The organism is Enterobacter cloacae complex sp. 385G4, from assembly GCF_057320665.1.
Genome location: NZ_JBXWDD010000002.1, coordinates 170,842 through 400,358 on the forward strand (window position 1 = coordinate 170,842; position 229,517 = coordinate 400,358).

At 57.1% G+C, this 229,517-nt stretch carries 208 protein-coding genes, 5 tRNA genes, 1 other RNA gene and 1 riboswitch (2 of these 215 only partly in view); of the genes, 126 read left to right on the forward strand and 88 right to left on the reverse strand.

Translation table 11 applies throughout. The features are described 5' to 3' along the window. The 4 genes in view from kdpC to kdpF are tightly spaced (at most 18 nt apart) and all read right to left on the reverse strand, a layout consistent with a single transcriptional unit that may run on beyond the window. Window positions 1–257, reverse strand: the start of a protein-coding gene (gene kdpC / locus AC2FAJ_RS08710; RefSeq protein ID WP_048957829.1) for a potassium-transporting ATPase subunit KdpC. The gene continues 319 nt to the left of window position 1, outside the view; the window shows 257 of its 576 coding nt (coding positions 1–257); it begins with the start codon at window positions 255–257; the stop codon falls past the left edge of the window. Between the two features lie 12 nt (window positions 258–269). Further along, a complete protein-coding gene (kdpB, locus tag AC2FAJ_RS08715; RefSeq protein WP_485454038.1) occupies window positions 270–2,318 on the reverse strand; it encodes a potassium-transporting ATPase subunit KdpB in 2,049 nt (682 codons plus the stop codon). A gap of 18 nt (window positions 2,319–2,336) precedes the next feature. Further along, window positions 2,337–4,016, reverse strand: a complete 1,680-nt coding sequence (gene kdpA, locus AC2FAJ_RS08720) for a potassium-transporting ATPase subunit KdpA (RefSeq protein WP_485454039.1) — start codon at window positions 4,014–4,016, stop codon at window positions 2,337–2,339. Beyond that, a complete protein-coding gene (gene kdpF / locus AC2FAJ_RS08725) occupies window positions 4,016–4,105 on the reverse strand; it encodes a K(+)-transporting ATPase subunit F (RefSeq protein ID WP_320734805.1) in 90 nt (29 codons plus the stop codon). The genes kdpA and kdpF overlap by 1 nt, the downstream gene beginning before the upstream one ends. A gap of 309 nt (window positions 4,106–4,414) precedes the next feature. Between kdpF and AC2FAJ_RS08730 the strand changes: the two genes are divergently transcribed. The 7 genes from AC2FAJ_RS08730 (at window position 4,415) to nei (ending at window position 10,521) form a co-directional block, all read left to right on the forward strand. Next, window positions 4,415–4,621, forward strand: a complete 207-nt coding sequence (locus tag AC2FAJ_RS08730; protein WP_014069366.1) for a YbfA family protein — start codon at window positions 4,415–4,417, stop codon at window positions 4,619–4,621. A gap of 599 nt (window positions 4,622–5,220) precedes the next feature. Beyond that, window positions 5,221–6,633, forward strand: coding sequence for a deoxyribodipyrimidine photo-lyase (phrB, locus tag AC2FAJ_RS08735; RefSeq protein ID WP_485454040.1), 1,413 nt, complete (start codon window positions 5,221–5,223; stop codon window positions 6,631–6,633). Window positions 6,634–6,643: 10 nt separating this feature from the next. Beyond that, the gene (locus tag AC2FAJ_RS08740) at window positions 6,644–7,387 is read left to right on the forward strand and encodes a type 2 GTP cyclohydrolase I (protein WP_028012373.1); all 744 of its coding nucleotides are present in this window, start codon (window positions 6,644–6,646) and stop codon (window positions 7,385–7,387) included. 14 nt (window positions 7,388–7,401) lie between these two features. Continuing rightward, entirely contained in the window at window positions 7,402–8,058 is a 657-nt protein-coding gene (gene pxpB, locus AC2FAJ_RS08745; protein ID WP_028012374.1) for a 5-oxoprolinase subunit PxpB, read from the forward strand. After that, window positions 8,052–8,984, forward strand: coding sequence for a 5-oxoprolinase subunit PxpC (pxpC, locus tag AC2FAJ_RS08750; RefSeq protein ID WP_485454041.1), 933 nt, complete (start codon window positions 8,052–8,054; stop codon window positions 8,982–8,984). The genes pxpB and pxpC overlap by 7 nt, the downstream gene beginning before the upstream one ends. Next, window positions 8,971–9,711, forward strand: a complete 741-nt coding sequence (gene pxpA, locus AC2FAJ_RS08755; RefSeq protein WP_047363599.1) for a 5-oxoprolinase subunit PxpA — start codon at window positions 8,971–8,973, stop codon at window positions 9,709–9,711. The genes pxpC and pxpA overlap by 14 nt, the downstream gene beginning before the upstream one ends. Window positions 9,712–9,729: 18 nt before the next feature. After that, window positions 9,730–10,521, forward strand: a complete 792-nt coding sequence (gene nei, locus AC2FAJ_RS08760; RefSeq protein WP_163332939.1) for an endonuclease VIII — start codon at window positions 9,730–9,732, stop codon at window positions 10,519–10,521. Window positions 10,522–10,620: 99 nt separating this feature from the next. Here nei and AC2FAJ_RS08765 read toward each other — a convergent pair whose 3' ends face one another. Then, window positions 10,621–11,904, reverse strand: coding sequence for a citrate synthase (locus AC2FAJ_RS08765; protein WP_028012378.1), 1,284 nt, complete (start codon window positions 11,902–11,904; stop codon window positions 10,621–10,623). 638 nt (window positions 11,905–12,542) lie between these two features. Here AC2FAJ_RS08765 and sdhC point away from each other — a divergent pair. The 8 genes from sdhC (at window position 12,543) to sucD (ending at window position 22,309) form a co-directional block, all read left to right on the forward strand. Then, window positions 12,543–12,947, forward strand: coding sequence for a succinate dehydrogenase cytochrome b556 subunit (gene sdhC / locus AC2FAJ_RS08770; RefSeq protein WP_026080740.1), 405 nt, complete (start codon window positions 12,543–12,545; stop codon window positions 12,945–12,947). After that, window positions 12,941–13,288 carry a succinate dehydrogenase membrane anchor subunit gene (gene sdhD / locus AC2FAJ_RS08775; RefSeq protein ID WP_003858621.1) on the forward strand — a complete coding sequence of 116 codons (348 nt, stop codon included), beginning with the start codon at window positions 12,941–12,943 and terminating at the stop codon, window positions 13,286–13,288. The genes sdhC and sdhD overlap by 7 nt, the downstream gene beginning before the upstream one ends. Next, the gene (sdhA, locus tag AC2FAJ_RS08780; RefSeq protein ID WP_041910764.1) at window positions 13,288–15,054 is read left to right on the forward strand and encodes a succinate dehydrogenase flavoprotein subunit; all 1,767 of its coding nucleotides are present in this window, start codon (window positions 13,288–13,290) and stop codon (window positions 15,052–15,054) included. Before sdhD ends, sdhA begins: the two co-directional genes overlap by 1 nt. Window positions 15,055–15,069: 15 nt before the next feature. After that, window positions 15,070–15,786, forward strand: a complete 717-nt coding sequence (sdhB, locus tag AC2FAJ_RS08785) for a succinate dehydrogenase iron-sulfur subunit SdhB (RefSeq protein ID WP_008501090.1) — start codon at window positions 15,070–15,072, stop codon at window positions 15,784–15,786. Between the two features lie 348 nt (window positions 15,787–16,134). Then, window positions 16,135–18,942, forward strand: a complete 2,808-nt coding sequence (gene sucA, locus AC2FAJ_RS08790) for a 2-oxoglutarate dehydrogenase E1 component (RefSeq protein ID WP_041910763.1) — start codon at window positions 16,135–16,137, stop codon at window positions 18,940–18,942. A 14-nt stretch (window positions 18,943–18,956) separates the two neighbouring features. Continuing rightward, window positions 18,957–20,177: a 2-oxoglutarate dehydrogenase complex dihydrolipoyllysine-residue succinyltransferase gene (odhB, locus tag AC2FAJ_RS08795; RefSeq protein ID WP_041910762.1), complete on the forward strand. Its 1,221-nt coding sequence runs from the start codon at window positions 18,957–18,959 to the stop codon at window positions 20,175–20,177. Window positions 20,178–20,273: 96 nt separating this feature from the next. Beyond that, window positions 20,274–21,440: an ADP-forming succinate--CoA ligase subunit beta gene (sucC, locus tag AC2FAJ_RS08800; protein WP_006809579.1), complete on the forward strand. Its 1,167-nt coding sequence runs from the start codon at window positions 20,274–20,276 to the stop codon at window positions 21,438–21,440. Next, complete coding sequence (gene sucD, locus AC2FAJ_RS08805; RefSeq protein WP_008501094.1) at window positions 21,440–22,309, forward strand: succinate--CoA ligase subunit alpha; 870 nt, start codon at window positions 21,440–21,442, stop codon at window positions 22,307–22,309. The genes sucC and sucD overlap by 1 nt, the downstream gene beginning before the upstream one ends. 83 nt (window positions 22,310–22,392) lie before the next feature. Here the strand turns inward: sucD and AC2FAJ_RS08810 are convergent, their stop codons facing one another. Further along, window positions 22,393–23,112: a GntR family transcriptional regulator gene (locus AC2FAJ_RS08810; protein WP_028012382.1), complete on the reverse strand. Its 720-nt coding sequence runs from the start codon at window positions 23,110–23,112 to the stop codon at window positions 22,393–22,395. A gap of 171 nt (window positions 23,113–23,283) precedes the next feature. Here AC2FAJ_RS08810 and mngA point away from each other — a divergent pair, with 171 nt between their 5' ends. The 21 genes from mngA to pnuC all read left to right on the forward strand — a co-directional run bounded on the left by mngA (window position 23,284) and on the right by pnuC (window position 40,299). After that, on the forward strand, window positions 23,284–25,200 hold the full coding sequence (gene mngA, locus AC2FAJ_RS08815; protein ID WP_485454042.1) for a PTS 2-O-a-mannosyl-D-glycerate transporter subunit IIABC: 1,917 nt from the start codon (window positions 23,284–23,286) through the stop codon (window positions 25,198–25,200). A 24-nt stretch (window positions 25,201–25,224) separates the two neighbouring features. Further along, window positions 25,225–27,855, forward strand: coding sequence for a mannosylglycerate hydrolase (mngB, locus tag AC2FAJ_RS08820; protein ID WP_485454043.1), 2,631 nt, complete (start codon window positions 25,225–25,227; stop codon window positions 27,853–27,855). A 680-nt stretch (window positions 27,856–28,535) separates the two neighbouring features. Then, window positions 28,536–30,104 carry a cytochrome ubiquinol oxidase subunit I gene (cydA, locus tag AC2FAJ_RS08825; RefSeq protein ID WP_045261075.1) on the forward strand — a complete coding sequence of 523 codons (1,569 nt, stop codon included), beginning with the start codon at window positions 28,536–28,538 and terminating at the stop codon, window positions 30,102–30,104. 17 nt (window positions 30,105–30,121) lie between these two features. Continuing rightward, window positions 30,122–31,261: a cytochrome d ubiquinol oxidase subunit II gene (gene cydB / locus AC2FAJ_RS08830; RefSeq protein WP_028012386.1), complete on the forward strand. Its 1,140-nt coding sequence runs from the start codon at window positions 30,122–30,124 to the stop codon at window positions 31,259–31,261. Between the two features lie 14 nt (window positions 31,262–31,275). Further along, window positions 31,276–31,389, forward strand: a complete 114-nt coding sequence (gene cydX, locus AC2FAJ_RS08835) for a cytochrome bd-I oxidase subunit CydX (protein ID WP_045630848.1) — start codon at window positions 31,276–31,278, stop codon at window positions 31,387–31,389. Then, window positions 31,389–31,679 (forward strand): cyd operon protein YbgE, encoded by a 291-nt coding sequence (gene ybgE / locus AC2FAJ_RS08840; RefSeq protein ID WP_008501100.1) that lies wholly within the window; start codon window positions 31,389–31,391, stop codon window positions 31,677–31,679. The genes cydX and ybgE overlap by 1 nt, the downstream gene beginning before the upstream one ends. A gap of 148 nt (window positions 31,680–31,827) precedes the next feature. After that, on the forward strand, window positions 31,828–32,232 hold the full coding sequence (gene ybgC, locus AC2FAJ_RS08845; RefSeq protein WP_003858593.1) for a tol-pal system-associated acyl-CoA thioesterase: 405 nt from the start codon (window positions 31,828–31,830) through the stop codon (window positions 32,230–32,232). After that, a complete protein-coding gene (tolQ, locus tag AC2FAJ_RS08850; RefSeq protein ID WP_008501101.1) occupies window positions 32,229–32,921 on the forward strand; it encodes a Tol-Pal system protein TolQ in 693 nt (230 codons plus the stop codon). Before ybgC ends, tolQ begins: the two co-directional genes overlap by 4 nt. A 3-nt stretch (window positions 32,922–32,924) precedes the next feature. Then, window positions 32,925–33,353, forward strand: a complete 429-nt coding sequence (gene tolR / locus AC2FAJ_RS08855) for a colicin uptake protein TolR (protein ID WP_003858589.1) — start codon at window positions 32,925–32,927, stop codon at window positions 33,351–33,353. Window positions 33,354–33,381: 28 nt separating this feature from the next. Then, window positions 33,382–34,635, forward strand: a complete 1,254-nt coding sequence (gene tolA, locus AC2FAJ_RS08860) for a cell envelope integrity protein TolA (RefSeq protein WP_028012388.1) — start codon at window positions 33,382–33,384, stop codon at window positions 34,633–34,635. Window positions 34,636–34,769: 134 nt separating this feature from the next. Beyond that, window positions 34,770–36,062, forward strand: coding sequence for a Tol-Pal system beta propeller repeat protein TolB (tolB, locus tag AC2FAJ_RS08865; protein WP_013097529.1), 1,293 nt, complete (start codon window positions 34,770–34,772; stop codon window positions 36,060–36,062). Window positions 36,063–36,097: 35 nt separating this feature from the next. Then, window positions 36,098–36,619, forward strand: a complete 522-nt coding sequence (gene pal, locus AC2FAJ_RS08870; RefSeq protein ID WP_003858578.1) for a peptidoglycan-associated lipoprotein Pal — start codon at window positions 36,098–36,100, stop codon at window positions 36,617–36,619. Window positions 36,620–36,628: 9 nt separating this feature from the next. Then, window positions 36,629–37,423 carry a cell division protein CpoB gene (gene cpoB, locus AC2FAJ_RS08875; RefSeq protein WP_060573582.1) on the forward strand — a complete coding sequence of 265 codons (795 nt, stop codon included), beginning with the start codon at window positions 36,629–36,631 and terminating at the stop codon, window positions 37,421–37,423. Between the two features lie 161 nt (window positions 37,424–37,584). Then, window positions 37,585–37,660 (forward strand) — tRNA-Lys (locus AC2FAJ_RS08880). A gap of 127 nt (window positions 37,661–37,787) precedes the next feature. Further along, window positions 37,788–37,863: transfer RNA gene (locus AC2FAJ_RS08885), tRNA-Val, on the forward strand. A 3-nt stretch (window positions 37,864–37,866) separates the two neighbouring features. After that, window positions 37,867–37,942: transfer RNA gene (locus AC2FAJ_RS08890), tRNA-Lys, on the forward strand. 41 nt (window positions 37,943–37,983) lie between these two features. Continuing rightward, window positions 37,984–38,059 (forward strand) — tRNA-Lys (locus AC2FAJ_RS08895). A gap of 31 nt (window positions 38,060–38,090) precedes the next feature. Continuing rightward, window positions 38,091–38,166: transfer RNA gene (locus AC2FAJ_RS08900), tRNA-Lys, on the forward strand. Window positions 38,167–38,192: 26 nt separating this feature from the next. Next, window positions 38,193–38,321: non-coding RNA, RtT sRNA (locus AC2FAJ_RS08905), on the forward strand. Window positions 38,322–38,512: 191 nt separating this feature from the next. Next, entirely contained in the window at window positions 38,513–39,556 is a 1,044-nt protein-coding gene (nadA, locus tag AC2FAJ_RS08910) for a quinolinate synthase NadA (protein ID WP_060573580.1), read from the forward strand. Window positions 39,557–39,579: 23 nt separating this feature from the next. Further along, a complete protein-coding gene (gene pnuC / locus AC2FAJ_RS08915) occupies window positions 39,580–40,299 on the forward strand; it encodes a nicotinamide riboside transporter PnuC (protein ID WP_028012391.1) in 720 nt (239 codons plus the stop codon). Here the strand turns inward: pnuC and zitB are convergent. Together zitB and AC2FAJ_RS08925 are read right to left on the reverse strand one after the other, a co-directional pair. Beyond that, complete coding sequence (gene zitB, locus AC2FAJ_RS08920; protein WP_028012392.1) at window positions 40,296–41,231, reverse strand: CDF family zinc transporter ZitB; 936 nt, start codon at window positions 41,229–41,231, stop codon at window positions 40,296–40,298. The genes pnuC and zitB overlap by 4 nt on opposite strands. A 105-nt stretch (window positions 41,232–41,336) precedes the next feature. Then, window positions 41,337–41,717: a protein YbgS gene (locus AC2FAJ_RS08925; RefSeq protein WP_045259933.1), complete on the reverse strand. Its 381-nt coding sequence runs from the start codon at window positions 41,715–41,717 to the stop codon at window positions 41,337–41,339. A gap of 303 nt (window positions 41,718–42,020) precedes the next feature. Between AC2FAJ_RS08925 and aroG the strand changes: the two genes are divergently transcribed. Next, entirely contained in the window at window positions 42,021–43,073 is a 1,053-nt protein-coding gene (gene aroG, locus AC2FAJ_RS08930; RefSeq protein WP_028012394.1) for a 3-deoxy-7-phosphoheptulonate synthase AroG, read from the forward strand. 61 nt (window positions 43,074–43,134) lie between these two features. Here the strand turns inward: aroG and gpmA are convergent, their stop codons facing one another. From gpmA to modE, 7 genes are all read right to left on the reverse strand, one after another. Beyond that, window positions 43,135–43,887: a 2,3-diphosphoglycerate-dependent phosphoglycerate mutase gene (gene gpmA / locus AC2FAJ_RS08935; protein WP_008501111.1), complete on the reverse strand. Its 753-nt coding sequence runs from the start codon at window positions 43,885–43,887 to the stop codon at window positions 43,135–43,137. Window positions 43,888–44,093: 206 nt separating this feature from the next. Next, window positions 44,094–45,134 (reverse strand): galactose-1-epimerase, encoded by a 1,041-nt coding sequence (galM, locus tag AC2FAJ_RS08940; protein WP_041910757.1) that lies wholly within the window; start codon window positions 45,132–45,134, stop codon window positions 44,094–44,096. Continuing rightward, window positions 45,128–46,276: a galactokinase gene (gene galK, locus AC2FAJ_RS08945; RefSeq protein ID WP_319880907.1), complete on the reverse strand. Its 1,149-nt coding sequence runs from the start codon at window positions 46,274–46,276 to the stop codon at window positions 45,128–45,130. Before galK ends, galM begins: the two co-directional genes overlap by 7 nt. Window positions 46,277–46,278: 2 nt before the next feature. Further along, a complete protein-coding gene (gene galT / locus AC2FAJ_RS08950) occupies window positions 46,279–47,325 on the reverse strand; it encodes a galactose-1-phosphate uridylyltransferase (protein ID WP_100170588.1) in 1,047 nt (348 codons plus the stop codon). A gap of 9 nt (window positions 47,326–47,334) precedes the next feature. Then, window positions 47,335–48,351, reverse strand: a complete 1,017-nt coding sequence (gene galE / locus AC2FAJ_RS08955) for a UDP-glucose 4-epimerase GalE (protein ID WP_041910754.1) — start codon at window positions 48,349–48,351, stop codon at window positions 47,335–47,337. A 200-nt stretch (window positions 48,352–48,551) separates the two neighbouring features. Then, window positions 48,552–50,024: a molybdate ABC transporter ATP-binding protein ModF gene (gene modF / locus AC2FAJ_RS08960; RefSeq protein WP_485454044.1), complete on the reverse strand. Its 1,473-nt coding sequence runs from the start codon at window positions 50,022–50,024 to the stop codon at window positions 48,552–48,554. Window positions 50,025–50,091: 67 nt separating this feature from the next. Continuing rightward, the gene (gene modE, locus AC2FAJ_RS08965) at window positions 50,092–50,880 is read right to left on the reverse strand and encodes a molybdenum-dependent transcriptional regulator (protein ID WP_485454045.1); all 789 of its coding nucleotides are present in this window, start codon (window positions 50,878–50,880) and stop codon (window positions 50,092–50,094) included. Between the two features lie 127 nt (window positions 50,881–51,007). Between modE and AC2FAJ_RS08970 the strand changes: the two genes are divergently transcribed. From AC2FAJ_RS08970 to modC, 4 genes are all read left to right on the forward strand, one after another. Beyond that, a complete protein-coding gene (locus AC2FAJ_RS08970) occupies window positions 51,008–51,157 on the forward strand; it encodes an AcrZ family multidrug efflux pump-associated protein (RefSeq protein ID WP_013097516.1) in 150 nt (49 codons plus the stop codon). A gap of 178 nt (window positions 51,158–51,335) precedes the next feature. After that, window positions 51,336–52,109 carry a molybdate ABC transporter substrate-binding protein gene (gene modA, locus AC2FAJ_RS08975; protein WP_485454046.1) on the forward strand — a complete coding sequence of 258 codons (774 nt, stop codon included), beginning with the start codon at window positions 51,336–51,338 and terminating at the stop codon, window positions 52,107–52,109. Further along, on the forward strand, window positions 52,109–52,798 hold the full coding sequence (gene modB / locus AC2FAJ_RS08980) for a molybdate ABC transporter permease subunit (protein WP_041910749.1): 690 nt from the start codon (window positions 52,109–52,111) through the stop codon (window positions 52,796–52,798). The genes modA and modB overlap by 1 nt, the downstream gene beginning before the upstream one ends. Before the next feature lie 2 nt (window positions 52,799–52,800). Next, window positions 52,801–53,859, forward strand: a complete 1,059-nt coding sequence (gene modC, locus AC2FAJ_RS08985; RefSeq protein WP_028012403.1) for a molybdenum ABC transporter ATP-binding protein ModC — start codon at window positions 52,801–52,803, stop codon at window positions 53,857–53,859. On the opposite strand, the gene AC2FAJ_RS08990 is transcribed toward modC, so the two are convergent. Continuing rightward, window positions 53,860–54,678 (reverse strand): pyridoxal phosphatase, encoded by an 819-nt coding sequence (locus AC2FAJ_RS08990; RefSeq protein ID WP_041910747.1) that lies wholly within the window; start codon window positions 54,676–54,678, stop codon window positions 53,860–53,862. Between the two features lie 140 nt (window positions 54,679–54,818). Here AC2FAJ_RS08990 and pgl point away from each other — a divergent pair, with 140 nt between their 5' ends. Continuing rightward, window positions 54,819–55,814: a 6-phosphogluconolactonase gene (gene pgl, locus AC2FAJ_RS08995; protein ID WP_485454047.1), complete on the forward strand. Its 996-nt coding sequence runs from the start codon at window positions 54,819–54,821 to the stop codon at window positions 55,812–55,814. A gap of 88 nt (window positions 55,815–55,902) precedes the next feature. Here the strand turns inward: pgl and AC2FAJ_RS09000 are convergent, their stop codons facing one another. Beyond that, a complete protein-coding gene (locus tag AC2FAJ_RS09000; RefSeq protein WP_041910745.1) occupies window positions 55,903–57,186 on the reverse strand; it encodes a putative acyl-CoA thioester hydrolase in 1,284 nt (427 codons plus the stop codon). 224 nt (window positions 57,187–57,410) lie between these two features. Here AC2FAJ_RS09000 and hutI point away from each other — a divergent pair, with 224 nt between their 5' ends. The 5 genes from hutI to hutH all read left to right on the forward strand — a co-directional run bounded on the left by hutI (window position 57,411) and on the right by hutH (window position 63,652). Continuing rightward, on the forward strand, window positions 57,411–58,631 hold the full coding sequence (gene hutI / locus AC2FAJ_RS09005; RefSeq protein ID WP_485454048.1) for an imidazolonepropionase: 1,221 nt from the start codon (window positions 57,411–57,413) through the stop codon (window positions 58,629–58,631). Continuing rightward, window positions 58,628–59,566: a formimidoylglutamase gene (gene hutG / locus AC2FAJ_RS09010; RefSeq protein WP_485454049.1), complete on the forward strand. Its 939-nt coding sequence runs from the start codon at window positions 58,628–58,630 to the stop codon at window positions 59,564–59,566. Before hutI ends, hutG begins: the two co-directional genes overlap by 4 nt. A gap of 19 nt (window positions 59,567–59,585) precedes the next feature. Further along, the gene (locus tag AC2FAJ_RS09015) at window positions 59,586–60,320 is read left to right on the forward strand and encodes a histidine utilization repressor (RefSeq protein WP_041910742.1); all 735 of its coding nucleotides are present in this window, start codon (window positions 59,586–59,588) and stop codon (window positions 60,318–60,320) included. Between the two features lie 126 nt (window positions 60,321–60,446). Then, a complete protein-coding gene (gene hutU, locus AC2FAJ_RS09020) occupies window positions 60,447–62,135 on the forward strand; it encodes a urocanate hydratase (protein ID WP_485454050.1) in 1,689 nt (562 codons plus the stop codon). Beyond that, window positions 62,132–63,652, forward strand: coding sequence for a histidine ammonia-lyase (hutH, locus tag AC2FAJ_RS09025; protein ID WP_485454051.1), 1,521 nt, complete (start codon window positions 62,132–62,134; stop codon window positions 63,650–63,652). Before hutU ends, hutH begins: the two co-directional genes overlap by 4 nt. A gap of 84 nt (window positions 63,653–63,736) precedes the next feature. Here hutH and AC2FAJ_RS09030 read toward each other — a convergent pair whose 3' ends face one another. Continuing rightward, window positions 63,737–64,213 carry a kinase inhibitor gene (locus tag AC2FAJ_RS09030; RefSeq protein WP_485454052.1) on the reverse strand — a complete coding sequence of 159 codons (477 nt, stop codon included), beginning with the start codon at window positions 64,211–64,213 and terminating at the stop codon, window positions 63,737–63,739. A 48-nt stretch (window positions 64,214–64,261) separates the two neighbouring features. Continuing rightward, a complete protein-coding gene (bioA, locus tag AC2FAJ_RS09035) occupies window positions 64,262–65,551 on the reverse strand; it encodes an adenosylmethionine--8-amino-7-oxononanoate transaminase (RefSeq protein ID WP_485454053.1) in 1,290 nt (429 codons plus the stop codon). A gap of 86 nt (window positions 65,552–65,637) precedes the next feature. Between bioA and bioB the strand changes: the two genes are divergently transcribed. Genes bioB through bioD form a run of 4 tightly spaced genes read left to right on the forward strand, consistent with a single transcriptional unit; the run spans window position 65,638 to window position 69,265 of the window. After that, the gene (gene bioB, locus AC2FAJ_RS09040) at window positions 65,638–66,678 is read left to right on the forward strand and encodes a biotin synthase BioB (RefSeq protein ID WP_045259947.1); all 1,041 of its coding nucleotides are present in this window, start codon (window positions 65,638–65,640) and stop codon (window positions 66,676–66,678) included. After that, a complete protein-coding gene (bioF, locus tag AC2FAJ_RS09045; RefSeq protein WP_252009134.1) occupies window positions 66,675–67,832 on the forward strand; it encodes an 8-amino-7-oxononanoate synthase in 1,158 nt (385 codons plus the stop codon). The genes bioB and bioF overlap by 4 nt, the downstream gene beginning before the upstream one ends. Continuing rightward, entirely contained in the window at window positions 67,816–68,571 is a 756-nt protein-coding gene (gene bioC / locus AC2FAJ_RS09050) for a malonyl-ACP O-methyltransferase BioC (protein ID WP_485454054.1), read from the forward strand. Before bioF ends, bioC begins: the two co-directional genes overlap by 17 nt. Then, window positions 68,564–69,265, forward strand: a complete 702-nt coding sequence (bioD, locus tag AC2FAJ_RS09055) for a dethiobiotin synthase (protein ID WP_485454055.1) — start codon at window positions 68,564–68,566, stop codon at window positions 69,263–69,265. The genes bioC and bioD overlap by 8 nt, the downstream gene beginning before the upstream one ends. On the opposite strand, the gene AC2FAJ_RS09060 is transcribed toward bioD, so the two are convergent. After that, window positions 69,228–69,950, reverse strand: a complete 723-nt coding sequence (locus AC2FAJ_RS09060; RefSeq protein ID WP_188245770.1) for an ABC transporter ATP-binding protein — start codon at window positions 69,948–69,950, stop codon at window positions 69,228–69,230. The genes bioD and AC2FAJ_RS09060 overlap by 38 nt on opposite strands. A gap of 750 nt (window positions 69,951–70,700) precedes the next feature. Between AC2FAJ_RS09060 and uvrB the strand changes: the two genes are divergently transcribed. Then, on the forward strand, window positions 70,701–72,716 hold the full coding sequence (uvrB, locus tag AC2FAJ_RS09065; protein ID WP_028012419.1) for an excinuclease ABC subunit UvrB: 2,016 nt from the start codon (window positions 70,701–70,703) through the stop codon (window positions 72,714–72,716). Window positions 72,717–72,790: 74 nt separating this feature from the next. Here uvrB and yvcK read toward each other — a convergent pair whose 3' ends face one another. Then, on the reverse strand, window positions 72,791–73,699 hold the full coding sequence (gene yvcK, locus AC2FAJ_RS09070; RefSeq protein WP_028012420.1) for a uridine diphosphate-N-acetylglucosamine-binding protein YvcK: 909 nt from the start codon (window positions 73,697–73,699) through the stop codon (window positions 72,791–72,793). 225 nt (window positions 73,700–73,924) lie between these two features. Further along, window positions 73,925–74,058: riboswitch (molybdenum cofactor riboswitch) on the forward strand. On the opposite strand from yvcK, the gene moaA reads away from it, so the two are divergent. The 6 genes from moaA (at window position 74,046) to AC2FAJ_RS09100 (ending at window position 77,525) form a co-directional block, all read left to right on the forward strand. Next, complete coding sequence (gene moaA / locus AC2FAJ_RS09075; RefSeq protein ID WP_047368137.1) at window positions 74,046–75,035, forward strand: GTP 3',8-cyclase MoaA; 990 nt, start codon at window positions 74,046–74,048, stop codon at window positions 75,033–75,035. (Overlaps the previous riboswitch by 13 nt.) A gap of 24 nt (window positions 75,036–75,059) precedes the next feature. Continuing rightward, window positions 75,060–75,572, forward strand: a complete 513-nt coding sequence (gene moaB / locus AC2FAJ_RS09080) for a molybdenum cofactor biosynthesis protein B (RefSeq protein ID WP_023292963.1) — start codon at window positions 75,060–75,062, stop codon at window positions 75,570–75,572. Between the two features lie 3 nt (window positions 75,573–75,575). Continuing rightward, window positions 75,576–76,061: a cyclic pyranopterin monophosphate synthase MoaC gene (moaC, locus tag AC2FAJ_RS09085; protein WP_008501142.1), complete on the forward strand. Its 486-nt coding sequence runs from the start codon at window positions 75,576–75,578 to the stop codon at window positions 76,059–76,061. Beyond that, window positions 76,054–76,299, forward strand: a complete 246-nt coding sequence (moaD, locus tag AC2FAJ_RS09090; protein ID WP_041910730.1) for a molybdopterin synthase sulfur carrier subunit — start codon at window positions 76,054–76,056, stop codon at window positions 76,297–76,299. Before moaC ends, moaD begins: the two co-directional genes overlap by 8 nt. A 1-nt stretch (window position 76,300) precedes the next feature. Beyond that, the gene (moaE, locus tag AC2FAJ_RS09095; protein ID WP_041910729.1) at window positions 76,301–76,753 is read left to right on the forward strand and encodes a molybdopterin synthase catalytic subunit MoaE; all 453 of its coding nucleotides are present in this window, start codon (window positions 76,301–76,303) and stop codon (window positions 76,751–76,753) included. A gap of 64 nt (window positions 76,754–76,817) precedes the next feature. After that, window positions 76,818–77,525, forward strand: coding sequence for a Bax inhibitor-1/YccA family protein (locus tag AC2FAJ_RS09100; protein WP_485454056.1), 708 nt, complete (start codon window positions 76,818–76,820; stop codon window positions 77,523–77,525). Window positions 77,526–77,630: 105 nt separating this feature from the next. On the opposite strand, the gene AC2FAJ_RS09105 is transcribed toward AC2FAJ_RS09100, so the two are convergent. From AC2FAJ_RS09105 to AC2FAJ_RS09115, 3 genes are read right to left on the reverse strand one after another with little or no spacing between them, the layout of a single operon-like run. After that, entirely contained in the window at window positions 77,631–78,593 is a 963-nt protein-coding gene (locus AC2FAJ_RS09105; RefSeq protein WP_028012425.1) for a lysylphosphatidylglycerol synthase domain-containing protein, read from the reverse strand. Next, window positions 78,593–79,831, reverse strand: a complete 1,239-nt coding sequence (clsB, locus tag AC2FAJ_RS09110; protein WP_045259955.1) for a cardiolipin synthase ClsB — start codon at window positions 79,829–79,831, stop codon at window positions 78,593–78,595. Before clsB ends, AC2FAJ_RS09105 begins: the two co-directional genes overlap by 1 nt. Next, a complete protein-coding gene (locus tag AC2FAJ_RS09115; protein WP_041910727.1) occupies window positions 79,828–80,589 on the reverse strand; it encodes an endonuclease/exonuclease/phosphatase family protein in 762 nt (253 codons plus the stop codon). The genes clsB and AC2FAJ_RS09115 overlap by 4 nt, the downstream gene beginning before the upstream one ends. Window positions 80,590–80,722: 133 nt before the next feature. On the opposite strand from AC2FAJ_RS09115, the gene AC2FAJ_RS09120 reads away from it, so the two are divergent. Further along, complete coding sequence (locus AC2FAJ_RS09120; protein WP_045630912.1) at window positions 80,723–81,133, forward strand: YbhQ family protein; 411 nt, start codon at window positions 80,723–80,725, stop codon at window positions 81,131–81,133. Here AC2FAJ_RS09120 and AC2FAJ_RS09125 read toward each other — a convergent pair. From AC2FAJ_RS09125 to cecR, 5 genes are read right to left on the reverse strand one after another with little or no spacing between them, the layout of a single operon-like run. Continuing rightward, window positions 81,095–82,201, reverse strand: a complete 1,107-nt coding sequence (locus AC2FAJ_RS09125) for an ABC transporter permease (RefSeq protein ID WP_041910726.1) — start codon at window positions 82,199–82,201, stop codon at window positions 81,095–81,097. The two genes, AC2FAJ_RS09120 and AC2FAJ_RS09125, sit on opposite strands and share 39 nt — an antisense overlap. Window positions 82,202–82,210: 9 nt before the next feature. Beyond that, a complete protein-coding gene (locus AC2FAJ_RS09130; protein ID WP_485454057.1) occupies window positions 82,211–83,344 on the reverse strand; it encodes an ABC transporter permease in 1,134 nt (377 codons plus the stop codon). Then, complete coding sequence (locus tag AC2FAJ_RS09135) at window positions 83,334–85,073, reverse strand: ATP-binding cassette domain-containing protein (protein WP_192978613.1); 1,740 nt, start codon at window positions 85,071–85,073, stop codon at window positions 83,334–83,336. The genes AC2FAJ_RS09130 and AC2FAJ_RS09135 overlap by 11 nt, the downstream gene beginning before the upstream one ends. After that, the gene (gene hlyD / locus AC2FAJ_RS09140; protein WP_045630914.1) at window positions 85,066–86,061 is read right to left on the reverse strand and encodes a secretion protein HlyD; all 996 of its coding nucleotides are present in this window, start codon (window positions 86,059–86,061) and stop codon (window positions 85,066–85,068) included. The genes AC2FAJ_RS09135 and hlyD overlap by 8 nt, the downstream gene beginning before the upstream one ends. Continuing rightward, window positions 86,061–86,735, reverse strand: coding sequence for a transcriptional regulator CecR (gene cecR, locus AC2FAJ_RS09145; RefSeq protein ID WP_048956996.1), 675 nt, complete (start codon window positions 86,733–86,735; stop codon window positions 86,061–86,063). Before cecR ends, hlyD begins: the two co-directional genes overlap by 1 nt. 205 nt (window positions 86,736–86,940) lie before the next feature. Here cecR and rhlE point away from each other — a divergent pair, with 205 nt between their 5' ends. Then, window positions 86,941–88,323 carry an ATP-dependent RNA helicase RhlE gene (gene rhlE / locus AC2FAJ_RS09150; RefSeq protein WP_485454058.1) on the forward strand — a complete coding sequence of 461 codons (1,383 nt, stop codon included), beginning with the start codon at window positions 86,941–86,943 and terminating at the stop codon, window positions 88,321–88,323. A 97-nt stretch (window positions 88,324–88,420) separates the two neighbouring features. Continuing rightward, complete coding sequence (gene dinG, locus AC2FAJ_RS09155) at window positions 88,421–90,598, forward strand: ATP-dependent DNA helicase DinG (RefSeq protein WP_485454059.1); 2,178 nt, start codon at window positions 88,421–88,423, stop codon at window positions 90,596–90,598. On the opposite strand, the gene AC2FAJ_RS09160 is transcribed toward dinG, so the two are convergent. The 5 genes from AC2FAJ_RS09160 to AC2FAJ_RS09180 form a co-directional block, all read right to left on the reverse strand. Next, window positions 90,585–91,088 (reverse strand): fimbrial protein, encoded by a 504-nt coding sequence (locus AC2FAJ_RS09160; protein WP_047362738.1) that lies wholly within the window; start codon window positions 91,086–91,088, stop codon window positions 90,585–90,587. The two genes, dinG and AC2FAJ_RS09160, sit on opposite strands and share 14 nt — an antisense overlap. Before the next feature lie 5 nt (window positions 91,089–91,093). Continuing rightward, entirely contained in the window at window positions 91,094–92,083 is a 990-nt protein-coding gene (locus AC2FAJ_RS09165; protein ID WP_045630918.1) for a fimbrial protein, read from the reverse strand. Window positions 92,084–92,105: 22 nt separating this feature from the next. After that, on the reverse strand, window positions 92,106–94,649 hold the full coding sequence (locus AC2FAJ_RS09170; RefSeq protein ID WP_447087976.1) for a fimbria/pilus outer membrane usher protein: 2,544 nt from the start codon (window positions 94,647–94,649) through the stop codon (window positions 92,106–92,108). 26 nt (window positions 94,650–94,675) lie between these two features. After that, window positions 94,676–95,350: a fimbrial biogenesis chaperone gene (locus AC2FAJ_RS09175; protein WP_447087977.1), complete on the reverse strand. Its 675-nt coding sequence runs from the start codon at window positions 95,348–95,350 to the stop codon at window positions 94,676–94,678. A gap of 69 nt (window positions 95,351–95,419) precedes the next feature. Continuing rightward, complete coding sequence (locus AC2FAJ_RS09180; protein WP_028012440.1) at window positions 95,420–95,956, reverse strand: fimbrial protein; 537 nt, start codon at window positions 95,954–95,956, stop codon at window positions 95,420–95,422. A gap of 255 nt (window positions 95,957–96,211) precedes the next feature. Between AC2FAJ_RS09180 and ybiB the strand changes: the two genes are divergently transcribed. After that, a complete protein-coding gene (ybiB, locus tag AC2FAJ_RS09185) occupies window positions 96,212–97,174 on the forward strand; it encodes a DNA-binding protein YbiB (protein WP_366928307.1) in 963 nt (320 codons plus the stop codon). A 119-nt stretch (window positions 97,175–97,293) separates the two neighbouring features. On the opposite strand, the gene ybiJ is transcribed toward ybiB, so the two are convergent. The 3 genes from ybiJ to mcbA form a co-directional block, all read right to left on the reverse strand. Next, window positions 97,294–97,554 (reverse strand): DUF1471 family protein YbiJ, encoded by a 261-nt coding sequence (ybiJ, locus tag AC2FAJ_RS09190; protein WP_014883102.1) that lies wholly within the window; start codon window positions 97,552–97,554, stop codon window positions 97,294–97,296. A 286-nt stretch (window positions 97,555–97,840) separates the two neighbouring features. After that, a complete protein-coding gene (locus AC2FAJ_RS09195) occupies window positions 97,841–98,107 on the reverse strand; it encodes a DksA/TraR family C4-type zinc finger protein (RefSeq protein WP_028012442.1) in 267 nt (88 codons plus the stop codon). Between the two features lie 124 nt (window positions 98,108–98,231). Continuing rightward, window positions 98,232–98,498, reverse strand: a complete 267-nt coding sequence (gene mcbA / locus AC2FAJ_RS09200; RefSeq protein ID WP_028012443.1) for a DUF1471 family periplasmic protein McbA — start codon at window positions 98,496–98,498, stop codon at window positions 98,232–98,234. 243 nt (window positions 98,499–98,741) lie between these two features. Between mcbA and rlmF the strand changes: the two genes are divergently transcribed. Next, window positions 98,742–99,653 (forward strand): 23S rRNA (adenine(1618)-N(6))-methyltransferase RlmF, encoded by a 912-nt coding sequence (gene rlmF / locus AC2FAJ_RS09205; protein WP_041910718.1) that lies wholly within the window; start codon window positions 98,742–98,744, stop codon window positions 99,651–99,653. Window positions 99,654–99,698: 45 nt separating this feature from the next. On the opposite strand, the gene ybiO is transcribed toward rlmF, so the two are convergent. The 6 genes from ybiO to rhtA all read right to left on the reverse strand — a co-directional run bounded on the left by ybiO (window position 99,699) and on the right by rhtA (window position 106,304). Then, on the reverse strand, window positions 99,699–101,912 hold the full coding sequence (gene ybiO / locus AC2FAJ_RS09210; RefSeq protein WP_248112992.1) for a mechanosensitive channel protein: 2,214 nt from the start codon (window positions 101,910–101,912) through the stop codon (window positions 99,699–99,701). Window positions 101,913–102,036: 124 nt separating this feature from the next. Next, on the reverse strand, window positions 102,037–102,759 hold the full coding sequence (gene glnQ / locus AC2FAJ_RS09215; RefSeq protein ID WP_485454060.1) for a glutamine ABC transporter ATP-binding protein GlnQ: 723 nt from the start codon (window positions 102,757–102,759) through the stop codon (window positions 102,037–102,039). Next, on the reverse strand, window positions 102,756–103,415 hold the full coding sequence (glnP, locus tag AC2FAJ_RS09220) for a glutamine ABC transporter permease GlnP (protein WP_003858462.1): 660 nt from the start codon (window positions 103,413–103,415) through the stop codon (window positions 102,756–102,758). Before glnP ends, glnQ begins: the two co-directional genes overlap by 4 nt. Before the next feature lie 93 nt (window positions 103,416–103,508). Beyond that, entirely contained in the window at window positions 103,509–104,252 is a 744-nt protein-coding gene (glnH, locus tag AC2FAJ_RS09225) for a glutamine ABC transporter substrate-binding protein GlnH (RefSeq protein ID WP_014831177.1), read from the reverse strand. 361 nt (window positions 104,253–104,613) lie between these two features. Beyond that, complete coding sequence (gene dps / locus AC2FAJ_RS09230; RefSeq protein WP_008501171.1) at window positions 104,614–105,117, reverse strand: DNA starvation/stationary phase protection protein Dps; 504 nt, start codon at window positions 105,115–105,117, stop codon at window positions 104,614–104,616. Between the two features lie 299 nt (window positions 105,118–105,416). After that, complete coding sequence (gene rhtA / locus AC2FAJ_RS09235) at window positions 105,417–106,304, reverse strand: threonine/homoserine exporter RhtA (protein ID WP_049136965.1); 888 nt, start codon at window positions 106,302–106,304, stop codon at window positions 105,417–105,419. Between the two features lie 355 nt (window positions 106,305–106,659). Between rhtA and ompX the strand changes: the two genes are divergently transcribed. Beyond that, window positions 106,660–107,178, forward strand: coding sequence for an outer membrane protein OmpX (gene ompX / locus AC2FAJ_RS09240; protein WP_028012448.1), 519 nt, complete (start codon window positions 106,660–106,662; stop codon window positions 107,176–107,178). Between the two features lie 118 nt (window positions 107,179–107,296). Here the strand turns inward: ompX and AC2FAJ_RS09245 are convergent, their stop codons facing one another. Further along, window positions 107,297–108,880 (reverse strand): phosphoethanolamine transferase, encoded by a 1,584-nt coding sequence (locus AC2FAJ_RS09245; protein ID WP_028012449.1) that lies wholly within the window; start codon window positions 108,878–108,880, stop codon window positions 107,297–107,299. 269 nt (window positions 108,881–109,149) lie between these two features. Further along, window positions 109,150–109,278 carry a manganase accumulation protein MntS gene (mntS, locus tag AC2FAJ_RS09250; RefSeq protein ID WP_014831181.1) on the reverse strand — a complete coding sequence of 43 codons (129 nt, stop codon included), beginning with the start codon at window positions 109,276–109,278 and terminating at the stop codon, window positions 109,150–109,152. 183 nt (window positions 109,279–109,461) lie between these two features. On the opposite strand from mntS, the gene mntR reads away from it, so the two are divergent. From mntR to iroN, 7 genes are all read left to right on the forward strand, one after another. Then, window positions 109,462–109,935 (forward strand): manganese-binding transcriptional regulator MntR, encoded by a 474-nt coding sequence (mntR, locus tag AC2FAJ_RS09255; RefSeq protein ID WP_008501176.1) that lies wholly within the window; start codon window positions 109,462–109,464, stop codon window positions 109,933–109,935. Then, the gene (locus AC2FAJ_RS09260) at window positions 109,932–111,041 is read left to right on the forward strand and encodes an anion transporter (RefSeq protein WP_485454061.1); all 1,110 of its coding nucleotides are present in this window, start codon (window positions 109,932–109,934) and stop codon (window positions 111,039–111,041) included. Before mntR ends, AC2FAJ_RS09260 begins: the two co-directional genes overlap by 4 nt. Before the next feature lie 101 nt (window positions 111,042–111,142). Continuing rightward, window positions 111,143–112,237 carry an HlyD family secretion protein gene (locus AC2FAJ_RS09265; protein ID WP_041910714.1) on the forward strand — a complete coding sequence of 365 codons (1,095 nt, stop codon included), beginning with the start codon at window positions 111,143–111,145 and terminating at the stop codon, window positions 112,235–112,237. Beyond that, entirely contained in the window at window positions 112,234–113,805 is a 1,572-nt protein-coding gene (locus AC2FAJ_RS09270) for a DHA2 family efflux MFS transporter permease subunit (RefSeq protein WP_045630925.1), read from the forward strand. The genes AC2FAJ_RS09265 and AC2FAJ_RS09270 overlap by 4 nt, the downstream gene beginning before the upstream one ends. After that, window positions 113,805–115,328, forward strand: a complete 1,524-nt coding sequence (locus tag AC2FAJ_RS09275; RefSeq protein ID WP_163332963.1) for an efflux transporter outer membrane subunit — start codon at window positions 113,805–113,807, stop codon at window positions 115,326–115,328. Before AC2FAJ_RS09270 ends, AC2FAJ_RS09275 begins: the two co-directional genes overlap by 1 nt. Window positions 115,329–115,430: 102 nt before the next feature. Then, window positions 115,431–116,471: an aldo/keto reductase gene (locus tag AC2FAJ_RS09280; RefSeq protein WP_041910712.1), complete on the forward strand. Its 1,041-nt coding sequence runs from the start codon at window positions 115,431–115,433 to the stop codon at window positions 116,469–116,471. Between the two features lie 346 nt (window positions 116,472–116,817). Next, window positions 116,818–118,992, forward strand: a complete 2,175-nt coding sequence (gene iroN / locus AC2FAJ_RS09285; RefSeq protein WP_485454062.1) for a siderophore salmochelin receptor IroN — start codon at window positions 116,818–116,820, stop codon at window positions 118,990–118,992. A gap of 44 nt (window positions 118,993–119,036) precedes the next feature. On the opposite strand, the gene AC2FAJ_RS09290 is transcribed toward iroN, so the two are convergent. From AC2FAJ_RS09290 to iroB, 4 genes are all read right to left on the reverse strand, one after another. Further along, window positions 119,037–119,993 carry an alpha/beta hydrolase gene (locus tag AC2FAJ_RS09290; RefSeq protein WP_485454063.1) on the reverse strand — a complete coding sequence of 319 codons (957 nt, stop codon included), beginning with the start codon at window positions 119,991–119,993 and terminating at the stop codon, window positions 119,037–119,039. 83 nt (window positions 119,994–120,076) lie between these two features. Further along, entirely contained in the window at window positions 120,077–121,306 is a 1,230-nt protein-coding gene (locus AC2FAJ_RS09295; RefSeq protein WP_047362743.1) for an alpha/beta hydrolase-fold protein, read from the reverse strand. 101 nt (window positions 121,307–121,407) lie between these two features. Then, a complete protein-coding gene (gene iroC, locus AC2FAJ_RS09300) occupies window positions 121,408–125,067 on the reverse strand; it encodes a salmochelin/enterobactin export ABC transporter IroC (protein WP_485454064.1) in 3,660 nt (1,219 codons plus the stop codon). A 141-nt stretch (window positions 125,068–125,208) separates the two neighbouring features. Further along, window positions 125,209–126,324 (reverse strand): salmochelin biosynthesis C-glycosyltransferase IroB, encoded by a 1,116-nt coding sequence (gene iroB, locus AC2FAJ_RS09305; protein WP_017384908.1) that lies wholly within the window; start codon window positions 126,322–126,324, stop codon window positions 125,209–125,211. A 670-nt stretch (window positions 126,325–126,994) separates the two neighbouring features. Between iroB and etsA the strand changes: the two genes are divergently transcribed. The 6 genes from etsA to AC2FAJ_RS09335 all read left to right on the forward strand — a co-directional run bounded on the left by etsA (window position 126,995) and on the right by AC2FAJ_RS09335 (window position 135,160). After that, on the forward strand, window positions 126,995–128,182 hold the full coding sequence (gene etsA / locus AC2FAJ_RS09310) for a macrolide efflux RND transporter periplasmic adaptor subunit EtsA (protein WP_023303343.1): 1,188 nt from the start codon (window positions 126,995–126,997) through the stop codon (window positions 128,180–128,182). After that, a complete protein-coding gene (locus tag AC2FAJ_RS09315) occupies window positions 128,179–130,119 on the forward strand; it encodes a MacB family efflux pump subunit (RefSeq protein ID WP_485454065.1) in 1,941 nt (646 codons plus the stop codon). The genes etsA and AC2FAJ_RS09315 overlap by 4 nt, the downstream gene beginning before the upstream one ends. Before the next feature lie 3 nt (window positions 130,120–130,122). Then, on the forward strand, window positions 130,123–131,493 hold the full coding sequence (gene etsC, locus AC2FAJ_RS09320; RefSeq protein WP_041910708.1) for a macrolide efflux RND transporter outer membrane subunit EtsC: 1,371 nt from the start codon (window positions 130,123–130,125) through the stop codon (window positions 131,491–131,493). 184 nt (window positions 131,494–131,677) lie between these two features. Next, a complete protein-coding gene (locus AC2FAJ_RS09325) occupies window positions 131,678–133,054 on the forward strand; it encodes a glycoside hydrolase family 1 protein (RefSeq protein WP_485454066.1) in 1,377 nt (458 codons plus the stop codon). A 51-nt stretch (window positions 133,055–133,105) separates the two neighbouring features. Beyond that, the gene (locus AC2FAJ_RS09330) at window positions 133,106–134,428 is read left to right on the forward strand and encodes a PTS sugar transporter subunit IIC (RefSeq protein WP_485454067.1); all 1,323 of its coding nucleotides are present in this window, start codon (window positions 133,106–133,108) and stop codon (window positions 134,426–134,428) included. 15 nt (window positions 134,429–134,443) lie between these two features. Continuing rightward, on the forward strand, window positions 134,444–135,160 hold the full coding sequence (locus AC2FAJ_RS09335) for a GntR family transcriptional regulator (protein WP_025912880.1): 717 nt from the start codon (window positions 134,444–134,446) through the stop codon (window positions 135,158–135,160). 41 nt (window positions 135,161–135,201) lie between these two features. Here the strand turns inward: AC2FAJ_RS09335 and ldtB are convergent, their stop codons facing one another. After that, window positions 135,202–136,122 (reverse strand): L,D-transpeptidase, encoded by a 921-nt coding sequence (gene ldtB / locus AC2FAJ_RS09340; RefSeq protein ID WP_008501186.1) that lies wholly within the window; start codon window positions 136,120–136,122, stop codon window positions 135,202–135,204. 222 nt (window positions 136,123–136,344) lie between these two features. Between ldtB and AC2FAJ_RS09345 the strand changes: the two genes are divergently transcribed. Next, window positions 136,345–137,940, forward strand: coding sequence for an ABC-F family ATPase (locus AC2FAJ_RS09345; RefSeq protein ID WP_041910703.1), 1,596 nt, complete (start codon window positions 136,345–136,347; stop codon window positions 137,938–137,940). A gap of 187 nt (window positions 137,941–138,127) precedes the next feature. Here AC2FAJ_RS09345 and AC2FAJ_RS09350 read toward each other — a convergent pair whose 3' ends face one another. Together AC2FAJ_RS09350 and AC2FAJ_RS09355 are read right to left on the reverse strand one after the other, a co-directional pair. Beyond that, a complete protein-coding gene (locus AC2FAJ_RS09350; RefSeq protein ID WP_485454068.1) occupies window positions 138,128–140,491 on the reverse strand; it encodes a glycoside hydrolase family 31 protein in 2,364 nt (787 codons plus the stop codon). Window positions 140,492–140,508: 17 nt separating this feature from the next. Continuing rightward, window positions 140,509–141,810 (reverse strand): MFS transporter, encoded by a 1,302-nt coding sequence (locus AC2FAJ_RS09355; RefSeq protein ID WP_485454069.1) that lies wholly within the window; start codon window positions 141,808–141,810, stop codon window positions 140,509–140,511. Between the two features lie 288 nt (window positions 141,811–142,098). Here AC2FAJ_RS09355 and AC2FAJ_RS09360 point away from each other — a divergent pair, with 288 nt between their 5' ends. After that, the gene (locus AC2FAJ_RS09360; protein ID WP_059354053.1) at window positions 142,099–143,172 is read left to right on the forward strand and encodes a LacI family DNA-binding transcriptional regulator; all 1,074 of its coding nucleotides are present in this window, start codon (window positions 142,099–142,101) and stop codon (window positions 143,170–143,172) included. On the opposite strand, the gene AC2FAJ_RS09365 is transcribed toward AC2FAJ_RS09360, so the two are convergent. The 4 genes from AC2FAJ_RS09365 to AC2FAJ_RS09380 form a co-directional block, all read right to left on the reverse strand. Next, entirely contained in the window at window positions 143,169–144,425 is a 1,257-nt protein-coding gene (locus AC2FAJ_RS09365; RefSeq protein WP_485454070.1) for a DUF1479 domain-containing protein, read from the reverse strand. The genes AC2FAJ_RS09360 and AC2FAJ_RS09365 overlap by 4 nt on opposite strands. Before the next feature lie 149 nt (window positions 144,426–144,574). Beyond that, complete coding sequence (locus AC2FAJ_RS09370) at window positions 144,575–145,390, reverse strand: Cof-type HAD-IIB family hydrolase (protein WP_028012470.1); 816 nt, start codon at window positions 145,388–145,390, stop codon at window positions 144,575–144,577. Between the two features lie 166 nt (window positions 145,391–145,556). Beyond that, window positions 145,557–147,989 (reverse strand): formate C-acetyltransferase/glycerol dehydratase family glycyl radical enzyme, encoded by a 2,433-nt coding sequence (locus tag AC2FAJ_RS09375; RefSeq protein ID WP_041910698.1) that lies wholly within the window; start codon window positions 147,987–147,989, stop codon window positions 145,557–145,559. 4 nt (window positions 147,990–147,993) lie between these two features. Next, complete coding sequence (locus tag AC2FAJ_RS09380; RefSeq protein ID WP_485454071.1) at window positions 147,994–148,893, reverse strand: glycyl-radical enzyme activating protein; 900 nt, start codon at window positions 148,891–148,893, stop codon at window positions 147,994–147,996. 128 nt (window positions 148,894–149,021) lie between these two features. Here AC2FAJ_RS09380 and fsa point away from each other — a divergent pair, with 128 nt between their 5' ends. Beyond that, window positions 149,022–149,684: a fructose-6-phosphate aldolase gene (fsa, locus tag AC2FAJ_RS09385; protein WP_041910697.1), complete on the forward strand. Its 663-nt coding sequence runs from the start codon at window positions 149,022–149,024 to the stop codon at window positions 149,682–149,684. Window positions 149,685–149,773: 89 nt separating this feature from the next. On the opposite strand, the gene moeB is transcribed toward fsa, so the two are convergent. Next, window positions 149,774–150,526: a molybdopterin-synthase adenylyltransferase MoeB gene (gene moeB, locus AC2FAJ_RS09390; RefSeq protein WP_485454072.1), complete on the reverse strand. Its 753-nt coding sequence runs from the start codon at window positions 150,524–150,526 to the stop codon at window positions 149,774–149,776. Window position 150,527: 1 nt separating this feature from the next. After that, window positions 150,528–151,760 carry a molybdopterin molybdotransferase MoeA gene (gene moeA / locus AC2FAJ_RS09395; RefSeq protein ID WP_485454073.1) on the reverse strand — a complete coding sequence of 411 codons (1,233 nt, stop codon included), beginning with the start codon at window positions 151,758–151,760 and terminating at the stop codon, window positions 150,528–150,530. Window positions 151,761–151,948: 188 nt separating this feature from the next. Here moeA and iaaA point away from each other — a divergent pair, with 188 nt between their 5' ends. From iaaA to gsiD, 5 genes are read left to right on the forward strand one after another with little or no spacing between them, the layout of a single operon-like run. After that, window positions 151,949–152,887 (forward strand): beta-aspartyl-peptidase, encoded by a 939-nt coding sequence (iaaA, locus tag AC2FAJ_RS09400; RefSeq protein WP_045630970.1) that lies wholly within the window; start codon window positions 151,949–151,951, stop codon window positions 152,885–152,887. 11 nt (window positions 152,888–152,898) lie between these two features. Beyond that, on the forward strand, window positions 152,899–154,770 hold the full coding sequence (gene gsiA, locus AC2FAJ_RS09405; protein WP_041910692.1) for a glutathione ABC transporter ATP-binding protein GsiA: 1,872 nt from the start codon (window positions 152,899–152,901) through the stop codon (window positions 154,768–154,770). A gap of 23 nt (window positions 154,771–154,793) precedes the next feature. Continuing rightward, on the forward strand, window positions 154,794–156,332 hold the full coding sequence (gsiB, locus tag AC2FAJ_RS09410) for a glutathione ABC transporter substrate-binding protein GsiB (RefSeq protein ID WP_047362754.1): 1,539 nt from the start codon (window positions 154,794–154,796) through the stop codon (window positions 156,330–156,332). A 5-nt stretch (window positions 156,333–156,337) separates the two neighbouring features. Then, a complete protein-coding gene (gene gsiC / locus AC2FAJ_RS09415; protein WP_045630942.1) occupies window positions 156,338–157,258 on the forward strand; it encodes a glutathione ABC transporter permease GsiC in 921 nt (306 codons plus the stop codon). A gap of 1 nt (window position 157,259) precedes the next feature. Beyond that, the gene (gene gsiD, locus AC2FAJ_RS09420; RefSeq protein ID WP_193359209.1) at window positions 157,260–158,171 is read left to right on the forward strand and encodes a glutathione ABC transporter permease GsiD; all 912 of its coding nucleotides are present in this window, start codon (window positions 157,260–157,262) and stop codon (window positions 158,169–158,171) included. Window positions 158,172–158,234: 63 nt separating this feature from the next. On the opposite strand, the gene rimO is transcribed toward gsiD, so the two are convergent. Further along, window positions 158,235–159,560: a 30S ribosomal protein S12 methylthiotransferase RimO gene (rimO, locus tag AC2FAJ_RS09425; RefSeq protein WP_041910688.1), complete on the reverse strand. Its 1,326-nt coding sequence runs from the start codon at window positions 159,558–159,560 to the stop codon at window positions 158,235–158,237. A 216-nt stretch (window positions 159,561–159,776) separates the two neighbouring features. Here rimO and bssR point away from each other — a divergent pair, with 216 nt between their 5' ends. Next, the gene (gene bssR, locus AC2FAJ_RS09430) at window positions 159,777–160,160 is read left to right on the forward strand and encodes a biofilm formation regulator BssR (protein ID WP_045630945.1); all 384 of its coding nucleotides are present in this window, start codon (window positions 159,777–159,779) and stop codon (window positions 160,158–160,160) included. Window positions 160,161–160,268: 108 nt separating this feature from the next. After that, complete coding sequence (locus AC2FAJ_RS09435; protein ID WP_048957049.1) at window positions 160,269–161,387, forward strand: PQQ-dependent sugar dehydrogenase; 1,119 nt, start codon at window positions 160,269–160,271, stop codon at window positions 161,385–161,387. Here AC2FAJ_RS09435 and AC2FAJ_RS09440 read toward each other — a convergent pair whose 3' ends face one another. Next, the gene (locus tag AC2FAJ_RS09440; RefSeq protein ID WP_028012484.1) at window positions 161,388–162,014 is read right to left on the reverse strand and encodes a glutathione S-transferase family protein; all 627 of its coding nucleotides are present in this window, start codon (window positions 162,012–162,014) and stop codon (window positions 161,388–161,390) included. Window positions 162,015–162,254: 240 nt separating this feature from the next. Here AC2FAJ_RS09440 and dacC point away from each other — a divergent pair, with 240 nt between their 5' ends. Beyond that, window positions 162,255–163,460 carry a serine-type D-Ala-D-Ala carboxypeptidase gene (gene dacC, locus AC2FAJ_RS09445; RefSeq protein ID WP_045260004.1) on the forward strand — a complete coding sequence of 402 codons (1,206 nt, stop codon included), beginning with the start codon at window positions 162,255–162,257 and terminating at the stop codon, window positions 163,458–163,460. A gap of 39 nt (window positions 163,461–163,499) precedes the next feature. Here dacC and deoR read toward each other — a convergent pair whose 3' ends face one another. The 3 genes from deoR to AC2FAJ_RS09460 all read right to left on the reverse strand — a co-directional run bounded on the left by deoR (window position 163,500) and on the right by AC2FAJ_RS09460 (window position 165,669). Beyond that, on the reverse strand, window positions 163,500–164,258 hold the full coding sequence (gene deoR, locus AC2FAJ_RS09450; protein ID WP_047368171.1) for a DNA-binding transcriptional repressor DeoR: 759 nt from the start codon (window positions 164,256–164,258) through the stop codon (window positions 163,500–163,502). 66 nt (window positions 164,259–164,324) lie between these two features. Continuing rightward, window positions 164,325–164,933, reverse strand: a complete 609-nt coding sequence (gene ybjG, locus AC2FAJ_RS09455) for an undecaprenyl-diphosphate phosphatase (RefSeq protein WP_485454074.1) — start codon at window positions 164,931–164,933, stop codon at window positions 164,325–164,327. A 7-nt stretch (window positions 164,934–164,940) separates the two neighbouring features. Continuing rightward, a complete protein-coding gene (locus AC2FAJ_RS09460) occupies window positions 164,941–165,669 on the reverse strand; it encodes a phosphatase PAP2 family protein (protein WP_485454075.1) in 729 nt (242 codons plus the stop codon). Between the two features lie 168 nt (window positions 165,670–165,837). On the opposite strand from AC2FAJ_RS09460, the gene AC2FAJ_RS09465 reads away from it, so the two are divergent. Beyond that, window positions 165,838–167,070, forward strand: coding sequence for an MFS transporter (locus AC2FAJ_RS09465; RefSeq protein WP_041910683.1), 1,233 nt, complete (start codon window positions 165,838–165,840; stop codon window positions 167,068–167,070). A 67-nt stretch (window positions 167,071–167,137) separates the two neighbouring features. Here the strand turns inward: AC2FAJ_RS09465 and AC2FAJ_RS09470 are convergent, their stop codons facing one another. Both AC2FAJ_RS09470 and AC2FAJ_RS09475 read right to left on the reverse strand, forming a co-directional pair. After that, window positions 167,138–167,950 carry a Cof-type HAD-IIB family hydrolase gene (locus AC2FAJ_RS09470; RefSeq protein ID WP_045630948.1) on the reverse strand — a complete coding sequence of 271 codons (813 nt, stop codon included), beginning with the start codon at window positions 167,948–167,950 and terminating at the stop codon, window positions 167,138–167,140. Then, complete coding sequence (locus AC2FAJ_RS09475) at window positions 167,940–169,154, reverse strand: MFS transporter (RefSeq protein WP_049136653.1); 1,215 nt, start codon at window positions 169,152–169,154, stop codon at window positions 167,940–167,942. The genes AC2FAJ_RS09470 and AC2FAJ_RS09475 overlap by 11 nt, the downstream gene beginning before the upstream one ends. Window positions 169,155–169,235: 81 nt before the next feature. On the opposite strand from AC2FAJ_RS09475, the gene AC2FAJ_RS09480 reads away from it, so the two are divergent. After that, a complete protein-coding gene (locus AC2FAJ_RS09480; protein ID WP_028012492.1) occupies window positions 169,236–169,787 on the forward strand; it encodes a TetR/AcrR family transcriptional regulator in 552 nt (183 codons plus the stop codon). Between the two features lie 21 nt (window positions 169,788–169,808). Here AC2FAJ_RS09480 and arsC read toward each other — a convergent pair whose 3' ends face one another. The 4 genes from arsC to AC2FAJ_RS09500 all read right to left on the reverse strand — a co-directional run bounded on the left by arsC (window position 169,809) and on the right by AC2FAJ_RS09500 (window position 173,842). Then, on the reverse strand, window positions 169,809–170,240 hold the full coding sequence (gene arsC, locus AC2FAJ_RS09485) for a glutaredoxin-dependent arsenate reductase (protein WP_041910680.1): 432 nt from the start codon (window positions 170,238–170,240) through the stop codon (window positions 169,809–169,811). Window positions 170,241–170,252: 12 nt separating this feature from the next. Beyond that, window positions 170,253–171,542, reverse strand: a complete 1,290-nt coding sequence (locus AC2FAJ_RS09490; protein WP_485454076.1) for an arsenic transporter — start codon at window positions 171,540–171,542, stop codon at window positions 170,253–170,255. Window positions 171,543–171,582: 40 nt separating this feature from the next. After that, window positions 171,583–171,903, reverse strand: coding sequence for a metalloregulator ArsR/SmtB family transcription factor (locus tag AC2FAJ_RS09495; RefSeq protein ID WP_045630951.1), 321 nt, complete (start codon window positions 171,901–171,903; stop codon window positions 171,583–171,585). Between the two features lie 253 nt (window positions 171,904–172,156). Further along, complete coding sequence (locus AC2FAJ_RS09500; RefSeq protein WP_014169303.1) at window positions 172,157–173,842, reverse strand: aspartate:alanine antiporter; 1,686 nt, start codon at window positions 173,840–173,842, stop codon at window positions 172,157–172,159. Window positions 173,843–174,121: 279 nt separating this feature from the next. Between AC2FAJ_RS09500 and AC2FAJ_RS09505 the strand changes: the two genes are divergently transcribed. Further along, the gene (locus AC2FAJ_RS09505; protein WP_080339193.1) at window positions 174,122–174,490 is read left to right on the forward strand and encodes an inner membrane protein YbjM; all 369 of its coding nucleotides are present in this window, start codon (window positions 174,122–174,124) and stop codon (window positions 174,488–174,490) included. 30 nt (window positions 174,491–174,520) lie between these two features. On the opposite strand, the gene AC2FAJ_RS09510 is transcribed toward AC2FAJ_RS09505, so the two are convergent. After that, window positions 174,521–174,790, reverse strand: coding sequence for a GrxA family glutaredoxin (locus AC2FAJ_RS09510; RefSeq protein WP_028012502.1), 270 nt, complete (start codon window positions 174,788–174,790; stop codon window positions 174,521–174,523). 185 nt (window positions 174,791–174,975) lie between these two features. On the opposite strand from AC2FAJ_RS09510, the gene nfsA reads away from it, so the two are divergent. The 11 genes from nfsA to AC2FAJ_RS09565 all read left to right on the forward strand — a co-directional run bounded on the left by nfsA (window position 174,976) and on the right by AC2FAJ_RS09565 (window position 185,655). After that, window positions 174,976–175,698 (forward strand): nitroreductase NfsA, encoded by a 723-nt coding sequence (gene nfsA, locus AC2FAJ_RS09515; RefSeq protein WP_028012503.1) that lies wholly within the window; start codon window positions 174,976–174,978, stop codon window positions 175,696–175,698. A gap of 69 nt (window positions 175,699–175,767) precedes the next feature. Beyond that, complete coding sequence (gene rimK / locus AC2FAJ_RS09520; protein ID WP_248112935.1) at window positions 175,768–176,670, forward strand: 30S ribosomal protein S6--L-glutamate ligase; 903 nt, start codon at window positions 175,768–175,770, stop codon at window positions 176,668–176,670. 63 nt (window positions 176,671–176,733) lie between these two features. Next, the gene (locus AC2FAJ_RS09525; protein WP_003858385.1) at window positions 176,734–177,210 is read left to right on the forward strand and encodes a YbjN domain-containing protein; all 477 of its coding nucleotides are present in this window, start codon (window positions 176,734–176,736) and stop codon (window positions 177,208–177,210) included. A 350-nt stretch (window positions 177,211–177,560) separates the two neighbouring features. Beyond that, window positions 177,561–178,673 (forward strand): spermidine/putrescine ABC transporter substrate-binding protein PotF, encoded by a 1,113-nt coding sequence (potF, locus tag AC2FAJ_RS09530; protein WP_485454077.1) that lies wholly within the window; start codon window positions 177,561–177,563, stop codon window positions 178,671–178,673. Window positions 178,674–178,776: 103 nt separating this feature from the next. Continuing rightward, a complete protein-coding gene (gene potG, locus AC2FAJ_RS09535) occupies window positions 178,777–179,910 on the forward strand; it encodes a putrescine ABC transporter ATP-binding subunit PotG (RefSeq protein ID WP_045630953.1) in 1,134 nt (377 codons plus the stop codon). A 9-nt stretch (window positions 179,911–179,919) separates the two neighbouring features. Continuing rightward, the gene (potH, locus tag AC2FAJ_RS09540) at window positions 179,920–180,873 is read left to right on the forward strand and encodes a putrescine ABC transporter permease PotH (protein ID WP_041910674.1); all 954 of its coding nucleotides are present in this window, start codon (window positions 179,920–179,922) and stop codon (window positions 180,871–180,873) included. Further along, a complete protein-coding gene (gene potI, locus AC2FAJ_RS09545) occupies window positions 180,870–181,715 on the forward strand; it encodes a putrescine ABC transporter permease PotI (RefSeq protein ID WP_485454078.1) in 846 nt (281 codons plus the stop codon). The genes potH and potI overlap by 4 nt, the downstream gene beginning before the upstream one ends. A 65-nt stretch (window positions 181,716–181,780) precedes the next feature. Next, the gene (locus tag AC2FAJ_RS09550; RefSeq protein ID WP_028012509.1) at window positions 181,781–182,254 is read left to right on the forward strand and encodes a YbjO family protein; all 474 of its coding nucleotides are present in this window, start codon (window positions 181,781–181,783) and stop codon (window positions 182,252–182,254) included. Between the two features lie 40 nt (window positions 182,255–182,294). Continuing rightward, window positions 182,295–183,422: a 23S rRNA (uracil(747)-C(5))-methyltransferase RlmC gene (gene rlmC / locus AC2FAJ_RS09555; protein ID WP_485454079.1), complete on the forward strand. Its 1,128-nt coding sequence runs from the start codon at window positions 182,295–182,297 to the stop codon at window positions 183,420–183,422. A gap of 72 nt (window positions 183,423–183,494) precedes the next feature. After that, a complete protein-coding gene (locus tag AC2FAJ_RS09560; protein WP_041912037.1) occupies window positions 183,495–184,202 on the forward strand; it encodes a response regulator transcription factor in 708 nt (235 codons plus the stop codon). Beyond that, window positions 184,186–185,655: a sensor histidine kinase gene (locus AC2FAJ_RS09565; RefSeq protein ID WP_153656155.1), complete on the forward strand. Its 1,470-nt coding sequence runs from the start codon at window positions 184,186–184,188 to the stop codon at window positions 185,653–185,655. The genes AC2FAJ_RS09560 and AC2FAJ_RS09565 overlap by 17 nt, the downstream gene beginning before the upstream one ends. 75 nt (window positions 185,656–185,730) lie before the next feature. Here the strand turns inward: AC2FAJ_RS09565 and artJ are convergent, their stop codons facing one another. The 6 genes from artJ to AC2FAJ_RS09595 all read right to left on the reverse strand — a co-directional run bounded on the left by artJ (window position 185,731) and on the right by AC2FAJ_RS09595 (window position 190,257). Continuing rightward, window positions 185,731–186,462 (reverse strand): arginine ABC transporter substrate-binding protein ArtJ, encoded by a 732-nt coding sequence (gene artJ / locus AC2FAJ_RS09570; protein ID WP_015571008.1) that lies wholly within the window; start codon window positions 186,460–186,462, stop codon window positions 185,731–185,733. A 179-nt stretch (window positions 186,463–186,641) separates the two neighbouring features. Beyond that, on the reverse strand, window positions 186,642–187,310 hold the full coding sequence (gene artM / locus AC2FAJ_RS09575) for an arginine ABC transporter permease ArtM (RefSeq protein ID WP_028012513.1): 669 nt from the start codon (window positions 187,308–187,310) through the stop codon (window positions 186,642–186,644). After that, window positions 187,310–188,026: an arginine ABC transporter permease ArtQ gene (gene artQ, locus AC2FAJ_RS09580; RefSeq protein ID WP_041910669.1), complete on the reverse strand. Its 717-nt coding sequence runs from the start codon at window positions 188,024–188,026 to the stop codon at window positions 187,310–187,312. The genes artM and artQ overlap by 1 nt, the downstream gene beginning before the upstream one ends. Window positions 188,027–188,032: 6 nt before the next feature. Next, window positions 188,033–188,764 carry an arginine ABC transporter substrate-binding protein ArtI gene (artI, locus tag AC2FAJ_RS09585; protein ID WP_008500032.1) on the reverse strand — a complete coding sequence of 244 codons (732 nt, stop codon included), beginning with the start codon at window positions 188,762–188,764 and terminating at the stop codon, window positions 188,033–188,035. 19 nt (window positions 188,765–188,783) lie between these two features. Then, window positions 188,784–189,512, reverse strand: a complete 729-nt coding sequence (gene artP / locus AC2FAJ_RS09590; RefSeq protein ID WP_021240921.1) for an arginine ABC transporter ATP-binding protein ArtP — start codon at window positions 189,510–189,512, stop codon at window positions 188,784–188,786. A 226-nt stretch (window positions 189,513–189,738) separates the two neighbouring features. After that, window positions 189,739–190,257, reverse strand: coding sequence for a lipoprotein (locus tag AC2FAJ_RS09595; protein WP_028012515.1), 519 nt, complete (start codon window positions 190,255–190,257; stop codon window positions 189,739–189,741). A gap of 97 nt (window positions 190,258–190,354) precedes the next feature. On the opposite strand from AC2FAJ_RS09595, the gene AC2FAJ_RS09600 reads away from it, so the two are divergent. The 3 genes from AC2FAJ_RS09600 to AC2FAJ_RS09610 all read left to right on the forward strand — a co-directional run bounded on the left by AC2FAJ_RS09600 (window position 190,355) and on the right by AC2FAJ_RS09610 (window position 192,401). Next, the gene (locus tag AC2FAJ_RS09600; RefSeq protein WP_028012516.1) at window positions 190,355–190,678 is read left to right on the forward strand and encodes a heavy metal-binding domain-containing protein; all 324 of its coding nucleotides are present in this window, start codon (window positions 190,355–190,357) and stop codon (window positions 190,676–190,678) included. Continuing rightward, on the forward strand, window positions 190,675–191,505 hold the full coding sequence (locus AC2FAJ_RS09605) for an N-acetylmuramoyl-L-alanine amidase (protein WP_060572691.1): 831 nt from the start codon (window positions 190,675–190,677) through the stop codon (window positions 191,503–191,505). Before AC2FAJ_RS09600 ends, AC2FAJ_RS09605 begins: the two co-directional genes overlap by 4 nt. Before the next feature lie 272 nt (window positions 191,506–191,777). Then, on the forward strand, window positions 191,778–192,401 hold the full coding sequence (locus AC2FAJ_RS09610; protein ID WP_028012518.1) for a helix-turn-helix domain-containing protein: 624 nt from the start codon (window positions 191,778–191,780) through the stop codon (window positions 192,399–192,401). Here the strand turns inward: AC2FAJ_RS09610 and AC2FAJ_RS09615 are convergent, their stop codons facing one another. Together AC2FAJ_RS09615 and AC2FAJ_RS09620 are read right to left on the reverse strand one after the other, a co-directional pair. Beyond that, a complete protein-coding gene (locus AC2FAJ_RS09615) occupies window positions 192,402–193,040 on the reverse strand; it encodes a hypothetical protein (RefSeq protein ID WP_193359217.1) in 639 nt (212 codons plus the stop codon). Continuing rightward, on the reverse strand, window positions 193,040–194,605 hold the full coding sequence (locus AC2FAJ_RS09620; RefSeq protein WP_163332982.1) for an ExeA family protein: 1,566 nt from the start codon (window positions 194,603–194,605) through the stop codon (window positions 193,040–193,042). Before AC2FAJ_RS09620 ends, AC2FAJ_RS09615 begins: the two co-directional genes overlap by 1 nt. Before the next feature lie 301 nt (window positions 194,606–194,906). On the opposite strand from AC2FAJ_RS09620, the gene gspC reads away from it, so the two are divergent. The 15 genes from gspC (at window position 194,907) to AC2FAJ_RS09695 (ending at window position 211,119) form a co-directional block, all read left to right on the forward strand. After that, window positions 194,907–195,638, forward strand: coding sequence for a type II secretion system protein GspC (gene gspC / locus AC2FAJ_RS09625; protein WP_041910664.1), 732 nt, complete (start codon window positions 194,907–194,909; stop codon window positions 195,636–195,638). 13 nt (window positions 195,639–195,651) lie between these two features. Next, entirely contained in the window at window positions 195,652–197,586 is a 1,935-nt protein-coding gene (gspD, locus tag AC2FAJ_RS09630; RefSeq protein ID WP_047362772.1) for a type II secretion system secretin GspD, read from the forward strand. A 14-nt stretch (window positions 197,587–197,600) separates the two neighbouring features. Beyond that, entirely contained in the window at window positions 197,601–199,079 is a 1,479-nt protein-coding gene (gspE, locus tag AC2FAJ_RS09635; protein WP_006809432.1) for a type II secretion system ATPase GspE, read from the forward strand. Next, window positions 199,079–200,287, forward strand: coding sequence for a type II secretion system inner membrane protein GspF (gene gspF, locus AC2FAJ_RS09640; protein WP_485454080.1), 1,209 nt, complete (start codon window positions 199,079–199,081; stop codon window positions 200,285–200,287). Before gspE ends, gspF begins: the two co-directional genes overlap by 1 nt. Window positions 200,288–200,290: 3 nt before the next feature. Continuing rightward, on the forward strand, window positions 200,291–200,740 hold the full coding sequence (gene gspG, locus AC2FAJ_RS09645) for a type II secretion system major pseudopilin GspG (RefSeq protein ID WP_485454081.1): 450 nt from the start codon (window positions 200,291–200,293) through the stop codon (window positions 200,738–200,740). Then, window positions 200,740–201,225, forward strand: a complete 486-nt coding sequence (gspH, locus tag AC2FAJ_RS09650) for a type II secretion system minor pseudopilin GspH (protein WP_028012526.1) — start codon at window positions 200,740–200,742, stop codon at window positions 201,223–201,225. Before gspG ends, gspH begins: the two co-directional genes overlap by 1 nt. Further along, complete coding sequence (gene gspI, locus AC2FAJ_RS09655) at window positions 201,218–201,595, forward strand: type II secretion system minor pseudopilin GspI (protein WP_041910661.1); 378 nt, start codon at window positions 201,218–201,220, stop codon at window positions 201,593–201,595. The genes gspH and gspI overlap by 8 nt, the downstream gene beginning before the upstream one ends. Continuing rightward, window positions 201,592–202,209 carry a type II secretion system minor pseudopilin GspJ gene (gene gspJ, locus AC2FAJ_RS09660; RefSeq protein WP_193359221.1) on the forward strand — a complete coding sequence of 206 codons (618 nt, stop codon included), beginning with the start codon at window positions 201,592–201,594 and terminating at the stop codon, window positions 202,207–202,209. The genes gspI and gspJ overlap by 4 nt, the downstream gene beginning before the upstream one ends. Continuing rightward, complete coding sequence (gene gspK, locus AC2FAJ_RS09665; protein ID WP_485454082.1) at window positions 202,206–203,216, forward strand: type II secretion system minor pseudopilin GspK; 1,011 nt, start codon at window positions 202,206–202,208, stop codon at window positions 203,214–203,216. The genes gspJ and gspK overlap by 4 nt, the downstream gene beginning before the upstream one ends. Window positions 203,217–203,231: 15 nt before the next feature. Then, window positions 203,232–204,365 carry a type II secretion system protein GspL gene (gene gspL / locus AC2FAJ_RS09670; RefSeq protein WP_485454083.1) on the forward strand — a complete coding sequence of 378 codons (1,134 nt, stop codon included), beginning with the start codon at window positions 203,232–203,234 and terminating at the stop codon, window positions 204,363–204,365. Continuing rightward, window positions 204,362–204,847, forward strand: a complete 486-nt coding sequence (gene gspM, locus AC2FAJ_RS09675) for a type II secretion system protein GspM (RefSeq protein WP_045261799.1) — start codon at window positions 204,362–204,364, stop codon at window positions 204,845–204,847. Before gspL ends, gspM begins: the two co-directional genes overlap by 4 nt. Beyond that, the gene (locus tag AC2FAJ_RS09680; protein WP_047362778.1) at window positions 204,844–205,641 is read left to right on the forward strand and encodes a prepilin peptidase; all 798 of its coding nucleotides are present in this window, start codon (window positions 204,844–204,846) and stop codon (window positions 205,639–205,641) included. Before gspM ends, AC2FAJ_RS09680 begins: the two co-directional genes overlap by 4 nt. A gap of 254 nt (window positions 205,642–205,895) precedes the next feature. Then, window positions 205,896–208,607 (forward strand): glycosyl hydrolase family 18 protein, encoded by a 2,712-nt coding sequence (locus tag AC2FAJ_RS09685; protein ID WP_485454084.1) that lies wholly within the window; start codon window positions 205,896–205,898, stop codon window positions 208,605–208,607. 107 nt (window positions 208,608–208,714) lie between these two features. Continuing rightward, entirely contained in the window at window positions 208,715–209,155 is a 441-nt protein-coding gene (gene iagB / locus AC2FAJ_RS09690) for a type III secretion system invasion protein IagB (RefSeq protein WP_041910653.1), read from the forward strand. A 131-nt stretch (window positions 209,156–209,286) separates the two neighbouring features. Then, window positions 209,287–211,119, forward strand: coding sequence for a glycoside hydrolase family 19 protein (locus AC2FAJ_RS09695; RefSeq protein WP_485454085.1), 1,833 nt, complete (start codon window positions 209,287–209,289; stop codon window positions 211,117–211,119). 111 nt (window positions 211,120–211,230) lie between these two features. Here AC2FAJ_RS09695 and AC2FAJ_RS09700 read toward each other — a convergent pair whose 3' ends face one another. From AC2FAJ_RS09700 to poxB, 4 genes are all read right to left on the reverse strand, one after another. Next, window positions 211,231–212,244 carry an NAD-dependent epimerase/dehydratase family protein gene (locus tag AC2FAJ_RS09700; RefSeq protein WP_059358040.1) on the reverse strand — a complete coding sequence of 338 codons (1,014 nt, stop codon included), beginning with the start codon at window positions 212,242–212,244 and terminating at the stop codon, window positions 211,231–211,233. Between the two features lie 91 nt (window positions 212,245–212,335). Further along, the gene (locus AC2FAJ_RS09705) at window positions 212,336–213,772 is read right to left on the reverse strand and encodes an SDR family oxidoreductase (RefSeq protein WP_485454086.1); all 1,437 of its coding nucleotides are present in this window, start codon (window positions 213,770–213,772) and stop codon (window positions 212,336–212,338) included. A 10-nt stretch (window positions 213,773–213,782) separates the two neighbouring features. Next, a complete protein-coding gene (ltaE, locus tag AC2FAJ_RS09710) occupies window positions 213,783–214,784 on the reverse strand; it encodes a low-specificity L-threonine aldolase (RefSeq protein WP_252009245.1) in 1,002 nt (333 codons plus the stop codon). A 38-nt stretch (window positions 214,785–214,822) separates the two neighbouring features. Continuing rightward, window positions 214,823–216,541 carry a ubiquinone-dependent pyruvate dehydrogenase gene (gene poxB, locus AC2FAJ_RS09715; RefSeq protein ID WP_041910648.1) on the reverse strand — a complete coding sequence of 573 codons (1,719 nt, stop codon included), beginning with the start codon at window positions 216,539–216,541 and terminating at the stop codon, window positions 214,823–214,825. 151 nt (window positions 216,542–216,692) lie between these two features. Between poxB and AC2FAJ_RS09720 the strand changes: the two genes are divergently transcribed. Next, complete coding sequence (locus AC2FAJ_RS09720; protein WP_260660964.1) at window positions 216,693–217,127, forward strand: DoxX family protein; 435 nt, start codon at window positions 216,693–216,695, stop codon at window positions 217,125–217,127. A gap of 115 nt (window positions 217,128–217,242) precedes the next feature. Here AC2FAJ_RS09720 and hcr read toward each other — a convergent pair whose 3' ends face one another. The 4 genes from hcr to aqpZ all read right to left on the reverse strand — a co-directional run bounded on the left by hcr (window position 217,243) and on the right by aqpZ (window position 221,790). Continuing rightward, window positions 217,243–218,211 carry an NADH oxidoreductase gene (gene hcr / locus AC2FAJ_RS09725; protein ID WP_485454087.1) on the reverse strand — a complete coding sequence of 323 codons (969 nt, stop codon included), beginning with the start codon at window positions 218,209–218,211 and terminating at the stop codon, window positions 217,243–217,245. A gap of 10 nt (window positions 218,212–218,221) precedes the next feature. Continuing rightward, window positions 218,222–219,874, reverse strand: a complete 1,653-nt coding sequence (gene hcp, locus AC2FAJ_RS09730) for a hydroxylamine reductase (RefSeq protein WP_485454088.1) — start codon at window positions 219,872–219,874, stop codon at window positions 218,222–218,224. A 144-nt stretch (window positions 219,875–220,018) separates the two neighbouring features. Continuing rightward, window positions 220,019–220,918: a LysO family transporter gene (locus AC2FAJ_RS09735; RefSeq protein WP_028012543.1), complete on the reverse strand. Its 900-nt coding sequence runs from the start codon at window positions 220,916–220,918 to the stop codon at window positions 220,019–220,021. Between the two features lie 176 nt (window positions 220,919–221,094). Then, window positions 221,095–221,790, reverse strand: a complete 696-nt coding sequence (gene aqpZ, locus AC2FAJ_RS09740; protein WP_041912036.1) for an aquaporin Z — start codon at window positions 221,788–221,790, stop codon at window positions 221,095–221,097. A 291-nt stretch (window positions 221,791–222,081) separates the two neighbouring features. Between aqpZ and AC2FAJ_RS09745 the strand changes: the two genes are divergently transcribed. Further along, a complete protein-coding gene (locus AC2FAJ_RS09745) occupies window positions 222,082–223,740 on the forward strand; it encodes an ATP-dependent endonuclease (RefSeq protein ID WP_485454089.1) in 1,659 nt (552 codons plus the stop codon). Here AC2FAJ_RS09745 and AC2FAJ_RS09750 read toward each other — a convergent pair. Next, window positions 223,737–224,693, reverse strand: a complete 957-nt coding sequence (locus tag AC2FAJ_RS09750) for a VirK/YbjX family protein (RefSeq protein WP_485454090.1) — start codon at window positions 224,691–224,693, stop codon at window positions 223,737–223,739. The two genes, AC2FAJ_RS09745 and AC2FAJ_RS09750, sit on opposite strands and share 4 nt — an antisense overlap. A 159-nt stretch (window positions 224,694–224,852) precedes the next feature. Between AC2FAJ_RS09750 and macA the strand changes: the two genes are divergently transcribed. Next, window positions 224,853–225,968 carry a macrolide transporter subunit MacA gene (gene macA, locus AC2FAJ_RS09755; RefSeq protein ID WP_041910641.1) on the forward strand — a complete coding sequence of 372 codons (1,116 nt, stop codon included), beginning with the start codon at window positions 224,853–224,855 and terminating at the stop codon, window positions 225,966–225,968. Further along, on the forward strand, window positions 225,965–227,905 hold the full coding sequence (gene macB / locus AC2FAJ_RS09760; protein WP_199886394.1) for a macrolide ABC transporter ATP-binding protein/permease MacB: 1,941 nt from the start codon (window positions 225,965–225,967) through the stop codon (window positions 227,903–227,905). Before macA ends, macB begins: the two co-directional genes overlap by 4 nt. A 70-nt stretch (window positions 227,906–227,975) precedes the next feature. On the opposite strand, the gene cspD is transcribed toward macB, so the two are convergent. Next, window positions 227,976–228,197 carry a cold shock-like protein CspD gene (gene cspD, locus AC2FAJ_RS09765; RefSeq protein ID WP_006809408.1) on the reverse strand — a complete coding sequence of 74 codons (222 nt, stop codon included), beginning with the start codon at window positions 228,195–228,197 and terminating at the stop codon, window positions 227,976–227,978. A gap of 267 nt (window positions 228,198–228,464) precedes the next feature. Here cspD and clpS point away from each other — a divergent pair, with 267 nt between their 5' ends. Together clpS and clpA are read left to right on the forward strand one after the other, a co-directional pair. Continuing rightward, window positions 228,465–228,785, forward strand: coding sequence for an ATP-dependent Clp protease adapter ClpS (gene clpS, locus AC2FAJ_RS09770; RefSeq protein WP_368541382.1), 321 nt, complete (start codon window positions 228,465–228,467; stop codon window positions 228,783–228,785). 27 nt (window positions 228,786–228,812) lie between these two features. Then, on the forward strand, window positions 228,813–229,517 hold the 5' end (the start) of the coding sequence (clpA, locus tag AC2FAJ_RS09775; protein WP_028012550.1) for an ATP-dependent Clp protease ATP-binding subunit ClpA. Its footprint extends 1,575 nt past the window's final position; only the first 705 of its 2,280 coding nucleotides appear in the window; the start codon lies at window positions 228,813–228,815; its stop codon lies off the right edge, out of view.

The following is a 229,517-nucleotide window of genomic DNA, read 5'->3' on the forward strand; positions in this document are numbered from 1 at the left end:
TTACTGCCGCCGGATGCCATCGGATTATACGGGCTTTCGGCAGTGGCGGAAGGGCGTCCCTGGAAGTAGCGAGCATCCGTAAAGTTCTGACCAATCAGGCGTGAACCGCGGTTTTCGCCGTTTTGTATAATCAGCGAGCCGTTGGCCTGATCCTTAAACCACCACTGGCCCAGCGCGGTGGTTACCAGCGGGTACAGCCCGCCGGTAATGAGAGACAGCAGAATAAACAGAAGTATAGCGGGGCGTAACATCGTCATTTGATTCACCTTTTAAACCAGCCCGAACAGGGTCAACAGCAGGTCGATAGCCTTGATACCGATGAAAGGCACCACCAGCCCGCCCAGGCCGTAAATCCACAGGTTGCGGCGCAGCATGGCGGCGGCGGTCAGCGGCTTATAGCTCACGCCCTTCAGCGCCAGCGGAATAAGAAAGACAATGATCAGGGCGTTGAAAATCACCGCGCTCAGAATGGCCGATGCCGGAGAGTGCAGGTGCATCACGTTCAGCGCATTGAGCTGCGGATAGGTGGCCGCAAAGGCCGCCGGGATAATGGCGAAATACTTCGCCACGTCGTTGGCGATACTGAAGGTGGTCAGCGAACCGCGCGTCATCAACATCTGTTTGCCGATGTGCACCACCTCAATCAGCTTGGTCGGGTTAGAGTCGAGGTCGACCATGTTGCCCGCCTCTTTTGCTGCCTGGGTACCGGAGTTCATCGCCACCGCCACGTCGGCCTGCGCCAGGGCAGGGGCATCGTTGGTACCGTCACCCGTCATCGCCACCAGACGACCTTCCGCCTGATACTGACGAATCAACGCCAGCTTGGCTTCCGGCGTGGCTTCGGAAAGAAAATCATCCACGCCCGCTTCGGCGGCAATCGCCGCGGCGGTAAGACGGTTATCCCCGGTGATCATCACCGTTTTAATGCCCATTTTACGCAGCTGGGCAAAGCGCTCTTTAATGCCGCCTTTGACGATATCCTTCAGGGCAATTACGCCCAGCACGTTCGCGCCTTCTGCCACCACCAGCGGCGTGGCCCCCTGACGGGCAACGCTTTCGACCAGGTTGTCCACTTCAGGCGGGAAGTGGCCATTGTTGGCCTCAATGTGGCGACGGATGGCGTCAACAGAGCCTTTACGGATCATGCGATCCTGAATGTTAATCCCGCTCATTCGGGTTTGCGCCGTAAACGGCACGAAGGTGGCATGCAGGCTCTGAACGTCGCGCTGGCGCAAGTTAAAGCGCTGCTTGGCGAGAACGACAATGCTTCGGCCTTCCGGGGTTTCATCGGCAAGCGAGGAGAGCTGTGCCGCATCCGCCAGCGTTTTTTCATCCACGCCCGGGGCGGGTAAGAAATCCGACGCCTGGCGGTTACCGAGGGTAATGGTGCCGGTTTTATCCAGCAGCAACACATCCACGTCACCGGCGGCTTCTACGGCACGCCCGCTGGTGGCGATGACGTTGGCACCGAGCATGCGGCTCATGCCAGCCACGCCGATGGCCGACAGCAGGCCGCCAATGGTGGTGGGGATAAGGCAGACCAGCAGCGCCACCAGCACCGTGACGGTGACCGCGGTACCGCCATAGGCGGAGAACGGCCACAGTGTGGCGGTTGCCAGCAGGAAGACAATGGTCAGGGCCACCAGCAGGATGGTCAGGGCAATCTCGTTCGGTGTTTTACGGCGCTGTGCGCCTTCCACCATGGCGATCATCCGGTCGAGGAAGGTTTCACCCGGGTTAACGCTGCATTGGATCACCAGCCAGTCGGAGAGAATGCGCGTCCCGCCCGTCACGGAGGCGAAATCGCCGCCGGACTCGCGGATCACCGGCGCGGATTCGCCGGTGATGGCGCTTTCATCCACCGATGCGCCCCCTTCAATGACTTCGCCGTCGCACGGGATGATGTCACCGGCTTCCACCAGCACCACATCGCCTTTACGCAGTTCATCCGCCGGAACGTGGTCCATCTGCGCACCGTACTTCGGTTCACGTAGCTTGCGCGCGAAGGCGGTTTTTTTCACCCCTTTCAGGCTATTGGCCTGGGCTTTACTGCGGCCTTCCGCCAGCGCTTCGGCAAAGTTGGCGAACAGCACGGTAAACCACAGCCACAGGCTGATGGCGCCGGTAAACATCGCATTTCCCGGCATATGGCCCGTTCCCATGACAATCGCCAGGGCGGTTGTCAGGACGCTTCCCGCCCAGACAATAAACATCACCGGGTTGTGCCACTGCACGCGCGGGCTCAGCTTTTTCACCGCATCCATGAGCGCCTGGCGAACTAATGACGGTTCGAACAGGGCCAGTTGTTTACGACTCATGACAATTTCTCCGCAAAATCAGCGTAAAGAGAGGTATTCCGCGACCGGGCCTAACGCGAGGGCGGGGATAAAGGTCAGGGCGCCGACCAGCAACACGGTGCCCGTCAGCAGGCCGATAAACAGCGCGCCGTGGGTCGGTAATGTCCCGGTAGTGGTCGGCTGGATTTTTTTGTTCACCAGCGATCCGGCTATCGCCATAACCGGCACAATGATCCCGAAGCGGCCCACGAACATGCAGAACGCCAGCAGACAGTTCCAGAACGGAGAGTTGGCGCTTAAGCCTGCAAAGGCGCTGCCGTTGTTGTTGGCGGCAGAGGAGACGGCATACAGCACTTCACTGAAACCGTGAATGCCGGGGTTAAAGATGCCGCTGCGTCCGGCCTCGGTCATCAGCGCCAGCGCGGTGCCGAGCAGCACGAGAGCCGGGGTGACCAGGATTGCCAGCGCGGTTAATTTCATCTCGCGAACGTCGATTTTTTTACCCAGATATTCCGGGGTGCGGCCAATCATCAGACCGGCAATAAACACCGCCAGCAGCACGAACAGCAGCATGCCGTAAAGACCGGAGCCCACGCCGCCAAATACCACCTCGCCAATCTGCATCAGCCACATCGGGATCATGCCGCCCAGCGCGGTGAAAGAGTCATGCATGGCGTTCACCGCCCCGCACGAGGCTGCTGTAGTGACGACTGCATAAAGGCTGCTGGCAAGAATGCCGAAGCGGCTTTCTTTGCCTTCCATATTAATAGTGCTGTTCGCCCCAAGCTGCATGAAATGGGGGTTGCCGCTCCATTCAGCCCACATCACCAGCGCCACGCAGACCACGAAGATCAGCGACATGGTCCAGAGCAGTGTGCGGCCCTGACGGCGATCGTTGACCACATCACCAAAGGCGAAACAGAGCGCGGCGGGGATCAGGAAGATCGCCAGCATCTGCACAAAATTGGTCAGGGCGGTAGGGTTTTCAAACGGATGCGACGAGTTGGCGTTGAAGAATCCGCCGCCGTTGGTGCCGAGCATCTTGATGGCTTCCTGCGACGCCACTGGGCCCATCGGCAGGAGCTGTTTTGCTCCTTCCAGCGAGGTATACGGGGCGTAAGGCAGCAGGTTTTGCAGGGTGCCCTGCTGAATAAAGAACAGCGCGATAAGCAACGCAATCGGCAGCAGGATCCACAGCGTAATGCGCGTCAGATCCACCCAGGCGTTACCCAGGGTACCGATTTTCTGACGTGCAAACGCGCGCGTCAGCGCGAAAATTACCGCGATACCGCTGGCTGCAGAGAGGAAGTTCTGCACGGTTAATCCAGCCATCTGGCTGAAATAGCTCAGCGTGGTTTCACCGGCATAGGACTGCCAGTTGGTGTTGGTAACAAAACTGACCGCCGTGTTCAGCGCAAGATGCCAGGACAGGCCCGGTAACCGTTGCGGATTCAGCGGCAGGATGCCCTGCAGCATCAGCATGGCAAAAAGTGCAAAAAGCCCAACGATGTTCAGCAGCAGAATAGCGATCAGATATTCACGCCAGTTCATCTCTCGATCGACTATCCCCAGTACGCGCCAGATCCCTTTTTCAACGCTTCCCGTGCCGGGCAGGGGGACGTTGTTGATCAATCGCGCCAGTCCCGAGCCCAGTGGTCTTGCCAGAACGAACAATACCACTAAGAAGCTGGCAATAAGCAAAAACGCCTGAGCAGCCATCAGAATGCCTCCGCGTTAATCAGGGCATAGACCAGATAACCCAATAACAGGAACACCAGCACGATGCCGGCAATAATACCTGCACTCACAATCCACCTCCGGGTGACTTTTGTTGTTGTGCTAACGGTAGGATTTATGGCGCAAAGATTTCGCAAAAATGAGAAGGGCGGGTGTAAAAAAAGTATAAAAATGGCAAAGCCCACAATTTAACTATTGATAAGTAAATCGTTAACTTTTTTGTAACTTAATTACGGTGCGAGTGTAAATTTTTGCTAAACGGACGAAAATAAGTGGTCGGATGAGTAGTAAAATTACAAACAAAGCGATATTATTTTATCCAGGTCACAGATTTCACATTTTCCGGAGAAGGTTTCCGGCCAACTACAGGGGAGAAAAATATGGATCTTTATAAAGAGTATCCGGCTCATATCGTGTTCATGCGTCGCACTTTCGCCGTAGTGGCTGGCGTGCTGGCCCTGCCGGTGATGTTGTTCTGGAAAGATCGCGCGCGTTTTTATAGCTATCTGCACCGCGTCTGGGCGAAAACCAGCGAGAAGCCGGTGTGGATGGATCAGGCAGAGAAAGCGACCTGCGATTTCTATTGATACAACGCTGACGCGTAGCCATAAAAAAACCGCCAATAGCAATATGGCGGTTTTTTTGTCCCTCGGGATTCGCGGTCCGTTGGGTGGTCTTCAAGCCCTCGTCAGAGGCTTCCAAGAATATCTCGGGTCCTTAAGTAATCAAACTGCAACTCCCTAAATATATTCTTAAAAACCTTTTCGGTGGATTACGTTTTACACCAGGGCCAACTACTATGCAGCGTCCCTTTCCGCCATCTCGCACATGGGCACCGGTCCCGGGAAAGGCGTCACCACAACCGTAAGTCAGGCTCTCGTCAGGGCTTGTGTCCACCGATTTATCACCGGTGGTGAACGGTGGAGCGGTTAGCAGCAGGGACCGCATAGTGAAACGCTATATATGCATCGCGTTCATTGTCGCCAGCGTACTCGTTGTAAAGAGTGATGAACCTAATGCGTTTGTCGCTTTAACCACGATAGCGCAGGACAAGTAGCGTTAAGGCCGCCCCGGGCGGCCTTTTTTATTTCATCCCGTCTACACTTCATGGCAAAGTAATTCAATGCATGCTTTTTCCTTGTATGGCATGCCCTTATGGACATAATGGACAATAGCCTGGAGTTTTATGCCCACCCATCTGGTTTGGTTTCGCGCGGATTTGCGCGTACATGACAACATCGCTCTCGCGGCAGCCTGCCGCTCTGATGACGCCAGCGTACTGGCGCTATTTATCGCCACGCCTGAGCAGTGGCAGCGGCATGATATGGCTCCACGGCAGGCGGCTTACCTCAAATCACACCTGAACGAACTGCAGCACGCGCTTGCCGAGAAAGGCATACCTCTTATCTACAAAGAGGTCAGCGATTTTACCGCGCAGCTTCACATGCTGCAGGAGATATGCCAGCAGAACGGCGTCACGCATCTTTTTTATAACTACCAGTACGAACTGAACGAACAGCAGCGGGACCGCCAGCTGGAGAAAATGCTGGGAAAGGTGGTTTGTGAGGGATTTGATGACAGCGTGATGCTGGCACCGGGCAGCGTTATGACCGGCGGTCACGAAATGTATAAAGTGTTTACGCCGTTTAAAAATGCTTTTGTTAAGCGCCTGAAAGAGGCGCTGCCGGAGTGCGTACCCGCGCCCGCCGCCAGAGGAGAGGCTATAACCGATCTCCCCGAATTAACGTTCAACTATCCCCAACGGGCATTTGATGAACTTCTGTTCCCTGCCAGTGAGAAGGCCGCTATTGCGAAGCTGCGCCAGTTTTGCAAGCAGGGCGCGGGAGAATATGACGCGCGCAGGGATTTCCCGGCAATTGAAGGGACAAGCCGGTTATCGGCCTGCCTGGCGCTGGGCGTGCTCTCTCCTCGCCAGTGTTTGCATCGTCTTCTGGCCGAACAGCCGCAGGCGCTGGACGGTGGTGCGGGCTCGGTGTGGCTGAACGAACTTATCTGGCGTGAATTCTACCGCCATCTGATGACGTACCATCCCAATCTCTGTAAGCATCGTCCGTTCATTGCGTGGACCGACAGCGTAAAATGGCAGCACGATGAGGCACTTTTACAGGCCTGGCAAAAAGGGGAGACGGGCTATCCGATTGTGGACGCCGCTATGCGCCAGCTAAATGAAACCGGGTGGATGCACAATCGTCTGCGAATGATTACCGCGAGCTTCCTGGTGAAAGATCTGCTTATCGACTGGCGAATCGGAGAGCGCTATTTTATTTCTCAGCTGATCGATGGCGATCTGGCGGCGAATAACGGTGGCTGGCAGTGGGCGGCCTCTACCGGCACCGATGCGGCTCCCTATTTCAGGATTTTTAATCCGACCACGCAGGGGCAAAAATTTGATGCCAACGGCGACTTTATTCGCCGCTGGTTGCCCGCGCTCAGGAACGTTCCTGAAAAAGCGATCCATGACCCGTGGGCATGGGCGGATAAACAGGGCGTAAAGCTCGATTATCCCCGCCCGATTGTCGACCATAAACAGGCGCGCGTCGCCACGCTGGCGGCGTACGAAGCCGCCCGAAAAGTTTGAGAGAATGATGATGAAAAACAGTGAACTGGAACGCCTGATTAACGAAAAACTTAATACCGCCTCCTTTAGCGACTATGGCCCGAATGGCCTGCAGGTCGAAGGGCGCGAAACGGTGCAGAAAATCATCACCGGCGTGACGGCAAGCCAGGCGCTGCTGGATGAGGCGGTGCGTCAGGAAGCCGACGCGGTGATTGTCCATCACGGTTACTTCTGGAAAAACGAATCGCCGATTATCCGCGGCATGAAGCGCAACCGCCTCAAAACGCTGCTGTCGAATGATATCAACCTGTACGGTTACCATCTGCCGCTGGATGCGCATCCTGAACTGGGAAATAACGTCCAGCTGGCACAGCTGTTAGGGATTACCGTGATGGGTGAAATCGAGCCGCTGGTGCCGTGGGGCGAACTGTCGATGCCGGTACCGGGGCTGGAGCTGGCATCGTGGATCGAAGCGCGGCTGGGGCGCCGTCCGCTGTGGTGCGGAGATACCGGGCCGGATACCGTGAAGCGCGTGGCGTGGTGTACCGGCGGCGGCCAGGGCTTTATCGACAGCGCCGCGCGCTTTGGTGTTGATGCGTTTATTACCGGCGAAGTCTCCGAACAGACGGTTCACTCTGCCCGCGAGCAGGGGCTGCATTTCTACGCGGCAGGCCACCACGCTACCGAGCGCGGCGGTATTCGCGCCCTCAGCGAGTGGCTGACGGAAAATACCGATCTGGATGTGACCTTTATTGATATCCCTAATCCGGCCTGATGAGAGGTAGTTAAGTGCAGCGAGCGCGTTGTTATCTTCTGGGTGAAACCGCGGTAGTTCTGGAGCTTGAGCCTCCCGTGACGCTTGCCACGCAAAAGCGTATCTGGCGCCTGGCTCAGCGGCTGCCCGAGCTACCCGGCGTGGTTGAAGCTATTCCGGGTATGAATAATATCACCGTGGTGCTGCGCGATCCGCACACCGGGGCGCTGGATGCCATTGAGCGTCTGCAGCGCTGGTGGGAAGAGAGCGAGGCGCTGGAGCCAGAATCGCGGGCGATTGAGATCCCGGTTGTCTATGGCGGCAAAGGTGGCCCTGACCTGGGCGTGGTGGCCGAACACTGTGGATTAACAGTAAAGCAGGTTGTGGAGCTGCACAGCTCGGTGGATTACGTCGTCTGGTTTCTGGGTTTTCAGCCGGGCTTTCCGTATCTGGGTGGATTATCCCCCCGGCTGCATACCCCGCGTCGGGCTGAGCCGCGCCTGAGCGTACCCGCAGGAACGGTGGCGATTGGCGGTGAACAAACCGGAATTTATCCGCTTACTTCACCGGGCGGCTGGCAGCTTATCGGGCACACCTCTATGCCACTATTTAAACCGGGGCAGGAGGCACCGATCCTCCTGCGTCCGGGTGATACCCTGCGCTTTATCCCGCAGAAGGAGGGGGTATGTTAACGCTTATTCGCGCGGGGCTTTATACCTCCGTTCAGGATGCCGGACGCTTTGGCATGCGCCAGTCCGGCGTGAGCTACTGCGGTGCGCTCGATCGTCCTTCGCTGGAGATTGCCAACCTGCTGGTAGGCAACGCGGGCAGCACGGCGGCGTTAGAAATTACGCTGGGTCAGTGCGTTATTGAATTTGGTGAGGAGACCTGGTTCGCCTTAACCGGCGCGGGCTGTGACGCAACGCTGGACGGCAAAGCGGTGTGGACCGGCTGGCGATTGCGGGCGAAAGCCGGGCAGCGTCTGACGCTTAAGCGTCCTCTGCACGGCGTGCGCAGCTATCTTGCCGTAGCGGGGGGCATCGACGTGCCGGAGGTGTTGGGGTCGTCCAGCACCGACCAGAAAGCGGGAATGGGCGGCCATGAGGGACGGCTGCTGCGCGACGGCGATCGTCTTGCTATTAAGCCATCAGTGCGCCATTTCACCACTACGCAGGGCGTGAAGCAGCTGCTGTGGGGGAACGTGATCCGCGCCTTGCCGGGACCGGAATATCAGGAGTTTGATGAAGCCTCAAAAGAGTCTTTCTGGCGTTCGCCGTGGAAAATCAGCCCGCAGAGTAACCGTATGGGTTACCGGCTTCAGGGGCAGCCGCTGACCCGCACGACTGACCGGGAGCTGCTTTCCCACGGGCTGCTGCCGGGGGTGATTCAGGTGCCGGGCAACGGGCAGCCCATCGTACTGATGAACGATGCGCAAACTACCGGCGGCTATCCGCGTATTGCCTGCATTATCGAAGCGGATCGCTACCATCTGGCGCAAATCCCTCTCGGTCAGCCGATTCATTTCGTGCAGTGTACGCTGGAGGAGGCGCTAAAGGCGCGGCAGGATCGGCAGCGCTATCTCGAACAGCTGGCGTGGAGGCTTGATGGTAAAGATTGATTTAAACGCCGATCTGGGGGAGGGCAGCAGCGCCGATGCGGAACTGATGACCCTGGTCTCCTCGGTCAATATCGCCTGCGGTTTTCACGCGGGCGATGCGCAAACCATGCTGGAGAGCGTGCGTAATGCCATTAAAAACGGCGTGGCGATTGGCGCTCACCCGAGCTTCCCGGACCGGGAGAACTTTGGCCGTACGGCGATGGATCTGCCCCCTGAGACGGTCTACGCTCAGGTGCTCTACCAGATCGGCGCGCTGGAGGCGATAGTGCGCGCTGAACATGGCGTGCTGCGTCACGTCAAACCGCACGGCATGCTCTATAACCAGGCAGCGAAAGCCCCGGCGCTGGCGGAGGCGATTGCCCGCGCGGTGCGGGACTGCAATCCGCAGCTGATTCTGGTTGGCCTGGCGGGTAGCGAGCTTATTCGTGCCGGAGAACGGCTGGGGCTGACGACGCGGCAGGAAGTCTTTGCCGATCGGGGATACATGCCGGACGGCAGCCTGGTGCCGCGCACGCAGGCCGGTGCGCTGATTACTGACGAAAATAAAGCGCTGGCGCAGACGCTGGCGATGGTGCGCTTCGGGCGGGTGACCGCCGTGGATGGAACATCCGCAAATGTTCAGGCCGATACGGTGTGTTTACACGGCGACGGGGAGCATGCGCTCCAGTTTGCGCGACGCCTGCGGGCGGCGTTCTCTGAAGAGGGCATTCTCGTCAGCGCAGATTGATTATAAAAGGACAATGACATGCCTGAAGGTCCGGAGATCCGCCGCGCGGCGGATAGCCTGGAGGCGGCGATAAAGGGCAAACCCCTGACCGATGTCTGGTTTGCCTTTCCTCAACTTAAGCCGTTTGAAACAGAGCTGGTGGGACAGACGGTGACCCATATTGAAACGCGCGGCAAAGCGTTGCTCACGCATTTTTCCCATAACCTGACGTTATATAGCCATAACCAGCTCTACGGTGTGTGGCGCGTAGTCGATGCGGACGAGCAGCCGCAAACGACGCGCGTGCTGCGCGTCCGGTTACAAACGGCGGATAAGGCGACCCTGCTCTACAGCGCCTCTGATATCGAAATGTTAACGCCGGAGCAGCTGCTGACGCATCCGTTCTTACAGCGCGTCGGGCCGGACGTGCTGGACATGCGCCTGACGGCGAGCGATGTGAAGGCCCGACTGTTATCGCCCAAATTCCGCAACCGCCAGTTTTCCGGATTGTTGCTCGATCAGGCTTTTCTGGCGGGATTAGGCAACTATCTGCGGGTGGAAATCCTTTGGCAAGTGGGGCTGGCGCCGCAGCGCAAGGCCTCTCAGCTTAGCGATGAAAAGCTGGACGCGTTGTCTCACGCGCTGCTGGATATTCCGCGGCTGTCGTACAACACGCGTGGCGTGGTGGATGAGAACAAACATCACGGGGCGCTGTTCCGCTTTAAGGTGTTCCATCGGGCGGGGAAAAAGTGCGAGCGGTGCGGCGGGATTATCGACAGGATTATGCTCTCTTCCAGACCTTTTTACTGGTGCCCGCACTGCCAGAGATAAAAGCAAAACGGTAACCCAGGGGTTACCGTTTTTAAGGTTTGTTCCCTCTCCCTGTGGGAGAGGGCCAGGGTGAGGGCATCAGGCCGCACCCAACGTTTTTTAGCGCTTCAGGTCAGACTTAAAATCACGCTGCTCGTAGCCGGTGTACAGCTGACGAGGACGGGCGATTTTCATACCTTCGCTGTGCATTTCGTTCCAGTGCGCAATCCAGCCCACGGTACGCGCCATGGCGAAGATCACGGTGAACATGGAAGACGGAATGCCCATCGCTTTCAGAATAATGCCAGAGTAGAAATCGACGTTCGGGTAGAGTTTCTTCTCGATGAAGTACGGGTCGTTCAGCGCGATGTGTTCCAGCTCCATCGCCACTTCCAGCAGATCGTCTTTGGTGCCCAGCTCTTTCAGCACTTCATGGCAGGTCTCACGCATAACGGTTGCGCGCGGGTCGTAGTTTTTGTAAACACGGTGACCGAAGCCCATCAGGCGGAAGGAGTCATTCTTGTCTTTCGCGCGACGCACGAACTCTGGAATGTGCTCAACGGTGCTGATCTCTTCCAGCATCTTCAGCGCCGCTTCGTTCGCGCCGCCGTGCGCCGGTCCCCACAGGGAGGCGATGCCCGCAGCGATACAGGCGAACGGGTTCGCGCCTGAAGAGCCTGCGGTACGGACAGTAGAGGTAGAGGCGTTCTGCTCGTGGTCAGCGTGCAGGATCAAAATACGGTCCATCGCGCGTTCCAGCACCGGATTCACTTCATACTCTTCGCACGGCGTGGAGAACATCATGCGCAGGAAGTTGCCGGCGTAGGAGAGGTCGTTACGTGGGTACACAAACGGCTGGCCGATGGAGTATTTGTAGCACATCGCCGCCATGGTCGGCATTTTGGACAGCAGGCGGAACGCCGCGATATCACGGTGACGCGGGTTATTCACGTCAAGTGAGTCGTGGTAGAACGCCGCCAGCGCACCGGTAATCCCGCACATCACCGCCATTGGGTGAGAGTCACGACGGAACGCATGGAACAGACGGGTAATCTGCTCATGGATCATGGTGTGACGGGTTACGGTGGTTTTGAATTCATCGTACTGGGCCTGCGTCGGTTTTTCGCCGTTCAGCAGGATGTAGCACACTTCCAGGTAGTTGGATTCGGTGGCTAACTGATCGATGGGGAAGCCGCGATGGAGCAGGATACCTTCGTCACCGTCAATGTAGGTGATTTTGGATTCGCAAGATGCGGTAGAGGTAAATCCAGGGTCAAAGGTAAATACTCCTTTGGAACCCAGCGTACGGATATCAATAACATCCTGACCGAGCGTGCCTTTTAGCACATCCAGTTCAATAGCATCATCACCATTTAGGGTGAGTTTTGCCTTTGTATCAGCCATTTACGGTCTCCTTAGCGCCTTATGCTTAAGACTGCTTTTACCGGATTTGCCTTCAGCTGTTAATCACCGTTACCAGATTGTTATTTGGCTTACCGCTCAGCTCACGAGGAGTAACCAGGGTACAGAGCTATGGCGCCTTGCAGGTAAACGAATGAAATATCAGTGAAACAACAGCAAATCAGCGTTTTTGCAGTCCGAATTATTCAAACCTGTATATCACTAATAACTGTCCTGATAACTTCGGTCAATACCATCACACTGTTACATAACTATTTGTCAGGTGAAAGAGAGACCTCATAACTTTTGCGCATTATATGCCTTTTCTGATGACGTTTGTAACAATATTGTTTAACATTTGTCAAATCAGATGATTAAAAATTAAAAAGATGTTGTTATCGTGACCCTGATCACTGTTCCAGAGAAAACCCAACAAACTGTATGTAGGTTAATTGTAATGATTTTGTGAACGGCCTATACTGCCGCCAGGTCTCCGGAACACCCTGCAATCCCGAGCCACCCAGCGTTGTAACGTGTCGTTTTAGCATTTGGAAGCAATGTTTTGCATGACGCGCAGTTATAGAAAAGGAACGCTGCTTGACCCGCATCGCAGTCCGGAGGAAGGAAACAATAAGAACAGCATGTGGGCGTTATTCATGATAAGAAATGTGAAAAAACAAAGACCTGTCAATCTGGATCTCAAAACGATCCGGTTCCCCGTAACAGCAATAGCGTCCATTCTGCACCGTGTTTCTGGTGTGATTACGTTTGTGGCGGTCGGTATTTTGCTGTGGTTACTGGGCACCAGCCTCTCTTCCCCTGAAGGATTCCTCCAGGCCTCGGCCATCATGAATAGCTTCTTCGTGAAATTTATCATGTGGGGCATTCTCACCGCGCTGGCCTATCACGTTGTTGGCGGCGTACGCCACATGCTGATGGACTTTGGCTATCTGGAAGAGACGTTCGAGGCCGGGAAACGTACCGCGAACATTTCATTTGTGATCACTGTCGTGCTTTCACTTCTCGCAGGAGTTCTCGTATGGTAAGCAACGCCTCCGCATTAGGACGCAACGGCGTACATGACTTCATTCTGGTCCGCGCTACCGCCATCGTCCTCACGCTTTACATCATCTATATGATCGGTTTCTTCGCGACCAGCGGCACGCTGACGTGGGAAATCTGGAGTGGTTTCTTCGGATCGGCCTTCACCAAAGTGTTCACCCTGCTGGCCCTGTTCTCCATCCTTATCCATGCCTGGATCGGCATGTGGCAGGTGTTGACCGATTACGTTAAACCGCTGGCGATTCGCCTTCCGCTGCAACTGATTATTGTTGTTGCGCTGCTGGTTTACGTCATTTATGGATTTGTTGTGGTGTGGGGTGTGTAATGAAACTGCCAGTCAGAGAATTTGATGCTGTTGTGATTGGTGCGGGTGGCGCAGGTATGCGCGCCGCACTGCAAATTTCCCAGAGCGGCCAGACCTGTGCGCTGCTCTCTAAAGTGTTCCCGACCCGTTCCCACACTGTGTCTGCGCAGGGCGGTATTACCGTTGCGCTGGGTAACTCCCATGAAGATAACTGGGAATGGCACATGTACGACACGGTAAAAGGTTCCGATTATATCGGCGACCAGGATGCCATCGAATATATGTGTAAAACCGGCCCGGAAGCGATTCTGGAGCTGGATCACATGGGTCTGCCGTTCTCCCGTCTGGAAAATGGCACCATCTATCAGCGTCCGTTTGGCGGCCAGTCGAAAAACTTCGGCGGCGAGCAGGCGGCACGTACCGCGGCGGCGGCTGACCGTACCGGTCACGCACTGCTGCACACCCTGTATCAGCAGAACCTGAAAAACCACACCACCATCTTCTCCGAGTGGTATGCGCTGGATCTGGTGAAAAACGCCGATGGCGCAATTGTTGGCTGTACCGCGCTGTGCATCGAAACCGGTGAAGTGGTTTACTTCAAAGCCCGCGCGACCGTGCTGGCTACCGGCGGTGCAGGCCGTATTTATCAGTCCACCACTAACGCCCACATTAACACCGGTGACGGTGTTGGTATGGCTATTCGCGCCGGCGTACCGGTGCAGGACATGGAGATGTGGCAGTTCCACCCAACCGGTATCGCCGGTGCGGGCGTGCTGGTCACCGAAGGCTGCCGCGGTGAAGGTGGCTACCTGCTGAACAAACACGGCGAGCGCTTCATGGAGCGTTATGCCCCGAATGCGAAAGACCTGGCGGGTCGTGACGTGGTGGCGCGTTCCATCATGATCGAAATCCGTGAAGGCCGCGGCTGCGATGGCCCATGGGGTCCACACGCGAAGCTGAAGCTCGACCATCTGGGTAAAGAAGTGCTGGAGTCCCGTCTGCCGGGCATTCTGGAACTGTCCCGTACTTTCGCGCACGTCGATCCGGTGAAAGAGCCGATCCCGGTTATCCCAACCTGCCACTATATGATGGGCGGTATTCCGACCAAAGTGACCGGTCAGGCGCTGACCGTGAACGAGCAGGGCGAAGACGTGGTCATTCCTGGCCTGTTCGCGGTAGGCGAAATCGCCTGCGTATCCGTACACGGCGCCAACCGTCTGGGCGGCAACTCCCTGCTGGACCTGGTGGTATTTGGTCGTGCGGTGGGTCTGCATCTGCAGGAGTCCATTGCCGAGCAGGGCGCGCTGCGTGATGCAACCGACGACGAAATCGACGCCTCTCTTGAACGCCTCAACCGCTGGAACGGTAACCGTAACGGCGAAGATCCGGTGGAAATCCGTAAAGCGCTGCAGGAGTGCATGCAGCACAACTTCTCGGTATTCCGTGAAGGCGATGCGATGGCCAAAGGCCTTGAGCAGCTGAAGGCGATCCGCGAGCGTCTGAAAAATGCCCGTCTGGACGACACCTCCAGCGAGTTCAACACCCAGCGCGTTGAGTGCCTGGAGCTGGATAACCTGATGGAAACCGCATTCGCAACCGCGATGTCGGCAAACTTCCGTACCGAAAGCCGTGGCGCCCATAGCCGCTTCGACTTCCCGGATCGTGACGATGAAAACTGGCTGTGCCATTCCCTGTATCTGCCAGAGTCGGAAACCATGACGCGTCGTAACGTCAACATGGAACCGAAACTGCGTCCGGCGTTCCCGCCGAAGATTCGTACTTACTAATGCGGAGACAGGATAATGAAACTCGAATTCTCAGTTTATCGTTATAACCCGGATGTTGATGACGCTCCGCGCATGCAGGACTATACCCTCGAAGCGGAAGAAGGTCGTGACATGATGCTGCTGGATGCCTTAATCCAGCTGAAAGAGAAAGATCCTACGCTGTCGTTCCGCCGCTCCTGCCGTGAAGGGGTATGTGGCTCTGACGGTGTGAACATGAACGGCAAAAACGGCCTGGCCTGCATCACGCCAATTTCAGCGCTGCAGCGTCCTGGTCAGAAAATTGTTATTCGTCCTCTGCCAGGCCTGCCGGTCGTGCGTGATTTGGTGGTAGACATGGGGCAATTCTATGCACAATATGAGAAGATTAAGCCTTACTTATTGAATAATGGGCAAAATCCACCCGCTCGCGAGCACTTACAGTCTCCTGAGCAGCGTGAAAAACTCGATGGTCTGTACGAGTGTATTCTCTGCGCATGCTGTTCAACGTCCTGCCCGTCGTTCTGGTGGAACCCGGACAAGTTTATCGGCCCTGCGGGTCTGCTGGCTGCCTATCGCTTCCTGATCGACAGCCGCGACACCGAAACCGACAGCCGTCTGGAAGGATTAAGTGACGCTTTCAGCGTATTCCGCTGCCATAGCATCATGAACTGCGTCAGTGTGTGTCCGAAGGGGCTGAACCCGACGCGTGCCATCGGCCATATTAAGTCGATGCTGCTGCAGCGCAGTGCGTAAGTAGTGAGAGGGGAGCGCTGTTCCCCTCACCCTAACCCTCTCCCAAAGGGAGAGGGAATAAATTGCAGAAACCTTTAAAAACTGCCAGATAAGTAAATAATCGAGACGTTCAGCGCGAGACAAGGCGCGGTTGAACGAATCCCCAGGAGCATAGTGAACTATGTGACTGGGGTGAGTGAAAGCCGCAACGCAGTCGCAGCCGGAACGACGAAGATTATTTAGACAGTTTCTAAAGGTTCCTTCGCGGGCCAAATGAAAAGAGCTCGCAGGTGAACCCCGGCACGTACACGCGGTGTGCGTGGTAGTTTCTACGGCGAAAGTAAGCATAAAAATGCTTAAGGGATCACGATGCAGAACGGCGCAATGAAAGCCTGGCTGGACTCTTCTTACCTCTCTGGTGCCAACCAGAGCTGGATAGAACAGCTCTATGAAGACTTCTTAACCGATCCTGACTCAGTGGACGCAAACTGGCGTTCCATGTTCCAGCAGTTGCCTGGTACAGGGGTCAAACCGGATCAATTCCATTCCAAAACACGTGATTATTTCCGTCGTCTGGCGAAGGATGCCTCACGTTACTCTTCTGCGATTTCCGACCCTGACACCAATGCGAAGCAGGTTAAAGTCCTGCAGCTTATCAACGCTTATCGCTTCCGCGGTCACCAGCATGCGAATCTCGATCCGCTGGGACTGTGGCAGCAGGAACGTGTGGCCGATCTCGATCCGGCGTATCACGATCTGACCGAGGCCGATTTCCAGGAAAGCTTTAACGTAGGTTCCTTTGCTATCGGCAAAGACACGATGAAGCTGGGCGATCTGATTGACGCGCTCAAGCAAACCTACTGCGGCTCCATCGGCGCGGAATATATGCACATTACCTCTACTGAAGAGAAACGCTGGATCCAGCAGCGCATCGAATCCGTAGCGGGCCACGCGACCTTCTCGGCCGACGAGAAGAAACGCTTCCTCAGCGAACTGACCGCAGCGGAAGGGCTTGAGCGCTATCTGGGCGCGAAGTTCCCGGGCGCAAAACGCTTCTCGCTGGAAGGCGGCGACGCGCTGGTGCCGATGCTGAAAGAGCTGATTCGCCACGCAGGCAAGAGCGGCACCCGTGAAGTGGTGCTCGGCATGGCGCACCGTGGTCGTCTGAACGTGCTGGTCAACGTGCTGGGTAAAAAACCGCAGGACCTGTTCGACGAATTCGCGGGCAAACACAAAGAACACCTCGGCACCGGCGACGTGAAGTACCACATGGGCTTCTCGTCAGATATCGAAACCGAAGGCGGTCTGGTTCACCTGGCGCTGGCGTTTAACCCGTCACACCTGGAAATCGTCAGCCCGGTGGTTATCGGTTCCGTGCGCGCGCGTCTGGATCGTCTGGACGAGCCGAGCAGCAATAAAGTGCTGCCAATCACCATCCACGGTGATGCGGCGGTCACAGGGCAGGGCGTGGTTCAGGAAACCCTGAACATGTCGAAAGCGCGTGGTTATGAAGTGGGCGGTACCGTTCGCATCGTGATCAACAACCAGGTGGGCTTCACCACCTCTAACCCGCTGGATGCGCGTTCTACCCCGTACTGCACCGACATCGGTAAGATGGTACAGGCGCCAATCTTCCACGTTAATGCGGATGACCCGGAAGCCGTTGCTTTCGTTACCCGTCTGGCGCTGGACTTCCGTAATACCTTTAAGCGCGATGTGTTCATTGACCTCTTCTGCTACCGCCGTCACGGCCACAACGAAGCGGATGAGCCAAGTGCAACCCAGCCGCTGATGTACCAGAAAATCAAAAAACACCCGACCCCGCGCAAAATCTATGCTGACAAGCTGGAAAGCGACAACGTGGCGACGCTGGAAGATGCGACCGAAATGGTCAACCTCTACCGCGACGCGCTGGACGCGGGTGAATGCGTGGTGAAAGAACTGCGCCCGATGAACATGCACTCCTTTACCTGGTCGCCGTACCTCAACCACGAGTGGGATGAGAGCTACCCGAACAAGGTTGAGATGAAGCGCCTGCAGGAGCTGGCTAAACGCATCAGCACTGTGCCGGACGCTATCGAGATGCAGTCTCGCGTGGCGAAAATCTACGCCGACCGTCAGTCCATGGCGGCAGGCGAGAAGCTGTTCGACTGGGGCGGGGCGGAAACGCTGGCCTACGCAACGCTGGTTGACGAAGGGATCCCTGTTCGTCTGTCCGGTGAAGATGCGGGCCGTGGGACCTTCTTCCACCGTCACGCAGTGGTTCACAACCAGTCTAACGGTTCAACCTACACTCCGCTGCAGCACGTGCATAACGGTCAAGGCCAGTTCAAGGTCTGGGACTCCGTGCTGTCTGAAGAAGCGGTCCTGGCATTCGAATACGGCTACGCCACGGCGGAACCGCGCACCCTGACCATCTGGGAAGCGCAGTTCGGTGACTTCGCCAACGGTGCGCAGGTCGTTATCGACCAGTTCATCTCCTCCGGCGAGCAGAAGTGGGGCCGCATGTGTGGCCTGGTGATGCTCCTGCCGCACGGTTATGAAGGCCAGGGTCCGGAGCACTCCTCCGCGCGTCTGGAGCGTTATCTGCAGCTCTGCGCCGAGCAGAACATGCAGGTCTGCGTACCGTCCACCCCGGCTCAGGTGTACCACATGCTGCGTCGTCAGGCGCTGCGCGGTATGCGCCGTCCGCTGGTGGTGATGTCACCGAAGTCCCTGCTGCGTCATCCGCTGGCGGTTTCCAGCCTGGAAGAGCTGGCGAACGGCACTTTCCTGCCGGCCATCGGTGAAATTGACGAGCTGGATCCGCAGGCCGTGAAGCGTGTGGTGATGTGTTCTGGTAAGGTTTATTACGACCTGCTGGAACAGCGCCGTAAGAACGATCAGAAAGATGTCGCCATCGTGCGTATCGAACAGCTTTATCCGTTCCCGCATCAGGCGATGCAGGAAGTGCTGAAACAGTACGCTCACGTACATGATTTTGTCTGGTGCCAGGAAGAGCCGCTCAACCAGGGCGCATGGTACTGCAGCCAGCATCATTTCCGTGAAGTGATTCCATTTGGGTCAGCCCTGCGCTATGCAGGTCGCCCGGCCTCCGCCTCTCCGGCGGTAGGGTATATGTCCGTTCACCAGAAGCAGCAACAAGATCTGGTCAATGACGCGCTGAACGTCGATTAATTAAAGGATACATAATGAGTAGCGTAGATATTCTTGTTCCCGACCTGCCTGAATCCGTAGCAGATGCGACCGTCGCTACCTGGCACAAAAAACCAGGCGATGCCGTTAAGCGCGATGAAGTGCTGGTAGAAATCGAAACTGACAAAGTGGTACTGGAAGTACCGGCTTCGGCGGATGGCGTTCTGGACGCGGTGCTGGAAGATGAAGGCACCACCGTCACCTCTCGTCAGATCCTGGGGCGCCTGCGTGAAGGCAACAGCGCGGGCAAAGAGTCCAGCGCGAAGTCTGAAGAGAAAGCCTCTACGCCGGCTCAGCGCCAGCAGGCTTCTCTGGAAGAACAGTCTAACGACGCCCTCAGCCCGGCGATCCGTCGCCTGCTGGCTGAACACAGCCTTGACCCGGCAGCCATTAAAGGCACCGGTGTGGGCGGTCGTCTGACCCGCGAAGACATTGACAAGCACCTGGCGAAAGCGCCTGCTCAGGCGGAAGCGAAAGCCCCTGTGGCCGCGCCGGCAGCTCAGCCTGCTCTGGGTGCCCGCAGCGAAAAACGCGTACCGATGACGCGCCTGCGTAAGCGCGTGGCCGAGCGTCTGCTGGAAGCGAAAAACTCCACCGCGATGCTGACCACCTTCAACGAAGTGAACATGAAGCCAATCATGGATCTGCGTAAGCAGTACGGTGACGCGTTTGAAAAACGTCACGGTATCCGTCTGGGCTTTATGTCCTTCTACGTGAAGGCGGTGGTTGAAGCGCTGAAACGCTACCCGGAAGTGAACGCGTCTATCGATGGCGATGACGTGGTTTACCACAACTACTTCGACGTCAGCATGGCGGTTTCTACCCCACGCGGCCTGGTGACCCCGGTTCTGCGTGATGTGGATACCCTGGGTATGGCTGACATCGAGAAGAACATTAAAGAGCTGGCCGTGAAAGGCCGCGACGGCAAGCTGACCGTAGACGATCTGACCGGCGGTAACTTCACCATTACCAACGGCGGCGTATTCGGCTCGCTGATGTCTACCCCGATCATTAACCCGCCGCAGAGCGCGATCCTGGGTATGCATGCCATTAAAGATCGCCCGATGGCAGTTGACGGTAAAGTTGAGATCCTGCCGATGATGTACCTGGCGCTCTCTTACGACCACCGCCTGATCGACGGCCGCGAGTCCGTGGGCTTCCTGGTAGCCATTAAAGAGCTGCTGGAAGATCCAACGCGTCTGCTGCTGGACGTATAGTAACGATTTAGCATCACCTGCCCCGTGGACCGGCACACGCTGCGCCGGTCTACAGGTTTGAAGATAACGATTACCCCTGAAGGATGGATAGAACACATGAACTTACATGAATATCAGGCCAAACAGCTGTTTGCCCGGTATGGCTTACCGGCTCCGGTGGGTTATGCCTGTACTACCCCGCGTGAAGCAGAAGAAGCCGCATCTAAAATCGGTTCCGGCCCGTGGGTAGTTAAATGTCAGGTTCACGCTGGTGGCCGTGGTAAAGCGGGCGGTGTGAAGGTTGTTAAGAGCAAAGAAGAGATTCGTGCGTTTGCTGAACATTGGCTCGGCAAGCGTCTGGTGACCTACCAGACAGATGCGAACGGCCAGCCGGTTAACCAGATCCTGGTCGAAGCGGCGACCGACATCGCGAAAGAGCTGTACCTGGGCGCGGTGGTTGACCGTAGCTCCCGTCGCGTGGTGTTCATGGCGTCTACCGAAGGCGGCGTGGAAATTGAAAAAGTGGCGGAAGAGACCCCGCACCTGATCCACAAAGTGGCTATCGATCCGCTGGCGGGCCCAATGCCTTATCAGGGTCGCGAGCTGGCGTTCAAGCTGGGTCTGGAAGGCAAGCTGGTTCAGCAGTTCACCAAGATCTTCATGGGCCTGGCGACTATCTTCCTTGAGCGCGATCTGGCGCTGATCGAGATCAACCCGCTGGTGATCACCACCCAGGGCGACCTGATCTGCCTCGACGGCAAGCTGGGCGCTGACGGCAACGCGCTGTTCCGCCAGCCGGATCTGCGCGAAATGCGCGACCAGTCTCAGGAAGATCCGCGTGAAGCACAGGCTGCTCAGTGGGAGCTGAACTACGTGGCGCTGGATGGCAACATCGGCTGCATGGTTAACGGTGCGGGCCTGGCGATGGGCACCATGGACATCGTTAAGCTGCACGGCGGTGAGCCGGCGAACTTCCTTGACGTGGGCGGTGGCGCAACCAAAGAGCGCGTAACCGAAGCGTTCAAAATCATCCTCTCTGACGACAACGTTAAAGCGGTACTGGTTAACATCTTCGGCGGCATCGTCCGTTGCGACCTGATTGCTGACGGCATCATCGGTGCGGTAGAAGAAGTGGGTGTTAACGTTCCGGTGGTTGTGCGTCTGGAAGGTAACAACGCTGAACTCGGCGCGAAAAAACTGGCTGACAGCGGCCTGAATATTATTGCAGCGAAAAGTCTGACGGATGCAGCTCAGCAGGTTGTTGCCGCAGTGGAGGGGAAATAATGTCAGTTTTAATTAATAAAGATACCAAGGTTATCTGCCAGGGCTTCACCGGTAGCCAGGGGACTTTCCACTCCGAACAGGCGATTGCCTACGGCACGCAGATGGTTGGCGGCGTAACGCCAGGTAAAGGCGGCACCACGCACCTGGGCCTGCCGGTGTTCAACACCGTGCGTGAAGCGGTAGAAGCGACGGGCGCAACCGCGACCGTGATCTACGTTCCGGCACCGTTCTGCAAAGACTCCATTCTGGAAGCGATCGACGCAGGCATCAAGCTGATCATCACCATCACCGAAGGCATCCCGACCCTGGATATGCTGACCGTGAAGGTGAAGCTGGACGAAGCAGGCGTGCGCATGATCGGCCCGAACTGCCCAGGCGTGATCACTCCGGGCGAATGCAAAATCGGCATCATGCCTGGCCACATTCACAAGCCGGGCAAAGTGGGCATCGTTTCCCGTTCCGGTACCCTGACCTATGAAGCGGTTAAGCAGACCACCGACTACGGCTTTGGCCAGTCCACCTGCGTGGGCATCGGCGGTGACCCAATCCCGGGATCTAACTTCATCGACATCCTGAAGCTGTTCCAAGAAGATCCGCAGACCGAAGCGATCGTGATGATCGGCGAGATCGGCGGTAGCGCGGAAGAAGAAGCGGCTGCTTATATCAAAGAGCACGTAACCAAGCCTGTTGTCGGTTACATCGCGGGCGTGACCGCGCCGAAAGGCAAGCGTATGGGCCACGCGGGCGCGATCATCGCCGGCGGTAAAGGTACGGCTGATGAGAAGTTTGCTGCGCTGGAAGCCGCAGGCGTGAAGACCGTTCGCAGCCTGGCGGATATCGGCGAAGCACTGAAATCCATCATTAAGTAAGTCCTCTCTGCTCCCCGAACGGGGAGCGATGAAGTATAAAAATGTCCGTTTCGACATGGTTGGCCGCTGTAAAGCGGCCTTTTTTATTGCCTGCGTCTGGCGACGAGAGTGAACTTGTAGTCGTCGGTATTGAACACGTTGCGGCTGTATTCAAACACCCGTCCGTCCTTCAGGAACCCGCGGGAAACTTTTTCCAGGATCGGCTTTGCCGGATCGAGCGACAGCGCGGCGATCGCCTCCTCTGACGGCATGATCGGCATCAGCTCCTGCTCGCTGCGATCGATAACCAGCTTTTTGATCTGCTCAACGTAGTGATATTTCGAATTCTCCATCACTTCCCAGGTGAGGTCGGGAAACATGGCCAGCGGCATCCATGTCTCCTCCAGGTTCACCGGCTTCTGCTTGATGAAACGCACGCGCTTAACGTGCCAGACCTTATCTTCCACGCCAACCGCTAATGTTGCCGCCAGCCGCGCATCGGCTTTCACCACTTCAAAGATTTTGACATCACTGTGCGTATCGACATGACGATCCGCCAGCTTTTCGTAAAAGCCGGTGAGCTGATAAATATCGTAATTGACGCGCTCCTCTTTTTTTACATAAGAGCCGCTGCCCTGAATACTTTCGATGATCTGCTCATCGGCGAGCAGTTTCAGGGCCTGCCGCACGGTGACGCGGCTGACGCGAAACGCCTCCTGAAGACTGGACTCCGTCGGCAGCGCGTCTCCGGGTTTTAATTCCCCGGCGTTGATTTTCTCGCGGAACGCATCGGCTATCTGCCGGTACATCGGTTTGTTGCCCATTTTATCGCGCCTGCTTAATACCTTTTCAGGGAATTATGCATTCAACTGATGATTTGTAAATAATACAATTAAAATACAAATTTGGCTTTTAGTGAAAGTGATCACATAAATGTATTATTGGGTCTGCCAGAATCCTCCCCAGACAATAACTCTGTATAGGTGAGGATCTTTATGAACCTGACGACTCTGACCGATCCGCGTGCTATTTGCGTTCAGGCGCAGTTTACCCGCCGGGATGAGGCAATCCGTCAGCTTACGGCGCGGCTGGTGGCGCTGGGCAAAATCGCTGATGCCGATGCGTTTCTGGAGGAGGTGTTTCATCGGGAATCGCTTGGGCCGACCGCGCTGGGTGAAGGACTGGCCGTTCCTCACGGTAAATCAGCCGTCGTGAAGGAGGCGGCTTTTGCCGTGGCAACTCTGCGAGAACCGCTTGCATGGGAAGGCGTGGACGGGCCGGAAGAGGTTGAGCTGGTTTTTCTGCTCGCCATTCCGCCAGCAGAAGCGGGTTCAACCCATATTCAGGTGCTGACGGAGCTGACGTCTCGCCTGGCGGATGACGATCTCAGGGCGCGCGTGATGGCTGCTACCACGGCGGAAGACGTGCTTGCTGCGCTTGAAGCTGCCCCTGACACGGAAGAGGCAGCCGTCGCGCTGAATGCCCCGACAATCGTCTGCGTGACCGCCTGTCCGGCCGGGATCGCGCATACCTATATGGCCGCAGAGTACCTGGAAAAAGCGGGACGCAAGCTTGGCGTCAACGTGGTGGTCGAAAAGCAGGGGGCGAACGGCATTGAGGGGCGCATCACCGCGCAGCAGCTTCGTGAGGCCAAAGCGTGCATTTTTGCCGCAGAAGTGGCGATCAAAGAGAGCGAGCGTTTTCAGGGGATTCCCGCCATCTCTGTGCCCGTCGCGGAGCCTCTGCGCCATGCTGAAGCGCTGATTGAGCGCGCGCTGGCGCTGCAGCCTGCATCCGATGCGCGTCCTGCGCATGTCGATACCGAAACGAAAAAGAGCGTTAAAACTGAACTCAAGCAGGCACTTCTCAGCGGTATCTCTTTTGCGGTGCCGCTGATCGTCGCTGGCGGTACGGTGCTGGCCGTGTCGGTACTGCTGGCGCAAATCCTGGGTCTGCAGCACCTGTTTGACCAGGAAAACTCGTGGCTGTGGATGTACCGCAAGCTTGGCGGCGGCATGCTCGGCATTCTGATGGTACCTGTTCTGGCGGCCTATACCGCGTATTCGCTGGCGGATAAACCTGCGCTGACGCCGGGTTTTGCGGCCGGTCTTGCTGCCAATATGATCGGCTCCGGTTTTCTGGGCGCTATCGTCGGTGGGCTGATCGCGGGCTATCTGATGCGCTGGGTGAAAAACCACATTCGGCTCAGTAGCCGCTACAACGGCTTTCTGACCTTTTATCTCTATCCGGTGATTGGCGTGCTGGGCGCGGGCAGCCTGATGCTGTTTGTGATTGGAGAACCGGTGGCCTGGCTCAATAACACGCTCACCGTCTGGCTTAACGGTCTCTCCGGCGCGAATGCGCTGCTTCTGGGGGCAATCCTCGGGTTTATGTGCTCATTCGATTTGGGTGGCCCGGTCAACAAAGCCTCTTACGCGTTTTGCCTGGGGGCGATGGCGAACGGCGTTTATGGTCCTTACGCAATCTTTGCCTCCGTCAAAATGGTCTCAGCCTTCACCGTCACGGCGTCGACGATGCTGGCGCCGAAGCTGTTTAAACCGTTTGAAATTGAAACCGGTAAATCAACGTGGCTGCTCGGCCTGGCGGGCATTACCGAAGGGGCGATCCCGATGGCGATTGAAGATCCGCTTCGCGTCATTGGCTCATTTGTACTTGGATCCATGGTGACAGGCGCGGCTGTCGGTGCGATGGGGATCGGGTTGTCTACCCCGGGGGCCGGGATTTTCTCTCTCTTTTTACTTCACGATGCCGGGTTGGGCGGTGTGGTTGCGGCGGCGGGCTGGTTTGGCGCGGCGCTGGCGGGGACCGCTGTCTCCACGTTTGTTCTGCTGCTCTGGCGACGTCAGGCGGTAAAAAAGGGCAAATACCTCACAGAAGACGCCATACCGTAAAAACTCACAAAACAGGAAACGAAGATGAAAGCTGTATCTCGCGTTCATATCACGCCGCATATGCACTGGGACCGTGAGTGGTACTTCACCACTGAAGAGTCGCGCATTCTTCTGGTCAATAATATGGAAGAGATCCTGACCCGTCTGGAGCAGGACGACGAGTATAAATATTACGTCCTTGATGGCCAGACGGCGGTGCTGGAAGATTATTTTGCCGTCGTGCCCGAAAACCGCGCGCGGGTAAAGGCGCTTGTGGAGCGCGGAAAACTGATTATCGGCCCCTGGTATACCCAGACCGATACCACGATTGTCAGCGGCGAGTCGATTGTCCGCAACCTGATGTACGGCATCCGGGACTGTATGGTGTTCGGCGAGCCGATGAAGATCGGCTATCTGCCGGATTCGTTTGGTATGTCCGGCCAGCTTCCGCATATCTATAACGGATTTGGCATTACCCGGACGATGTTCTGGCGCGGCTGCTCGGAACGACACGGGACCGATAAAACCGAATTTCTCTGGCAGAGCCAGGACGGCAGTGAAGTTACGGCGCAGGTGCTGCCGCTGGGCTACGCGATTGGTAAGTACTTACCGGAGGACGAAGCCGGGCTGCGAAAACGGCTCGACAGCTATTCCGACGTTCTGGAAAAGGCCTCCGTCACCAAAGAGATTTTGCTGCCTAACGGTCACGATCAGATGCCGCTGCAGCAGAACATTTTCTCCGTGATGGATAAGCTGCGTGAAATCTATCCGCAGCGTCAATTTGTAATGAGCCGCTTTGAAGAGGTGTTTGACCACATTGAGGCACGCCGCGATGAACTGGCGACCCTGAAAGGGGAGTTTATCGACGGGAAATACATGCGCGTGCACCGGACAATCGGCTCCACGCGTATGGATATCAAAATTGCCCATGCGCGTATTGAGAACAAAATTGTCAACATCCTCGAACCGCTGGCGACGCTTGCATGGACGCTGGGCTTCGATTATCACCACGGCCTGCTGGAGAAGATGTGGAAAGAGATCCTTAAAAACCACGCTCACGACAGCATCGGCTGCTGCTGCAGCGACAAGGTGCATCGTGAGATTGTCTCTCGTTTTGAACTGGCTGAAGACATGGCAGATAACCTGGTGCGTTTCTATATGCGCAAGATTGTCGACAACATGCCACAAAGCGACGCCGACAAACTGGTGATGTTCAACCTGATGCCCTGGCCGCGTGAAGAGGTGATGAACACCACGATTCGACTGCGCGCCAGCCAGTTCCGTCTGTTGGATGATAAAGGCAACGAGATCCCGTATTTCATTCGCAGCGCGCGCGAGCTGGACCCTGGTCTCATTGACAGGCAGATTGTCCATTACGGTAATTATGAGCCGTTTATGGAGTTTGATATTCAGCTCAGCCAGATACTGCCGTCGATGGGCTACCGTACGCTGTTTATCGAGCCAAACGTGGCCGGGAAGGTGGTCTCTCCGGTGTTAAACACCGAATCCTTGCTCGAAAACGCCTTCTGGCAGATTGATTTAAATAACGACGGTACGCTGCGCCTGCGCGACAAAGAAACCGGGCTGATTTATGACCGGGTGCTGGAAATCGAAGAGAGTTCGGATGATGGCGATGAGTACGACTACTCGCCTTCGCGGGAAGAGTGGAGACTCACTTCAGCGCAGGGCGAGCATCAGGTCGAGGTTATACACGAAGGCTGGCAGAGCAGGGCGGTGATTCGCCATCAGATCGCGGTACCGGCTAATCTGGCCGAACGCGCGGCGGGTCAGCGAAGCGGGTCTCTCGGCGCTGAGGTTGAAATCACGCTTAGCCACCACAGCAGACGTATTGATGTGGCGGTGCGTCTGGATAATCAGGCTGACGACCACCGCGTCCGCGTGCTGATCCCTACGCCGTTTATGACAGAGGACGTGTTAGCGGATACCCAGTTTGGCACCCTCACTCGTCCGGTGCAGGACGCGGCGATGGAAAACTGGCAGGAGGAGGGGTGGAAAGAAGCGCCGGTTCCCGTCTGGAATTTACTCAACTATGCCGTCCTGCAGGAAAAACGAAACGGGCTTGCGCTGTTCACCGAAGGACTACGCGAGTTTGAAGTAGTAGGCGAGGATCAAAAAGCCTTTGCCCTGACCCTGCTGCGCGGCGTGGGGTTACTCGGCAAAGAAGATTTGCTGTTGCGCCCCGGTAGGCCTTCAGGAATCAAAATGCCTGTTCCTGACTCCCAGGTGCGCGGTTCGTTAAGCTGTCGCTTTAGCCTCTTCAGCTTCAGTGGAACGCCGGAAAACGCGGGCGTCGCGCAGCAGGCTAAATCGTGGTTAACGCCGGTGCAGTGCTATAACAAAATTCCCTGGGACGCGATGAAGCTCAATCGCTCGTCGTGTACCACGCCGGAAAGTTACAGCCTGCTGGCGCTTTCGCCCACGGGATGCGTGCTCAGTACGCTCAAAAAGGCTGAAGATCGAGACGAGCTCATTCTTCGTCTGTTCAACCCTTCCGAGTCCAGCGCATGTGACGCGACGTTATCCGTGGATCCGACCGTGAAACGGTGCTGCGAAACGGACATGAATGAACGGATAATAGACAATCGTGAAGAAGAGGGCATCGTCGGGGCGTTCAGACCGGGACAGTCACGAACCTTCAGCATTCTTCTTGCCTGAAAACCGCTGACACGATCAAAAGGCCGCAGAGTTTGCGGCCTTTTTTCATTAAATAGTCACGCTTCGGTGTTAACTTCCGGGATAATAAAAGTAAATCAAATGTAATTTCCAAGAGTTGCAAAAACAGAATGGAAAAATAAACTGGCCCAGCTACGCTTATTGTTTGTCCCGCTTCGACAGGGCATTTTTCTCTCGCGTTAATTAAAATCACTTCTGTTTATATTTTTTTTGGTCTTCGATAACCAATCGCATCTTTGCATGCACATATCATTAACATGGTTTTTACCATTCTCACCGCAGCTAAACATGATTAACATCAAGACCGGTTTTTGATTTAAATCAAAGTTTAATGCTTGGAAAAAGATGCCGAAAAGCGCTAAATTGTCCCCGATCAAAATGGCCGAAAAGTGGTAATTTTGCTATAAATTGATCGCCGTCGAAAAACGTAAATGTGATTCAATAAAAACCTGTTTATTGTAAGGGTTTTGCAGCGTATTATATTTGCGGGATCAATTTGAGTTTTTTATTAACCTATTTGTAACCTGTCGTCATCGTTTTTATCCTTCTCCAGGGTAATAACGACGACCAGGATGCGAATAATTTGTATTGGGGCATGCGTGTGAATCTCTTTCTAACGGGGTTCACTCTCGGAGTCTTCATGCGATGAGCAAGGAGTCATAATGTTAGACGTAGTCGAACTGTCGCGCTTACAGTTTGCCTTGACCGCGATGTACCACTTCCTGTTTGTGCCGCTGACGCTCGGTATGGCGTTCCTGCTGGCAATTATGGAAACGGTTTACGTCCTCTCCGGCAAACAGATTTATAAAGATATGACCAAGTTCTGGGGCAAGTTGTTCGGTATCAACTTCGCGCTGGGCGTGGCAACCGGTTTGACCATGGAGTTTCAGTTCGGGACTAACTGGTCTTACTATTCCCACTATGTAGGGGATATCTTCGGTGCGCCGCTGGCCATTGAAGGCCTGATGGCCTTCTTCCTCGAATCCACCTTTGTAGGTCTGTTCTTCTTCGGTTGGGACCGTCTGGGTAAAGTCCAGCACATGGCCGTAACCTGGCTGGTGGCATTAGGTTCGAACCTGTCCGCGCTGTGGATCCTGGTGGCGAACGGCTGGATGCAGAACCCGATCGCGTCTGACTTCAACTTCGAAACCATGCGTATGGAGATGGTCAGCTTTGCCGAGCTGGTCCTGAACCCGGTTGCTCAGGTTAAATTCGTTCACACCGTGGCATCTGGCTACGTGTGCGGCGCGATGTTCGTGTTGGGTATCAGCTCCTACTATATGCTGCGCGGTCGTGACTTCGCGTTTGCCAAGCGCTCCTTTGCTATCGCTGCAAGCTTCGGTATGGCTGCAATCCTCTCCGTTATCGTTCTGGGTGATGAATCCGGTTACGAAATGGGTGACGTGCAGAAAACCAAACTGGCCGCTATCGAAGCCGAATGGGAAACCCAACCGGCGCCTGCTGCCTTTACGCTGTTCGGTATTCCCGATCAGGACGCGCAGGAAAACCGCTTCGCCATCCAAATTCCTTACGCGCTGGGTATCATCGCAACCCGTTCTGTCGATAAGCAGGTAACGGGTCTGAAAGAGCTGATGGTTCAGCACGAAGAGCGTATCCGTAACGGTATGAAGGCTTACTCGCTGCTGGAACAGCTGCGTGCCGGCTCTACCGATCAGGCCGTTCGCGATCAATTTAACGACGTGAAGAAAGACCTGGGCTACGGTTTGTTGCTGAAACGTTATACCCCGAACGTTTCTGATGCGACGGAAGCACAGATTCAGATGGCGACCAAAGACTCGATTCCACGCGTTGCGCCACTGTACTTCGCATTCCGTATCATGGTGGGCTGCGGCATCATCATGCTGCTGATCATTGCGGCGTCCTTCTGGTCCGTGATTCGTAACCGCATCGGCGAGAAAAAATGGCTGCTGCGCACCGCGCTGTACGGTATTCCACTGCCGTGGATCGCGATTGAATCCGGCTGGTTTGTAGCGGAGTATGGCCGTCAGCCATGGGCGATTGGTGAGGTGCTGCCAACGGCGGTCGCGAACTCTTCCCTGACGGCAGGCGACCTGATCTTCTCCATGCTGCTGATCTGTGGTCTGTACACCCTGTTCCTGGTGGCTGAACTGTTCCTGATGTTCAAGTTCGCGCGCCTTGGCCCAAGCAGCCTGAAAACCGGTCGCTATCACTACGAGCAGTCCACTGCGACTACTCAGCCGGCACGCTAAGACAGGAGTCATCAAATATGATCGATTATGAAGTATTGCGTTTTATCTGGTGGCTGCTGGTTGGCGTTCTGCTGATCGGTTTCGCCGTCACGGATGGTTTCGACATGGGGGTGGGGATGCTCACCCGTTTCCTCGGTCGTAATGACACCGAGCGTCGAATCATGATTAACTCCATCGCCCCTCACTGGGACGGTAACCAGGTGTGGCTGATCACCGCAGGCGGCGCGCTGTTCGCTGCCTGGCCGATGGTCTACGCGGCTGCGTTCTCCGGCTTCTATGTGGCGATGATTCTGGTGCTGGCCTCTTTATTCTTCCGTCCGGTCGGTTTCGACTACCGTTCCAAGATTGAAGATACCCGCTGGCGCAACATGTGGGACTGGGGCATCTTCATTGGTAGCTTCGTTCCACCGCTGGTGATTGGTGTGGCATTCGGTAACCTGCTGCAGGGCGTACCGTTCCACCTCGATGAATACATGCGTCTTTATTACACCGGCAACTTCTTCCAGCTGCTGAATCCGTTTGGCCTGCTGGCCGGTGTGGTGAGCGTGGCGATGATCATCACTCAGGGCGCAACTTACCTGCAGATGCGTACTGTGGGTGAACTGCACCTGCGTTCCCGTGCTACTGCTCAGGTGGCGGCACTGGTGACGCTGGTTTGCTTCGCTCTGGCAGGCGTGTGGGTGGTGTACGGTATTGATGGCTACGTGGTGACGTCTGCGATTAACCACTCGGCACCGTCTAACCCGCTGACCAAAGAAGTGGCGCGTCAGGCTGGTGCATGGCTGGTGAACTTCAACAATACCCCTGCGCTGTGGGCGATCCCGGCTCTGGGCGTGCTGCTGCCGCTGCTGACCGTGCTGACGTCTCGCCTGGAGAAAGGTGCTCTGGCGTTCGTGTTCTCTTCACTGACGCTGGCGTGCATCATCCTGACGGCGGGTATTGCCATGTTCCCATTCGTCATGCCATCCAGCACCATGCTGAATGCTAGCCTGACCATGTGGGATGCAACCTCCAGCCATATGACGCTGAACTTAATGACTTACGTTGCTTGCGTGTTCGTTCCGATTGTTCTGGCCTACACCATCTGGTGTTACTGGAAAATGTTCGGTCGTATCACCAAAGAACATATCGAAAGCAACACCCACTCTATGTACTAAGTAAGGAGCTGAATATGTGGTATTTCGCATGGATTTTAGGGACGCTTCTTGCCTGTGCTTTTGGTGTCATCACTGCCCTGGCGCTTGAGCACGTCGAAGCGATCAAAGCGGGTGAAGAAAAACACTGATGAATATTATCGCGAAGCTTTACGCGGTAATGGATAAGCGCCCGTTACGGGCGCTTTCTTTAGTGATGGCATTACTGCTGGCAGGCTGTATCTTCTGGGACCCGTCGCGCTTTGCGGCAAAGACCAGCGAGCTTGAGATCTGGCACGGCTTCCTCATCATGTGGGCAGTGTGTGCCGGGGTGATCCACGGCGTGGGCTTTCGTCCGAAAGCCGTTCACTGGCAGGGAATTTTTTGCCCGCTGATTGCCGATCTGGTGCTTCTCGCCGGTTTGATTTTCTTCTTCTTCTGAATAAGAAATGTCCGTTAACGTTATGGGCTTACCCGAGCCCATAAAAATTTACTCTCCGTTTACTTTCCCCCATTCCAAACCATCTTCCCCGCGCGTATAGTAGCGAAGTTTAAAAGCTCTAACTTTTGTTGCATTACTGGGATGTAAAGTGAATACAACGCTGTTTCGATGGCCGGTTCGTGTCTATTACGAAGATACCGATGCCGGTGGTGTGGTTTACCACGCCAGCTACGTTGCTTTTTATGAACGGGCACGCACAGAGATGCTGCGCCATCATCACTTTAGTCAACAGGTGCTGTTGGCTGAGCGAGTTGCCTTCGTGGTACGCAAGATGACGCTTGAGTATTTTGCGCCTGCCAGACTCGACGATATGCTCGAAGTCCAAACTGAAATTACATCAATGCGCGGGACCTCACTGGTTTTCACGCAGCGGATAGTCAACGCAGAGAACACCGTACTGAACTCAGCTGAAGTACTGATTGTTTGTGTTGATCCAACCATAATGAAGCCTCGTGCGCTTCCTAAGTCTATTGTCGCGGAGTTTAAGCAGTGACTGACATGAATATCCTTGATTTGTTCCTGAAGGCAAGCCTTCTGGTTAAACTTATCATGTTGATTTTGATTGGTTTTTCAATCGCATCCTGGGCCATCATCATCCAGAGAACGCGTATCCTCAATGCTGCTGGCCGTGAAGCGGAAGCATTTGAAGATAAGTTCTGGTCGGGTATTGAACTTTCTCGCCTGTATCAGGAGAGCCAGGGACGCCGTGAAAACCTGACCGGCTCCGAACAAATTTTCTATAGCGGATTCAAAGAGTTCGCTCGTCTGCATCGGGCAAACAATCATGCGCCGGAAGCCGTCGTGGAAGGGGCATCGCGTGCGATGCGTATCTCCATGAACCGCGAGCTGGAAAATCTTGAAACGCACATTCCTTTCCTCGGTACCGTGGGTTCTATCAGCCCGTATATCGGTCTGTTTGGTACCGTGTGGGGGATCATGCACGCCTTTATCGCGCTGGGCGCGGTGAAGCAGGCGACGTTGCAGATGGTTGCACCGGGTATCGCTGAAGCACTGATTGCGACCGCTATCGGTCTGTTTGCGGCAATTCCGGCGGTAATGGCTTACAACCGTCTGAACCAGCGCGTGAACAAACTGGAACTGAACTACGACAACTTTATGGAAGAGTTCACCGCGATTCTGCACCGTCAGGCGTTTACCAGCACCGAGAGCAACAAGGGGTAAACCATGGCCAGATCGCGTGGACGAGGTCGTCGCGAGCTCAAGTCCGAAATCAATATCGTGCCACTGCTGGACGTTCTGCTGGTACTGCTGCTGATCTTCATGGCAACAGCGCCCATCATTACCCAGAGTGTGGAAGTCGATCTGCCGGATGCGACAGAATCACAGGCGGTGAGCACCAATGACGATCCTCCGGTCATCATTGAAGTTTCCGGCGTAGGGCAGTACAGCGTGGTGGTAGAAAAAGATCGTATGGATCAGCTGCCACCTGAGCAGGTTATTGCCGAAGCGCAGCGTCGCCTGGAGTCAAATCCGAAAACGGTCTTCTTAATCGGTGGCGCGAAAGACGTACCCTACGATGAAATTATTAAAGCGCTGAACTTGCTACATAGTGCGGGTGTTAAGTCAGTTGGCTTAATGACTCAACCTATTTGATCATCCGCGTAGTTTTTGGGAACCGATAGTGTCAAAGGCAACCGAACAGAACGACAAGCTTAAGCGAGCGATAATCGTCTCCGCAGTGCTGCACGTTATTCTTTTTGCAGCGCTGATCTGGAGTTCGTTCGACGAGCATATTGATGCATCAGCAGGCGGCGGTGGAGGGTCTTCCATTGACGCCGTAATGGTGGATCCCGGTGCGGTAGTGCAAAACTATAATCGCGAACAACAGCAGAAGGCGAGTGCCAAACGGGCTGAAGAGCAGCGCGAAAAACAGGCGCAACAGCAGGCGGAAGAGCTGCGTGAGAAGCAGGCCGCCGAGCAGGAGCGTTTGAAGCAGCTTGAGAAAGAACGTTTGCAGGCGCAGGAAGCTGCGAAAGCGCAGGCGGAACAGCAGAAGCAAGCCGAAGAGGCCGCGAAGAAAGCGCAGGAACAGCAAAAGCAGGCGGAAGAGGCGGCAGCAAAAGCCGCAGCGGATGCCAAAGCGCAGGCTGATGCCCAGGCAAAATTAGCGGCAGAAGCGGCGAAGAAAGCGGCTGCCGATGCCCAGAAGAAAGCTGAGGCCGAAGCCGCGAAGAAAGCCGCTGCGGATGCCCAGAAGAAAGCCGAAGCGGAAGCCGCGAAGAAAGCCGCTGCTGACGCACAGAAGAAAGCTGAAGCCGAAGCCGCGAAGAAAGCCGCTCAGGACGCAGAGAAGAAAGCGGCTGCCGAGGCTGCGAAGAAAGCCGCTGCGGCTGAGAAGGCTGCTGCCGAAAAAGCTGCCGCCGCTGAAAAAGCCGCTGCTGATAAAAAAGCTGCAGCTGAGAAGGCCGCTGCCGATAAGAAAGCAGCTGCTGAAAAAGCGGCTGCTAAAAAGGCTGCTGCCGCTGAAAAAGCCGCGGCCGCCGCAGGGGTTGACGATCTGCTGGGGGATTTAAGCTCCGGTAAGAATGCACCGAAAACGGGCGGTGGCGCGAAAGGAAACAACGCAGCGCCGACCGGAAGTGGTAACACTAAGAGTAACGGTGCGACAGGGGCTGAAATCAACGGCTATGCCGCGCAGATTAAATCGGCGATTGAAAGCCGGTTCTATGATGCGTCTTCCTATGCCGGTAAAACGTGTACGCTGCGTATAAAATTGGCTCCGGACGGCATGCTGCTTGATATTAAGTCTGAAGGTGGCGACCCGGCTTTATGTACTGCGGCTCTGGCTGCAGCGCGTCAGGCGAAGATGCCTAAACCGCCTTCTCAGGCAGTCTACGAAGTCTTCAAAAATGCGCCGCTGGACTTCAAACCTTAAGTTACATTTTCCCCGTGCAAACGGGGAAAAATAGACCAGGTTTAGTCACAGGGTTCGGGTAGTTTTGTCTATTTGAGTTTGTTAACATTCTGCTAAATTATCGTGGGTAAGGTTACCCGGATAAGGGAGATATGATGAAGCAGGCATTACGTGTAGCATTTAGTTTTTTAATGCTGTGGGCAGCAGTCCTGCACGCAGAAGTACGTATCGAGATCACCCAGGGGGTGGACTCGGCACGCCCAATCGGTGTTGTTCCGTTCCAGTGGGCCGGTCCTGGCGCTGCACCTGAAGATGCCGGTGGCATCGTGGCGGCTGACCTGCGTAACAGCGGTAAATTCAACCCGTTAGATCGTTCTCGTCTGCCGCAGCAGCCGGGCAGTGCGCAGGAAGTCCAGCCTGCTGCATGGTCTGCGCTGGGTATTGATGCCGTGGTGGTGGGGCAGGTTACGCCTAACCCGGACGGTTCTTACAACGTGGCCTGGCAGCTGGTGGATACCGGCGGTGCACCGGGTACCGTCCTGGCACAGAACTCTTACAAGGTCACTAAACAGTACCTGCGCTACGCGGCACACGCGGCCAGCGACGCGGTATTCGAAAAGCTGACCGGTATTAAAGGTGCGTTCCGTACCCGTATCGCATATGTGGTACAGACCAACGGCGGTCAGTTCCCGTACGAGCTGCGCGTATCTGACTACGACGGTTACAACCAGTTCCTGGTGAAACGCTCTTCACAGCCGCTAATGTCTCCAGCCTGGTCTCCGGACGGGTCTAAACTGGCGTATGTGACCTTCGAAAGTGGTCGTTCTGCGCTGGTTATCCAGACGCTGGCTAACGGTGCGGTGCGTCAGGTAGCGTCGTTCCCACGTCACAACGGTGCGCCTTCCTTCTCACCAGATGGGTCTAAACTGGCGTTTGCGCTGTCTAAAACCGGTAGCCTGAACCTGTACGTGATGGACATTGGCTCTGGCCAGATCCGTCAGGTGACCGACGGTCGCAGCAACAATACTGAACCATCATGGTTCCCGGACAGCCAAAACCTGGCGTTTACCTCTGACCAGGCAGGCCGTCCACAAATCTATAAAGTGAACATTAACGGCGGTGCTCCGCAGCGTATCACCTGGGAAGGCTCTCAGAACCAGAACGCAGACGTGAGCAGCGACGGTAAATTCATGGTAATGGTCAGCTCCAACGGTGGGCAGCAGCACATTGCCAAACAAGATCTGGTAGCGGGTGGCGTTCAAGTTCTGTCGTCAACGTTCCTGGATGAAACGCCAAGTCTGGCACCTAACGGCACTATGGTAATCTACAGCTCTTCTCAGGGGATGGGATCTGTGCTGAATCTGGTTTCTACAGATGGGCGTTTCAAAGCGCGTATTCCGGCCACTGATGGACAGGTAAAATCACCTGCCTGGTCGCCGTATCTGTAAATAATAATTAATTGATTACTAAAGGAATCATAGAAATGCAACTGAACAAAGTGCTGAAGGGGCTGATGATCGCTCTGCCTGTAATGGCAATCGCAGCGTGTTCTTCTAACAAGAACGCCAGCAATGACCAGAGCGGCGAAGGCATGATGGGTGCCGGTACCGGTATGGACGCGAACGGCAATGGCAACATGTCTTCTGAAGAGCAAGCGCGTCTTCAGATGCAGCAGCTGCAGCAGAACAACATCGTTTACTTCGATCTGGATAAATACGACATCCGTTCTGACTTCGCTGCGATGCTGGATGCTCACGCTAACTTCCTGCGTAGCAACCCATCTTACAAAGTCACCGTAGAAGGTCACGCGGACGAACGTGGTACTCCAGAGTACAACATCTCCCTGGGTGAACGTCGTGCTAACGCCGTTAAGATGTACCTGCAGGGTAAAGGCGTTTCTGCTGACCAGATCTCCATCGTTTCTTACGGTAAAGAAAAACCTGCAGTACTGGGTCACGACGAAGCGGCTTACTCCAAAAACCGTCGTGCCGTACTGGTTTACTAAGAGAATTGCATGAGCAGTAACTTCAGACATCATCTGTTGAGTCTGTCGTTACTGGTTGGAATAGCGGCCCCCTGGGCCGCTTTTGCTCAGGCACCAATCAGTAGTGTCGGCTCAGGCTCGGTAGAAGACCGGGTCACTCAGCTCGAGCGTATTTCTAACGCTCACAGTCAGCTTTTAACCCAACTCCAGCAGCAACTTTCCGATAACCAAAACGATATTGACTCTCTCCGTGGTCAGATTCAGGAAAGTCAGTATCAGCTTAACCAGGTTGTGGAACGTCAGAAGCAAATTTTATTGCAGATAGATAGCCTCAGCAGCGGCGGTGCAGCAGCACAACCCGCAGCGGGCGATCAAAGCGGCGCGGCAACCTCAGCGCCTGCGCCGTCTGATGATGCTTCAGCCTCAACAGGTGCGCCTGTACAGAGCGGTGACGCGAATACGGATTACAATGCGGCCATTGCCCTGGTGCAGGATAAATCTCGTCAGGATGACGCGCTCGCTGCGTTTCAGAACTTTATCAAGAAATACCCTGACTCAACCTATCAGCCAAATGCGAATTACTGGCTCGGTCAGTTGAATTACAACAAGGGTAAAAAGGACGATGCGGCGTTTTATTTTGCCTCCGTGGTAAAAAATTACCCGAAATCGCCGAAAGCGCCAGATGCGATGTTTAAGGTTGGCGTGATCATGCAGGACAAAGGCGACACGGCGAAAGCCAAAGCGGTTTATCAGCAGGTGGTCGCAAAATTCCCGGGCACCGAAGGTGCTAAGCAGGCGCAAAAACGCCTGAATTCGATGGGATGATTATCGCATGACCAGAAATCGCGTTATTTCTGGTCGTGCAGCATGATTACTAAGCAGTTAAGTGATCTTCATCGAAATTTTTGTTGCGCAGAATTCTTAAATCAGTAATATATGCCGCCGTTGCCACGGGATATCAAACAACGTGAAAGCAGCATAAAAGTGGGTCGTTAGCTCAGTTGGTAGAGCAGTTGACTTTTAATCAATTGGTCGCAGGTTCGAATCCTGCACGACCCACCACTAAGTCAGGTGGAATTAGTAGTAAAACGTGAAGGATAACGTTGCGTCAGCAACGGCCCGTAGGGCGAGGCGAAGCCGAGTCATCCTGCACGACCCACCACTTAGCGCAGTTCCGGCAGTACAGAGTGGGTGATTAGCTCAGTTGGTAGAGCATCTCCTTTACACGGAGGGGGTCGGCGGTTCGAGCCCGTCATCACCCACCACTCGGGTCGTTAGCTCAGTTGGTAGAGCAGTTGACTTTTAATCAATTGGTCGCAGGTTCGAATCCTGCACGACCCACCAATTTTATTGGTGCCGAGTGATAATTCAGGCAACACCCGAATGGGTCGTTAGCTCAGTTGGTAGAGCAGTTGACTTTTAATCAATTGGTCGCAGGTTCGAATCCTGCACGACCCACCAGCCTGAATAAGTTTGCAGTACATCCCGCAAGGGGTCGTTAGCTCAGTTGGTAGAGCAGTTGACTTTTAATCAATTGGTCGCAGGTTCGAATCCTGCACGACCCACCAATGTAAAAAAGCGCCCTGAAGGCGCTTTTTTGCTATCTGCGATCTGGATGATTCGAACCTGCAGCAGGTTCGAGCCGAACGTAGTGAGGCACCGGAGCCGTTTTCGGCGACGGCCCGAAGGGCGAGCGAAGCGAGTCATCCTGCACGACCCACCAGTGTAGAAAGGCGCCCTAAAGGCGCCTTTTTGCTATCTGCCGTACAACAAATGCTCCGCCCATCTATTCCCGGTGACTTTTCACTCCAGATTCGCTATCTTGTTTAGTATATAAAACACAATTGCCCTGCGTTTTGCTTTGTCAGGCAAAAGAAAGGCAATATTGTTAAGCCAGTAAAACGAGAAGCCATAATGAGCGTGATGTTCGATCCTGAAGCCGCAATCTATCCGTTTCCGCCAAAGCCTGTGCCATTAAGCCAGGATGAAAAACAATTCTACCGCGAGAAGATCAAACGGCTTCTCAAAGAGCGCGATGCGGTGATGGTGGCCCATTACTACACCGATCCGGAAATCCAGCAGCTGGCGGAAGAGACCGGGGGCTGTATTTCTGATTCACTGGAGATGGCCCGCTTCGGTGCAAAACATCCCGCTTCCACGCTGCTGGTTGCAGGAGTGCGTTTTATGGGCGAAACGGCAAAGATCCTCAGCCCGGAAAAAACCATTCTGATGCCGACGCTCAATGCGGAGTGTTCGCTCGATCTCGGCTGCCCGATTGAGGAATTCAACGCCTTCTGCGACGCCCATCCTGACCGGACCGTGGTTGTTTACGCCAACACCTCTGCGGCGGTAAAAGCGCGCGCAGACTGGGTGGTCACGTCGAGCATCGCCGTTGAGCTGATTGAGCATCTGGACAGCCTGGGTGAGAAAATTATCTGGGCCCCTGACCGCCATCTTGGCAATTACGTTCAGAAGCAGACCGGCGCTAACGTTCTCTGCTGGCAGGGCGCCTGCATTGTGCACGACGAATTCAAGACCCAGGCGCTGTCTCGTATGAAGGCGCTTTATCCTGACGCGGCCATTCTTGTTCATCCTGAATCACCGCAGTCGATTGTTGATATGGCCGATGCGGTTGGCTCAACCAGCCAGCTTATCAACGCGGCCAGGACGCTGCCGCACAAGCAGCTCATCGTCGCGACCGATCGCGGTATCTTCTATAAGATGCAGCAGGCCGTACCGGAGAAAGAGCTGCTGGAAGCACCAACGGCAGGTGAGGGTGCGACGTGCCGCAGCTGCGCGCATTGCCCGTGGATGGCGATGAACGGCCTGAAGGCCATTGCCGAAGGGCTCGAGACAGGCGGTGCAGCGCATGAAATTCATGTGGACGCCGCTCTGCGTGACGGTGCGTTAATTCCGCTTAACCGCATGCTGGATTTTGCGGCTACACTACGTACTTAATTCAAAAACGCACTGGGGAAAAGATGGATTTTTTTAGCACGCAAAACATTCTGGTTCATATACCGATTGGTGCAGGTGGCTATGACCTGTCATGGATTGAAGCCGTAGGCACGCTGGCGGGGTTGCTGTGTATCTGGCTGGCAAGCCTGGAGAAGATCAGCAACTACGCGTTCGGGCTGATTAACGTCACGCTGTTTGCGATTATCTTCTTCCAGATCCAGCTGTACGCCAGCCTGCTTTTACAGCTGTTTTTCTTCGCCGCCAATATTTACGGCTGGTACGCCTGGTCCCGGCAGAACAGCCAGCAGGAGGCGGAGCTGCAGATCCGCTGGCTGCCCTTACCGAAAGCCATCGCCTGGTTTGTCGCCTGCGTCGTCGCCATTGGTTTGATGACCGTCTACATCAACCCGGTGTTTGCGTTCCTGACCCGCGTTGCCGTTTCGGTCATGTCCGCGATTGGCCTCAACGTGACGATGCCGGAGCTTCAGCCGGATGCCTTCCCGTTCTGGGATTCCTGCATGATGGTGCTGTCGATCGCGGCGATGGTCCTGATGACCCGTAAATACGTTGAGAACTGGCTGCTGTGGGTCATCATCAACGTCATCAGCGTGGTGATTTTTGCCCTTCAGGGCGTCTATGCCATGTCGCTGGAGTATCTGCTGCTGACATTCATTGCCCTGAACGGCAGCCGGATGTGGATCAAGAGCGCGCGTGAGCGTGGCTCACACGCGCTTTCAAGCTAGTGGTGATGATGTGAATGGTCGGGCTGCGCCTCGTTAAGGTGGCAGTCCGGCCCGCTACAGGGCTGATACTCCATCTGGATGGTGGCGTGACCAATCTCATAGTGATGTTCAAGAAAGTGCTGGATGCGTTCAAGCAGCGCGTCGTGGTCGTGGGGCGGGATGACCTGGACGTGCAGCGTCATGACCGGCTTCTCGCCTACCAGCCAGACGTGCACGTGATGAACGTTACGCACTTCCGGGACAGTACGGCGCAGGTTTCGTTTCAGCTCGTCAATGTCCATTGATGCCGGCGCCCCTTCCAGCAGTTCATTGACGCTCTCCTTCAGTAGCCGCCAGGCGCTGCGCAAGACCAGACACGATACCAGCACGGAGAGAATGGGGTCGACAGGCGTCCAGCCGGTATAGAGGATCACCAGCGCGGCGACAATCGCCCCGACTGAGCCGAGCAAATCCCCCAGCACATGCAGAGCCGCAGCGCGAACGTTAAGGTTCTTTTCCCCGCTGCCGCGATGCAAAATCCAGAACGCCAGAATATTTGCCAGCAACCCCGCCACGGCAATCACCATCATTGTCGTCCCGGCGATGGGCTGCGGGTGCCTGAAACGCTGTACGGCCTCCCAGACGATAAGAACAGTAATAACCACCAGCGCGATGGCGTTAACAAACGCGGCAAGGGTGGTCAGCCTCAGCCAGCCGAAGGTATGACGCGCGTTGGGTGGGCGGCGAGCAAACTGCACCGCCAGCAGGGCGAAAAGCAGCGCTGCGGCATCGGTCAGCATATGTCCGGCATCAGCCAGCAGCGCCAGCGAGCCGGAAACCAGGCCGCCAATGACCTCGATAACCATAAACGTGGCCGTAACGCCAAAGGCCAGCATAAGTCGTTTTGCATTGTCGTTGCCGGGAGAAGATGGGTGTGAGTGGGTGTGCGCCATGTCTGCTTTCCTGATTCGTTATTATTTTAGTGTAGCGTTTTTAACAGGTTACTCCAAAAAGAAAGGAGAGCCTGGGCTCTCCTTTCACATTTGAAGCATCAAGAATTACTGGGTTGTGCCATCAGTTTTGGTATTGGCGTCGTTACCCACTTTGTCGTTCGGATCGGGACATTTGCCGTCCTTGCACATCGAGTTCTTATGAACCTCATCCGAGCTCATGTTGTCATGATTCATGGTATCGGAAGCACTACCGTTCGGATGCAGCATAGTACCGCCGGTGTTGGTATTGCCGGTATTGATCTGGCTGTTATCGACATTATTCGGGGCGATATTCTGTTTCGCATCAGGCGCAACCTGGCCTGCCGCTGCTGCCGCATTGGCATCACCGTTGCTGTCTGAAGCACCCGTTTCTGCGGCCAGGACGCTGCCGCTGGCAAGGGTGAGTGTGGCAGTCAGGAAGAGGGTGGTCAGTTTTGTCATTTTCATGATGGTGCTCCTGTTCTTGTCGTTACGCTGGATAACATTCTCCAACAGTGCATCTTTTTATAGGCGAAAGATTCCGCCTTACGGACTTACGTCAGTAGGGAATCGCGTTTAAGCGTTTAAAAATGGTTGTTACAGTTAAAAAGCTTAGGTTAGATCTCATTTTTCGCTATTTTGTGGCGATTTTTAGGCGAATTCCAGGAATTATCTGCGTGAAGTGTAAAACCGTGTTTACACTTCCTGGTCGACAAGATAGATTGAAAGGATTGCTTTCATTACTAAAGATATGGCAGAGCTGGAAAGAAGATGAATTATCAGAACGACGATTTACGCATCAAAGAGATCAATGAGTTATTACCTCCTGTAGCACTCCTTGAGAAATTCCCCGCCACTGAAAATGCCGCAAATACGGTTTCTCATGCTCGTAAAGCGATCCACAAGATCCTGAAAGGTAATGACGATCGTCTTCTGGTGGTGATTGGCCCGTGCTCCATTCACGATCCTGCCGCTGCGAAAGAGTATGCGGCGCGTCTGCTCACCCTGCGTGAAGAGTTAAAGGATGAGCTGGAAATCGTCATGCGCGTCTATTTTGAAAAACCGCGCACGACCGTGGGCTGGAAAGGGCTGATTAACGATCCGCACATGGATAACAGCTTCCAGATCAACGACGGCCTGCGCATTGCGCGCAAGCTGCTGCTGGAGATCAACGACAGCGGCCTGCCTGCTGCCGGCGAGTTCCTGGATATGATTACGCCACAATACCTGGCAGACCTGATGAGCTGGGGCGCCATTGGTGCCCGTACCACTGAATCTCAGGTTCACCGCGAGCTGGCTTCCGGTCTCTCATGTCCGGTGGGCTTCAAAAACGGTACTGATGGCACCATCAAAGTGGCTATCGATGCCATCAACGCCGCGGGTGCGCCGCACTGCTTCCTGTCCGTGACCAAATGGGGTCACTCCGCCATCGTCAACACCAGCGGTAACGGTGATTGCCATATCATTCTGCGCGGCGGTAAAGAGCCAAACTACAGTGCAAAACACGTGGCAGAGGTGAAGGCCGGGCTGGAAAAAGCCGGGCTGCCACCGCAGGTGATGATCGACTTCAGCCACGCCAACTCCAGCAAGCAGTTCAAAAAGCAGATGGAAGTGGGGGCAGACGTCTGTCAGCAGATCGCTAACGGTGAGAAGGCGGTAATTGGGGTGATGATCGAAAGCCATCTGGTTGAAGGTAACCAGAACCTGGAAGGCAGCGAGCCGCTGGTGTATGGCAAAAGCGTCACCGATGCCTGCATTGGCTGGGACGATACCGATGCCATCCTGCGTCAGCTGGCGAATGCGGTAAAAGCGCGCCGCGGCTGAGTCCTCACGCACAAATAAAAAAGCGCGGAAGGCTCCGCGCTTTTTTTATGTCCGGCGAAAATTACTTCGCTTTACCCTGGTTCGCGACAGCCGCTGCTTTCGCTGCGATCTCGTCCGCGTTACCCAGGTAGTAATGTTTGATTGGCTTAAAGTTTTCGTCGAACTCATATACCAGCGGTACGCCAGTTGGGATGTTCAGTTCGAGGATCTCGTCTTCGCCCATGTTGTCCAGATATTTCACCAGCGCGCGCAGGGAGTTACCGTGAGCAGCGATGATCACGCGCTCACCGCTTTTCAGGCGTGGCAGAATGGTTTCGTTCCAGTAAGGCACAACGCGGTCGATGGTCAGCGCCAGGCTCTCGGTGGTTGGCAGCTCAGCGTCGGTCAGTTTCGCGTAGCGCGGGTCGTGGCCCGGATAGCGCTCGTCATCTTTGGTCAGCTCTGGTGGGGTGACCGCGAAGCCGCGACGCCACTGTTTAACCTGCTCGTCACCGTATTTCTCAGCGGTTTCCGCTTTGTTCAGACCCTGCAGCGCACCGTAGTGACGCTCGTTCAGTTTCCAGGATTTCTCAACCGGCAGCCAGGCCTGATCCAGTTCGTCCAGCACGTTCCACAGGGTGTGGATGGCACGTTTCAGCACAGAGGTGTAAGCAAAATCAAAGCTGAAGCCTTCTTCCTTCAGCAGTTTACCTGCTGCTTTTGCTTCGCTTACGCCTTTCTCGGACAGATCAACGTCGTACCAACCGGTAAAGCGGTTTTCGTTGTTCCACTGGCTTTCGCCGTGACGCACCAGGACCAGCTTAGTAATAGCCATCTCTTACTCCTCAAGCATTTTTAGAATGATAACAATTCTCATTATATTGCTGTGGCCGTGCCAGCAGCAACGCTTAACCCTAACCATAGCGAAAATAGTCTCTGAGTGTAAGATGCTTGTGAATCCAGGGTTAGGATTTTGTCAGCGATCGGCGCTATTTTCAGCAAGACGCGCAGAAAAAAGCCCTCCGATGGGAGGGCTGGAAATCATTTCGGAATAAAATGGTATTCCGTCACGCTAATGTACTCTTCACCGGGGCGCAGCACGCAGTCCGGCTGCGGCCATTCCTGATGATTGGGGCTGTCCGGCAGGAACTCGCTCTCAAGCGCAAGTCCTTGCCAGTCGCTGTACTCATTGTGTTCGCGCGCCGTCGTGCCGCCGAGGTAGTTGCCCGAGTAGAATTGCAGGGCAGGGGCGGTGGTATACACCGTCATCTGCAGTTTCTCATCGCTGGACCAGACCTGTGCGGCAGGCTGCTTCACATCACCTTTGGCGTGCAGCAGGAACGCGTGATCGTAGCCTTTCACCTTGCGCTGATCGTCATCGCTCAGGAAATCCTGGGCGATAACTTTCGCGCTGCGGAAATCAAAGCTGGTCCCGCTCACGTCTTTCAGGCCCTGATACGGAATGCCCATCTCGTCAACCGGCAGATACGCGTCCGCCAGGATCTGCAGCTTGTGGTTACGCACGTCGCACTGGTTGCCGTCGAGATTGAAGTAGGCATGGTTAGTCAGGTTAACCGGACACGGCTTATCGACCGTCGCACGGTATTCAATAGCGATACGGTTGTCGTCCGTCAGCGTAAAGCGCGCGGACGCGGTAAGGTTCCCCGGGAAACCCTGATCGCCATCAAGCGAATCCAGCGAGAACAGCACTTCGCCGTCGTTTTGACGAACAATTTTCCAGCGGCGTTTATCAAACCCGTCCGGACCGCCGTGAAGCTGGTTCTCGCCCTGGCTTGGCAGCAGCGGGTACTGCACGCCGTCGAGCTCAAAACGGCTCTTCGCGATGCGGTTGGCATAGCGCCCGACGGACGCGCCCAGATAGGCAGACTGATTAACGTACTGCTCGGGTGAGGCGCAGCCCAGCAGGGTTTCGCGCACGCTGCCGTCCGGCATCGGTACGCGGGCAGAAAGCAGGGTCGCACCCCAGTCCATCAGCGTAACCACCATCCCCGCGCTGTTGCGCAGGGTTAACAGGCGATACGGCAGACCATCCGGTGCGAGGGTAGGTGTTTCGTTTAGCACTGTCCGGCTCCTTGTGATGCTTTACATACATAGAACGTTTCTTTGATGCCCGTTTGCGCTTCGTACTGCTTCGCCACGGCGTCCTGGACGGCAGGGACCAGCTCTTCCGGCACCAGCGCGACGATGCAGCCGCCAAAGCCGCCGCCCGTCATGCGCACGCCGCCTTTATCGCCAATAACCGCTTTGACGATGTCCACCAGGGTGTCGATCTGCGGCACGGTGATTTCAAAATCATCGCGCATGGAGGCGTGAGATTCCGCCATCAGCTCACCCATGCGCTTCAGGTCACCTTTCGCCAGCGCGGAGGCGGCTTCAACGGTACGGGCGTTTTCGGTCAGCACGTGACGCACGCGTCTGGCGACGACAGGATCCAGCTCGTGCGCCACTTTGTTAAATTCATCGAGCGTCACGTCGCGCAGGGCAGGCTGCTGGAAGAAGCGCGCGCCGGTTTCGCACTGTTCGCGGCGGGTATTGTACTCGCTGCCCACCAGCGTGCGTTTAAAGTTACTGTTGATAATCACGACGGCCGCGCCTTTTGGCAGCGGAACGGCTTTGGTGCCAAGCGAGCGGCAGTCGATCAGTAAAGCATGCTCTTTTTTGCCCAGCGCGGAGATCAGCTGGTCCATGATGCCGCAGTTGCAGCCCACGAACTGGTTTTCCGCTTCCTGACCGTTCAGGGCAATTTGCGCCCCGTCCAGCGGCAGATGATACAGCTGCTGGAAGACGGTTCCCACGGCCACTTCGAGCGAGGCCGACGAGCTTAAGCCCGCACCCTGCGGCACGTTGCCGCTGATGACTAAATCGGCGCCGCCGAAGTTCTTGTTGCGCTTCTGCAGATGCTTCACCACGCCGCGCACGTAGTTAGACCACTGCTGGCTGTCGTGCGTCACAATCGGGGCATCAAGGGAAAACTCGTCCGTCTCATTACCGTAATCCGCCGCAATCACGCGAACCTGGCGGTCATCGCGCTTCGCACAGCTGATAACCGTCTGGTAATCAATGGCGCACGGCAGCACGAAGCCGTCGTTGTAGTCGGTGTGCTCGCCGATCAGGTTGACGCGACCAGGTGCATGAATTACGTGGGTGGCAGGGTAGCCAAATTTCTCAGCAAACAGGGATTGTGTTTTATCTTTCAGACTCATTTTTAGACTCCTGATTCGCGATAGTGGACGTCGCTGACGGCACGCAGACGCTCTGCCGCCTGTTCCGCCGTCAGGTCACGCTGGGTTTCCGCCAGCATTTCATAGCCCACCATAAATTTACGCACCGTTGCAGAGCGCAGCAGCGGCGGATAGAAATGGGCGTGCAGCTGCCAGTGATGATTCTCTTCGCCGTTAAACGGCGCGCCGTGCCAGCCCATGGAATACGGGAAGGAGCACTGGAACAGGTTGTCGTAACGGCTGGTCAGCTTTTTCAGCGCCAGCGCCAGGTCGTCGCGCTGCGCGTCGCTGAGATCGGTAATGCGCTGAACGTGCGCTTTCGGCAGCAGCAGCGTCTCAAACGGCCAGGCGGCCCAGTAAGGCACGACCGCCAGCCAGTGTTCGGTTTCCACTACGGTACGGCTGCCGTCGGCCAGCTCGCGCTGGGTGTAGTCCACCAGCATGGGTGAGCCGTTTTCTGCGAAATAGTCCTTCTGCAGACGGTCTTCACGCTCGGCTTCGTTGGGCAGGAAGCTGTTCGCCCAGATCTGGCCGTGCGGATGCGGGTTAGAGCAGCCCATCGCCGCGCCTTTGTTTTCGAACACCTGCACCCACGGATAGCTCTGCCCCAGCTCAGCTGTTTGCGCCTGCCAGGTGCTGACCACCTCTTTCAGCGCGTCCACGCTCAGCTCCGGCAGCGTTTTGCTGTGATCGGGCGAGAAGCAGATCACGCGGCTGGTACCGCGCGCGCTTTCGCAGCGCATCAGCGGGTCGTGACTCGCGGGGGCATCCGGGGTATCGGTCATCAGGGCGGCAAAATCGTTGGTAAACACGAAGGTGCCTTTGTAGTCCGGGTTTTTATCCCCGGTCACGCGCGTGTTGCCCGGACAGAGGAAGCAATCCGGATCGTGCTGCGGCAGGGTCTGTTTTGCAGGCGTCTCCTGCGCCCCCTGCCAGGGACGCTTGGCGCGATGCGGAGAGACCAAAATCCATTGCCCGCTTAGCGGGTTAAAACGACGATGCGGGTGATCGACGGGATTAAACGAAGTCATGACGGATCCTTAGTCCGGATAACCCTGCGGGTGGCGTGACTGCCAGTGCCAGGTATCCTGTGCCATTTCATCAAGCGTGCGGGTGACACGCCAGTTAAGTTCTTTATCGGCTTTGGTGGCATCGGCCCAGTAAGCTGGCAGGTCGCCATCACGACGCGGAGCGAAGTGGTAGTTCACCGGCTTACCGCAGGCTTTGCTGAAGGCGTTAACCACGTCCAGCACGCTGCTGCCGACCCCGGCGCCGAGGTTATAAATATGCACGCCCGGTTTGTCAGCCAGCTGCTGCATGGCTGCAACGTGGCCGTCTGCTAAATCCATCACGTGGATATAGTCACGCACGCCGGTGCCGTCTTCGGTCGGGTAGTCATTGCCAAAAATGGCCAGCGACTCGCGACGGCCTACCGCCACCTGGGCGATGTACGGCATCAGGTTGTTCGGAATGCCCTGCGGATCTTCACCCATATCGCCAGACGGATGGGCGCCGACCGGGTTGAAGTAGCGCAGCAAGGCGATGCTCCACTCCGGCTGGGCTTTTTGCAGGTCGGTCAGGATCTGCTCTACCATCAGCTTGCTTTTGCCGTATGGGCTTTGCGGCGTACCGGTCGGGAAGCTTTCAACGTAAGGAATTTTTGGCTGATCGCCATAGACGGTGGCGGAGGAGCTAAAGATAAAGTTTTTGACGTTTGCCGCGCGCATGGCGGAGATCAGACGCAGGGTACCGTTGACGTTGTTGTCGTAATACTCAAGCGGTTTCGCAACGGATTCACCGACCGCTTTCAGCCCTGCGAAGTGGATCACCGCTTCGATGGCGTGGTCGTGAAGGATCTCGGTCATCAGCGCTTCGTTGCGGATGTCGCCTTCCACGAAAGTCGGCTGTTTACCGCCAAGACGTTCAATCACCGGCAGCACGCTGCGCTTACTATTGCACAGGTTGTCGAGGATGATCACATCGTGACCATTTTGCAGCAGCTGCACACAGGTATGACTTCCGATGTAACCGCTACCACCTGTTACCAGAACTCGCATAATTCGCTCCATTGGGCCTATGGTATGTAATAACCATAGCATAACAGAGACGCAAAAAGTGTGACATGGGATAAAATAGTGGAATCGTTTACACTCGTTTTCACGCTCGCTTTTTCGATGACGTAGAGCATTCTAGATCAAAGAGATAGCGATGTATTGATGCAAGTTATCTGAAAAGAGGAGGGCGGTGCCCTCCGCGGTTAATTTACGTTGCTGAGAAGATAGCGATAACCCTCACCGTCCGCGACAAACTCGAGGCGGTGGGTGATGCAGGAGGGGGCATCTTCGGCATGGTGTGAAACGAACAGCAGCTGCGTTTCACCTTCGCTAATCAGCACGTCCACAAAGCGGCGGACCAGCTGTCGGTTAAGCGGATCCAGCCCCTGCAGCGGCTCGTCGAGGATCAGGAGTGTAGGGTGTTTTACCAGCGCGCGAACGATCAGTGCCAGGCGCTGCTGCCCCCACGACAGGCTATGAAACGGCGCGTCAGCCACCCGGTTATCCATCCCCAGAATATCCAGCCACTGCTGGGCCAGCTTGTGCTGTTTATCTGACACCGCCTGATAAATGCCGATGGAATCAAAATAGCCGGAAAGGATCACGTTGCGTACCGTGGTACTGACCCGGTAATCCAGATGCAGGCTGCTGCTAACGTAGCCAATGTGCTTTTTGATATCCCAGATGGTTTCGCCGCTGCCGCGACGGCGGCCAAACAGCGTCAGATCGTTACTGTAGCCCTGCGGGTGATCGCCGGTTATCAGGCTCAGCAGCGTGGATTTCCCCGCGCCGTTGGGACCGACAATCTGCCAATGTTCGCCAGGATTAACCGTCCAGCTGAGGTGATTCAGGATCGGTCGTTCGTCATAGGAGACTACGCCATCGCGCAGGACGATAAGCGGCTGCCTGGGGTCGAGACCGTGGCGTGCTGCCGGCGCGTCGGGGTCCGGCAGCGCAATGCCCGCCAGCTTTTCGCTGTGCGCAAGCTGGGCAATCAGCGCCTGTCGGAGCAGCGCGGATTTTTCTCCGGTTTCGATCAGGCTACAGTCTGCCAGCACGCCCGCGTTTTGCACGAAGTCAGGAATTTCATCGAAGCGGTTCAGCACCAGTACGATCGTATAGCCTTCCTGATTCAGAGAGTCCAGCATGGCAGCCAGCTGGGCGCGGGAGTGGACATCCAGCCCGTCAAAGGGCTCATCCAGAATCAGCAATTCCGGCTGGCTCATGAGCGCCTGGCACAGCAGCGTTTTCCGCGTCTCGCCGGTAGAGAGGTACTTAAAGCGCCGGTTCAGCAGCGCGGAAATGCCAAACTGTTCCGCCAGATGCTGACAGCGGGCGGGATCTTTCACCTCATCCTGAATAATTTCCGCCGCCGTGCGGCCGGTATCTTCTTCGCCAGGACTGAGTAAATCGGTATTGTTGCGCTGCCACTCGTCGCTGACCAGCTTCTGCAGCTGTTCAAAGGACAGGCGCGTCAGGCGCGTGAAATCGCGCCGGCATTCGCCTTTGAGAAGGGTAAGCTCTCCGGCCAGCGCGCGGGCCAGCGCGGATTTACCGCTGCCGTTAGTGCCGACAAACGCCCAGCTTTCACCCGCGCGTATTGTCAGATCGGCAATCGTCAGCGTTCGGGTATCGCTAAGACGAAACGTACCTTGCGAAATATGCAATGATGACATGATATATCCCATTTTTTGCAGCAATAGATATCAGGGATACGCACTGTCGTCACGATTGTCAATGCGCTCAGCACAATGTGGCGATAATCACACGGTCCGCGTTGAAATATGCGGTGACGACAGCACCTTCTTCTAAATCGTTCGCCTCGCTGAGCGGGACCGTGGCGCAAAGCGCCTGTCCGTCTGCCAGGGGCATCAGCACTTCGCACTGCTCCTTGCCGCGTTCGATATGGCTGATGGTACCCCGCAGCTGGTTATCAGCCGCCTTTGCCTTGTCCGGATCGCGTGTGATATTGACCCAGGGTGCTTTCAGCAACACCAGCACCTCTTTACCTTCATCCAGGTCAAGGCGCTCTGCGCTCTGGGCCGTTATCGCCGCTTTCAGACGGGTGACACCATCGGCAAGCAGGATCTCAACATGCTGCTGTACCTGGAGATTATCGCGCGCCGTCACCGTACCAAACCACTGGTTGCGGGCGCTGGTCTGCAACGAGAAGCGGGAAATGGCGGCCAGCAAGCTGTCCAGAGGAACGTTGTCGTCGTCACTCAATACATCGAGCGCTTTTTGCTGAATCTGGCCCAGGAGATCGTAGAGCTGAATCAGGCGCAGGCCGTAGCGTGTGACAACAGCACCTCCACCGCCTTTGCCCCCTGTGGCTCTGTCCACCAGCGGATGCTCGCTCAGGGTGTTCATTTCATTGATGGCATCCCAGGCGCTTTTATAGCTAATCCCGGCGTTCTTAGCGCCCTGGCTAATTGAGCCGGTTTGTTCTATCTGTTTAAGCAGGGCAATACGTCGGGGATCGGCGAAAAGCTTTTGCTGAAGTCGGAGAGTAAGAAGAATTTCGGCCTGCATAACAGTGTCCTGGCAAAAAGAATATTGTGACCCAAATGGTGCAGGGCGCAAAGGGCATCGCACAAAAGGGGATGTTTTTCTTACTTTTCAGGGTAGAATAGCCCATTCACAAAATCTGGAGAAAACCATGTTAGAGTTGTTGAAAAGTCTGGTATTCGCCGTGATCATGGTACCAGTAGTGATGGCCATCATCCTCGGTGCCATCTACGGCCTGGGTGAAGTGTTCAACGTCTTTTCGAATATCGGTCACCGAGACCGTGCGAAAAAGCAGCATTAATTTCCCACAAAACGCCCGGCTTGCCCGGGCGTTTTGCTCTCAAGCTTTTCTTACTTTCGCCGATATTATTTAACGTAACACACCGTGTTACCCCTTGAGCGGTACGAATTACCGCTGGGATCTCCCTGACGATACCGTTATATTAATATGTATATAACGCTACTCACAGGAGTTACAGATGGCACGTTCATGGGTACGCCTTTTCGCAGGGGCAACGCTGACGCTTTCACTTACCGGACACGCGCTGGCGGACGAAGGTAAAATCACGGTCTTTGCGGCGGCGTCGTTGACCAACGCGCTGCAGGATATTGCGGCGGCGTATAAAAAAGAGAAAAACGTCGAGGTAGTCTCCTCTTTTGCCTCTTCCTCTACGCTGGCACGGCAGATAGAAGCGGGCGCTCCGGCAGATCTGTTTATCTCTGCTGACCAGAAGTGGATGGACTACGCGGTGGAGAAGAAATCGATTGATGCGGCGACCCGCGAAACGCTGCTGGGCAATAGCCTGGTTGTGGTTGCACCGAAGGCCAGCGCGCAGGGTGAAATCACCATCAACAATGAGACAAACTGGACCCGCCTGCTGAACGGTGGCCGTCTGGCGGTGGGTGACCCGGAACACGTTCCGGCCGGGATTTACGCCAAAGAAGCGCTGCAAAAGCTGGGCGCGTGGGAGACCCTGTCACCAAAACTGGCCCCGGCGGAAGATGTGCGCGGCGCGCTGGCGCTGGTGGAGCGTAACGAAGCTCCGCTGGGCATTGTGTATGGTTCCGATGCCGTTGCCAGCAAGGGCGTAAAAGTGGTTGGCACCTTCCCGGAAGACTCCCACAAGAAAGTGGAATATCCTGTGGCGATTGTTGATGGGCATAAAAATGCGACCGTAACGGCCTTCCGCGATTATCTGAAGGGGCCGGAGGCGTCCGCAATCTTTAAACGTTATGGATTTACGACTCACTGATGATACTGACCGATCCTGAATGGCAGGCTGTTCTGCTGAGCCTTAAAGTCTCTTCCCTGGCGGTTGCGCTGAGTTTGCCCTTTGGGATCTTTTTTGCCTGGCTACTGGTTCGCTGTCGGTTCCCCGGCAAAGCGCTGCTCGACAGCGTCCTTCATCTTCCCCTGGTTTTACCGCCCGTGGTGGTCGGTTATCTGCTGCTGATTTCGATGGGGCGACGCGGTTTTATCGGCGAAAAGCTCTACGACTGGTTCGGAATCACCTTTGCCTTTAGCTGGCGCGGTGCGGTACTGGCGGCGGCGGTGATGTCATTCCCGCTGATGGTCAGAGCGATCCGCCTCGCGCTGGAAGGCGTGGATATGAAGCTCGAACAGGCAGCCCGCACGCTCGGTGCCGGGCGCTGGCGCGTCTTTTTTACCATCACGCTTCCGCTTACGCTGCCGGGCATCATTGTCGGGACGGTGCTGGCGTTCGCCCGCTCGCTGGGCGAGTTTGGTGCGACCATCACGTTTGTGTCGAACATTCCCGGCGAGACGCGGACCATCCCATCGGCCATGTATACCCTGATTCAGACGCCAGGGGGAGAGAGTGCCGCAGCGCGGCTGTGCATCATCTCTATCGTATTAGCCCTGGTTTCGCTGCTGGTTTCTGAATGGCTGGCACGGCTAAGCCGCGAACGGATGGGGAAATAACGATGCTGGAACTGAATTTCACCCAGACGCTGGGAAACCATACTCTGACGCTTAACGAGACGCTGCCTGCAAGCGGCATCACCGCCGTCTTCGGCGTGTCTGGCGCGGGTAAAACGTCTCTGATTAACGCCATCAGCGGCCTGACGCGCCCGCAGTCAGGGCGCATTGTCCTGAACAACCGCGTCCTGAATGACGTGGAGAACAAGATTTACCTTTCGCCGGATAAGCGCCGCATCGGCTATGTTTTTCAGGACGCGCGCTTATTCCCGCACTACAGCGTGCGCGGCAACCTGCGCTACGGCATGGCGAAAAGCATGGCCGGGCAGTTTGATAAGCTGGTGACGCTTTTAGGCATTGAACCCCTGCTCGACAGGCTGCCGTCCTCGCTCTCCGGCGGGGAGAAACAGCGTGTGGCTATAGGCCGCGCGTTGCTGACCGCCCCCGAACTGCTGCTGCTCGACGAGCCGCTGGCCTCGCTGGATATACCTCGCAAGCGCGAGCTTTTGCCTTACCTGCAGCGTCTGACCCGCGAAATTAATATTCCGATGCTCTACGTCAGCCATTCGCTGGATGAGATCCTGCATCTGGCCGACAAAGTGCTGGTGCTGGAAGAGGGCAGCGTGAAGGCCTTCGGCAACCTGGAAGAGGTGTGGGGCAGTAGCGTGATGCACCCCTGGTTACCCAGGGAGCAGCAGAGCAGCATCCTGAAGGTGAGCGTTCTGGAGCATCATCCGCACTACGCGATGACCGCCCTGGCGCTGGGCGACCAGCATCTTTGGGTCAATAAGATCGACAAACCGTTGCAGTCCGCGCTGCGGATCCGCATCCAGGCGTCGGACGTCTCGCTGGTGCTGCAGCCGCCGCTGCAAACCAGTATTCGAAATATTCTGCGCGCCAAAGTGGCGGAATGTTTTGATGATAACGGGCAGGTAGAGGTGAAGCTCGACGTGGGCAGCAGGACGCTCTGGGCGCGCATCAGCCCGTGGGCCAGGGATGAGTTAGCAATCAAGCCCGGCCTGTGGCTTTACGCGCAAATCAAGAGCGTTTCGATCACCGCCTGATTACAGCAGGTGGGTATAGATGTACTGCGCGATGCTGTCGGTGGTGTTGTCGCCAATCACCACGTTAGCGCGCGCTTTTACTGCGTCGTCGGCATTACCCATCGCCACGCCCGTACCGGCGGCTTCCAGCATGCTGATGTCGTTGTAGTTGTCGCCGAAGGCGATCGCGTCCTGCATTGACCAGCCCTGCGATTCTACGTACTGCGTCAAGCGCTTGCCTTTGCTGTTACCCTTGCGGGCAATATCCACCTGATCGTGCCAGGACCATTCGCACTCCAGCCCCAGCGTGTCCTCGACGTGTTTCGCGAATGTATTCAGTTTGGTGGTGTCTTCATCCGTCAGGGCAAACTTCCAGATAGCCTCAACGTCCTGGGCTGCCTGACGCAGTGAAGATACCTGAGTAAAGACCGGACGCTGCGCTTCAGGCAGGGACAACGCCCAGTTGCTGGTGCGCACCACGTGGCCGGTAGGGCGCTCGTACACCATCGCGTTATCCACATACATCAGGCCGTGAACGTTATGCTCATCCAGCAGATCGATCAGCTGCAGCGCCTGGGGAACCGGCAGCGGGTCGGAGGCTAAAACCTTTTTTGCCTGATAATCATACAAATAAGTGCCATTACAACAAATTGCAGGTGTATCCAGCGCCAGTGCCTGATAAAAAGGGTGAATGGCAACGTGATGTCGACCCGTTACGATAAGGAGTTGATATCCCACTTCCTGCGCGCGTTTAAGCGCTTCAAGGGAGGAGGGGAGCAGGGTTTTCTGAGGGGTAAGTAATGTTCCGTCTAAATCCAGTGCAATCACACGCGAGGTCATTTGTTCTTCCGGGTTAATGTTGAATTTTAGGTCTCAGGGGATGTTACACCGAGAGTAAATCGCTGCAAAATTCCTGGCTAAAATTCAGCATTCACCGTTAAAAATAATCACTTTCACGTGCAGTGAGGAAAGGAGTATTCATGAAACAAACCGTTTATACCGCCAGTCCTGAAAGTCAGCAGATCCACGTCTGGCGCTTGAATGCAGAAGGTTCGCTCACGCTGGTTCAGGTTGTTGATGTGCCGGGCCAGGTGCAACCGATGGTCGTCAGCCCGGATAAACGTTTCTTATACGTGGGTGTGCGCCCGGAGTTTCGCGTGCTGGCCTACCGCATCTCTCCTGACGACGGCGCGCTGACCTACACCGCTGAAGCGCCACTGCCGGGCAGCCCAACCCACATCTCGACCGATCGTAAAGGACGCTTCATTTTTAGCGGTTCTTACAATGCCGGTTGCGTCAGCGTGACGCGTCTTGACGATGGTATTCCGGTAGAAACTGTCGACGTGGTGGAAGGGCTGGAAGGCTGCCATTCGGCGAATATCTCCCCGGACAACCGCACGCTGTGGGTGCCTGCGCTGAAGCAGGATCGTATCTGCCTGTTCACCCTGAGCGACGATGGTCACCTGGTGGCGCAGAATCCGGCTGAAATCACCACCGTTGAGGGCGCGGGTCCGCGTCATATGGTCTTCCACCCGAACCAGCAATATGCCTACGTCGTTAACGAACTGAACAGCTCGGTGGATGTATGGGAACTGAAAGATCCAAACGGTCAGATTGAGTGCGTGCAGACGCTGGACATGATGCCGTCTGATTTCTCCGACACCCGCTGGGCGGCAGATATCCACATTACGCCAGATGGCCGTCATCTGTACGCCTGTGACCGTACCTCCAGCCTGATTACCGTGTTTAGCGTTTCCGAAGACGGCAGCGTGCTGGCGGTTGAAGGCTTCCAACCGACGGAAACTCAGCCGCGCGGCTTTAATATCGATCACAGCGGTAAATACCTGATTGCGGCGGGGCAGAAATCCCACCACATCGCGCTGTATGAAATCAAAGGCGAGCAGGGCCTGCTGGAAGAGAAAGGACGCTATGCGGTAGGTCAGGGGCCAATGTGGGTGGTGGTTAACGCGCACTAAGCGGCTTAAAACAAAAAACCTCGCGAATGCGAGGTTTTTTTATGCCCGGTAGGCCGGGTAAGGCGAAGCCGCCACCCGACAAAACAGCTTACTGCTTCGGCTCAGCAACCACGTTGCTGCCCAGACCGCGGTTGTTGTATTCCCACATGCGGTTGAAGTTCGCGTCGTTCAGGTTGCGCTGCACGTTTCCTTTATCGTCCACCGCACCGGTGTTGCCGGAGAACGGACGTTTGGAGACAGCCGCATCAGCCCACGGCTTCGCCACATTAAAGCCTTCGTTGATCACGCTGTCGCGGATAACGACCTGGCCGTTGGTCGCAGAGTCCACGTCCAGGGAGCGTCCCAGCTGCGCCACGCCGTCACCGGCCGCGTTAAAGCGGCTGTTCACGGCCAGGAAGCCGTAAAACAGGTTAGACTGGGTTGCCGGAGCAAACACATAGCCTTCCTGCTGGGTACGGGAATTCACCACGCGGAAATCGGTGTTATCAAACACTACCGCGCCGCGACCGGACACCAGATCAACGTCACCTTCAACGTAGCTGTTGGTCACCAGCGTACGGGTCAGACGGTTATTCTGCAGCGTGTTCTGTACGCCGCTGTTGGTCACGAAGAAGGTGTTCTGACGGCCCAGAATATTGACGTTGTTAATCTGCACCTTATCGCCGTCGCTACGCAGCGCCACGGCCTGGTGGTTACCGGCATCCACGCTGTCACCCAGGGTATTCTGAATGGTCAGGTTCTGCAGTTGCAGGCCATTATTCTGCGACCAGAACACCGCCGAGCACATCACGCCAATGGTGGCGGAACGCTTGCTCTGGCAGTTATCAAACATATACCACGCCGGTTTGCCCGGCATATATTTGCCTGCCGGGTTCACCAGGTGACGCCAGGCGGTGCTGTCGATTTCGGAATCAATCGCCAGGCCGATTTTTACGTCGATGGCTTTTTCACCCAGACCGTAAATCGTAATGCTGCCAGGAGCCGCCGGAACATACACGGTGCCTTCGTATTCACCCGGCAGGATCGCGATGTACTGGCGAGACGCGCTGTGTTTAGTGATTGCCGCGTCAACCGCTGCCTGGATAGTGGTATGCGTTACGCCCTGCGCGCCAGCCGGGCCAACAACGAAGTCAGGCTGTTTAGGCAGGTTAATAGAAGACGGTGTCCACGGCGCGGCGTTAGGATCCATCGCCGAGAAGTAATGGGCGCGGTCGAAATTCTTCGCTTCATCCGCGGACAAAATCGGGCGGGAGGCGGTACCGGGCGCTACCTGCTCAGAAGGACGCTGATCCGGTGGTGTAGAACTGCATGCGGATAATGTCACGCCAAAGGCGAGCGCTAACGCCAGACGGGAAATCCTGGAAATGTTCAAGGTGAAGCTCCTGGGTATGCAAGTCTTTACGGGATAGACGAAATAGCCTGCTTTTTTATACTAAGTTGAGCGAAACGGGAAGATAAAAAGGGTAAAAGTTGCATTTTTTGCCCGGAGGTGACGGGAAAGTCATCACAAATAAATAACATTTTCCCTCAAGGCGGTTGACAGCAGACGATGGATGCAAATAAATGTCTATACAACCCATGACAAGTGGAATGCCCATGCAGCTTCAACCTGACGATGTTATATGGCGAAATGCGCGCCTGGCAACAATGGTTCCCGATACATCCGCGCCTTATGGCCTGAAAGATCAGCACGCGCTGGTCGTGCGCGGCCAAACTATCCTTGCCGTGCTCCCTGAATCTGACCTTCCTTCCGGACACCGTCACGTCATCGATCTTGAGGGACGTCTGATCACGCCTGGCCTGATTGACTGCCATACCCATCTGGTATTTGGCGGCGACCGCGCGGCGGAGTGGGAGCAGCGTCTGAACGGCGTCTCTTACCAGACCATCAGCGCTCAGGGGGGCGGGATTAACGCCACCGTGACGGCAACGCGCAGCAGTTCCCTGGAAACCCTGCTGAAACTGGCGCAGCAGCGGCTCCAGCGTCTGATCAATGAAGGCGTCACCACGGTTGAAATCAAATCGGGATACGGTCTCAACGCCGAGGCCGAAGAGAAGATGCTGCAGGTTGCCCGCCAGCTGAGCCTCGATAATCCGATCGATATCAGCCCAACGCTGCTGGCGGCCCATGCGGTGCCGGCAGAATATCGACAGGATCCGGATGCGTACCTCACGCTGGTCTGTGAGCAGATCCTGCCCACGCTGTGGCAAAAAGAGTTGTTTGAAGCAGTAGACGTGTTTTGTGAAAACGTCGGCTTTACCCCGTCGCAAACCGAGCGCCTCTTCCAGGCCGCCGCCGCGCTCGGTATTCCGGTGAAAGGGCATGTTGAACAGTTGTCGAATCAGGGCGGAGCGGCGCTGGTCAGCCAATATAACGGACTGTCGGCCGATCATATCGAATATCTCGACGACGCGGGCGTTCAGGCGATGGCGCAAAGCGGTACGGTTGCGGTACTGCTCCCCGGCGCGTTCTATTTTCTGCAAGAGCGCCAGCGTCCGCCGGTTGATCAGCTCCGAAAACGTGGTGTGCCGATGGCCGTCGCCACCGACTATAACCCCGGCACCAGCCCGTTTGCCAGCCTGCACCTGGCGATGAATATGGCCTGCGTCCAGTTTGGCCTGACGCCCGAAGAGGCTTGGGCTGGCGTCACGCGGCATGCGGCGCAGGCGCTGGGCCGCGGCGCAACGCACGGGCAGCTGCAGTCGGGGTTTGTCGCTGATTTTATCGTCTGGGATGCTCACCATCCTGTAGAGATGGTCTACGAGCCGGGACGCAATCCGCTGTATCAACGTATTTTCCGTGGGGAGGCAGTATGAAGTTATGGCGGCCCGTCGCCGAAACGGTCTGGCAGGGGCGAGATGACAGCGCCGAAGCCAGCAATGCAACGCGCATTTTCCAGACGATACAACAGCAGGCGCTGTTCACGCCGCTTTCATCCGGCATCGCGCTGATAGGATTTGAATGCGATGCAGGGGTTAAACGCAATCAGGGCAGGCCCGGCGCCGCGCAGGCCCCTGATATTCTGCGCAAAGCACTGGCGAATATGGCAAGCCATCAGGGACACGAACGGCTGGCGGATATGGGCTCGGTGTACGTTGAAAGCGATGAGCTTGAACCCGCGCAGCGGGCGTTAAGCGATGCCGTGACGGCCTGCCAGCAGTCCGGGATGCGCACCCTGGTGTTTGGCGGCGGGCATGAAACCGCCTGGGCGCACGGTCGGGGTGTTCTGGATGCGTTCCCCGGCGAGCGCGTGGCGGTGATAAACCTGGATGCGCATCTCGACCTGCGCAAGGCCGACCGGGCGACGTCCGGTACGCCGTTTCGTCAGCTGGCTCAACACTGCGATGAATGCGGGCGCGAGTTTCGCTACGCCTGCTTTGGCGTCAGCCGCGCGGCGAACACCCAGGCACTGTGGGATGAGGCCGAACGCCTGAACGTCACGCTGGTGGAGGATCTTCATTTCAGACGCGAGGCATTATCGGCCTTGGAAAAGGTGCTGGCGCAGGCCGATCGTATCTATCTGACGATCGATCTGGACGTCCTGCCCGCGGGCGAAATGCCCGCCGTTTCCGCCCCTGCGGCGTTAGGCGTCCCGGCAATGGATCTAATGCCGGTTATTGAACAAATCTGCCGCAGCGGTAAGCTGCAGGCCGCCGATCTGGTAGAGTTTAACCCGCAGTACGATCGGGACGGACAGGGCGCAAAGCTCGCCGCCCGTCTGGCCTGGCAAATTGCTCACTGGTGGGCATAACACTATTAAAGGAGTCACGATGTTTTCACGCTCGCCCCTGCCGCAACCGAGCCCGCCCGCGCCTTTTTATGAAAAGGTGAAGCAGGCGATTAGCGAAAAGATTGCTACCGGCGTCTGGCGCCCGCACGATCGCATTCCGTCGGAGGCCGAGCTGGTGGCGCAGTTCGGTTTTAGCCGGATGACCGTCAACCGGGCGCTGCGCGAGCTGACCGACGAAGGGCTTCTGGTGCGTCTGCAGGGCGTCGGGACGTTTGTGGCGGAACCGAAAGGGCAATCCGCCCTGTTTGAAATCCGCAGTATTGCGGACGAAATTGCCGCGCGTAATCATCAGCACCGCTGTGAAGTGCTGGTGCTCGAAGAGACCCAGGCCAGCGCCGAGCAGGCGGTAGAGCTGAATGTCAAAGAGGGAAGCCGCATCTTCCACTCCGTGATGGTGCATTTCGAAAACGATATTCCGGTGCAGATTGAAGATCGCTGCGTGAACGCCGAACGGATACCGGACTATCTGAACCAGGATTACACCCAGACCACCCCGCACGCCTATCTGTCGCTTGTCGCACCGCTGACGGAAGGGGAGCACATTGTGGAGGCCGTGCGCGCCACGCCGCAGGAGTGCGAGCGGCTGCGCATTAAAGAGCACGACCCGTGCCTGCTGATCCGCCGTCGAACCTGGTCCTCGTCGCACATTGTGTCGCATGCCCGGCTGCTTTTCCCGGGGAACCGTTACCGGCTGCAGGGCCACTTTATGTCATAAGTTTTATAAGCGTGATCGCTAACGCAATATAACAAAATTGTATCTTTTTTGTTAAATCTGACCTTGTGTGTGCTTGTCTATACAAGTATATCTAAATGCATCATCTGTCCCGTATAGGAGCACACAATGTCGTCAGGTAAATACCGCCAGCAGGATGTCCGCGCCGCGCGTGGCACCACCCTTACCGCCAAAAGCTGGCTCACCGAAGCCCCGCTGCGCATGTTGATGAACAACCTCGATCCTGAAGTGGCGGAAAACCCCCACGAGCTGGTGGTCTACGGCGGCATTGGCCGCGCCGCGCGCAACTGGGAATGCTATGACGCAATTGTAAAATCTCTGACCGAACTCGAACATGACGAAACCCTGCTGGTGCAGTCCGGCAAGCCGGTTGGCGTATTTAAAACCCATAAGAACGCGCCGCGCGTGCTGATCGCCAACTCTAACCTCGTGCCGCACTGGGCCACCTGGGAACACTTCAACGAGCTGGACGCGAAAGGGCTGGCGATGTATGGCCAGATGACCGCCGGGAGCTGGATCTACATCGGCAGCCAGGGGATCGTGCAGGGCACCTACGAAACCTTCGTGGAAGCGGGGCGCCAGCACTATAACGGCTCGCTGAAAGGCCGCTGGGTGCTTACCGCCGGTCTGGGCGGGATGGGCGGCGCGCAGCCGCTGGCCGCCACGCTGGCCGGCGCGTGCTCGCTGAACATTGAATGCCAGCAGAGCCGCATTGATTTCCGTCTGCGTACCCGTTACGTCGATGAACAGGCCGACAACCTCGATGACGCGCTGGCGCGCATCAAAAAGTACACTGCTGAAGGCAAAGCGGTGTCGATTGCCCTGTGCGGCAACGCGGCGGATATTCTGCCGGAGCTGGTTGCCCGCGGCGTGCGTCCGGATCTCGTTACCGACCAGACCAGCGCCCATGACCCGCTGCACGGTTACCTGCCAAAGGGCTGGACGTGGGAAGGCTATCAGCAAAAAGCGGAAACCGACCCGGAAGGCACGGTGCTCGCTGCGAAACGCTCTATGGCGGAACACGTCTCCGCGATGCTGGCCTTCAGCCAGTTGGGCATTCCGACCTTCGATTACGGCAACAACATCCGCCAGATGGCGAAAGAGATGGGCGTAAATAACGCCTTCGACTTCCCCGGCTTCGTGCCTGCCTATATCCGTCCGCTGTTCTGCCGCGGCATCGGCCCGTTCCGCTGGGTGGCCTTGTCCGGCGATCCGCAGGATATCTACAAAACTGACGCCAAAGTGAAGGAGATCGTCGCAGACGACGAACACCTGCACCACTGGCTGGATATGGCTCGCGAACGCATCAGCTTCCAGGGCTTGCCGGCGCGCATCTGCTGGGTAGGACTGGAGTGGCGGCAAAAGCTGGGTCTGGCCTTCAACGAAATGGTGCGCAGCGGTGAAGTCTCCGCGCCTATCGTCATTGGCCGCGACCATCTGGACTCCGGTTCCGTCGCCAGCCCAAACCGTGAAACCGAAGCCATGCGCGACGGATCTGACGCGGTCTCCGACTGGCCATTGCTTAATGCCTTGCTGAATACCGCCAGCGGCGCCACCTGGGTCTCTCTGCACCACGGCGGCGGCGTCGGGATGGGCTTCTCCCAGCACTCAGGGATGGTCATCGTCTGTGATGGAACCGATGAAGCGGCCGCGCGCATCGCCCGTGTGCTGCACAACGACCCGGCAACCGGCGTGATGCGTCACGCGGATGCGGGTTACGAGATTGCCATTGACTGTGCTAAAGAGCAGGGGCTGAACCTGCCGATGATCCCTGCCACACAAGGAAAGCATGCATGAACGCGTTAACACTCACTCCCGGCTCGCTGACGCTCAAACAGCTGCGTAACGTCTGGCGCCAGCCGGTCACCCTTTCACTTGATGAAAGCGCCCACGCCGCGATAAACGACAGCGTCGCCTGCGTAGAAGCGATTGTTGCCGAAGGGCGCACCGCCTACGGGATTAACACCGGCTTTGGCCTGCTGGCGCAGACCCGCATCGCCACGCACGATCTGGAAAACTTACAGCGTTCGCTGGTGCTGTCGCACGCGGCGGGCGTTGGCCAGCCGCTGGATGATGAGATTGTCCGTCTGATGATGGTGCTCAAAATCAACAGCCTGGCGCGCGGTTTCTCGGGCATTCGCCTGAGCGTGATCCAGGCGCTGATGGCTCTTGTGAATGCAGAAGTCTATCCGTGGATCCCGGCAAAAGGTTCCGTCGGCGCCTCCGGCGATCTCGCCCCGCTGGCGCACATGTCGCTGCTGCTGCTGGGTGAGGGCAAAGCGCGCTGGCAGGGCGAGTGGCTTCCTGCGAAAGAGGCGCTGAAAAAAGCCGGGTTAAACCCGATCACGCTGGCGGCGAAAGAGGGGCTGGCGCTGCTTAACGGCACGCAGGCGTCGACCGCTTTCGCGCTGCGCGGCCTGTTTGAAGCGGAAGATCTCTTTGCCTCGGCGGTGGTGTGTGGTGCATTGACCACCGAAGCCGTGCTGGGCTCGCGTCGCCCATTCGATGCCCGTATCCACGAGGTGCGCGGTCAGCGCGGGCAGATAGATGCCGCCGCGATGTACCGTCATGTGCTTACCGACACCAGCGAAATTGCTGATTCACACCATAACTGCGAGAAGGTGCAGGATCCGTATTCCCTGCGCTGTCAGCCGCAGGTGATGGGCGCGTGCCTGACGCAGCTGCGCCAGGCGGCAGAGGTGCTGCTGGTGGAGGCCAACGCGGTCTCCGACAACCCGCTGGTGTTCGCCGAGGAAAACGAGGTGGTCTCCGGGGGCAATTTCCACGCCGAGCCTGTGGCAATGGCGGCGGATAATATCGCGCTGGCGATTGCCGAAGTCGGGGCGTTGTCCGAGCGCCGCATCGCGCTGATGATGGATAAACACATGTCCCAGCTGCCACCGTTCCTGGTGCGTAACGGTGGGGTCAACTCGGGCTTTATGATCGCTCAGGTGACGGCCGCAGCGCTGGCAAGCGAGAACAAAGCCCTGTCGCACCCGCACAGCGTGGACAGCCTGCCAACTTCGGCGAATCAGGAAGATCACGTTTCGATGGCCCCGGCGGCCGGGCGTCGACTGTGGGAGATGGCCTCCAACACCCGCGGCGTGCTGGCGGTGGAGTGGCTGGCGGCGTGTCAGGGTATCGATCTGCGCGAAGGGCTTAAATCCAGCCCGCTGCTGGAGCAGGCGCGCCATGTGCTGCGCGAGCACGTCACGCATTACGATGACGACCGCTTCTTTGCGCCGGATATTGATAAGGCGATGCAGCTTCTGGAAGAGGGACGCCTTGTAGGACTGCTACCTTCGGTGCTGTGATGTTTTGCCCGGTGGCGCTGCGCTTACCGGGCCAACGAATGCGAAATCCAGGCCGGGTAAGGCGTAGCCGCCACCCGGCTTTTTTCAGGAATACATCGCCGTAATCGACGCGCTCCCCAGGGAATGGAAATGCACGTTAAACCCGACCATCGCGCCGCTCGCCCCTTCATCGACCTCAATCTTCTCCACATCCAGCGCGTACACCGTGAAGATATAGCGGTGGGTTTCCCCTTTTGGTGGCGCCGCGCCGCCGTAGCCCGCTTTACCAAAGTCAGTGCGCGTCTGAATGGCACCTTCAGGCAGGGCAACCAGGTCTGAACCGGAACCCTGCTGCAGCACGCGCGTGTCGGCGGGCAGGTTCGCCACAACCCAGTGCCACCAGCCCGAGCCGGTCGGCGCGTCCGGGTCGTAGCAGGTCACGACAAAGCTTTTGGTTCCTGCAGGAACGTCGTCCCACGCCAGGTGCGGGGAGATATTATCCCCCTGATAGCCCATGCCGTTGAAAACGTGGCGTTCCGGGAGTTTTTCACCGTCGCGCAGATCTTTACTGATGATTTTCATACGGTTTACCCTCGTTATTCACTCGTTCAGGAAGTGTAACGCATGGGATTAAATCGCGAAATGCGCGGGAATGTTAACGGCTGTTACGACCGCGTCGGTTAATTTACGCAGCTGCTCCGGCGTGATGCTGTACGGCGGCATGAGGTAGATAAGCTTGCCGAAAGGCCGCACCCAGACGCCCTGGTCAACGAAGAAGCGCTGGAGCGCCGCCATGTTCACCGGATGGGTGGTTTCAATCACCCCGATGGCACCCAGCACGCGCACGTCCGCCACAAAATTCGCCCCCGAGGCGGCGCTCAGCTCTCCTTTCAGCTGTGCCTCAATCGCCGCGACCTGCGTCTGCCACTCGCCGCTCTCCAGAATGGCGAGGCTTTCGCTTGCCACGGCGCAGGCCAGCGGGTTGCCCATAAACGTCGGGCCGTGCATAAAGCAGCCCGCCTCGCCGTCGCTGATGGTGTCGGCAACCTGACGAGTGGTGAGGGTGGCGGAGAGCGTCATGGTGCCGCCGGTCAGCGCTTTGCCGAGGCACAGAATATCCGGGGCGATACCCGCATGTTCGCAGGCAAACAGCTTGCCGGTGCGGCCAAAGCCGGTGGCAATTTCATCGGCAATCAGCAGAATGCCCTCGCGGTCGCACATCTTGCGAATGCGCCTCAGCCATTCCGGATGGTACATCCGCATTCCGCCCGCGCCCTGCACGATCGGTTCGAGAATAACGGCGGCGATTTCATGGCGATGCGCCGCCATCAGCCGCGCGAAGCCCACCATGTCCGTCTCGTTCCACTCGCCGTCGAAGCGGCTTTGCGGCGCAGGGGCAAACAGGTTTTCCGGCAGATAGCCCTTCCACAGGCTGTGCATGGAGTTGTCCGGATCGCAGACCGACATCGCCCCGAAGGTATCCCCGTGATAGCCGTTGCGGAAGGTGAGGAACCGCTGGCGCGTTTCGCCCTTCGCATGCCAGTACTGCAGCGCCATCTTCATTGCCACTTCCACCGCCACCGAGCCGGAATCGGCCAGGAAAACGCACTCCAGCGATTCAGGCGTCATCGCCACCAGGCGACGGCATAAATCCACCGCGGGCTGATGGGTGATTCCGCCAAACATCACGTGCGACATCTGGTCAATCTGCGCCTTCATCGCCGCGTTCAGGCGCGGATGGTTGTATCCGTGAATGGCCGCCCACCAGGAGGACATCCCGTCAACCAGCCGCTCGCCGCTGGCGAGATGCAGCTCGCAGCCGTGGGCGGAGGCCACCGGATAGACGGGAAGGGGGCGGGTGGTGGAGGTGTAAGGGTGCCAGATATGCTGCTTGTCGAAGGCGAGATCGTCCAGGGTCATAATCGACTTGTAAACCATTTTGAAAAGTTTTAGGTTTACGAGTATAAACCGAACCGAAAATTAACAAAACCCTTTGGAGAAGCCCAATGGCTCACCACGCACGCTGGACGATGTCGCAAGTTACTGAATTATTCAACAAACCTTTCCTTGAGCTGATGTTCGAAGCCCAACAGGTGCATCGTCAGCACTTCGATCCGCGTCATGTTCAGGTCAGCACGCTGCTGTCGATCAAGACCGGCGCCTGCCCCGAAGACTGCAAATATTGCCCGCAGAGCGCGCGCTACAAAACCGGTCTCGAATCCGAGCGTCTGATGGAAGTGGAGCAGGTGCTCGACTCCGCACGCAAGGCGAAAAACGCGGGCTCAACCCGCTTCTGCATGGGCGCCGCGTGGAAGAACCCGCACGATCGCGATATGCCATATCTGGAGCAGATGGTGAAAGGCGTGAAGGAGATGGGCCTCGAAGCCTGTATGACGCTCGGCACGCTGAACGAGGAGCAGGCGCAGCGCCTCTCGGCGGCGGGGCTGGATTACTACAACCACAACCTCGACACCTCGCCGGAGTTTTACGGCAATATCATCACCACGCGTACCTACCAGGAGCGTCTGGACACGCTGGACAAAGTGCGTGATGCAGGGATCAAGGTCTGCTCCGGCGGCATCGTGGGCTTAGGCGAAACGGTGAAAGACCGCGCGGGCCTGCTGCTGCAGTTGGCGAACCTGCCCACCCCGCCGGAAAGCGTGCCGATCAACATGCTGGTGAAGGTCAAGGGCACGCCGCTGGCGGATAACGAGGATGTGGATGCGTTTGATTTTATCCGCACCATCGCGGTGGCGCGCATCATGATGCCAACGTCTTACGTTCGCCTCTCTGCGGGCCGCGAGCAGATGAACGAGCAGACCCAGGCGATGTGCTTTATGGCCGGAGCCAACTCCATCTTCTACGGCTGCAAGCTGCTGACCACGCCGAACCCGGAAGAGGACAAAGACGTTCAGCTGTTCCGCAAGCTGGGGCTGAACCCGCACCAGACCGAGGTGCTGACGGGCGATAACGAGCAACAGCAGCAGCTGGAGCAGCAGATTCTCAACGCCGACACCGACCAGTTCTACAACGCGGCAGCCGTATGACCTGGCAGGTACGGATTAATGCCGCGCTGGAAGAACGCCGGGCGGCAGAGGCGTTTCGCGTTCGCAGGGTGGTGGAAAACGGCGCGGGCCGTTTTCTGACCCGCGAGGGACGGCAGTTTTGTAATTTCTCCAGCAATGACTATCTCGGACTGAGCCAGCATCCGGCCATCGTCCGCGCCTGGCAGCAGGGCGCGGAGCGGTTTGGCGTGGGCAGCGGTGGCTCGGGGCACGTCAGCGGATACACCACGGCGCATCAGGGGCTGGAGGAAGAACTGGCTGACTGGCTGGGCTACCCGCGTGCGCTGCTGTTTATCTCCGGGTTTGCCGCCAACCAGGCGGTCATCACGGCCCTGATGGGGAAAGAGGACCGCATTGTCGCCGACCGTTTAAGCCACGCCTCGCTGCTGGAGGCGGCAAACTTAAGTCCCGCCCAGCTGCGCCGCTTTGCCCATAACGATGCGTCACAGCTCGCCTCGCTGCTGGACAAACCCTGCGATGGGCAACAGCTGGCGGTCACGGAAGGGGTGTTCAGCATGGACGGCGACAGTGCGCCGCTTGCCGCGCTTCACGAGGCCGCAAAGCGGCAAAACGCCTGGCTGCTGGTCGATGATGCTCACGGCACTGGCGTGATGGGCGATGAAGGACGTGGCAGCGCCCATCAACAAAACGTGAAGCCGGAACTGCTGGTGGTTACCTTCGGCAAAGGCTTTGGCGTCAGCGGCGCTGCCGTGCTGTGCAGCGAATCTGTCGCCGACTATCTGCTGCAGTTTGCCCGACACCTCATCTACAGCACCAGCATGCCCCCGGCGCAGGCCGTGGCGCTGTCGGCGTCGCTGGCGGTGATCCGCAGCGCAGAAGGGGATGAACGCCGTCAGCAGCTGGCAGAGCACATCTCCTGCTTCCGTCAGGGACTGGCGGCGCTTCCCTTCCAGAGTCCCGATTCGCAGAGCGCCATCCAGCCCGTGATTGTCGGCGAAAACGGCCGCGCGCTGGCGCTGGCCCAGGCGCTGCGCGAGCGGGGGATGTGGGTAACGGCCATTCGTCCGCCAACCGTTCCGCCGGGCACCGCGCGTCTGCGCTTAACCCTGACGGCGGCGCATGAGGCGCAGGATATCCAGACGCTGCTGGAGGCGCTTCATGATGCCGGTGAATAAGCAGGCCGTTGCGGCGGCGTTTGGCCGGGCCGCGCGGAGCTATTCGCAGCACGATGAACTCCAGCGCCAGAGCGCGCAGGGGCTTCTGGCCGCGCTTGGCGAGAACCGCTTCACGCAGGTGCTGGACGCCGGCTGTGGTCCCGGCAGCAACAGCCGCTACTGGCGCGAGGCGGGGAGCGAGGTGACGGCCATCGACCTGTCGCCCGCCATGCTGGACGAGGCGCGCCAGCAGCAGGCGGCGCACCACTATGTCGTGGCCGATATCGAGGCGATCCCGCTGGCGGACGCGCAGTTCGATCTGGTCTGGAGCCATCTGGCGGTGCAGTGGTGCAGCAGCCTGCCGCAGGCGTTACGCGAGCTTTATCGCGTCGCACGACCGGGCGGAAAGGTGGCCTTTACCACCTTGCTGGAAAGTTCTCTGCCGGAGCTGAATCAGGCGTGGAAAGCGGTGGATGAGCAGCCGCACGCGAACCGCTTTTTATCGTATGAGCAGGTGACGCAGGCGCTGGCAGGCTGGCGCTGTCGCAGCACGGTGCAAACCATCACGCTTAATTTTAGCGACGCGTTCAGCGCCATGCGCTCTCTAAAGGGCATCGGCGCCACGCACCTGCACGCCGGGCGGGAGAAAAAACCGCTGACCCGGGGGCAGCTGCAACGCCTGGAGCTGGCCTGGCCGCAGCAGCGGGACCTTTTCCCGCTCTCTTATCAACTTTTTCATGGGATTATCGAACGTGACTGAACGTTATTTTGTTACCGGCACGGATACGGAAGTGGGCAAAACGGTTGCCAGCGCTGCGCTGCTGCAGGCGGCACGACTGCTCGGAAAAAACACCGCCGGATATAAGCCCGTGGCTTCCGGCAGCGAGATGACGGCGGAAGGGTTACGCAACACCGACGCGCTGGCGCTCCAGCGTAACAGTAGCCTTGAGCTTGCCTATTCGGCGGTGAATCCCTATACCTTTGCCGAGCCGACGTCGCCGCACATTATCAGCGCTGACGAAGGCCGTCCGATTGATTTCGCCGTGCTGTCTGCCGGGTTACGGACGCTGGAAAGCCAGGCCGACTGGGTGCTGGTGGAAGGCGCGGGAGGCTGGTTTACGCCACTTTCGGACACGCAGACCTTTGCTGACTGGGTGCAGGCCGAGCGGCTTCCGGTCATTCTGGTCGTCGGCGTGAAGCTGGGCTGCATCAATCACGCCATGCTGACGGCGCAGGCCGTTCAGCAGGCAGGGCTGAAGCTGGCAGGCTGGATAGCCAACGACGTGGTTGCGCCGGGCAGGCGGCATCAGGAGTATCTGGCGACCCTCAAGCGCGTGCTCCCGGCACCGTTCCTCGGGGAAATCCCCTGGATTGCTGGCGATGCTGAGCAGGCCGAAACCGGGCGTTATCTCGACCTCAGCGTCTTGCTTCCCGCGACATCCAGTGGGCGATAAGCTCATCGTTCAGCTCGCTAACGTGGCCCTGAGCCACGTTACGCCCGCGATAAAGCATGCAAAACCGATCCGCCACCCGGCGGATAAACGACAGCTGCTGCTCTGCCAGCAGCACCGTCATGCCTAACTCCCGGTTTAAGCGCACCAGCAGCTGCGCCAGCTTCTGGGCAAATCCGTGTCCTGCCCCATGCGTAGGCTCATCCAGAATCAGCATCCGCGGGCGGTTGACCAGTGCATTCGCCAGGGCAAGCTGATACTGATCCTCTGGCGAAAGGGCATTGCCCCGCGTCTGACGTCGCGCGTAGAGTTCCGGAAAAAGATCGTATACGTCGCTTTTCGCCGCCGGGTCGGGTTTCCCCATCGCCCGCATGGCAATATGCAGATTCTCCTCAATCGTCAGTTGAGAAAAAATACGCCTGTCCTGCGGCACATAGCCTATTCCCGGCTCTGAACGTTGTTCCGGTGCCGGGCTGAGCAAATCACGCGGCGGTGCGCCCGCTTCATGCCAGATAATCGTGCCGCTTTCGACGGGGATGTTTCCGGTAATGCAGTTCATCAGGGTGGTTTTGCCCATCCCCGGCAGGCCTATGATGCCTGTACACATCCCTTGCGGAAAATCCAAATCCACGTTCCATAGCGTATGTTGGCTTCCGTAAAACTGATTCACTGCACGCAGACTCAACATCTTTCTCTCCTTAAAAATGCGTAGGGATAGGCCTGACGTGAAGCTGCAAAACGCTTGCCAGAAACCTGAAATCGATTAAAAAAACGACTTTTTTAGGAATAAGCCACAGGAGAGCAGGTTAAAAACGCGTGGCTTGCACATCGACGGTGCCGGCAATGATGAGTTGTGGTGCAGGACGAAAAATGGCTGAAATGTGAGCAGGATCGCATCTGTTGGTTATGAATGACTCAACTGTTTATCGTCAAAAAAGAGCTATAAAAATTTTTTGTTGCCGCCTCGTGGGAAAATCCGGGAATTTGCTGAGCGGCGGTCTACACGGGCTGGAAGCAGTTATCCACTATTCCTGTGGATAACCATGTGCATTAGAGTTAGAAAACACGCGATAAGCGAGAGAAGACGCGGCTTTCGCCCAAATTGACGCGAAACGCGGCTTTAGAAAATATCGTTTAAAATTTAATTGCTTAGATAAAAGCAATTACCGTCATGAAAGTGTCACTCGTTGCCATAAAACTATCATTACCTGGCTTGACAAATGTTAAAAAAGAAAAAGTTCTGGGGATAACCCAACCTGGCTGGTTTTTTATCTCGTCAGAGCCTAAATTTTGTCCGCTAACGCGCTAATCACTCCGCCGCTATGCTAAATATCCTGACACGCTACTGGTTTTTCATCCAGTGTTTTTTACTGGCATTCCTGGCAACAACGAGTAAAATTACTCACCTGCCGCTTTTAACGTCATCAGGTCGTCGCCCATGAGTAAACCGTTCAAACTGAATTCTGCTTTCCGCCCCTCTGGCGATCAGCCTGAGGCGATCCGTCGTCTTAAAGAGGGGCTGGAAGACGGGCTGGCGCACCAGACGCTGCTGGGGGTAACCGGCTCGGGCAAAACGTTTACTGTCGCCAACGTGATCGCTGACCTGCAGCGCCCCACGATGGTGCTTGCACCCAATAAAACCCTCGCGGCACAGCTTTACGGCGAGATGAAAGAGTTCTTCCCGGAAAACGCGGTGGAGTATTTTGTCTCCTACTACGATTACTACCAGCCGGAAGCCTATGTGCCGAGCTCTGATACCTTCATCGAGAAAGATGCTTCGGTGAACGAACACATCGAACAGATGCGACTGTCTGCGACCAAGGCGCTGCTTGAGCGACGCGATGTGGTTGTGGTCGCGTCTGTTTCGGCAATTTACGGCCTGGGCGATCCGGATCTCTATCTCAAGATGATGCTGCACCTGACGCAGGGGATGATCATCGATCAGCGCGCAATTTTGCGCCGTCTGGCCGAGCTGCAGTACACCCGTAATGACCAGGCCTTCCAGCGCGGGACGTTCCGCGTGCGCGGTGAGGTGATCGACATCTTCCCGGCGGAATCGGACGATATGGCGCTGCGCGTCGAGCTGTTTGACGAAGAGGTCGAGCGTTTGTCACTGTTCGACCCGCTGACCGGCCACGTTGAGTCGGTGATACAGCGTTTTACCATCTACCCTAAAACGCACTACGTGACGCCACGAGAGCGTATCGTGCAGGCGATGGAAGAGATCAAAGAGGAGCTTGCAGAGCGCCGTAAGGTGCTTCTGGCTAACAATAAGCTGCTGGAAGAGCAGCGCCTGAGCCAGCGCACCCAGTTCGATCTGGAGATGATGAACGAGCTGGGCTACTGCTCGGGTATCGAAAACTACTCGCGCTTCCTCTCCGGGCGCGGGCCGGGCGAGCCACCGCCGACGCTGTTTGACTACCTTCCGGCCGACGGTCTGCTGGTGATCGACGAATCCCACGTCACGATCCCGCAGATCGGCGGGATGTACCGCGGTGACCGCGCGCGTAAAGAGACGCTGGTGGAGTACGGCTTCCGCCTGCCGTCAGCGCTGGATAACCGTCCGATGAAGTTTGAAGAGTTTGAGGCGCTGGCGCCGCAGACCATCTACGTGTCGGCTACGCCGGGCAACTACGAGCTGGAAAAATCGGGCGATGAGGTGATCGACCAGGTGGTCCGTCCGACCGGGCTGCTGGACCCGATTATCGAAGTGCGCCCGGTGGCGACCCAGGTGGACGATCTGCTCTCTGAGATCCGCGCCCGTTCCGCCATCAACGAGCGCGTGCTGGTGACGACGCTCACCAAGCGCATGGCGGAAGACCTGACCGAGTATCTTGAAGAACACGGTGAGAAGGTGCGCTATCTGCACTCGGATATCGACACCGTGGAGCGCATGGAGATTATCCGCGATCTGCGTCTGGGCGAGTTTGACGTGCTGGTGGGGATCAACCTGTTGCGAGAAGGTCTGGATATGCCGGAAGTCTCGCTGGTGGCGATTCTGGACGCCGATAAAGAGGGCTTCCTGCGCTCTGAACGCTCCCTGATCCAGACCATTGGCCGCGCCGCGCGTAACGTCAACGGGAAAGCGATTCTGTACGGCGACAAAATCACCCCGTCGATGGCGAAAGCGATTGGCGAAACGGAACGCCGACGCGAGAAGCAGCAGCGCTACAACGAAGAGCACGGCATTACGCCGCAGGGGCTGAACAAGAAGGTGGTGGATATTCTGGCGCTGGGTCAGAACATTGCGAAGACCAAAGCGAAAGGCCGCGGCAAGGCACGTTCAGTGGTGGAAGAAGATACCGTCGTACTGACGCCGAAGGCGCTGCAGCAGAAGATCCACGAGCTGGAAGGGCAGATGATGCAGCATGCCCAGAACCTGGAGTTCGAAGAGGCGGCACAGATCCGCGACCAGCTTCATCAGCTGCGGGATCTGTTTATTGCGGCATCATAGGTAAAGCGGCGTGTATTCCCCCTCTCCCTGTGGGAGAGGGCTGGGGTGAGGGCATCAGGCCGCACAAAGCGAACCTAACCCAACGCCTGAATCGCTTTCTCCAGCGCCTCGCGCAGCAGGTGGCGGTCGTGACGATATTTAATATCGCTGGCTTCCAGCGGCTCCTGCACCACCACGCGATCGCCAATCCCTGTCACATCCACTTTTGGCCCAACCACGACACCGTCGATAATTTTCTTACCGACGTACTGCTCCATCAGGTCCAGCTTGTCCGCCAGCGACAGGCTCGCCGCTGCCGGGCTCAGCTCACGGCCCAGGTTACCGATATAGACCATCGGGGCAGGGGTGCGACGTAGCGCCTGCGCCAGCTCTTTTACCAGCAGAATGGGCATCAGGCTGGTATAAAAACTGCCTGGACCGATCAGGATAAGATCCGCTTCACCAATGGCCTCCACCGCTTCCCGCGTGGCGGGCACGCTCGGATAGGTCATCAACTCCGTTGGCGGCAGGAGGAGCTGGTCAATATTCACCTCGCCGTAAACTTCATGCCCTTCGGCATCGATTGCCATCAAGTCAACCGGTTGTTCAGACATGGGGATCAGGAATGCGTCCACCTTGAGCAGATTACGGATTAAGTTGATGGCTTCCAGAGGCCGTACGCTCAGGTGATCCAGCGCCTTTAACATCAGATTTCCGAGGTTATGCCCGGAAAGTTCGCCATTGCCGCCAAAACGGTACTCAAACATCGCCGACGCGACGCTCGGCTCGGTAATTAACTGGTTCAGGCAGTTGCGCATATCTCCCCAGGCAATGCCGCCTTCAGCCCGCCTGATCCGCCCGGTTGAGCCGCCGTTGTCGGTGGTTGTCACTATCCCTGTCAGCCGTGAGCCCAGTGACGACAAAGAGGACATGACGCGGCCCAGGCCGTGGCCTCCGCCAAGAGCGACCACTCGGTCAAGATCCGCAAAAGTGCGATTGCGCATACGTATTCCTTATCACGTTCGATCGCGTAACAGTAACCTAACTACCCCCAAAAGACGATGCCTCACCCAATGCAAAATGACGTATATCAATGCGAAAATGCGGTTTTTAGGTATTCTGTAGCGAAAATGCAGGACTGAATCGCTATATATGTAATTATATAGCGAAAAGCGACAATGGCGGAGTGTCGATTTCCACGCTACTATCGCCATAACCACGTTTTCAAAACTGAAAACATACACTCTAGCCCTGGCGCCTGTGTCGAATGATATGGCGCCCTGGCCGTGGCGGATTTGCCACCAGGGTACAGAAAGAAATGACTGTGCCTCCCGATCTGGAAAGGTGTACATGGCTTCACAACTTACTGATGCTTTCGCGCGTAAGTTTTACTACTTGCGTCTGTCGATTACCGATGTGTGCAACTTCCGTTGCACCTACTGCCTGCCCGATGGCTACAAGCCGGGCAGCGTCACCAATAATGGCTTTCTCTCCGTGGATGAAGTGCGCCGCGTCACGCGTGCGTTCTCTGAGCTCGGTACCGAAAAAGTCCGTCTGACCGGTGGCGAACCCTCCCTGCGCCGCGATTTCCCCGACATCATTGCCGCGGTACGCGAAAACGAACGCATCCGCCAGATCGCGGTGACCACCAACGGTTACCGCATGGCGCGTGACGTGGCCAACTGGCGCGACGCTGGCCTAACCGCGATCAACGTCAGCGTGGACAGCCTTGATGCCCGGCAGTTTCACGCCATTACCGGTCAGGACAAGTTCCGCCAGGTGATGGACGGCATCGATGCGGCGTTTACCGCCGGGTTCGAAAAGGTCAAAGTCAACACGGTGCTGATGCGCGACGTAAACCACCATCAGCTGGACACCTTCCTGGCGTGGATTAAATCCCGTCCCATTCAACTGCGTTTTATCGAGCTGATGGAAACGGGCGAGGGCAGCGAGCTGTTCCGCCGTCACCATATTTCCGGCATGGTGTTGCGCGATGAGCTGCTGAAACGCGGCTGGATCCACCAGATCCGCCAGCGCAGCGACGGCCCGGCACAGGTCTTTTGTCACCCGGATTACGAAGGCGAAATTGGGCTTATCATGCCCTATGAGAAAGACTTCTGCGCCAGCTGCAACCGCCTGCGCGTCTCTTCCGTCGGCAAACTCCATCTCTGCCTGTTTGGCGACGGTGGCGTGGATCTTCGCGATCTGCTGGAAGACGATGCGCAGCAGGCCGCGCTTGAAGCGCGCATTTCTGAAGCGCTGACGCACAAAAAGCAGACCCACTTCCTGCATCAGGGCAATACCGGCATTACTCAGAACCTGTCCTACATCGGCGGGTAATCAGTCTTTAGAAGGAACCAGAAGATGAGTCAGGTCAGCGCAGAATTTATCCCGACACGCATTGCTATTCTTACCGTTTCCGACCGCCGTGGCGAAGAGGATGATACCTCCGGCCACTGGCTGCGCGAGGCTGCCCATGACGCGGGGCATCACATCGTCGATAAAGCGATCGTGAAGGAGAACCGCTACGCCATTCGCGCGCAGGTCTCTCAGTGGATCGCCAGCGATGAGGTGCAGGTGGTGCTGATCACCGGCGGCACCGGCTTTACCGCAGGCGATCAGGCGCCTGAAGCGCTGATCCCGCTGTTCGACCGCGAGGTGGAAGGCTTCGGCGAGGTGTTCCGCATGCTCTCCTTTGAAGAGATTGGCACCTCCACGCTGCAGTCGCGCGCGGTGGCCGGCGTGGCAAACAACACGCTGATTTTCGCCATGCCGGGCTCGACCAAAGCCTGCCGCACCGCATGGGAAAATATTATTGCCCCGCAGCTGGATGCCCGTACCCGTCCGTGTAATTTTCATCCCCATTTGAAGAAGTAAACTATGTCACAACTGACCCACATTAACGCCGCTGGCGAAGCGCATATGGTGGATGTCTCCGCCAAGGCCGAAACGGTGCGCGAGGCGCGTGCTGAGGCATTCGTCACCATGCTGCCTGAGACGCTGGCGATGATTATCGACGGCAGCCACCATAAGGGCGACGTCTTTGCCACCGCCCGCATCGCCGGTATTCAGGCTGCAAAACGGACCTGGGACCTCATCCCGCTCTGCCATCCGCTGATGCTGAGCAAGGTGGAAGTGAACCTGCAGGCGCAGCCGGAGCACAACCGCGTGCGTATTGAGTCCCTCTGCCGCTTAACCGGCAAAACCGGCGTGGAGATGGAAGCCCTGACGGCGGCCTCCGTCGCCGCGCTGACCATCTACGACATGTGCAAAGCGGTGCAGAAAGATATGGTGATTGGCCCGGTTCGTCTGCTGGCAAAAAGCGGCGGCAAATCCGGTGATTTTAAGGTGGACAGCCATGATTAAGGTGCTCTTTTTCGCCCAGGTGCGTGAGCTGGTTAATACCGACAGCCTGACGCTGGACGGCTCTTTTGAAAACGTCGCCGCCCTGCGCGCGCACCTGGCGGCACAAAGCGACCGCTGGGCGCTGGCGCTCGACGAAGGCAAGCTGCTGGCGGCCGTTAACCAGACGCTGGTGGAGTTCACCCACCCGCTGACTGAAGGGGATGAAGTGGCCTTCTTCCCGCCGGTCACAGGGGGCTAAGATGGCTGAAACCCGAATTCTGGTCGGTCCCGAGCGCTTTAACGTCGGTACAGAATATGACTGGCTGGCGGAGCGCGATGAAGACGGCGCGGTCGTTACTTTCACCGGTAAAGTGCGTAACCACAATCTCGGCGACAGCGTAAAAGCGCTGACGCTGGAGCACTATCCGGGCATGACGGAGAAATCGCTGGCGGCAATTGTGGATGAAGCGCGAGGCCGCTGGCCGCTCGGGCGGGTCACGGTGATCCACCGCATCGGCGAGATGTGGCCCGGCGAAGAGATTGTCTTTGTCGGCGTGACCAGCGCGCACCGCGGTAGCGCCTTTGCGGCAGGGGAGTTCATTATGGATTACCTCAAAACCAAAGCGCCGTTCTGGAAGCGCGAAGCCACGCCGGAAGGCGAGCGCTGGGTGGAATCTCGCGACAGCGATAAACAGGCCGCCAGCCGTTGGTAGTCGGTTTACGTGGATGTGTTACTCTTAACGTGTGTGTCTTCTTAACCTTAATCAGGAGTGAATCATGGACCGATTTCCGCGTTCCGATTCAATAGTACAGCAGACCCGTAGCGGCCTGCAGACGTATATGGCTCAGGTGTACGGCTGGATGACGATCGGCCTGCTGCTTACCGCGTTTATTGCGTGGTATGCGGCGAACACGCCTGAACTGATGATGTTTATCTTCTCCAGCAAAATCACCTTCTTTGGGCTGATTATCGCGCAGCTTGCGCTGGTGTTTGTGCTTTCTGGCCTGGTACAAAAGCTGAGTGCCGGAATGGCGACCACGCTGTTTATGCTCTATTCGGCGCTGACCGGTTTGACGCTCTCCAGTATTTTCATCGTCTACACCTACTCCTCCATCGCCAGCACCTTCGTGGTGACCGGCGGGATGTTCGGCGTGATGAGCCTGTACGGTTACACCACCAAACGTGACTTGAGCGGCTTAGGTAATATGCTGTTTATGGGGCTGATCGGGATTGTGCTGGCATCGCTGGTGAACCTGTGGCTGAAGAGCGACGCGCTGATGTGGGCCGTGACCTATATCGGGGTGGTGGTCTTCGTTGGCTTGACGGCCTACGACACCCAGAAGCTGAAAAACATCGGCGAGCAGATCGACGTGCGCGACAGTTCAAACCTGCGCAAATACTCGATTCTGGGCGCGCTGACGCTGTATCTGGACTTCATCAACCTGTTCCTGATGCTGCTGCGGATTTTCGGCAACCGTCGCTAGGGTTGTTTTGCCGGGTGGCGGTGCGGTCTGGTGCCCTCACCCTGACCCTCTCCCACGGGAGAGGGAACAAACACTAAAAACGGCAACAAAGTTGCCGTTTTGCTTTTATTTCGCCATTGCCTTTTCATTTTTCGCCCGTAACTTTTTCGCCCGGCTCTCCAGCACCAGATAACAGACCGTTGCCAGCGCCAGCGGCAGGAAGTAATAGAGCATGCGGTAGGCGAGCAGGGCGGCAATAATCGTCCCCTGTGAAACATGTTCTCCGGCCAGCAGCGCGATAAACACCGCCTCCAGCACACCAATTCCCGCCGGAATATGCACGATAACCCCGGCGATACTGCTCACCAGCAGCACGCCCAGCACGAAGAAGTAGTTCACATCCTCGCCAATCAACAGCCAGATGATCGCCCCCATCGCCATCCAGTTGGCGCTGGATACCGCCATCTGCAGCACCGCGAACTTCCACGACGGCAGTACCAGTTTCTGCCCTTTAATGGTCATATGGCGGCGTTTGGCAAAGGCGCAGGCCCACAGATACACGGCGATGATCAGCAGCAGCACGATGCCGAGAATGCGCAGCGTGGCCTCGTCGATATACCAGTGCGCGGGCAGCTGCACCACGCCGATGGTGAAAATCACCCCGCCCAGCAGAATGTACCCCAGCCAGTTGGTGGTGATACTCAGTGAGAAAATGCGGGTGATGGTGCCACCCGGTAATCCGAGACGCGAGTACAGGCGATAGCGCATGCCGATGCCGCCCACCCAGGTGCTCAGCGTCAGGTTGAAGGCGTAGCAGATAAACGACACCAGCATCACCTGACGTTTAGCCAGCTTGTGGCCGCAGTAGGCGCGACCGAGCAGGTCGTAGCAGCCGTACATCAGGTAGCTGACGATAACCAGCCCTACGGCACCCAGCAGCACCAGCCGGTTATAGTTGCGGATAACCTTCCACACCTCTTCCCAGTCCACTTTCTGCGCGTAGACCACCAGCAGTACCGCGACCGCGATAAAAAATACCCAGGTGAGGATTTTTTTCGCCAGCCGCCAGCGAGGATGAGATTTTGACATCAGGGTTTGCCTCCATCTTCCGCTTCAACGCGGTCCTGGGTTTCCATTTCAGGTTGTACCGGTGGATCAACCTGCGCCAGCTTTGGCGTATGCGCCGGCAGCCAGCCGACCATCGCCGGGAAGTGGCGCAGGAAGTGGAACACCACCACGCCGATGCCAACGTTCCACCAGCTCCGTTTCGGCACCATGGACTCATCCACCCGCACACAGTCCTTATGGATAAGTCCCTGAAGGTTATCCCGCAGGGTCTGGTTAAACTGACGGTCGTGGATGATCAGGTTCGCTTCCAGGTTCAGCGACAGGCTCAGCGGATCGAGGTTACTGGAGCCGACGGTTGCCCAGTGGTCATCCATGACGGCCACTTTGCCGTGCAGCGGGCGGCGGCGGTATTCATATATCTGCACGCCGCTTTTCACCAGGTAGCGGTAGAGCAGGCGCGCGCCCACCTTCACAATCGGCATATCCGGCTCGCCCTGCACAATCAGTTTAACGCTCACGCCACGTCGGGCCGCGTTGCGCATGGCGTGCAGAATACGGTAGCCGGGGAAGAAATAGGCGTTGGCGATAATCACTTCGCGCTTCGCATTGGCCAGCATCTTCAGGTAATGACGTTCAATATCGTCCCGATGCTCCTCGTTGTCCCGCCAGACAAACAGCGCCTGCGCTTCGCCGGGCTTGCGGTTCTCTTCCGGGCGATGACGGCGTCGCCACCAGCGGCGAGCGGCCTCTTTACCGGGCAAGTTTTCCAGCACGAACAGCTGGATGTCCTGAACCACCGGTCCCTCAATGCGGATCGCGTAGTCCTGCTTGGCCTCCGGGCCGTAATCCGACATATGCTCGGCGGAGTAGTTAATGCCGCCCACGAACGCCACCGTTTCGTCCACTACGACTATTTTGCGGTGCATGCGCCGGAACAGGTTGGTGCGCATGCCGAACAGACGCGGACCGGGATCGTAGTAGCGGAACACCACGCCGGCGGCGGTGAGCTCGTTAACAAATTCATCGCTAAGATCCGGCGAGCCATATCCATCGAGCAGGGCCTCGATTTTTATCCCGCGCCGGGCGGCATGCAGCAGTACGCTGTGCAGCTGCCTGCCAACGTCGTCTTCAAACCAGATAAACGTTTCAAGGTAGACTTTCTGCTGTGCGTGGCTAATCGCCTCAAAGACCGCCGGATAAAAGTTATCGCCGTTTTCCAGCAGCGTAATACGGTTACCTTCCTGCCAGGTGCATTTCATAAGTGGATCTCCGCGCTCAGCGGGGCATGGTCGGAAAGATGTCGCCAGTTCAGTAACGCCAGCGCCGTCGGGCTGCTGGCATGCGCATTTTTCACGTAGATGCGGTCCAGGCGCAGCAGGGGGAAGCGCACCGGAAACGTCCGTGCGGGACGACCATGTGCCCGGGTGAAAATTTCCTCCAGTCCTGCTTTGACCTTCAGCGGATGGTTGGCGCGCTGCCGCCAGTCGTTAAAATCCCCGGCGACCACCACGGGTTCGCCTTCCGGCAGCGCATTGGTCCAGTCCGCCAGCATCTGCAGCTGCGCCTGGCGGTGGGCTTCACGCAGTCCGAGGTGAACGCAGCCCACGTGAACCGGAACGTCAAGTTCCGGCGGCGTGATGCGGCAGTAAAGCAGCCCGCGCTTTTCGCTCTCCCCGACGGAAACGTCCCGGTTCTCATAATGTTCTATAGGAAAACGCGACAGCACCGCATTACCGTGATGGCCTTCCGGATAGACCGCGTTGCGGCCGTAGGCGTAATCGCTCCACATGGTGTCGGCCAGGAATTCATAGTGCGGCGTATCGGGCCAGTTTTCGAAATGCATGGGGTGTACCTCGTGCGCGCCCATCACCTCCTGCAGGCAGACAATGTCCGCGCTGACGGTGCGTACCGCGTCGCGCAGCTCCGGTAAAATGAAGCGGCGGTTAAATGCTGTGAAGCCCTTATGAATGTTTATCGTCAGCACCTTAAGCGAGAAATGCTGCGTTTTTTTGCTCATAAACACCTTCCTGGGTGACTATCCCGATGAAAATAAAGTGTAGTCGGCGTCACAAAAAGATGCGGCGTTACGGAATTTTCCGTAAAGTGCGGTAGTCTGATTAAGCAGAGAAAAATCCTTCAGGAGAGAAGCCATGAAGTGGCAACAACGTGTTCGTGTCGCAACGGGTTTGAGTTGCTGGCAGATAATGTTGCATTTACTGGTCGTGGCCGTACTGGTGATGGGCTGGATGAGCGGCACGCTGGTGCGTGTTGGCTTAGGGCTATGCGTCCTCTATGGCGTCACCGTGCTGTCGATGCTGTTCTTACAGCGCCACCATGACGCGCGCTGGCGCGAGGTGGGTGATGTGCTCGAAGAGCTCACCACCACCTGGTACTTTGGTGCCGCGATGATCGTGCTGTGGCTGCTGTCACGCGTGCTGCAAAACAACCTGCTGCTGGCCCTGGCGGGTCTGGTAATCCTTGCAGGGCCAGCGGTAGTGTCGCTGCTCACTAAAGAGAAAAAGCTACGCAATGTTGCGTCTAAACATCGCATAGGCCACTGACCCCGTCGTGGCCGCTATGACCAGTAGCGGCCACAAACTTCCCCAGACAATGTCCAGACTCGCATCCTTCAGATAGATCTGCTTGGTGATATCCGTAAAATGTCGAATCGGGTTTATCCACGTTAAATCCTGCAGCCACACCGGCATGTTCTCGACGGGCGAAACGTACCCGGAGAGCAGAATCGCCGGCATCATAAAGACGAATACCCCGATAAACGCCTGCTGCTGCGTGGAGCAGAGCGCTGAAATCAGCAGCCCAAACCCCACCAGCGACAGCCCGTAAATCACCATCGTGAAGTAAAACAGCGCCAGCGATCCGGCGAACGGGATCTCGTAGGCCCAAATTCCCACCCCCAGCACGATGGTAGCCTGGAAGGTGGCGACGATCAGCGCTGGCACCGCTTTGCCGACGAAAATCTGCCAGGTGGCGAGCGGGGAAACCAGCAACTGATCCAGCGTGCCCTGTTCGCGCTCGCGGGCCACGGACAGGGAGGTCACGATCATCACCCCGATGGTGGTGATCATGGCGATCAGCGACGGCACCACAAACCACTTGTAGTCCAGATTCGGGTTGTACCAGTTGCGCACCACCAGCTCGCTGTTATTGGGCTTCGGTTTGCCCTCCATCAGCTCCTGCTGATACTCCTTCACTATCTGCTGCAGGTAGTTGGCCGCTATCTGGGCGCTGTTGGAGTTGCGCCCGTCGAGGATCAGCTGCATTGGCGCGGTCTGGAAGGTATCCAGATTGCGGGAGAAATCCGCCGGAAAACGCACCAGCAGCAGCGCTTTTTGCGTGTCGATAGTGGGCTGGATCTCCTGCGGGCTTTTCAGCAACAGGATGTGGGTAAAGGCCTTCGCCCGGGCAAAACGCTGCGTCAGCTCGACGGCGTGTTTGCCGTTGTCTTCATTATAAATGGCAATGGTGGCGTTAGTTACCTCAAGGGTGGCGGCAAACGGGAACAATAAAACCTGAAGCAGCACCGGCAGCACCAGAATGGCGCGGGTTTGCGGCTCGCGCAGCAGGGACTGCAGCTCTTTGCGGATCAATGTCCATAAGCGGTGAAACATGTGCGCTCCTTAATCCAGTCGCCGTTTGGTTTTCAGCCACGTCAACCCGATAAACATCACCGCCGACGCCAGCAAAAACAGGGTATTGATAATCAGCACCACCGGAATATTCCCCGCCAGGAACAGGCTTTGCAGCGTGCTCACGAAGTAGCGCGCCGGAATGATGTAGGTCACAGCGCGGATCACCGCAGGCATGCTGTCTATCTGGAAGATAAACCCGGAGAGCATAATCGATGGCAGGAAAGCGGCGTTGAGCGCCACCTGCGCGGCGTTAAACTGGTTGCGGGTGATGGTGGAAATTAACAGCCCCATCCCCAGCGTGCTGAGTAAAAACAGGCTGGTGATAAAGAACAGTACCACCAGCGAGCCGCGATACGGCACGCCAAGAATAAAGACCGCGACCAGCATGCAGAGCAGCATCGCCAGCATGCCGAGGAAGTAGTAGGGGATGAGCTTGCACAGCAGCAGCTCAACCCGCGTCACCTCGGTGGAGAGCAGCGCCTCCATAGTGCCACGCTCCCACTCGCGGGCGATGACCAGCGAGGTGAGGATCGCGCCAATCACCGTCATAATGATGGTCACCGCCCCCGGAATAATAAAGTGCTGGCTGATGGCGGCGGGGTTAAACCAGTAGCGCGTCTGCACATCAATGAGCGGTTCAAACGTCTCGCCCCGGTCTTCGGCGCGCTGCATCTGCCAGAGCTGCCAGATCCCCTCCGCATAGCCCTGCACGAAGTTGGCGGTGTTCGGCTCGCTGCCGTCGGTAATCACCTGAATCGGCGCATTGGCACCCGGGCGCGCCATGTTGGCGGCGAAATCCACCGGGATGACGATCAGGCCGCGAATTTTCCCGGCCTGCATTTTCTGAATCAGTTCCTGCCGGTTGTCGCTGACGGTGGCGTCAATGTAGGGTGAGCCGGTCATGGCATGGGTGAAGTCCAGCGCCTCTTCGCTCTGCTGCTCCAGCAAAATACCGACCCGCAGCTTGCTGGAGTCGAGGTTAATGCCGTAGCCAAAGATAAACAGCAGCAGCAGGGGGATCACCACCGCAATCAGCCAGCTGCTGGGGTCACGCACGATCTGCCGCGTCTCTTTGATGCACAGGGCGCGCACCCGGCGCCAGGAAAGGGCGTTACTGCGCATGAGCATTCTCCTTATCCCAGTCGTGGATGAGGGTGATAAACGCCTGCTCCATGGTCGGGTCTGGCTGGGCGTCGTCGGCGGCCTGCGCTTTCAGGTCGTCCGGGGTACCGTGGGCAATCAGCTTGCCGCGATAGACCAGCCCGATGCGGTCGCAGTACTCCGCCTCATCCATAAAGTGGGTGGTGACCATCACGGTCACGCCTTTTTCCACCATGCTGTTGATGTGCAGCCAGAATTCACGGCGTGTGAGGGGGTCCACGCCTGACGTGGGTTCATCAAGAAACAGGATATCCGGCTCGTGCATCAACGAGCAGGCCAGCGCCAGCCGCTGCTTAAAGCCGAGCGGCAGCTCGTCGGTGGCGTGGGACGCAATATTCGTTAACCCGAAGGCGTCGCTCATGCGGCGGATTTTTTCATTCTGCGCCCGCCCGCGCAGGCCGTACACGCCGGAGAAAAAGCGCAGATTCTGCTCGACCGTCAGGTTGCCGTACAGCGAGAACTTCTGCGCCATATAGCCGAGATGCTGGCGCGCCTTGCCGGAACTGAGCTTGAGATCCATGTCCAGCACCAGCGCCTTGCCGGACGTCGGGACCAGCAGGCCGCACATCATCTTAAAGGTGGTGGATTTTCCCGCGCCGTTCGGCCCGAGCAGGCCAAATATCTCGCCGCGCTTCACCGCAAAGTTGACGTTGTCGGTGGCGGCGAAGTCCCCGAATTTTTTGGTGAGCGATTTTGCTTCGATCACCGTTTCGCCCGGCGTGCCTTCCACCGTGTGCAGGATTGCGCCAAGGGGCGATTCCGACGTGCCTGCACCGCCCAGCAGGTCGATAAACGCATCTTCAAAGCGCGGGGCGGTCTCGTCCATTTCAATCTCAGGCATGCCCGGCGCACGGCGAATATCGTCGACGGTGGCCTCTTTTTTGAGGATCACGCGCACCGAGCGGCCCTGAATCATCCCGTCGCTCACCTGCGGCAGCTTCAGCACCCGCTGCAGCAGCCTGCGGTTGGACTCCTGCGGGCTGTGCAGCAGAAAACTGCGCCCGGCCATGGTGTGCGTAAGCTCGGTCGGTTCGCCCTGATAGAGCAGTTCGCCCTCGTTCATCAGCAGCACGTCCCGGCACTGCTCCGCTTCGTCGAGGTAGGAGGTGCTCCAGAGGATCAGCATCCCGTCGCCCGCCAGCTCGTGCACCATCTGCCACAGCTCGCGGCGGGAGATCGGGTCCACGCCGACGCCGGGCTCATCGAGCAACAGCACCTTCGGCTCGCCCACCAGCGTACAGGCCAGCCCCAGCTTCTGCTTCATCCCGCCGGAAAGCTTGCCCGCCAGCCGGTCGGTGAACGGGCCGAGGGAGGTAAATTCGAGCAGTCGGGCAAAGGTTTTCTGCCGGGTTTCACCGGTGACGCTGCGCAGGTCGGCGTACAGATTGAGGTTCTCCATCACCGTTAAATCTTCGTACAGGCCAAACTTCTGCGGCATATAGCCGAGCATGGCGTGGAGCGCGCCGTCGTCTTTTATCGGGTCAAGGCCAAGCACGCTGGCCGAGCCTTCATCCGGCTTCAGCAGCCCCGCCAGCATCCGCATCAGCGTGGTTTTGCCCGCGCCGTCCGGGCCCACCAGTCCGGTCACGTAGCCTTTCTGAATGGTGCAGTTCAGCGGCGCGACCGCCGGTTTATCCATTCCGGGGAAGCGTTTGACCAGATTGTTGAGCTGGATAACCGCATCATTCATGTCGTTCCCCGTCGTTTAAGGTCACGGTAACAGGCATGCCCTGACGCAGCGCGTCGTCCGCGTCGGTGACGATGATGCGCAGACGGTACACGAGGTCGGTACGCAGATCCGGCGTTTCTACCGTTTTCGGCGTGAATTCGGCGGTAGGGGAGACAAAGCCCACTTTACCGTGATACGGCTTGTCCGGGCGACCATCGGTATAAAGCAGCAGCTCGCGGCCCGGCTGCATCTGGCCGAGATTCGGCTCATCAATGTAGGCCCGCACCCATACCGGACGGGTTAAGGACAGCGTCAAGACGGTACTGCCCGCGCTGAGCATGCTGCCCGGCTCTACCGCGCGGGTCATCAGCGTGCCGTCAGACGGGGCGGTTAAGATAGTGTCGCGCAGATCCAGCTCCGCCTGGGCAAGCTGCGCCTGCGCCTGCTCGAGGCTGGCCTTCGCCTGGGCGATGTCCTGCTCGCGGTTACCGGAGCGGTACTGGCTTAATTTATCCTGCGCGGATTTCAGCGTCGCCTGCGCCTGGTCGCGGGATGACCGCGCGTTTTCCAGATCGTTGGCGGAAATGGTGCGGCTTTTCCACAGCCCCTGCTGGCGGTTATAGAAGTTCTGCGCGTAGTCGTAGGCGGCTTTGGCCTGCTTAACGGCGGCAGCGGCCTGGGCAATCTCCTCATCGCGATAGCCTGCCAGCATCAGGTCATACTGCGCCTGGGCGACGGAGACGCCGGCTTTTGCCTGCATCAGCGCGTTCTCAAAGGGGGCTTTATCCAGCACGCCCAGCGTCTGCCCGGCTTTGATGGCATCGCCTTCGTCAACGCTCAGCGAGGCGAGACGTCCGCCGACGCGGAAGCTCATATTCACCGTGCGAATATCCACGTTGCCGTACAGCGTCAGGCCCCGATCCTGCTGGCTCTGATACCACAGCCAGCCACCGATTCCCGCGGCAAGCAAAACAACAACCACCAGAATGATGGTGACAGGTTTTTTCATCACTTCAGGCTCCTTTGCGTTAAGCCTTGCAGGATCAGATCGAGATGACAGGTGATGACCTGGCTAATCTGCGCGGCTTTATCCTCATCGAATTGTGCCCAGCCCGTGCGTAACAGGATGGTTTCACGCCCCAGACGGAAGGCGAGAATTTCGCCCAGCAGGGCGTGGGTATGCAAAATGGTGTCGGTATCGCTGGCGTCCCGCCCGGTGTAGGCGGCAATCAGCCGGGTCAGATGGGTGTGCATCGGGGCAATCACCTGATCGTGTACCAGCTGATAAGCGGCAGTGGGGGAGAGCTGCTCGCGGGAGATAAATTTGCTCAGGTTGAGCGTATCGTCGTGCGTCAGCAGGCGGATCATATTGTGGCAGGCATTGAGAATAAGTTGCCTGATAGCGGTACGATCCGGCGTCGGCTGGCTCAGCAGCCCGCAGGCCTCCTCAACGTGCGGGCGAAAATTGTTGCCAATAAAATCGGCAATCCACTGGGCGCAGGCGAGGTATAAATCCTCTTTTGAGCCAAAATAGTAGGTAATGGCCGCAATGTTTTGCCCGGCCTGGGCGGCGATATCCCGCGTGGTGGCATGCAGGCCATACTCGCCAAACTGCGCCAGCGCGGCGGCGATAAGCTGGCTTTTGGCCTGTTCACCTTTGGTTGTCGTCGGTGTCGTATTCATGTCGGCATTAAAAATTAATCAATCGATTGATTAAAATTATACCTGAATCGCTAAATCGTCGAGGGATACGACAGGGATATTTTATGCGCCACGTCACAAAAGCTGCTACACTCCGCACCTTCGCGACATTGTGGTTTTTGTCCTTCTATTCGTGATATCTCCCTGAAAACTACACCTGTGATGGTCGGGGCGGTTCGGAGTTTTTATGTCTTTTGATTCCCTTGGCCTGAACCCGGAAATTCTGCGCGCGATCGCAGAGCAGGGCTACGTTGAGCCAACCCCTATCCAGCAGCAGGCTATTCCGGCCGTGCTTCAGGGCCGTGACCTGATGGCCAGCGCCCAGACCGGCACCGGTAAAACCGCGGGCTTTACCCTGCCGCTGTTAGAGCTGCTGGTAAAAAACCAGCCACACGCCAAAGGCCGTCGTCCGGTGCGCGCGCTGATCCTCACCCCAACCCGCGAGCTGGCAGCCCAGATTGGCGAGAACGTGCGTGAGTACAGCCGCTATCTCAACATTCGCTCGCTGGTGGTTTTCGGTGGCGTGAGCATTAACCCGCAGATGATGAAGCTGCGCGGCGGCGTGGACGTGCTGGTGGCAACGCCGGGCCGTCTGCTGGATCTGGAACACCAGAACGCGGTGAAGCTCGACAGTATTGAAATTCTGGTGCTGGACGAAGCCGACCGCATGCTCGATATGGGCTTCATTCATGATATTCGTCGCGTGCTGGCGAAGCTGCCGCCGCGTCGCCAGAACCTGCTCTTCTCCGCGACCTTCTCCGATGAGATCAAGGCGCTGGCGGAAAAGCTGCTGCATAACCCGCTGGAAGTGGAAGTGGCGCGCCGCAACACCGCTTCCGAGCAGGTGACGCAGCACGTTCACTTTGTGGATAAAAAGCGCAAGCGGGAGCTGCTCTCCCAGATGATCGGTCAGGGCAACTGGCAGCAGGTGCTGGTCTTTACCCGCACCAAGCACGGCGCGAACCACCTGGCGGAACAGCTGAATAAAGACGGCATCCGCAGCGCGGCGATCCACGGTAACAAGAGCCAGGGGGCGCGTACCCGTGCGCTGGCGGACTTCAAATCCGGCGACATCCGCGTGCTGGTGGCGACCGACATCGCTGCCCGTGGCCTCGATATTGAAGAGCTGCCGCACGTGGTGAATTACGAGCTGCCAAACGTCCCGGAAGACTACGTTCACCGTATCGGCCGTACCGGTCGTGCGGCGGCAACAGGTGAGGCGCTCTCTCTGGTCTGCGTGGACGAGCACAAGCTGCTGCGCGACATCGAACGCCTGCTGAAGAAAGAGATCCCGCGCATCGAAACCCCGGGCTATGAAGTGGACCCGTCCATCAAAGCGGAGCCGATTCAGAACGGACGTCAGGGTGGTGGTCGCGGTCAGAGCGGCGGTGGTCGCGGCCAGCAGCCGCGTCGTGCTGAAGGTGGCGCGCCGAAGTCATCCGGCAAACCGCCGCGTCGTAATAACGACGGCAAGCCGGCGGGTGAAAGCCCGTGGCGCAGCGGCGAAGGGAAACCGGCAGGCGAGGGGCAGCGCCGACGCCGCCCGCGCAAGCCTGCTAACCCGCAGTAATCTGGAAGCCCGGTCGTAAAGCCGGGCTTTTCTTTTTGCGACGGCGAAGAGAAAGTGCCACAATAGTGGCTGTTTATACAGTATTTCAGGTTTTCCAATGGCTTTAACCGCGGCGCTGAAAGCGCAAATAGGCGCCTGGTATAAGGCGCTTCAGCAGCAGATCCCCGATTTTATCCCCCGAGCGCCGCAGCGGCAGATGATTGCCGACGTGGCAAAAACGCTCGCCGGGGACGACGGGCGACATCTGGCGATTGAAGCCCCGACCGGCGTTGGGAAAACCCTGTCGTATCTCATTCCCGGCATCGCTATTGCGCGGGAAGAGGACAAAACGCTGGTGGTCAGCACTGCGAACGTGGCCTTGCAGGATCAGATCTTCAGCAAAGATTTGCCGCTGCTGCGCAAAATCATCCCCGATCTCCGCTTCACCGCCGCCTTTGGGCGCGGGCGCTACGTCTGTCCGCGTAACCTGGCAGGGCTTGCCAGCAGCGAGGCGTCGCAACAGGATCTGCTGGCGTTTCTCGACGACGATCTCACGCCAAACAACAAAGCCGAGCAGGAGCTCTGCGCAACGCTGAAAGGCGATCTCGATGGCTATAAATGGGATGGCCTGCGCGATCACACCGATAAAGCCATCAGCGACGATCTGTGGCGCAGGCTCAGCACCGACAAGGCCAGCTGCCTGAACCGCAACTGCCACTACTATCGCGAATGTCCGTTCTTCGTCGCGCGGCGCGAAATTCAGGAAGCCGAAGTGGTGGTGGCTAACCATGCCCTGGTAATGGCGGCGCTGGAGAGCGAAGCGGTGCTGCCGGAGCCGAAAAACCTGCTGCTGGTGCTCGACGAAGGCCACCATCTGCCCGACGTGGCGCGCGACGCGCTGGAGATGAGCGCAGAAATTACCGCGCCCTGGTTCCGCCTGCAGCTGGATCTCTTCTGCAAGCTGGTCGCCACCTGCATGGAGCAGTTCCGGCCAAAAACCACGCCGCCGCTCGCGGTGCCGGAGCGTCTGAGCGACCACTGTGAAGAGGTCTATAGCCTCATTTCCTCCCTGAACACCATCCTGAACCTCTATCTTCCTGCGGCCCAGGAGGCGGAACACCGCTTTGCGATGGGCGAACTGCCGGACGAGGTGATGGAGATTTGCCAGCAGCTGGCGAAGCATCTGGAAAAGCTGCGCGGGCTGGCGGAGATGTTCTTAAACGATCTCAGCGAGAAAACCGGCACCCATGACGTTGTTCGCCTGCACCGCATTCTGCTGCAGATGAACCGTGCGCTCGGAATGTTCGAAGCCCAGAGCAAGCTCTGGCGGCTGGCCTCGATGGCGCAGGCGTCGGGCGCGCCGGTCACCAAATGGGCCACCCGGGAAGTGCGGGACGGGCAGGTGCATCTCTTTTTCCACTGCGTGGGCATCCGCGTGGCCGATCAGCTGGAAAAGCTCATCTGGCGCAGCGTGCCGCACGTGGTCGTGACCTCCGCCACGCTGCGCTCCTTGAACAGCTTCTCGCGGCTGCAGGAGATGAGCGGCCTGAAAGAAAAAGCGGGCGATCGTTTTGTCGCGCTGGATTCGCCGTTCAACCACTGCGAGCAGGGCAAGCTGGTCATTCCGCGCATGAAATATGAGCCGCTTATCGACAACGAAGAGCAGCACATTGCGGAAATGGCGGCCTACTTCCGCGAGCAGGTCGAAAGTAAAAAATATCCCGGCATGCTGGTGCTGTTTGCCAGCGGGCGGGCGATGCAGCGCTTCCTGGAGCACGTCACCGACCTGCGTTTACTCCTGCTGGTGCAGGGCGACCAGCCCCGTTACCGGCTGGTGGAAACGCACCGCAAACGTATTGATAACGGCGAGCGCAGCGTGCTGGTGGGGCTACAGTCCTTCGCGGAAGGGCTGGATTTGAAGGGGGATTACCTGACGCAGGTGCATATCCATAAGATCGCCTTCCCGCCTATCGACAGCCCGGTGGTGATCACCGAAGGCGAATGGCTGAAGAGCCTCAACCGCTATCCGTTTGAGGTGCAAAGCCTGCCTGCGGCGTCGTTTAACCTGATTCAGCAGGTCGGGCGCTTGATCCGTAGCCACGGATGCTGGGGCGAGGTGGTGATTTATGACAAACGTCTGCTCACCAAAAACTACGGCCTGCGGCTGCTGAATGCGCTGCCGATCTTCCCGATCGAGCAGCCGGACGTGCCGGAAGTAAAAAAACGCCCGGCAAAACTGGCTGCCGGGCGTCGAAAAAGCCTCCGTGCTAAGGGGCGCGGTCCTACTGGTAAGTGAATGTCACCTGAATCACGCTGCTGAACGTACCCGCGCTCACCGGCATGGAGGTGGCGTAATAACGTGCGGAAAGCGGAAACGTCGCCGTGTGGTCACTCGGATTAATGGCGACGTTAAAGGCGGCCTGTGGGGCAATGAGTATCTTGTCCTGACGGTCAGCCAGCTCCAGCGCCAGCCCTTTCGCGCTGCCTATATTGGCAAATTTTGTCGGGTGCGCGCTGTCTGCCTGGCCGTAGAAATAGGCGGTGGCGAGGGCAAGCGTGGCCGGACAATGCGACACCGAAAGGGAAAAGTCTTTCCACTCGCCGGTATCGCCTACATCTTTAAAATTGCCCGACACCGCCTGACCTAAATCTACCGTCAGGTTGCGGCTGGCACTGTCTACGACGCAAGTATTAGCGTAAATATTACCCGTCATCTGGATCTGGATATCATCCGCGTTAGCGTACGATGTCAGACCCAACAGCAGAATTATCAGTATTTTTTTCATGGCAGTTATTTATAGGCGAGAGTGAGGGTGGCGACCGTGTTCGCCGGGCCAGGGAGAACCTCCGGTTGCGTTTGCATGTAACGAACCTGGAACGGGATCTCCAGCGTTTCATTGGCTTCTGCCGGGCGCTGGGTGCTGACGTAGTTGTCGAAGGTGGCGATGTTGCCGTCAAACAGCATCCTGACGCCCACCCCTTTTGCCGCTCCGCTCTCGGGGGTCAGTTTTATCACCCCTTCAAATCCCTCTTCGTACCCGTTCGCACTGGTGATCTTCACTTCCGGCTGTACGGTAGTATTACAGTTCACGCTAACGTTGAATTCCTGAGCAGGTTGTGAGAGCGTGCCCACGCCAATAAAGTCGCTCACCGGGAAATCGCCCAGGTCGATGGTGAGGTTTTTTGGCAGCACAGAACATGTGACGGTTTGCAGGTTGATGTTTCCGGCGTAAGCGATATGGTTTGGCGAGCCGATCCCTTCATGACCGAAGACGCCGATGCCAAATTCAGTTTGTGATTGCACCAGCGTACCGGACGTCACTTCGCTACTGGTTTTAACCAGTTCCAGCGTCACATCAAAATTGAAGGACAGTTGCCCGTCATCTGAGACATAACCAATGGGCATGGCGCGCGAGTCGCACTGAATGCCACCTGCACCGCTGATTCGCTGCCCTTTGTCATTCATCAGCGCGATACCGATGCCTGGTACGCCGGAATCATAGACACCCTTCATGCCGGGGATTTCAGCGCCGGTACCGTAATAGCAGGCGACGATTTCCAGCCCGCTGTCGATGGATTGATCGCAGTGCCCCGCAACATGCGCAGTCTGTTCCGTGCCGGGAATGGTTTCGCCCACCGCAAGCGTGGTCGGAACTGAAATCGAGGCGACGTTAATCATCTTCGGCATATCCGGCGTGGAACAGGTGGCCTTTGCGTGCGGCATAAATAACGCGGCGGTGCCGAGAATCAGTAAGAAAAAGCACTGTTTAATCATTTGCATAATCGTTAGCCTGAACGGTGGATCAGTGACACTGCGCGGCAGCGTTAATGATGCTGGTTTTCTCTTTCTCATCCGTTAGCGCATAGTCAGCGATGCAGTGCTCGCTCGCGTCCTGTCCCCAGGAAACGGCGAGATGCCCCTGCTGCGGCAGACCCGAGAGATAGGTCTGGCCGTCATTACCGACAATAAATTCGCTGTCCTTATCCTCTGTGGTGACCGTCGCGCCGAACGGCAGCGGTTTGCCGTTGTGCGTCAGCGTCATCAGCACGCGGTTGCCCACGCGGGTGTTAAAGCTGGCGCGCACCACGGCCCCGCGAGTTGGGGTGACGACCTGCGCGGCGTGGGTGACGTCGGCATTGTCCGGCAGCGTTTCGGTATCCAGCGCAATGGTGTTGTGGCGATACGCGGTCACAAACGGGACAACGGTGTAGCCGCGGAAGTCGGTTTCAACGCCGGTCTGATTAGTGATATGCGTCCCGTGCGTGCCCGGCGCTTTCACCAGCGCGATGGTCTCACCGAGCGGCTGGCTCAGGGTGATGCCATTCGCATGGGCAACCACGCCGCCCTGCAACCCAACGTTAACGGTCTGCTGATATTTGTCCTGACTGACCCCTGCGCTCGCTTCGCCATAGGTTGCCTTGTAATCGGCGTTTATGCTGATGGAGTTACCGCTGCCGGTGCTGCTCAGCCCTTCCTGAACATTCCAGTTCAGGTTGTCTTCCTTCAGCGCGGTGCCGTTCAGGCCGATATTCTGCGTCGTACCGTCTTTGGTATTGTTCAGGTTGTAGGTGGCCCAGGTGTTATGCATCCAGTGGTCCAGCGGCACCGAGACGCTCAGCGCGAACTGGTTGTCGTTCGTCACCTCATTGCCGTCTTCATCGCTGTCCTGGGTGTTTTTGTTCATGCTGTAACTGAGGCTGTAGCTCACCCCATGCCAGCTGTTGTTGTAGCTGACGCTCATGGACGTTATGTTCTGGCTCTGGCTCCAGTAGGTTTCTTTCACCATGCTCAGGGTTAGGGAACCCCAGCCTTCCGGCAGCGTCTGGTCGACGGTGGCTTCGGTACGGGCGCGGCGCTGCTGCGGTTCAGACCAGTCGTCAGAGCGGGTATACGACTCCATGGTGTCTTCCAGGGTGTAAAACCCTTTGCTGTTATAGCGGTAGCCGGCCAGCGAGAAGTTGGTGCCTGACTGGGCGATATCTTTGCTGTAGCGCACGCGCCACGACTGGCCTTTGCTGGCCTGCTGTTTTTTCAGCAGGGCTTTGGCGCGAGTGACGTCAATGGAGAAGGCGCCTAAATCGCCCATGTTTTTCCCGACGCCCACCGCCTGAGACTGATAATGGCTGCTCTGCTGAACGCCGCCGTAGGCGGTGATACCGTAGGGTAAACCGTAGATGGCGCTGCCCTGGGCAAACGGGGTCTTTTCGACATCGTTGTCATAGGAACGATAACGCCCGGCGGTCACGCTGTAGCGCAGGTTTTTTTCACGCTGCAAGACCGGCACGGAGGCAAACGGCACGACAAAATGGCTTTCGCTGCCGTCGGTCTCTTTCACGGTAACCTGCAGGTCGCCGCTGCTGCCGGTGGGGTAGAGATCGTTAATTTCGAAGGCACCCGGCGCGACCGTGTTCTGATAAATGACGTAGCCGTTCTGGCGAACCACCACCAGCGCGTTACTGTGGGCTGTGCCGCGGATAATCGGCGCGTAGCCTTTCTCGCTGTCCGGCAGCATGTCGCTGTCGGATTTCAGCTCCACCCCGGTGTAGGGAACGCTGTCAAACACGTCGGCAGGGGATGAGCTCTGGCCGACGGTGATGTCGCTTTTCATTGCCACGATATCGCGTTGCGCATAGGTATAAACGGAGGTGAATTTCTGCTCCTCCTCATGGCCCGTGGTGCTGCGATTCCAGGTGGAATAGTTGCGAATGCGCCATGCGCCAACGTTCAGGCCTGGGCGCAGGTTTACGTACTGGCTGCTGTTATCCTGCTCACCGTGCTGTCGCGCGCGGCTGTGGCTGGCATTGGCGCTGTAATTAAGCAGGCCCGCAGTGATCCCTTCGTCAAACTCTTTCGGGTCAATGTAACCGCGAGGTACCTGGCCCAGCGCCGTTTGAGGGATGCTCATCAGCAGCTGCTGGTTGCGAACGCGAAAGGTGGCGGATGCCGAAGGAATGACATGTAAATCAGCACACTGGCCTTTGGCCATCAGCTGCGGAAATTTTTTGGTTTTGATGCCGAGGCTTTTTAATTCCTCAAGGCTAAAGCAAGGCTGCAGCGTGCTGTTGCCCTGCGAATCTTTCTGAAGCGTAAAGGTCACGTTGCGGGTATCAATTTTATTATTATTGATAAATACCGCGACTTCATATTTCCCCGGCGCCTGACCTGGCCCTTTTTCATAGATGGACAGATCGGTTTTACCCTGCTGGGGATTATCAATATCCAGCAGGGCAGGGTTAAAATAATCATCAGCCATAACCTGCTGCGCAAAGATCGCCATTGCCAGGCCAAAAAGAATGACCAGCAATGACGACAATCGGCAGGTGAACGGCTTTTTATGGCTGTACATGATTATTTTATTATCGGGGAAAAGTATTAATGAACGGATTTCGACCAGTTATGGCTGATGCTGCCGTAATCAGTAATAATGGAATACGTCACGTTCGAGCCTCTGACATTACCCGGTATGGCAAAATGCGTTTCTGTTTTTGGCACGGCCCAGGTCGCTTTCGTCACTTTTTGACCATTCAGGGTGACCGCCTGGAAATTCATATAAAACGGGGTGGGATTATTCACCACGAGGTCGTTCCCTTCGCGGCGCCATTCAAGTTTATCCGCCACATCTTCTGGTCTGCCTTTTACCGCAGACGGGCGATACAGTAATTTAATTCGAGTATTAATGGCGATTTGCAGCGTATTTACCCCCTCAACGTGTTTTGAGGAAGGGATTGCTTTAATGTTCAACCAGTACAGGGATTCCCTGTCTTCCGGTAAATTTCCGCCCGTACGCACCACGCGCAGAACGTTATCTTCGTGCGCATCCAGACGGAAAAGCGGCGGGGTGATCAGGAACGGGGCTTTGGCCAGGTTTTTACCGCCGGAATCAACCCAGGACTGCACCAGATAATCCGTCGCATCTGGATTTGAAAGACCAAGAGAAGATTCCTTTTTATCTCCCTGATAGACCAGTCGGGTGCCGTTAATAATGACCCCAGCATGTGAAGCAGTTGCTACCAGTAAAAGCGTGCTCAGTAAATAACCGTGGCGCATAAAGATTTCTCAATGAATAGAGAAGATATTAATGCTCGCGAAAGCATTAATATCCCCGGATTGATAAGATCAGTTATAAATAACGGTGAAGGTTGAAACGGAGTTAGCAGGGCCTGCGGTAATTGCCGGGCCGGTTTGGATATAGCGTGCGCCGAACTCCAGATCGTTAACCGCCGTGCCGGAGGTTAACTGATACTGCTGAGACGGCGTATACAGGCTGACAGGCTGCTGCGAGGCATCCACCAGCTGAATCGCCACCCCTGTCGCCGCATCGGTATCTGGCGTTAAGGCAAGCGTCGAATTGTTATTCGCATCCGGTGTTCCGCCAAAGTTAATGGCGGCGGAGGTGACCGTGTCAGGACAATTCGTTAACTGAATATCAAACTTCGTTAAGGTGCTGGTAGAGCCTGCACCGGTAAATACCGTTTTAGACACTTTCCCCAGCTGTACATTTAATGGATTACTTAATCCATTTACGACCTGGCAAGCAGAATCGATAATTTCGCCGGTGAAGTTTATTTGCCCTTCACCGTTCGTTGCCGCAAACGTGGATGCAGAACATCCCACCGCTGCGGCGATGATTAAACCTAAAGCAACCTTGTTCATAGCAAATCCTGATATGTTTCGGGTGAGAGCGTTGCCTGGACGTTTTCACCGTTGACCCTTAATGACTTTCCGCTGGTTATTTAATCAAAAAATGTATGAATACGAATCTGCTATAGAAATCACAAATAATTGAAAAAAAGCTTGTGTTTATTTTTTTCTATTAAAACAGAAGGTTGTCTTAAGGGATAAAAAACTAACGGATAGCCATTCATCAGGGCTATAGTGTTAACAAGATAGGCTGTCAGGAGGAATGTCGTGGATTATCGCAAAATTATCAAAGAGGTAGGACGCGGGAAAAACCACGCCCGCGACCTGGACCATGAAACCGCTCGCGCGCTTTACACCCGTATGCTCAACGGCGAGGTACCGGACCTGGAAATGGGCGGCATCCTGATTGCGCTGCGTATCAAAGGCGAAGGCGAAGCGGAGATGCGTGGTTTCTACGAGGCGATGCAGGCGCAAACGCTGCGCTTAACACCGCCAGTGGCAAAACCGATGCCGATTGTGATCCCGAGCTATAACGGGGCGCGCAAGCAGGCAAACCTGACGCCGCTGCTGGCGATATTGTTACATAAGCTGGGGTTCCCTGTGGTGGTACATGGGGTCAGCGAAGATCCCACGCGCGTACTGACAGAAACCATCTTTGAACTGCTGGGCATTGAACCGACCCTCCATGCCGGCCAGGCGCAGGCAAAGCTGGAGGGGAACCAGCCGGTCTATATTCCCGTTCGTGCGCTCTGCCCGCCTTTGGAAAAGCAGCTGGACATGCGCTGGCGCATGGGCGTGCGTAACAGTGCGCACACCCTGGCGAAGCTGGCAACGCCGTTTGCTGAGGATGCCGCACTGCGCCTTTCCAGTGTTTCTCATCCGGAGTACGTGACGCGCGTCGGTCAGTTCTTTGCCGAAATCGGTGGACGCGCACTGCTGATGCACGGAACAGAAGGGGAGGTGTACGCCAACCCGCAGCGTTGCCCACAGCTGATGCTGATCGATTCTATCGGTACGCGCGTTGTGCTTGAGCGCGGGGAAGAAAACAGCGATGTGATTCTGCCGGAGTCAAAAGATCCGCAGGTTACCGCGCACTGGATTACGCAGTGCCTGGCCGGAAATGTGCCGGTCCCACAGTCGATCAAACTGCAAATGGCCTGCTGCTTGCTGGCGACAGGGGAGGTAGAGACGGTGGAAGCGGGGTTACAGCGGGTGGCACAGTCGTTTTAAGCAAAAAAAAGCCCGTCCAGTGGCGGACGGGCAAGCAAGGGTAACAAACAACAGGGTCAATGAGGGTTGGAGCAGCTCACCAGAGGGTTTGGCGAGGGTACAGCATTCATTTCAGGCGATTATTTGTAGATAACCGCAGTACCGCTCAGCTTGTTATTGGTGTTAGCGGAGGTGATGGTGTATCCGCTTGCACCGGCAGCAGCGGCTTTCTCAGCCAGCTTGGCTTCCAGGCCGTCCAGCGTGGTCGCGCCTTCTGCACTTACCACACCGATTTTATTCATGCTCTGGGCCTGAGTGGATGAAACAGGCTCTACGGCGAATGCGCCGAAAGACAGAGCGGACAGGGCAACAGCAGCTACAGCATATTTGATGGTTTTCATAATTAATCTCTCGCAGGTGTTTTCTGTTAAGGGGACGATGTTCCGTCGATGTGATAAGTATCACGTTTTTTCCTGAGGGATAAAATCGAAGAGAATTGACGTGATCGGTCAAAAAAATTGAATGACAAATAACTTATTGAATATTAATAAATTCAAACCAGCGCTTTACACTTCTTGTGGATGCGCTTTACAGAAGAAAGATGAAGGGCACATTTTGCTACGCGGTTCGCTAAAAACCGTGAGCGTAAAGGTAAGTGCAGGCAGGGTTAACTTAGGTAAAGGAGAGTCAGCGTAACTGGCTATCTTTCGATCCTCTGCGATTATAACCTGAATGTGACGCATTTTTTGAATCTTTATCCTGCTGGCAGGTAATGCATAACCTTACGCCTGGAATGGCTTTACGCCGCGCCTCCGGGATCGGCTCTCCGCATTCTTCGCACTCCTTCAAACTTTCGCCGCGCGGAATCTCACCGCGAGCGCGCGCAACCGCATCTTCAATGGTACTGTTGATCTGTTCGTTAACGGCGTCGTCATTCGCCCAACCGGAAGCCATGGCATCCTCCTGAAATCGGTTTATACCCTGCTTTTAATATGGGGTTAAAAAATGAACAATCAAGATAAAGCGGAAATGAACTGCATCCGGCGGGCAGATGCAGTCTTGTTGTGGAGGAAAAAAATTATTTATAGATGGTTGCTGTGCCGTACATATGGTTATCTCCGCCAGCGGAGTTCACGACAAAGCCTTTCGCACCTTCCTGGCGGGCTTTTTCGGCCAGTTTATTCTGCAGATCGTCCAGGTTACTTGCGCGACTTACCGAGACGGTGCCCGCCGGACGCAGCTGGCTAGTATCGGTACTTTCATTCAGTGACTGAACGGCCATCGCAGAAAATGAAGCCGTTGCCAGGGCGCCGGCGATAACAGCAAGGGTCAGGTACTTTTTCATAATCACATCCTCATGAGGAAACAACAGGTGATTCCCTTTAAGTTTAGAAGCCTGACGAGTGTGACTTAGCGCAAATATTTGATGATGATCTGCTTATTTTTTGAACGATAAAAACTGAAGATTCGCTGACAGATCATAGACGTAGAGGTGTTTGATTTACGGTGTTTTTTTAAGCGCCGCAGAGAAAGATTTACCGCTGGGCCAGCAGAGGGTATCTTACGCCGCTGTTTAAAGGAGAACGCCATGACTTCCCAAAAGCCGGGATTGCACCCACGAAATCGCCACCGCAGCCGCTACGACATGAACGCCCTGTGCCAGAGCTGCCCTGCGCTGCAGGACTATATTGTCCAGACCCCAGCGGGTGAGCCGACCGTCAATTTTGCCGATCCGCAGGCGGTGAAAACGCTGAACAAAGCCCTGCTGGCGCATTTTTACGGTGTGGCTCACTGGGATATTCCGGAAGGCTTTCTCTGCCCCCCTGTGCCGGGCCGCGCTGATTACGTTCATCACCTTGCCGATCTGCTTGCCGAAGATCGTGACGGCGCTGTACCGCAGCAGGCTTCCATCCTGGATATAGGCACCGGGGCAAACCTGATTTACCCGCTGATTGGCGTACATGAATATCACTGGCGCTTTACCGGGAGCGAAATCGGCGCCGAGGCCTTTGCCAGCGCGCAGGCGATTATCAGCGCGAACCCTGGCCTGAGCCGTTCCATTCGTCTGCGTCGTCAGAAAGAGGCGGCTTCCATCTTCAACGGCATAATTCATAAAAACGAAAGCTATGACGCTACGATGTGCAATCCGCCGTTTCATGATTCGGCGGCAGCGGCTCGCGCGGGCAGCGAACGTAAACGCCGCAACCTCGGTCAGGCGGAAGACGCCGCGCTGAACTTCGGCGGGCAGCAGCAGGAGCTGTGGTGCGAGGGCGGTGAAGTTGCCTTCATCCTGCGCATGATTGCGGAAAGCCAACAGTTTGGCCGTCAGGTGAAGTGGTTCACGACGCTGGTTTCCCGCGGGGATAACCTGCCGCCGCTCTACCGCGCGCTGAGCGAAGCGGGTGCCGTAAAAGTGGTGAAAAAAGAGATGGCGCAGGGCCAGAAGCAGAGCCGCTTTATCGCCTGGTCGTTTATGGACGATAACAAACGTCGCAAATAGTATCCCGCCGTAGGCCGGTTAGGGCAAAGCCGCCACCCGGCTCGGTTACAGCGTCGGCTCCTGCGGAGGGAGCGGCGAGGCGGGCGGCGACAATACCTGATACGTCTGCACCGGCGTTCGCACGTTCGCCAGATCGAAGTGCTTTTTCACCATGCTGTCGAGGGCAAAGCGCACCGTCCACTGCTTCAACGGCTGGGTGGTGAACGACACGCGCAGGGTGAACGCCGTGTTGGTCAGCCCAACGATGCCGGCAAACGACGGTTCGCCAATCACCAGCCCGCGAATATCCTCCATTTCCATCAGTTCACTGACCGCATCCCGCAGCGCCTGCTTCGCTTTGTCGGCATCCTCATGACGATCCACATCGTAGTTGGCCACAACGGAGCCAATGCCGCGCACAAAGTTAGCGAAGGTAGTGATCGATGACCAGGGAATGATGTGATATGCCCCTGTATCCTGACGCACGCCTACCGAGCGAATCGACATCCGCTCCACGGTACCGGTCAGCGGCCCGATGGTCACCAGATCCCCTGTGTTCATCCCGTTCTCAAACTGGATAAAGATGCCGGTAATAATATCCTTAACCAGCGTTTGCGAGCCGAAAGAGATCGCCAGCCCCAGCGCGCCTGCACCTGCCAGCAGCGGGGCGATATTCACGCCGATTTCCGATAGCACAATCATGATGGTGATGGTGCTGATGATCACCGCCAGCGCGTTGCGGAACAGCGTCAGCAATGTGCGGGCCCGTGCGCTGGGGAGCGGTCTACCGTGAATATCCGATACCAGACGGTTCTCGATAAGGCTCGCCAGCAGCGTCCAGCCGACGGCGGAGAAGAACAGAATCAGCGCGATACGAATTAAAATATCGACGGTCTTCTCGCCTGCGCCGTTATGCAGCCAGTTCCAGAAATCAAACAGGCTCCACGCATTCAGCAGCAGCATGATCGCCACGCAGACGGTAAGAATGCGCGCCACCTTAAGCGATACCGACATCCAGCCGTTCACCCGTTTTTGCAGTTCCGGATAATTACGCTGGACCTGCGGCGACAGGGTGATGGTTTTCGAGATCCAGCGGGACAACAGCCCGGACACAAACGCCGCGATGCCGATAATTGCCAGGCTTTTAAACGTCGCCCCCATCATAAATTTCAGGCTGTTTCCCGGGTCGAACAGCGAGAAGAAGCACAGCACAATAAAATACGCGCTTGCCAGCCAGTGCCACACCAGCGCGAAGGCGCGGATAAACAGACTGAAGAAAGAGAGGGAACGGTCGGCCAGATGCAGCAGACTCTCGGTGATCGTCCTTTTATTGTGAAAGATAAGGTACAGAGACCAGACGGTAATACAGAGCATAATCAGCACGTTCGCCAGCGCGCCAAACTGCACGTTGACCTGGTTGGAGATAATCGGCACGGCAACCAGCAGGCCGTATCCTATCAGCCCGCTGAGCACGCTTAGCCGCACGGCCCAGTATTTCGCGCTGTCGTCGTTGATGTTGAAAGGGCGAAGTTCAGGCACGCGCGGGCAAAAGATGACGCGCAGCACCGCTTTAAAAAATTCGATGAGCGCAAACGCATTCAGGAAGAGCGCATGCTGGAAGGCAATGGTTTTGTTGCCCGTATTGAGGTGGTCCGCCAGCACCTGACCGACAAACAGCGTCAGGGCCAGCAGCAGTAAATCGATGATAAACGCTCCGGTAATCATGGCCGGGAGGTGCAGCCAGCTGCTTTTATGCTGATTTTTTTTCCGTCCCCAGTGGCCCATCTTCCGGTAGAGCGGCCAGGCGCACAGGCGCAGCAGCCAGTAAAAAATGAACACGGCACCCGCCAGAATCGCAAACTGCGTGGCGGCTGCGGTGAAGGTGTGGGGATTAAAAGGTTTATGCGAGGTGCCAACAAGATTTCGATAGAGCTGGGCAAAACGTGACGACAGGGCTTCCCCGTAGCGACGGCTGATGTCGGTGACGTTTTCCAGTACCGTCTTTTCCTCTTCGATCTGCGGTGGCGTAATGGTCGGAACCGGATCCTGAGGCGGCGTGGCGGCCACCTTCCTCAACTGATCGATCAGCTCCTGCCGGGAGGTGTCATTCTCAAGGACGTCGGCAAGTGCGCTATAGGCCGCTTTTTTTTGTTCTGCATCCGGCTCCGGAGGCGGCGTATTTTGCTGAGTAGCAGTTGCTCCGGTGGTGACGCCGGGGATTGCCACGGCGAGCGATGGCGTACTAAACAGGCTTATCAACAGCAGCAGGATCCACGGCACGGCGTCCTCCGACAAAAATATCGTGCAAAATGATAAGTATAGAGGGCGAGAGGCGGAGGGGAGTTTTTGGGAACAATCTGGCGTAAAAAAGCCGGGCAAGCCCGGCTCGGTATGTAGCGAGGGATCAGGAGACGTGCTGCAGGAACTCCTGCAGACGCTGGCTAGGCGGATTCGCGATCAATTCCTGCGGGTTACCGTCTTCGGCGATGCGGCCTTTATCAATAAAGATCAGGCGGGAAGCCACTTTCTCAGCAAAGCCGATTTCGTGGGTCACGATCACCATCGTCATCCCTTCTTCCGCCAGATCCTGCATGACTTTCAGCACCTCGTGGCGCAGCTCCGGGTCGAGTGCGGACGTCGGCTCATCAAACAGCATCATCTTCGGTTTCACCGCCAGCGCGCGGGCAATCGCCACGCGCTGCTGCTGGCCACCGGAGAGCTCGGAAGGGTAGTGGTGCGCACGCTCCGCCAGGCCAACCTTCGCCAGCAGATCTTTTGCCAGCGCTTCCGCCGCCGCTTTGTTGGCACCGCGCACGCGCATTGGGCCAAACATCACGTTTTCCAGCGCCGTCAGGTGCGGGAACAGGTAGAACTGCTGGAACACCATGCCCGCTTCCTGACGAATCAGACGCTCGTCCACTTTCGGGTCGTTTACCTTCAGACCGTCAACGATCAGATCGCCGCTGGTGATCTCTTCCAGCTTGTTGATGCAGCGCAGCAGGGTCGATTTACCGGAACCGGAAGGCCCGATAATCACCACCACTTCACCCTGCTTGATATTCAGATCGATATTGTGCAGCACCTGGGTTGGGCCAAAGTGCTTGGAGACGTTTTTAAATTCAATCACAGGATTTTCATCCTTCTTTCAAGACGGCGCAGAACGAAGCTCAGTACCAGCGTAATGATCAGATAAACGACGGCGACCGCACTCCAGATTTCCAGCGCGCGGAAGTTGCCTGCAATAATTTCCTGGCCCTGACGGGTCAGTTCGGCCACGCCGATAACGATGAACAGCGATGTATCTTTAATGCTGATGATCCACTGGTTACCCAGCGGCGGCAGCATGCGGCGCAGCGCCAGCGGGAGAATAACGTGACGGATCGTTTCGCGACGAGAAAGACCTAATGCCAGACCGGCTTCGCTGAAACCTTTATGAATCGACAGCACCGCCCCGCGGGTGATTTCCGCGATGTAGGCGCCCGAGTTGATCATAATGGTCACGACGGCCGCGCTGAACGGATCGATGCGCAGGTCGGTGAAGGCCATTGGCAGGGCGAAGTAGATAAACATGACCTGCACGACAATCGGGGTGCCGCGGATCACTTCGATGAAAACCAGTGCGATGTGGTTTGCAATCCAGCCACCGTAGGTGCGGGCGAAACCGGCGACAAGACCGATAATCAACCCACCTACCAGACCCAGGACCGAAATCCACAGGGTCATTTTAGCGCCTTCAAGCAAGAGTGGAATGGCAGGCCAGATGGCGCTCCAGTCAAACTGCATGATGTATTCCTGTATACCGTGGTGAAAAACGAAAAATGTAGGCCCGGCCAGCGTGAGCGCCGCCGGGCGCTATAAACCTGAATTCAGGTAAAATTATTTAGGCTCAGTACCGAACCATTTTTTATAGATTTCGTTGTAAGTGCCGTTCTCTTTCAGCGTTTTCAGTGCGCCGTTAACTTTCGTGCGCAGATCGTCGCTGCCTTTCGGGAACGCGATACCGTACTGCTGAGCTTCCAGAGAGTCGCCCACGGCTTTGAACTTGCCGTTACCAGCCGTTTTAATGAAGTACAGGATGTTCGGCGTGTCGTGCAGAACAGCGTCAGCACGGTTGGTGCCGAGTTCCATATACGCGTTGTCAATGTTCGGGAACTGGCGCAGGTCTTTGGTTTTGATGTTCGCTTTCGCGTAATCCACGGAACCGGTGCCGCTTTTCACTGCCACCACTTTACCGTCGAGGTCTTTCACGCTTTTTACGTCGTTATTATCCGCTTTGACCATCACCAGCAGGCCGCTTTTGTAGTAGCCGTCAGAGAAGTCGATCGCTTTTTTACGTTCTTCGGTAATGGTGATGCCCGCCAGCGCCAGATCGACGTTTTTGGTTTGCAGCGCCGGGATGATGCCGCTGAAGTCCATCGGCTTCAGGGTGTAGTCCAGTTTGAGTTCTTTGGCGATAGCGGCCCACAGATCAACATCAAAACCAACGTATTTGTCACCCTGTTTGAATTCAAACGGAACGAACGCCGTGTCGGTCGCCACAACCAGTTTGTCGGCAGCCTGAGAGGACACCGCAAAAGCCAGGGTAAGTGCAGCCAGTGAAACTTTTAATACAGACTTCATAGCATTTCCTTTTATATCCACGGGGCGATCCCCTGCGAGAACGACTGGCACAATGAAAAAATCGTGCCAACTTTACAAGCTGTTGTTTTACAAAGGGGATGAAATCATACATTGCACAAAAAGCGTGGCAATGATGTCGTGTTGCACCAGCATGGAGCACCATTTTGGTGCGCTTCGTTTGGGTCAACTGACGGGGAGATATTAAGCGTAAATTCTGACGAAAAAACAATCTTCCATTAACGGTTGTGTGAGGTGATTATTACAATTTATTCACTTTTGCACCGTCTCAGGCAAAAACTGTGCACCATAAATGTGCAAAACCCTCACCAGAGGCGAGGGTTTGACAGGAAAGTCTTATGGATTACTCGATGTTAGATTCGATAAACCACAGGAACTGATCCAGGTCGCGGGATGCGGCGGTGAAGATGTCTGCGGTATCTTCATCCTTGGCTTCGCTAATCGCTTTGCGCACGTCATTGGCCACAATCGCGTAGCGGTCCGCCAGCTCTTTCAGGTGATCCTGAACAGTGTGGATATCCAGCGGGTAGCTTTTCAGCGGCGTTTTGCTGTTGATCACCTGCGTGGTCCCAAGCGCGACACCACCCAGCTGAACGGCACGTTCAGCCATCGTATCGAGGTGTGTCACCAGTGCTGTGCGGAAGCCATCCAGCATTTCATGGACGGCAATGAAGTTTGCACCGCGCATATTCCAGTGGGCCTGTTTGGTGATCAGCGAAAGATCGATGAACTGGATCACCTGGCGATTCAGCAACTCAATGGTCGCTTTTTTGTCGCTATCCGATACATCGTTACGGGTATAAAGCAGATTAGACGCTTTCGTTTTCACCAGTTTAGCGGTACTCATAATCTCATATCCTCTTGATGTTTATGTCCCAGGTAATTACGGAACTAAGTATAGCACCGGATTTTTTCTCTGCGGTCTGGCTGTGCCTATCGGTTTAATAGCAAGAAGGAGGTTGATAATTTAATTCATTGAAATTAATAGATAATTTTAAAATTGATACAGATCAATCTTAATTCGCCTGGAGGGGAATGGGTGGGGAAGGATATTTCGGTTATATGACAAACTATGTAAGAAATTATAACGGATGGCATTCTGGCCTTTATTCTGCATGGCCGTGAAGCCATGCAGAATATATGGCATTAGCCGATGTCGATTTTCTCAACTTTAGGTTCAGGGCGCATGGTGAGCGTTGACCCCATTGACGCCGCGATAATTGAGCAGAGCGCCAGCGTCTGGGTAAACGTCAGCGTTTCGCCCAGGAACACCATCCCGGAGATCGCCGCAAGGGCGGGCTCCATGCTCATCAGAGTGCCAAATATGCGCGTCGGCAGACGCGTCAGGGCAATCATCTCCAGAGAATAGGGGAGTGCCGTTGAAAGAATAGCGACCGCCAGCCCGATGGGCATGACTGACCATTGCCAGATAGACTCCGTGGCCTGCGCCATACCGATCGGCACAAAAACGATAGCCGCAATCACGGAACCCAGGGCGACCGTTGCCGGGCCATGCTCTTCACCCGCTCGCTGCCCGGTGAGTATATAGACAGCCCAGCAGGCTCCTGCTCCCAGCGCCAGCGCTGCGCCCGTGAGATCAATCTCAGAGACATTCTGGCCGAGCGGCAGCAGGAACCATAAGCCCAGAACGGCCAGCACGACCCAGATAAAATCCACCGGACGACGTGACGAGAAAAGCGCGACCGCCAGCGGGCCGGTAAACTCCAGCGCGACGGCAATCCCCAGCGGGATGGTCTGGATGGAGAGGTAGAACATATAGTTCATTGCCCCGAGGGACAGACCATAAAAAAGCAGGGGGAGACGTTGCTCTTTTTTGAAGCGCAGACGCCAGGGTTTGAAGATGACGACCAGTATCGCCGTTCCCAGCACGATACGCAGGGCTGTTACCCCGGGCGCACCCACCAGTGGAAAAAGCGATTTTGCCAGCGAAGCACCGCTTTGGATGGACAACATGGCAATAAGTATGACGGCTACCGGCAACCAGACCGACGACGTGCGGGAAAACCCAGGCATCCTTTCTCCTGTCAGCTAATGTCAAGTGGAGTAAAGGTTGCAGTGTAAAGGAAATATACAGCTACGGTTGAGACTACGTTGAAAAAAAAGACCCGTGAAATCCGTAAAATGGTTAAGCGCTGGTGGATTTATCACCTGAAAGATTAGGAATAATCTGGATGAATGTAACGGCGCAGACGCGCAATATGGGCGTTTAGTAGGAAAAATCGCATGTGATTTGAAAGAGTTAGCTGAGGTTGGAAACGTTCTGTTACAGGAAAGGCCTCATTAGACATCACGAATCACAAAGAGTTTCGCAAATTTTTTTGATATATTTAAAACTTACGGACTTACTTGAAGCACATTTGAGGTGGTTATGAAAAAAATTGCATGTCTTTCAGCACTGGCCGCTGTACTGGCTGTTTCCGCAGGTACCGCTGTAGCTGCTACTTCTACTGTAACTGGTGGTTACGCTCAGAGCGATATGCAGGGCGTGATGAACAAAACCAACGGTTTCAACCTGAAGTATCGTTACGAGCAGGATAACAACCCGCTGGGCGTGATCGGTTCTTTCACCTACACCGAGAAAGATCGTACTGAAAACGGCGCATACAACAAAGGCCAGTACTACGGTATCACTGCTGGTCCAGCTTACCGTCTGAACGACTGGGCGAGCATCTACGGTGTTGTAGGTGTTGGCTACGGTAAATTCCAGCAGACCGAAAACCAGGGTCTGAACCGCACTGCAAGCAACAGCGACTACGGCTTCTCCTATGGCGCAGGCCTGCAGTTCAACCCAATCCAGGACGTGGCTCTGGACTTCTCCTATGAGCAGAGCCGTATCCGCAACGTTGACGTTGGCACCTGGATCGCGGGCGTAGGTTACCGCTTCTAATCACTTCGGTGAGCTAATAAAAAATCCGCCCAATGTGGCGGATTTTTTTTTAGCTTTTTCCCTCTCCTTGTGGGAGAGGGTCAGGGTGAGGGCATCAGACCGCACGAGACCGCACAGCTTACTTACTCTTAATATCAAAAATATCGGTACCCAGATGGTTATAGTCAACTTTCTGTAACTTGAAGTTGGTAACGTACACTGGGGGCGCTTTCTTGTTGGAGATAAACGGGTAATCATTTTTTATCTCTTTGGCCTTAATCCCCGTCCACTGCGAGAAGAACTGCAGGAAATCATTCGCCGAGCGCCGCGCTTTGATAACGCGATGCGTTTTATCATCACTCGACAGCACCATAAACGGCACCTGGAAATTTTGCTGGAACTGGTCGTCGTGCGCCAGATACTGCACTTCTTTGCCACGCTCTTTAAACGCCAGCCCGTGATCAGAGAAATAGACCACAGAGAAGCTTTCGCCCGTATTGCGCAGCTGATCGTAAAGCTTGCTGAGCAGCTCGTCGGTTTGCGTCATGGTATAGAGATAGCAAGAGGTCTCTTTCGACTGCACAAACTCCGCGTATTTACCGCCAGTGCGATCGCAGGCCTGCGGGTGCGATCCCATCAGGTGCAGAACAATCAGCTGCGGCTGGGTGCGCGGGGTAGCAAAGACCTGCGCCGTCATCTTCAGCAGCGCCTCGTCTTTGGTGTTTTTGTCGGCTTCAAAATCGCCGCTCTTCAGGAACTGCACTTCGTCAGCACGCTTAGCAATACTGGCGATGGCGGTGTCGTATTCGCCAATTTGCCCCTGATTGGAGAACCACCAGGTCTGAAAACCGGCGCGGTTGGCCAGCGTGACAAAATTATCCTGAAACTGAGGTTTGCCATCCACCACGCGGTTCAGCGTCAGGCCGAGCGATTTCTGCGTCGAGCCGCTGGCCGCCACATAATCGGTAAACAGGGTGCCGTTGACAGAGCTGGCAAACGGTGTGTTATTCCAGTGCCCGCCGAATGCGCCCAGCGCGTCGCGACGTGCGCTCTCGCCAATCACCACCACATAGGTATGGTATTTCGGCTTAACCGCCAGCACGTTCCAGGTGTCTTTCATATTGGAAAGTTCAGCCATGCGCGCCTGCTCGTCGAGAACCTCTTTATTGTTCACGACGACGTCTTTAACGAAACGGAACACCGGATAGCCCGTATCTTTCAGCTTGAACACGCCGCCCCAGGCCAGGTTTTGCACCGGCGCAACGAAAAACGTCCCCACGCTAAACGCCAGGCACAGAGACTCCATTTTTCCCCATGATCTCTTCGCGTCTGCTTTGCGACGAACCGCGATGACGCCAAGCGCAAAGATAAAGAGGCCGACGACGTAGCTGTACCAGGGGAAGATCGTCAGGATCTCCGTCGACTCTTCCATATTGGTGGAGTGCAGCGCCAGCAGGGTGTTGAAGTTTGGCGCGCCGTAGGCCTGGCCAAACGGGAAATACATCGCAGCAATCAGCGAACAGACCCCTACCAACGCTTTCTGCACGCGCGGGGCCGCTCGCCACAGCACATGCAGGATGCAGGTGAAAGCCACTGCATAAAGCAGGCTGAAGGGATAGCCGAGCGCAAAGTTAATCAGCAGCGACTGCAAAAAGTAAAATCCCGTCCACGGGCTTAAGGCCCGGCTGCGGGTAACGATGGTATCTATCAGGGTTACATTCATAGGTCACTATCACAAAAACGCCATGTGCTCACCCTGGCGCCAAGGGTCAAAGCCTGCCGGACAGTGCGTGGAAAGGGAATGAGAGGTCCGCTTCAGCGAGCCGCAAATTGTGCAGGGCTGCAAGAAGATAGTGCGAGCGTGAATTAAGGTCAACAGTTGCTAAACAGATGTTTTGCGAAGGGGGCTGCAAATCCGCAAAAATTATCGGGAATTGGTCAGTTTACAGCGGAAGTGTGACAGAAAAATGAAGCGGCGTACCGCAACGCCGCTTAGTGGGAAGGTTTGTCGTCCTGATGCGGTTTGTTGTTAAACATATCGCACAGCATGTTCAACAGCATTAAGCGCACTTTAAAAGGAGAGTGGGTAAACACGGTCATGCACCTCTTGAATTCGTTCATGAGACCTCCTGATGTTTGATCCCTTCGATCCGTGAAGGGTGACTGCATTACATACAGATATAGCACAGGCTATATTGTATAGCTATGGCTATTTCGTTAATTTTTTGTGCTTGTGGAGGGATGGTTTACAATGTGCGCTCTCGATACCGGGCGCTGGAAGCGTCACCCCAATGAGGAAGTACAATGAACCGTCGCGCAGGTAAGCCAACCATTAAAAAAACGACGCAACTGGTGAATGTTGAAGAACATGTCGAAGGTTTTCGCCAGGTCCGTGAAGCGCACCGGCGTGAACTGATTGATGATTATGTTGAACTGATTTCCGATCTGATCCGCGAGGTTGGGGAAGCGCGTCAGGTCGATATGGCCGCCAGGCTCGGGGTTTCGCAGCCGACGGTCGCTAAAATGTTAAAACGTCTGGCCTCGGTAGGCCTGATCGAAATGATCCCCTGGCGCGGCGTGTTTCTGACGCCGGAAGGGGAGAAGCTTGCGCAGGAGAGCCGCGAGCGCCATCAGCTCGTCGAGAACTTTTTGCTGGTGCTGGGCGTCAGCCCGGAAATTGCCCGTCGGGATGCGGAAGGAATGGAGCACCACGTTAGCGAAGAGACGCTGGTGAAGTTTCGCGAATTTACCCTTAAATATGGTCCCTCCGCTGAATGAAAATCCCTGGACTGCAGGCCCTGTCACGCGATCGTTTCTTCCATCTCTTATTAATCATTGGCGCCGGGTTAAGCCTGTTTGTGCCGTTTGCGCCACAGGCCTGGTCTGCGGCGATTGACTGGCGCACCATCATCACCCTGAGCGGGTTAATGATGCTGACCAAAGGGGTCGAGCTGAGCGGCTATTTTGACGTCCTGGGGCGCAAAATGGTGCGCCGTTTTGCCACCGAGCGCAGGCTGGCCCTGTTTATGGTATTCTCCGCCGCGGTGCTGTCGACGTTTCTGACCAACGATGTGGCGCTGTTTATCATCGTACCCCTCACGCTCACCCTGCGTAAGCTTTGCGAGATCCCGGTCAGCAGACTGATCATCTTTGAAGCGCTCGCCGTTAACGCCGGTTCTCTGTTGACGCCCATCGGCAACCCGCAAAATATTCTTCTCTGGGGACGTTCCGGTCTGTCATTCGCCGCCTTTACCTGGCAGATGGCGCCTCTGGCGCTGGTGATGATGTTGTCGCTGCTGGCGGTCTGCTGGCTCGCGTTTCCGGATAAAAAGCTGCAATACCATAGCGGGACCACGGGCCCGCAGTGGCAGCCGCGGCTGGTCTGGAGCTGCCTCGGGCTGTATATCGTCTTTCTGTTCGCCCTGGAGCTGAGGTATGAGCTGGCGGGCGTCCTGCTCGTCGCCGCGGGCTTTGTCGTGCTGGCGCGGCGCGTGCTGGTGAGCGTGGACTGGACGCTGCTGCTGGTCTTTATGGCGATGTTCATCGACGTGCATCTGCTTATTCAGCTTCCCGTGCTGCAAAACGTTCTGCACAGCGTCAGCACGCTGTCGCAGCCGGGGCTGTGGCTGACGGCGATTGGCCTGTCGCAGTTTATCAGCAACGTGCCTGCCACCATTCTGCTGCTTAACTACGTTCCGCCGGACACGCTACTGGCCTGGGCGGTGAACATCGGTGGGTTTGGGCTGCTGCCCGGCTCCCTGGCAAACCTGATCGCCCTGCGCATGGCCAATGACCGTCGCATCTGGTGGCGCTTCCACCTCTGGTCGATCCCGATGCTGCTCTGGGCTGCGGCGATCGGTTTCGGACTATTCCTTCTCATATAGTGCGCAATTTGTCAGTTTTTCCTGGCAAATGTATAGCAACGTCCTAGCTTTAGTGAACGGCATAGTGTGATGCCGCTCACTGACAGGACCGTTGCTGAATTATGGCAGAAGAACAAAATCCACCTGCTGACGAGCAGGATAAAAACAATAACGAGCGTAAACGCCCGGGCAAAAAACCGTTAATTATCCTTGGCATCGTGGTCATCGTGATGGTGATCGTGGCGCTGGTCTGGTGGTTTTTAACCCGCAACGAAGAGACCACCGACGACGCCTTTACCGACGGCGACGTGGTGACCATTGCCCCCAAAACGGCGGGCTACGTTACCGAGCTTCGCGTGCGGGATAACCAGCGCGTGAAGAAAGGGGATGTGCTGGTGGTGATCGATCCTCGCGATACCACCGCCCAGCGCGATCAGGCTCAGGCTCAGCTTGGGCTGGCTATCGCGCAGCTGCATCAGGCCCAGGCGCAGCTGGCGCTCTCAAAAGTGCAGTATCCCGCCCAGCGTGACGAAGCCAAAGCGCAGGTGTTGAAAGCGCAGGCCGATCTGGCGAACGCGCAGGCAGAGTACCGGCGCCAGCGCGGCGTCGACCCGCGCGCGACCACCCAGCAAAGTATTGATTCTGCGAACGCTCAGCTGCGCAGCGCCCAGGCTGGCCTTGCCAGCGCACAGGCGCAGCTGGAAGTGGCGGAGCAGGTACAGCTGCAAATCCGCCAGCAGGAGACCAACGTCGAAGCCCGCGAGCGTCAGGTCGAACAGGCGAAAGCACAGCTGGAAACGGCCAATCTGAACCTCTCTTACACCGAAGTCCGCGCCCCGTTCGACGGCTTTGTCACCAAACGCAACGTGCAGCCCGGCACGCTGGTTCAGGCGGGCACCGCGCTGTTCTCGCTGGTCTCCCCGAACGTGTGGGTGGTGGCGAACTTTAAAGAGTCCCAGCTTGAGCGCATGAAGCCCGGCGATAAGGTTAGCGTCTCCGTGGATGCCTGGCCGGATATGGAGCTTGAAGGCCATATCGACAGCATCCAGCAGGGCAGCGGCTCGCGCTTCTCCGCCTTCCCGTCGGAAAACGCCACCGGTAACTTTGTGAAGATTGTTCAGCGCGTACCGGTAAAAATCGTCATCGATAAAGGTCTGGATCCGAACAAGCCGCTGCCGCTGGGGCTGTCGGTTGAACCGAAGGTCACCGTGGAATGACGGATCATAGCCACGATAACTGGAAGCCCGCCAGTAACCCGTGGGCGGTGGCGATTGTCGTCACCCTGGCGGTGTTCATGGAAATTCTGGACACCACCATCGTCAACGTCGCGCTGCCGCACGTGGCGGGGTCGCTCTCGGCCAGCTACGACGAATCCACCTGGGTACTGACAAGCTACCTGGTGGCGAACGGCATCGTGCTGCCCATCTCGGCGTTCCTGAGCCGGCTCTTTGGCCGCAAGCAGTTCTTCCTCATTTGCATCGTGATGTTCACCATCTGCTCGTTCCTGTGCGGCATCGCCACCGAGCTGTGGCAAATCATCCTGTTCCGCGTGATGCAGGGCTTCTTTGGCGGCGGGTTGCAGCCCACCCAGCAGTCGGTGCTGCTTGACTACTTCAAGCCGGAGGACAGGGGCAAAGCGTTTGGGCTTTCCTCCATTGCGATTATCGTCGCGCCGGTGCTCGGCCCGACGCTGGGGGGCTGGATCACCGACAACTACTCCTGGCGCTGGGTGTTCTTTATCAACATCCCGGTGGGGATTGTGACGGTGCTGGCGATCTACCAGCTGCTGGAAGATCCGCCGTGGGAGAGCAAATCAAAAGAGAAGCTGACCATCGACTGGACGGGGATCGGCCTGATCGCCCTCGGTCTGGGTTGTTTGCAGGTGATGCTCGACCGGGGCGAGGATGACGACTGGTTCTACTCGAACTTTATCCGCACCTTCGCGGTGCTGACGCTGGTCGGCATTATCGGCGCAATCTACTGGCTGATGTATGCCAAAAAGCCGGTGGTGGATCTGCACTGCATGAAGGACCGCAACTTCGCGATCTCCAGCCTGCTGATGGCGGGGATGGCGATGATCCTCTACGGCAGCTCGGTGGTGATCCCGCAGCTGGCGCAGCAGGATCTGGGCTATACCGCCACCTGGTCCGGGCTGGTGCTCTCGCCCGGCGCGGTGCTGATCGTGCTGACCATCCCGCTGGTACTGAAGCTGATGCCGGTGGTGCAGACGCGCTGGATCATTGCCTTTGGCTTTACCTGCCTGGCGGTGTCGTTCTTCTGGTCGCGCACGCTGACGCCGGATATTGACTTCGAAACCCTGGTGCTGTTCCGCAGCGCCCAGTCGATTGGTCTGGGGTTCCTGTTTGTGCCGCTCACCACCATCGCCTTCATCTCGATACCGAGACGGCTCAACGCCGATGCGGCGGCGCTGTTTACCATGTTCCGCAACGTGGCGGGATCCATCGGGATTTCGCTCTCGACGGCGGCCATCACCGAGCGCGCGCAGGCGCACAGCGCGCACCTTGCCTACCACGCCTCGCCGTTTAACGAGCAGTTCCAGCTGGCGATTCGCGAAAGCGCCCTGGCGATCCAGAACTTCACCACCCAGGTGGGCGATCCGACCGGGATTGCCACCGGGCGGATGTACCAGACGATGATCGAGCAGTCCCGCTTTTTGGCCTACATCGACGTCTTCACCATTCTGAGCGCCGTGGCCTTGCTATTGATTCCGTTTTGTTTGTTGCTCTCGCCGGTTAAGAGCGAGGGGAGTGCAGGAGCACACTGATGATACACAGACGTTTACACCCCCTGATGATAATGATGCTGCTGGTGGGCTGCGCCGTCGGGCCGGACTACCAGCAGCCTGCGCCACCCGCCGTTACGCACTGGAACGATAAGGGCGACAGCGCGGTAAAATCGCAAACCACCTCCGCCGCGACCAATCCGCGCTGGTGGAAAACCTTCGGCTCGCCGCAGCTCGACAGTCTGGTTGAACGCGCCATCGCCGGAAACCTGACGCTGCAGCAAACGGTACTGCGCATTGCCGGGGCGCGTGAACAGATTAACCAGGCGGGCGGGGCATTTTTCCCGTCGGTGAACGGCAATCTGCAGGCGACGCGCCAGCAACTCGGGCTGGAAGGGGAGCTAAAATCCCACGGCGTGTACGACCAGCTGGATAATGTCGACCCTGAACTCAGAGGCGCGCTGGGGCCGCTGACGCAGCCGATTAACCTTTATCAGGGCAGCTTCGACGCCCAGTGGGAAATCGACCTCTGGGGCAAGGTGCGCCGTCAGGTGGAAGCCGCCGAGGCGCAGCAGAAGGCCGCCATCGAACAGCGTAACGATGCGCTGGTGTCGCTGGAAGCGGAAGTGGCGCGCGCGTGGCTCCAGCTGCGCGGGGCACAGAGCATTATCGCTACCCTGAACACCCAGATTAAAAGCGCGCAGCAGACGCTGGACCTGACCGAAAGCCGCCAGCGCGGCGGGCTGTCGCCGCAGATGGACGTGGAAAACGCCCGGGCGCAGCTGGGCAATCTTGAAGCCCAGCTGCCGCAGTATCAGGCCCAGGAACGCCAGGCGATGAACGGGCTGGCTATTCTGCTCGGCAAGCCGCCGGGGGCGCTGGATAGCGAGCTGCAATCCGCACAGCCAATGCCCGCGCTGCCGGATATCGTGCAGACTGGTATACCGTCCACGCTGGCGCGCCGCCGTCCGGACGTGCGCGAAGCGGAGGCCAACCTTCATGCCGCCACGGCGCAGATTGGCGTCTCGGTGGCCCAGCTGTTCCCGAGCTTTACCCTCTCCGGACAGTTTGGCCTGCGCAACAGCGAATCCGGCTGGCTGACCGACTGGAGCAGCCACTTCTACAGCTTCGGCCCGCAGATTTCCATTCCGATTTTCCAGGGGGGTCGACTGGTCTCCAGCGTCAAGGTGGCGCGCGCGCAGCAGGGCGCTGCGGTACTGGACTATCGCCAGACGGTGCTCACCGCGCTCGGCGATGTCGAAAATGCCCTGGTGAGCTATCGCACCGACCAGCAGCGTGAGGCGGGTCTCGCGAAAACCATCGACGCACTGCAAAACGCCTTTGATCTTGCCAGCGACAGCTACCGCCAGGGGATCGCCAGCTTTATCGACGTGCTGGACGCCCAGCGTCAGCTGGCGCAGGCCGAGCAGCAGCGCGCGCAGGCGCAGGTACAAAGCGCTCTCGATCTGGTGGCGCTCTACAAGGCGCTCGGCGGCGGCTGGGAGCCGTATCAGCAGGTGCAGCTCCCGGACTACAGCGTCTTTGGCGACGCCCCGCGCGGATAGATTCAGAGGATTGGGCAAGAAACGGACAGGAACGCCACATTCGCGATGGCTGAGGGGCGGGTATAACTATCGGGTACCCAATCGACATGCGAGGATTATCTTATGCGTTATCAAAAACTGGGCAACACCGGTCTGTTTGTTTCTGAACTGTGCCTCGGCACCATGACCTTCGGCGGAGAAGGCGGCATGTGGGGCAAGATTGGTCAGCTCCAGCAGAGCGAAGCAGAACAGCTGGTGGGCCGTGCGCTGGATGCCGGGATCAACTTTATCGATACCGCGGACGTTTACTCGGAAGGGCGCTCGGAGGCGATCCTCGGCCAGGCGCTGAAAAACCTGAAAATCCCGCGCGAGAACGTGGTGGTTGCGACTAAAGTATTTGGCGAAACCGGGACGGCAGGAGTGAACTCGCGCGGCAGCTCACGCTATCACATCATCAGCAGCGTGAAGGAGAGCCTGCGCCGCCTGCAGCTCGATCATATCGATCTCTATCAGCTTCACGGTTTCGATCCGGCCACGCCGATTGAGGAGACGCTGTATGCGCTGGATAACCTGGTGCAGCACGGCCACGTGCGCTACATCGGCGTCTCGAACTGGGCGGCGTGGCAGATAGCCAAAGCGCTCGGGATTTCCGAGCGTCTGGGGCTGGCGCGTTTTGCGTCATTGCAGGCGTACTACACCATCGCCGGGCGCGATCTTGAGCGCGAGCTGGTGCCGATGATGCAGAGCGAAGGCGTCGGGCTGATGGTCTGGAGCCCGCTGGCGGGCGGCCTGCTGAGCGGAAAATATGGTCGCGACGGGCAGAGCGAAGCCGGTAGCCGCCGTCTGGCGTTCGACTTCCCGCCGGTGGACAAAGATCGCGCCTTTGACTGCGTGGACGTGATGCGCGTGATTGCCGAAAGTAAGGGCGTCTCCGTCGCACAAATCGCGCTGGCGTGGCTGCTGCACCAGAAGGCGGTGACCAGCGTCATCATTGGCGCGAAACGCGTTGAACAGCTGGACGACAACATTGCCGCCACCGGGATCCGTCTCAGCGAAGACGAGCTTCAGCAGCTTGATGCGGTGAGCGCGCTGCCGCGGGAATATCCTGGCTGGATGCTGGAGCGGCAGGGGGAGTATCGCCGCAATCAGCTCGCGCAGCAGTAACCTTTCTTTCCCCGGTGGCGCTTGCGCTTACCGGGGCTGCGTTCCCTTGTAATGACATATTAACGTTATGTCACTACACGAAATACCAATGGGCTGTTCTCTTCTTCCGCTGTTTCAGTATGCCAGCTTTACGAACGCACAGGGTGGTACCCGGGAAGAATCACTCCGGGCCAATGCGTGCGTTTCATTAATGCGCGCATCCGTGTATTAAGGATTGCCTTAATTCTCTCCAAATGATATTAATTATCATTCTTATTATAAAAATAATGGCAGTTTAAAATATCTGGCAAGGATGTGAGCTTAACGATCGATCACTTTTACGTTAGGCATGTATTAGGGAATGGGTATGAGAATTATCAAGATCTTCTGGCCGCTCACTGCGCTCCTGGCAGGGTTGAACAGTCAGGTATCACTGGCAAAATCCTCCGATGATAACGACGAGACCCTGGTGGTGGAAGCCACCGCTGAGCAGGTACTCAAACAGCAGCCGGGCGTGTCGATTATTACCAGCGAAGATATTAAAAAGAACCCTCCGGTCAACGATCTCTCCGATATTATTCGCAAAATGCCCGGTGTCAATCTGACCGGCAACAGCGCCTCGGGTACACGTGGTAATAACCGCCAGATCGACATTCGCGGCATGGGGCCGGAGAACACCTTAATTTTAATTGATGGTGTGCCGGTGACGTCGCGCAACGCCGTGCGTTATAGCTGGCGTGGAGAGCGTGATACCCGCGGCGACACCAACTGGGTGCCACCGGAACAGGTTGAGCGTATTGAAGTGATCCGCGGCCCTGCGGCGGCACGCTACGGTTCGGGCGCAGCGGGCGGGGTGGTGAACATCATTACCAAACGCCCTACCAACGACTGGCACGGTTCGCTGTCGTTATACACCAACCAGCCGGAAAGCAGCGACGAAGGCGCTACGCGTCGCGCCAACTTCAGCCTTAGCGGGCCGCTGGCTGGCGATGCGCTGACCATGCGCCTGTACGGAAACCTGAATAAAACCGATGCCGACAGCTGGGATATTAACTCCTCGGCCGGTACGAAAAACGCGGCCGGGCATGAAGGGGTGCGTAACAAAGATATTAACGGCGTTGTCTCGTGGAAATTAAATCCGCAGCAAATTATCGATTTCGAAGCCGGATATAGCCGTCAGGGGAATATCTATGCGGGCGATACGCAAAATAGTTCTTCCAGTGCCGTCACTGAAAGCCTGGCGAAATCCGGCGAGGAGACGAACCGCCTTTACCGGCAGAATTATGGCGTTACGCACAATGGTATCTGGGACTGGGGTCAAAGCCATTTTGGTGTCTATTATGAGAAAACCAATAACACCCGCATGAATGAAGGATTATCCGGTGGCGGTGAAGGGCGTATTTCGGCGGATGAAAAGTTCACGACCAATCGCCTGAGCTCCTGGCGAACCAGCGGCGAGCTTAATATTCCGCTGAATGCGCTGGTCGATCAAACGCTGACCGTGGGTGCGGAGTGGAGCCGCGATGAGCTCGACGATCCTTCCTCTACCAGCCTGACCGTGGATGACAGTGATATCGGCGGCATTTCTGGCTCGGCTGCGGATCGCAGCAGTAAAAACCATTCCCAAATCAGTGCGCTGTATATTGAAGATAATATTGAGCCGGTTCCCGGCACGAATATCATTCCCGGCCTGCGCTTTGATTATCTCAACGAGTCCGGCGGTAACTTCAGCCCCAGCCTGAACCTCTCGCAGGAATTGGGCGATTACTTCAAAGTCAAAGCGGGGATTGCCCGAACCTTTAAAGCACCAAACCTGTATCAATCCAGCGAAGGTTATCTGCTCTACTCGAAAGGCAACGGTTGTCCAAAAGATATTACATCGGGCGGCTGCTACCTGATCGGTAATAAAGATCTCGATCCGGAAATTAGCATCAATAAAGAAATTGGGCTGGAGTTCGCCTGGGAAGATTACCATGCCAGCGTGACCTACTTCCGCAATGACTACCAGAATAAGATCGTGGCCGGCGATAATGTTATCGGGCAAACCGCTTCCGGCGCATATATTCTCCAGTGGCAGAACGGCGGGAAAGCGCTGGTGGACGGTATCGAAGCCAGCATGGCGTTCCCGCTGGTGAAAGATCGTCTGAACTGGAATACCAATGCCACCTGGATGATCACCTCGGAGCAAAAAGACACCGGTAACCCGCTGTCGATCATCCCGAAATACACCATTAATAACTCGCTTGACTGGACCATCACCCAGGCGTTCTCTGCCAGCGTCAACTGGACGTTATACGGCAGACAAAAACCGCGTACTCATTCGGAAACTCGTAGTGAAGATACTGGCGGTCTGTCAGGTAAAGAGCTGGGCGCTTATTCGCTGGTGGGGACGAACTTTAATTACAATATTAATAAAAATCTGCGTCTTAACGTTGGTGTCAGCAATATCTTAGATAAACAGATTTACCGATCTTCCGAAGGGGCGAATACCTATAACGAGCCTGGCCGGGCTTATTATGCCGGTGTTACCGCGTCATTTTGATCGTAGTGTTACAGGTGTACTGCCCGCGTCAAGGCGGGCAGTGTTTAGCGGCTTAATGAATGACAGCCTGCTGTGTTACCTGCGTTTTCACCACTGATATCTAACAGCGCTCCGCGGAAGGAGGCGTTGAACATCGGCCCGTGTCCCAGGTTTGGGAAATCCCAAAAGGCGGCATTGACGCCTTTATCTTCCAGCGTGGCGAGGGTGGCATGAATTTTCGTCAGCACTCCGGCAGCATGCGTTTCCCGGTTATCGCCCGGCGTCGCCGAACCTTCCATTATCATCAGGCGCCTGGCGCAGTATTGCGACGGCTCAACCGCCGTGATGCGGCTCAGTAGCGCATCATGGCCTCTGCCCAACGACGGGCTGGCGCTGTAATACGTCCGGAAATAAGGGGAAGACAGCCATGCATCCAGCACGAACAGGCCGCCGTAGGAGTGCCCCCACAGGCCGCGACGCTGCCGCTCGATATTCAATCCCTGTTCCACCTTTGGCGCTATACGCGTTTCCAGTAACTGGCGAAAGTCGTTGCTACCCCCACTCTTACGGCTAAAACGCCCGTTGCGGGTATCCGTTTTGCCGCTTTCTGCTGCTGGCGTATAGTCGTAGGCCCTGCCGTTGAGATCGAAGGGGAGGTTGGTCTGATACCCGACAGCCACAATCACCGGCGGTGATTTTTCTGCCAGCTGTTTGAGCAGGTCGTCGTTCAGGCGGTCCATAACTGCGTTGCCGTCGAGCATATATAAAATCGGGTAGCCCGACGCCGGTGCGGCTTTATTTGGCACGGCCGTCCATACCCGATAATGGCGGCTGCCATCGGCGGAGTCGAACGAGTTGACGCTGAAATGGTAAAACGCAGAGCCTTTATCGGCGATATTCGGCCCCAGTGGCTGCATATCCGGCTTTGCGAAAGCGTGCGCATTCCAGATAAGGGTGAGACCAGAAAGAAGAGTGACAAGCGCCTTGCGTGAGCGTGTTGGGCGATACTCGCGGGCATACATCTGATGTTTATTCCTTTTCCGCAGGTGACATTTTCTTTATTCAGGAAGCCTGTACAGTTGCCTGAAAGTGTTCGCGGGTCAAGTCAACCCTGGAGTAAACCAAGCCCGTCAATCAGTGCGCCGCGCCACCATGCGTAATCGTGACCCCCGGTATACATTGCGCAATGGCTGTCGACGCCAGCGGTAAGCAACTGCTGATGCAGCCGCTGAACGTGGGGTACCGTCGAACCTTCCAGCGATCCCACGCACAGGCGGATGCGCACGCCCTGCGGCGGGGCAGAAAGCAGATGTTCGCTCACCCATGACGAATCGGTTTCGCTGAACACGTTTGGCCGGCTGGCACCCTCTGGCGTCCACCACATCGAAGGGGAGTGGCTGAGCGTCAGCCCGAACGTTTCCGGTGCGTAACGAGCGGCCATGAGCGCGCTGACCCCGCCGAGGCTCTGTCCGGCCAGCACGGTGCGCGAACGGTCTGCCCACCGCCGCTGCGGGTGTTCGGCGCGGATCGTCGGCAACAACTGGCCGGCGATATCCTTTATCAGCTCGCTGCGCCCGCCGAGTATCGCAGTTCGCTCGTGTTCATCGATATTATCGATGCCAAGTACAGCCACAGGCACGATGCGTCCGTTGTTTATGGCGGCGTCAATTGCCGCGCATACGCCAAGGTGATCGAACCAGGTTTCACCATCGGGCAGTACCACCAGGCCGAGGGGCTGCGAAACATCAACGTCCGGCAGATAGAGCCGAACCCGGCGCGATTCCCCGGCGAGAGTGCGCGCCGAGGTAAGCAATTGCCCGCTGGGTGACCCGCCGCGCCATTCGGACTGGGCGGGGGCTTTATCAAGCGCCAGCACCGACTCCTGTGTGCTTCCCCGAACGTTGATCCCCGGCGTTTTGTTTAGCGGATCGGCGTGCCCGACGAGGGTAGCAAAGCGGCCTCCGGACTGTGCAATCGTCTCGGCCGGGGTGCCGGGGGGGATTTCCACCAGCGAATAGGAGCCGCAGTAGCTTGCGGGTAAACGCAGTGTCAGAGTCCAGATATCCGTCGCGGGAAGGGCGGTCATCATCCCTTTCGCCACGTGCTCTTTATCCGTCACCCGATTCAGACGCAGGTAAACGCCCTGTAGAGGGTGCCTGGCGCGCCACAGAAATGTCACATCACGCTCGTCTTTCGCTCCGTCGACTGGCGTCACCAGCGGTACATTTAGCGACTCAGCGTCTCGCCAGAAGTCAGAAAGGTTAGCAATGTGGCCTGCTGCCAGCTGGCTGCGCAGCCTGGCGATAGCAGAGGGATGTTGTTGCATGTTCAGCATTCACTCTCTTTGAATATGAAGGGTGTCAGTATAAATAGCTAAAGCGGCTATTCCGGGAACAGCCGCTTTAGCGCGTGTTTTGTAATGTCTTACGTGCGCAATTACTCTTCCACGATTTCCCCCGTGATGTCGTGCTGGCGATGGGGAACAGAGCTGCCGACGCTGTCATGCCACAAGCGGGTGTAGAGGCCGCCGGCCGCTAACAGCTGTTCGTGGGTGCCGTATTCCGCAAGCTGCCCCTTATCGATAACGGCAATCAGATCGCAGCGCTGCGCGGTGGTCAGACGGTGCGCCACAATCAGCGCCAGGTGCTTCCCGGCGTGCGCGACGTCTGTTAACGATGACATCAATCGCTCTTCGGATGTGCGATCCAGGTGTGACGTGGCTTCATCGAGCAGCAGGATGTGAGCATTCGCCAGTTGTGTGCGGGCCAGCGCAATCAGCTGGCGCTGACCTGCGGACAGATCGGCACCGCCGTTATTCACCTGTGTGCGGAATCCCTGCGGCAGATTGCGCACCGTCTCATACAGCCCTGCCTGTTGAGAGGCAATCTCAACGTCGTCATTGGTACTGGATGGCCGTGAATAACGAATGTTTTCCGCTATATCACCACTAAACAACGCCACATCCTGATCGACCAGCCCAATCTGGCGACGGTAATCGGCAAGCGAGGCATCATCAATTATCCGATCGCCAATGCTGATCCTGCCGTGGGTGGGGGAATACAATCCGGCGATCAGCTTAATCAGCGTTGACTTACCCGCACCGCTGCGACCAACGACCGCGACGACCCTTCCCTCAGGGATTGTCAGGGTAAGTTTGTTCAGCGCGGGTTGAGGACTGTCGGGATAACTGAACGTGACCTCATCAAGATGCAGCGCGCCGGTGGCGGGCGGTGCGGAAGAGGGCTCGATGTTCTCTGTGCCTTCGGTCGCCAGCAGTTCATTGATATGTTTGCCGCTGGCCGTCGCCTGCTGCCAGGCGTCGACAATTCCTGATAACTGCTGCACTGGCCCATAGAATTGCCCCAGCAGCAGGAAGAAAGCCGCCAGCACCCCGGCGGTCATTTCGCCTTCGGCGACTCGCGATGCACCCACCAGAAGAACGGCGGCATAGGAGGCCTCGGTGCAGAAGGTCAGGAACGGGAAATAGACGGCAAGGTATTTTTGCGCACGTACGCGGGTCGCACGGAACCGATCCGATAACGCGCGCAGCCGGGCGGCTTCCTGTTCCTGCTGGCCATGCGATTGCACAACGCGCAAGCCGGAGACTTTCTCCTGCAGGGTGCTGTTGACTTTGCCTATTTCCAGCCGCGCCTGCGCATAAGCAGGGGAGCTGAGGCGGCGATAAATCCAGGTTGCCAGTGCGACCACTGGCACCGCGCTTAATGCCGTCAGCGCCAGGAGCGGGTCGAGCCAGAACATGGCGGCGGCGATGGCGAACATTGTCACCAGGCTGGTGGCTGCACCGGCAAGGCCGTTTTGCAGAAAGCGGGCGAGAGAGTCCACATCTACGGTCATGCGGGTCAGACGCGAATCGACATGCTTTTCATGCCATGGGAGACCAAGACGCAGCATATGGCCGAAGCTGCGCAAGCGCACCGTATGCTGGACTGACTCTGCCGCTCTGGCGGCGAAGACAGTCTGTAGTGAATAACAGCACCAGCTCACGGCCACCAGGCACAGGGCGAATAGGGCACTGAGGCCGATAGTCGACATATCGCCTGTGGCAACGCCGGAGTCAATGCCGCGCTGCAGCAGTATAAGTACCCCGACGCCTGCCGCCGAATCGAGGGCGATCAGCAGGGCGGCGATGACGAACATCCACGCCACGGGCTTCAGCAGCGACGTGACTTTGCGGCCTTTACCGGCCAGCGCCTGCTGTACTGCATTTTCCGGCACGCGCGTCATACGGGCGACAAAGCCTTTATCCCCCGTCTGCGCCGCATCGTCTTGTGGCGCTGGTACGGCCGGCCACAATCCGTTAGGCCCACTGTGGGAAGGCGCGAGGAAATCGCCGTCGCCGGTCATCAGCGCGCGGAACGCCGGACAGCGCGCTTCAAGTTCTGCCTGGGTTCCGGTGTCCACCACCCGGCCCTTATCCAGCACCACAATCCGGCTGGCTAACTGAAGCGTCGAACGGCGTCGGGCAATCACCAGCAGCATATGCTTTTCGTCAGCATAGCGACTCAGCGCGGTGTTGATCTCCGCTTCAGTACCGGCATCGACCGCCGAGGTGGTGTCATCGAGGATCAACACTTCCGGCGCGGTAATGAGCGCCCGTGCCAGCGCGATTCGCTGCCTCTGTCCGCCGGAAAGATTCGTACCGCGTTCGGTTAATTGGGTATCGAAACCTTTCGGCAGGGCGTTGATAAAATCGCTGGCTCCTGCTGCCCTCGCCGCGAGGCGAATGTCGTCCGCCGTTGCCTGAGGGTGCCCGTAGGCGATATTTTCCGCCACCGTACCGGCAAACAGAAAAGCATCCTCAAACACAACGCCTACCCGACGACGAAGCGCCTCCAGCCTGAGATCGCGGAGGTTCTGTCGGCCTGCGCTGGTGTTGAGCCATATCTCTCCGGCGCTGGGATCGTAAAAACGCGCCAGCAGCATCAGCAGCGTGGATTTCCCGGAACCCGATGCGCCCACTACCGCCACCGTTTCACCGGCGTGCAGGGAAAAGGAGACATCGCTGAGGATGCGTCTGCCGCCACGGTACTCGAAGCTCATATTCTCCAGTTGCAGCCCGATAACCTGACCGTTAACCGTCTCCGTCCCGTCTTCCATCTGCGAACGGGTGTCGATCAGAGCAAACACGCGCTCCACGGACGCCTGGGTGCGCTGGGCGATAACCAGAAACGATGCCAGTACACGGGTTGGCCCGGTCAGCATCGCGAGGAAGCTGGCAAACGCCACGAAGGTGCCGAGATCGATGCGCCCGTGCATAACCGACCAGCCGCCGTAGCACAGCAGGACGATTTGCCCGAGCACCGGGAGCGCCAGCATGGTGGCACCTGGCATCGCCTGCGAGATGGCCGCGCCGATGCGTACCCGCACCATCTGCCGCGACTGGCGATCCAGCCAGCGCGTTTCACGCAGCTCCGCCACGCAGGATTTTACCACTGAGATCTGCGCCAGCACCTCGCGCATATGTTCGGTGAGATTTGCCAGTCGGTCCGAGGCCAGCCCGGTTTGCGCAAAGACCCGGCGACGTGCGCGCAGCGCAGTGATAGCCAGGCATGCCAGTACGCACACGACGATGAGCGTCATGGCGGGTGACATCCACAGCATCACGGCAATGCCGGCAATGTAATAAGTGAACACCGCCAGCGGCACCGGGCACATCTGTAGCAGGGTATGCACCTGCTGCAGATCGCTGTTGGTCCGTGAAATCACCTGCCCGGTGCGCAGTGCGTCCTGGCCTGCGCCGTCAAGTTTTTGAATACTGTCGAATGCCCGTCCTCGCATGGTGTGCTGCACCCAGAGCGAGAGCTCCCCGGCATAACCGCGGCGCACGTAGTTACCGATGAAATCAAAAAAGGCAATCAGCAATAGCCCGCAGGCCAGCCACGGCAGACGAGTCGGATTGCCCGCCAGCGCGTCGTTCACCGCTTGCCTTGTCAGCAACGGCGTCAGCGCGGCCAGCAGAATGGTCGAGACCGACGCTACCACTACGATGATGCTAAGTTTCTTACGTTCCCAGCACACGCGTGCCAGGCGAACTATCCAGGACCGCGCAGGAGTGGGAGAGTGAGTCGCAGGCATTAAGCCTCCTCCGTCTGTAAACAATAGGATCCAAGTCGGATCGCTGTGCAAAAAAAAGCGCCAGCCCGATCCGGTCCCGCATTGTTACGGGCGTATCTCCTGGATGCGTGCTGGCGTATGATCGTCATGACGGCGTAGTGGCTACCCTTTCTGTACCCTCGCGATCAGGCTTTTCGCCACCTCGCTCGGACAGGGTTGCGCTGCCATTTCCGCCGCTACCTCTTCAGAGGCGTCGCGAAGCGCGCGATTGTCGAGGAAAGCATTGATCATGCTGCTCGACAGGCCGTCGTCGCCGGGGATGATCCCGCAGCCGCGTTCGACAACAGCGCGGGCATTTACCGGGCGATCGGCACCCTGGCCGAAGACGATCTGTGGAATACCGGCGTGCAGTGCCGTCAGGGTATTGCCCGCGCCACCATGATGAATGAAGCCATCTGCGCCGTTCAGGAAGGCTCCCATGGGTATCCAGTCGACCAGGCGAACATTTGAGGGCAGTGAGCGCAGATCCGACCGCGCATTGGCCGAAAGATGCAGGATGATCTCGGCATCGACTTCACTGGCGGAATCCATCACCCAGGCGATCAGGTCAAGGCCGTCGACCATCGGTTTGACGGTACCGAGACTCACCAGCAGACGTTTACGGTCGGGCGTCCTCTCCCACCACGGTTCCCACACCGCGCCGCCGTTGTACGGGACGTACTGCATGGGAATAATGGGTTCTCCGTCGTTTTCAAGAATGCTCATGCTCGGTGGTGTTACGTCGATCCAGGCCATATCGCGCGGTGCGGCCCCAACGCCGTGGCGATGATAGGCGTCCGCGAGCGAACGCGTTACGCCTTTGATATGCCAGGGCGTATGGCCGAAGCCGACGGTTTGCATTACGACCGGTATATCGTATTTGGCGGCAATCAGAGGCCCGATGACGCCGAGCGGCGGGTAGATGATGAGATCGGGCCGCCAGTGTCCGGCAAACTCCACCAGGTGGTCGGCCATCTCTTCGCTGAAGAATGAGAAGTTGCCCATTTTTGTGCCGATGTTGCTTTCTTTTCGCTGTGCCTCGCGGCGGCGATAGTCAGCTTCAGAATCAAAACCGGGTGCGGCGTCAAATACCACCAGCCCTGCTTCTGCCGCTTTTTGGGCGAATTTTCCTCCGCTGGCGATCAGCACTTCATGGCCGTTAACGCGAAACGCCTGTGCCAGAGACAGCACAGGATACAGCAGCCCATAGAGAGGCGGGCCTACAAACAAAATACGCATGAGAAAATCCCTCTCCGCTTGACGAACTAAATCAGGAAGTCGACGCAGTCATATGCCAGCAGCAGGACGTTAATTTTCGTTAAGCCTGCTTTGACAGACGCTGCGTCCTTTTTGAGTTTCATCAGCCTTACGAACGGTCCTGTCGCTGACTATTCCGTGACGTAGGCTGGTGAATCGGGAATTCCTTGTCCCGGCTTCCATTAACGCTTACGCGCCGTTGTCCTTTTGAACAGCCCAGGCGGCGTCGTGCTGCCACGCCGCGGTGTTCAGATGCATTTGTTGAGTGTGAGACCGTTCAACAAACCTGGAGAGGCTTGTTTCCTGATACCTCTGTATACCTTGCCAGATAAACCATCAGTGCAAATGCTAATGATAATAATTACTATTATCATATGTGAGTTGCAACTATAATTAAGCACTTAATGCACAATGAATCGATTATGGGAAAAATCGCAGGTGGGGCTCAGCAAAAGGGGACTCTGTGGATTTAGGCACAAAATCCCACGCTTGCGGCGGTTTACAGGCGGACCTGGTGATTCTGTGTAATTGATGGCGGGGGTCTACGATGACGCTACTTCACCAAATAGCGCTGGTTTACCTCCCGTAAATACTGGCGATGTTACTATGATGCCAGATTCACTGCTGTTTATCGTTATGGAAAACCTGCGTAATGTTAACAAAATTCCCTCCCCGACGCGTAATGACCTGTGCTGCGGCTCTGCTAATTATTTTTAGCATCGCCTTGTTCTTCTTCCTGAGAAGCCCCGAGGTTCCTGAGTATGTTACCGCTCCAGTACGCATCGGCGATATTGAAAACGCCGTACTTGCTACCGGTCGAATTGATGCGATTGAGCGGGTCAACGTTGGGGCACAGGTTTCTGGCCAGGTTAAGTCGCTGAAGGTGAAGTTAGGCGATCGTGTCACTAAAGGGCAGCTCATCGCTGAAATTGATGACGTGCCGCAGCGGAATGATTTACGCAACGCAGAAGCTGCTCTCAACGTGGTAAAAGCGGACCTTCAGGCTAAGCAGGCGCAGTTGAAGCAAGCCTCATTGCGTTTTAAGCGCCAGCGCCAGATGTTAAATGAGGATGCCAGCTCGAGAGAAGATTTCGAAACGGCTGAAACCACGCTGGCCAGTACCCGCGCTGAGCTATCGGCACTGAATGCCAAACTCGTCCAGGCGCAAATTGATGTCGACAAGAAAAAGGTCGATTTGGGTTATACAAAAGTTGTTGCTCCCATGGACGGCATTGTTATTGCCGTTGTCACCCAACAGGGCCAAACGGTTAACTCCAGCCAAAGTGCGCCGACCATTATCAAACTCGCACGTCTGGACGTGATGACAATTAAAGCCCAGATCTCTGAGGCGGATATCACGCGAATTTCACCGGGACAGAAAGCCAGATTCACCATTTTCTCTGAGCCGGATAAGCATTATGACGCCACGTTACGTACCGTTGAACTGGCACCTGAGTCGGTTATGAAAGATGATAGCCTTGCCAGCAGTAGCTCAGCCTCAGGGTCAGGCACGTCAAATGCTTCGGTGTACTACAACGCGCTGCTGGATGTCCCCAATCCAGAAAATCGGCTGCGAATTGCCATGACAGCACAGGTGACCTTGCTGGCTGGAGAAGCTAAAAATACGTTACTGGTGCCGATTCAGGCTGTGCACAAGGTGAGTGGCAACAAACAGCAGGTGCAGATATTGACCAGTGATAACCGGCTGGAAACCCGTGAGGTCAAAACCGGCATTACTAACAGTGTGGATATCCAGATCCTGGACGGTGTAAAAGTCGGGGAACATGTTGTGTTATCGCAGCCGGGTGAAAAAGCGCCCGGGGAAGGGTTTGTATCTTGAGTAATATCATAGAACTCAAGGGCATCAGCCGCACCTACAGGAACGGTGGACAGGATCTCACCGTGCTTAAAGGGATTGATTTGACTATCGCTGCTGGGGAGATGGTCGCGATCATCGGCGCCTCCGGTTCCGGTAAGTCAACCCTGATGAATATTATGGGCTGTCTCGATGTCCCTGATTGTGGCGATTACTTTATCAGCGGTCAAAATGCCGCCCAGCTTTCACCTGACGATCTGGCAAGGATCCGCCGTGAGCACATCGGTTTTATCTTCCAGCGTTATCATTTAATGCCCGACCTGAGCGCGTTAAGTAACGTTGAAATTCCGGCGATTTATGCCAACAGTGAGCGCGAAAAGCGCCGTCTGCGCGCGGCGACATTGCTTGGAAGACTCGGGCTGGAAGGTCGTGAACATCATAAGCCGGGAGAGCTTTCAGGCGGCCAGCAGCAGCGTGTGAGTATTGCCCGCTCGCTGATTAACGGCGGTGAAATCATTCTGGCGGATGAACCCACCGGCGCGCTGGATACGCAGTCCGGTCAGGAGGTACTGTCAATACTCAGTGAACTGAATCGGCGTGGCCATACCGTGGTTATGGTGACACATGATATGAAGGTAGCGCAGCATGCTAACCGTATTATTGAGCTGCGTGACGGTGAAATTATTTCTGATACCGGCAGTCGTGTTACCTCCGGGGTTGCCCTTAAACGACCTGACAGCGTTCAGCAAAGCTGGTGGCAAAGTATTGTTGACCGTACCCGTGAATCCCTGCACATGGCGTTAAAAGCGATGAATGCGCATCGCCTGCGCACGACGTTAACCATGACGGGCATTATTTTTGGTATCGCCGCGGTTGTTACGGTGGTGGCACTGGGAGAAGGCGCGAAACAGCGAACCCTTGATAATATCAAGGAGCTTGGAACCAACGTGGTGAGCATCTACCCGGGAAGGGATTTCTTTGACGACAGCACTGAAGCCATTCGTACACTGGTCCCGGCAGACGCCGAAGCATTAGCAAAGCAGGGGTTTGTTGACAGCGTCAGCCCCGAAGTTAACGCTTCCGACAACATTCGCTTTCTGGGTAAATCCGCTACCGCCACGATCAATGGCGTTGGGCGCGATCATTTTCGCGTAAACGGTATTGAACTGTTGCAGGGATCAACTTTCCAGGACGATCGAAATGCCTCGCAGGAAGTCATCATTGATGAAAACGCCCGCAAGGCGTTATTTGACGATGCGGGACTCAAGGCACTTGGGCAAATCGTTTTTCTGGGTTCCGTGCCTGCACGGGTTGTCGGCATCGCCAAAGGGAACAGCCGAAGCTATGCGCCTAATCGCATTAACGTCTGGATGCCTTACAGCACGGTGATGTATCGAATGACAGGAAAACCGGTGTTGACCAGCATCAGCGTAAGGCTTAAGGATGATGTTGCCAACGAGGCAGCGGTCAGCGCTATTTCTCAGCTTCTCACTCAACGCCACGGCGTGAAAGACTTCCAGCTTTATAATTTCGAGCAGATTCGACAATCAATCGAACGGACCTCAATGACCTTTAGCATCCTGATTCTGATGGTGGCCTGCATCTCGCTGATGATCGGCAGCATTGGGGTGATGAATATCATGCTGGTGTCGGTCACGGAACGGACCCATGAGATTGGCGTACGAATGGCGGTCGGTGCGCGTCAGGGCGATATCATGCAGCAGTTTATGATTGAGGCTGTGCTGGTATGTCTAATAGGCGGAGTGTTAGGTATTGCACTGTCGTATGCCGCCGGAGCGCTGTTCACCGCGCTGGCAGGGGGCATTTTCACCGCCATTTATTCGTGGCAGGCCGCTGCTGCCGCATTCTTCTGCTCAACTTTAATCGGCATGATCTTTGGTTATCTCCCTGCCCGCAAGGCAGCAAGGATGGATCCGGTCGTTTCACTGGCCAGCGAGTAACCCATGAAAATATTATCCCCTTTAACGGTATGCCTTGCTGTCCTGCTTAGTGCTGGCTGCGCCGACTCTCTGAAAAGCGACTATCAGCCTCCTGAGGTGAAATACCCTGCCAACTGGTATCAGGCGGATGCTGCGGAGGAGAGGATGCCGTTCGACTGGCAGGCCTTTAACGATCCAGACCTCGACGGCTGGCTGCGGCAGGTGATGGTGCGCAATAACGATGTCGCTGGAGCAGTATTGCGTGTTTATCGCGCCCGCCTGGAAGAAGAGCGGATTGGCATCACAAACGATCCGGGACTAAAAGGTTCGCTCGCGCTTGACGGTAAAAAACAGCTGAACAGCTCAGCCCACTGGAGCAGGGGCAGCGTTGCCAGTATTAATACCAGCTATGAGCTGGATCTGTGGGGCAAAATAGCGCGGCAGCGCGATGCGAAGGCGTGGGCACGTTTTGCCTCGGAAGAGGATCTGCGTTCTGCACGCCTGACGCTGCTTTCAAATGCCAGTAATAATTACTGGCGCTTAGGCTTTATTAACCAGCAGCTGTCTGTCCTGCAACAAAGCATCGACTATGCAAAAGAGACGCTGCGCCTGGCTAACGCGCGCTATGCCGCGGGCGGTGCCTCCTCTCTGGATGTTGTGGATGCTCAGCAGGGCGTGCTTTCGCAGGAAAACAGGCTGGCGGCGTTGAAGAATGAACGTTTACAGGCGCTCAATCAGCAAGCCGTTTTGCTTGGAACCGCGCCGGGCAGCGCGATAGTCGAACCGAAAACGTTACCAATGGGACCACTGCCGCAGGTCAGTGGAAAGATCCCGGTCAACGTGCTGCGGCATCGACCCGATATCAGCGCTAAAGAGTGGCGGGTACGGGAAGCATTGGCCACCGTTGATGTCCAGCGTACTGCATTTTATCCAGCGTTTAGTCTGACCGGCTCGCTTGGCACCAGCAGCAGCAGCCTTATGGCCTTCCTGGAAAATCCTGTAGGCTCTGTTGGAGCAAACCTGACCCTGCCGTTCCTGGAATGGAGAGAAAGGGGCATGGACGTGAAGATTGCCCGCAACGACTACGAGCAACGGGTTCTGGAGTTTAAACAGGAACTTTACAAGGCGATGAGTAGCATAGAAGATGCGCTTGCTTTGCGTCATCAACTCCTGGAACAGGAGACGCTTCTACGTGAAGGCCTGGAACTGGCGAAAAAATCAGAGAGGTTAAACGAAGTTCGCTATCGCCAGGGCGCGGTGCGAATTTCTTTCTGGCTTGATGCTCAGGAGAAACGCCGTCAGGCCGAACTGGCACTGTATGAAAATCGCTTTAACCAGTTAAATAATCTGGCAAAAATCTATATGGAGTTCGGCGGTTCGGTATCTTTCCCCTGAATTGCGCAGACTCATTTACGTCTGGCAGCAATATGACTTGCTGCCAGGGCGCAGTTCGCAAGACATCCCTCGTCATTATTCAAACCCATCTCACAAAAATCGTTCCTCCCCTTTGATCGAAATTTCATCTCCGGCTATATGACTAGTCATATTATTTAAATGACTAGTCATATAGGAGGCAACCATGAATCAATCACTGCCAGCCAACTTCTTATGGGGCAACTCGGTGTCGAGCATGCAGACGGAAGGGGCCTGGAATGAGGGCGGAAAGGGGATGTCGGTGTACGACATTCGCGAAGCCGGTGAAAATATCTCTGACTGGAAAGTGGCCACCGACTCCTACCACCGCTACCGGGAAGATTTCGACCTGATGCAGGATCTGGGCATGAACTGCTACCGCTTCCAGATCTCCTGGAGCCGCGTCTGCCCGCAGGGTGAAGGCGATTTTAACGACGAGGGTATCGCCTTTTACGACCGCTTTATTGACGATCTCATCGCCCGCGGCATCGAGCCGATGGTCTGCCTCTACCACTTCGACATGCCGCTGGCGCTGGCGCAGGAGTATAACGGCTTCAACGATCGCCGCGTGGTGGAGGCTTTTATCCGCTACGGCAAAAAGATGATCGACTGCTTCGGCGACCGGGTAAAGTACTGGCTGACCTTTAACGAGCAGAACATCTTCCATATGCCGGAAGCGTTCCGCATTTCCGGCTATATGAAAGGCGAGAAAACCCTGCGCGAGCTGTATGAGCTTCAGCACCATGCGATGGTGGCGCACATGTCGCTGACCGAATATCTGCACCAGACGAAACCGGGCCAGCTGATGGGGGGCATGCTGGCGCACCAGCTGGTTTATCCGGCCACCTGCAAACCGCGTGATATCTTCTGCGCCCAGCAGTATGACGAGTTCCTCAACCAGAACCTGCTGCGCGTCTTCGCGGGCCAGGGCTACAGTCCGGCGGTGATGGCGGTGGTAGAGCAGGAGGGCTTCGGCGATATCTACCGCGCCGACGATCTCGCGCTGTTTGCGCGCACGAAGAACGACTTTATGGCCTTCAGCTACTACGCCAGCAAAACGCTGGACAGCGATGCGATCCCGGAAGGCACGCCGGTCAACTATTACCTGCTGCACGGCGAGAAAAACAATCCGTACCTGAAGGCCACCGAGTGGAACTGGCAGATCGACCCGCTGGGCTTTCGCACCATCATCACCCGCTATGCCAACGACTGGCGCATGCCGGTCTTCCCGATTGAAAACGGTATTGGGGTGATTGAGTCCTGGGACGGGGTCAACCCGATTGAGGACACCTACCGCATCGACTACCACCGGGCGCATATCGAGGCCATGAAGGAAGCCATATTCGAGGATGGCGCAGAGGTCATTGGCTATCTCGGCTGGGGGTTAATTGACATTCTCAGCTCGCAGGGGGACATGCGTAAGCGCTACGGTGTGGTCTATGTCAACCGCGAGAATCACGACCTGAAAGACCTTAAGCGCGTGCCGAAGAAGAGCTACGCGTGGTTAAAACAGGTTATCCATACCAACGGACGCGAGATGTAAGCCGTACGCTGCCGGGCCGTTTTTGTGACTGATTGATGGGAACACTCCGCTATGTCTGAAGCAAAAATAACACCGCACATGCAGTCTTTTGTCGACAAATTTGTTGAGTTCTCGGCGCGCCTGGCAAACCAGGTGCACCTGCGATCCCTGCGCGACGCCTTCGCCACGGTGATGCCGATTTTCATCCTCGCCGGTCTGGCGGTGCTGGTGAACAACGTGGTGTTCCCGTGGATTTTTGAGGGCGACACGCTCACACAGTGTAAGGTGTGGGGCGAGGCGATTATTAACGGCACGCTGAACATCGCCGCGCTGCTGCTGGCGCCGATGATTGCCTGGTCGCTGGCGCGCAACAAAGATTTCGACAATCCGGTCTCGGCAGTGGTTATCGCTGTCAGCAGCTTTATCATCATGATGCCGATGCGCTTACAGGTAACGCCCGTTGGCAGCGAGGTTGCGGTGAACGTCACGCAGGTGCTGACCTTCGCCAATATCGGTTCCACCGGGATTTTCGCCGGGGTGCTGATTGGGCTGCTCTCCACCGAGCTGTTCATCGCCATTTCGCGGCTGAAGGCGCTGCACATTTCGCTGGGGGAAAACGTGCCCCCGGCGGTGAGCAAATCCTTTACCGCGCTGATCCCGACGATCCTCACGCTCTCCCTGTTCGCCGTGCTGGCGGCGCTGCTGGCGAACGTGCTGCATACGGACCTGATCCACCTCATTACGACCTTTATCCAGCAGCCGCTGCGGCTGATCAATACCAGCCTGCCGGGGACGATTTTCATCTACAGCTTCGGCAACTTCCTGTTCACGCTCGGCATTCATCAGTCGGTGGTCAACAGCGTGGTGCTGGAGCCGTTTTTGCTGATTAACACCAACGAGAACATGCTGGCCTTCGCCAACGGACAGCCGATCCCGCACATCATCAACAATATTTTCGTGCCGACGTTTGGCATGGTGGGCGGCACGGGCAGCACGATCTCGCTGCTGATCGCCATCTTTATCTTCTCGCGGCAACAATCGGCGAAGCAGGTGGCGCGTCTGTCGCTGGCACCTGGCTTATTCAACATCAACGAGCCGGTGATTTTCGGCCTGCCGATCGTCTTTAACCTGCCGCTGATGATCCCGTTTGTGCTGCTGCCCGCCATCGGCATTTATTTTGCGTGGCTCTGTACCACGCTGGGGTTAATGTCCCGCTGCGTGGTTATGATCCCGTGGACCACGCCGCCGATCCTCAGCGCCTGGCTGGCGACGGCGGGGGACTGGCGTGCCGTGGTGGTCCAGTTGGCAATCATCGTATTTGGTGTATTCTTCTACCTGCCTTTCCTCAAAATTGCCGAGCGAGTGGCCTTGAAAAACAGCGGGATAGAAAACTAACAGAAAGGAAGGACGATGGCGGCGAAGTACATCACCATAGCGCGGGAAATTAAGAAACGCATTATCAGCCAGCAGTACGCCGCCAACGAACCCCTGCCGGACCAGTTTGCACTGGCGGCGGAGTTCAGCACCAGCCGGATGACTATTCAGCAGGCGATGCGCCAGCTGATCGTCGAAGGGCTGGTCTACACCCGTCAGGGACAGGGGACGTTCATCCGCAAAAACTTCCTCCAGCTCTCGCAGTGGGATCTCTCCGGCAGCGACTACTTTGGCGCGACCAAAACCTGGGCGCATCTGGGTACGGTGACGAGCCAGGTGGTGCATTTCGAACTGCGCTTCCCGAACGAAAAAGAGCAGGCGTCGCTGATGATTAACGCCGATGCGCCGATCTACGACTTCATTCGCCTGCGTTTACTGAACGGCGAACCGATGTCGCTGGATTCCACGGTGATGCCGATGAATCTGGTGCCGGGCCTGACGAAAAACCATCTTGAAGGGTCAGTGTTTCAGTACGTTCAGGAAACCCTGGGGCTGAAAATTATGGGGTCATACCGGGTCGTGCGGGCGCTAAAGCCCAGCGCGCTGGACAGAGAGCATCTGGTCTGTGAGGAAACCGATCCGGTGCTGGAGGTGGAGCAGGTCATTTATCTGGAAGATGGCACGCCGCTGGAGTATGCCCACTGCCACTATCGCTACGACCACGGCGGGATTGTTATCGTGAATAACGGATAAAAAAAAGCGGGCCTCGAAGCCCGCTTTTTTAATACGCGTGATTAATTCAGACGCACCGGCATACCCGAACGGTTCTGAATCGCCTGGTCGACGATGGTGGTTTCCACGTCTGGCTGAGAGGTCACGGACTGCACCGCGCTGTTCAGCGTAATCGGCACGATCTCGTTGTTGTTGATCTGGTCTTCGCTGGTGGACAGCGGGTTGTGCACTTCGATGTAGCGGCTGCCGTCTGGCTCAGACGTCGCTTTCACCGGTTCGTTGATGAACTGCACGCGCGTACCAACCGGCACGTTCTCGAACAGGAACTTGATGTCGTCGTTACGCAGGCGTACGCAGCCGTGGCTCACGCGCAGGCCGATACCGAAGTTGGCGTTGGTGCCGTGGATGGCGTACAGACGGCCAATGTACAGCGCGTACAGGCCCATCGGGTTATCCGGGCCGGCTGGCACAACGGCGGGCAGCGGTTCGCCCGCAGCGATGTATTCCGCGTGCATTTTAGCCGTCGGCGTCCAGGTTGGGCCCGCTTTCTTACGCTCTACTTTGGTGGTCCAGTTCAGCGGGGTGTCTTTGCCCAGCTGGCCGATACCGATTGGCAGCACGATAACGGTGTTGGTGCCTTTCGGGTAGTAATACAGACGCATTTCGGCGCTGTTAATCACGATGCCTTCATGAACGGTATCCGGCAGGATCAGCTGCTGAGGAATATTCAGCACGGTACCTGCTTTTGGCAGATACGGGTCAACGCCCGGGTTCGCTTCCAGCATGTTGGACAGGCCCAGCTGGTACTGCGCGGCGAAATACTCCAGCGGCTGAGAGTTACCCTCAGGCACCGTCACCACCTGGTTTTGACCCACCAGACGGCTTCCGTCTGTCGGCAGGGGATACGTCACCGCAGACGCGGTCTTACAAAAACCTACTACGGCTAACGCCGCCGCAAAAAGCGTTGTTAATTTCATGTTCATGTTGTGCGAGGTATCTAAGCCATTCAGGCGATGAGTTGATAAGTCTGAATCTGTGATGGGAGCGCATTATATGTGCATTCCCGCTAACAGGGAATTCAGATGTGTACGAAATCACATTTTTTTCGATTTTGTTAAAGTTTAGTGGATTGCCGCAACACGGGATCTCAATTCGGAATTGTGGCATAATGCCGTGTTTATCACACTTTTCGCAGGAATCTCTCCGTGTTAGTTACCAGCAACGTCACTATGCAGTTTGGCAGTAAGCCGCTGTTCGAAAACATTTCCGTCAAATTTGGCGGCGGCAACCGTTACGGCCTGATTGGTGCCAACGGTAGCGGAAAATCCACCTTTATGAAGATCCTCGGCGGCGATTTAGAGCCGACGCTGGGCAACGTGTCGCTCGATCCGAACGAGCGTATCGGTAAGCTGCGTCAGGATCAGTTCGCTTTCGAAGAGTTCACCGTGCTCGACACCGTGATCATGGGGCACGCGGAGCTGTGGGAAGTGAAGCAAGAGCGCGATCGTATCTACGGTCTCGCCGAAATGAGCGAAGAAGACGGCTATAAAGTGGCCGACCTGGAAACCCAGTACGGCGAAATGGACGGCTACTCCGCGGAAGCGCGTGCGGGCGAGTTGCTGCTGGGCGTCGGCATTCCGGTTGAACAGCATTACGGCCCGATGAGCGAAGTCGCGCCAGGCTGGAAGCTGCGCGTGCTGCTGGCGCAGGCGCTGTTCTCTAACCCGGACATCCTGCTGCTCGACGAACCAACGAACAACCTGGACATCGATACCATCCGCTGGCTGGAGCAGACGCTGAACGACCGCGACAGCACCATGATCATCATCTCGCACGACCGTCACTTCCTGAACATGGTCTGTACGCACATGGCGGATCTGGACTACGGTGAGCTGCGCGTATATCCGGGCAACTACGACGAGTACATGACGGCAGCCACCCAGGCGCGTGAACGTCTGCTTGCCGACAACGCCAAGAAGAAAGCGCAGATTGCGGACCTGCAATCCTTCGTGAGCCGCTTCAGCGCCAACGCCTCTAAATCCCGTCAGGCAACATCGCGTGCCCGTCAGATCGACAAAATCAAGCTGGAAGAGGTTAAAGCCTCCAGCCGTCAGAACCCGTTCATTCGCTTTGAGCAGGACAAGAAGCTGTTCCGTAACGCGCTGGAAGTTGAGGCGCTTACCAAAGGCTTTGATGAAGGCCCGCTGTTTAAAAACTTCAACCTGTTGCTGGAAGTGGGCGAGAAGATTGCCATTCTGGGCGCTAACGGCGTGGGTAAATCTACCCTGCTGAAAACCCTGGTGGGTGAACTGCAGCCGGACAACGGCACCGTGAAGTGGTCCGAGAACGCGCAGATTGGCTACTACGCGCAGGATCATGAGTACGAGTTCGAAAATGACCTGACCGTCTTCGACTGGATGAGCCAGTGGAAGCAGGAAGGCGACGACGAGCAGGCGGTGCGCAGCATTCTGGGGCGTCTGCTGTTCAGCCAGGACGACATCAAAAAGCCGGCCAAAGTGCTCTCCGGTGGTGAAAAAGGCCGCATGCTCTTCGGCAAGCTGATGATGGAAAAACCGAACATTCTGGTGATGGACGAACCGACCAACCACCTGGACATGGAATCGATCGAATCGCTGAACATGGCGCTGGAGATGTATCAGGGCACCCTGATCTTCGTCTCTCACGACCGTGAGTTCGTCAGTTCACTGGCGACCCGCGTGATCGAAATTACGCCAGAGCGCGTGGTGGACTTCACCGGTAACTACGAAGATTATCTGCGCAGTAAAGGTATCGACGGCTAATTTCCCGTCGTCTTTCACGCTGCAGATGCGTTGGCTTCACCTGTTCACCCCGGTCACTTACTTATGTAAGCTCCCGGGGATTCACAGGTTTGCCGCCTTCCTGCAGCGCGAAATACTTAGGGAAAGGCGTCGTGCCTTTATTCCCTCTCCCAGTGGGAGAGGGTTAGGGTGAGGGCATCAGGCCGCACTACATCACCCACTCGCTCCCTTCAACCCCATTCACCCGCAGCGTACGTTTTTCCCCCGCCGGTAACGACACCTTCAGCGCCTTCCACGCAGGACGATAATCCCCGCGCGCGTTGACCTTCAGGTTGATGGTTGCGCCATCACACTCCATTTCCCATTCCACCCACAGCGCATTGCCCTTCTGATAGCCCCAGCTTTCACCGTCGTCTTCAAACAGCAGCCCCGTGGTTGTGCCGACGCCTTTAACCGGGAACAGCTTCAGCTCGCGGGTCGTATCTTTTTCAGCACTCACATGCGTGATGCGCTCGCTCAACGGCAGACCGGCCCCGGCGCGCACCAGCAGCGGCAGTTTTTCCAGCGGCGCATCAAGGACGATGGATTGCCCGCCCGCATACCACGCGTGGGTGTAAAAATCGTACCAGCCCGTTTCGTTATCTGGCAGCCAGACGCGGCGCTCGCGCTGCCCGGCTTCGACGACGCTGGCGACCAGCAGGTCGCGGCCCAGCAGGAAGTCATCGCACTCTTCGAAGGTCTGCGCGTCGTGCTCGTGGTCGAGGAAGGTCGGACGCAGCATCGGCTCGTCGTCGGCGTGCGCCTGCCAGAGCAGGGTGTAGAGATACGGCAGCAGGCGGTAGCGCAGCTCAATCGCGCCGCGAATGGCAGGCGTGACGCCCGGATACATCCACGGCTCGTTCACGGTGCGATCGTCATTCCAGGAATGGATGGTAAAGCGCGGGTGCATTACGCCGTTCTGCACCCAGCGCACGAACAGCTCGGCGTCCGGCTTGTCGCCGGAGAAACCGCCGACGTCGTGCCCGACGTTGAATAATCCGGACAGGCTCATGCCCAGCCCCATGCGGATGTTATAGCGCAGGGTGTCCCAGTTAGTGCGGTTGTCGCCGCTCCAGGTCTGAACGTAGCGCTGCATTCCGGCGCAGCCGGAGCGGGAGATGAGATACGGGCGTTTTTCCGGCGCAAAGCGCTGCTGCGCTTCCAGCGAGGCGCGCATCATCAGCAGCGGCATCACCGGGCGAATATGCTTGATGGCGATCTCCTTGCCGAAGCCAAAGCAGCGGGCTTCCCCGTCCCACACTTCATACTCGTTGTTGTCGTTCCAGGTGGAGTCGATACCCATCTCCAGCAACTGCGTGGTCACGCCGTTCTGCCACCACTGCACCGTCTGCGGGTTGGTAAAGTCGAGGTGCGAGCCTTCGTCATCCCAGAAGCTGGAACGTTCCGGTGCATCGGTTTCTGAATCACGAATGAACAGGCCGCTCTCCGCCACTTCGTTATAGCGGGGATGATCCTGCAGCAGGCACGGCTTGATGTTGGCCGCAAGCTTCAGTCCCGCGTCGTGGAAGGCCTGGCTCATCGCCTTCGGCTGCGGCACCTTGTCGTAGTTCCAGTTGAAGACGTAGCGCTTGCCGTTGATGGAGGTATAGCCGGACGAGAGCTGGAACGAATCGCACGGAATGGCGTGCTCTTCGCACAGGCGGATGAAGTTCATCAGCTGATTCTGCGCGTCCGGTGCGTCGGTGTAGTGCATGGTCGAGCCGCTGTAGCCCAGGCTCCACTTCGGCCCAAACAGCGTTTTCCCGGTCAGGCGCACGAAGGCTTTGGTGACGTCCAGCGCGCGCGCGCCGGTAAAGAGGTAGTAGTCGATGTCGCCCGCTTCTGCCTGCCAGCGGCGATAGGCGGTGTGATAGTTGTCGATCTCGTTGCCCAGATCCAGCCAGCAGCTGCTCAGGTTGTCGTAGAACAGGCCGTAGCTCACGTCATCGCGGCGGGTGAGGGTAAACGGAATGTGCTTGTAGAGCGGGTCGGTGCTGGCGGCGTTATAGCCCATGGCGTCCAGGTTGCGCATCTCGTAGCGCTTGCCGTTGCGCTGCAGATCGCCCGCTTTCTCGCCCAGGCCGTAAAAACGCTCGTCCTTGCGGCGGCTGAGATAGTGCGCCACGCCATCGCCGTGGGCGTTCAGCAGGTAGGCGCTGGTGGGGCGGTCATTGACCAGCGGCTGCCACTCGCCTGCGTCATTGCGGTAGTACCACTCCAGCCACAGGGGCTGGTGGATGGTGACGCGCAGCTGCTCGGTTGCCACCGTCACTGCGTCATCCTGCTGCGTCAGGGTCCAGGCCGGGCAGGAGAAACCGCTCAAGTCGTCACGATGGCGGCCTTCCCACGGCACGTCCTGTTCCGGCGCGATGCTCCAGGTGCGGTCCAGCGCCAGCTCGCCTTTGCGCTTAATCAGCACGCGGAACAGGTTTTGTTCCAGCACATACAGGCACAGGCGGTGCTGATTATCCACCAGCAGCTCCAGATGATTCGCAGACTGCTTATCGACGGTCCAGTTTTTCAGGGTTTTCATATGCAATACATCCACTATCAGGCGCGCTTGGCGCGACGTTCAGCAATAAATGCCACCAGGAAGAGAGCGCCAATCAGGTCAAAAAAGCCCATGGCAATAAAGAGCGGGTTGAAGCCGATTTTGTCGGCGGTCACCCCGATTAACAGGGAGAACAGGAAGCTGGCGATCCACGCCGCCGAGCCGCGCATGCCGTTGACGGTCGCCATCTGGCCTTTGTCGAACGACTCCACGACCAGGGCACTCAGCATGCAGGAGATGATCTGGTGCCCGAAGCCGCCGATGGAGATCAGCACGATGGTGATATACGGGTCGCGGGTCACGGCGACGATGGCCAGCGAAATCATCAGAAACGCGCCGGTGACGGAGCTTGCCACCACCGAGTTCACGCGGGAGCAGCCGAACCAGCGGGTGTACAGGCGCGTCAGGTAGCCGCTTGCCACGCTGCCGAGGTCGGCGGCGAGGAAGGGCAGCCAGGCAAACATCGCAATCTGCTTCAGGTCCATGCCGTGCTCTTTAGCGAGGTACAGCGGCACCCAGAAGCTCAGCACCGCCCAGGCGGGTTCTGCCATAAAGGCCGGGATGGCGATACCGTAGAAGCGTTTGTTTTTCGAGACGGTTTTCAGCGCGGTCAGGAAGGGCAGCTTGAGCGGTGCGGGTTCGTTATCCTGTTTGATAAACGCCAGCTCGTCGCGGCTCAGGTTCGGGTGCTGTTCCGGGTTGTGGTAGAACGCCCACCAGAGGATCACCCACAGCAGCGCCAGCACGCCGGTAAACATAAACGCGCCCTGCCAGCCGAACGACGCGTGAGCAAAGTAGATGATAGGCGGAGCCAGCATCGCGCCGATGGAGAAGCCCACGCCTGCCCAGCCGGCGGCAACGGGACGCTCTGATTTCGGGAACCATTCGCCGATGGTTTTGGCATTCGCTGGCGTGGCGGCAGCTTCGGAAGCACCCATAAAGAAGCGCAGAATCGCGAGATGTAGCCAGCTTCCGGCACCCGCGTGGAAGATACACATCAGCGCCCAGATCCCGGCGCAGACCATAAAGCCAATCTTCAGGCCGATGACGTCAATCAGCCAGCCGCACAGGGGCTGGAAAATGGTGTAGGCGATCTGAAACGCGCCGACTATCCAGGAGTACTGCTCGGTGGTGATCCCGAGGCTCTCTTTCAGTTCCGGGGCGAGGATCCCCAGTGAGTTACGGGTGATGTAGTTAACGGTGACGCCAAGTAAAAACAGCACCAGCACGTACCAGCGCAAATTCTTAATGACGCGACGGGTTTTGCTTGTCGCAACGGTGTTATTGATGTCCTGACTCATTTTACTCTCCACAAGACGGACGGTAAGGGGACGGAGGTTCAGGTGTCACACAGATTGTTATGCCTTTGATTTCTATCCGCTTAGAATGCTTAAGTTGCTATACAACTAGTATGGAAGCTGTGTGACAAGTTCACCTTAGGGAAGAAAATGAGAGGGCAAAAGTGGATTTTGTGCAAAATTTCTCATAACTGACGTAAACCCTCTGGCATGATGGTCTTTATGTCAGTTATTGCCTGATGAATACGCTATGAAAATTTTTTCATTTCGCAAATGGAGCCAGATCACAAAATGGACAAAAGGCTAAAAATCACCGAAATCGCCGCCCGTACCCAGCTCTCCATCAGTACGGTTTCCCGTGTGCTGGCAGGCAAAGCGAATACCAGCGAAAAGGCGCGGGCTAAGGTGCTGGCGTGCGCGCGGGAGCTGGGGGTAATGGACGGCATGGCGGCGGGGCGTCTGCTGCTTAACAGCCTGGTGGTTTTTGCCCCTCAGCGTGCCTTCGACGAGCGGTCCGACATCTTTTATTACCGCGTGATCCAGAGCGTGAGCAAAGGGCTTGCCTCGCACGAGGTTCGGCTGCGCTACTGCGCGCTGGAGGAGAACGACAGCGACGCCCAGATTTTTCTGGCACGCATGAACGAGCCGGATACCCAGGCGGCCATTCTGCTCGGTATCGACGATCCGCATATCCACGATCTGGCGGTGGATGTGGGGAAACCCTGCATGCTGATTAACTGCCGGGACCGCCGCATGCGCCTGCCTGCCGTTGCCCCGGATCACCGTGCGATTGGCGAGCGGGCGGCGGAGTACCTGTTCGAGATGGGGCACCGCGAGGTGATGAACGTGCTGTGCCTGCGTCGCTACACCATGGAGCTGCGCCTGGCGGGGATCCGCGACGCGTGGCAGTCCCACAACCTGGCGTTCAAGGACAAGCGCGATCTGCTGGTGGTGCCAAGCTTCAGCGCCAGAGAGACGGAGCAACTGGTGAGCGAGTGGCTTAACCAACAGAAGGGAAAAGACCTGCCGACGGCGTTCCTGGTAGGCGGGGACTTTATGGCGGCAGGCACCATCAGCGCGCTGCAAAATCACGGTCTGCGCGTGCCGCAGGACGTCTCGGTGATGAGCATTGACGGCTTTAATCTGGCGGCGATTCAGGATGTGCCCTTAACGGCGGTGCATGTTCCCCGCGACGAGCTGGGAACGGAAGCGGTGCATATGCTCCAGCAGCGGCTGATGCGCCCGGACGCGCCGTCAGGAACATTGCTGCTGAACGGCACGCTGGCCGTGCGGGAGTCGGTACGGCGGATACGTCAGGGGAAACGACGCACCGCCGTTGAGCGGGAAGGGCTGTACGACAGTTAAGCCATGCCCAGCGCGCGCTTGCCGTGGATGTTCAGATCGTTCACGGTGAAACGGTCCTGCCAGCTTTTCTCATAATCCTCGCGCGGGAAATCGCCCGGTGACGCGCCGGTTTCCAGCGCTTCCTTGACCTTTTTCGCGTAGGCAAGGTTTTTCTCGCACATTGGCGCGGCGGGGATGTACATCACGTTGCCCCAGCCCTGCTGATTTTCCACCGGCGCGACGGAGTGGATCACGTCGCAGTGCCACCACACGGAATCACCGGCTTCCAGCGCCGGAATACTGGTCAATGCTTCGACAAGCAGCGGGTGCCACTTCTCGGAAATCGGCAGCACGCGCCCCGGCGCCACGCCGCACAGTTCGTCTTCTGGCACGTCGTCCAGCAGAGGACGCAGCAGAATGTAGGCCATTGCTTCCGGGATCGGCACCACGTGCAGCAGCCCCTGGCCGGGGATCATGTCCGACAGCGCCGTCCAGCCCTGGAAGGTGCGGAACACCGAGCACTTGGTGGTGTTATCCACGGTGTACTCTTCCACTTCGGTACGGTGTGCGGCGTTCCACGGATCGTATTTCTCAACGTTGCCGTCAAACACCCGGGCAAACACCTGCTGGTAAGCCGGCAGCAGCCAGCGCTCCAGCGCGCCGGAATCGGTATGCGCCCCCAGCCCTTTTGAAGTGGTTCCCGGCGGACGACGGCGGATGCGGTCCGGGTAAATCACGCTGACGTCAGGGTCGAACCACTGCTTGCCGTTGCTCTCGAATGTCCATAAACGGTTCAGGAACGACTGCACCTGCGCCATCTCTTCACTCTGGCGCGCCTGCATTTGTGCCTGGGACCAGTAGATCGGGTAAATCTCCGGGCGGGAGGCGGTTAAGGTGCCGAAGAAGTTGTCGCCCGGCCCTTTGTACACCTCGTCAAACTTGTTCAGATCGAGGTAGTCGAGCATCGACCGATCCCACGCCAGCGCCTGCTCGCGGGGGAAGTGACCTTTAATCACCGCGCAGCCGCGGCGCTTAACGGCCTCGCGCTGAGCGTCGGTAATCGTGCCGTTTTTCACATCTGCAAACGGAATCACCGGCCAGACGGGTTCGCCTTTATTTTTCAGGGCGTTGATCTCCGCCACGCGGGTGGCGATTTTATCGCTGAGCTTGTCGAACACCGCCTGCACGTCGCCGATCTGCGCGCGTAACTCACGTTTTAACTGACGGATTGCCGCTTTGTGGTCCGCTGGCAAGGTTTCACTGGTAAAGGTCATAACTGCCTCACATCTTTCATTCGAAAGTAAAAATGTCTACAAGTGATACTTTAAGTTAAAAATAAGTTAATGCAAGTTTAAAAACTTGACGCAAGCCACAGGACGGAAAAAGAGTGAGAGGCCGGAGCGGGGCTCCGGCGAGGAAAGGATCAGACGTCGAAAGGAGAGTGGTTGTCGAGCACGGCCTGAATGACGTTCAGCGCGCCCTGATGGTTGTTATCGTCGGTGCTGTAGCGGCTAATGTCTTTAATGCTCTGCGCCGCGTTGCCCATCGCAAAAGAGTATTTTACCAGCTTCAGCATCTCGGCATCGTTGCCGCTGTCGCCAATGCCGACGCACTCCTGCGGGGAGATTTTCCAGCGTTTCAGCAGGCGGCTGATGCCGTTGGCTTTGTGCAGGCCGGGGATAATCAAATCGACAAAACCGAAACCGCTGGTAACCGGCTTCATGATGCCGTCCAGGGAGACGTGCAGTTTATCGACCAGGTTCGGGATATCGCTGTCCGGCAGGTTCAGGGAGAACTTAAACAGCACGTCGTCGATTTCGCGGTAATCGCTGATGCGTTTTAAGCGGTGATAGTGCTTTGACATCAGCGCCACGAAGGCGTCCGGGGCTTTGTCGCTGACGTAGGCGCTCTCCAGACCGCAGGCTACAAAGTTCAGCCCTTCGTCTTTCAGCAGTTCGCCAATAACGATCTGCGACTCATGGCGGGTCAGCTCGCCGTGGAAAACCTGTTCGCCGTGGTCAAACACCAGCGCGCCGTTCTCCGCCACGAAGGAGATCTGCTCTTTCAGCTCGGGGAAGAAGGAGATGAGCTGGTAATACTGGTTGCCGCTGGCGACAACGAATTCAATATCGCGGGCTTTAAGCTGCTCAAACTGTGCCTGGAAGCGGTCACGATCGTACTGCTTGGCATCATCAAGGAAAGTTCCGTCCATATCGGTGACGATAACTTTAACGGTCATACTGTGCTCCTGGGTCACTGCGTTTTGAAACATTCTAATAACAAGGTGACGGGGAGCACAAATTTAATTTCGAATGAAAGTCAGAAAGCCGGGTGGCGGCTTCGCCTTACCCGGCCTACGGGGAGACTCTGTAGGCCCGGTAAGCGCAGCGCCACCGGGCGTTTTCTTACAGCGTATGCTCAGTACGGGCGATAATATCGTCCTGCGCATCCGGCGACAGGGCGGTGAAGAACGCCGAGTAACCCGCCACGCGCACTACCAGGTCGCGGTACTGGTCCGGGTGCTTCTTCGCTTCCAGCAGCGTTTCGCGGGAGACAATGTTGTACTGAATATGCCAGCCCTTGTGCACCTCGAAGAAGGTACGCAGCAGTACCATCAGCTTCTGGCGATCGCTGTCGTTTTCCAGCGTCGACGGATTAAGCTTCTGGTTAAGCAGCACGCCGCCGAGAATCGCCTCGGTAGGTAGTTTACCGACCGAGCCGATCACCGCCGTCGGGCCGAGGTGGTCCGTACCGGAGGCCGGGCTTGCCCCTTCTGCCAGCGGGGTGTGGGCCTTACGTCCGTCCGGCGTGGCCATCGTTGCCGCGCCGAACGGCACGTTAGCGGAGATAGACGACGTGCCCGCGTAGTAGTTACCGCCAATCGGGCCGCGGCCGTAGCGCGGGTTGTGGTACTGCTTCAGCTCCTCAATGTAGGTCTGGTAGGCGCGCGTCAGCAGCATGTCCACGCTATCGTCATCGTTGCCGTACTTCGGCGCGCCGTTGATCAGGCGCTGGCGCAGCTGCTCGTGGGTCAGCCCGTCGAAGTCATCCGCCAGCGCCGCCGCCAGCTGCTGCTGACCGATAGCGCCCTGCTCAAAGACCAGCTTCTTCACCGCCGCCAGGCTGTTGCCGAGGTTGGCGATACCCACCTGCAGGCCGGAGACCCAGTCATATTTCGCGCCGCCCTGCTTAATGCTTTTCGCGCGCTCGATGCAGTCGTCCACCAGCGCCGAGCAGAGAATGTCGTGGACGTTCTCCTCCAGCATGGTGTCTACCACGTACTCAATTTCGATAGATTTGCGGGTGTAGTAGCGGATCTGGGTATCCCACGCCGCCATCACCTCCTCGAAATTGTCGAAGTTACCGGCGGAGAGCGCTTTCTCCTGCGGCAGGAACACCTTGCCGCTGGTGGCGTCGCGGCCGCCTTCCAGCGCGGCGAGCATAACGCGGGCAAAGTTGATAAAGCTCATGCCGGTGCAGCGGTAGCCCCACTTGCCGCCCACCGCGGTTTCGATACAGCCGATGGCCGCGTAGTCGTAGGCATCATCGCGCTCAACGCCAAGCTTGATAAATTCCGGGATCACGATTTCATCGTTGTTAAATGCCGGCATCCCGAAGCCGCAGCGGATCACCTGCACGCAGGCGTCGAGGAAGTCGTTGCTCATGCCCGCGTGATAGCGCACGCTCAGGTTTGGCTGGGTAGAGCGCAGGCGACCGCAGGATTCCAGAATCGCCCAGGAGAGCGGGTTCACCGCGTCCATCGGCTCGCCGTTAACCAGCTTCTGACCACCAATGGTGACGTTCTGGTACAGCGGGCTACCGGCGGAGGCCTTGGAGTGCGAGCCGGAGCGGATCTTGTTCACTTCCAGCAGCTTCAGCCAGCAGCTGTGCAGCAGCTCGATGGCGTGCTCGCGGTCCAGACTCTGGTCCAGCTCCACGTCGCGGCGGTAGTACGGATAGAGATACTGGTCCATCCGCGCGAAGGAGACGGAGTGGCCGTTGGACTCAATCTGCAGGATCAGCTGAATGAAGTAGCACAGCTGCAGCGCCTGCCAGAATGTTTTTGGCGGCTCGTGGGCAATCACGTCGCAGTTTTCCGCCATCGCCAGCAGCTCGTCGCGGCGGCTTTCGCGGGTTTCCGTAGACGCCATCTCACGCGCCAGGTCGGCGAAGCGTTTGATGTGCAGGCTGACGGCTTCCAGCACGATATCAATTGCCTTCAGGAACTGATCGCCGTGCAGGTCTTCCAGCACCGTCAGGTTGATGCGCGAGCGGCGCTCGTCCACTTTGGCGCGCAGGCCGTCGAGACCTTTCTCCAGCACCAGCGGGAAGTTTACCGCCAGGTGCGCGTCGCCGGAGGTCATGTTGCCTTCGGCTTTGATGATGCCGGTTTCCAGCAGGCCTTTCTGCTCGTCGGTGAACATGCCGTAGCAGCGGTCCTGCACCGTCTGGCCGCGCCACCATGGGCAGATTTCATGCAGAACACGCTTGTTCTCTTCGCTCACCGCGAAGCCTGCACCCGGACGGTCCGCCAGATCGTCAATCTCTTTCTCAATCCAGGAGACGGTATATTCCGGGAAAATCGGCGCGGCGCGCACTTCGCTTGCCTGGTTGCCGATAATCAGCTCGTCGTGCTTGATCCAGATGGTGCGTTCCGCCAGGTGATGTGCCAGGGCCAGCGCGCGACGCACCGGGATCGGCTTGTCCATGTGCTGCTGGTACATTTCGGTGTAATGCAGCGCGCGCTCGGTACAGACCGGCGGCTTGACGATATGCACCAGCGCCATTTTATGCGCTTTAATACGTTCGCTGAGGGTGTTGAGATTCAGGGTGGTCATAGGTTTATCCTCGTAAGGTCGCGGTTAACCCTTTCTGGCAGGCATACTGCTGCGCGAAATCCAGCAGGGCAGGGTTATCCAGCGGTTTGTCAGGGGCAGAGTAAGGTTGGCTGAGCAGGGTGTATTTGTTCATGCCCAGCGTGTGATACGGCAAAAAATGAATATCATCGACGCCGAGTTCGTCGGCGGCGAAGTTGGTAATGGCTGTGATGGACGCTTCATCGGCGTTAAAGCCCTGGATCAGCGGCACGCGGATGGTGATCTTTTTCCCGGCAGCGGCGAGGCGCTTCAGGTTGTCCAGGATCCGTTTGGCCGAACCGTCGGTCCACTGTTTGAACACCGCTCCATCGACGTGCTTAAGGTCGGCAAGGAACAGATCGACGTACGGTAATGACGGCTCGATATAATGCCACGGCACGTGAAGGCAGGTTTCGACGGCGGTGTGGATACCCTGTTCGTGGCTGGCCTTGAACAGGGCGTGCGCCAGCTCCGGGTTCATAAACGGCTCGCCGCCGGAGAGGGTGATCCCGCCGCCGCTGCGGTCATAAAAGGGTTTGTCGCGCAGCACGGTGGCCATGATCTCGTCCACCTGCTTCTCTTCACCGCAGACGGTAAGCGCCTGTGTCGGGCAGCAGTCGGTGAGGGCGTTAAGCGTCTCTTCACCCAGCTTTTCGCGGTGGATGACCAGGCCATTGAGTGCGCGTTCGATACAGCCTGGTGCCGCCAGCTGACACAGGTCGCAGCCTTCCAGACACAGGCGCGCGTCAAACAGCACGTCCCGGCTGCGCGAGCGGCTTTCCGGGTTCTGACACCAGCGACAGCCCAGCGAGCAGCCTTTCAGGAACACCACGGTTCGAATACCGGGGCCGTCGTGGGTGGAATAACGCTGAATATTGAAGATCATATTTTTGCCCTCAAGTTGCATATGAAGATTAAATGACTTTCGAATGAAAGTTATCTTGATGCAGGTCAACTCTTGAGCAGGTTTTATTGTGATAGGGTAAGTGCAGGCTAATTTTTGAGGGTGACATCATGGAACTTTATCTCGACACATCTGACGTTGCGGCAGTCAAAAAGCTGGCGCGTATCTTCCCGCTGGCGGGCGTGACCACCAACCCAAGCATTGTGGCGGCAGGAAAAACGCCGCTAGATGAGCTGCTGCCCGCGCTGCACGACGCGTTGGGCGGTAAGGGCCGTCTGTTTGCGCAGGTAATGGCAACCACCGCCGAAGGGATGGTGGAAGACGCGCGCAAGCTGCGCGCTATCATTAACGACCTGGTGGTGAAGGTGCCGGTGACCGCGGAAGGGCTGGCGGCGATCAAAATGCTGAAAGCAGAAGGGATCCCGACGCTGGGGACGGCGGTGTATGGCGCCGCGCAGGGGATGCTGTCCGCCCTGGCCGGAGCAGAGTATGTGGCCCCTTACGTTAACCGCGTGGACGCGCAGGGCGGGGACGGGATCCAGACCGTGATTGAACTGCAGCACCTGTTGGCGCTGCACGCGCCGCAGTCAAAGGTGCTGGCCGCGAGCTTTAAAACCCCGCGTCAGGCGCTGGACTGCCTGCTGGCAGGGTGCGAGTCCATCACGCTACCGCTGGACGTCGCGCAGCAGTTTATTACTTCCCCTGCGGTGGATGCGGCGATCGTGAAGTTTGAGCAGGACTGGCAGGGAGCGTTTGGACGGACGTCTATCTGACGGGGGCGGCCTGATGCCCTCGCCCCAACCCTCTCCCACAGGGAGAGGGAGCAAACACCAAAACGGCAACCTGAAGGTTGCCGTTTGCTTTAACCTCCGCACACCTCACACCCCGGATTGCGCATCAGCTTCATCTCGCGGAACTGGCAGGTCATCGCGTCATACATCACGATTTTCCCCGCGGCAGGCGTGCCGTAGTGTGCCAGAACTTTAATCGCTTCCATTGCCTGCAATGAGCCAATCACGCCGACGAGTGGTGCCATCACGCCCGCCTCGACGCAGGTCAGCGCATTCTCGCCAAACAGACGGCTCAGGCAGCGGTAGCAGGGTTCACACTCGGCGTACGTGAAGACGCTGATTTGCCCCTCCATGCGGATCGCCGCGCCGGAGACCAGCGAGGTTTTGTGGGCAAAACAGCCCGCGTTCAGCTGGTTACGGACCGCGACGTTATCGGTGCAGTCGAGCACCAGATCGTGCTGCGCAATCTGCGCGAACAGCGCGTCGTCATCCAGCATCGCGTCAATCAGGGTGAACTGAACGTTGGGGTTGATGCGCGCCAGCGCCGTGCGGGCAGAGTCCACTTTCGGCTGGCCAACCGTCGCGTCGCTGTGCAGCGTCTGGCGCTGCAGGTTGGACACCGAGACGGTATCGAAATCCAACAGCGTCATCCTGCCCACGCCCGCCGCCGAAAGATACTGCGCGGCGGCGCAGCCCAGCCCGCCGAGACCGACGACCAGCACATTGGCTGCCTTAAGCGCTTCCTGGCCCTCAAAGTCAAACCCGCGCAGCACGATCTGGCGGTTGTAGCGCATCATCTCCTGGTCGCTCAGCTCCACCGTCATGTCAGCCTCCGAACAGGTGGTTAAAGCTTTCTACCTCAACCCATTCGCCGGCTTCCACGTTGCCGCGCTCGCGCTCCAGCACGATAAAGCAGTTGCCCTGGCTGAAGGAGCTGAAAATGTGCGAGCCCTGATGTCCGGTGGTGCTCACTTCGAGCTCACCGTCCGCGCCGCGTGCCAGAATGCCGCGCTGGAAATCGAGACGACCCGGTGATTTTTTCAGGCGCGTAGCGGCACGCACGCGCAGGCGTTCCGGCAGCGGGCTGGCTTTGTTGCCGGAAAGCTTCGCCAGGAGCGGGATCGCCAGCTGGTAGAAGGTGAGTGCCGCAGAGACCGGGTTACCCGGCAGGCCGCAGAACCAGCTGTGCGGAAGCTTGCCAAACGCGAACGGTTTGCCCGGCTTAATCGCCAGCTTCCAGAAGGCGATTTCGCCCAGCTCTTCAAGAAGGGTTTTGGTGTAATCCGCTTCGCCCACGGAGACGCCGCCGGAGCTGATGACCACGTCGGCGGATTTGTCCGCCTCGATAAACGCCGCGCGCAGTTTTTCCGGGTCGTCTGGAATAATCCCGAGGTTAATCACCTCGCAGCCCAGCTGCTCGAGCATCAGGTGTACCGCCAGGCGGTTGGTGTCATAAATCTGGCCGTCCTGCAGCGGCTGGCCCGGAAGCTGCAGCTCGTCGCCGGTGGAGAAGACCGCCACGCGCACCTTGCGGACAACGTCAACTTCGGCGATGCCGAGCGACGCCAGCACCGGCAGTTCACCTACCGTCAATTTCTGCCCGGCGGCAAAAACGGTCGCGCCGAGGGTGATGTCTTCGCCCGTGAGGCGGATGTTCTGGCCCGCTTTAACGTTCGCGGTAAAACGCACGCCGTCGTCGGTCTGCTCGGTCTCTTCCTGCATCACCACGGCATCGCAGCCCTGCGGAACCGGCGCGCCGGTCATGATGCGCACGCAGGTGCCCGCTGGCCATTCGCCGCCAAACGGCTGGCCCGCAAAGGCTTTACCCGCCACCGGCAGGGCGTTACCCGTCTGGAGATCCGCCAGGCGCACCGCGTAACCGTCCATCGCGGAGTTATCGAACCCCGGCACGTTCATCGGCGAGACGATATCGCGCGCGGCAATACGACCAAAACAGCGCACAAGCGGCAGCGTCTCAACGTCATGCAGCGGAGAAATACGGTCAAGCATCTGCGAGAGTGCCGTCTCAAGCGGCATCAGTCCGGCGGTAAAATCCATGGTGGGCTCCTGCGGAGTAACAACGAAAGCGCCCATTATGGCAGAAAAGTGCGGCTAACTGTATGACCCGATGGGTGTACGCTTTACATCACTGTTGCGTCTTTCTATATTCAAAAATCATCTGAAGTTTCATCGACGATAATGATATTTATAGAAAAAGCCGCGAATCAGGCTAACGGGTGATGCGAATGGTTAATGCGGTAATCGCAATTCATGGCGGCGCAGGGGCAATCACCCGTGCACAGCTTAGTCCCGAGCAGGAAAAGCGCTACATTGACGCGCTGTACGCCATTGTGGAAACGGGCCAGAAAATGCTGGAAGCGGGCGAGAGCGCGCTGGATGTGGTCACCGAGGCGGTGCGCCTGCTGGAAGAGTGTCCGCTCTTTAATGCCGGAATAGGTTCGGTTTTTACCCGGGATGAAACCCACGAGCTGGACGCCTGCGTGATGGACGGCGTCACCCTGAAGGCGGGCGCCGTGGCGGGCGTGAGCCATCTGCGAAACCCGGTGCTGGCGGCGCGTCTGGTGATGGAGGAGAGCCCGCACGTTCTGCTGGCGGGCGCCGGGGCGGAAAAATTTGCCTTTGAGCACGGAATGGAACCGATATCGCCGGATCTGTTTTCCACGGAAGAACGCTATCAGCAGCTGCTGGAAGCCCGTACGGCGGGCATAACGCAGCTTGACCATACTGCGCCGCTGGATGAAACCACAAAAATGGGCACGGTCGGCGCGGTGGCGCTCGATAAAGCCGGTAACCTCGCGGCGGCGACGTCAACGGGCGGCATGACCAACAAGCTGCCGGGACGCGTCGGCGACAGCCCGCTGCCCGGCGCTGGCTGCTATGCCAATAACGCCACGGCGGCGGTGTCGTGTACCGGCACCGGGGAAGTGTTTATTCGCGCCCTCGCGGCCTACGACATCACCGCGCTGATGGATTACGGCGGTTTAAGCCTGAGCGAGGCCTGCGAGCGCGTGGTGATGGAAAAATTACCTGCCCTGGGCGGCGTCGGCGGGCTGATTGCGGTCGATCGTGAGGGCAACGTGGCCCTGCCTTTCAACAGCGAAGGCATGTACCGCGCCTGGGGTTATGCCGGTGATGAGCCGAGCACGGGCATCTATCGTGAATAAGGGGGCAGCGCGTGCCGCACACTGAAGAACTGGACAACCGCGAGGTGCTGGCTGTCCATCAACTGAATATTGCGTTTCAGGAAGAGCGGCAGTTCATCCCCGCAGTACAGAATTTATCGTTCTCGCTCAGGCGCGGCGAGACGCTGGCTATTGTTGGCGAATCCGGCTCCGGTAAATCGGTCACCGCGCTGGCGCTGATGCGCCTGCTGGAACAGACGGGCGGGCAAATCAGCAGCGAGAAAATGCTCCTGCGCCGCCGTAACCGTCAGGTCATCGATTTAAACGAGCTGAGCGGCGCGCAGATGCAGGGCGTGCGCGGGGCGGATATCGCGATGATCTTCCAGGAGCCGATGACCTCGCTCAACCCGGTGTTCCCGGTCGGGGAACAAATTGCCGAGTCCATCCGGCTGCATCAGGGGCTGAGCGGCGATGAGGCGCTCAAAGAGGCCCGACGGATGCTGGAGCTGGTGCGCATTCCGGAGGCGCAGGCCATTCTGGGGCGCTACCCGCATCAGCTTTCCGGCGGCATGCGCCAGCGGGTGATGATAGCCATGGCGCTCTCCTGCCGTCCGGCGGTGCTGATCGCCGATGAGCCGACGACGGCGCTGGACGTGACGATTCAGGCGCAGATCCTGCAGCTCATCAAAGTGCTGCAGCAGGAGATGGAGATGGGGGTTATTTTCATCACCCACGATATGGGCGTAGTGGCTGACATCGCCGATCGGGTGCTGGTGATGCATAAGGGCAATGCTGTGGAAACCGGTGCGGTCGAGCAGATTTTCCATGCCCCCGAGCATCCTTACACCAAAGCGCTGCTGGCGGCGGTGCCGCGGCTTGGGGCGATGAACGGCAGCGATTTGCCGCGCCGTTTTCCGCTGATTTCCCTGGAGGCGACAGAGCCGCAGGAGAATGAAGGCGAGCAGGACACCGTGGTGTCGGGCAAACCGATACTCGAAGTGCGCAATCTGGTGACCCGCTTTCCGCTGCGCAGCGGAATTTTCAACCGCCTGAAGCGCGAAGTGCATGCGGTGGAAAACGTCAGTTTTGATCTCTGGCCGGGTGAAACGCTGGCGCTGGTAGGAGAGTCCGGTTGCGGGAAATCCACCACCGGGCGGGCGCTGCTCAGGCTCGTGGAGACCCAGGAAGGGACGATAACCTTTAACGGTGAACGTATCGACACCCTGCCAGATAATAAATTACAGGCGATACGGCGAGATATTCAGTTTATCTTCCAGGATCCGTATGCCTCTCTCGACCCGCGCCATACGGTAGGGTACTCAATTATGGAGCCGCTGCGGGTGCATAACCTGCTCGACGGCGAGGCGGCGCAGCGTCGCGTGGCCTGGCTGCTGGAGCGCGTTGGCCTGAAGCCGGAACACGCCTGGCGTTATCCGCACGAGTTTTCCGGCGGGCAGCGGCAGCGTATCTGCATCGCCCGCGCGCTGGCGCTGAACCCGAAGGTGGTGATTGCGGATGAGTCCGTCTCGGCGCTGGATGTCTCGATCCGGGCGCAAATTATCAACTTACTGCTGGATTTACAGCGGGATATGGGGATTGCCTTCCTGTTTATCTCGCACGATATGGCGGTGGTAGAGCGTATCAGCCACCGCGTGGCGGTGATGTTTATGGGGCAGATCGTGGAGATTGGCCCGCGAAGGGCGGTGTTTGAGAATCCGCAGCACCCCTACACCCGCAAGCTTATTGCGGCGGTCCCGGTTGCCGATCCCGCGCACCGCCACGGCCAGCGCGTGCTGCTGCAGGATGAGATGCCGAGCAACATTCGTAAACGCGGCGAAGCCGTGGAGCGCGTCACGCTGCGTGAGGTTGGTCCGGGTCACTTCGTGGCTCCGCCGCGCCAGGACAATGCCTTCTCACGGTTATAACTTACAACAGGCAGGAGAACACAATGGTTACATTTGTAGCGCGTAAATGGTTGTTAGCCGCGAGCGTGACGGCAGCCCTGGCCGCTGCCCCCGCGTTCGCCGCCAAAGACGTGGTGGTTGCCGTCGGCTCCAACTTCACTACGCTCGATCCGTACGACGCCAACGACACGCTCTCCCAGGCGGTGGCGAAATCGTTCTATCAGGGGCTGTTTGGTCTCGACAGAGAGATGAAGCTGAAAAATGTGCTGGCGGAGGGGTACACCGTATCCGACGACGGGCTGGTCTATACCATCAAGCTCCGTTCCGGCGTGAAGTTCCAGGACGGGACTGATTTCAATGCGGAGGCGGTAAAGGTCAACCTCGACCGTGCCAGCAATCCTCAAAACAGCCTCAAGCGCTATAACCTGTATAAAAATATCGCCAGCACCGAGGTAGTCGACCCGGCAACGGTAAAAATCACCCTGAAAGAGCCATTCTCCGCGTTTATCAATATTCTGGCGCATCCGGCGACGGCGATGATCTCGCCCGCCGCGCTGAAAAAGTACGGTAAAGAGATCGGCTTCCACCCGGTGGGAACCGGGCCGTACGAGCTGCTCACCTGGAACCAGACCGATTTCGTGAAGGTGAAAAAATTCGCGGGATACTGGCAGCAGGGGCTGCCGAAGCTGGACACCATCACCTGGCGCCCGGTGGTGGATAACAACACCCGCGCGGCAATGCTGCAAACCGGCGAGGCGCAGTTTGCCTTCCCCATCCCGTATGAGCAGGCCGCCATTCTGCAGAAAAACAGCAAGCTGGAGCTGGTTGCCAGCCCGTCTATCATGCAGCGCTACATCAGCATGAACGTCACGCAGAAGCCGTTCGATAACCCGAAGGTGCGTGAAGCCATCAACTATGCCATTAACCGTCAGGCGCTGGTGAAGGTCGCTTTTGCGGGTTATGCCACCCCGGCCACCGGCGTGCTGCCGCCGTCTATTGCGTATGCGCAAAGTTATCAGCCGTGGCCGTACGATCCGGCCAAAGCGCGCGAGCTGCTGAAAGAGGCGGGTTTCCCGAACGGCTTCAGCACCACGCTGTGGTCGTCGCATAATCACAGCACCGCCCAGAAGGTGCTGCAGTTCACCCAGCAGCAGCTGGCGCAAGTGGGGATTAAGGCGCAGGTGACCGCGATGGATGCCGGGCAGCGTGCGGCAGAAGTGGAGGGGAAAGGGCAGAAAGAGAGCGGCGTGCGGATGTTCTACACCGGCTGGACGGCCTCGACCGGTGAAGCCGACTGGGCGCTGTCGCCGCTGTTCGCCTCGCAGAACTGGCCGCCAACCCTGTTCAACACCGCGTTTTACAGCAATCCGCAGGTGGACAAAGACCTGGCCGATGCCCTGAAAACCACCAAACCGGAAGAGAAAGCCCGCCTCTACAAGGACGCGCAGGACATTATCTGGAAAGAGTCGCCGTGGGTACCGCTGGTGGTGGAGAAACTGGTCTCAGCCCATAACAAAGCGCTGACCGGGTTCTACATCATGCCGGACACCGGCTTTAGCTTTGACGATGCGGATTTAAAATAAACCTCATGCTGAATTATGTTTGTAAACGTCTGCTGGGGCTTATCCCGACGCTGCTGATAGTGGCGGTGCTGGTGTTTTTGTTTGTCCACATGCTGCCGGGCGATCCGGCGCGTCTGGTAGCCGGGCCCGAAGCGGATGCCACCGTCATTGAGCTGGTGCGTAAACAGCTGGGCCTCGACCAGCCGCTGTATATGCAGTTTCTGCACTATATGTGCAACGTTCTGCAGGGCGACTTTGGTATTTCAATGGTGTCGCGGCGTCCGGTGTCGGAGGAGATTGCCAGCCGCTTTATGCCCACGTTCTGGTTAACGATTGCCAGCATGGGCTGGGCGGTGGCGTTTGGGCTGGGCGCGGGGATTATTGCGGCCGTCTGGCGCAACCGCTGGCCGGACAAGCTCGGCATGGCCCTGGCGGTGACCGGCATCTCCTTCCCGGCATTCGCGCTGGGGATGCTGCTGATGCAAATCTTCTCCGTTGAACTGGGCTGGCTGCCGACCGTCGGGGCCGATACCTGGAAGCATTATATTCTGCCCTCCATGACGCTGGGCGCTGCCGTTTCGGCGGTGATGGCCCGCTTTACCCGCGCCTCGTTCGTGGACGTGCTGAGCGAAGATTATATTCGCACCGCGCGGGCGAAAGGGGTCAGCGAGAAGTGGGTCATTCTCAAGCACGGGTTCCGCAATGCGATGATCCCGGTGGTGACGATGATGGGACTGCAGTTTGGTTTCCTGCTGGGTGGCTCTATCGTCGTGGAAAAGGTCTTCAACTGGCCGGGGCTGGGGCGCCTGCTGGTCGATTCCGTCGAGATGCGCGACTACCCGGTGATTCAGGCAGAAGTCCTGCTTTTCTCGCTGGAGTTTATTCTTATCAACTTAGTGGTGGACGTGCTTTACGCCGCCATTAATCCGGCCATCAGGTATAAGTAAGATGCGATTGTTGAACTGGCGGCGTCAGGCCGTTTTGAACGCGATGCCGGGGCTGAAACCGGAGCATGTCCGCACCCCGTGGTCCGAATTCTGGCGACGTTTTCGCCGTCAGCCGGTCGCAATGGCGGCGGGGGTGTTCGTGCTGGTGCTGATTGCGGTGGCGATCGTTGCGCCTTGGGTAGCGCCGTTTGATGCGGAAAACTACTTTGACTACGACCGCCTGAACGACGGCCCCTCAATGCTGCACTGGTTCGGCGTGGACTCGCTTGGCCGCGATATCTTCAGCCGCGTGCTGGTGGGGGCGCAAATTTCTCTCGCCGCCGGGGTAGTCGCGGTGCTGATCGGCGCGGCTATCGGTACCGTGCTGGGGCTCGTCGCCGGGTATTATGAAGGCTGGTGGGACCGCATCATCATGCGCATCTGCGACGTGCTGTTTGCTTTCCCCGGCATTCTGCTGGCGATTGCCGTGGTGGCGATCATGGGCAGCGGCATGGCCAACGTTATTATCGCGGTGGCGGTCTTTTCGATTCCGGCCTTTGCCCGCCTGGTGCGCGGCAACACGCTGGTGCTGAAACAGCAGACGTTTATTGAATCCGCCCGCAGCATGGGGGCCAGCGATACCACCATTCTGTTCAGCCATATTCTGCCCGGGACGGTGTCGTCCATCGTGGTCTATTTCACCATGCGTATCGGCGTGTCGATTATTTCGGCGGCCAGCCTGTCGTTTCTGGGGTTAGGGGCACAGCCGCCGACGCCGGAGTGGGGCGCGATGCTGAACGAGGCGAGGGCCGATATGGTGATTGCGCCGCACGTGGCGATTTTCCCGAGCCTGGCGATTTTCCTGACCGTGCTGGCGTTTAACCTGCTGGGGGATGGGCTGCGCGACGCGCTGGATCCGAGGATAAAGGGGTAGTGCAGTGAAATGTGCCGGGTGGCGGCTACGCCTTACCCGGCCTGTAAAAGATGTGCAGTGAGATTAAACCCGGCTACCCCACAGGTCATACTCGTCGGCGTTTTCAACTTTGACGCGAATAATATCACCCGGCTTAACGTTGGTTTCGCCGTTCAGGTACACCGCGCCGTCGATTTCAGGGGCGTCCGCCATGCTGCGACCAATCGCGCCTTCTTCGTCCACTTCGTCGATGATAACCATGATCTCACGGCCCACTTTCTCCTGCAGACGTTCAGCAGAGATCTGCTGCTGCAGTTGCATGAAGCGGTTCCAGCGCTCTTCCTTAACCTCTTCCGGCACCTGATCCGCCAGCTCGTTGGCGGTTGCGCCTTCCACCGGGCTGTACTTGAAGCAGCCGACGCGGTCCAGACGGGCTTCTTTCAGGAAGTCGAGCAGCATCTGGAAGTCTTCTTCGGTTTCACCCGGGAAGCCGACGATAAAGGTGGAGCGCAGGGTCAGATCCGGACAGATTTCACGCCACTGCTTGATGCGCGCCAGCTGGCGGTCAACGGAGCCAGGGCGTTTCATCAGCTTGAGGATACGCGGGCTGGCGTGCTGCAGCGGGATATCCAGGTACGGCAGAATTTTGCCTTCCGCCATCAGCGGGATGACGTCGTCAACGTGCGGGTACGGGTAGACGTAGTGCAGACGTGTCCAGATACCGAGCTTAGCCAACTGCTCGCACAGGCCCACCATGCTGGTTTTCACCGGCTCGCCGTTGTGGAAACCGGAGCGGTGTTTAACGTCTACGCCATAAGCTGAGGTGTCCTGGGAGATGACCAGCAGCTCCTTCACGCCCGCGTCGGCCAGACGTTTCGCTTCCGCCAGCACTTCGCCAATCGGACGGCTCACCAGATCGCCACGCATGGACGGGATGATGCAGAAGGTGCAGCGATGGTTGCAGCCTTCAGAAATTTTCAGGTAGGCGTAGTGACGCGGCGTCAGCTTCACGCCCTGTTCCGGCACCAGGCTCAGGAACGGGTTGTGCTTTGGTTTTGGCACGTAGTGATGAACATGTTCCAGCACCTGCTCGTAGCTGTGCGGGCCGGTGATCTCCAGCACCTTCGGGTGCACTTCGCGGATTTGGTCCACTTTCGCGCCCAGGCAGCCGGTAACAATCACTTTGCCGTTTTCGGTCAGCGCTTCACCGATGGCTTCCAGTGACTCCTGGACCGCGCTGTCGATAAACCCGCAGGTGTTAACGATCACCATATCGGCGTTGTCGTAGCTTGGCACCACGTCATAGCCTTCGGTGCGCAGTTCGGTCAGGATGCGTTCGGAATCCACCAGGTTTTTCGGGCAGCCCAGGGAGACGAAGCCGATTTTCGGCTGGTGCGTAACATTGCTCATAGGTTAAAAATTCATCAATTATGGAGTTATCAGGGCGGGATTTTACAGCGTATCGCGGGGGATTTATACACTCTTTGCAAGGCGGATGCGCCAGGCCGAGGTTGTAACATTGTAAATAATGTTAATCAGTTAAGAATAATTGATCTCAGGCATTAAACTGTACAAAAAATGACCTTATTCTGAATGTGCAACATGGCTGACAGAGGAGGAAATAGCATGTCCGTTGACAGACTGAAACGCGATCTGCTTAACAAGCTGATCAACGCCCGAATCGACCTGGCCGCCTATCTGCAGCTCAGGAAGGCAAAGGGCTATATGTCAGTCAGCGAAAGCGAACATCTGCGTGATAATCTGTTTGAACTGTGTAATTTCATGCGTGAAAAAGCACCGACCCTGAAGGCGGAATACGATGAATGCGAGCTGATGGCGCTGCGTCGCGCCGCTGAGGTGCTCTCCATTGCAGGGGTATGTTTGATGAACGGACGCCACGACTGCCCAAATTTTATCGCTGTTAACGCGGAGAAGCTTGAAAACTGCCTGACAACGCTCTCTCTTTGCATCATGTGTCTTAACAAGCACAAGACGCTTGCACAGCACTGAGTTCGGGGGGAGGCAACTCCCCCCATCTGATTAAGCTTTTGTAAAAGTGGTAACGCGCCCGGAGGTAATGGCTAATCTTTATGCCATATGCCGAAAAAGGAGCGCTTTATGCCTCGATCCTCGTTGATTTTCCTGCCTGCATTGTTCATTCCGTTTTCGCTTCTTGCTGCGCCAGAGGCGGTAAAGGTTGAGGTGCTGCAAAACCGACTCGATCACCCCTGGTCGATGGCGTTCCTGCCGGGTAATGACGGTTTACTGGTCACTCTTAAGGGCGGGCAGCTCAAGCGCTGGCAGGCCGGGAAAGGACTTTCCGATCCCATTGTCGGCGTGCCGAAGGTGTGGGCGAACGGCCAGGGAGGACTGCTGGACGTGGTGCTGGCGCCTGATTTTGAAAAGTCGCGCCGCGTCTGGCTGAGCTACGCCGAAGCCGGGCGTGACGGCAAGGCCGGAACGGCGGTGGGCTATGGCCGCCTGAGCGACGATCTTTCCCGCATCGAGGGATTTCAGGTAGTGTTCCGCCAGATGCCGAAGCTCTCAACCGGTAACCATTTTGGTGGGCGACTGGTGTTCGACGGCAAAGGGTATCTCTTCATTGGACTCGGCGAGAACAACCAGCGCCCGACGGCGCAGGATCTGGACAAGCTGCAGGGTAAAGTGGTGCGCCTCACCGAAGACGGTAAAGTGCCGCCGGATAACCCCTTTGTGAACACCTCCGGCGCGCGGCCGGAAATTTGGTCCTACGGCATTCGTAACCCGCAGGGGATGGCGATGAACCCGTGGAGCGACACGCTGTGGCTGAACGAGCACGGCCCGCGCGGCGGGGATGAAATCAACATCCCGGAGAAGGGCAAAAATTACGGCTGGCCGCTGGCGACGCACGGCATAAACTACAGCGGGCTGAAAATCCCGGAAGCCAAAGGCGAGCACGTTGAGGGAGCCGAAAAGCCGCTGTTTGTCTGGAAAGTGTCGCCCGCGGTCAGCGGCATGGCGTTCTATAATAGCGACGTGTTCCCGCAGTGGAAAAACAAGCTGTTTATCGGGGCGCTAAAGGAAAAGGACGTTATCGTGCTGAGCGTGGACGGCAATAAGGTGACGGAGGACGGGCGGATCCTGGGCGACCGGGAGCAGCGTATTCGCGATGTGCGGGTGGGGCCGGATGGCTATCTGTATGTCCTGACCGACGAAACGGACGGGCAGCTGTTAAAAGTCAGCCCGTCCGGTGCGTAATCAGGTGACCGGGATCATAACCACGTTACGGTACGCCGGGCGCTCGCCAAGCTGCTTAAGCCAGCGGTCAAGGTTCGGGCGCGGCGTCCATTTCAGACCGAGGTTAGTCAGGTTCCAGACGAACGGCGCTACGGCAATGTCCCCCACGCCGAACGTATCGCCGGAGAACCAGGCGTGCTTCGCCAGCTCATCGTCCATCATCGCAAACAGGTTTTCGCAGGCATCCTGCGCGGCATGAATGGCGGGGTAGTCGCGCTCGGCTTCAGGGGTTCTCACCAGCCCCATCAGGATCACGCGGTGAACGGGAGAGAGCGTCTGATTTGCCCAGTCCATCCACTTCTCACCCTGCGCGCGCTGCGCCGGGTTTTCAACCCACAGGCGGCCAAGACCGTACTGGGCGGCGAGGTAACGCACAATGGTGTTGGACTCCCAAAGCGTTGCGTCTGTTTCGTCATCGCGCAGCAGCGGCACCAGGCCGTTCGGGTTCATCGCCAGATAGTCGGCCTCTTTGTTCACGCCGAACGACATGCCAGCCATGATTTGGTTAAACGGTAAATCCAGTTCCTCCAGCGTCCAGAGCACTTTCTTAACGTTGGTCGAATTATTCCTGCCCCACAGCGTAATCATATTTACTCCTGATGAGTGTGAATCCGGGTCGGCTTTTTGCCATGGTGAGATAAACCTAACAATTACGCAACAGAAGACAAAAAAATCGCCTGAATCAAAGCGTAAATGAATGTTATTGCATAAACTTTAATAACTTTACCCTCGTTGGGTTTCTTTAACCGTTTTAGTGCGCTATTACTCATCGCTTCTTGCGACACGGTGATGTGACGTAATTTTTGAATGGACACTCGGGTGGCATTTATGACGCGAAAAATGACTTCTCTGCGCAGCCTGGCGGCAGGCTCTGCGCTCCTTTTCCTGTTTGCACCAACACTCTACGCGGCTGAACAGGCTGCGCCCGAAGCGCCGCCTGTGGACGCGCGCGCCTGGATCCTGATGGACTATTCCAGCGGTAAAGTGCTGGCGGAAGGCAATGCGGATGAGAAACTCGATCCGGCCAGCCTGACCAAAATCATGACCAGCTATGTGGTCGGGCAGGCGTTAAAAGCGGGCAAGATCAAGCTGGACGATATGGTCACCATCGGGAAGGATGCCTGGGCGACAGGCAACCCGGCGCTGCGGGGCTCGTCGGTGATGTTCCTGAAGCCAGGCGATCAGGTCTCCGTCTCCGATCTGAACAAAGGGGTAATCATTCAGTCGGGAAATGATGCGTGTATCGCGCTGGCCGACTACGTTGCCGGCAGTCAGGATTCTTTCATTGGTTTGATGAATGGCTATGCGCAAAAGCTCGGCTTAACCAACACCACCTTCAAAACGGTCCACGGCCTGGATGCGCCGGGACAGTTCAGTACCGCGCGCGACATGGCGCTGCTGGGAAAAGCGCTGATCCACGACGTGCCGGATGAATACGCCATCCACAAAGAGAAAGAGTTTACCTTCAACAAAATTCGCCAGCCGAACCGCAACCGCCTGCTGTGGAGCAGCAACGTTAACGTGGACGGAATGAAGACCGGCACCACGGCCGGCGCGGGCTACAACCTGGTGGCCTCCGCGACGCAGGGCGATATGCGCCTGATCTCGGTGGTGCTGGGCACCAAAACCGACCGCATCCGCTTTAACGAGTCAGAAAAACTGCTGACCTGGGGCTTCCGCTTCTATGAAACCGTGACGCCGATTAAACCGGATGCCACGTTCGTCAGCCAGCGCGTCTGGTTTGGTGATAAGAGCGAGGTGAATCTGGGGGCGGGTGAGGCCGGTTCCGTGACCATTCCACGCGGTCAGCTGAAAAACCTGAAAGCAAGCTATACCCTGACCGACCCGCAGCTCACCGCGCCGCTGAAAAAAGGCCAGGTGGTCGGGACGATTGATTTTCAGCTAAACGGCAAGTCGATTGAACAGCGTCCGCTGATTGTGATGGAAGCGGTGGAAGAGGGCGGCTTCTTCAGCCGGATGTGGGATTTCGTGTTGATGAAATTCCATAGCTGGTTTGGCAGCTGGTTTAGTTAAGTTTTATGCCGGGTGGCGCTGCGCTTACCCGGCATAACCTCAATACATCAACTTCACCTGCTGTGCCTTTGCATGGGCCACAATCTCGTCATCGGGGCGGCAATCGCTGACGATGGCGTCAAACTGCGCCAGCTCGCCCATTCTTGCCGAACGCACCTTGCCAAACTTGCTGTGATCGACCACCAGCACATGATACTGCGCGGCATTTAACGCCCAGTGCTTGACCGGCAGCTCCTCCAGATTAAAGCAGGTTGCACCCTGGCGCACATTGACGCCCGCGGCGGAATAAAACGCGATGTCCGGGCAGAGGTTGCTGAGCGTGTCCTGTAGATTGAGCGGCTTAAAGATGGCGTTGCTGGCGTGAAACTCGCCGCCGCAGAGGATCACCCGGCACTCGGGTTTCTCCTGAAGCGCCAGAAAGGTGTTCAGGGAGTAGCACACGGCGGTAAAGGGAATGCTGCTGTCGATGGCTTCGATAATCCACGGCGTGGTGGTGCCGCAGTCAAAAAACAGCGTCTGGTGCGGCTGAACCAGCGTAGCCGCAAGGCGCGCGGCTTTGCGCTTCTCTTCAACCAGACGCGTCTTCTGGTCGCTGATCAGATAATGGCTGGCGCTGCGCGGCTCAAGGACGATGTACCCGCCCAGCAGTACCACGGGGGCGCTGTCGCTGTTCAGATCGCGACGAATGGTCATCTCTGAGACGCCGAGGAGGTTGGCGGCTTCCTTCAGATGCAGCTTATCGCTGCGCTTCAGCGCCTGCAGCAGCTGAGCAATGCGGTCATCGCGACGTGTTTCCATAGTTCCTCGGGATAAAAAAGTGAGCCCCCGCAGGGCGGGGGCTCAGTGTAACCTGTCCGGTTGGGATTAGTCACGTATCCAGCCCTTACGGATCGGGATGGCAAAAATGGCGCGATAGAGCGAAGAAAGCCCGCGGTAGAGCGCCTCACCGAAGAGATTCCACAGGATAGCCGCGCTCACGCAGCCAATCAGCCCCACCAGGAAACCGCCTACCATATCCAGCGGCCAGTGGACGCCAAGGTAAACGCGCGACCAGGCGATAGCCACAGCGACCACCATGAGCACCGCACCCGACCACAGGCGATGCCAGAACAGGAAAGCCAGCGCGAAGGTGAAGATAACCGTACCGTGATCGCTCGGGAAAGAGTCATCCGGCGCGTGGTGCAGGAAGGTGTAGCCAATGCGATCGACAAAAGGACGATCGTGCGGGAACGCGTGGCCGAGAAGATAGCTGACCAGCACGCTTACCCCGAGCGCCATCGCGACTTTGATCACCAGCTGGCGCTGTGCCTTAACCTGGCTGCGCGGCCCCCACAGCCAGAGAATGGCAGCCAGCGCAGGCACGATGCTGATAAGGTCTTTCGCCAGAAAGGTGGCAAAATCAATCATCCACTCTGGCGAGGCCGAGGTGGCGTTGATCAGATAAAACAGCTGATAATTCAGATTCTCTAGCATAGCGTAATCACTCTTTTGCAAACCGGGTGGAAACCAGCCCGTAGACCGCCACCTGGGAAAACCAGACCCACCACCCGGCCCACAGGTTGTGAGAGAAAAAATGTGCCCCGCGCATCACCTGGCCGAAGCCCATCGCCAGACCCAGAACCGCGCCAAGGACCACAAAGCTCCAGGCGAGACGCGGACGCTCGCGCCAGAAGGCAAAAAACAGCCCCATCACCATAAAGCCGCTGGAAGAATGGCCACCCGGGAAGCAGCGGCCCGGACCGCTGTCTGCCGGAACGGCGCTGAACAGGGGGTAAGACACGGCCTGACCGCCATATTCCTCCAGATCCCACGGGCAGCTGTGGTGGCTGATGCTTTTCAGCACGCCAACCACCAGCGCGCCAAGCCCCATCAGCAGCGCGGCTGTGACAAGCCTTGCGTTACGTTTGTAAGCGCCGTAAAGCAGCGCCACGGCGCCTAAGGCAATCGCAATATACTTCGCCAGACGATGGTTCAGCAGATCCAGCAGGTGGTCTTTCTGCAGCGGGAAAGTCTGTGTCGCCGCGTCATACCAAAAACCGGTAATCCATCTGTCGAGCGCTTCATCGCGCGATAGCCACGTAAACACCACGGCAAGCGCTACTAGCACCAAAAGCTGATAACCATAAAAGCGGGACGGTAAGCGGTAAAGCTGTTTTGTCTTATTAGTCTGTAAGTTAGACAATTCTGAACGGCTGGAAGTGAGTGCCATAATTAGGGATCATTGACGAGTAATCGCGCTATCATAAATCTGTCAACTTAAGGAAACCTTAAACGAAGACGATATGTGCTTTATTTCTGTTTCTCCTCGATAAATCACTATCTCGGATTGCGGCATTTCATTACACTCGTCGCGATTTTGTCATTATAAAGAGATTGCATGTTAAACCGTTCTTCTTCTGGTTCACGTCTGGGTCGTCAGGCGTTGCTTTTCCCTCTGTGTCTGGTGCTCTACGAATTCTCTACCTATATCGGCAACGATATGATCCAGCCCGGTATGCTGGCCGTTGTGGAGCAGTACAACGCGGGAATCGAGTGGGTGCCGACCTCCATGACCGCCTATCTGGCTGGCGGCATGTTTTTGCAGTGGCTGTTAGGCCCGCTGTCGGATCGTATTGGGCGCCGTCCGGTGATGCTGACGGGCGTGGTGTGGTTTATCGTTACCTGCCTCGCCACGCTGCTGGCGCAAAACATTGAACAATTTACCCTGCTGCGTTTCCTGCAGGGGGTGAGCCTGTGCTTTATCGGCGCCGTGGGGTATGCCGCCATTCAGGAGTCGTTTGAGGAGGCGGTGTGTATCAAAATTACCGCGCTGATGGCGAACGTGGCGCTGATCGCCCCCTTACTCGGGCCGCTGGTGGGGGCCGCGTGGGTGCACGTTGCGCCGTGGGAAGGGATGTTTGTGCTCTTTGCTGTTCTCGCCGCCATCGCGTTCTTCGGCCTGCACCGCGCGATGCCGGAAACGGCTACCCGTCTGGGCGAAAAACTCTCGCTGAAAGAGCTGGGCCGGGATTACAAAGCAGTGTTGCAAAATGGCCGCTTTGTGGCGGGGGCGCTGGCGACCGGATTCGTTAGCCTGCCTCTGCTGGCGTGGATCGCGCAGTCACCGGTTATTATCATCAGCGGCGAAAAGCTCAGCAGCTACGAGTACGGCCTGCTGCAGGTGCCGATCTTTGGCGCGTTGATTATCGGTAACCTGGTGCTGGCCCGTCTGACGTCTCGCCGCACCGTGCGTTCACTGATTATCATGGGCGGCTGGCCGATTGCGGCAGGGCTGATTCTGGCTGCGGTAGCGACCGTCGCGTCATCCCACGCCTACCTGTGGATGACGGCGGGGCTGAGCATTTATGCCTTCGGAATTGGCGTGGCGAACGCTGGCCTGGTGCGCCTGACCCTGTTTGCGAGCGAGATGAGTAAAGGTACGGTCTCTGCGGCGATGGGCATGCTGCAGATGCTGATTTTTACCGTCGGTATCGAGGTGAGCAAGCACGCTTACGCGATGGGCGGCAACGGGTTGTTCAGCCTGTTTAACCTCGCCAACGGCGCGCTGTGGGTTGGCCTGATGGTGGTGTTCCTGAAGGACAAACGCGTCGGAAACGCCCTGCAACCATAATCTTTTTTCCCTCTCCCCATTGGGGAGAGGGCCTGGGTGAGGGGCGAGGCCGCCAGACCGCACGCGGTCAATTAAACGGTGCCTCCCCGTTCAAAACCTTCTCAATCACGTTTAAAACGCCTTCCTCGTTATTATGCGGAGCTTCAAAGCGCGCCTCCGCTTTAATATGCGGCTTGGCATTTGCCATCGCAAAGCTGAACCCGGACTGACGCAGCATCTCCACGTCGTTGCCGCTGTCACCAAAGGCCACCACGTCGCTGTCCTCGATGCCCCAGCGCGTTTGCAGGATGCGCAGGCCGTTGGCTTTATGCACGCCGGGGATAATCAGGTCAATGCTGCCGTGACCGGTGGTGACGGGCACCATAATGTCACTTAGCTTTTCATGCAGCAGCGCCTGAATGCGCGGAATTTCGTCATCGGAAACGTTGAGCCCGAACTTGAAGAAGATGTCGTTCAGGCTGTTGAAATCCTGCACCCTTTCGAGACGGTGATAATATTTTGACGCGATATCAATGAAGGCATCGTCATAGGCCTTAAGCGTGTAGGCGCTGCCTTTCCCGCAGGCGATAATCTCAATGCCGGGGACGTCGTTTAAGACGGTGGCCACGGTGCTGAAATGCGCTTTTGTCAGCTCGCCGTTGAACACATCTTCCCCGGCATCGACCACCCAGCCGCCATTTTCGGCAACAAAGGCAATTTCATGCGCGATCTCCGGGAAGAACGAGATCAGCTGGTAATACTGGTTGCCGCTGGCGACCACAAAGCGAATGCCTTGCTCCTTCATGCGCGCATACTGCGCCAGAAAGCGCGGGCGGTTATAGGTCTTGGCATCACTCAGGAATGTGCCATCCATGTCGACGGCGATCAGTTTAACGCTCATATCCCTTCTCCATTGACGTTTGTTCCGTTTCCGGCTTTGCCACCGCGCGCGCCACCAGCGCCGCGATAATCACCAACCCTAACACCACCAGCATGGCGCTGCGCAACCCGTAGTGCTCACCAAGGAAACCGAGCAGCGGCGGCCCGACCAGGAAGGCGAGGTAGCCCGTGGTCGCCACCACGCTGACGCGGGTCGGGGCATCCGGGCCGGTGTCGCTGGCGGCCGAAATAGTCAGCGGGAAGCCGAGCGACGCGCCCAGACCCCAGAGGATCACCGAGACCCCGGCAATCCAGTCCACGTCCACAAAGACGATCATCGCGATACCCAGGCCGCCGAGCAGGGCGCTGGCGCGCACTACCGCGACGCGGCTGTAGCGGTCGATAAACCAGCCGCCGGTGAAGCGCCCTACGGTCATCCCCAGCGTAAACCCGGCGTAAATCAGCGAGCCGGAGGTCGGACTAAAGCCGTGGCCGTCCACCATCAGCAGCGGCAGCCAGTCGTTGGCGGAGCCTTCCGCGAACGCCATCGCCAGCACCACCACGCCGATGAGCATCAGCTGGAAATCGCGGTAGAAGGGCAGCCCTTTTTCCGTCGAATGCTGTTCTTCAGCGGAATTCTTGCCGGTACCGTTCGGGATCGCCCGAATGCCGGTCAGGATCGGAATGATGCATACCAGCGCCGCCAGCAGGATATGCAGATTCGCGCTCATGCCAAAGGCCGTCAGCGCCATGCCGACGCCCGCGCCGGCGAGCGTGCCGAGGCTGTAAAAGCCGTGCATCATGGGCAGCACGGTTTTGTTCATCTCGCGCTCGACCGCCGCCCCTTCAACGTTAATCGCAACCTCTGCCGAGCCGAAGCTGCCGCCAAATACCGTCAGCCCCAGGGCAAACAGCACCGGCGAGGCAAACCACAGCGCCACGCTCAGCACTACCATCCCGAACACCGCGAAGCACATGGTGGTGCGGATCACCGCCCGCGTGCCAAAGCGCTTCACCAGCCACGCGGAGCAGAGGATGCCGCTCATGGAGCCTATCGACAGGCCGAACAGCACGATGCCCATCTCCGCGGTGGAGACGGACAAAATATCGCGTATGGCGGGCGTGCGTGTGGCCCAGGAGGCCATCAGCAGACCGGGAATAAAGAAGAACATAAACAATGCCCACATGCGTAGTCGCAGGGCGTTGCGGGAAGAGGTCAGCGTCATTGGGGTAGCACCAGAAGTACAACAGTAGCGACAACACTAGCAAGTTTGTGTACATTTGTACACAAACCAGGTGAGGGATTTATGAGCAGACCACCGAACGATCCGCATCGACGTGAAAAAATTCTCCAGGCGACGCTGGACACCATTGCCGAACACGGTATTCACGCCGTCACGCACCGCAAAATCGCCACCTGCGCGGGCGTGCCGCTGGGGTCAATGACCTACTATTTCGACGGCATGGAGCCGCTGCTGGAGGAGGCCTTCACGTGGTTTACCCGCCAGATGTCGCAGCAGTACCGGGATTTCTTCGCGGGCGTCACCGGGCCGGAAATGGCGTGTGAATCCATCACCACCCTGATCCACAGCTCGCAGGTGACCACGCCGCACAACATGGCGCTGATGTATCAGCTTTACGCCTTTATGCACCGCAGCGCGGCGCTCAAAACGGTGATGCAGGACTGGATGAAGATGAGCCAGACCACGCTGGAGCAGTGGTTCGACCCGGTCACCACCCGCGCGCTGGATGCCTTCATCGAAGGGATGACGCTGCACTATGTGACTGACCGAGAGCCATTAAGCCGGGAGGAAATTCGGGCGATGGTGGGGAGAATTGCGGGCGAGGGAAACCCTTAGGCATCACTCGCCCTGCCTGTTTTACCTGTGTTCGATTTTTTTCCCGCTGGCGTCCACGACGGCTTCGCCATCCTCTTTCGTAAACGCTCCTTTCTGCGCGTCCGGCAGAATGTCGAGGACAACTTCAGACGGGCGGCACAGGCGGGTGCCCAGCGGCGTGACCACAATCGGACGGTTAATCAGGATCGGGTGTTGCAGCATAAAGTCGATAAGCTGGTCGTCGCTGAAGATATCTTCGGCCAGGCCGAGCTGTTCATAGGGCTCCACGTTTTTGCGCAGCAGATCCCGCACCGAAATCCCCATATCGGCAATCAGGGTGGTCAGCTTATCGCGCGACGGCGGGGTTTCCAGATAGAGGATAATCTCCGGCTCCGTGCCGCTGTTGCGGATCATCTCCAGCGTATTGCGCGAGGTGCCGCAGGCTGGGTTGTGGTAAATGGTGATGTGGCTCATATCAGTGGCTCATTACAGTGTGAAGGAGAGACGTAGCGCCAGCGCGGCGAGCGTCACAAACAGGACCGGCAGCGTCATGATGATGCCCGTCCGGAAATAGTAGCCCCAGGTAATCGTCATCTTTTTCTGCGCCAGCACGTGGAGCCAGAGCAGGGTGGCGAGGCTGCCGATAGGCGTGATTTTCGGCCCCAGATCGCAGCCAATCACGTTGGCGTAAATCATCGCGTCCTTGAGCAATCCCGTCGCCGTACTGCCCTCAATGGAGAGCGCGCCAATCAGCACCGTGGGCATATTGTTCATTATGGATGACAGGAACGCGGTGATGAACCCGGTTCCCAGCGTGGTGGCCCACAGTCCGTGTCCGGCCAGGCTATTCAGCACGCCAGTAAGATAATCCGTCAGCCCGGCATTGCGCAGGCCATACACCACCAGATACATCCCGAGCGAGAAAATAACAATTTGCCAGGGTGCGCCGCGCAGCACTTTTCCGGTGTTTATTGCATGTCCCCGTTTTGCAATAGCGAATAAAATCAGCGCGCCGACGGTGGCGATGGCGCTGACCGGAATGCCGAGAGGTTCAAGCACAAAGAAGCCAACGAGCAGAAGCAGTAGCACGATCCAGCCCGTTCTGAACGTCGGGAGATCGTGAATGGCCCGCGCGGGCTCCTGAAGTTTCGCCAGGTCATATTCCGGGGGAATTTCCTTGCGGAAGAAAAGATGCAGCATCACCAGCGTTGCAACAATCGCGGCGATATCAACGGGGATCATCACCGAGGCGTATTCGCTGAACCCCAGCTTAAAGAAGTCTGCCGACACGATGTTGACCAGGTTGGAGACAATCAGCGGCAGGCTGGCGGTATCGGCGATAAAACCTGCCGCCATCACAAACGCCAGCGTGGCCTGCTTGCTGAACCCCAGCGCCAGCAGCATTGCGATGACGATAGGCGTCAGGATCAGCGCCGCGCCGTCATTGGCAAACAGCGCCGCCACGGCTGCGCCCAGCAGCACGATATAAGTAAACAGCAATCGCCCGCGACCGTTTCCCCAGCGGGCAACGTGCAGCGCCGCCCACTCGAAAAAGCCGGACTCATCCAGCAGCAGGCTGATAATGATGACGGCGATAAACGTCGCCGTGGCGTTCCAGACGATATTCCAGACCACAGGTATATCGTTAATGTGAATTACCCCGCTGGCCAGCGCCAGCACGGCGCCAATGGTCGCGCTCCAGCCGATACTGAGCCCTTTGGGCTGCCAGATGACCAGTACCAGCGTAAACAGAAAAATTGCCCCTGCCAGAAACATCGCTTACTCCGTTATATCTGATTTCATGAATATGTTTTGATTAGCATGAGCCCGGGAGTCGGTTTTTCAGCTTCATGCGCGTCTCTTCCCGCAGGCAGTTCCAGCTGGTGTCGATGACGGCTGCCGCCCACGCGGGCATGTTGGGAGAGAGACGGTAATGGACCCATTTACCCTCGCGGCGGTCGATAACCAGCCCGGACTCGCGCAGCAAGGCCATGTGGCGGGAGACTTTCGGCTGCGGTTCGCTGGTGGCGGAGCAGAGATCGCAGACACACAGCTCGCCCGCTTCACGGAGCAGCATGACGATGGCGAGTCGCGTTTCGTCGGAGAGGATTTTGAAGAGCTGGAGCGGGTGGATCATGGATGTTCCTGAGGGTAGATTAAATCATATTCGTTTAATCATATATGTTTTGGTGGGAAGAGAGAAGGTCAGATTACAGGAAGGGGAATTTCAGGCAACAAAAAACCCATCAACCTTGAACCAAAACGGCGTGGTTGATGGGCTCCACAAATTGGGGACATCAAAGAAAAGCAGTGGCACTAGTTATGACTGCCCCCTGCTAAAAAAGTTCTGCGCGTTACAAAAATTTTTTCATTACGCGCAAACTTAGGAGTTATCCGAGTCCCGGCCAGATGATGATAATCAGCGTACCCGCCAGCGTCAGCAGTACGTTCGCGATAGCATAGGTGCCTGCATACCCCAGCGCTGGGATGTTGCTGCGCGCTGTATCGCTGATGATTTCCATCGCCGGGGCACAGGTACGCGCCCCCATCATTGCCCCGAACAGCAGGGCGCGGTTCATACGCAGCACGTAGGCGCCGAACAGGAAGCAGATCACTACCGGCACCAGGCTGACGATAAGTCCGGAAACCAGCATCTGCCAGCCGACGGCGCCCAGGCTGTGGCCGATGCCGCTGCCTGCGCTCAGGCCGACGCCCGCCATAAACACCATCAGACCGAACTCTTTCACCATGTTCAGCGCGCCCTGCGGAATGTAGCCGAAGGTCGGATGGTTGGCTCGCAGGAAGCCCAGCATGATCCCGGCGAACAGCAGACCGGCAGCGTTACCGATGCCGAAGCTGAAGTTGCTGAACTGGAAGGTAATCATCCCGATCATCAGGCCAACGATGAAGAAGGCGCAGAAGGCCAGCAGGTCGGTGACCTGGCTGTGAATGGAGATAAAGCCGATGCGGTCGGCAACGGTTTTTACGCGTCGCGCGTCGCCGCTGACCTGCAGCACGTCGCCTTTGTTGAGCACGACGTTATCGTCGATGGGCATCTCAATCTGGCTGCGGATCACCCGGTTGAGGAAGCAGCCGTGGTCGGTCAGCTTCAGCTGCGCCAGGCGGCGGCCCACGGCGTTATGGTTTTTCACCACGATCTCTTCGGTGACGATGCGCATGTCGAGCAGGTCGCGGTCGAACACCTCTTTGCCGTTACGGAAGCTCGGGTCGAGACGGGCGTGGGCGTCCGGGTAACCCACCAGCGCGATGTCGTCGCCCATCTGCAGCACCGCGTCGCCGTCCGGGTTCGCCAGAATGCCGTTGCGGCGGATACGTTCGATGTAGCAGCCGGTCTGGCGGTAAATCCCCAGTTCGCGAAGATTTTTGCCGTCTGCCCATGCCACCAGCTCCGGCCCGACGCGGTAGGCGCGGATAACCGGGAGATAGACTTTACGTTTGGAGTCGGTATCCAGACCGCGCTCGCGGGCGATTTGCTGGGCGCTGGTCTGCAGATCCTGGTGCTGCAGTTTTGGCAGGTAGCGTGCGCCAACGATCAGGCTCACCAGACCAATCAGATAGGTCAGGGCGTAGCCCAGGCTCAGATGGTCGAGGGCGGTAGAGAGCTGCGCGCCCGCCATGCCGGAATGCCGCAGCGTATCACCGGCGCCCACGAGCACGGGGGTGGAGGTCATGGAGCCGGCCAGCATACCGGCCGTAAGCCCGATATCCCAGCCAAACAGTTTGCCCAGTCCTAACGCGATCAGCAGCGCGCTGCCGACCATCACCAGCGCCAGCATCAGATAATTTTTGCCGTCGCGGAAGAAAATTGAAAAAAAGTTAGGTCCCGCTTCTACGCCAACGCAAAAAATAAACAGCATAAAACCTAAGTTCAGCGCGTCCGTGTTAATGCTGAAGTGCTGCTGGCCTAATAATAAGGAGACGACTAAAACGCCAATGGAATTACCGAGTTGAACCGAACCCAGACGCAATTTACCCAGGCAAAGACCCAGCGCCAGTACCACAAATAATAACAGGATGTAATTCCCATTTAACAAATCTGCGACGTTTATATTCACGGAGGCTAACTTCTTGTTTACCAGTAAGTTGTTGAATGAAAGGACTTTTTGGGCTACTGTTTTCTGGATCAGGGAAAAGCGCTAACGCTCCCTGTTTCCTGCTTTATTCCCTAAAACATTAGCTGGCGTGTAGTTTAATCGCATTAGCTACTGACAGCTACTGATTATCGCATCACCCTGTGCGTACTTTGGCATGGATTGCCGCACTGCTTTATCTGACTGGGCGTCTACCCGACGAATGTGTATTTGATAGAGATAAGTCAGGAGGATAGTTTGAATATGAAACGAAACTGGGCGGGGGTGATCAGCTGTTTTTTGCTGTTCACGGTCGTGTGCATGTCGCTCGCATTTAATGTAAAGGGCGCGTTCAGGGCGTCCGGGCATCCTGAGCTGGGGTTGCTCTTCTTCACGTTGCCTGGGGCTGCCGCCAGTTTTCTCTCCCGTCAAGGGGAGGTGGTGAAACCGCTGCTCGGCGCCATGCTCGCTGCACCGCTGTGTCTGCTGATGATGCGCCTGATGTATATTTCAACGCGGAGTTTCTGGCAGGAGCTGGCGTGGTTGCTGAGCGGCGTATTCTGGTGCGCGCTTGGCGCGCTGTGCTACCTGTTTGTGCGCAGCCTGGTTCAGCACCGACGGCACCGCAAATAAAAACGCCCTCAGGGTGAGGGCGTCTCTTCATTACTGCTCGGCAAACAGGCCCAGATGCTCTTTGGCGTAGGCCTCAAAGTCGGTGCAACCGCCGATGTGTTTCTGATCGAGGAAGATCTGCGGCACGGTTTCAACCGGCTTACCGACGGTTTTTTCCAGGTCGGCCTTGGTGATGCCTTCCGCGTGGATGTCCACATAGCGGAAGTTGAAGTCATCGCGCTCTTCGGTCAGTTTCTCAGCCAGCTCTTTCGCGCGCACACAGTAAGGGCACCCTGGACGACCAAAAATTACTGCAAACATTTCTCTCTCCTCAAAAAACAAGCCTGACGGCGAATGACACGTATAGTGCCCCATAACCCGCCGTCATTAAAGAAGGTTTCGCCTGTCGTTATAATACCTATGAGCTATGTTTCGCCAATTACACCGCGCACATCATTGCCTATACTGGCTGCCATACGTATTAAGCAAGACTAAAGAGAGACAAGATGACGCCAACCATAGACCTGCTCCAGTCCCACCGCTCCATTCGCCACTTTACCGATGAGCCGATTACCGAGGCGCAGCGTAATGCGATTATCGACAGCGCAAGAGCCACCTCCAGCTCCAGCTTTTTGCAGTGCAGCTCGATTATCCGCATTACCGATAAAGCCATGCGTGAACAGCTGGTGACGCTCACCGGCGGGCAGAAGCATGTGGCTCAGGCAGCCGAGTTCTGGGTGTTCTGCGCCGACTTTAACCGCCACCTGCAGATCTGCCCTGAGGCGGAACTTGGGCTGGCCGAACAGCTGCTGCTGGGCGTGGTGGATACCGCGCTGATGGCGCAAAACGCCTTTACGGCCGCGGAATCGCTGGGGTTAGGGGGTGTCTATATCGGCGGGCTGCGTAACAACATTCAAAGCGTGACCGACCTGCTGAAGCTGCCAAAACACGTGCTGCCGCTGTTTGGCCTCTGCCTCGGCTGGCCGGCGGACAACCCGGATCTCAAGCCGCGCATTCCTGCCGCGATGCTGGTGCATGAAAACCATTACCAGCCGGTCGATCAGGATGTACTGAATCAATACGACGAAGAGCTGGCGAACTACTACATGACGCGCGGCAGCAATAACCGTCGCGACACCTGGACGGATCATATTCGCCGCACCATCATCAAAGAAAACCGCCCGTTTATTCTTGAGTATCTGCACAAGCAGGGCTGGGCAACGCGATAGTCCATTCCTCCTGCGCCTGCCTGCATATATGATATGCAGGCTTTTTCCATGTCTTCAGAGAGGTGCAGGGTGAAAATTGCCATATTGTCCCGGGACGGAACGCTCTATTCATGTAAGCGCCTGCGAGAAGCGGCGGCGAAACGCGGGCATCAGGTTGAGATCCTCGACCCGATGTCCTGCTATATGAACATCGACCCCGCCGCCTCGTCGATTCACTACAAAGGCCGCAAGCTGCCGCACTTTGATGCGGTGATCCCCCGCATCGGCTCCCAGATTACCTACTACGGCACGGCCGCGCTGCGCCAGTTCGAGATGCTGGGCAGCTATCCGCTCAACGAATCCGTCGCCATTTCCCGCGCCCGCGACAAGCTGCGCTCCCTGCAGCTGCTCGCCCGACAGGGGATCGATCTTCCCGTCACGGGCATTGCCCATTCACCGGACGACACCAGCGATCTCATCGATATGGTGGGCGGCGCGCCTTTAGTGATCAAGCTGGTGGAAGGCACGCAGGGCATTGGCGTGGTGTTAGCGGAAACGCGTCAGGCGGCGGAGAGCGTGATCGACGCCTTTCGCGGGCTGAATGCGCACATTCTGGTGCAGGAGTACATTGAAGAGGCGAAAGGGCGCGACATTCGCTGTTTCGTGGTGGGGAACGAGGTCGTGGCGGCCATCGAGCGCCAGGCCAAAGAGGGCGACTTCCGCTCTAACCTTCACCGCGGCGGCGTCGCGCGGGTAGCCGAAATTAGCGAACGCGAACGGGAAATAGCCGTGAAAGCGGCGCAAACCCTGGGGCTGGACGTAGCGGGCGTGGACCTTCTTCGGGCGACGCGCGGGCCGCTGGTGATGGAGGTGAACGCCTCCCCGGGGCTGGAAGGTGTGGAAAAAACCACAGGGGTCGATATTGCGGGTAAAATGATCTCATGGATCGAGCGTCATGCCACGCCGGGTTACTGTCTGAAAACGGGCGGTTAAATGGATTACCGGGCGCTTTTTGAGTACCCTATGCGAAGTTTTTACTAAAGAGGCTGCACAGCGATGGATTTACAGGTCGTACCTACACTGGATACGTTACGTCAATGGCTTGATGATGCTGGGATCACCTTCTTCGAATGTGATTCCTGCCAGGCGCTGCATCTGCCTCATATGCAGAATTTCGACGGCATTTTCGATGCCAAAATCGATCTGATTAACGACGTGATCCTTTTTTCCGCGCTGGCCGAAGTGAAGCCTTCTGCGCTGCTGGCGCTGGCTTCCGATCTCTCGGCTATCAACGCCAGTTCTTTGACGGTGAAAGCATTTCTCGATATACAGGACGATAATCTGCCAAAACTGGTCGTTTGCCAGTCTTTATTCTCCGGGGCGGGGCTGTCGTTCAAGCAGTTCGCCTGGTTTATGCGCCTGAGCGAAGAGCAAATTTCCATGGTTATGATGGAAGCCAATGCACATCATCTGCTGTATAGCGCGGAAGACGATGCTGAGAATAATGATGCATCTCCCAATTTTCTTCACTAAGCCTGTCTGACTTTTGCGCAGTCGCTGCCATAGCGGCTGCAGAAGGCCATTTTTTCTGCTGCCTTTAACCTTTCTTTAAAGAATTATTCACCTCCCTGAAGGCCGTTTCGGCTTATCACGTAGACTTAACCTGCATAAAAAATTGATAAAAGGCGTTTTTTCGTCTGGGCTATAGCCGGAGACACGGGCTACAGTTATTCTTGCGATGCTTAAAAAAGCGAGCGGATCCTGCCGGGTAAAGAGGTTTCTTTTTATTTTGAGCAGAGCGACAAACTATGCATGATTTTTGCATATATCCAGATTGCACAGTTTAGTTCGTTTGTTAACGAGCTTTCAGAAGGAATAACACTATGATCGCCTTGAATAAAAAATGGTTATCGGGTCTGGTTGCGGGTGCTCTGATGGCCGTCTCTGCCGGCACGCTCGCTGCGGAACAAAAAACGCTGCACGTATACAACTGGTCTGACTATATTGCGCCGGACACGGTCGCTAATTTTGAAAAAGAGACCGGCATTAAAGTGGTCTATGACGTTTTCGATTCCAACGAAGTGCTGGAAGGAAAGCTGATGGCAGGCAGCACCGGTTTTGACCTGGTCGTACCTTCCGCAAGCTTCCTGGAACGTCAGCTGACGGCGGGCGTCTTCCAGCCGCTGGACAAGAGCAAGTTATCGAACTGGAAAAACCTCGATCCGGAAGTGCTGAAGCTGGTGGCGAAGCACGACCCGGACAACAAATACGCCATGCCTTACCTGTGGGCGACCACCGGTATCGGCTACAACGTGGATAAAGTCAAAGCCGCGCTGGGCCCGGACGTTAAGCTGGACAGCTGGGACGTGGTGCTGAAGCCGGAAAACCTTGAGAAGCTGAAAAGCTGCGGCGTCTCCTTCCTCGATGCGCCGGAAGAGATTTTCGCCACCGTGCTGAACTACCTGGGCAAAGACCCGAACAGCAATAAAGCCGATGATTACACCGGCCCGGCGACCGATCTGCTGCTGAAGCTCCGTCCAAACATTCGTTACTTCCACTCTTCCCAGTACATTAACGACCTGGCGAACGGCGACATCTGCGTCGCGATTGGCTGGGCAGGGGACGTATGGCAGGCGGCAAACCGCGCGAAAGAGGCGAAAAACGGCGTGAACGTCTCCTACTTCATTCCGAAAGAGGGGGCGCTGGCCTTCTTCGACGTCTTTGCGATGCCGGCTGACGCCAAAAACAAAGACGAAGCGTATCAGTTCCTCAACTACCTGATGCGTCCTGAGGTGATCGCCCACATCAGCGACCACGTTTACTACGCCAATGGTAACAAGGCCTCCGTGCCGCTGGTGAGCGAAGAAATCCGTAATAACCCGGCTATCTATCCGCCAGCGGACGTGTTCGCCAAGCTGTTCACCCTGAAGGTTCAGGATCCAAAAATTGACCGCGTACGTACCCGCGCGTGGACCAAGGTGAAGAGCGGTAAATAAGTTACCGTGAGTCGTAGGCCGGGCAAGCGTTAGCGCCCCCGGCAACAGGCGCACCGTTCTGGTGCGCCTGCACCATGATTTGATCTCTACCGGAGAGCACCCCGTGAATGACGCGATCCCCCGCCCGCAGGCGAAAGTCCGTAAAGCGCTGACCCCGCTTCTTGAAATTCGTAACCTCACCAAATCTTTCGATGGCCAGCATGCCGTGGACGACGTCAGCCTGACTATCTATAAAGGCGAAATATTCGCGCTACTGGGCGCATCGGGCTGCGGTAAATCGACCCTGCTGCGTATGCTGGCCGGTTTTGAACAGCCTACCGCCGGGCAAATTATGCTCGATGGCGTGGATCTCTCCAGCGTGCCGCCGTATCAGCGCCCGATTAACATGATGTTCCAGTCCTACGCGCTGTTTCCGCACATGACGGTGGAGCAAAACATCGCCTTTGGCCTGAAGCAGGACAAGCTGCCGAAAGCCGAAATCACCGCGCGCGTGGCCGAAATGCTGAGCCTGGTGCATATGCAGGAGTTCGCGAAGCGTAAGCCGCACCAGCTTTCCGGCGGTCAGCGTCAGCGCGTGGCGCTGGCGAGAAGCCTGGCGAAACGCCCGAAACTGCTGCTGCTCGACGAGCCGATGGGCGCGCTGGACAAAAAGCTGCGCGACCGTATGCAGCTCGAAGTGGTCGATATCCTCGAGCGCGTGGGGGTGACCTGCGTGATGGTCACCCATGACCAGGAAGAGGCCATGACCATGGCCGGGCGTATCGCGATCATGAACCGCGGGAAGTTCGTGCAGATTGGCGAGCCGGAAGAGATTTACGAGCATCCGACCACCCGCTACAGCGCGGAGTTCATCGGATCGGTCAACGTTTTTGAAGGGCTGCTGAAGGATCGTCAGGAGGATGGTCTGGTCATCGAATCACCGGGGCTGCAGCATCCGCTTAAGGTCGATCCTGACAGCTCGGTGGTGGATAACGTGCCGGTCTACGTGGCGCTGCGCCCGGAGAAGATCATGCTCTGTGACGATCCGCCTGCCGATGGCTATAACTTTGCCGTCGGGGAAGTGGTGCACATTGCCTATCTGGGCGATCTCTCCATTTACCACGTGCGCCTGAAAAGCGGACAGATGCTCAGCGCGCAGCTACAGAACGAACATCGCTACCGCAAGGGGCAGCCGACCTGGGGCGACGAAGTGCGCCTGTGCTGGGACGCGGACAGCTGCGTCGTGCTGACGGTATAAGGAGCGATCATGAGCACACTTGAACCTCCAGCCCGCGTCAAAAAACCGGGCGGCTTTGCCCACTGGCTGACGCGCCTTAAGATGAACCACGGGCGCAAGCTGGTAATCGCCATGCCTTACGTGTGGCTGATCCTGCTGTTCCTGCTGCCTTTCCTGATCGTCTTTAAGATCAGCCTGGCGGAGATGGCGCGGGCGATCCCGCCATATACCGATCTGTGGGAGTGGGCCGACGGGCAGCTGACGCTGACGCTGAATCTGGGCAACTTCCTCCAGCTCACCGAGGATCCGCTCTATTTCGAAGCCTATCTGCAGTCTCTGCAGGTGGCGGCGATCTCGACGCTCTGCTGTCTGGTAATGGGCTACCCGCTGGCGTGGGCCGTGGCGCACAGCAAGCCGTCAACGCGCAACATCCTGCTGCTGCTGGTGATCCTGCCGTCGTGGACATCGTTTCTGATACGCGTTTACGCGTGGATGGGGATCCTGAAAAACAACGGGGTGCTGAATAATTTTCTGATGTGGCTTGGGGTCATCGATCAGCCGCTGACCATCCTGCACACCAACCTTGCGGTCTATATCGGCATTGTGTATGCCTATCTGCCGTTTATGGTGCTGCCGATTTACACCGCCCTGACGCGGATTGACTACTCGCTGGTGGAAGCCTCGCTCGATCTCGGCGCGCGTCCGCTGAAGACTTTCTTCAGCGTGATTGTCCCGCTGACCAAAGGCGGAATCATTGCCGGGTCGATGCTGGTGTTTATTCCGGCGGTCGGAGAGTTTGTGATCCCGGAACTGCTCGGCGGGCCGGACAGCATCATGATTGGCCGCGTGCTGTGGCAGGAGTTCTTCAATAACCGCGACTGGCCGGTGGCGTCGGCGGTGGCGATTATCATGCTCCTGCTGCTGATCGTCCCGATCATGTGGTTCCATAAGCATCAGCAGAAACAGATGGGAGATCGCGGATGAACAACTTACCGGTAGTACGCTCCCCGTGGCGCATTCTGATCCTCTTTATCGGCTTCACCTTCCTGTATGCGCCGATGCTGATGCTGGTGATCTACTCGTTTAACAGCTCTAAGCTGGTGACGGTCTGGGCGGGCTGGTCGACGCGCTGGTACAGTGAGCTGTTCCACGACGACGCAATGATGAGCGCGGTGGGGCTGAGCCTGACCATTGCCGCGCTGGCGGCCACGATGGCCTGCGTTCTGGGCACCATCGCCGCGCTGGTGATGGTGCGCTTCGGGCGTTTTCGCGGCTCAAACGGTTTCGCCTTTATGATCACTGCCCCGCTGGTGATGCCGGACGTCATTACCGGCCTGTCGCTGCTGCTGCTGTTCGTGGCCTTGGCGCACGCCATCGGCTGGCCAGCGGATCGCGGCATGCTCACCATCTGGCTGGCGCACGTCACCTTCTGTACCGCGTATGTGGCGGTGGTGATCTCCTCGCGCCTGCGCGAGCTGGACCGCTCCATTGAAGAGGCGGCGATGGATCTCGGCGCCACGCCACTAAAGGTCTTTTTCATCATTACCCTGCCAATGATTATGCCGGCGGTGATCTCCGGCTGGCTGCTGGCGTTCACGCTCTCCCTCGACGATCTGGTTATTGCCAGCTTTGTCTCAGGGCCGGGCGCGACGACGCTGCCGATGCTGGTCTTCTCCAGCGTGCGCATGGGGGTGAACCCGGAGATCAATGCTCTGGCCTCTATCATCCTCGGCGTGGTCGGAATTGTCGGATTTATCGCCTGGTATTTGATGGCGCGCGCGGAAAAACAGCGCGTGCGCGATATCCAGCGTGCAAGACGCGGCTGAAGGATTTAATATTTCCGGTGATGTGCCGCGCATGACGCGGCACTGTTTTTCAGGGAAGTAAAACATTGGGATTAGTAAAAAAATCACGTATTACGCACGCTCGTCCTAACGTTCCTGCGCTGGTTCAGGTGGCGGCGCTCGCCATTATTATGATCCGCTGCTTGGACGTGCTGATGATTTTGAATACGCTGGGCGTGCGCGGCATCGGGGAATTCATTCACCGCAGCGTGCAGACGTGGAATCTGACGCTGGTCTTTTTAAGCAGCCTGGTGCTGGTGTTTATCGAGATCTACTGCGCGTTTTCGCTGGTCAAAGGGCGAAACTGGGCGCGCTGGGTCTATCTGCTCACCCAGGTGACCGCCGCAAGCTATCTGTGGGCCGCCTCGCTGGGCTATGGCTATCCTGAGCTGTTCAGCATTCCGGGTGAGTCGCGACGTGAGATTTTCCATGCGCTGGTCATGCAAAAACTGCCGGATATGCTGGTGCTCTGCCTGCTTTTCGTTCCGGCGTCCAGTCGACGGTTCTTCCGACTGCAATAATGTGTATAATCGCAGCCCTCGTTTTCCTTAAGGTTTTCATATGCAGTGCGCACTCTATGACGCCGGACGCTGCCGCTCCTGTCAGTGGATAGAACAACCGGTTTCTCAACAACTCACCGCCAAAATGGCCGACCTGCAACAGCTGCTGGCAGCGCACGCGGTGGGCGAGTGGTGCGCACCCGTCAGCGGCCCGGAGCAGGGCTTTCGCAACAAAGCCAAAATGGTGGTCAGCGGCAGCGTTGAAAAACCGCTGCTGGGGATGCTGCACCGCGACGGCACGCCGGAAGACTTAACCGACTGCCCGCTGTATCCCGACTCCTTTGCACCGGTCTTTGCCGCACTCAAGCCGTTTATTGCCCGGGCAGGGTTAACGCCTTATAACGTGGCCCGCAAGCGCGGCGAGCTGAAATACCTTCTGCTGACCGAAAGCCAGATCGACGGCGGCATGATGCTGCGCTTCGTGCTGCGCTCTGAAACTAAGCTTGAGCAGCTGCGCGCGGCCCTGCCGTGGCTGCAGGAACAGCTTCCTCAGTTAAAGGTGATTACCGCAAACATTCAGCCGGTGCATATGGCGATCATGGAAGGGGAGAAAGAGGTTTTCTTCACCGACCAGCACGCGCTGGCGGAGAGCTTCAACGGCGTACCGCTGTGGATCCGCCCGCAAAGCTTCTTCCAGACCAACCCGACCGTGGCAAGCAGCCTGTACGCCACCGCACGCGACTGGGTGCGCGCGTTAAACATCCATCATATGTGGGACCTGTTCTGCGGCGTGGGCGGTTTTGGCCTGCACTGCGCCACGCCTGAGATGCAGCTCATCGGCATTGAGATCTCCGCCGAAGCGATTGCCTGCGCAAAGCAGTCCGCCGCCGAGTTGGGGTTAACCAATGTGCACTTTCAGGCGCTGGACTCCACGCAGTTCGCGACCGGGCAGGGCAACGTGCCGGAGCTGGTGCTGGTTAATCCGCCGCGTCGTGGGATTGGCAAATCCCTGTGCGACTACCTGAGCCAGATGGCGCCGGAATACATCGTCTATTCAAGCTGTAACGCACAGACCATGGCGAAAGACATCGCTCAACTGCCGGGCTATCGCATTGCACGCGTGCAGCTTTTCGATATGTTCCCGCATACCGCGCATTATGAAGTCCTGACGTTGCTCGTGAAATCTTAAACAAAATGTGAACTCTGCCCGCCCATAAAATCAGGTAAGCTTACGTCATAAGAGATGAATAAAGGCTTACCCATGAAGCAGATCCTGCTGGTGGAAGACGACCACGATATCGCGGCGCTTCTGCGGCTCAACTTAGAAGACGAAGGCTACGCCATCACCCACGAGCCCGACGGGGGCAACGCCCTGCAGCGCCTTGAAAAACAGCCGTGGGATGCGGTGATCCTCGACCTGATGCTGCCCAACGTTGACGGCCTGGAGATCTGCCGCCGCATCCGCCAGATGACCCGCTACCTGCCGGTGATCATCATCAGCGCCCGCAGCAGCGAAACCGACCGCATCACCGGGCTGGAAACCGGCGCCGATGATTATCTGGCAAAACCCTTTTCAGTGCAGGAACTGATTGCCCGCATCAAAGCGCTGTTCCGCCGCCAGCAGGCGATGGGGCAGGCGCAGGCTGACGGGCAAATTCAGGCGCACGGACTGACCATCGATCCCCTGGCGCGCAGCGTGCTGCTTCACGGCCAGGTGGTGGATCTCACCCCGCGCGAATTCGAACTGCTGTACTTCTTCGCCCGCCATCCCGGCGAGGTGTTTTCCCGTCTGGCGCTGCTGGAGCAGGTGTGGGGCTATCAGCACGAAGGCTACGAGCACACCGTCAACACCCATATCAACCGCCTGCGCATCAAGATTGAGAAGGACGCCGCCGAGCCGGAGATAATTCGCACCGTCTGGGGCAAGGGTTACAAATTTGCGGAGCCAAACCATGATGCGCCGCTTTAGCCTGAGCCAGCGCCTGACGCTGCTGTTTGTCCTGCTGATGATGCTCTGCGCTACCGTCGCCTGCGCGGTACAGCTCTACAGCAGTATGCAGTACGGCAACGCGATGGTGCAGCGGTTGTCGGGCGGCCTGGCGCAGCAGATCGTCCAGCGGGAACCGATTCTGGACGCGCAGGGCAGGGTTGACCGCACCGCGCTGAAGCCGCTGTTCGACCGGCTGATGACCTTCAACCCGAGCGTTGAACTGTACGTTATCTCGCCGGACGGCGAAATCCTGGCCGATGCCGCACCGCCGGGCCATATTCAGCGGCAAAAAATCGACCTGGCACCGGTTCAGACCTTCCTGAGCGGTACCGCCATACCGGTACTGGGCGACGACCCGCGCAGTCAAAATAAAAAAGTGTTCAGCGCCACGCCGCTGCGGCAGGACGGCGAGCTTAAGGGCTACCTGTACATCATTTTGCAGGGCGAGGAGTCGAACGCGCTGGCGGAAATGGCCTGGCATAAGGCGCTCTGGAGCACGGTGCTCTGGTCATTGCTGTGGGTCGCGCTGTTTGGCCTGCTGGCGGGTCTGCTGGTCTGGTACTGGGTAACGCGTCCGGTTAAGCGCCTGACGGAAGAGGTCACCGGCCTGGAGCAGGACAGCATTAGCGCAATCAGGTTGCTCGCAGCACAGTCGCCGGATGCCGCAGCCAATGACGAAGTGGCGCTCCTGCGCAACAGTTTCATCGAGCTGGCGCGGAAAATTACCCGCCAGTGGGACCAGCTGGCCGACAGCGATCGCCAGCGCCGGGAGTTTATCGCCAACATTTCGCACGATCTTCGCACGCCGCTGACCTCGCTGCTGGGCTATCTTGAAACCCTGTCGCTCAAATCCGCCACCCTGACGCCGCAGGAGCACCAGCAGTATCTCGCCACCGCGCTGCGTCAGGGACAAAAGGTACGACATCTTTCCCAGCAGCTTTTCGAGCTGGCGCGCCTTGAGCACGGCGGCATTAAGCCGCAGCGCGAGCGTTTCGCGATGGGAGAGCTGATTTCCGACGTGGCGCAGAAGTTTGAGCTTACCGCCCGCACGCGCGAGGTGAATCTGCATATTGACGTGCCGGGCCCCTTGCCGCTGGTCAATGCCGATGTGTCGATGATCGAGCGCGTGGTGACCAACCTGCTCGATAACGCGATGCGTCATACGCCCACTGGCGGGGAAATTCGTCTGGCGGTCTGGCAGGAGAATGAACGGCTTCAGGTCGAAGTGGCAGACTCCGGAACGGGCGTGGATGCCTCGCTGCGCGACGATCTGTTCCAGCGGCCTTCGGCGCTGAATACCCAGGCATCGCGGGAGAACCGCGGGGGGTTAGGGCTGTTAATCGTTAAGCGAATGCTGGAGCTGCACGGCGGCGGGATCAGGCTGATGGAGTCCGTGAGCGGGGCGCGGTTCAGGTTCTTTGTGCCGCTGTGAGAAATTGCCGGGTGGCGCTGCGCTTACCCGGCCTACAGACCACCCCCGTAGGCCAGACCACCCGGCAAAAAGAGATTACTGCGGGAACCACTGCTCGCTGATTTTCTGGTACGTGCCGTCTGCTTTAATCGCCTTCAGCGCGCCGTTCAGTTTTTCCAGCAGGGCTTTGTTATCCGGGCGTACCGCGATGCCGAGGCCTGTACCGAAGTACTGTGGGTCGGTCACTTTCTCGGTCGCCGTACCCAGCTGCGGGTTGGTTTTCAGCCATTCGTTTACCACGGCGGTGTCGCCGAAGACGCCGTCGATACGGCCATTTTTCAGGTCGATAATCGCGTTCTGGTAGCTGTCATAGGCCACGGTTTTCACTTCAGGATGTTTGTCCTGCAGGTATTTCTGGTGTGTGGTGCCATTTTCCATCCCGATGCGTTTGCCTTTCAGCTCGTCAAAGGACTTATAAGCCCCTTTCTTCGCAATCACCACCGCCGAGTTGGCGTAGTACGGGTCGGTGAACGCGACCTGCTTGCTGCGCTCCGGCGTGATGTCCATCCCGGAGATCACCGCATCATATTTCTTGAATTTCAGCGACGGGATCAGGCTGTCGAAGGCATGGTTGGTAAAGGTGCAGTCGGCCTGCATCTGCTTGCACAGGGCTTTCGCCAGGTCGATATCGAAACCGACGATCTGATTGCTGGCGTCCAGCGATTCAAACGGCGGATAGGTGGCCGAAACGCCAAAATTGATTTTATCAGCAGCGGATGCGCCAGCGGCGAAGGTGGCGAGTAGTGCGGCCAGAACTAACTTTTTCATTGTAATGCTCCCGTCTGTCTATCTTGTCATTATGCGCCGTGTCTGCGGCATGGATGTACAATGCCAGTTAATGAATTTATATGCAATAAATATGATTAAATATTGTGTGTGGTATAAAAAAAAGCGGATAAGCCATCGGGTTATCCGCTCTGGTAATTACGTTTTATGCACTCGCGTGGTTAATTTCTGCGCTCAAACGCTAACGCTTTACGCTCAATCAGTCGCATCATCAGCGTCAGCAGACCGTTCACCACCAGATAGACCACGCCGGCTGCACCGAACACCATCACGTCATAGGTGCGCCCGTACAGCAGCTGCCCGTGACCCATCACTTCCATCAGGGTGATGGTGTAGGCCAGAGAAGTACTCTTAAACACCAGCACCACTTCGTTGGAGTAAGAGGAGAGAGCGCGCTTGAAGGCGTACGGCAGCAGGATCGCCAGCGTGTCTTTTTTGCTCATGCCCAGCGCCCCGCAGGACTGCCATTGTCCTTCCGGGATGGCACGGATCGCCCCGTAAAACAGCTGGGTGGTATAGGCCGCGCTGTTCAGCGAAAGGGCAATCAGAGCGCAGAGCCACGGCTCAGAGAGCAGGTGCCAGATAACCGGATACGCCTGCAGTGACGGGAACTGGCCCGGACCGTAGTATATCAGGAAGATCTGCACCAGCAGCGGCGTACCGGTAAACAGGGTGATGTAGCCGCGCACGATCCACACCAGCACCGGCGTTTTCAGCGTCAGGATGATGGTGAAGATGAGCGCCAGGATCAGCGCCACAATGATGGACGCCACGGTCAGCGTCAGGCTGGTGTGCAGCCCTTTCATCAACTCCGGGAAATATTCAAGCATCAGCCTGGTCTCCGTTCAAAGCGCGTCGCACGCAGGTCAATACGCTTGAGGATGTACTGACTGAGCAGCGTGATTACCAGGTAGATAGCCGCCGCCACGATGTACCAGGTAAATGGCTCCTGAGTACGGGTGGCGATGCTTTTGGTTTGCAGCATCAAATCGTTCACGCTGATCAGGCTCACCAGCGCGGTATCTTTCAGCAATACCAGCCACTGGTTACCCAGGCCCGGCAGGGCGTGGCGCCACATCTGCGGCATCACCAGACGGAAGAAGATCGCTGCTTTCGACATGCCCAGCGCCTGACCGGATTCCCACTGCCCCTGAGGTACCGCTTTCAGCGCACCGCGCAGGGTTTGCGACGCGTACGCGGAGTAGAGCAGGGAGAGGGCAATCACGCCGCAGAGGAACGGGCTGACGTCAAAGTTGTCAATCTGCATCTGCACCGGTATCTGCGCAAAGCCAAGATTGAGGGTGAAGCCGTCCGACAGCGTGAGCAGCAGCTGTGAGGAGCCGAAATAGATGAACAGGACCACCAGAATTTCCGGTAGCCCACGCAGTACGGTGACCAGCGCGGAGCCCGCCCAGGCGACGGGGAACCATTTTGCTGATTCCCACACCGCAAAGAACATCGCCAGCACCAGGCCGATAATCAGTGCGCAAACGGCAAGGCCGACGGTCATCCCGGCGGCGCTTGCTAAAGGAAAAATTTCATTCATCAGGAATTACTTCTGGAACCATTTTTTGTAGATGGTTTCGTAGGTGCCGTCTTTCTTCACTTTTTCCAGCGCAGCGTTGAATTTCTGCTGCAGCTCGGTGTTGCCCTGACGAACGGCAATCCCCAGACCGGTACCGAAGTAATCTTTATCGGTCACTTTGTCGCCCACTGGCGCCAGTTTGTCGTTGGCTTTCAGCCACTCGGTCACGACAGCGGTATCACCAAATACGCCGTCGATACGGCCATTCTGCAGATCCAGCTTCGCGTTCTGGTAGCTGTCGTACGGAACGGTGGTGATTTCCGGATGTTTATCCATGATGAACTTCTGGTGCGTGGTGCCGTTCTGCACGCCGACTTTCTTACCTTTCAGCTGATCGACAGAGGTGAATTTACCTTTCTGACCAATAAACAGGGCGGAGTTGTCGTAGTAAGGGGTGGTGAACAGCACCTGCTTTTCACGCTCAGGAGTGATGTCCATACCGGCCATGACGGCGTCAATACGGCGGAACTTCAGGCTTGGGATCAGGCTGTCGAACGCCTGATTGCTGAAGGTACAGGTTGCGTCGATCTCTTTACACAGGGCGTTTGCCAGGTCTACGTCGAAGCCAACAATTTTGTTGTTCGCATCGATGGACTCAAACGGAGGGTAGGAGGCTTCCGTGGCGAAACGAATGGTCTGGGCTGCGGTAGCGGAAAGGGTAACGCCAGCAAGCAGCACGGCAAGTAATACTTTTTTCATTATATTTCCCCTGACACAATCAATGAGATAAATAGTTTTTGAAGGCATCGGTTTGCGGGTTCGCGAAGCAGCTCGCGTCACCTTGCTCAACGATATACCCGTTTTCCATGTAGACCACACGGCTGGCGGTTTTACGCGCCACTTCCACTTCGTGGGTAACAATGACCTGCGTAATATTGGTTTCCGCCAGCTCGCGAATGATGCTGACGATCTGGGCGGTGATTTCCGGGTCCAGCGCCGCGGTCGGCTCATCAAACAGCAGTACCGCGGGCTCCATCATCAGCGCGCGGGCAATCGCCACGCGCTGCTGCTGACCCCCAGAGAGGTGCAGCGGATAGCGGTCGCTGTAGGGCTTAAGGCGCAGACGCTCCAGCAGCTTTTCAGCACGCGTGATGGCCTGATCTTTGCTTAACCCCAGCACGCGGCACGGGGCTTCAATCAGGTTTTGCAGCACCGTCAGGTGCGGCCAGAGATTGTATTGCTGGAAGACCATGCCGACGTTTTGACGCAGTTCGCGTATAGCTTTATCTGACGGGGTTTTCGCGAAATCAAAATGGTTACCGGCGATAGCCAGCGTACCGGAACGGGGCATTTCAAGCAGATTAAGGACGCGCAGAAGGGAGCTTTTGCCTGCACCGCTTGGGCCAAGCAAAACCAGCGTTTCGCCTTCCGGGCAGTTCAGCGTGATGTCAAACAGCGCCTGGTGTGCGCCGTAGAAGCAGTTAATGCCGTTTAGTTTAATACTCATCGGGGCAGTCTTTACTCATCCAGGCAATCTATAGCAATTGAGGCCGCAGATAGTACCGTTGACAGAATAGTTATGCAATATTTCTGCGTTAAAAGTTAAATATAACCCGTATTTCCTCTTAAACATAGCACAAAATAGCGAATGGCAAGGTCGGCGAGTATAAATGTCGGCATTCCGCGTGAAATGCCGGACATTTTACGGGGGTAACATTTTTATCACTAATGATCTAGCGGTTCTCAATTGACTGGCGCAGCGTGCCGGCCGGGGCATGAACGCTGCCGCCGATATAGCGCACATCGTCCACCGCCCAGCACTGGCCTTCACGGATCATCAGCACTTCGTCCTGCCAGGTTTGGGTTCCCTGGGTCAGCTTCACGCGCAGCGGAATGTTCCGCGCATCGGTGTTCGGGATGGTTGACGCGCTGGCCACCTCGGCGCTGTCCGGCAGCGTGGTGCGGCTGGAGAACGGATCGGATTTCAGCAGGGCGTTATGCTGTGGATCGCGGGTGGCGTCGTTAAGCAGTTTTGCAAGATTATCGCTCAGGTACGGGCGCAGGGCGGTGAGATCATTTCCGCGATGCTGAATGCGGTAATCATAGAACTGTTGCGCCACGGTATCCGGGCCGCCGTCTATGCAGGGGCCGCTGCGGGTACCTATATCCTTAAAGGCTGGCGTGACCGTGGTAGTACAGGCGCTGAGCACCAGCGCACAGGGCACTAAAAGTGTTAAAGCAGAGTAGCGCATGTTGATTTCCTTATTTATTAACTATCCTTTCAATCATAGCGTAACGAACCGATAATGCTGTTGCTAACGCATTGAACGCTAAAGAAGGAGAGAAAGTATGCAGTTTTCAACAACGCCAACCCTGGAAGGACAGACCATTACCGAGTATTGCGGCGTGGTCACCGGCGAAGCGATTCTGGGCGCGAACATTTTCCGGGATTTCTTTGCCGGGATTCGTGACATCGTCGGTGGACGCTCTGGCGCGTACGAAAAAGAGCTGCGTAAAGCGCGCGAAATTGCGTTTAAGGAGCTGGGCGAGCAGGCCAAAGCGCTGGGTGCAGATGCCGTTGTAGGAATCGATATTGATTATGAAACCGTCGGCAAAGATTCGAGCATGCTGATGGTGAGCGTAAGCGGCACGGCGGTGAAAACCCGTCGATGAAGCGCTCGCTTTCAACGCTCCTGCTGGCGATGTTGCTGGCAGGATGCGTCCAGGAAAAAGGCATTGTTGATAAAGGTGCCTACGAGCTGGATACCCGCCATCAGGCGCAGGCGGCCTACCCGCGCATAAAGGTGCTGGTGATCCACTACACCGCCGACGACTTCGACACCTCGCTGGCCACGCTGACGGACAAAAACGTCAGCTCCCACTATCTCATCCCCGCAAAACCGCCGACGCCGGACGGGAAGCCGCGCATCTGGCAGCTGGTGCCGGAGAGCGAGCTGGCCTGGCATGCGGGCATCAGCTTCTGGCGCGGCACCAACCGCATCAACGACACGTCTGTCGGCATTGAGCTGGAGAACCGCGGCTGGCAGAAGCGCGACGGTGTGAAAGTTTTCGCGCCGTTTGAGCCTGCGCAAATCGCGGCGCTTATCCCGCTTGCGAAAGACATTATCGCCCGGTACGACATTAAACCGCAGAACGTGGTGGCGCATGCTGATATCGCGCCCCAGCGTAAGGACGATCCCGGCCCGCTGTTTCCCTGGCAGGCGCTGGCGAAGCAGGGGATTGGGGCCTGGCCCGATGCCGGGCGCGTGAACTTCTATATCAATGGTCGTCCGCGCTATCAGGAGGTAGATCGTGCAGCCCTGCTCGACCTGCTGATGCGCTATGGCTATGAGGTGCCGGACAACGCCACGGATCAGCAGCAGCAACGCGTTATCACCGCCTTCCAGATGCACTATCGCCCGCAGGTATGGAACGGCGTCGCGGATGTGGAAACGATGGCCATTGCAGAAGCCCTTTTAGAGAAATACGGGCAACGGTAAACCTTCGGTTTGCGCCCGAATGCGCGTTTTCCCCTTATTTGTGCTTGAGATTAATCTTAAGTACAAACTCAATTCATTTTTAGTAAATTGACTTAAAATTATCCGGATTTAAGATAGACACATAGCTTGCTAAGTAAATAAAAAAATATTGCTGGCGGCAGGCATTCTTATTTTCTCCTTGAGCCTTTCATCAGGAAAAGATTGTTGGTTTTTCGGTTTTAATACCGCGGCCATGCTATGTCTAATAAATCTAATCTTAAATGGGTATAACAATGTTAAGCATTTACGGTAAAAAATTACGTCCACAACCTGAAATGGAAGCCATTATTTCTGCCACTGAAGGTTTTGAAGAGAAAACCTTAAAGAAATGGCAGAAAATTTCCACGGCTGACTCTCAGTATATTCATATTATCGTCAGCGGCGAAGTCGAATTCCGTCGTGAATCAGACGAACTCTGCATGTTTACCGTCACCGGACAGTGCGTGTTTGGCCTCTCCGCTATTTTCTATCAGTCAGCCCATATGTACGGCCTGGTCCGCGCAAACACCGTGGTACGCAGCATCAAAAAAGAGGCCTTCGCGCAGCTTATGACCGAGAAAAATCTGTGGCCTGAATTGACCAAAGTGCTCTCCTGGTACATCTGCCTGCTGAGCAAACGCGATGATGTTCTGGTCGCCCGTAGCGCCTATTCTGTGGTCCGCGAATTCCTCTACGAAATTAATGAGCTGATTGTTCACCAACAGCGCGATATTAATATCTATGACTATATTCAGGAATATACCAACCTGGCCCGCAGTACCATTATTAAAATCCTCTCCGACCTGAAAAAAGGTCAATATATTGTGGTGGAGAAAGGTCGTCTGCTTAACCTCACCACGCTGCCTGAAAAATATTAACTACTCCAGCCGGTCTCCTTTTTTACTCAAAGGAGACTGGACGTGATCGTTATGCAACAAACTGCTTTGCGATTGATCCTGCGTTTCGTCAACCGGCGGCGCGGGAATTTTGCCTTGAGAATAATCCTGCTCTTGTTCTTTTAACGCCTGCTTAAACAATTCGGCTAACGAAGCATCTTCACTTCCCGACGACGCGGTGGCGTTTTCGTGCGCCTCGGTACCCGGCAGGGTATCACGCGAGGTATCGTGCCCGGCATCCTGCGGCACGGTGCTGTCAGGGGCCTGCTGCCAGTCAGCATCATCTGTGCTTATCGGCAGATCCTGCATGGGCGGCATCTCTTCCCGTACCGGCGCCGGTTTAGGATGCGGATGCGGGAACGGTTTACTCACGTACACATAATGCATATCGGAAAGCTGCGTTTCCGGTTTAGCGACGCTCGCTTTTACCGGTTCAGGGGCCGGGTGGCGCAAATTCCAGTAAATATGCGCGTACAGCCCTGCCATGACCAGGGCGCACAAACCCAATACCCATAAAAAGGTATGACCGCAAATTTTTCTCAGGCTGGGGAGGCGGTACGAAAACCAGATCGCCTCTCCGGTGGTATAGCTGCGCTGAGCCGCAAGACAGATGGTAGACATTAGGAATGCTTCTCCTGCGTGTTGGCGTCCGGTGTGGCATGCGTGGCCTGAATCAACACGCTCGGCGTGGTATGGGTTTCACGCATTAACTGCATCAGCGTATCTTCCCCTGGAATACCATCCACATGCAGATGCATTTTTTGCTGGAACTCGCGGGTGCGTTTCATCATCTCAGCCGTCCAGGTCTGAGCATGGGTTTCAGGCTGGCCAAGAGCCAGACTCAGCGCCTGATCCAGCCAGCCCATGTCTTTCGCATCGCTGGCGGCGCTGATGGCATCTTTGCCTTCCGGCGTCAGGCGATGCAGCTGGGTAAAGTTACCGGTGGCATGCTGGTTAAACCAGCTGCGGCTCACCTGCCAGGTGCGGTTATTCATCAGCAGATCCATCGAGTCATCGCCTACGCGGGCGACAACAGCGTAGTTAAGGTGGTTACCGGTTTTGAGTTCACTGACCCACGGATAACCCTCCTGTGCCAGCGTATCCGGTGACGCGTTGCCCTGTTTACACATCAGATTGACCTTCCCGGCGTTCTGACACAGCGCATCATCCGCGGAGGCGTCATACCCCCACATCAGGTACAGCTGGTGCATCGCATCCGGCTGATTAACCATTTCATTGTCGATAACCGGCACGACAGGCGCGTCGGCTTTTGACTTCTGCTGTTTCCAGCTCGCCGGTACGGGAAGCTGAATCGGCAGTTTTGCATTGATTGAGGCGGTTAAATACCATCCGCAGGCGGCGAACAGAACCGAGGCGAACAATCCCACGGTCGCCAGGCGCTTACCGTGTTTTTTCGCCGGGAGGATCTCGCCTGCCGCCAGGCGTAAATGACGCGGGCTGACCTGCGCTGCACGTTCGGTCCAGGCCGCGAGCATTGACAGGTGCGCCAGTTCATTCAGTTTGCTGATGTTGCCTTTGGTCAGCTCGTGCATCTTGCGCACGCGCGCCGGGGTTAGCGGCGAATTCTCGCACCCGTGTTCTTCACACTGCGCCTGCACATAGCTGAGAAATTCCCGGCAGGTCAGGGGACGCAATGTATGACGGGTATGGGCATATTCGCTAAGTTCAGATGGGTGTAAGAGGGCGGCTTCCTGATCCGCGCTGCCCATCAGCACGATGGACAGACGGAACTCCAGCTCCTGAGCACGCGTAAGCAACATCCCCAGCACCTCACGGCAGGTCTCCTTCATCGCTTCCGCGTGACGGATGACCAGGGTTTTGCTGCGGTTTTTTCCGCCCTGCCACTGATGCAGCACGGCATCCACCGCCTGAATGCGGCTCTTGCTCTCTTTCGTTCCTGGGTTGAGCTTGTACAGCAGGCTACTGGCACTCAGCTTAGGAAACGCGTTGATGGCAATGGCGCCAGGAAGGCTGGCCTTCAGCGCATCGCTGAAGTGGCCCAGCAGCGATGCGTCGTTGCAAAAGAGCCCGATAATTCCCGCCACCTGGCTTTTCTCTTTCAGCAGGTTGAATACGTCCTGATGATAAGGCACCAGAAAATCGCCGGAGAAACCCGTGATTGTTCTGAATGGCGGTTGTTTAAATTTAAAGTGGCTCTGATACATAACGACTTACCGTCTCTGATTAGGAATAGCAACAGGACGAGAAAGTAAAGCAACGCCACAGGGTGGTCAATTTGCGCACAGGGTAAAAATATCCAGTTGCAATGACCTAACATCCCGATTTTATTTGGTCAATAGTTTTTTTTATTAAAGTTAATGGCGAAGTCGATGGTCGTATTTACGGCAGTTAATTACTATTTTTCACACATATTGGCGCAGCCCGACGCTGCTTATTTCCGCTTTGCTAAAGGCCAGATGAAAAATGAGGTTCTCATTTCTGTCACGGTGGATAACGCCTTGTATTATGTTTGTGCTGTTAATTTTTTGCGGCCAGCAAGGCTATCTGACGTTTAAAGATTATAAAAAAGTTACGAATAAGTTGGCTAAGTCTGATGAACAGCCGCTGAAAAATCGTCGTGAAGAAAAGACATTTACTCTGTTCACGGCTGCGGTGCGTCAGGATAACTTACCGGCTGCCGCGAAAGCCCCGCTGGCAGCGGAAATTGAAGGAATTGTCAGCAGTGACGATGCCTGGCTCTCCTTTGCGGTGATTAAAACCCCGGCAGGCCAGCGCAGCTATCGTGAAGGCGAGCCGCTGACCGGTTTTAACGATGCTTTTATTCAGGAAATTAACAAAGACAATGTGGTGGTTAATTACGAAGGTGCTACGCAGGTACTGGCGTTAAATAAGCCTGACTATTTTAAGGGCGGCGTTGATAGCGGCCCGGTAACCAAATCGACGAAAGATGCAGGCGCGGAAAGCGTGCATCTGGATGATTATCTGGTGTTAAAACCGGTAATCGAAAAAGGCCAACTGGAAGGCTACAACATCAATCCAAGGAATGCCTCAGCGTTCTTCAGCCATTCCGGGCTGGAAAAAGGCGACGTGGCTGTGAAAGTCAACTCTGTCGATATGACCGATGAAGCAAAGGCAAAAAGTATTATTGCCAACTGGTCGAAAATGAAAGAAGCGGAGGTCGTCGTCAGACGTCACGCTCACCTTGAAAATATTCGGGTTAATGTTCTAAACAACTAACAAGTGTACAGACATGAAGAAATTTCCTTGGGCGTGCGTGGCGCTGACCGCATTGTCGTTATATTCCAGTTCGCTGCTTGCAGCCAACTTTAGCGCGAGCTTTAAAAATACCGATATCCGCGAGTTTATCGATACGGTAGGCCGCAATCTTAACAAAACCATTCTCGTCGACCCGTCCGTTCAGGGTACGGTGTCGGTCAGAACCTATAACGTGCTGACGGAAGATGAGTATTACCAGTTCTTCCTGAGCGTGCTGGACCTGTACGGTCTGTCGGTGATCCCGATGGACAACGGCATGGTCAAAGTGGTGCGCTCAAGCGTAGCCCGCACCGCCGGGGCCCCGCTGGCAGACAGCAAAAATCCGGGCAAAGGCGATGAGATCATCACCCGCGTCGTGCGCATGGAAAACGTGCCGGTGCGTGAGCTGGCGCCGCTGCTGCGCCAGCTGAACGATGCCACCGGTATCGGTAACGTGGTGCATTTTGAGCCGTCGAACGTCCTGCTGTTAACCGGGAAAGCCTCGGTGGTGAACCGCCTGGTGGATCTGGTGCAGCGCGTCGACAGAGACGGCATTCAGCGTCGCGAAATCGTGCCGCTGCGCTTTGCGTCCGCCAAAGAGCTCTCCGACATGTTGAACAACCTCAACAACGAAGAGCAGAAGGGGCAGAACGCGCCGCAGCTCGCCACCAAGGTGGTAGCGGATGACGAGACCAACAGCCTGGTGATCAGCGGTTCGGAAGATGCGCGCATGCGCACCCGTTCCCTGATCCATCAGCTGGATCGCGAGCAGAACAACGAGGGGAATACCCGCGTCTTCTACCTCAAATACGCCAGCGCCACCAAAGTGGTTCCGGTGCTGACCGGTATTGGCGAGCAGCTGAAAGACAAGGCGGGTGCGCCGAAGTCGAAAACCGCCACGGCGGCCAGCGATCTGAATATTAGCGCCGACGAGTCAACGAACTCGCTGGTGATCACCGCGCAGCCTAACGTGATGAACTCCCTGGAGAAGGTGATCGACAAGCTCGACATTCGCCGTCCGCAGGTGCTGGTGGAAGCGATCATTGCTGAAGTGCAGGACGGAAAGGGCCTGGATCTCGGCGTGCAGTGGACCAGCAAGCACGGCGGCGTGCAGTTCGGCTCAACCGGCCTGCCTATCAGCCAGATTAAAAACGGCACCATGAAGGGGGCAAGCTTTACCGGCCTGGCGACCGGTTTCTTCAACGGCGACTTCGGCGCCCTGATGACCGCGCTCTCCACCGACGGTAAAAACGACATTCTCTCCACGCCGAGCGTAGTCACGCTGGATAACAAAGAAGCGTCGTTTAACGTGGGCAAGGACGTGCCGGTCCTTGCCGGTTCGCAGACCACCAGCGGCGACAACGTCTTCAATTCCGTTGAGCGTAAGACCGTCGGTACCAAGCTGAAAATTGTGCCGCAGATTAACGACGGTGACATGATCCACCTGAAGATTGAGCAGGAAGTCTCCAGCGTAGACAACAGCGCGACGGAAGACGCCAGCCTCGGCCCGACCTTCAACACTCGCACCATTAATAACGAAGTGATGGTCCACAGTGGCCAGACGGTGGTGCTCGGCGGCCTGATGGAAAACGTCACCAAGCAGTCGGTTTCCAAAGTGCCGCTGCTCGGCGATATCCCGCTGGTGGGCCAGCTGTTCCGCTACACCTCGCAGGACACGTCGAAACGCAACCTGATGGTGTTTATCCATACCACCGTCCTGCGTGACGACGACAACTACAGCGCCGCGTCGAAAGAGAAATATGACCAGATCCGCGTTCGCCAGATGCAGCGCGTGGAGGAGAAAAAGCTCGGCATTATTGAGCCAGCGGATAACGCCATTCTGCCCGCGTTTCCGTCTGCCGACACTAAGACGGCCACCCATGCCGCACCGGTGAAAACCAGCGCGACACGCAATCCGTTTAAAGAGTAAGGCGGAGGGGCAACGTGGACGAACTGAGTAAAACACTGTGTAGCAGCAGCTACGCAAAAGATAACGGCGTTTTATTTTATAACAATGACGTCTATATCCGTGATGACACCCCGGCATTTGCACTGCTGGAAGTGCGCCGGGTGCTGGGACGCGCGTTCGTCCCGGTCACCCTCACGCCGGAAGCGTTTGACGAGATGCTGGCCAAAATCTGGCAGCAGAGCAGCGGCGTCTCGCAGCAGCTGGTGGACGATATGGACGCCGATATCGACCTGATGGCGTTAACCGAGGAGATCCCGGATAACGAAGATCTGCTCGATAACGACGAAAACTCGCCGGTAATCCGCCTGATCAACGCCATTCTCGGCGAGGCGGTGAAGGACGGCGCGTCGGATATTCATATCGAAACCTTCGAGCGCACGCTGAGCATTCGCTTCCGCGTTGACGGCGTGCTGCGCCCGGTGCTGCAGCCTGCGCGCAAGCTCGCGCCGCTGCTGGTATCGCGCATCAAGGTCATGTCAAAACTCGACATCGCCGAGAAGCGCCTGCCGCAGGATGGCCGTATCTCCCTGCGCATTGGTCGCAAGGCGATCGACGTGCGCGTCTCGACCATTCCGTCCCAGTACGGCGAGCGCGTGGTGATGCGTCTGCTCGATAAAAGCAATCTTAAGCCTGACATCAACAAGCTGGGCCTGATTGATGAAGAGCTGGAGAAGCTGAAAGGGCTGATTGACCGTCCGCACGGCATTATCCTGGTCACCGGGCCGACAGGCTCCGGTAAAAGTACCACCCTGTACGCCATTCTTTCGGCGCTGAACGGTCACGAACGCAACATTCTGACCGTAGAAGACCCGATTGAATACGAGCTGGAAGGGGTGGGACAGACGCAGGTTAACCCGCGCGTGGACATGACCTTTGCCCGCGGGCTGCGCGCCATTCTGCGTCAGGACCCGGACGTGGTGATGATCGGGGAAATTCGTGACGGTGAGACCGCGCAAATTGCGGTGCAGGCGTCGCTTACCGGTCACCTGGTCATGTCTACGCTGCACACCAACAGCGCCGCAGGGGCGATAACCCGCCTGCGGGATATGGGGCTGGAATCCTTTTTAATCGGTTCATCGTTGCTCGGTGTCATTGCCCAGCGTCTGGTGCGTCGGCTGTGTACGCACTGCCGGACCACCAGTCCGCTGGATGCCAATGAAAAAGCGCTGTTCAGCTTTATGGACGCGCCGCCAAAAGCAATCTACCGCGCGGTGGGCTGTGAACACTGCCGCCAGAGCGGCTATCAGGGCCGGGCCGGTATTCATGAGTTCCTGGTGGTGGACAGCACCATGCGCCGCGCCATTCATGAAGATAAGGACGAAATGTCTATCGAGACGCAGCTCTTTAAGCAGGCTTACAGCCTGCGTGAAAACGGGCTGCTGAAGGTGATTAGCGGCGTGACCTCGCTGGAAGAGGTGATGCGAGTGACCGCCGAGCGCGGGGGGGATGCGTAATGGCCTTCTACGCCTGGACGGCAACGGACGGCGCGGGGAAAACCCAGCGCGGCACGCTGCAGGCCGAGGGGCAAAAGCAGGTTCGCCAGTGGCTTCGCGAGCAAAAGCTGATGCCCGTCAGCATCAACGAAACCCGCGAGGCGGCGGCGTCCGGTAAAGCGAAAACCGGCGCAAAGCTCTCCACGCCGGTGCTGTCGATGTTTACCCGCCAGCTTTCGACGCTGGTCAACGCCGCGCTGCCGCTGGAAAGCGCCCTGAAGGCTATCTCGAAGCAGACGGAGGACAAAAAGCTGGCGGCGATGGTGGTGGAGATCCGCGAGAAAGTAGTGGAAGGCCACACGCTGTTCGACGCGTTTAGCCAGTTCCCGCGCACCTTCGACAAGCTCTACTGCACCCTGGTGATGGCCGGCGAAAAAACCGGCCACCTGGGCGACGTCCTGGAGAAGCTGGCGGAGTACAACGAGCAGCGCCAGAAGATGAAAAGCAAGCTGACGCAGGCGATGGTCTACCCGATTACCCTGACCGTGGTCGCCATCGCGGTCATCAGCATTCTGCTGGTGGCGGTGGTGCCGCAGGTGATCGAGCAGTTCACCCACATGAAGCAGCAGCTGCCGATCACCACCCGCACGCTGATTGCGGTGAGCGATTTTCTGCAGGCGTACGGGATCTACATCGTGGGGATCCTCGGTGGCGGGTTTGTCGGCTTTAAGACCTGGCTGAGAAACGCCAAAAACCGTTTTCGCTGGCACAGCTGGCTGGTGAACGGCTCGCCGATCAAAAAGCTGGTATGCGCCATCAACAGCGCCCGCTACATCCGTACCCTGAGCATTTTGCAGGCCAGCAGCGTGCCGCTGCTGGAGGGGATGTATATCGCGATGGACGGTATCGAAAACCTCTATGCCCGGCAGGTGCTGGAGCAGGCGGCGGACACCGTGCGCCAGGGGGCATCACTCTATGCCGCGCTGGAACATGCGAAATTATTCCCGCCAACCATGCTGTATATGATTGCCTCCGGCGAAGAGAGCGGGGAATTAGGGAATTTAATGGACCGCGCGGCGGAAAACCAGGAATCGGCATTGCAGCATCGAATTACATTAACGCTGTCGGTATTTGAACCGGCGCTGGTGGTATCCATGGCGACGATTGTTTTATTCATCGTGCTGTCAATATTACAACCGCTTCTGCAACTTAATAATATGGTAGGTTAAATCATGACTTTAAAACGTAAAAACCTGGCGCGTCAGGCGGGTTTCACCTTGCTCGAATTAATGGTGGTCATTGTTATTCTTGGCGTACTGGCGAGCATGGTGGTGCCAAACTTAATGGGCAATAAAGAAAAAGCAGATACGCAAAAAGCAACCAGCGATATTGTCGCGCTCGAAGGTTCGCTGGATATGTATAAGCTGGATAACCACCGCTACCCGACAACCGAGCAGGGTTTACAGGCGCTGGTAACCAAGCCTGAAATCGCGCCAATCCCGAACGGCTACCGTGCTGATGGCTATATCCGTCGCCTGCCGCAGGACCCGTGGGGCGGAGATTATATTCTGGTTATCCCGGGCGAACACGGCGCGGTCGACGTCTTCTCCGCCGGTCCGGACGGTGAAGCCAATACCGCCGATGATATTACGAACTGGTCTCTGGATAAGAAAGAGAAATAATGAATAAACAACGCGGCTTTACGTTGCTGGAAATTATTCTGGCGCTGGTTATATTTGCCAGCTGCGCCATGATGGTGGTGTCAACAATACCTTCACGCAGCGGTGCGGATATATTTGGCCAGCAATTAAAAGCCCTCGTTGATTATGGTTCAGACCGTGCGGTGATGGACGGAAATATCGTCGGGCTGGTCATCACGACGGATAATTATCAGCTGGTGACGCTCGAGGATAAAAACGGCGAACGTCACTGGGTGCCGTTATCCGCCGGGCGTATTACCACCAAGGGCGATTTCCCGGAAGAGATGCACGTTTCGCTTTCGCCCCAGCGCCTTGCCGCCACGGTAAGCGCCGATCCGCAGGTGCTCTTTTTACCGGACGGCGAAATCAGCCGCTTCACGCTGACGCTGCAAAGCTATGACAAACAGCACCATTTCCGCGTGGTGTCGCAAGGCGCTGCGCCTGTATCGGTAGAGAACGATGGCTAACGGCAAAAAGCAAAAGGGGATGACGCTGCTGGAGGTGATGGTCGCGCTGGTGATCTTCTCCACCGCCGCGCTGGCGCTGATGAATTCGGTCTCCCTGAACGTGCGTTTCACTCACGGCCTGGCCGACACGCTTCAGGCCAGCTGGGTGGCGGAAAATCAGCTGGCGGAAGCGCAGCTCACGAAAACCGACTTCCCGGACGCCGAGACGCAGGGGACGGAAATCATGGGCGGGCGCAGCTGGAACTGGCGCAAGCAGCGGGTGAAAACCGCCGACAACGGCTGGGCGAACGCCATTCGCGTCTACGCGGAAGGGGACGACAGCCAGCCGGTTATCGCTTTGCAAATCGTTCCGCCGGGAGAGAGCAAGTGAAAAAAACGCGACGCCAGCGCGGGTTTACCCTGCTGGAGATCATGATTGCCCTGACCATTTTCGCGGTGATCAGCACCCTGGCCTGGCAAATTCTGGACGGCACAATGCGCACCAGTTCGGCAACCGACGCCAGCGCCGCGAAGCTCAATCAGCTGCAGCGGGCCTGGAATCTGATGGAGCGCGATTTCTACCAGCTGCAGGCGCGCGCCCCGCGTAACGAGCCGGATCTGTTTCGTCAGGTGGATGATGCGCTTGAGCTGACCACGCTGAATGGCGTGAGCGGAACGATCCAGCTGGAGCGTGTGCGCTGGCGCCTGGAAGAGGGGCGTCTGTATCGCGACGTCTGGCCGGTGATTGATGGCCCGGTGGACGCGAAGCCCGATGAAGTGCCGATTGTCAGTGAGGTGAAATCGCTGCAGTGGCGTTTTTACCGTCAGGGCTGGCAGAAAAGCTGGAGCGACCCGGCGCATCTGCCGGACGGCGTGGAGCTGACGCTGACCATGGAAAACGGCGATATATGGCGCTGGGTCTTTACGACCCCGGGCGACCTGCCTGAGGCGGCTGCGCCAGAGACCGCGCCTGCGCCGCTGCCGGCACCGGAAGCAAAATCATGAGTGCATTACGTAAACAGAAAGGGGTAGCGCTGCTGGTGGTGCTGATCCTGCTGGTCATGATGTCGGCGCTGGCCGCCAAAATTAGCCAGCAGTTCTGTCGCAATCTGCAGAAAACCCATTATCAGGTCAGCCAGCAGCAGTTGCGCTGGGCGATGCAGGCGCAGGAGAAGGTGGTGAAAGATCGCCTGCAGACCGATACCACCGGTGAAAACAAGGCTCTGAACCTGGACGGCGACTGGCACCAGCCGCTGGAGACGCGGGGCGAAGATTACACGGTGGTCAGCCAGGTGGAAGACGCGCAGGACTGCTTTAACGTCAATAACCTGCTGGCCGCAGAGAAAATACTACAGGGGCAAAACGCGCCCGCCGTGCCGGAAAAACCGCGCAACGAGCAGATTGTTGAACAGATCCTGACGGAAAGCGGCATCAGCCACACTACGGCAGAAGAGGTTTATCAGCAGTTGGTGGACTATCTCGATGGCGACGCGACGACGGCCAAAGACGGTGCAGAGAGCGATGCCTGGGCGGGCGTCTTGCCCGCCCGACAGCCCGCGAACCAGATGATGCGCACCATTGCGGAGATCAAACAGCTGCCCTCGTTCCCGGTAGCGGCATACCCGAAGGTGAGCAAGCTGCTCTGCGCGCTGCCGGACTCTGCCAGCAAGGTGGATGTGAACACCCTGAAACCGGAACAGGCCGCCTTACTGGCCGCGCTGTTCCCCGGAAAATTAACGGAAGATGATGCCGTTCGCCTGATTGATTCGCGTCCAGAAACCGGCTGGGAAAATATGGAAACCTTCAGCAAAGCGCTGGAGCAGACCTTCCCGCAGTTGAAAGACGATCTCCCGCAGGTGGCTGAGCTTCTCTCCATCAGCAGCCGGTATTTCCGCGTGAACTATACCGGCAATACCGATGAATTAACGCTTCGCGTGGTTAGCCAGCTTCAGGTCAATAACGAGGCCGGTGAGATCGTGACGTGGCAACGTCGTTACCGAATGATTGAATAAGAAAAGTAGATCGCTATGAAACAGGTACTTTTTGTTCGTCCCGATAACCGCGAGGGCGGGAAAATAATGGGGTGTGTCTCCGGCAGCCAGCAGGTTGAGACGCTGGAGAGCCTGGACGCGCTGGCGGAGCATCCGCTGGCGGCCCGTGTTTGTCTGCTGCTGCCCGCCAGCAGCATGATCTTCCGCCATTTTACGCTGCCGAAGAAAGTCGCCTCTCAGGCGACGGCATTCTCCTGGATGGCGGAAGAGACGCTGATTGGCGAGGTGGATAATCTCCACTGGACGGTGCTGAACAAAAAAGGCGCTGAGGTTGATGCGGTGGCGATAGACGCCGATCTGCTGCGCGGGTGGTTAAGCCGCTGTCAGGAGGCGGGGTTAAAAGTGATCCAGGTGCTGCCGGATGCCTGGTTGCTGCCCGTGACGGCTGGCGGAAGTACTCTTGTCGCTCAGGACGACGGCTACTGGCTACGTTTATCACCGCATGTTGCCAGCGAAATGGAAGCGAGCCTGCTGCCGCTTCTGATGCAGAAGGCCGGAGAGGGGGAGGTGTGCTGTTACGGCGAAGCGCCTGCTGGTGTGGACGTCGACATCGCCCAGCCCTGGCAGCATCCGCTGGTGCTGATCCAGCCGCAGTGGCAGGCCTGTCGCGTGAATCTGCTTCACGGTGAATTCAGCCTTAAGGCCGGTAACGGGCGTGGCGCGAAAAGCATGAAAGCCGCAGTGGCGATTGCGGGCCTGCTGTCCGTTGGCCTGCTGCTGGGGCCGCGCATTGCAATGGCCTGGATGCTGGTGCAGCAGGAAAACCAGATACAGGAGGAGATCCTCCAGGTGTATAAGCACCATTTCCCCAGCATGCGTCACCAGACCAATATCAAATATCACTTTGGTCAGAACGTCAAAAAACAGAGTAAGGGGATCTTCCTTCAGCTGGACGAGCTGGCGGCCGCCCGGCAGTCAGTGCCTGCGATGGAAATCGATCTGCTGGAATACGATGCGCAGCAAAACACGCTGACGCTGAGCGTCAGCGCGCAAAACCAGCCCGCGTTGCAGGCGTTTGTTAACCAGACCCGTGAGAATTTCGATTTTACCTTACAGCCTGTTTCAACCACCGAACCCTATACCGCCATGATCGCAGGGAAACATAAATGAAAGAGCGAATCGCGCAGCTGAAATCACGCTACCAGAACTACAGCGCCCGGGAGAAAGTTATTTTAAAACTCTGCATCGTTGCCCTGCTTGGGGCTGCGGTGTATTACGCAGGAGTCATCCCTTTGGATAATATGATTCAAAATAGTAAATCGACGCTTAAAAGACAAAAAGAGACGCTTAACTGGATGCGCAATGAAATTGATAAAAATCATCTTCAGGTTCAGTTAGTCAAAACGGATAATCCACGCACGGTGGTCGAGAAAAGCGCTAATGAAATTAACCTGTCGCTGACGGACGTGCGCCAGGAGGGACAAACTTTATCGTTCGTGGTTAATCGGGTAAATGTTTATGAATTAAAAAACTGGCTGCGCGAAATTAATCAGACCTCCGGCGTCAGATTGCAAAAAATAAACCTCACGCCGGTTGACCATCTCAGCGATGTAAAAGCGCAGGTGCAGCTCACCTGGGCAAAAAACGCATGAATACCTTCTCGCTGATCCGGGAGGCCTGCCCGGTTAGTTTTCCGATAATGAGTGCGATCCTGGGCGGGATTATGGGCAGTTTTCTTGGCGTTGTTGCCGAGCGCCTGCCTGGGATTGTGATGGATGAAGAGGGAAGCGGCAATCTGCTCTTTCCTGCCTCACACTGTCCGGTGTGCCAGCACACGCTTGCTGCATGGGAAAATATCCCCCTGGTCAGCTGGCTGTTATTACGGGGACGCTGCCACCAGTGCGGCACGACCATCCCGCTGCGGTTATTTTTAATCGAATTTTTCTCGGCGCTGTTTTTTGGCGTTACGGCCTGGTGCATGCCGGACGTTCAGGGGTTGTTTTCGCTGTGGTTACTCGCGCTGTTTTTACTGCCTCTGGCGATGATCGACTGGCAGCATCAGCTTCTCCCGGACTGCCTGACCCAACCGCTGTTGTGGGCAGGTCTCTTACTCCATGCATTTGACCACAGATTGCCGTTGCAGGACGCGCTGTTCGGTGCGGTAGCGGGCTATCTGTCGCTCTGGCTGCTCTACTGGGCCTTTCGCCTGCTGACCGGGCGGGAAGGGCTGGGCTACGGCGATTTTAAGCTGCTGGCGGCCTTAGGCGCCTGGTGCGGCTGGCAGGCGCTGCCTTCAATTGAACTTGCCGCAGCGTTGAGCGGTATCGCGGGCTATTTCGCGTTAAATAATTTAAATAAAAATAACCTCACTATTTCTTTCGGACCCTATCTGTCATTTGCTGGAATAGTCGTGTTTATTGGACAGCAGTTTGCTTTCATATTTTAAATATACAGGTCAAGTTTTTTTATAAGTTTTTTTGACGGTGGAAGAGAAGGATGTCTCTTTGCGCTCAGTGTATCGTAAAAGATATAAGCTACACGGAATTTGGGCTTGTATCTTTTTATGGAGGAATACAACGCAGCAAAACTTTTTTTTCACGGTTGTCAGGTTGGTTTAATACGCATTATGCAAAACAAATCCATGTTCTCAAGGAAGGCATGGTTTATTAACGTTACGAATAAATTTATCAGGAAATAAAAATGAAATTTATGAAGCCTAAATATCTGGCGCTCTTTATTGCAGCGGCTACCAGCTCTGCATTTGCAGCGGCGCCAGGCACTCCGTCTATTAGCAGCGGCAATGATAAATTTGCGCTTGTAGAAGTCGATCAGGCGGCACAGGACTATAACAGCCTCGTTAAAGTTCACCCTGACGGTGTGGATGTGAAGGTTGAGTGGAACGTCTGGAGCGGCGACGCGCCAACCTCTGCCAAAGTCTTGCTGGACGGCCAGACCGTCTGGTCCGGCGCGGGCAGCGCATCTGGCTCTGCGACCTTCAAAGTGAAAAAAGGCGGACGCTACCAGGAGCAAGTGGAACTCTGTAATGCCAGCGGCTGCACCAAAAGCGCCAGCAAGCTGATTATCGTTGCGGACACCGACGGTAGCCACCTGCTGCCGCTGAACGCGCCGATGCAGGAAAACAACAAAACCTTCGCGCAGCATACCGATAAAGTGGTCGGCGCCTACTTCCCTGAGTGGGGCGTGTATGGCCGCAACTTCCCGGTGGATAAAATCCCTGCGGCTAACCTGAACCACATTCTGTACGGCTTCATTCCCATCTGCGGCGGCGACGGTATCAACGACAGCCTGAAATCCATTGAGGGCGGCAACAGCTTTGAAGCCCTGAAACGCGCCTGTAACGGCCGTCAGGACTACACTGTGGCTATCCACGACCCCTGGGCTGCTCTGCAAAAACCGCAGGCCGGTGTCTCCGGATGGGATGACCCGTACAAAGGTAACTTTGGTCAACTGATGGCGCTGAAAAAAGCCCACCCGGGCCTGAAGGTACTGCCGTCTATCGGCGGCTGGACCCTGTCAGACCCGTTCTATCAGATGAACGATCCGGCCATTCGCGCACGCTTCGTCTCCTCCGTGAAAGAGTTCCTGCAGACCTGGAAGTTCTTTGACGGCGTGGATATCGACTGGGAATTCCCGGGCGGCGGCGGTGAGAACGCAGCATTGGGTAACCCGCAGCAGGATAAGGCAACCTACACTGCGCTGATGCACGACCTGCGCGCAATGATGGATGAGCTTTCTGCACAAACCGGCCGTACCTACGAACTGACCACGGCGATTGGTTCCGGTAAAGATAAGATTGAAGATGTGGACTACACCACGGCACAGCAGTATCTCGATCATATCTTCCTGATGAGCTACGACTTCTACGGCGCGTGGAGCAACACGGTTCTGGGCCATCAGGCGGCGCTGCACGCGCCGGCATGGCGTCCTGACACGGACTACACCACCGAAAACGGCGTGAACGCGCTGCTGCAGCAGGGCGTACAGCCTGGCAAAATTGTGGTGGGTGCGGGCATGTACGGTCGCGGCTGGACCGGCGTACACGGCCAGACGGGCAACAATCCGTTCACCGGTACCGCAACGGGTCCGGTGAAAGGTACCTGGGAACCGGGCGTGGTGGATTACCGTCAAATTGTGAACGAGTACAAAGGCAAGCCAGGCTGGGAATACGGTTATGACGCTGACGCAGAAGCGCCTTACGTCTTCAACAAGTCAACCGGCGACCTGATCTCTTACGAGGATGCGCGCTCCGCTGCGGCAAAAGGCAAATACGTTCTGGCCAACCACCTGGGCGGTCTGTTCTCCTGGTCTATTGACTCTGACAACGGCGACATTCTGAATGCGATGAACGAAAGCCTGCTGGGCGGCTCGACTCCGGTTGAACCGGTGGTCACTAACCACGCGCCAATCGCGTCATCTGCCGATCAGAACGTCTCTGGCCCGGCAACCGTCACGCTTGATGGCTCTGCTTCCAGCGATCCAGACGGCGATGCGATCACCTACAAATGGACCCAGATCTCTGGTCCATCGGTGGCCCTCACCAACAGCACCAAAGCGAAAGCAACCTTCAACGTTGCGGCAGCGACCAGCGACCAGACCATGGCGTTCCGCCTGACGGTAACGGATGCAAAAGGGCTTAGCAACGCGATTGACGTGCAGGTTGTGAACAAAGCGCCGAAAGCGAACCAGGCACCCGTGGTGAACGCCATGGAAGCGGTGACGCTGCAGGCCGGTGAAACCTACGCTCTGCACGCGCAGGCTGCCGATCCAGACGGTGATGCACTGACTTACGCCTGGAGCGTTCCGGCGGATATGCACGCGACCGGTACTGATACCGCGAACGTGACCATCACTGCGCCAGAAGTGACCGCAACCTCTACCTACACCCTGAGCGTAGTGGTAGGCGACGGTAAAACCAGCGTGCAGTCTAACGTACAGGTGACAGTGAATCCGAAACCGGCTGACGTTACGCCACCGGCTGATGAGGTTACCCCACCTTCTGACGAGGTTACCCCTCCGGCTGATGACGTGGCTCCGCCATCCGAGGAAGGCACTGCAACCGGTAGCTGCGACGCGCCTGTCGATGCTAACGCCAGCAAATATGTCGCGTGGGATGCCAGCAAAATCTACAACAATGGCGATACCGTCAGCTTCGACCATCTGGTGTGGAAAGCGAAGTACTGGACCCAGGGCAACCAGCCTGGCTTCGGTGTGGATGCGTGGGAGCTGGTCAGCAACGTGAAGATGAACTGGCGTTCTGACCTCGTTTATAACGGCGGCGAAACCACCACCTACCAGGGCAACGTATACCGTGCCAAATGGTGGACACGTGGTGATAACCCGGCTAACAGCGATGTCTGGTTGAAAGAAGGTCCATCAACCGACTGCAAATAATCTGGTCCGGTAAACACTCACCATCCCCGACGGGGTGGTGAGTGATTCAAAATTCATTTTACAGGATGTTGCTAAGGAGAAATAACCGACGCTTACAGCAGGTGAAAATGAAAAAGTTAATGTTGTTGTTATTGATAATAAGCCAAAGCGCACTGGCAAACTGTTGGGACAGAGCCGCACATTATTATCATGTCGATCCTTATTTATTGTATGCCATAGCCAACGTTGAATCCGGTATGAATCCGTATGCGGTTGGGCAAAATCATGACGGCACGCGTGATGTCGGGCTAATGCAAATTAATAGCACTCACTTTACTGCGCTGGAAAGGCAAGGAATTGACGAATACCGACTGATGACCGAGCCCTGCACCTCCATTATGGTCGGCGCTTCCATCTTGTCCGGGATGATTAAGGTGTACGGCTATAACTGGGAAGCGGTAGGTGCCTATAACGCCGGATTGAAAAAAGAGAATTATCCGCAGCGGATGAAATATGCCCATAAAGTTTGGGCGAAATATCAGCAGTTGAAATTAGCTGCACGTTATTAAAGTTTTTTATTTTTGAAGAGTTCCTCAGGGTGTTCTTCGAAAAGTGAAAACAGCTGTCTATGGTTTATTTATTAATGGATTAATACATAAGCCGGGATTTAACTTTAACTTTAATTAACAGGAATACTGAAATGAATAAAAGGACGTTACTGAGTGTACTCGTTGCCGGCGCATGCGTAGCACCGTTTATGGCGCAGGCTGCCTCTTTGCAGGCGACCACCAGTGAACCATACACCATGAAAGCCAGCGATCTGGCGAAGAAAGAGCAGGAGCTCACTAACTTCCCGCTGATGACCTCCGTTAAAGAGACGATTCAGACCCTGGATAACGCGCAGGTCGAAATGATTGAGCCAGGCCGTGCGGCGAACCCGGACAACGTTAAGCGCGTGGAAGGGATCGTGAAGGCCAGCGACTGGGATTATCTCTTCCCGCTGCGCGCTCAGGCCTATACCTACAGCAACTTCCTGAAAGCCGTAGGTAAATTCCCGGCGCTGTGTAAGACCTATAACGACGGTCGCGACAGCGATGCGATCTGCCGCAAAGAGCTGGCCACCATGTTTGCCCACTTTGCCCAGGAAACCGGCGGCCACGAAAGCTGGCGTCCGGAAGCCGAGTGGCGTCAGGCGCTGGTCCACGTGCGTGAAATGGGCTGGAGCGAAGGGCAGAAGGGCGGCTATAACGGCGAATGTGACCCGAAAGTATGGCAGGGCCAGACCTGGCCGTGCGGTAAGGATAAAGACGGCGACTTCCTGAGCTACTTCGGTCGCGGTGCGAAGCAGCTGTCCTACAACTACAACTACGGTCCGTTCTCCGAAGCAATGTACGGCGACGTGCGTACCCTGCTGGATAAACCTGAGCTGGTGGCGGATACCTGGCTGAACCTGGCGAGCGCGATCTTCTTCTTCGCCTACCCGCAGCCGCCAAAACCAAGCATGCTGCAGGTTATCGACGGCACGTGGCAGCCGAACGATCACGATAAAGCCAACGGTCTGGTCCCTGGCTTCGGCGTGACCACTCAGATCATTAACGGCGGTGTTGAGTGCGGCGGCCCGACTGAAATTGCTCAGTCTCAGAACCGTATCAAGTACTACAAAGAGTTCGCGAACTACCTGAAAGTGCCTGTTCCGGCCAATGAAGTGCTGGGCTGCGCCAACATGAAGCAGTTCGACGAATACGGTGCCGGCGCCCTGAAGATCTACTGGGAGCAGGACTGGGGATGGAGCGCGGATACGCCAGACGGTAAGACCTACTCGTGCCAGCTGGTGGGCTACCAGACGCCGTTCAGCGCGTTCAAAGACGGCGACTATACCAAGTGCGTGCAGAAGTTCTATAACGTCAATATCGTGAACGATGACGGCTCTGCCGTAACGCCGGACGAAACCCCGGTAACGCCAGCGCCAACGCCAACGCCTTCAGAAGATGAAACGCCGGCACCAGCTCCAGCGCCAACGCCGGATGAAACCCCGGCTGAACCTGTTGCGGTGAACCACGCGCCGGTTGCGCAGATTGCGGGTCCAATCGGTGCCGTTGAAGCGGGCGCACAGGTTTCTCTGAGCGCGGAAGGCTCTACCGACGCGGACGGCAACAAGCTGACCTACACCTGGCATTCTCAGGATGGCCAGACTGTGACCGGCGAAGACAAAGCGGTGGTGACCTTCAAGGCGCCTGAGTCCGCAACGGCGCAGCAGATTGAAATCAGCCTGACCGTCAGCGATGGCGAGCTGACCAATACCACCACTTACCTGCTGAACGTTAAAGCGAAAGCGGCAACGCCATCAGGTGACCAGGGTGCTTACCCGGCGTGGAGCGCGAACAGCAAGTACAACGCAGGTGATATCGTGAACAACCACGGTAAACTGTTCCAGTGCAAACCGTTCCCGTACAGCGGCTGGTGTAACAACGCCCCGGCATACTATGAACCAGGAGCAGGTCTGGCATGGGCTGATGCCTGGACGGCTCTGTAAAAGCAAACGGCAACCGAAAGGTTGCCGTTTTAGTATTTGCACTTTCCCCTCTCTTCGGAAGGGCGAGCGGATGTAGGCCCGGTAAGGCGAAGCCGCCACCGGGCAAAAAGGCTAGCGGTGCAACTTCCCATGATCCCGTAACCACGCCGCCGTGCGCACAATGCCTTCATCCAGCGTCACAATCGGCTTATATCCCAGCTCAGTCTCCGCGCGCGTGATATCCAGCGTAAAATCAAAGTTAAGCTTCGACACGCCGTAGTGCGTCAGCGCGGGCTCTTTGGCGGATTTACTGCCAAAACGCTCCATGCTGCGGGCGATCATGTCCAGCATCGGGTAGGGCACGGAACGGATACGGCAGTCGATCTGCAGTTCATCAATCAGCCGCTGCACAATGCTGCGCAACGAGCACGGTTCGCCGTTGGTGATGTTATAGGCGCGACCGGAGATAAGCTTGTCGCAGTCCGGCTGGCTTGCCAGCCACATGGCGTGGACGGCATTTTCGTAATAGGTCATGTCCACCAGCGCATCGCCGCCGCGCGGCAGCAGCACGCTGCCGTAGTGGTGCATCATTTGCGCCAGACGCGGAATAAACACTTTGTCGTGCGGCCCGAAGAGGCTTTGCGGGCGCAGGACGGTAAAACGGGTATGCGGGTTTGACTGCGCCAGCAGGTCGATGACCTCTTCGCTGGCCGCCTTGCTGCGGGCAAACTCGCAGGCAAAGCGAGCAGGGCGGAAATCTTCCTGCACGTCACGATGGTGGTGGTAGTCGAAATAGAGTGACGGTGACGAGATATGGATAAAGTTACGCACGCCCCAGGCGACGGCCCATTCGCCCAGACGACGCGTGGCGCGCACGTTGGCGAGATCGAAGGCTTCCTGGGTTCCCCACGGGGAGGTAAAACTGGAGCAGTGCCACAGCGTGTCGATACCGGCGAGCATCACCTTCGCCTGCGAGGAGACCAGCTCCGTCAGGTCGGCATGGACGAACTCCGCGCCCATTTTTTGCAGCAGTTTCCCCATCGCTTCGTTGCGACCGGTGGCCCTGACGCTGATGCCCTTGTTGCGCAGAAATTCGACCGCATTTCGGCCTAAGCCGCTGGTCGCCCCGGTAACCAGTACCTTCATATCAATCCACTGTGTTGAAAAGAATTTCGTGCGCATTCTTTCGTGAATTACGATGTGTTGCAATGGGAAAGGTGAAAGAAAGAGGGTTTTATTAACTTATTTTCGTCTTTTGTTCTGCCAGTTGCGCAATGCGTTTTGCCATTCCCCGGAAGATAAACAGATGGGCGGGGATCATAAACAGCCAGTAGAACAGACCCGGCATCCCGTGCGGGTGCCACCAGGCGCGAACGTCCAGTTCCCGATGATCGCCTTTGTCCTTGAGCGTAAAGCAGAGCCGCCCCAGCCCCGGCGCCTTCATGCCGAACAGTAGCGCCAGCTGTTTTTCCGGCTCGACGACGATCACCTTCCAGCTGTCGACCGCATCGCCTGGCGCAAGATACGGATGCGCCGGGCGGCCTTTCGCCAGCTGGTGGCCCACCAGCAGATCCATCGCACCGCGCGTCTGCCAGAGGATATTGCCGAAGAAATAGCGCTCTTTGCCGCCGATCTGGTTCACCACCTCCCACAGCGCGTGAAGGCTGGCAGAGGTTTTTACCGTGCAGCCCGCCTGCTTCGGGTAATAGCCGTACTCGGGGCGCCAGCGGGCAAAGGCCTGCGCGTCGTAGCCCCAGTCGCTGGAGTTCACCAGCTTCTCTTCTTCTTTCAGCGTATGGCGCACCGCGTCGTCAAAGCGGATCAACGCCTGGGGGATCAATGCGCGCAGCGCGCGATCGTCCGCCAGCAAATCGTGCTTTAGCCCCTGGATCAGTGCTTTGGCAGTCGTCGGGGGAACCGAGGTGATCACATTCAAAAACCACACTGAAATCCAGCGGGTCGGGAAGGGGATGGGGATCAGCCAGCGGCGGCGTCCGCTGACGCGCATGAAATGTTCGAACTGCTCCTGATAGCTCAGCACTTCAGGGCCTGCCGCCTCCAGCACGCGGTGTTGCTCTGCCGGGTGATCCAGCAGGGCCACCAGATAGTGGAGCAAATTCTCCAGCGCAATCGGCGTGGTGCGCGAGCGCACCCAGCGCGGCGGGGTCAGCACCGGCAGGTTGTAGACCATATCGCGCATTACTTCGAAGGCGGTGGAACCCGCGCCGACGATGATCCCGGCGCGCAGTTCGGTGACGGGAATATTCGCCCCGCGCAGCGTGTCTGCCGTCAGCTGGCGGGCGCGCAGATGGTCGGACTGCTCGTGTTCGGGTGCCTGGAGCGAGCTTAAAAAAATCACCTGCTTCACCGGCGTTTGCAGCAGGGCATCGCGGACGTTCATCGCCACCTGACGTTCGTGGGCGATAAAATCCCCGCCTTCGCCCATGCTGTGGACCAGGTAGTAAAGCGTGTCGACCCCTTCCAGCAGCGCGGGGAGTTCCTTCGGCCAGTTGAGATCGACGTTGTGACAGGTCACGCCAGGCAAACCAAGCTTTTGCAGGCGCTCGGTATTGCGTGCCGCTGCCCGCACCTGATGCCCCTGCTGGCTTAATGCAGTGGTGAGGTGCTGACCGATATATCCGCTGGCGCCAAGCACCAGAATACGTTGCGGCACATGATGCTCCTTAACGCTGTAAAAACGCCTGCCAGTGTTTCACCACGTCCGCCAGCTGTTCGCGGCTCACGTCGAGATGCATCACCAGGCGCACGACCGGGGAGGCGTTGATCAGCACGCCACGCGCTTTCATAAATTCACCCAGCGCAGCGGCGTGCTCGTCGCCCACTCGCACAAAAAGCATGTTGGTGTCGTGACGCATCACGTCCGCGCCGATCTCGCGCAGCTGCGTTGCCATCCACGCGGCGTTGTCATGATCGTCCTTGAGGCGCGCCACGTTATTTTTTAATGCGTACAGTCCGGCAGCCGCCAGAATGCCCGCCTGACGCATGCCGCCGCCGGTCATTTTACGCCAGCGGTTGGCGCGCTTGATGTAGTCTGTGCTGCCGACCAGCAGCGAACCCACCGGCGTGCCCAGCCCTTTCGAGAGGCAAATGGTGAACGAGTCGCAATATTGGGTGATGTCCTTCAGCTCGCAGCCGTACTCCACCACGGCGTTAAAGATGCGCGCGCCATCGACGTGCAGGCCGAGCCTGCGCTCGCGAGTGAATTCCCACGCCGCTTTCAGGTATTCGCGCGGCAGCACTTTACCGTTGTGGGTGTTTTCGAGGCTGAGCAGCCGGGTGCGGGCGAAGTGAATATCGTCAGCTTTGATTTTTGCCGCGACTTTATCCAGCGGCAGGGAGCCGTCCGGCGCGGCGTCAATCGGCTGCGGCTGGATGCTACCGAGCACCGCTGCGCCGCCAGCTTCGTACAGGTAGTTATGCGCACCCTGGCCGACGATATACTCTTCGCCGCGCTCGCAGTGGCTGAGCAGCGCCACCAGGTTAGCCTGCGTGCCGGTCGGCAGGAACAGCGCGGCCTCCTTGCCGCTCATCTCTGCCGCAAAGCGCTGCAGTTCGTTGACCGTCGGGTCATCGCCGTAGACGTCGTCCCCGACCGGGGCGGCCATCATCTCTTCGAGCATGGCGCGGCTCGGGCGGGTAACGGTATCACTACGCAAATCAATCATTTCACATCCCTTTATTTTAAGAGGTTATGCGAAACGTTTTACCTGAGCCAGTTGGTTTTTGCCAGTTCGATCACTTCGTCACCGCGTCCGCTGATGATGGCGCGCAGCATGTAAAGGCTAAAACCTTTGGCCTGTTCCAGCTTGATCTGCGGCGGGATCGCCAGCTCTTCTTTGGCGACGACGACGTCAACCAGTACCGGACCGTCGATGGAGAAGGCGCGCTGCAGGGCTTCATCCACCTCTGAGGCTTTCTCCACGCGAATACCGGTGATGCCGCACGCTTCGGCGATGCGGGCAAAGTTGGTGTCGTGCAGTTCGGTGCCATCCGTGAGATAGCCTCCTGCCTTCATCTCCATCGCCACGAAGCCCAGCACGCTATTGTTAAAGACCACGATTTTCAGCGGAAGCTTCATCTGCACCACCGACAGGAAATCCCCCATCAGCATACTGAACCCGCCGTCGCCGCACATCGCCACGACCTGACGCTCCGGTGCCGTCGCTTTTGCCCCCAACGCCTGCGGCATGGCGTTGGCCATTGAGCCGTGGTTGAACGAGCCGAGCAGGCGACGTTTGCCGTTCATCTTCAGGTAGCGCGCCGCCCAGACGGTGGGCGTGCCGACGTCGCAGGTAAAAATGGCGTCGTCGTCCGCAAAATGGCTGATCTGCTGCGCCAGATACTGCGGATGAATGGCTTTGTCGCTCGGTTTGGCGAGGTCGTCCAGCCCCTTGCGCGCGTCGCGGTAGTCGCTCAACGCTTTATCGAGGAATTTGCGGTCGGTTTTCTCTTCCAGCAGCGGCAGCAGGGCGGCAAGGGTGGATTTAATATCGCCCACCAGCGCCATATCGACCTTGCTGTGCGCGCCGATGCTGGCCGGGTTGATATCAATCTGAATGATTTTGGCATCCGTCGGATAGAACGCGCGGTACGGGAACTGGGTGCCGAGCAGGATCAGCGTGTCGGCGTTCATCATGGTGTGGAAGCCGGAAGAAAAACCGATCAGCCCGGTCATGCCCACATCGTACGGGTTATCGTATTCGACGTGCTCTTTGCCGCGCAGGGCGTGGACGATCGGCGCTTTGAGCTTACCGGCAAATTCCAGCAGCTCTTTATGCGCGCCCGCACAGCCGCTGCCGCACATCAGGGCGATATTGCTGGAGTAGCGCAGCAGCTGCGCCAGCTTTTTCAGCTCCTCTTCGGCTGGCGTTACCACCGGCTGCGGAGCGTGATACCAGTGGGTGCTGGCCCCTTCAGGCGCAGCCTTGAGCGCCACATCTCCCGGGATAACGACCACGGAAACGCCACGGTTTAGCACGGCTTTGCGCATGGCGATCGCCAGTACCTGCGGGATCTGCTCCGGGGATGAAACCAGCTCACAGTAGTGGCTGCATTCACGGAACAGCTCCTGCGGATGCGTCTCCTGAAAATAGCCGCTGCCGATTTCGGAAGAGGGGATATGGGCGGCAATCGCCAGCACCGGCACGTGGTTACGATGGCAGTCGAACAGGCCGTTGATCAGATGCAGGTTGCCAGGCCCGCACGAGCCTGCACACACGGCCAGTTCTCCTGTGAGCTGCGCTTCGGCACCGGCGGCAAAGGCAGCGACCTCCTCATGACGGGTCGGCATCCATTCGATGGTTTTCATCTTGTTCAGGCTGTCGCTAAGCCCGTTCAGGGAATCGCCGGTCACGCCCCAGATACGTTTTACGCCAGCCTGTTCGAGCGTTTTCGCTATATATGCAGCCACGGTTTGTTTCATGGTTGTCCGTCTCCTTTTTGTGATATCGCTTACAAGCTTAGAAGAAAGTCACTGTATTGCCCGTCAAATCACCCCATTTAAAAGGTGCTTTTCAGGCGCCACGCTTCGGCATAATCTGGTGATGCCTCAGTGAAAACAGGAATCATTTCAAATGGTTAAGTCATTGTTAATTGCTGTTAATGAAAAGCTATCGTGCGACGATCTCGGCAAACTCTTGTTACGACTTGCCGTCGGTGGGCTGATGCTTTTTCACGGTTTGCATAAGCTGTTTGGCGGCGTGGGATTTATCAGCGGCATGCTGGTAGAGAAAGGGCTGCCGGGATTTATTGCCTACGGCGTGTTGATTGGCGAAGTGGTGGCACCGATCCTGATTATTGTCGGGCTCTTTACGCGCCCGGCCGCGCTGGTGCTGGCGTTTACGATGATCGTGGCATGGCTGATGGTGGGAACGAGTGAAACGTTCGCTCTCGATAAGGTTGGGGCATGGGCGATTGAAAGCCTGGTGTACTTCTTTATTGGCTCGCTGGCAGTCGCGTTTTTAGGGGCAGGGCGGTTTGCGGTAGGGAAAGCTCCAGCGTGGCGGTGAGGATAACAAAAGCCCGGTGGCGCTAGCGCTTACCGGGCCTGTGAAGAGCAAACCTGTACAAAGTAGGCTGGGTAAACGCAGTGCCACCCGGCAAAGAAGGGGGCACCGCAGCGGATTACGCCAGCACCAGATCCCCCTGCGGATGACAGGAACATGCCAGCACATAGCCCTCGGCAATTTCCGCGTCGGACAGCGTCATGGTGCTGGTGACGGTATATTCCCCTGAAACCACTTTCGTTTTACAGCAGCCGCACACGCCCGCACGGCAGGCCGCGACTACCGGCACCTTGTTGCTTTCCAGCGCTTCCAGCAGCGTGGTGCCCACGCGGCCAAAGAAGGTCTGTGCGGGCTGCAGTTTGGTGAACTGAATCCCGCTGGTTGCCGCTTCCGCCACCGGCGTGAAGAACTGCTCTTTGAAGAAGCGGGTCACGCCAAGCGCTCTAACTTCTTTCTCCACGATATCCATGTACGGCGCCGGGCCGCAGGTCATCACGGTACGGTTCGTAATGTCCGGCACGCTTTGCAGCAGCTCGCGGCTCAGGCGACCGGGCACAAAACCGTGGGTCGCGTTGTGTTCCGCCACCAGCGTCACCGGATAATCACGCCACTCCTCGGCAAAAATCACATCTTCCGGAGAGCGCACGCTGAAGATTGTCTGCACGTCGGCCTGCGGGCGGTTCTTCGCCAGCCAGCGGCGCATCGACATGATCGGCGTTACGCCGCAGCCCGCCGCCAGCAGCAGGAATTTATCGTCTGCCTTGTCGTCACAGGTGAAATCCCCCTGCGCGTCAGACAGCCAGATGTAATCCCCGCGCTCCACGTCACGGGTCAGCCACTGGGAGCCTGCACCGTCATCAATGCGGCGGATAGTGAGCGTAATGTACTCGCTCACGCCCGGCGTGGAGGAGATCGTATAGGCGCGAAGCGTGTCCGCCGAGTTGCGAACGCTGACCAGCGCATACTGGCCCGCACGGTACGGATAGTAGTCGTGGCAGAGCAGCGACAGCGTCCACACATCCGGCGTCTCCTGATGGATGTGATGAACCTGCATCCGCCACGGACATTGTGAGGTTGGCATGGTCATGAATCGCTCCTTACGCGCTCAGCAGTTGTTTCATATCATCTTCAACGTTGGTCACGGAACGCAGACCGAATTTTTCATTGAGCACCGCCAGCAGGTCCGGCGTCAGGAAGCCTGGCGCGGTCGGGCCGGTTACGATGTTGGTCACGCCGAGAGAGAGCAGGGTGAGCAGGATGACAATCGCTTTCTGCTCAAACCAGGAGAGCACCAGGGACAGGGGCAGGTCGTTGACGCCGCAGCCGAGTTTTTCTGCCAGCGTGACCGCCAGAATGATGGCCGAGTAAGCATCGTTGCACTGGCCTGCATCAATCAGGCGCGGCAGGCCTTCGATGTTGCCGAAGTCCAGCTTGTTGAAACGGTATTTACCGCACGCCAGGGTCAGGATCAGGCAATCATCCGGCACGCTGGTGGCGAAATCGGTGAAGTAGTTACGCTCGCCGCGCGCGCCGTCGCATCCGCCAACGAGGAAGATGTGGCGCAGCTTTTCACGGCTGACGAGGTCAATCAGAGAATCTGCCGCAGCCAGCAGCGTTTCGCGACCGAAGCCAACGGTGATCAGATGTTCGATTTCGCTGTACGGGAAGCCCGCCATCTGCTGCGCCTGCTCGATAACCGGACCGAAATCGTCGCCTTCAAGGTGGCTCACGCCCGGCCAGCCGACGATGCTGCGGGTCCAGATGCGGTCGTCATACGCGCCCACGGTAGGGTCGATGATGCAGTTTGAGGTCATCACGATAGGGCCAGGGAAGCGGGCGAACTCTACCTGCTGATTCTGCCAGCCGCTGCCGTAGTTACCCACCAGATGCTTGAACTTGCGCAGTTCCGGGTAGCCGTGGGCGGGCAGCATTTCGCCGTGGGTATAGACGTTAACGCCGGTGCCTTCGGTCTGCTTCAGCAGGTTGTAGAGATCTTTCAGGTCGTGGCCGGAAATCAGGATGCATTTGCCTTCGGTCGCTTTGACGTTGACCTGCGTCGGGGTCGGATGACCGTAAGTGCTGGTTTCACCGGCATCCAGAATGCTCATGACCCTGAAGTTCATCTGGCCGATTTCCATTGCGCACTTGAGCAGGGCGTTCATGTCGGAAGGCCAGGTGCCGAGCCACGCCATAATTTTGTGGTACTGGGCGTAAATGTCGTTATCTGACTTCCCGAGAACGTGCGCGTGTTCCATATAGGCCGCTGCACCTTTCAGGCCGTACAGGCACAGCAGACGCAGGCCGAGGATGTTCTCGCCAATCGCCGCTTTGTCCTTATTAGGGGTAAATTCTGCGGCCTGGCGCTGTAGCTCGCCGAGGTCCTCGCTCACCAGCTGAAGCTCCGCCATTGGGTTGTCCACGCGGGCACTGGTATCGGCATTCAGGCACTGCGCTTTCAAAGCTTCGCGCAGGGCAATCGCTTCGCGGGCATAGCCGACGATGCGCGGAGAATCGAAGTTGACGTTAGTCAGGGTGGAGAAAAACGCGCGCGGCGCGAAGCTGTCGACGTGATGGTCGACAATGCCGTATTCACGGGCTTTGAAGGCCCAGGCGGAAAGACCATGCAGGGCGGCTATCAGCAGATCCTGCAGGTCTGATGTTTCTGCGGTTTTACCGCACATACCCTGCGCGTAAGAGCAGCCGTTGCCTGCCGGGGTACGGATGGTTTGTTCACATTGCACACAAAACATAATCACACCTGTAAAAGTTATATTTAATATACATGTTTAAGGGTATGCCTGTGCCAGAACGGTGAAAAGAGCTTTCTGCGACAAAATAGAGGGAGATTGATTTAGCGCAATTTTGGCGGCAGGAGCCCTACCGCCACAGAGGTATCAGGCAGAGAAAAACGCCATCAGGACGGGAACCAGCAGGCTCAAAATAAAGCCGTGAACGATGGCTGCGGGCACCATCTCCAGCCCGCCCGAACGCTGGAGGACCGGCAGGGTAAAGTCCATCGACGTGGCGCCGCACAGGCCCAGTGCCGTCGAGCGGCTGCGGCGAACCAGACCCGGGATCAGCATGATGGCAATCAGCTCTCGCGCCAGATCGTTAAAGAAGGCGGCGCTACCGATCACCGGGCCGAAGGATTCGGTCAGCAGAATACCGGAGAGGGAGTACCAGCCAAACCCGGAGGCCATCGCCAGGCCGGTTTTTAGCGGCAGATCGAGAATAAAGGCATTAATCACGCCCGCGACCATGGAGCTGACGACAACCATAACGGCAACGATCATTCCCCGACGGTTCAGGACAATCTGTTTCAGCGTCATACCGTTATTTCGCAGCTGAATACCAATCAGGAACAGCAGGAAGATCAGGGTATATTCGCTGGCGTCCGTCGCGTGCTGCAAAAATGTCCATCCGGTAAGGCCCAGAAGAAATCCAAGCACCACGACGCCGCAGAGCTTTAATGATTCCAGCGCCATTGCAATTCGGGAGGGAAGCTTTTCCTGGTGGTGATTATTTTTCCACGGAATAGTGCGTTCCAGCCACAGCAGGGCGGCAATATTGCAGAGCAAAATAACCACCACGGTGACCGCAGAATAATGCAGGATGGAAAGTAAATTTGTCGCCAGATTATCCAGGAAGGCCAGGCTGATCCCCATAAAGAACAGAATGACGTAAACAATCCAGCTGAGAAAACGGTTAATAAGCTTTAAGGCCGATTCATGACGCAGCGGAATAAGATAGCCCACAATCAGGGGCAGCAGAATAATGAGGAGTCCTGAAAACATGAACAGCCGGTCCTTTTGAGTTTCTGTTAAGCGCCAGAGACACTACCCAATAAAGGCTGCTCAGTAAAGCGGCAAAGAAAGCCGGGCGGCGGCTACGCCTTACCCGGCCGACAAAGTGCACACTCACGTAGGTCGGGTAAGCGTTAGCGCCACCCGACATTACAGGCCGCAATGAATTAATCGCGTTTTTCCAGCAGAGAGCGGTACAGCACGCCGCCCAGAATACCGCCGACGATCGGCATCACCCAGAACAGCCACAGCTGCTCAAGCGCCCAGCCGCCCTGGAAAATGGCGACGGCGGTGCTGCGCGCCGGGTTAACGGAGGTGTTGGTCACCGGAATGGAGATCAGGTGGATCAGCGTCAGCGCCAGACCAATAGCGATGGGCGCGAAGCCTGCAGGCGCGTGTTTGTCGGTTGCACCGTGGATCACCAGCAGGAAGCCTGCGGTCAGTACAATTTCAATTACAATGGCAGAAAGCATGGAATAACCGCCCGGAGAGTGTTCGCCAAAGCCGTTAGAGGCGAAGCCGCTGGCCGCCGCGTCAAAGCCTGCTTTACCGCTGGCAATGACGTACAGCACGCCCGCCGCAATAATACCGCCAACCACCTGCGCCACGATGTAGCCAATAACCTCTTTCGCCGGGAAACGCCCGCCCGCCCATAAGCCTAATGTCACCGCCGGGTTAAAATGACCGCCGGAAATATGCCCCACGGCGAAAGCCATGGTTAATACGGTTAAGCCAAATGCCAGCGCGACGCCGACAAAACCAATACCTAATTCCGGGAATGCTGCTGCCAGAACGGCGCTACCGCAGCCACCAAATACCAGCCAGAATGTACCAAAGCATTCTGCTGCCAATTTTCTAAACATAACCACCTCAAAATAATTTTCCACGCGTTTTCCCGCGCGCGGGATATATCGCCATAAAGGGATGACGACTCAAAGAGCCCGTATTTTAAAAACCAACAACATCCCTTCGCCACTTAAATAAATTCGGTTAATTTGATTTAAGGCAATGTGATGTTAATCCTTGTTCAAATCAGCGGTAAATAGAGCATAGTTCAAATCTCACAAGGGTGAATGTTCTGCTGTCGTGCCAGGGTTCCTGCCGCTATACTGCTGATAACTTAAAGGAAAAAGTGATCATTTCGCGGGGGATTTATGCTTCTCGAACGTGTGGAAATTGTCGGGTTTCGCGGTATTAACCGCCTGTCGCTGCAGCTGGAGCAGAACAACGTCCTGATCGGCGAGAACGCGTGGGGTAAGTCCAGCCTGCTTGATGCGCTGACGCTGCTGCTTTCACCCGAAGACAAGCTGTATCACTTCGTCCACGATGATTTCTGGTTCCCGCCCGGCGATATCGCGGGCCGCGAGAAGCACCTGCATATCATCCTGACGTTCCGTGAATCCGAACCCGGCCGTCACCGCGTGCGTCGCTTCCGCCCGCTGTCGCCCTGCTGGGTGCCCTGCGACGACGGTTTCCACCGGATTTTCTATCGGCTGGAAGGTGAGATGGCGGAAAACGAGGGGGTACTGACCCTGCGTGAATTCCTCGATGAGAAAGCCAACCCTATTCCGCTGGAGAATATCGACGATCTGGCGCGTCACCTTATCCGCCTGACGCCGGTGTTACGCCTGCGCGATGCGCGCTTTATGCGCCGTATTCGTAACGGCACCGTACCGAATATGCCGGAGGTGGAAGTCACCGCCCGCGAGCTGGATTTCCTGGCGCGAGAGCTGGTGTCGCGTCCGCAAAACCTCACCGATGGTCAAATTCGTCAGGGGCTGTCGGCGATGGTGCAACTGCTGGAGCACTATTTTTCCGAGCAGGGCACCTCGGAGTCGCGCCATCGTTTGATGCGCCGCCGTTCTCATGATGAACAGCGCAGCTGGCGCTATCTCGACATCATCAACCGGATGATCGACCGGCCCGGCGGGCGTACCCATCGGGTGATTTTGCTGGGGCTGTTTTCAACGCTTCTGCAGGCGAAGGGCACCGTGCGTCTTGACCGGGATGCCCGCCCGCTGCTGCTGGTGGAAGATCCGGAAACGCGCCTGCACCCCATCATGCTCTCCGTGGCGTGGCACCTGCTGAATCTGCTGCCGCTCCAGCGGATTACCACCACCAACTCCGGTGAGCTGCTATCGCTGACGCCGGTGGAGCACATCTGCCGTCTGGTTCGCGAGTCCTCCCGCGTATCCGCGTACCGCCTCGGGCCCGGCGGGATGAACGCCGAAGACGGGCGGCGAATCGCGTTTCATATACGCTTTAATCGCGCCTCGTCGCTCTTCGCCCGCTGCTGGCTGCTGGTGGAGGGGGAAACAGAGACCTGGGTCATCAACGAACTGGCGCGCCAGTGCGGCCACCATTTTGATGCAGAAGGTATTAAGGTGATCGAATTTGCCCAGTCGGGATTAAAACCGCTGATAAAATTTGCCCGCCGAATGGGAATTGAATGGCATGTGCTGGTGGACGGCGACGAAGCGGGGAAAAAATATGCCTCAACCGTGCGCAGCCTGCTGAACAACGAGCGAGAAGAAGAACGGGACCATTTAACGATGCTGCCCGCGATGGACATGGAGCATTTTATGTACCGTCAGGGCTTTGACGACGTATTCCACCGCATTGCGATGGTGCCGGTCGACGTCCCGATGAAAATGCGGCGCGTGATCGCCAAAGCTATTCACCGTTCGTCGAAACCGGACTTAGCCATTGAAGTGGCGACGGAAGCGGGAAGGCGGGGCGTAGAGGCGGTTCCGACCCTGCTGCGGAAAATGTTCTCCCGCGTGCTGTGGCTGGCACGCGGAAGGGCGGATTAACGTTCGGTCGCCTGTTTCACCTGCTGAATCAGGCTATCCAGCAGCGCGTAGCGGCGACGGTATTCGGCGCGTTTTTTGCTCGCGATCTCTTCTACGGGTTTACGCGGCATGGCAAGCGGCAGCATAAAGTGGCCGCTCTCCTGTTTTTCCCCACCGAGGGAACTCCAGAAGCCGTCGTAATCGGCCAGCAGTTTTCCCTCTTTTTTCTTGCGGTAGCGCCAGCTGCGGTAAATATGGGTGGCGTTACTGACGGCAACAATCTGCGCGACCGGGAATGCGGCGCCGAATGTCATGGCGGCTTCAACCAGCAGGCGTTTCGGGAACAGACCGTGGCAGGCCTTTGTCGCTTTTTGGATCAGTTCATGAGGAACATGCGCTTTCGCGCCCTGCAAACCGCCGATGAACAGCGTCGATTTTCCTTCAAACTGGCAGAGCGTAAAGGTTAGCTCCGCCAGCACCGTATTCTGAACGTCGCAGAAGGTGAGGGTGGCCTCTCCCTCTTTATCCAGAAACGCATCGGCACACAGGCGGACGGTAAATTGCTGTTCATCTTTCCCGGTTAAGGTCAGCAGCGTAGTCCCCTGCGTCGAAAGATAGCCCTTCAGGAGCGTGGCCGGAAGCTGGCGGCTCATGGCCTGATAGTGCCAGTTCAGGGATTCCAGCGCGTGCTGGCGATTCATCTTCACCGTCAGCCAGGGACGATGCAGCCGACACGGCAGACCGGGCTGCACCTGCAGCATCTGCATCAGACGCGGCTGCTTAGCGAGGTTTGTTAACAGGCGAGAGGTGCTCACGGGCGTCGCCAGAGAACGCAGCATGAACTTACGGCGATAGGCGGGGTTCTGCCATGCAAGGCCGGGCGCGATCTTGCCGAACGCCAGATTTTTGAAGAGCTGCCAGCCGGATGTCGGCTGCGTCAGGTTTGGAAGAGGTGTATCGACGATAGAAGACATGATAAATCCTGAGTCTTTTGGAATACCGCTATTTCAGCAGGGGAAATATCAACGTCTTGTAAACAAATTAAGGTGATTTCGGAGAACAGGGGTTTCGTTAAGGAGTCGTTTAGATAGAATCAACGTTTATTATTGCCAGAACATTTATTTGGAATATTTATGAACCTCAAGGGAAAACGCAGAACGCTGTTTCTGCTGCTGGCGCTGGTGATTGTAGCCGGTGGATTCTGGTTATGGCAGGTGCTTAACGCGCCTGTGCCGCAGTACCAGACGCTGATCGTCCGTCCGGGTGAACTGCAGCAAAATGTCCTTGCGACGGGCAAACTTGATGCGCTGCGCAAAGTTGACGTCGGCGCTCAGGTCAGCGGCCAGCTGAAAACGCTGTCGGTAGAGATTGGCGACAAGGTGAAAAAAGGCCAGCTGCTTGGCGTTATCGATCCCGAGCAGGCTGAGAACCAGATCCGCGAAGTGGAAGCGACGCTGATGGAGCTGCGCGCGCAGCGCGCGCAGGCGCAGGCAGAGCGTAACCTGGCGCAGGTGACGCTGACCCGCCAGCAGGCGCTGGCGAAAACCCAGGCTATCTCGAAACAGGATTTAGACACCGCCGCGACTGAACTGGCGGTGAAACAGGCGCAGATTGGCACGATCGACGCGCAAATCAAGCGTAATCAGGCCTCGCTGGATACGGCGAAAACCAATCTTGATTACACAAAAATCGTCGCGCCGATGGCCGGGGAAGTGACGCAAATTACCACGCTGCAGGGCCAGACGGTGATTGCCGCCCAGCAGGCGCCAAACATTCTGACGCTGGCGGACATGAGCACCATGCTGGTGAAGGCCCAGGTCTCCGAGGCGGACGTGATCCATCTTAAGCCGGGGCAGAATGCCTGGTTTACCGTACTCGGCGATCCGCAGACCCGCTACGAGGGCGTGCTGAAAGACATTCTGCCGACGCCGGAAAAGGTTAACGACGCCATTTTCTACTATGCGCGTTTTGAAGTGCCAAACCCGAAGGGCGTGCTGCGCCTGGACATGACCGCGCAGGTGCACATCCAGCTGACCGGCGTGAAGAACGTGCTGACCGTTCCGCTCTCCGCGCTGGGTGAATCCGCCGGGGACAATCGCTACAAGGTGAAAGTGCTGCGCAACGGTGAAACGCGCGAGCGCGAGGTGGTGATTGGCGCGCGCAACGACACCGACGTGGTGGTGGAGAAAGGGCTGGAAGAGGGCGAGGAGGTTGTTGTCAGCGAAAGCCTGCCCGGAGCCGCTAAATGACCGCGCTGCTTGAGCTGAAGGACATTCGTCGCAGCTATCCGTCGGGCGACGGCCCGGTGGAGGTGCTGAAGGGCATCTCTCTGCGCGTCGAAGCGGGCGAGATGGTGGCGATTGTAGGCGCGTCGGGTTCCGGTAAATCGACGCTGATGAACATTCTCGGCTGTCTGGATAAACCCACCAGCGGTACGTACCGCGTGGCCGGGACGGACGTCTCGACGCTCGACGGCGACGCGCTGGCGAAGCTGCGCCGGGAACACTTTGGCTTTATCTTCCAGCGTTACCACTTGCTCTCTCACCTGAGCGCGGCGCAGAACGTGGAGGTTCCCGCGGTGTATGCGGGCGTTGAGCGGAAGAAACGCCTTGAGCGCGCGAAGGCGCTGTTAACGCGCCTGGGGCTGGCGGAGCGGGTGGAGTACCAGCCGTCGCAGCTGTCCGGCGGCCAGCAGCAGCGCGTGAGTATTGCCCGCGCCCTGATGAACGGCGGGCAGGTGATCCTCGCGGATGAACCGACCGGGGCGCTCGACAGCCACTCCGGCGAAGAGGTGATGGCAATCCTGCACCAGCTGCGCGATCAGGGCCACACGGTGATTATCGTTACCCACGATCCGCAGGTAGCGGCGCAGGCCGAACGCATTATAGAGATCCACGACGGCGAGCTGGTGAGCAACCCGCCGCCGCGTGAGTCCCGCGCGGCGGCACCGAAGGAAGCGCTGCCTGCGTCGACCGGCTGGGCGCAGTTCTCCAGCGGCTTTCGTGAAGCGCTGACCATGGCCTGGCTGGCGATGGCGGCCAACAAAATGCGCACCCTGCTGACCATGCTCGGCATCATTATCGGTATTGCCTCGGTGGTGTCGATTGTGGTGGTGGGCGACGCGGCCAAGCAGCTGGTGCTGGCGGATATCCGCGCCATCGGGACCAACACCATTGACGTTTATCCCGGCAAAGACTTCGGCGACGACGAGCCGCAGTATCAACAGGCGCTCAAGTATGACGATCTGGCGGCGATTCAGAAGCAACCGTGGGTGAACTCCGCCACGCCTGCGGTCTCGCAAAACCTCCGTCTGCGCTACGGCAACATCGACGTGGCGGCCAGCGCCAACGGCGTGAGCGGCGACTACTTCAACGTCTACGGCATGACCTTCAGCGAAGGCGCCACCTTCAACGCCGAGCAGCTGGCGGGGAGGGCGCAGGTGGTGGTGCTGGACGCCAACTCGCGCAGGCAGCTCTTCCCCAATAAAGCGAACGTGGTGGGCGAAGTGATCCTCGTCGGCAACATGCCTGCCACGGTCATTGGCGTGGCGGAAGAGAAGCAGTCGATGTTCGGCAGCAGCAAGATCCTGCGCGTCTGGCTGCCGTATACCACCATCTCCGGGCGGATTATGGGCCAGTCGTGGCTTAACTCCATCACCGTGCGCGTGAAGGAGGGCTACGACAGCGCGCTGGCGGAACAGCAGCTGGAACGGCTGTTAACGTTGCGCCACGGGAAGAAGGATTTCTTCACCTGGAATATGGACGGCCTCTTGAAAACGGCGGAAAAGACAACACGTACTCTTCAGCTGTTCCTGACGCTGGTGGCGGTGATCTCGCTGGTTGTTGGCGGTATCGGGGTGATGAATATCATGCTGGTGTCGGTAACTGAACGCACCCGGGAGATTGGCATCCGCATGGCGGTTGGGGCCAGGGCCAGCGACGTGCTTCAGCAGTTTTTAATTGAAGCGGTGCTGGTATGCCTGGTGGGCGGCGCGATGGGCATTGCGCTCTCGATGATGATTGCCTTTGCGCTCCAGCTCTTTTTACCCGGCTGGGAGATTGGTTTCTCGCCGATGGCGATACTCACCGCGTTTTTGTGTTCCACCTTTACCGGGATTTTGTTTGGCTGGCTGCCTGCGCGCAACGCGGCGCGGCTGGATCCGGTGGACGCGCTGGCTCGGGAATAACCTGAAAATAAAAATGCCAGCCGATCGGGCTGGCATTTTGACTGCGTGATGTACACAATAAAACAGAGAGCTATGCAACCGTTTCTGCTTCAACGGGTACGATTAGGCTTGCATGATTGCCTTTTGGTCCCTGGTGTACATCGAACCGGACGGACTGCCCGGCTTTGAGCGTCCTGTAACCATCCATCTGAATGGTGGAATAGTGAGCGAAGATATCTTCGCCGCCGCCTTCGGGGCAGATGAAGCCAAACCCCTTGGCGTTGTTGAACCACTTAACAGTACCCATTTCCATGCTTCGACATCCTTCGTAAATCTTATAAATTAAGATGGAATGAACCGGTGGTGGAGTGGGGGCTGTTCAAAACCTCGCCATCTCACGCTTGTACAATTTAGATAAACGAAAGACGTCGTCAAGCGTTTGGCGCTGGAGTTGGGACAATAATCAACCAAAGTTTGAAGCAGTTAACGCTATTGCAACAGTTTGTGACAGACATCGCGGATGACAGTAATAGATGATTGTTATCTAACATCTGAGGTAGATTCAAAGTGGTTATGCAAAATGGGTAAGAGCAACGACTGGCTGGATTTTGACCAGCTGGCGGAAGATAAAGTGCGCGACGCGCTAAAACCGCCATCTATGTATAAAGTTATGTTAATGAACGATGATTACACGCCGATGGAATTTGTTATTGACGTGCTACAAAAGTTCTTTTCTTATGATGTAGAACGTGCAACGCAACTGATGCTTACCGTTCATTATCGTGGCAAAGCTATCTGCGGCATTTTTACCGCCGAGGTGGCGGAAACCAAAGTGGCGATGGTGAACGACTATGCGAGGGAGAACGAGCATCCGTTGCTGTGTACGCTGGAAAAGGCCTGATAAGGCATAAAATTGGGGGAGGTGCCTATGCTCAATCAAGAACTGGAACTCAGTTTAAACATGGCTTTCGCCAGAGCGCGTGAGCACCGACATGAGTTTATGACCGTCGAGCATTTACTGCTCGCACTGCTTAGCAACCCATCTGCCCGCGAAGCGCTGGAAGCCTGCTCCGTGGATCTGGTGGCGCTACGTCAGGAACTCGAAGCCTTCATCGAACAAACCACACCGGTGCTGCCAGCCAGTGAAGAGGAGCGCGACACGCAGCCGACGCTCAGCTTCCAGCGCGTGCTGCAGCGAGCGGTATTCCACGTCCAGTCTTCCGGACGTAGCGAAGTGACTGGCGCAAACGTCTTAGTCGCCATCTTCAGCGAGCAGGAGTCACAGGCTGCCTATCTGCTGCGCAAACACGAAGTCAGCCGCCTCGACGTGGTTAACTTTATTTCTCACGGAACGCGCAAAGACGAGCCTAACCAGGCATCGGATTCCAGCAATCAGGTCAATAACAATGAAGAGCAAGCAGGCGGGGAGGATCGTATGGAAAACTTCACCACCAACCTTAATCAGCTTGCTCGCGTTGGCGGCATCGACCCGCTGATTGGCCGCGATAAAGAGCTGGAGCGCGCGATTCAGGTGCTGTGCCGTCGCCGCAAGAACAACCCGCTGCTGGTGGGCGAGTCAGGCGTGGGTAAAACGGCGATTGCCGAAGGTCTTGCCTGGCGCATTGTGCAGGGC

Bases quoted from the DNA above. Each gene is read 5' to 3' on its own strand.
- AC2FAJ_RS09480 (WP_028012492.1), top strand. From the start codon at position 169,236: ATGAGCAGACCACCGAACGATCCGCATCGACGTGAAAAAATTCTCCAG.
- AC2FAJ_RS09355 (WP_485454069.1), bottom strand. From the start codon at position 141,810: ATGAGTCAGGACATCAATAACACCGTTGCGACAAGCAAAACCCGTCGC.
- AC2FAJ_RS09440 (WP_028012484.1), bottom strand. From the start codon at position 162,014: ATGATTACGCTGTGGGGCAGGAATAATTCGACCAACGTTAAGAAAGTG.
- galK (WP_319880907.1), bottom strand. From the start codon at position 46,276: ATGAGTCTGAAAGATAAAACACAATCCCTGTTTGCTGAGAAATTTGGC.
- AC2FAJ_RS09745 (WP_485454089.1), top strand. From the start codon at position 222,082: ATGCTTCTCGAACGTGTGGAAATTGTCGGGTTTCGCGGTATTAACCGC.
- macB (WP_199886394.1), top strand. From the start codon at position 225,965: ATGACCGCGCTGCTTGAGCTGAAGGACATTCGTCGCAGCTATCCGTCG.
- cydA (WP_045261075.1), top strand. From the start codon at position 28,536: ATGTTAGACGTAGTCGAACTGTCGCGCTTACAGTTTGCCTTGACCGCG.
- AC2FAJ_RS08765 (WP_028012378.1), bottom strand. From the start codon at position 11,904: ATGGCTGATACAAAGGCAAAACTCACCCTAAATGGTGATGATGCTATT.
- AC2FAJ_RS09290 (WP_485454063.1), bottom strand. From the start codon at position 119,993: ATGTATGCCCGCGAGTATCGCCCAACACGCTCACGCAAGGCGCTTGTC.
- sdhC (WP_026080740.1), top strand. From the start codon at position 12,543: ATGTGGGCGTTATTCATGATAAGAAATGTGAAAAAACAAAGACCTGTC.
- moaE (WP_041910729.1), top strand. From the start codon at position 76,301: ATGGCTGAAACCCGAATTCTGGTCGGTCCCGAGCGCTTTAACGTCGGT.
- hutU (WP_485454050.1), top strand. From the start codon at position 60,447: ATGTCGTCAGGTAAATACCGCCAGCAGGATGTCCGCGCCGCGCGTGGC.
- hcp (WP_485454088.1), bottom strand. From the start codon at position 219,874: ATGTTTTGTGTGCAATGTGAACAAACCATCCGTACCCCGGCAGGCAAC.
- pxpC (WP_485454041.1), top strand. From the start codon at position 8,052: ATGTTAACGCTTATTCGCGCGGGGCTTTATACCTCCGTTCAGGATGCC.
- AC2FAJ_RS09695 (WP_485454085.1), top strand. From the start codon at position 209,287: ATGAATAAAAGGACGTTACTGAGTGTACTCGTTGCCGGCGCATGCGTA.
- cspD (WP_006809408.1), bottom strand. From the start codon at position 228,197: ATGGAAATGGGTACTGTTAAGTGGTTCAACAACGCCAAGGGGTTTGGC.
- AC2FAJ_RS09475 (WP_049136653.1), bottom strand. From the start codon at position 169,154: ATGACGCTGACCTCTTCCCGCAACGCCCTGCGACTACGCATGTGGGCA.
- AC2FAJ_RS09380 (WP_485454071.1), bottom strand. From the start codon at position 148,893: ATGATCTTCAATATTCAGCGTTATTCCACCCACGACGGCCCCGGTATT.
- AC2FAJ_RS09265 (WP_041910714.1), top strand. From the start codon at position 111,143: ATGGCAGAAGAACAAAATCCACCTGCTGACGAGCAGGATAAAAACAAT.
- yvcK (WP_028012420.1), bottom strand. From the start codon at position 73,699: ATGCGCAATCGCACTTTTGCGGATCTTGACCGAGTGGTCGCTCTTGGC.
- gspI (WP_041910661.1), top strand. From the start codon at position 201,218: ATGGCTAACGGCAAAAAGCAAAAGGGGATGACGCTGCTGGAGGTGATG.
- AC2FAJ_RS09470 (WP_045630948.1), bottom strand. From the start codon at position 167,950: ATGAGCGTTAAACTGATCGCCGTCGACATGGATGGCACATTCCTGAGT.
- iroC (WP_485454064.1), bottom strand. From the start codon at position 125,067: ATGCCTGCGACTCACTCTCCCACTCCTGCGCGGTCCTGGATAGTTCGC.
- AC2FAJ_RS09720 (WP_260660964.1), top strand. From the start codon at position 216,693: ATGGTTAAGTCATTGTTAATTGCTGTTAATGAAAAGCTATCGTGCGAC.
- moaB (WP_023292963.1), top strand. From the start codon at position 75,060: ATGAGTCAGGTCAGCGCAGAATTTATCCCGACACGCATTGCTATTCTT.
- AC2FAJ_RS09495 (WP_045630951.1), bottom strand. From the start codon at position 171,903: ATGATCCACCCGCTCCAGCTCTTCAAAATCCTCTCCGACGAAACGCGA.
- AC2FAJ_RS09175 (WP_447087977.1), bottom strand. From the start codon at position 95,350: ATGCGCCACGGTTATTTACTGAGCACGCTTTTACTGGTAGCAACTGCT.
- gspD (WP_047362772.1), top strand. From the start codon at position 195,652: ATGAAGAAATTTCCTTGGGCGTGCGTGGCGCTGACCGCATTGTCGTTA.
- ybgE (WP_008501100.1), top strand. From the start codon at position 31,389: ATGAATATTATCGCGAAGCTTTACGCGGTAATGGATAAGCGCCCGTTA.
- AC2FAJ_RS09125 (WP_041910726.1), bottom strand. From the start codon at position 82,201: ATGTTTCACCGCTTATGGACATTGATCCGCAAAGAGCTGCAGTCCCTG.
- sucD (WP_008501094.1), top strand. From the start codon at position 21,440: ATGTCAGTTTTAATTAATAAAGATACCAAGGTTATCTGCCAGGGCTTC.
- hlyD (WP_045630914.1), bottom strand. From the start codon at position 86,061: ATGAAAAAACCTGTCACCATCATTCTGGTGGTTGTTGTTTTGCTTGCC.
- AC2FAJ_RS09595 (WP_028012515.1), bottom strand. From the start codon at position 190,257: ATGCGCTACTCTGCTTTAACACTTTTAGTGCCCTGTGCGCTGGTGCTC.
- AC2FAJ_RS09605 (WP_060572691.1), top strand. From the start codon at position 190,675: ATGAAGCGCTCGCTTTCAACGCTCCTGCTGGCGATGTTGCTGGCAGGA.
- cecR (WP_048956996.1), bottom strand. From the start codon at position 86,735: ATGAATACGACACCGACGACAACCAAAGGTGAACAGGCCAAAAGCCAG.
- AC2FAJ_RS09680 (WP_047362778.1), top strand. From the start codon at position 204,844: ATGAATACCTTCTCGCTGATCCGGGAGGCCTGCCCGGTTAGTTTTCCG.
- AC2FAJ_RS09105 (WP_028012425.1), bottom strand. From the start codon at position 78,593: ATGTCAAAATCTCATCCTCGCTGGCGGCTGGCGAAAAAAATCCTCACC.
- aqpZ (WP_041912036.1), bottom strand. From the start codon at position 221,790: ATGTTTAGAAAATTGGCAGCAGAATGCTTTGGTACATTCTGGCTGGTA.
- tolR (WP_003858589.1), top strand. From the start codon at position 32,925: ATGGCCAGATCGCGTGGACGAGGTCGTCGCGAGCTCAAGTCCGAAATC.
- AC2FAJ_RS09270 (WP_045630925.1), top strand. From the start codon at position 112,234: ATGACGGATCATAGCCACGATAACTGGAAGCCCGCCAGTAACCCGTGG.
- artP (WP_021240921.1), bottom strand. From the start codon at position 189,512: ATGAGTATTAAACTAAACGGCATTAACTGCTTCTACGGCGCACACCAG.
- AC2FAJ_RS09260 (WP_485454061.1), top strand. From the start codon at position 109,932: ATGAAAATCCCTGGACTGCAGGCCCTGTCACGCGATCGTTTCTTCCAT.
- AC2FAJ_RS09115 (WP_041910727.1), bottom strand. From the start codon at position 80,589: ATGAGCAAAAAAACGCAGCATTTCTCGCTTAAGGTGCTGACGATAAAC.
- potH (WP_041910674.1), top strand. From the start codon at position 179,920: ATGAGCACACTTGAACCTCCAGCCCGCGTCAAAAAACCGGGCGGCTTT.
- modC (WP_028012403.1), top strand. From the start codon at position 52,801: ATGCTGGAACTGAATTTCACCCAGACGCTGGGAAACCATACTCTGACG.
- ltaE (WP_252009245.1), bottom strand. From the start codon at position 214,784: ATGATTGATTTGCGTAGTGATACCGTTACCCGCCCGAGCCGCGCCATG.
- iroN (WP_485454062.1), top strand. From the start codon at position 116,818: ATGAGAATTATCAAGATCTTCTGGCCGCTCACTGCGCTCCTGGCAGGG.
- clsB (WP_045259955.1), bottom strand. From the start codon at position 79,831: ATGAAATGCACCTGGCAGGAAGGTAACCGTATTACGCTGCTGGAAAAC.
- modE (WP_485454045.1), bottom strand. From the start codon at position 50,880: ATGCAGGCCGAAATTCTTCTTACTCTCCGACTTCAGCAAAAGCTTTTC.
- gspF (WP_485454080.1), top strand. From the start codon at position 199,079: ATGGCCTTCTACGCCTGGACGGCAACGGACGGCGCGGGGAAAACCCAG.
- moaD (WP_041910730.1), top strand. From the start codon at position 76,054: ATGATTAAGGTGCTCTTTTTCGCCCAGGTGCGTGAGCTGGTTAATACC.
- fsa (WP_041910697.1), top strand. From the start codon at position 149,022: ATGGAACTTTATCTCGACACATCTGACGTTGCGGCAGTCAAAAAGCTG.
- etsC (WP_041910708.1), top strand. From the start codon at position 130,123: ATGAAAATATTATCCCCTTTAACGGTATGCCTTGCTGTCCTGCTTAGT.
- kdpA (WP_485454039.1), bottom strand. From the start codon at position 4,016: ATGGCTGCTCAGGCGTTTTTGCTTATTGCCAGCTTCTTAGTGGTATTG.
- nfsA (WP_028012503.1), top strand. From the start codon at position 174,976: ATGACGCCAACCATAGACCTGCTCCAGTCCCACCGCTCCATTCGCCAC.
- rhlE (WP_485454058.1), top strand. From the start codon at position 86,941: ATGTCTTTTGATTCCCTTGGCCTGAACCCGGAAATTCTGCGCGCGATC.
- iaaA (WP_045630970.1), top strand. From the start codon at position 151,949: ATGGTTAATGCGGTAATCGCAATTCATGGCGGCGCAGGGGCAATCACC.
- AC2FAJ_RS09750 (WP_485454090.1), bottom strand. From the start codon at position 224,693: ATGTCTTCTATCGTCGATACACCTCTTCCAAACCTGACGCAGCCGACA.
- AC2FAJ_RS08730 (WP_014069366.1), top strand. From the start codon at position 4,415: ATGGATCTTTATAAAGAGTATCCGGCTCATATCGTGTTCATGCGTCGC.
- AC2FAJ_RS09180 (WP_028012440.1), bottom strand. From the start codon at position 95,956: ATGAACAAGGTTGCTTTAGGTTTAATCATCGCCGCAGCGGTGGGATGT.
- moaC (WP_008501142.1), top strand. From the start codon at position 75,576: ATGTCACAACTGACCCACATTAACGCCGCTGGCGAAGCGCATATGGTG.
- AC2FAJ_RS09350 (WP_485454068.1), bottom strand. From the start codon at position 140,491: ATGAAAACCCTGAAAAACTGGACCGTCGATAAGCAGTCTGCGAATCAT.
- bioA (WP_485454053.1), bottom strand. From the start codon at position 65,551: ATGACCCTGGACGATCTCGCCTTCGACAAGCAGCATATCTGGCACCCT.
- uvrB (WP_028012419.1), top strand. From the start codon at position 70,701: ATGAGTAAACCGTTCAAACTGAATTCTGCTTTCCGCCCCTCTGGCGAT.
- cpoB (WP_060573582.1), top strand. From the start codon at position 36,629: ATGAGCAGTAACTTCAGACATCATCTGTTGAGTCTGTCGTTACTGGTT.
- AC2FAJ_RS09370 (WP_028012470.1), bottom strand. From the start codon at position 145,390: ATGACCGTTAAAGTTATCGTCACCGATATGGACGGAACTTTCCTTGAT.
- bioF (WP_252009134.1), top strand. From the start codon at position 66,675: ATGACCTGGCAGGTACGGATTAATGCCGCGCTGGAAGAACGCCGGGCG.
- nadA (WP_060573580.1), top strand. From the start codon at position 38,513: ATGAGCGTGATGTTCGATCCTGAAGCCGCAATCTATCCGTTTCCGCCA.
- galT (WP_100170588.1), bottom strand. From the start codon at position 47,325: ATGACTTCGTTTAATCCCGTCGATCACCCGCATCGTCGTTTTAACCCG.
- gsiB (WP_047362754.1), top strand. From the start codon at position 154,794: ATGGTTACATTTGTAGCGCGTAAATGGTTGTTAGCCGCGAGCGTGACG.
- moeA (WP_485454073.1), bottom strand. From the start codon at position 151,760: ATGGATTTTACCGCCGGACTGATGCCGCTTGAGACGGCACTCTCGCAG.
- rhtA (WP_049136965.1), bottom strand. From the start codon at position 106,304: ATGCCTGGGTTTTCCCGCACGTCGTCGGTCTGGTTGCCGGTAGCCGTC.
- pxpA (WP_047363599.1), top strand. From the start codon at position 8,971: ATGGTAAAGATTGATTTAAACGCCGATCTGGGGGAGGGCAGCAGCGCC.
- sucA (WP_041910763.1), top strand. From the start codon at position 16,135: ATGCAGAACGGCGCAATGAAAGCCTGGCTGGACTCTTCTTACCTCTCT.
- moeB (WP_485454072.1), bottom strand. From the start codon at position 150,526: ATGACGGTGGAGCTGAGCGACCAGGAGATGATGCGCTACAACCGCCAG.
- AC2FAJ_RS09135 (WP_192978613.1), bottom strand. From the start codon at position 85,073: ATGAATGATGCGGTTATCCAGCTCAACAATCTGGTCAAACGCTTCCCC.
- hutH (WP_485454051.1), top strand. From the start codon at position 62,132: ATGAACGCGTTAACACTCACTCCCGGCTCGCTGACGCTCAAACAGCTG.
- zitB (WP_028012392.1), bottom strand. From the start codon at position 41,231: ATGGCGCACACCCACTCACACCCATCTTCTCCCGGCAACGACAATGCA.
- AC2FAJ_RS09195 (WP_028012442.1), bottom strand. From the start codon at position 98,107: ATGGCTTCCGGTTGGGCGAATGACGACGCCGTTAACGAACAGATCAAC.
- gspG (WP_485454081.1), top strand. From the start codon at position 200,291: ATGACTTTAAAACGTAAAAACCTGGCGCGTCAGGCGGGTTTCACCTTG.
- clpS (WP_368541382.1), top strand. From the start codon at position 228,465: ATGGGTAAGAGCAACGACTGGCTGGATTTTGACCAGCTGGCGGAAGAT.
- macA (WP_041910641.1), top strand. From the start codon at position 224,853: ATGAACCTCAAGGGAAAACGCAGAACGCTGTTTCTGCTGCTGGCGCTG.
- mcbA (WP_028012443.1), bottom strand. From the start codon at position 98,498: ATGAAAAAGTACCTGACCCTTGCTGTTATCGCCGGCGCCCTGGCAACG.
- AC2FAJ_RS08740 (WP_028012373.1), top strand. From the start codon at position 6,644: ATGAAAAACAGTGAACTGGAACGCCTGATTAACGAAAAACTTAATACC.
- artQ (WP_041910669.1), bottom strand. From the start codon at position 188,026: ATGAATGAAATTTTTCCTTTAGCAAGCGCCGCCGGGATGACCGTCGGC.
- modF (WP_485454044.1), bottom strand. From the start codon at position 50,024: ATGTCATCATTGCATATTTCGCAAGGTACGTTTCGTCTTAGCGATACC.
- deoR (WP_047368171.1), bottom strand. From the start codon at position 164,258: ATGGAAACACGTCGCGATGACCGCATTGCTCAGCTGCTGCAGGCGCTG.
- modB (WP_041910749.1), top strand. From the start codon at position 52,109: ATGATACTGACCGATCCTGAATGGCAGGCTGTTCTGCTGAGCCTTAAA.
- bioC (WP_485454054.1), top strand. From the start codon at position 67,816: ATGATGCCGGTGAATAAGCAGGCCGTTGCGGCGGCGTTTGGCCGGGCC.
- cydB (WP_028012386.1), top strand. From the start codon at position 30,122: ATGATCGATTATGAAGTATTGCGTTTTATCTGGTGGCTGCTGGTTGGC.
- AC2FAJ_RS09280 (WP_041910712.1), top strand. From the start codon at position 115,431: ATGCGTTATCAAAAACTGGGCAACACCGGTCTGTTTGTTTCTGAACTG.
- pal (WP_003858578.1), top strand. From the start codon at position 36,098: ATGCAACTGAACAAAGTGCTGAAGGGGCTGATGATCGCTCTGCCTGTA.
- phrB (WP_485454040.1), top strand. From the start codon at position 5,221: ATGCCCACCCATCTGGTTTGGTTTCGCGCGGATTTGCGCGTACATGAC.
- AC2FAJ_RS09610 (WP_028012518.1), top strand. From the start codon at position 191,778: ATGTTAAGCATTTACGGTAAAAAATTACGTCCACAACCTGAAATGGAA.
- gspL (WP_485454083.1), top strand. From the start codon at position 203,232: ATGAAACAGGTACTTTTTGTTCGTCCCGATAACCGCGAGGGCGGGAAA.
- sdhA (WP_041910764.1), top strand. From the start codon at position 13,288: ATGAAACTGCCAGTCAGAGAATTTGATGCTGTTGTGATTGGTGCGGGT.
- sdhB (WP_008501090.1), top strand. From the start codon at position 15,070: ATGAAACTCGAATTCTCAGTTTATCGTTATAACCCGGATGTTGATGAC.
- AC2FAJ_RS09560 (WP_041912037.1), top strand. From the start codon at position 183,495: ATGAAGCAGATCCTGCTGGTGGAAGACGACCACGATATCGCGGCGCTT.
- modA (WP_485454046.1), top strand. From the start codon at position 51,336: ATGGCACGTTCATGGGTACGCCTTTTCGCAGGGGCAACGCTGACGCTT.
- AC2FAJ_RS09165 (WP_045630918.1), bottom strand. From the start codon at position 92,083: ATGCAAATGATTAAACAGTGCTTTTTCTTACTGATTCTCGGCACCGCC.
- AC2FAJ_RS09600 (WP_028012516.1), top strand. From the start codon at position 190,355: ATGCAGTTTTCAACAACGCCAACCCTGGAAGGACAGACCATTACCGAG.
- ybiJ (WP_014883102.1), bottom strand. From the start codon at position 97,554: ATGAAAACCATCAAATATGCTGTAGCTGCTGTTGCCCTGTCCGCTCTG.
- dps (WP_008501171.1), bottom strand. From the start codon at position 105,117: ATGAGTACCGCTAAACTGGTGAAAACGAAAGCGTCTAATCTGCTTTAT.
- rlmF (WP_041910718.1), top strand. From the start codon at position 98,742: ATGACTTCCCAAAAGCCGGGATTGCACCCACGAAATCGCCACCGCAGC.
- AC2FAJ_RS09130 (WP_485454057.1), bottom strand. From the start codon at position 83,344: ATGCGCAGTAACGCCCTTTCCTGGCGCCGGGTGCGCGCCCTGTGCATC.
- AC2FAJ_RS09120 (WP_045630912.1), top strand. From the start codon at position 80,723: ATGAAGTGGCAACAACGTGTTCGTGTCGCAACGGGTTTGAGTTGCTGG.
- kdpB (WP_485454038.1), bottom strand. From the start codon at position 2,318: ATGAGTCGTAAACAACTGGCCCTGTTCGAACCGTCATTAGTTCGCCAG.
- AC2FAJ_RS09615 (WP_193359217.1), bottom strand. From the start codon at position 193,040: ATGTCTACCATCTGTCTTGCGGCTCAGCGCAGCTATACCACCGGAGAG.
- rimO (WP_041910688.1), bottom strand. From the start codon at position 159,560: ATGAGCAATGTTACGCACCAGCCGAAAATCGGCTTCGTCTCCCTGGGC.
- hcr (WP_485454087.1), bottom strand. From the start codon at position 218,211: ATGACCATGCCAACCTCACAATGTCCGTGGCGGATGCAGGTTCATCAC.
- AC2FAJ_RS09505 (WP_080339193.1), top strand. From the start codon at position 174,122: ATGAAACGAAACTGGGCGGGGGTGATCAGCTGTTTTTTGCTGTTCACG.
- AC2FAJ_RS09275 (WP_163332963.1), top strand. From the start codon at position 113,805: ATGATACACAGACGTTTACACCCCCTGATGATAATGATGCTGCTGGTG.
- potI (WP_485454078.1), top strand. From the start codon at position 180,870: ATGAACAACTTACCGGTAGTACGCTCCCCGTGGCGCATTCTGATCCTC.
- poxB (WP_041910648.1), bottom strand. From the start codon at position 216,541: ATGAAACAAACCGTGGCTGCATATATAGCGAAAACGCTCGAACAGGCT.
- gpmA (WP_008501111.1), bottom strand. From the start codon at position 43,887: ATGGCTATTACTAAGCTGGTCCTGGTGCGTCACGGCGAAAGCCAGTGG.
- AC2FAJ_RS09375 (WP_041910698.1), bottom strand. From the start codon at position 147,989: ATGACCACCCTGAATCTCAACACCCTCAGCGAACGTATTAAAGCGCAT.
- mngB (WP_485454043.1), top strand. From the start codon at position 25,225: ATGAAAGCTGTATCTCGCGTTCATATCACGCCGCATATGCACTGGGAC.
- AC2FAJ_RS09490 (WP_485454076.1), bottom strand. From the start codon at position 171,542: ATGTTTCTGGCAGGGGCAATTTTTCTGTTTACGCTGGTACTGGTCATC.
- AC2FAJ_RS09735 (WP_028012543.1), bottom strand. From the start codon at position 220,918: ATGTTTTCAGGACTCCTCATTATTCTGCTGCCCCTGATTGTGGGCTAT.
- AC2FAJ_RS09700 (WP_059358040.1), bottom strand. From the start codon at position 212,244: ATGAAGGTACTGGTTACCGGGGCGACCAGCGGCTTAGGCCGAAATGCG.
- bioB (WP_045259947.1), top strand. From the start codon at position 65,638: ATGGCTCACCACGCACGCTGGACGATGTCGCAAGTTACTGAATTATTC.
- potF (WP_485454077.1), top strand. From the start codon at position 177,561: ATGATCGCCTTGAATAAAAAATGGTTATCGGGTCTGGTTGCGGGTGCT.
- galE (WP_041910754.1), bottom strand. From the start codon at position 48,351: ATGCGAGTTCTGGTAACAGGTGGTAGCGGTTACATCGGAAGTCATACC.
- tolB (WP_013097529.1), top strand. From the start codon at position 34,770: ATGAAGCAGGCATTACGTGTAGCATTTAGTTTTTTAATGCTGTGGGCA.
- AC2FAJ_RS09030 (WP_485454052.1), bottom strand. From the start codon at position 64,213: ATGAAAATCATCAGTAAAGATCTGCGCGACGGTGAAAAACTCCCGGAA.
- pnuC (WP_028012391.1), top strand. From the start codon at position 39,580: ATGGATTTTTTTAGCACGCAAAACATTCTGGTTCATATACCGATTGGT.
- AC2FAJ_RS09365 (WP_485454070.1), bottom strand. From the start codon at position 144,425: ATGACCTTTACCAGTGAAACCTTGCCAGCGGACCACAAAGCGGCAATC.
- sucC (WP_006809579.1), top strand. From the start codon at position 20,274: ATGAACTTACATGAATATCAGGCCAAACAGCTGTTTGCCCGGTATGGC.
- moaA (WP_047368137.1), top strand. From the start codon at position 74,046: ATGGCTTCACAACTTACTGATGCTTTCGCGCGTAAGTTTTACTACTTG.
- AC2FAJ_RS09525 (WP_003858385.1), top strand. From the start codon at position 176,734: ATGGATTTACAGGTCGTACCTACACTGGATACGTTACGTCAATGGCTT.
- artI (WP_008500032.1), bottom strand. From the start codon at position 188,764: ATGAAAAAAGTATTACTTGCCGTGCTGCTTGCTGGCGTTACCCTTTCC.
- AC2FAJ_RS09335 (WP_025912880.1), top strand. From the start codon at position 134,444: ATGGCGGCGAAGTACATCACCATAGCGCGGGAAATTAAGAAACGCATT.
- ldtB (WP_008501186.1), bottom strand. From the start codon at position 136,122: ATGAACATGAAATTAACAACGCTTTTTGCGGCGGCGTTAGCCGTAGTA.
- gsiD (WP_193359209.1), top strand. From the start codon at position 157,260: ATGCGATTGTTGAACTGGCGGCGTCAGGCCGTTTTGAACGCGATGCCG.
- AC2FAJ_RS09100 (WP_485454056.1), top strand. From the start codon at position 76,818: ATGGACCGATTTCCGCGTTCCGATTCAATAGTACAGCAGACCCGTAGC.
- ybjG (WP_485454074.1), bottom strand. From the start codon at position 164,933: ATGCTAGAGAATCTGAATTATCAGCTGTTTTATCTGATCAACGCCACC.
- dacC (WP_045260004.1), top strand. From the start codon at position 162,255: ATGACGCGAAAAATGACTTCTCTGCGCAGCCTGGCGGCAGGCTCTGCG.
- artM (WP_028012513.1), bottom strand. From the start codon at position 187,310: ATGCTTGAATATTTCCCGGAGTTGATGAAAGGGCTGCACACCAGCCTG.
- iroB (WP_017384908.1), bottom strand. From the start codon at position 126,324: ATGCGTATTTTGTTTGTAGGCCCGCCTCTCTATGGGCTGCTGTATCCT.
- glnP (WP_003858462.1), bottom strand. From the start codon at position 103,415: ATGCAGTTTGACTGGAGCGCCATCTGGCCTGCCATTCCACTCTTGCTT.
- AC2FAJ_RS09015 (WP_041910742.1), top strand. From the start codon at position 59,586: ATGTTTTCACGCTCGCCCCTGCCGCAACCGAGCCCGCCCGCGCCTTTT.
- pgl (WP_485454047.1), top strand. From the start codon at position 54,819: ATGAAACAAACCGTTTATACCGCCAGTCCTGAAAGTCAGCAGATCCAC.
- rlmC (WP_485454079.1), top strand. From the start codon at position 182,295: ATGCAGTGCGCACTCTATGACGCCGGACGCTGCCGCTCCTGTCAGTGG.
- ompX (WP_028012448.1), top strand. From the start codon at position 106,660: ATGAAAAAAATTGCATGTCTTTCAGCACTGGCCGCTGTACTGGCTGTT.
- AC2FAJ_RS08970 (WP_013097516.1), top strand. From the start codon at position 51,008: ATGTTAGAGTTGTTGAAAAGTCTGGTATTCGCCGTGATCATGGTACCA.
- glnH (WP_014831177.1), bottom strand. From the start codon at position 104,252: ATGAAGTCTGTATTAAAAGTTTCACTGGCTGCACTTACCCTGGCTTTT.
- arsC (WP_041910680.1), bottom strand. From the start codon at position 170,240: ATGAGCCACATCACCATTTACCACAACCCAGCCTGCGGCACCTCGCGC.
- mntS (WP_014831181.1), bottom strand. From the start codon at position 109,278: ATGAACGAATTCAAGAGGTGCATGACCGTGTTTACCCACTCTCCTTTT.
- gspH (WP_028012526.1), top strand. From the start codon at position 200,740: ATGAATAAACAACGCGGCTTTACGTTGCTGGAAATTATTCTGGCGCTG.
- AC2FAJ_RS09325 (WP_485454066.1), top strand. From the start codon at position 131,678: ATGAATCAATCACTGCCAGCCAACTTCTTATGGGGCAACTCGGTGTCG.
- AC2FAJ_RS09435 (WP_048957049.1), top strand. From the start codon at position 160,269: ATGCCTCGATCCTCGTTGATTTTCCTGCCTGCATTGTTCATTCCGTTT.
- mntR (WP_008501176.1), top strand. From the start codon at position 109,462: ATGAACCGTCGCGCAGGTAAGCCAACCATTAAAAAAACGACGCAACTG.
- nei (WP_163332939.1), top strand. From the start codon at position 9,730: ATGCCTGAAGGTCCGGAGATCCGCCGCGCGGCGGATAGCCTGGAGGCG.
- etsA (WP_023303343.1), top strand. From the start codon at position 126,995: ATGTTAACAAAATTCCCTCCCCGACGCGTAATGACCTGTGCTGCGGCT.
- AC2FAJ_RS09510 (WP_028012502.1), bottom strand. From the start codon at position 174,790: ATGTTTGCAGTAATTTTTGGTCGTCCAGGGTGCCCTTACTGTGTGCGC.
- mngA (WP_485454042.1), top strand. From the start codon at position 23,284: ATGAACCTGACGACTCTGACCGATCCGCGTGCTATTTGCGTTCAGGCG.
- AC2FAJ_RS09330 (WP_485454067.1), top strand. From the start codon at position 133,106: ATGTCTGAAGCAAAAATAACACCGCACATGCAGTCTTTTGTCGACAAA.
- AC2FAJ_RS09170 (WP_447087976.1), bottom strand. From the start codon at position 94,649: ATGTACAGCCATAAAAAGCCGTTCACCTGCCGATTGTCGTCATTGCTG.
- artJ (WP_015571008.1), bottom strand. From the start codon at position 186,462: ATGAAAAAGTTAGTTCTGGCCGCACTACTCGCCACCTTCGCCGCTGGC.
- AC2FAJ_RS09565 (WP_153656155.1), top strand. From the start codon at position 184,186: ATGATGCGCCGCTTTAGCCTGAGCCAGCGCCTGACGCTGCTGTTTGTC.
- AC2FAJ_RS09245 (WP_028012449.1), bottom strand. From the start codon at position 108,880: ATGAATGTAACCCTGATAGATACCATCGTTACCCGCAGCCGGGCCTTA.
- AC2FAJ_RS08990 (WP_041910747.1), bottom strand. From the start codon at position 54,678: ATGACCTCGCGTGTGATTGCACTGGATTTAGACGGAACATTACTTACC.
- gspK (WP_485454082.1), top strand. From the start codon at position 202,206: ATGAGTGCATTACGTAAACAGAAAGGGGTAGCGCTGCTGGTGGTGCTG.
- cydX (WP_045630848.1), top strand. From the start codon at position 31,276: ATGTGGTATTTCGCATGGATTTTAGGGACGCTTCTTGCCTGTGCTTTT.
- iagB (WP_041910653.1), top strand. From the start codon at position 208,715: ATGAAAAAGTTAATGTTGTTGTTATTGATAATAAGCCAAAGCGCACTG.
- dinG (WP_485454059.1), top strand. From the start codon at position 88,421: ATGGCTTTAACCGCGGCGCTGAAAGCGCAAATAGGCGCCTGGTATAAG.
- AC2FAJ_RS09160 (WP_047362738.1), bottom strand. From the start codon at position 91,088: ATGAAAAAAATACTGATAATTCTGCTGTTGGGTCTGACATCGTACGCT.
- AC2FAJ_RS08925 (WP_045259933.1), bottom strand. From the start codon at position 41,717: ATGAAAATGACAAAACTGACCACCCTCTTCCTGACTGCCACACTCACC.
- AC2FAJ_RS09465 (WP_041910683.1), top strand. From the start codon at position 165,838: ATGTTAAACCGTTCTTCTTCTGGTTCACGTCTGGGTCGTCAGGCGTTG.
- hutI (WP_485454048.1), top strand. From the start codon at position 57,411: ATGCAGCTTCAACCTGACGATGTTATATGGCGAAATGCGCGCCTGGCA.
- AC2FAJ_RS08810 (WP_028012382.1), bottom strand. From the start codon at position 23,112: ATGGGCAACAAACCGATGTACCGGCAGATAGCCGATGCGTTCCGCGAG.
- gspC (WP_041910664.1), top strand. From the start codon at position 194,907: ATGTTTGTGCTGTTAATTTTTTGCGGCCAGCAAGGCTATCTGACGTTT.
- bssR (WP_045630945.1), top strand. From the start codon at position 159,777: ATGTCCGTTGACAGACTGAAACGCGATCTGCTTAACAAGCTGATCAAC.
- hutG (WP_485454049.1), top strand. From the start codon at position 58,628: ATGAAGTTATGGCGGCCCGTCGCCGAAACGGTCTGGCAGGGGCGAGAT.
- sdhD (WP_003858621.1), top strand. From the start codon at position 12,941: ATGGTAAGCAACGCCTCCGCATTAGGACGCAACGGCGTACATGACTTC.
- aroG (WP_028012394.1), top strand. From the start codon at position 42,021: ATGAATTATCAGAACGACGATTTACGCATCAAAGAGATCAATGAGTTA.
- gsiC (WP_045630942.1), top strand. From the start codon at position 156,338: ATGCTGAATTATGTTTGTAAACGTCTGCTGGGGCTTATCCCGACGCTG.
- AC2FAJ_RS09060 (WP_188245770.1), bottom strand. From the start codon at position 69,950: ATGTTGAGTCTGCGTGCAGTGAATCAGTTTTACGGAAGCCAACATACG.
- AC2FAJ_RS09460 (WP_485454075.1), bottom strand. From the start codon at position 165,669: ATGGCACTCACTTCCAGCCGTTCAGAATTGTCTAACTTACAGACTAAT.
- gspM (WP_045261799.1), top strand. From the start codon at position 204,362: ATGAAAGAGCGAATCGCGCAGCTGAAATCACGCTACCAGAACTACAGC.
- AC2FAJ_RS09360 (WP_059354053.1), top strand. From the start codon at position 142,099: ATGGACAAAAGGCTAAAAATCACCGAAATCGCCGCCCGTACCCAGCTC.
- AC2FAJ_RS09685 (WP_485454084.1), top strand. From the start codon at position 205,896: ATGAAATTTATGAAGCCTAAATATCTGGCGCTCTTTATTGCAGCGGCT.
- odhB (WP_041910762.1), top strand. From the start codon at position 18,957: ATGAGTAGCGTAGATATTCTTGTTCCCGACCTGCCTGAATCCGTAGCA.
- AC2FAJ_RS09295 (WP_047362743.1), bottom strand. From the start codon at position 121,306: ATGCTGAACATGCAACAACATCCCTCTGCTATCGCCAGGCTGCGCAGC.
- AC2FAJ_RS09620 (WP_163332982.1), bottom strand. From the start codon at position 194,605: ATGTATCAGAGCCACTTTAAATTTAAACAACCGCCATTCAGAACAATC.